This is a genomic window from Curtobacterium sp. MCLR17_054 (assembly GCF_003234335.2).
Lineage (GTDB): Bacteria > Actinomycetota > Actinomycetes > Actinomycetales > Microbacteriaceae > Curtobacterium > Curtobacterium flaccumfaciens.
In genome coordinates this window covers 1,984,640-2,215,325 of sequence record NZ_CP126263.1, presented here as the reverse complement: position 1 = coordinate 2,215,325, position 230,686 = coordinate 1,984,640, and the positions used below count along the sequence as shown (strand labels likewise).

Here is a 230,686-nt window from a genome sequence, read left to right as displayed (position 1 = left end):
GCTGCATCTACGTCGCCATCGGTCAGAAGGGCTCCACGATCGCATCCGTGAAGGGTGCGCTCGAGGACGCCGGTGCGATGGAGTACACCACCATCGTCGCCGCTCCGGCCTCCGACCCGGCCGGCTTCAAGTACCTCGCCCCGTACACCGGTTCGGCCATCGGCCAGCACTGGATGTACCAGGGCAAGCACGTCCTCATCATCTTCGATGACCTGTCGAAGCAGGCCGAGGCCTACCGTGCGGTGTCGCTCCTCCTGCGTCGTCCGCCGGGCCGCGAGGCCTACCCGGGTGACGTCTTCTACCTGCACTCCCGTCTGCTGGAGCGTTGCGCGAAGCTGTCCGACGAGCTCGGCGCCGGTTCGATGACGGGTCTCCCGATCATCGAGACCAAGGCGAACGACGTCTCGGCGTACATCCCGACCAATGTCATCTCCATCACCGACGGCCAGATCTTCCTGCAGTCGGACCTCTTCAACGCGAACCAGCGTCCGGCCGTCGACGTGGGCATCTCGGTGTCCCGCGTCGGTGGTGACGCCCAGGTGAAGTCGATCAAGAAGGTCTCCGGCACGCTCAAGCTCGAGCTGGCGCAGTACCGCTCGCTCGAGGCGTTCGCGATGTTCGCGTCCGACCTCGACCAGGCGTCGCGTCGTCAGCTGGAGCGCGGTGCGCGTCTGACCGAGCTCCTCAAGCAGCCGCAGTACTCGCCGTACCCGGTCGAGGAGCAGGTCGTCTCGATCTGGGCCGGCACGAACGGCAAGCTCGACACCGTCCCGGTGCCGGACGTTCTCCGCTTCGAGTCCGAACTGCTCGACCACCTGCGTCGCAACTCCGACGTCCTCACGACGCTGCGCGAGACGAACCAGCTCAGCGACGAGACCGTCGCCGAGATGGACAAGCAGATCGACGAGTTCACGAAGAGCTTCCAGACGAGCGACGGCAAGACCCTCGGCTCCGAGCAGTTCGACGCGGCTGACGCCGAGGACGTCGACCAGGAGCAGATCGTCAAGGGTCGTCGCTAGATGGCAGCGCAGGTCCGGGTCTACCGCCAGCGGATCAAGTCGGCGAAGACCACGAAGAAGGTCACCCGCGCCATGGAGCTGATCTCGGCGTCGCGGATCCAGAAGGCGCAGGCCCGTATGGCTGCGTCCGGTCCGTACTCGCGGGCCGTCACGCGTGCGGTGTCGGCCGTGGCGACGTTCTCGAACGTCGACCACGTACTGACCACCGAGCCGGAGTCGTCGACCCGTGCAGCCGTCGTGCTCTTCACCTCGGACCGCGGCCTGAACGGCGCGTTCAGCACGAACGTCCTCAAGCAGGGCGAGGAGCTCGCCTCCCTGCTCCGCAGCGAGGGCAAGGACGTCGTCTACTACCTGGTCGGCCGCAAGTCCGTCGGGTACTTCGCGTTCCGTGAGCGTCCGTCCGAGCAGCAGTGGGTCGGGAACACCGACCAGCCGGAGTTCTCGACGGCCAAGGAGATCGGCGACGCCGTCGTGGCGAAGTTCCTCCAGGACACCGCTGACGGCGGCGTGGACGAGATCCACATCGTGTTCAACCGGTTCATCAGCCTGGCGACCCAGGAGCCGCAGGTCGTTCGCCTGCTGCCCCTCGAGGTCGTCGAGGGCATCGACGAGCCCGAGGGCAACGAGCCCCTGCCGCTCTACGAGTTCGAGCCGGACGCCGATGCGGTGCTCGACTCGCTGCTCCCGGTCTACATCGAGAGCCGCATCTTCAACGCCATGCTGCAGTCGGCTGCTTCCGAGCACGCCGCGCGTCAGAAGGCGATGAAGGCGGCCAGCGACAACGCCGACTCGCTGATCCGTGACTTCACCCGACTCGCGAACAACGCGCGTCAGGCGGAGATCACCCAGCAGATCTCCGAGATCGTCGGCGGCGCCGACGCCCTCTCGTCGAAGAAGAAGTAGTCCGCGTCGTTCGCGGACAGATACCCACCCTCAGGAAGGCACCAGCCATGACCGACACCGCAACCACCGCGGTCGAGACGTCGTCGGCGCCCGGTGTCGGCCGGATCGCCCGTGTCACGGGCCCCGTCGTCGACATCGAGTTCCCCCACGACGCAATCCCGGAGATGTACAACCTCCTGTTCACGACCATCACCATCGGTGACTCGTCGCAGGAGATCGGCCTCGAGGTCGCGCAGCACCTCGGCGACGACCTCGTCCGTGCCATCTCCCTGAAGCCGACCGACGGCCTGGTCCGTGGCCAGGAGGTCCGTGACTCGGGCGCTCCGATCTCGGTCCCCGTCGGCGACGTCACCAAGGGCAAGGTCTTCGACGTCCTCGGGAACGTGCTCAACACGGACGAGAAGCTCGAGATCACCGAGCGCTGGCCGATCCACCGCAAGGCCCCGGCCTTCGACCAGCTCGAGTCCAAGACCTCGATGTTCGAGACCGGCATCAAGTCCATCGACCTCCTCACCCCGTACGTGCAGGGTGGCAAGATCGGCCTCTTCGGTGGTGCGGGCGTCGGCAAGACCGTCCTCATCCAGGAGATGATCCAGCGCGTCGCGCAGGACCACGGCGGTGTGTCGGTGTTCGCCGGTGTCGGTGAGCGCACCCGTGAGGGCAACGACCTCATCGGTGAGATGGAAGAGGCGGGTGTCTTCGACAAGACGGCCCTCGTGTTCGGCCAGATGGACGAGCCGCCGGGAACGCGTCTCCGCGTGGCCCTGTCGGCGCTGACGATGGCGGAGTACTTCCGCGATGTCCAGAAGCAGGACGTGCTCCTCTTCATCGACAACATCTTCCGCTTCACGCAGGCCGGCTCCGAGGTCTCGACGCTGCTCGGCCGCATGCCGTCCGCCGTGGGTTACCAGCCCAACCTCGCCGACGAGATGGGTGTGCTCCAGGAGCGCATCACCTCGACGCGTGGTCACTCGATCACCTCGCTGCAGGCGATCTACGTGCCGGCTGACGACTACACCGACCCGGCTCCGGCCACCACGTTCGCGCACCTCGACGCGACGACCGAGCTCTCCCGTGAGATCGCATCGCAGGGTCTGTACCCCGCGATCGACCCGCTGGCGTCGACGTCGCGCATCATGGACCCGCGTTACCTGGGTGCCGACCACTACGAGACGGCCACGCGCGTCAAGCAGATCCTCCAGAAGAACAAGGAACTGCAGGAGATCATCGCCATCCTCGGTGTCGACGAGCTCTCCGAAGAGGACAAGATCACGGTCGAGCGCGCTCGTCGTATCCAGCAGTTCCTCTCGCAGAACACCTACATGGCGAAGAAGTTCACGGGTGTCGAGGGCTCCACGGTGCCGCTCAAGGACACCATCGAGTCCTTCCGCGCCATCGCCGACGGCGAGTTCGACCACGTTGCGACCCAGGCGTTCTTCAACGTCGGTGGCATCAACGACGTGGAAGAGAAGTGGGCTCAGATCCAGAAGGAGAACCGCTGACATGGCGGGTCTCAGCGTGAGCGTCGTCTCGGCGGACCGTGAGGTCTGGTCGGGCGACACCACCATGGTCGTCGCACGGACGACAGAGGGCCAGATCGGCATCCTCGCCGGACACGAGCCGATGCTCGCGATCCTGGCGCAGGGTCAGGTCCGCATCACGCGGGCCGATGGGTCGACCGTCGCGGTCGACGCCGAGGACGGCTTCCTGTCGGTCGAGCACGACACGGTGACGATCGTCGCGCGGCAGGCCGCGCTGGCGTCCTGACCGGACTGACCGTCCTGCTCCCGCCTTCGGAGACGAAGCGGGAGGGCGGGGACACGAGGCGCACGCTCGATCTGCGTGCACTCTCGTTCCCGGAACTGGCCGATGAGCGGGCCGCGGTGATCACCGCGGCCCGCTTCGTCAGTTCCGAGGAGTCCTCGGCCAGGACGGCGCTCAAGCTCGGTCCGAAGTCGATCGCCGAGCGGCTCCGGAACCTCGAGCTCGACACCTCGGGCACCATGCCCGCGATCGAGCGGTACACCGGGGTCCTCTACGACCCGTTGGGCGCGCAGGACGCGGATGCTGCGACCCGCGCGTGGTGGGCGGAACACGTGGTCGTGCAGTCCGCGATGTTCGGCCCCATCGGTGCCGGTGACCCGATCCCGGCGTACCGGCTCTCACACGACTCGCGGCTCGGCTCGATCCGGTTGGCCGCGCACTGGCCCGCGGTGTCGACCCGTTCCCTGCTGACCCGTGCGGACGGCCTGGTGCTCGACCTGCGGTCCGAGGGGTACCGGCAGCTCGGTCCCGTGCCCGGAGCGGTGGCACCACGGGTGGTGAGTGTCGACGGCTCCGGTCGTCGTCGTGCGCTGAACCACTGGAACAAGACCGCGAAGGGTCGCCTGGTGGCGCTGCTCGCCCGCACCGGCGCGAGCATCGGCAGCATGGACGACCTGGTCGGTTGGGCGGCCGCGAACAACGTGGTCGTCGAGCGCAACGAGGGCGGCTGGGACCTGGTCGCCGAGAGCCTGGAGCCCGTCGCCGCCTGAGCGGGTGCCGGGTCGGCTCGTCCTCCACAGGCGCGAGCGAGGTCGCTCCGGTCCACAGATGGTCGGGGCGACCCTGCCTGGAGGCTCCCAGCACGTTTCGATGGCGTGCATGATCCCTCTCACGGCACAGTCCAGCCCCGGCTCCGCAGTCCGTTTCCCTCGCGAGATCGCCGCGGCGGTCACCCTCCCCGCCGCGGCGGCCGCGCTGGTCGCGCCCGGTCGCGCCGACCTGTCGACGGCCGCTGCGACGGCCGTGGTGACCGCGTGCGGCGCACTCGCGCCCCGGATGGCCCTGGTGCCGTTCATCGCGGCGCAGGGCACGCCCGATCCCCGGTCGATCCGGGTGTTCGACCCCTTCGCGGACGCGACACCGCCGGCGCTCCACGGTTTCGGCCCGGCTCCCGATCGGGCCCGCGTGCGGCTCGCCGGTGACCGGTGTGCCGATGCGTGGCGCGTGTGGCGGGCGCAGGACGGCCCGTTCGACGGATCGTCGGGCGCTGCCGGCGCCCTGTCGCTCGGCGCCTGGTGTGCGTGGGCGCTCGGGTCGTGGGCCCGGGCGGAGACGCGTGCCCGGTACGCCCTCGAGACCCGCGCGGACGACCCGCTCGCGGGGCTCGTCCTGCGCTCGGTCGTCGCGGGCAGCGGGCCGTCGTGGGAGCGTCGATGACGTGGGGTCGACCGGATCGTCTACGGTGGGGGAGACCACACTGGGAGGGCTCCGGTTGTACGACGACGACATCGAGGACACCGTCATCCGGCGACCCCGACGATCGCTGGGCGACCGGACGGCGGACGCCGTCGACGACACCGTCATCCGGCGCGCAGGTCCCGTCGTCCCGGGAGCCGGTCCCGACTCCGACTCCGACCCCGGTTCCGACGACGGGGTCTTCGGTGACACGGTCATCCGGCCCGCGGCCGGGGCAACCGACCAGCCACCCGCAGCGGTGGATGACGTCGATCCGGAGGACACCGTCGTCCGGGTGCCGGCGCGACCCGGTGCCGGGCCGAGCCCGTTCCTGGGTGCCGCCCCGGGCCTCCCGGCCGTCCCGGCGGTGCCCGCCGCGCCCACTGCACGCGTGCCCTCGATCCGCATCGGCGACCGCACCTTCCGGCTCGACCACCCGGTGGTCATCGGCCGACGGCCGTCGCTGCCGCGGGTCACCCGTGGCCCGCAGCCCGAACTCGTGACCGTGCGGTCGACGTACGGGCAGGTGTCGTCGTCGCACGTCCGGATGCACGCCGAGGGCGAAGCCGTCGTCGTGCAGGACCTCCGGTCCACCAACGGGACCGTCGTCCGCCCGGCCGGTGCACCCGCCTACCGCATGGCATCGGGTGCGTCGATCGTCGCGCTGACGGGTACGGTAGTCGAGATCGGTGACGGCAACGCCATCGAGGTCCTCTCGCCGTACCTCCGGGTCGCACCGACGGCAGAGGGGCTGCCTCCGGTTCCCCCGTGGCCCTCCGATCAGACAGCACACGGCACGCCCCGACCCACCAGAGAGCGATCCTGACACGTGACCGAACTCGGCCGAGCAGCCACTGCGCACGCCATCGACGTCCCCGGTGCCGACGGCGCCACCCTGACACTCTCGTGGGGAGCCGCGACCGACGTCGGTCGGCGGCGTGACCACAACGAGGACAGCTACATCGTGGGCGCGCCGTTCTTCGTCGTCGCCGACGGCATGGGCGGGCACCTCGCGGGTGACCGTGCCAGCGACGCGGTCGTGCGTCGGCTCGAGCAGGTGACGGCCGAATCGTTCACCACGCGTCAGGGCATCCAGCGTGCGCTGCTCCTCGCGACAGCCGACATCGAGCGTGCAGCCGGCGGCAACGCCATCGGCGCGGGCACCACCGTCACCGGGATCGCGCTCGTGGCGTCGCTCGGACAGCCCGCGGCGCTCGTGTTCAACGTCGGCGACTCCCGCACCTACCGCATCGAGGACGGCGTGCTCCGCCGCGTCACCGTCGACCACTCGGTGGTGCAGGAGATGGTGGACGCCGGCCTGCTGCGTGCCGAGGACGCCGAGCAGCACCCGGACAGCAACGTCATCACGCGTGCGGTCGGCTTCGGCGAACCGCCGGCGCCGGACTGGTGGACCCTGCCCCTGCGGGCCGGTGACCGCTACATCGTCTGCTCCGACGGGCTCACCAAGGAACTCGGCGACGCCGGGATCGCGAGGATCGCGGCACGTGAGCCGGGCGCGCAGGACCTGGCGGAGCGCCTCGTCGGCGACGCCGTCGTGGCCGGCGGTCGTGACAACGTCACCGTGGTGGTGCTGCAGGTCGATGCCGCACCGGACGACGGCGACCTCGAGGACACGCTGCCGCGTCACTAGCTGGCCCCCGAACTGGGGGAACACGTCGAGCTGTGGGGGATCGGCGTGCGGAATGTCGGTCACCCACGCTTCGTACAATGACATGGCCACGTCGAGAGAGCTGGCCGCTCGGCCGGGGGAGGAGAGGACCATGGCGAGACGCCTGCCGTCCAACCCGCCCGTGATCGGCGGTTTCAGTCCCGTGCACGTCCTCGGGTCCGGTGGCTTCGCCGACGTCTTCCTCTACGAGCAGGACATGCCCCGACGACAGGTCGCGGTGAAGGTGCTGCTGGACGAGGTCGTCGACGACCGCGTCCGGCAGATGTTCCAGGCCGAGGCCAACCTGATGGCCCGGCTCAGCACGCACCCGTCGATCCTCACCGTCCTGCAGGCCAGCGTCGCCGCCGACGGCCGTCCCTACCTGGTCATGGAGCTCTGCTCCTCGTCCCTCAGTGAGCGCTACCGTCGCGAACCGATCCCCGTGTCCGAGGTGCTGTCGATCGGTATCCGCATCGGGTCGGCGCTCGAGACCGCACACCGCGAGGGCGTGCTGCACCGCGACATCAAGCCGTCGAACATCCTGCTGACGGCCTACGGCAACCCCGTGCTCTCCGACTTCGGCATCGCCGCGACGATCGGGGGCACCGACCCCGACGAGCCGATCGGCATGTCGATCCCGTGGTCCGCGCCCGAGGTCCTGATCGACGAGTCGCGTGGCACGATCCAGTCCGAGGTGTACTCACTCGCGGCGACCGTGTACTCGCTCCTCGCCGGGCGCAGCCCGTTCGAGGTCCGCGGCGGCAAGAACGGTGCGAACGACCTGATGCACCGGATCGACAAGGGCGGCGTGAAGCCCACCGGTCGCACCGACGTGCCGCCCTCGCTGGAGCGCCTGCTCGCTTCGGCGCTGTCCCGCAAGCCGCAGGGACGCCCCGCGACGGTGATGGAACTCGTCCGCGGGTTCCAGCAGGTCGAGGCCGAGCTCGGCATCCCGCAGACGTCCGCCGACGTCGCGGTCGAGGCCTGGGCGATCTCGACGCCCACCCCGCACGGTGACCGCACCGTGATCCGTGAGCTGCAGCCACCCACCCGGGTCGGTGCGCGTCGTCGTACCCGCCGCGCGGTGCAGGGCGGGGTCGTGGCCGGCGGTTCGCACAGCGTCGGCACCGTGCACCGCACCGGGTCCGTGACGCGTGCCCGGCGCCGGACCCGTTCGACCCTGGTCTGGGCGACGTCCCTGGCCGTCGTCGTGGTCGCCGCCCTCGCGATCGCCACGGTCGTCGTCGTCGGTCGGCTCGGCGCCGGGGCGATCCCGGTCGTGGCCGAGGTCCGTGCCGAGCCGTCGCCGCAGTCCGTGTCCTTCAGCTGGACCGACCCGGGGCTGCGCAGCGGCGACACGTACGTCATCTCGTCCAACGGGTCGTCGAGCCAGCAGACCGGCACGACGTTCGTCGTCTCCGGTGAACGCGGCGACGAGGAGTGCATCGCCGTCGCCGTGAACCGCGACGGCAAGACGGGTGCCGCGAGCGCGCAGAAGTGCGCGACGATCGGGAGCGCCGGGTGATCCGCGCCCTCCTCGCGAAGCACCGCTCCGCCGCCGTGACGACCGGTGCCTCGGTGCTCGTCGCCGCCGTCGTCGCGACCACCGCCATCGTCTCCACCGGGTACCACACGCAACGCGTCGACCTCGGCGACGGCACGGTCTGGGTGCCCTCGGCCGAGTACGGCGCGGTCGGTCGGGCGAACACCGGCATCCTGCAGCTCAACACCGCGGTCGAGACGGCCAGCGACGACCTGTCCGTGCTGCAGCGCGGCTCCACCGTCTACAGCGTCGACGAGACCAAGGGAACGGTCGCTCGGGTCGACGTCGCCGACGCCACCGTGGGCGATGCGATCACGCTGCCGGCGGGGGCGCCGCAGGTCTTCTTCGCGGGCGACACCGCGGTCATCGGCAACGCCGACACGGGCGAGCTCTGGGCGACCCCCGCGAACGACCTCGCCGAGTTCGACGCGTCGGCCAAGGCCGACCTGACCCTGGGCGCCGACACCGTCTTCGACGCCTCCGACGGCCACGTCGCGGTCTACTCCGCGAAGACCGGGACGGCGTCGCTGGTCGACGTCGGCACGACACTCACCGTCGCCGAACGGTGGAAGGTCGACATGGACCGCGGCGACGACTTCCAGGTCGCCACGTTCGACGGGCACCTCGCCGTGCTCGACCGGACGAGCGGTGCCCTGTCGGTCGACGGCCGCACCGTCGAACTCGGCGACCGGGTGGGATCGTCGCCGGCCCTCCAGCGGTCCTCCGACAGCACGGCCCAGGTCACGGTCGCGGGCACGGCGGGGCTGGTCCGCGTCAGCGCCTCCGGCACCGTGGACGCCACCGCGCTCCAGGTGGCCGGACGAGCCGCGCGGCCCTACGTCGACGGCTCCTGCACGTACGCGGCGTGGGCGGGCGGGCAGGCGATCGACACATGTGACGGCAACGCGCTGCAGCGGCTGGCGAGCACCGGCGGCACGAGCGAACTGCAGATCCTGCACAACGGCGACACCGTCGTCGCCAACGACCCGACGAGCGGCCGTTCCTGGGCGATCGACCGGAGCGGGCAGCTCATCGACAACTGGGCCGACCTGATCAAGCAGGACGACGAGCAGCAGCAGGAGCAGGTCTCCGACGACGACCCCGAGGTCGACAAGGACCAGAAGCCGCCGGTGGCGGTGGACGACGAACTGGGCGCTCGTCCGGGACGCACCACGAGCCTCCCGGTCCTGCTGAACGACTACGACCCGAACGGTGACCCGATCATCGTGAGCGAGGTCGGCGCCATCTCGAAGTCCGCCGGCCGCGTCGCGATCGTCGGCGACGGTCAACGCCTGCAGGTCACGCTGTCGTCGCGCGCCACCGGGACCGTGACGTTCCCGTACACGATCACCGACGGCAACGGCGGATCGGACACCGCGACCGTCCGGATCAGTGTGCGCCCCGACAGTCAGAACGAGGCGCCGCGGCAGGTCCGTGACACCTCGGCCGACGTCGTCCAGAACGGGCACGTCGTCTCGAACGTCCTCGGCGACTGGGTCGACCCGGACGGTGACCCGGTGTACCTGGAGTCGGCGACCGCGTCGAACGGCGACCGGGTGTCCACCACGCCGGACGGCCTGCTCGACTTCCGGAACGACAGCGGCCGGACCGGCGAGCGCTCCGTGCAGCTGGTCGTGAGCGACGGCCGCGCCGACGGTCGGGGTGCCGTGACGGTCCGGGTCGCCAAGCAGGGCACCGTCCCGCTGCGCGCCGATCCGTTCCCGGTGTCCGGGTACGCCGGCAAGGCCTTCACGGTCGAGCCGCTCGACCACGTTCGAGGTGGCAACGGCACCGTGACACTGACCAGCGTGTCGTCGGCGTCCGGGCTCACCGTCACCCCGAGCTACGACGCCGGGACCTTCCGGGTGCAGGGGGATCGGGCGGGTGACCACCAGCTCGAGTACACGGTGACCGACGGTGTGAAGACCTCGAGCGGCATCGTCCGGGTGACCGTCCTCGCGCCACCGGATGCCTCGACGGCGCCGATCACCACGCCGAAGACGGTGTTCGTGAACACCCTGTCCACCAAGGACACGGACGTCACCGCGACCGACATCGACCCGGCGGGCGGCGTGCTGCTCGTGACGGCGCTCGACGGACCCCCACGGGGCAGCGGCGTGCAGGCGAGCATCCTCGACCAGCACACAGTCCGTGTCACGCTCACGGCGCCCCTCGACGGTCCGGTCTCGTTCGGGTACACGGAGACCAACGGCCTGGCGTCGTCACCCGGCACGATCACGGTCGTCGAGATCCCGAAGCCCGACCGCATCCAGCCCCCGGTCGCCCAGCCGGACAGCGCCACCGTCCGTGTCGGCGACGTCGCGAACATCGACGTGCTCGACAACGACACCCAGCCCGAGGGCGAGCCGTTGACGCTGCAGCCCGAACTGGTGCAGAACGTCCCCGGTGACGGCGGCCTGCTGTTCGTCTCCGGCGACCACCTGCGGTACCTCGCCCCGAAGACGCCGGGCAACTACACCGCCGTCTACCGGGTCGCCGGCCCGGACGGCCAGTACGCCGACGCCGCGGTGTCGATCTCGGTGCGCGAACGCGACGCCGCCACGAACAACCCGCCCGTCCCGCAGACCGTCACCGCGCGCGTCGTCGCCGGGTCGTCGGTGCGTGTCAGCGTGCCGTTGAACGGGATCGACCCGGACGGCGACTCCGTCCAGCTGGTCGGCGTGGGCTCCAACCCTGACAAGGGGTCGGTCTCGGACGTCGCCTCGGACGCCCTGACCTACGAGGCGGGCGACTACTCGGCCGGCACCGACGAGTTCACCTACACCGTCGTCGACGCCCTCGGGGCCCGCGCCACCGGCACCGTACGGGTCGGCATCGCACCCCGCGCCGAGCAGGCCTCGAACCCCGTGGCCGAGGCCGACCACGTCACGATCCGCCCCGGTGGGTCGGTGACGGTGCGCGTCCTGCAGAACGACTCCGACCCGGAAGGCGGGCAGCTGACCGTCGCGCAGGCCGAGCCGACGGCCGAGGACGTCACCGCCAAGGTCCTCCGGAAGCAGCAGATCCGCGTCACGCCTCCGGAGTCGGCGAAGAGCGGTGACTTCGCAGTGCTCTACACCGTCGCGAACAGCAGCGGGGGGTCGAGCACGGCCTTCCTCACGGTGACCGTCGACCCCGACGCCCAGCCGCTCCGGCCCGAGGTCGACGACACGACCCTCGACCTGCAGGACATCCTGCACCGGCAGAGCGTGACCGTCGACGTGCTCGACAACGTCTTCTTCGCCGAGGGCACCGCGGCCGACCTCCGGGTCGGGGTCGTCCCCGGCTACGGCGACACCGCGACGCCCACCGACGACGGCCGCATCACCGTCCGGTTGACCGACGACTCGCAGGTGATCCCGTTCTCGGTCGCCCGGGCCGACCACCCGGACATCGTCTCCTACGGCTTCATCAACGTGCCGGGCTTCGACGATGCCCTGCCCCAGATCAACCGCAGCGCCGGTGCGGTCACGGTGAAGAGCGAGGCCACCGTCCGCATCCCGCTGCAGGACTTCGTCGTGACGGCGAACGGCGAGACCGCGAAGATCACCGACCGTGGCACGGTCAAGGCCACCCACGCCAACGGGCAGAGTCTGGTGGTGGACTCCTCGACGCTGCAGTTCACGTCGGCGAAGCTCTACTACGGCAAGGCGTCGATCTCGTTCGAGGTCACCGACGGCTCGTCGGCGAACGGCGGAAAGGGCCGCGTCGCCACGCTCGTGCTCCCGATCACGGTCACGCCCCGGTCGAACCAGCCGCCGGCGTTCACGGGCTCCTCGGTCGAGATGCAGCCGGGCGAGACGCGCAAGATCGACCTGACGAAGCTGACCGACTACCCGTACCCCCGGGACCTGCCCGAGCTCCGGTACTCGATCGTCGGCCGGCCCGCCGCGGGGACGACCGCCTCGATCGCGAAGCAGCAGCTCACGATCTCGGTCGCCGACACCGCGAAGAAGAACACCACCGCGTCGATCGGGATCGGTGTCGCGGACGACGCCAACACCGGTCGCGCCGGCACCGTCACCGTCGGCGTCGTCGCCTCCACCCGTCCCGTGGTCCAGCCCGGTGCGGACCGGTCGGTGACGAAGCGCGGGGCGACCACCACCATCGACGTGCTCACGAACGACCAGCCGACCAACCCGTTCCCGGGTGAGCGGTTGCGCGTCGTGAACATCCGCGGGCTGTCCGGCGGGCTGCCGAGCGGCGTCACCGTCACACCGAGCGGTGACCGCACGCGCCTGCAGGTCTCGGTCGCCGACACCGCGAAGCCCGGCGACGCCCACCTGCAGTACCAGGTGGCGGATGCGACGAACGACCCCGACCGGTACGTCTGGGGCGACGTCACGATCTCGGTGCAGGACGTCCCGGACGCTCCGGGTGCACCCACCCGCACCGGCTCCTACGACGGCGGTCAGGTCACGCTCACGTGGTCGACCCCGCAGGGCAACAACTCGCCCATCACGGGCTACCGGGTCGTCGGGACCAACGGCGTCTCGAAGAACTGCGGGACCGCGACGGTGTGCACACTGACCGGACTCGACCCGAAGGCGTCGTACCGGTTCCAGGTCGTGGCGACCAACGCGATCGGTGACTCGAAGCCCTCGTCCCGCTCGGGTCCGATGAGTGCGGACTTCGTGCCGGCACCGCCGAAGGGCATCACGGTCACGCCCAGCAAGGCGACGCCGAACCAGCTCGACGTCAAGTGGGGCAAGGTGTCCGCGCCGAACAACGGCAGCGCGGTCGACGACTACATCGTCACGATCGAGGGCCCCGGGCTGTCGAGCACGCGGCACACCGGCACCGCCACGAACACGTTGTTCACCGGCGCCCAGAGCGCTGCCCAGTACAAGGTCACGGTGTCCGCTCGCAACGACGCCGACCGCAACGGCACCGTCGTGCAGTGGAACTCCGCGTCCGCCACCGGCAGTACCGTCGGGACACCGGGCGTCCCGACGCTGAACGCGTCGCGCGACGTGTCGCCCGGGCGGACCAACGTGTCGCTCAGTGCGGCCGAGAACGACTGGGCCGGGGGCGGTCGAACGCTCACGATCGTGCGGTACCCGCCCGGGGTGAACATTCCGAGCGGTTGCTCGACCACCGGCTCGGACAAGCGCTGGGACGGCGGCAGCGCCAACGACACGCTGAACTCGAACGGCAACTTCCAGTACGTCGCGCTTGCCGACAACGGTCTGTTCTGCACGCCGAGCCGTGCGGCGTCCGTGCAGGGGTACTCCGCTCCGGGGACGGCGTCGGCCGACATCGGCGTCGAGCGGTTCAGCGAGGACGACGGCACGTACGCGATCCGCATCCGGAACCCGCGCGCCCAGCCGAGCACCAACGGATCGATCGACCACTACGCCTACTCGGTCAACGGCGGCGGCCTCGTGTCCTTCGGCGGGAACGGCTCCTGGGTCACCGGTGCAGCGTTCGGCTCGACGGTGAGCGTGACCGTGGTGGCCTGCGCGGACGGCACGTCCAACTTCTGCGGGGACGGCTCCACGGTGGGCGGGCTGCGCCCGGTGCAGACCCGTGCCACGCTGCCGGACTCCGTGACGGCCGGGACACAACTGACGGTGACTGCGCCGCCGCAGAACGCCGGGCTCCAGCCGACCGGCTACCGGGTCGTCTTCTGCGCCTCGCGGTACTACCAGCTCTGCGGAGAGGGCACGGTCTACGCGCCGGACGCCCTGCCGACGGTCGAGGACGCACCGCTCTCGCGGTACGTGTACGTCGCGGCGATCGTCGACGGCCACGAGGACCCGAACCCGCCGAGCGCGTCGATCGATGCGGCACCTGAACCGGACCCCGCTCCAGAGCAGCCCGCCCCGGAACCCGCTCCCGGCGGCTGACGCCCGCCTGGCCTGCCACGACCCTCCCGCCGCCGCACACCTCCCGCCACGACCGAAGGACCACCCCGCATGAGCATGACCCCGGAGCAGGCCACCTGGTTCGCCGACGTCGCAGGCCGCATCGTGACCAACGTCGAGCAGGTGCTCCTCGGGAAGACGTTCGTGATCCGCCTCGCGGTCACGGCGATGCTCAGCGAGGGGCACCTGCTCCTCGAGGACGTCCCCGGAACGGGCAAGACGAGCCTCGCCCGGGCGATGGCGCAGAGCGTGCAGGGCACCACGAACCGCATCCAGTTCACCCCCGACCTGCTGCCGGGCGACATCACCGGCATCAGCGTCTACGACCAGCGGACGCAGGAGTTCGACTTCCACCGCGGGCCGGTCTTCGCGAACATCGTGCTCGCCGACGAGATCAACCGTGCGAGCCCGAAGACGCAGTCCGCGCTGCTCGAGGCGATGGAGGAGTCCGCGATCACGGTCGACGGCGTCAACCACCGTCTCGCCGCGCCGTTCATGGTCATCGCGACCCAGAACCCGATCGAGCAGGCCGGCACCTACCGTCTGCCCGAGGCGCAGCTCGACCGCTTCCTCATGAAGACGTCCATCGGCTACCCCGACCACGCCGCGACGGTGAAGATCCTCGAGACCTCGTCGGCTCCGTCGGCGTCGGTCCCGCTGGCGAGCGTCGTGCCCGCCGCGACCATCACCGAGATGGCCGCCCTGGCGCGCACCGTGCACGTCGACGCGGTGATCGCCGACTACGTCGCGCGCTTGGTGGACGCGACCCGCTCGGCGAGCGAGGTCCGGCTCGGCGTCAGCGTCCGTGGGGCGATGGGCCTGATCCGTGCCTCCCGTGTCCTCGCGGCGCTGAGCGGTCGCCACTACGTCACGCCGGACGACGTGAAGGCACTGGCCGTCCCGGTCCTCGCGCACCGCCTGGTGCTCGACGCCGAGGCCGAGTTCGACGGCGTCAGCGCGCCGAGCGTCATCGCGCAGCTCCTGGTGGAGACCCCGCCGCCCGCCGACCGAGTCACGACGTGACGGACCGCCGGCCCGTCTCCACGCGCTCGCGCCGTCCGTCCTCGACGCGGTCGCGTCGTGGCACGACGGCGTACGAGCGCACGGGGACGGTCACCGGCATGACCAACGTCCGGACGCGCATCGTCGGTGACCGCGAGGGCGTCGCAGCGGATGCGGTCATCGGGATCGTCCGGCTCTGGGCAACGGCCTGGAGGCTCGTCCTGCGTCTCTGGGGCGAGGTCTCGTCCGTCGTCACCGGGCTCGGGTGGACGGTCGCCGCCCTGACGCTCGTCGCGTTCGTGACCGGCTACCGGTTCGGCCTGCGGGAGATCGTCGTCGTCGGGTTCGCCGGCGCCGTGCTCGCGGTGGTCGCCGCGGTGGCGTTGATCGGCCGGTCGCGGCTGGCGATCCGGATGCGGCTGCCGCAGCACCGTGTGGCGGTCGGCGACGACGCCGGCGTGATCATCACGGCCGAGAACCCCACGCGTCTGCCGTCGGTGCCGACCACCGTCGAGGTCCCGGTCGGATCCGGCCTCGTCGACGTCGCCATCCCGGCCATCGGGCCGCACGGCACCTTCGAGCGGGAGGTCCCCGTCCCGACGCTCCGCCGCGGGGTGCTCGACGTCGGTCCCGTGACGGGCGTCCGCGCCGACCCGGTGGGACTCGTGCGCCGCGAGCTCGTCTGGACCGCCCGTGAGCAGGTCATCGTGCACCCGCGCACCATCGCGATCCCGTCGACGAGCACCGGCTTGGTGCGCGACCTCGAGGGGCAGGCGACGACGGACCTGTCACCCGCGGACATCGCCTTCCACGCCATCCGCGAGTACATGCCCGGCGACGACCCGCGCACCATCCACTGGAAGTCGACCGCCAAGTCCGGCGCGCTCATGGTCCGGCAGTTCGAGGACACCCGTCGCTCGCACCTCGTCGTCGCGCTCGGCATCGCCCGCGGTGAGTTCGCCGACGACGAGGAGTTCGAGCTCGCCGTCAGCGCGGCCGCGTCCCTCGGCGCGCGGGCGATCCGCGACGGCCGTGAGGTCTCGGTCGTGGTGTCGCAGCGCACGCCCGAGTTCGCGAAGCGTGCCGTGTACGCCGTGCGGACGCTCCCCACCGTCACGCCGACGCGCCTGCTCGACGACTTCGCCTCGGTCGGCCTCGCTGACGCGTGCCTGCCGATCGCCGAGGTCTCCCGGATCGTCGGGAGCGACACCGAGGGCATCTCCGTCGCGTTCCTCGTGGTGGGGTCGACCGTCGGCCTGCCCGCGCTCCGACTCGCCGCCACGCGGTTCCCCGTCGGGGTGGAGGTCGTCGCGGTGATCTGCGAGCCCGAGGCCCAGCCGCGGTTCCTGCGCGTCGCGGGTCTGACGGTGATGACCATCGGCTACCTGGACGACCTCCGGCACGCCCTGCACCGATCGGCGTCGGCAGCATGAGCGCCGCACCCGTGACCACCCCGGCCCCGGCACCGGACCGGGCGAGGCGCTCGACCCGGCGGTCCGACCGTCGCGACGCACGGCGGCTCGTGCCGTTCCGGCTCGCCGGCGGCACGCTGGCGGTCTGGCTGTTGCTGGCCGTCGCGAGCACGTCCTGGTGGCCGGTGTACCGGGACGGCGCGATGATCACCGCCGCGGTGACCGCGATCGTCATCGGGACGGTCGTCGCGCTCCTCGGCACCCTGTTCCGGCTCCCGACGGCCGTCGTGGCGATCGCGACCGTCGCCGCCTTCACGCTCACGGGCGTCCCCGCCGCCGTGCCGAATCAGGCCAACGGCCTGCTGCCCACCGGACGCGGCCTGCTCGACCTCTTCGCCGGCGTCGCCCTCGGCTGGAAGCAGCTGGTGACCATCGGCCTGCCGGTGGGCTCCTACGAAGCGCTCCTCGTGCCCTACTTCGTGACGCTGCTCGTGGCCACGGTGACCGCCGTGAGCGTGGCGACCCGCGCCTCCAGGCAGGAACTCGCGAGCATCCCGGCACTGGTGCTCTTCGCGGTGGGGGTCGTCGTCGGGCCGAGCCGGCTCGACACGTCGATCGTGACGGCGGTCGTCCTGGTCGGCCTCGCCCTCGTCTGGGCGCTGACCGTGCGGCACGCGCGTCGCGCCGTCGCGGTGGCGACCACTATCGGTGCACGCGTGCCGGTCGCGCGGTCGATCGTCCGCCCCGCCCTCGTGGGAACCGGCACCATCGTGGCCGCGGCGGTCGTCGCGACCGGACTCGGCCTGGTGGCACCTCCGTCGGGTGAGCGCACCGTCGCACGCACCGACGTCGTGAAGCCGTTCGACCCACGCGACTACGTCAGTCCGCTCAGCGGGTTCCGCGCCTACGAGGAGTCCACCGCCTCGGACGCGACCCAGCTCCGGGTGACCGGCCTGCCCGAGGGCGGGTTCGTCCGCATCGCGACGCTCGACACCTACGACGGCGTCGTCTACCGCGTCGGCGGGACCGACGGCTCGGCTGGCTCGGGCACCTTCGAACGTGTGCCGACCGCGGTCGACGTCCGTGGCGTCCGGGGCACCACAGTCGACGTCGGCGTGACGGTCGACGGGTACCGCGGGGTGTGGCTGCCGACGGTCGGTGACCTGGAGCGCGTGGAGTTCACCGGGCAGGACGCCGACGACGAGCGCGGCGCCTTCTTCTACAACGGGTCGACCGGCACCGGCGCCGTGGTCGGCGGAGTGGGGGACGGCACGTCCTACGACCTGACGGCGGTGCTGCCCGACCAGCCGACGGAACGGCAGCTGGCCACCGCGCGCCCGGGGAGCGCCGCCGTGCCCACCGCACGGGACGTCCCCGACGCCGTGCGCGACACCGTGGAGTCCACGACGAAGGACGTGTCGGCACCCGGTGCGAAGCTCCTCGCCGCGGTGCAGTCCCTGCAACGGAACGGGTACGTCAGCCACGGTGTCGGCGACGACCGGATGAGTCGGTCCGGTCACGGTGCCGACCGTGTCCAGGAGCTCCTCACCGCACCCCTGATGATCGGGGACCAGGAGCAGTACGCCGCGGCGGCTGCACTGATGGCGGACGAGATCGGCTTCCCCGCACGGGTCGTGATGGGCTTCACGGCCGGGGGAGACTCGGGCCGCGACGGCACCGCAGCGCCTGGCGGGACGACGACCTTCCGTGGGTCCGACGTCACGGCCCGCATCGAGGTGGACACCGCGCAGTGGGGATGGGTGATGCTCAACCCCAACCCCGAGGTGCGCGAGATCCCGAACGAGCAGCAGCAGACCCCGCAGCCGGTCACCCGACCCGAGACGGTGGTGCCGCCGCCCCCGGTCGACCGGCAGGACCAGGACCAGCAGACGCCCCCCGAGAGCGACCGGAACACGCCGCCGGTGCAGCCACTCTGGCTCCAGATCCTGCTCGCGGTGCTGCCCTGGGCCCTCGGGACCCTCGGCGTGGTCGCGCTCGTCCTGCTGCCGTTCGCCGTGATCGTGCTGCTGAAGCGACTGCGGCGCCGCCGACGGCGGAACGCCACCACGCCCCGCGGCCGCATCGTCGGCGCCTGGGACGAGTACCGCGACGCACTGCTCGACCGCGGGCACGACGTGCGGCAGGCAGCAACCCGACGCGAAGCCGTGGTCGGTGCACCTGGCGACGGTGGCACCGGACTCGCCGCGCTGGCCGACCGTGCGGTGTTCGGTCCGAGTGACGCCGACCAGACCACCGCCGACCGCATGTGGGCGGCGACCGACGACGCGATCGGTTCGCTCCGGACAGGGCGGACCAGGCGGGAGCGGTTCCGCACCGCCGTCTCGCTCCGGTCCCTGCGGGGAACGGGACGCCGTCCGACGGCACGGTCCCGTCGGAGGACCGACCGCCAGGCTGCGTCGGGGCGCGGCGACTACGATGTCCAGAGGCCGGACGAGCGTCGTGGACGGCCGAGTGAGGACAGAGGCACCACGTGATCAGATGCGAACACTGCGGATCAATGCTCCCGGACGGAGCGATCTTCTGCGGTGAGTGCGGTCGCGCGGTCACCGCCGCCGCGAGCCGTCGCCCGGTCGCGCCGACCCCCGTCGAACAGGCACCGCCGCCACCGTTGCAGCAGCCCGACGCCCACGGCCGACGGTCCGACCCGGCTTCCGACGCCTGGTTGCCCGAAGCCACGCTCGATCCCGCCACGCGTGCGTGGCTCACCGGTGCCGACCGTCGCGGGACCGAACCGCCGGCACCCGTGCCGGTGCAGCGTCCCGACGACTTCGCGCCGCGCCAGGCCCCCTCCCACGTGCACGGTGCCGGGTCCGGGCTCGAGGACTGGTCGGGTGCGCCGGGCGATTCCGAGCCTGCCCTCGATCCCGACGCGTACCCGTCCGAACCCCTCGATGCCGACGACCCCGAACGCACGCGGATCGCCCCGGCTCCCGGTCGCCCCGAGACGCCCGAGGACCCGATCCGCGATGCTCCGTCGTCGGTGTCGGACCAGGCGGTGCGACAGCCCGTCAAGTCCCAGCCCGTCGAGCCCCAGCCAGTCGAGCCGCCGCCCGCTGCCGAGCCCTCCGTTCCGGTGTGGGCGCCGCCCGCTGCCACCGCACCCCCGGCGGCACCCGCCGGTCCGTCCTGGTGGGTCGGTCGCGGTACCCCGGCTGCCGCGGCGCCGGCCGATCCGGTCGTCCCGCCGATGCCGGGAGCACCCGCCGAACCTGCTTCCGAACAGGACGCTGCGGCTCCTGCGCCCGACGAACACGGCGCACAGGAACCCCAGAACGCACAGAACGCACAGGACGCACAGGACGCGCAGGAACCCCGGGACGCACAGGACGCGCAGGAACCCCGGGACGCACAGGGTGCCCGGGACGCCTCCGAGCCGGAGCCCGACGAGGCGATCGTGGCCGCGTCGGAGACGAGCGCCACCGACGATCAGCCGGCCGTGGTCTCGCCCCCGCAGCCCGGGGACACCGCCGTCGAGCCGCTGATCGACCGTCGACCGCCCCGTCCGGCCCCGCTCGTCACCCCGGGCATGCACGAGACGACCATCTGCCACGTCTGCGGAAACCGGCTCGAACCCGACGACATCTTCTGCGGCGAGTGCGGAGCCGTCCGTCCGGCGGTCACCGCGGCCTTCACCGGCCCGGTCATGCCGCTGCCGATGACCCGACCCGACTGGGCCGCCGAGGAGCCCGACGGGCCGCAGGCCGCCGACGCGGGCAATGCTGCGGACGAGCCGGACGAGCCCGACGCGGATCCGGCCGTGCCCGCGGGTCCGAACGAGTCCGACGAGCGCGCTGCAGGCGACGAGCCGGACGACGAGATCCCGGTGGACGACGAGTCCCTCCGCGCCGAGGTCGAGCAGTCCGATGCCGGCCGACGTCCCCGCGGGGCGCACGCTGCCCCGGTGACCCAGCCGGATCCGCCGACCGAGGCGTCCGCCGTGCCGCACGCGCCGATCCCGCCGGTGCCCGGTTCCGCCACCGTCCCCTCCTCGGCACCGTCCGCCGACACCGCGGGCGTGCCCTCCGCTGCACCGCTGCCCCCGATCCCGGGAGCGACCGGACCCGCGCTGCCGCTCCCGCCCGTCGACCGGTCGGAGTCGCCCGCAGCGGCCGGCGCGCTCGACGACCTCGACGAGGACGTCGACGAGACCCGCATCGTCGCGAAGACCCCGACCCGGGCACCGTTCGTGCTGCACTTCAGCACGGGCGAGCGGCTCGGCGTCCACGGCACGGGCCTGCTCGGCCGACTGCCGCGAGCGCAGCCGGGGGAGCGCTACGACGACCTGCTGACCGTGCACGACCCGGGCAAGTCCGTGTCGAAGACGCACCTCGAGCTCGGCCGCGACGGCGACGACCTGTGGGTCTCCGACCGGTTCTCCGGCAACGGCACGGTGGTCCGGCACATCGACGGATCGATCCGCCGCTGCGAGCCCGGTCGCCGGTACCGCGTCGAGCGTGGTGCCCGCGTCGACATCGGTGAGCAGTTCTTCCTGGTGCAGTAGGCGACTTCTCCACAGATCGGGTCCCGGGCCAGCGCTGAGCTGCTCGTTCCTGGTGCGATGGGGGCATGTCCCGGTTCACCGCACGTTGCGTGATCGTGGGGGCCGCGGTCGCGCTCGTCGTGGCCGGGGTCCTCGCGCCGATCAGCGGCGCGGGGCAGGGCGTCCTGCTCGGCGCGGGTGCGTGCTGCGCGCTGGTCGACGTGGTGCTGCACCGTTCGGCCTCGCCGGACCCGGTCGCGGTCGTCGCTCCGCGCGGACCTGACCAGCCCGCCGAGCCCGGACCGCTCGGTTTGCCGGAAACGCCGACGGGCACCGTTCCCGAGGACGGCGACGGCACGCCGGCACTCGTCCTCGGGCACGGTCCGGGCGGCCGCGTGGTCCGGGTCGACGCCGCGTCCCACGTCGTGGTCGTCGGTGCCGGAGCACTCGCCGTCGCGGTGTACCGCGGGCTCGCCGAGCAGCTCCGAGCCGCTGCCGTCCACACCGACGAAGATCTGCGCTGGGCCGCTGCTCCCGAGGTCATCGACGCCGTGGGGACCAGCAGCGCCGATCCAGCCCCGAGCGCCCGGTCAGCGAGCACCCGGGCAGCGAGCACGCTGTCAGTGCACGCCCTGCCGTCGGGGACCTCGGTCGCGGTGCGGATCGGTGCCGACGGCCGACCGCACGGCTCCGTGGTGCTCGTGGCCGGACTCGGATCGGCGCCTCGTCAGCGGGACGTCACCGTCGAGGTCTCACGGTACGGCTGCTCCGTCCGTCAACCCGACGACCACGCGGTCGTCCGGGTGTCCCCGGCGCTGCCGGTCCTCGTCCCCGACCCGGTGAGCGCCGATCGATGACCAGCTCCGATCGATGACCAGCGCCGACGCTTGATCAGCGCCCACGCTCGACCAGCGCCGAGCAACGATCATCGCAGCCCGGCCCCGACCCGCACCACGCCGACGGGCACGCCACCACCGAGCACCCGCTCACCCGTCGCCTCGAGCACCTCGGCCACCCCGTCCGACGCCACGAGCCCGTTCCGCTCGAGCAGCGCCAGGGCCGCCAGGGTGCCGGCCCGCTGCGAGCCGTCGAGCACCTTCACGGCCACGGCCGCACCTCCGGGCAACCCCATGACCATGACGCCCTCGGCACCGAGCTTCGCCAGCACCTGCAGTCGCTCGATGGTGACCGTGTTCGCGCGTCCGACGCCGTCGATCGCCCACGGGTGCGCCAGGACCGCGTCGGTCAGCGCAGCGGAGTCGTCGTCGGCCCGTGCCACCACACCGGCGAACCCGCGTGCCAACCCCGTCAGGGTGAGCGGGAACACGGGGGCGCCGCAGCCGTCCGTACCGACCAGGTCGACGGTCTCGTGCGTGTACTCCTCGACCACGGAACGCACCCGCTGCTGCAGCGGGTGCTCGATGTCGAGGTACGTGGCCTCGTCCCACCCGTTCACCCGGCAGGCCGCGAGCATGCCGGCGTGCTTGCCGGAGCAGTTCATCGCCAGGCGACGGGGGCCGTCCATCGTGCGGGCGGTCCCGCGGTCGAAGGGCATGTCGGGCGGGCAGCCGAGGTCGGATTCGACGTGGTCGAAGGACTCGAGCATGTGCAGGGCGAGCGCCTGGTGCGCCGCAGTGCCGGCGTGGCTCGCGGTGGTGAGGACGAGTTCCTCGTCGGAGAACAGCGCACCGGCACGTCGGACGGCCAGGGCCTGGAACGGCTTCATGGTGGAACGCGGGTAGATGCTCGCGGTCACGTCGCCGACGGAGTCGATCACGGTGCCGCTCGCGTCGACGACGACTCCGGCGCCGACGTGCCGGCTCTCGTCGAACCCTGAGCGTTCGAGCACCGCCAGCTCGACGGAACCGTCGGCGGTGAGAGGATGGCGATCACTGCGGACTTCGGGGCTCACCGTCATGCCGCCATGCTAGCCAAGGCGAAGGGGCGCACCCGTGCACGACCACTCCTACGAGGTCTCCGTCAGCTGGACCGGCGACCGCGGGACCGGCACCTCCGGGTACCGCGACTACGGACGCGAACACGTGGTCTCGGCGACCGGCAAGCCCGACGTCCCCGGCTCCGCCGACCCGACGTTCCGCGGGGACCGTGACCGCTGGAACCCCGAGGAGATGGTGGTCGCGGCGCTGGCCCAGTGCCACATGCTCAGCTACCTGCACGTCGCGGTGACGAAGGGCTTCACCGTCGTCGACTACCAGGACACCGCGACCGCGTCGCTCCGCCTGAACCGCGACGGTTCGGGTGAACTGACCGAGGCGACCCTGCACCCGGTCGTCACCATCCTCGAAGCCGACCGGGCCGCGGACGCCGAAGCCGCACACGTCACCGCGAACGAGCTCTGCTTCATCGCGCGGTCCGTGGCGTTCCCGGTGCACCACGAGCCGCAGCTGGTCGTCCGACCTGCGTCATTGGCAGGGGACTCTTCGACAGGTGGGGCAGACTAGGTCCTCGTGAAGCGTCTCCGCCTGCTCCCGATCGCCATCGTCCCCGCCGTCGTGCTGGGACTCGCCGCCTGCTCCGGCTCCGGTTCGAACGGGTCCTCGGCCTCGCCGACCCCGTCGGCCAGTGCCACGGCCTCGGCGATCACCTCCTGCCCCGACCCGGGCAAGTCGTCAGACGCCATCAAGGCGACCGGGTCGTTCGGTGGTCCGAAGGCCCCGACCGTGAAGTTCTCGTCCGGTCTGTCCGCGAAGACGCCGCAGGCCACTCGCCTCGTGAAGGGCAAGGGCGCGGCGCTCGACGAGGGCGACTACGCGCAGGTCTCCTACAGCGTGTACGAGGCATCGGACGCCAAGAAGCTCGGCACCGTCGGCTTCGACGAGGGCAACCCGCAGGTGCTCTCCGTCGGCGGATCGGGCTTCGGTGCGCTCCTCGCCTGCTCGAAGGTGGGCGACCGCGTCGCCGCGGTCGGACAGTCCTCGGCACTCGGCTTCAACACCGGCGGTGAGATCGTCGTGGTCGCCGACGTCGTCGCGCAGACCCCGACCAAGGCGACCGGCACCCCGCAGGACCAGGACCCGGGCCTGCCCACGGTCAAGGACAAGGCCTCGGGCGAGCCGGAGATCACGGTCCCCGATGGTGTGAAGGCGCCCACGAAGACCACGGTCGAGGTGCTCAAGCAGGGCGACGGCACCGAGATCGCCGACGGCGACACCGCACTCGTGCAGTACAAGGGCGTCGTCTACGACACCGGCAAGGAGTTCGACTCCTCGTGGTCGAAGGGTGTCCCCACCACCTTCACCGTGTCGGAGAGCGCGCTCATCAAGGGCTTCGTCACCGGGCTCGTCGGGCAGAAGGTCGGCTCGCAGGTCCTGATCGTCGCCACGCCGGAGGACGCCTACGGCGCGAACCCGCAGGAGGGCTCGGGCATCCCGAAGAACGCCACGCTCGTCTTCGTGGTCGACATCCTCGCCAAGGGCTGACCGTGACGGACGGCCGCCTCGGCACCACCGGTCCTGATCGTCGGCGCATCGTCGTCCTCGGCAGCACCGGCTCGATCGGCACCCAGGCGCTCGACGTCGTCGCCCGCAACCCCGACCGGTTCGAGGTCGTCGGGCTCACCGCCGGCAGCAACCGCGACCTCGTCGCCGAACAGGCCGCCCGGTTCGGCGTCCGCGACACGGCGTTCGGCGCGGCCGACTCGGAGCAGCTCGTCCGGAGCGTCGAGGCCGACGTCGTCCTGAACGGCATCACCGGCTCGGTCGGCCTCGGCCCGACGCTGGCGGCGCTCGAGAGCGGTGCCGTGCTCGCCCTCGCGAACAAGGAGAGCCTGATCGTCGGCGGCTCCCTCGTGCAGCAGGCCGCGGCGCCCGGGCAGATCGTGCCCGTGGACAGCGAGCACTCCGCCATCGCGCAGGCGCTGCGCTCCGGCGCCGACGCCGAGGTGCAGCGGCTCGTCCTGACGGCGAGTGGCGGTCCGTTCCGTGGGCGCACCCGCGAGCAGCTCCGCGACGTCACCCCCGCCCAGGCACTGGCGCACCCGACCTGGGACATGGGTCTCGTCGTCACGACGAACTCCGCGACCCTGGTCAACAAGGGGCTCGAGGTCATCGAGGCCCACCTGCTCTTCGACGTGCCGTACGACCGCATCGACGTCACCGTGCACCCGCAGTCGATCGTGCACTCGATGGTCGAGTTCGTCGACGGTTCCACCATCGTCCAGGCGTCGCCGCCGGACATGCGTCTGCCGATCGCGCTCGGCCTGGCCTGGCCGGACCGGGTGCCCGGCGTCGGCGTGCCGCTCGACTGGTCGGCCGCGAGCACGTGGACGTTCGAGCCGCTCGACCAGGACGCCTTCGGCGCCGTCGCCCTCGCCAAGCGGGTGGGCGAGCTGGGCGGGACGTTCCCGGCCGTGTTCAACGCCGCGAACGAGCAGGCCGTCGCCGCGTTCCACGCTGGCGCGATCGGTTTCCTGGACATCGTCGACACGGTCGAGCGCGTCGTCGAGGAGCACACCGCGGGGGAGCCGTCACTCGACGGCGTGCTCGCGGCGGAGCAGTGGGCCCGCACCGCTGCGGACCGCGCGCTGACCCGCTGACGGGAGTCGCGCCTCCCGTCCGACGCGGAGGCGGCAGACCGCGGACGTGACGCACCGGCCTGGAGGCCCAGCTCGCCTCTCAGACGGCGCTCGGCTCCGTCATGGAATCAGTCCCGTACTCTTTCCCGGTGACCGTCGAATCCGTCCTGCTCTTCGTCCTCGGCGTGGTCGTCTTCATCATCGGCCTGCTGGTCTCGATCGGACTCCACGAGCTGGGGCACCTGTCCTTCGCGAAGCTCTTCAACGTCAAGGTGACGCAGTACTCGCTGGGCTTCGGCAAGGCGATGTGGTCGTTCACGCGGGGTGAGACCGAGTACGGGATCCGCCCGATCCTGCTCGGTGGGTACATCTCGATGGTCGGCATGCTCAAGCCGCGCGCCTCGGGCCGGGCGAACGCCATCACGAACACCGGCATGTACGGCGCGTTCGTGCAGGACGCCCGCCAGGCCAGCGCCGAGCAGATCGCGGACTCCGGCGGGGACGACTCGCGCGCCTTCTACCGCCTGACGCCGTGGAAGCGGATCATCGTGATGGTCGCGGGCCCGGCGATGAACCTGGTGATCGGCATCGTGCTGTTCGGTGTGCTGCTGTGCGGGTTCGGGGCGCCGACGACGACCTTCACGTCGAGCGTCGGGTGCGTGCTGCCGAACAGCCAGACGACCGAGTGCTCGCCCGGCGACGCGGTGTCCCCGGCGAAGCAGGCCGGCATCGAGTCCGGCGACGTCGTGCTCTCGGTGAACGGCGAGCAGGACCCCACGATCACCCGCGTCTCCGAGGTCTTCCAGGAGTCCGCCGGTGAGCAGGTCACCGTGGTCGTCGAGCGCGACGGTGCCCGGAAGACCCTCGAGATCACCCCGACGACCGCCACCCGCGACGTCTACGACGCCGAGGGCAAGGTCGTCAAGAACGACGACGGCACCACGAAGACCCAGCGCGTCGGCGTGGTCGGCGTCAGCATCGGGCAGTCCCTGGTGCGGCAGTCCCCGGCCGAGGTGTTGCCCGCGACCGGCGCCCAGATCGCGGCGTCGGCGCACCTGATCATCGACCTGCCGCAGCGCCTGGTCGCCGTGTGGAACGCCGCGTTCGGTGCCCAGGAGCGGTCGCAGGACAGCCCCGTGTCGGTGGTGGGCGTGGGCCGCGCGATCGGCGAGGTCTCGTCGATGAGCGGCGTCCCCGTCGTCGACAAGGCGTACACGATCCTCGGGCTGCTGGCCTCGCTCAACATCGGCCTGTTCGTGCTGAACATGGTGCCGCTGCTGCCGCTCGACGGCGGACACATCGCTGGTGCGCTCTGGGAAGCGATCAAGCGACGGTCGTTCAAGCTCGTCGGCAAGGCCGATCCGGGGCCCATCGACCTGGCGAAGACGATGCCGCTGACGATGGTCGTCGTGGTGCTGTTGGCGGGGATGAGCGCGCTGCTCATCTACGCCGACATCGTGCGGCCGGTGAACCTGTTCGGGTAGTCGCTCCGGCGCTACGCTCAGCGGATGACCACAGCCGCCCCGAACCCTCCCGAGGTTCGCACCGTCGAGCGCCAGGGCCTCGACGTCATCGCCGAGTCCGATCGGAGGGGCACCCCACGGGGACTGTTCTGGCCGTGGTTCGCCGCCAACATCTCCGTGCTCGGCATCGCCTACGGGGCGTTCGTCATCGGGTTCGGCATCTCCTTCTGGCAGGCCACCGCCGTCTCGGTCGTCGGGGTGGTGTTCTCGTTCCTGCTGTGCGGCGTGGTCGCGATCGCCGGCAAGCGGGGGTCGGCGCCGACGATGGTGCTGAGCCGTGCGGCGTTCGGCGTGCGGGGCAACCGGGTGCCCTCGTTCCTCAGCTGGATCCTCACCGTCGGGTGGGAGACCTCGCTCGCCGCACTGGCGGTCCTGGCGACCTCGACGGTCTTCACCGAGCTCGGCTGGGACGGCGGGGTGCTGACGAAGGTCGTCGCGCTGGTCGTCGTCGCCGCGCTCGTGGTCGGGGCCGGCGTCGCGGGCTTCGACGTGATCATGCGCCTGCAGACCTGGATCACGGTCATCACGGGGGTGCTCACCGTCGTCTACATCGTGCTCGCGGTGCCCTCCATCGACTTCGCCGCGATCGCCGCGATGCCGTCCGGCAGCGGTCAGCAGGTCATCGGGGCCCTGGTCCTGGTGATGACCGGCTTCGGCCTCGGCTGGGTGAACGCTGCTGCCGACTACTCCCGGTACCTGCCGCGGGCCGCGTCCACCGGTGGGGTCGTCGGGTGGACGACCTTCGGCGGCGCGCTGGCCCCGGCGATCCTCGTGGTCTTCGGGGTCCTGCTCGCCGGGTCGTCGCCGGACCTGAACGCCGCCATCCAGGACGACCCGATCGGCGCGCTCACCACCATCCTGCCGATCTGGTTCCTCATCCCGTTCGCGATCGTGGCGATCCTCGGGCTCGTCGGGGGAGCGGTCCTCGACATCTACTCGTCGGGCCTCGCGCTGCTGAGCGTCGGCGTGAAGATCCCGCGGCCGGTCGCCGCCGGGGTCGACGGAGCGTTCATGGTCGCCGGCGCCGTGTACATCGCCTTCTTCGCGACCAGCTTCGCGAAGCCGTTCCAGGCGTTCCTGATCACCCTCGGCGTGCCGATCGCGGTGTGGGCCGGCATCTTCGTCGCGGACGTCCTGCTGCGCCGACGCGCCTACGCGGAGTCCGAGCTCGACGACCGTCGCGGCCGCTACGGTGACGTCCGGTGGGGCGCGATCGCGCTGGTCCTGGTCGGCACGGCCCTGGGCTGGGGACTCGTGACGCTCTCGTCGCCCGCGTGGTTGACGTGGCAGGGCTACCTGCTCGGCCCGTTCGGCCTCGGCGGACGCGAGGGGCCGTGGGCTTACGCAAACCTCGGCGTCCTCGTCGCCCTGGTCGTCGGGTTCCTCGGCACGCTGCTGTTCGCGCGCGGCTCGATCCGCCGGCAGGAAGCACTCGCCACCCCGGACGACCTGCGATGAGCGCGGAGATCCCCGACGACGCCTGGCTCGTCGTGATCGACATGCAGCAGGTCTTCACCGGCGAGAACCCGTGGGCCGCCCCGCGGTACGACCACGCCGGCGCCGGCATCGAGCGGCTCCTGCCGCGGTTCACGGGCCGCACGGTCTTCACCCGCTTCGTGGCTCCGGCGGAGCCCGAGGGTGCGTGGGTGCCGTACTACCGCGACTGGCCCTTCGCGCTGGTGCCGGACGCCGACCCGCTGTACGCGCTCACCGAGCCCTTCGCGTCGGCCGCCGCGGACCGGAACGACCCCGTCGTGACGGAACCGACCTTCGGCAAGTGGGGGACGAGCCTCCAGGCCGTCGTCGGCGACCACCCGCACCTGGTGCTCACGGGGGTGTCGACCGACTGCTGCGTGCTGTCGACCGCGCTGGCCGCGGCCGACGCCGGTGCGACCGTGACCGTCGTGGCGGACGCCTGCGCCGGCGCGACCGACGAGGACCACGACCGCGCGCTCGCGGTGATGCGGCTCTACGCCCCGCTGATCACGGTCGTCGACTCGGTCAGGGAGCTCTGAACGGACGCACGGGGACCGGACCCGGCACGGTCAGACCGAGCGCGTAGAGTGCTCACGTGCCCGCAGTCAACCTCGGTATGCCCAAGTCCCCCGAAACCCTCGCTCCGCGTCGCAAGTCGCGGCAGATCCGGGTCGGCAAGGTGCTCGTGGGCGGCGACGCCCCGGTGTCCGTGCAGTCGATGACCACGACGCAGACCACCAACATCAACGCGACGCTGCAGCAGATCGCCGAACTCACGGCCTCGGGCTGCGACATCGTCCGGGTCGCCGTCCCCACGCAGGACGACGCCGACGCGCTGGCGATCATCGCGAAGAAGTCGCAGATCCCCGTGATCGCCGACATCCACTTCCAGCCGAAGTACGTCTTCCAGGCGATCGACGCCGGCTGTGCCGCCGTCCGCGTCAACCCGGGCAACATCCGCAAGTTCGACGACCAGGTCGGCGCGATCGCCAAGGCCGCCAAGGACGCCGGCGTCTCGCTCCGCATCGGCGTGAACGCGGGGTCGCTCGAGCCGAGCCTGCTGCAGAAGTACGGAAAGGCCACCCCCGAGGCGCTCGTCGAGTCCGCCGTGTGGGAAGCCTCCCTGTTCGAGGAGCACGACTTCCACGACTTCAAGATCTCGGTCAAGCACAACGACCCGATCGTGATGGTCAAGGCCTACCGGCAGCTCGCCGCCGCCGGTGACTGGCCGCTGCACCTCGGCGTGACCGAGGCCGGCCCGGAGTTCCAGGGCACGATCAAGAGCGCCACCGCGTTCGGCATCCTGCTGGCCGAGGGCATCGGCGACACCATCCGCGTGTCGCTCTCCGCCCCGCCCGCGCAGGAGGTCAAGGTCGGCCTGCAGATCCTGCAGTCGCTCAACCTGCGCGAGCGCAAGCTCGAGATCGTCTCCTGCCCGAGCTGCGGTCGCGCGCAGGTCGACGTCTACCAGCTCGCGAACGACGTCACCAAGGGACTCGAGGGCATGACCGTCCCGCTCCGCGTCGCCGTCATGGGCTGCGTCGTGAACGGCCCGGGCGAGGCGCGCGAGGCCGACCTCGGCGTCGCTTCGGGCAACGGCAAGGGGCAGATCTTCGTCAAGGGCCAGGTCGTCAAGACCGTGCCCGAGGCCGAGATCGTCCAGACCCTCATCAACGAGGCGAACCGCATCGCGGACGAGATGGGTCCGGCCGCCGCCACCGGCACGCCCCAGGTGATCATGGCGCCGTAGGCGCGACCACCCTCCGGACCGGAGGCCCGGTGCCAGCTGGCACCGGGCCTCCGGTCCGTCGTCGTGCGGTGCTGGTGCCGGCGCCAGCGCCGGTCGGCACGGTGCGCGCTTCGCGAGCGGCCGCCGGGTTGATCGCCCGGTGCGAGGCTGCAGGCGCGCACGCAGCGGCTGGTGCCGCACCGGCCGATGAACCTCGCACCGTGCGGCTCCGCTCCGCGTCGCCCGCGGCGCGGCCGATGCGGGCGACGCACCGCGGACCGGCCCGGAGGCCCGCTGCAGCTGCTCGACGCGCATCCCCTCCGCACGGTGCGGACTTCGCGAGCGGCCGCCGGATTGACCGCCCCGTGCGAGCCTGCAGGCGCGCACGCAGCGGCTGCCGCCGCACGAGCCAGCGAACCGCGCACCGTGCCGAGCGGCGCCGCTCGCGCCCAGCGGCGGGGACACCGCAGCGAACCCGCGCCGTCGGCCCGTCGCCACTAGGCTTGCCCCGTGGTCACACGGCTTTCGCATCTGTTCCTCCGTACGCTCCGCGACGACCCCTCCGACGCCGAGGTGACGAGCCACAAGCTGCTCGTCCGCGCCGGGTACGTCCGTCGCCAGTCCCCGGGGATCTTCGCCTGGCTGCCGCTCGGCCTCCGGGTGCGCGCCAAGATCGAGGCGATCATCCGCGACGAGATGGTCGCAGCCGGTGCGCAGGAGGTCCTGCTGCCCGCGCTCCTGCCCCGTGAGCCGTACGAGGCGACGAACCGTTGGACCGAGTACGGCGACGGCATGTTCCGCCTGCAGGACCGCAAGGGGTCCGACTACCTGCTCGCCCCCACGCACGAGGAGATGTTCGCGCTCCTGGTGAAGGACCTGTACTCGTCCTACAAGGACCTGCCGGTCACGCTGTTCCAGATCCAGGACAAGTACCGCGACGAGGCCCGGCCCCGCGCCGGACTCCTGCGCGGCCGCGAGTTCACCATGAAGGACGCGTACTCGTTCGACCTCACCGACGAGGGCCTCGAGCGCAGCTACCAGGTCATGCGCGACGCGTACGAGAAGATCTTCGCCCGCCTCGGCCTCGACTACGTCATCGTCAAGGCCGACGCCGGCGCGATGGGCGGCTCGAAGTCCGAGGAGTTCCTGCACCCGATCGGCGTCGGCGAGGACACCTTCGTCCGCAGCGCCGGCGGCTACGCGGCCAACGTCGAGGCGTACGTCACCCCCGTCCCCGAGTCGCTGCCGATCGAGGGCCAGCCGGAGCCCGTGCTGCTGCCGGCGTCGGACACCCCGACGATCGACACGCTCGTCGCCCACGCGAACCAGGTCGCGCCGCGCGAGGGCGCGCCGTGGACCGCGGCGGACACGCTGAAGAACGTCGTCCTCGCGCTCACCCACCTCGACGGCACGCGCGAGGTCGTGGTCGTCGGCCTGCCCGGTGACCGTGACGTCGACCTGAAGCGCGCCGAGGTGTCGTTCGCCCCGGCCGAGGTCGAGGCCGCCGGTGACGACGACTTCAAGAAGCACCGGGGCCTGGTGAAGGGCTACATCGGCCCGCAGGTCCTCGGCGCCGACAGCGCCACCGGCCTCCGCTACTTCGTCGACCCGCGTGTGGTCGACGGCACGAGCTGGATCACCGGCGCCAACGAGCGCGGCGTGCACGTGTCCGGCCTCGTCGCCGGCCGTGACTTCGTGGCCGACGGTGTCGTCGAGGTCTCCGACGTCCGCGCGGGTGACCCGTCCCCGGACGGCTCCGGCCCCCTCGAGACCGCGCGCGGCATGGAGATCGGGCACGTCTTCCAGCTCGGCCGCAAGTACGCCGAGGCGCTCGGTCTCAAGGTGCAGGACGAGAACGGCAAGCTCGCGACGGTCACGATGGGCTCGTACGGCATCGGTGTGACCCGCATCCTCGCGATCCTGGCCGAGTCCCACAACGACGAGAAGGGCCTGGTCTGGCCGAAGAACGTCGCACCGTTCGACGTGCACATCGTCGCCACCGGCCGTGACCAGGTCGCCTACGAGCTGGCGGCGTCCGTCGTCGCCGAGCTCGAGGGCGAGCGGTTCGACGTGCTGTACGACGACCGCCCGAAGGTCTCGCCCGGCGTGAAGCTCCGTGACGCCGAGCTGCTCGGCATGCCGATCGTCGTCGTCGCCGGCCGCGGCGCCGCCGAGGGCGTCGTCGAGCTGTGGGACCGCGCGACCGGCGACCGCCGCGACGTGCCGGTGGCCGACCTGCTCGACGCGGTCCGCGCGATCTAGACGCGACCCCTGACGGACGGCAGGCCCGTGGCGACGCCGCCACGGGCCTCCTGTCCGTCTCCTGGTTCTGGGGTACGCTTGTGGCCGACTTCTGCGCAGTTCCACCCCGCAGGAGCGACTCATCTGAATACGGAGGCACCTCGGTGAAGATCGATCTCGCAGTCCTGCGACTCATGGAGCGCGAGCGGGAGATCCCGTTCGACGAGCTCGTCCAGATCATCGAATCTGCCATCCTGACCGCCTACCAGAAGCACGCCGACGAGAACGGCGAGCCAGCCCACGCGCAGTCGCGTGTGGAGCTCGACCGCAAGTCCGGCGAGGTCAGCGTCTACGTCCCCGAGCTGGACGACGAGGGCACCGTCATCGGTGAAGCCGTCGACCAGCCGAGCGACTTCGGACGCATCGCGGCCTTCGCGGCGAAGCAGGTCATCAACCAGCGCCTGCGCGACATCGGCGACGACAAGATCCTCGGCGAGTTCCGCGGCAAGGAAGGTGACATCGTCGCAGGCGTGGTCCAGCAGGGCCCGAACCCGAAGATGGTGCACGTCGACCTCGGCACGATCGAGGCGATCCTGCCGCCCGAAGAGCAGGTTCCGGGGGAGTCCTACAAGCACGGCTCCCGCATCCGCGTCTACGTGACGAGCGTCGCCCGCGGCAACAAGGGCCCGCAGATCATCGTGTCGCGCACGCACCCGGGCCTCGTCCGGAAGCTCTTCGCACTCGAGGTCCCGGAGATCGCGTCCGGTGTCGTCGAGATCACCTCGCTCGCCCGCGAGGCCGGCCACCGCACGAAGATCGCCGTCAAGGCGAACGAGCCCGGCGTGAACGCGAAGGGTGCCTGCATCGGCGAGCTCGGCGCACGTGTCCGGGCCGTCACGAACGAGCTCGGTGCCGAGAAGATCGACATCGTCGACTACTCGTCCGACCTCGCATCGTTCGTCGCGAGTGCCCTGTCGCCGGCCAAGGTGACCAGCGCGTTCGTGCTCGACGCCTCGACGAAGGCCGTCCGCGCGCTCGTGCCGGACTACCAGCTGTCGCTCGCGATCGGCAAGGAGGGGCAGAACGCCCGCCTCGCCGCGAAGCTCACCGGTGCCCGCATCGACATCCAGCCGGACTCCATCCTGGACGGCGAGGACTAGGACGATTTCGCTCCCGGCGCGCCCTGCGAGGGCGCGCCGGATCGCGCACGTCCGAGGCAAGGAGTAGAGTGGTTCCCGTCAGAACGTGCATCGGCAGTCGTCGTCGCGCTTCCCGATCCTCCCTCCTCCGAGTCTTCGCCCTGAGCGATGGCCGTGTCGTGGCGGATCCGAAGGCAGTCATGCCGGGCCGGGGAGCGTGGCTCACACCGACCGTCGATGCCTACGATCTGGCCGTCAAGCGCAGGGCTTTCCGCCGTGCGCTCCGGTTGGATCGCGATCCCGACACGTCCGCGGTGCTCGACCACATCGTCGGTCTCCCACAGGAACCGGCCGAGCGCCCGGACATGACAGAACAGGCTGAACGGCTTATGGACAACTGATGAGCGGCTCGAAATGAGACCCGTCATCCATTGAGTCCTGCCCCTTCACGGGGTGGGACCCGTGAAGGAGAACAGTGGCTAAACCACGCGTACACGAGATCGCAAGCGAACTCGGCGTCGACAGCAAGACCGCACTCGAGAAGCTCAAGGAGCTCGGCGAGTTCGTCCGGGGTGCCAGCTCGAGCATCGAGCCCCCCGTGGCACGGAAGCTCCGTGCCGCCCTCCAGGCAGACGGCGCCCCCGCGGCGAAGCCCGCCGCCTCGGCCTCCGCGCCGAGCGCACCCGCCAAGGCCAGCGCGCCGAAGTCGAGTGCACCCAAGCCCGGCGGCCCCCGTCCGGGTCCGGCTCGTCCGGCACCGGCTCCCGAGCCCGAGGCACCGGCAGCACCCGCTGCCGACGTCCCCGCGCCGGCCGCACCGAAGTCCGTCGCCCAGCGACAGGCCGAGGCCGAGGCAGCGCAGAAGGCCCGCGCCGAGAAGCAGGCCGCTGAGAAGCAGGCCGCCGAGCAGGCAGGCGGGTCGACCGACGCTGCTCCGAAGTCCGACGCCGTGAAGCCGGGCACCAGCCCGAAGGCTCCCGCGGCAGCCGGTCCGAAGCCGGGTGGCCCCAAGCCCGGTGCACGTCCGGGCAACAACCCGTACTCGTCGAACCAGGGCATGGGCTCGCGCCCGCCGCGCCCCGGCAACAACCCGTACTCGTCCAACCAGGGCATGGGCCAGCGCCCGGCCGCCGGCGCAGCCGGTGGCGGTGGCATCCCGCGTCCGCAGCCCCCGCGTCCGGGCACGCCCCGTCCGGGTGCTCCGCGTCCGGGTGGTCCCGGTCAGGGCAACCGTCCCAACGGCTTCGGGCAGCGCCCGGGCCAGGGTGGTGGCCGTGGCGGCCCCGGTGCCCGTCCGGGTGCCGGCGGCGGTGCCGGTGGTGGCTTCCCGCGTCCGGCCTTCAGCGGCCCGCGTCCCGCCGGTGGCGGTGGCCGTGGTCGTGGCCCCGGTGGTGGTACCGCCGGTGCGTTCGGTCGCGGTGGCGGCAAGAGCCGTGCCCGCAAGTCGAAGCGGACGAAGCGCGCCGAGTACGAGATGCGTCAGGCCCCGTCGCTCGGCGGTGTGCAGGTCCCTCGTGGCGACGGCAACACGGTCGTCCGACTCCGTCGTGGTGCGAGCATCTCGGACTTCGCGGACAAGATCGACGCCATGCCCGGCAACCTCGTGACGGTGCTGTTCCACCTCGGTGAGATGGCGACCGCGACCGAGTCGCTGGACGAGGCCACGTTCGAGGTCCTCGGTGACGAGCTGGGCTACAAGATCCAGATCGTCTCGCCCGAGGACGAGGACAAGGAGCTCCTCGAGGGCTTCGACATCGACCTCGACGCAGAACTCGAGGACGAAGACGACGACGTGCTGCAGCAGCGGCCGCCGGTGGTCACCGTCATGGGTCACGTCGACCACGGCAAGACCCGCCTCCTCGACGCGATCCGCAACTCGAAGGTCGTCGAGGGCGAGGCCGGTGGCATCACCCAGCACATCGGTGCGTACCAGATCGTCGCGCAGCACGAGGGCATCGACCGCCCGATCACCTTCATCGACACCCCGGGTCACGAGGCCTTCACGGCCATGCGTGCCCGTGGTGCCCAGGTGACGGACATCGCGATCCTCGTGGTCGCGGCGGACGACGGCATCATGCCGCAGACCATCGAGGCGTTGAACCACGCGCAGTCGGCCGGTGTGCCGATCGTCGTCGCGGTCAACAAGATCGACAAGGAAGGCGCGAACCCCGCCAAGGTCCGCCAGCAGCTCACCGAGTACAACCTGGTGGCCGAGGAGTACGGCGGCGACGTCATGTTCGTCGACGTGTCGGCGCGGCAGAACATCGGTATCCAGGAGCTCCTGGACGCCGTGCTGCTCACCGCGGACGCCGGTCTCGACCTGCGTGCGAACCCCGACAAGGACGCCCGTGGTGTCGCGATCGAGGCCCGGCTCGACAAGGGTCGCGGTGCAGTCGCCACGGTCCTCATCCAGTCCGGCACGCTCCACGTCGGTGACGCCATCGTGGCGGGTACGGCCTACGGCCGAGTCCGTGCGATGACGGACGAGAACGGGGTCGCGGTCAAGGCTGCGACGCCGAGCCGCCCGGTCCAGGTGCAGGGTCTGTCCTCGGTGCCCCGCGCCGGTGACACGTTCCTCGTCACCGAAGAGGACCGCACGGCGCGTCAGATCGCTGAGAAGCGTGAAGCCGCCGAGCGCAACGCCCTGCTGGCGAAGTCGCGCAAGCGCATCTCGCTCGAGGACTTCACCCGTGCGCTCGAAGAGGGCAAGGTCGAGTCGCTCAACCTCATCATCAAGGGTGACGTCTCCGGTGCCGTCGAGGCACTCGAGCAGTCGCTCCTGGACATCGAGGTCGACGACAGCGTCCAGCTCCGCATCCTGCACCGCGGTGTCGGTGCGATCACGGAGTCGGACATCGACCTCGCCACGATCGACAACGCCATCGTCATCGGCTTCAACGTCCGTCCGGACGTCAAGGCCCGTGAGCGTGCGGCGCGCGAAGGCATCGACGTGCGCTTCTACTCGGTCATCTACAACGCACTCGACGACATCGAGCAGTCCCTCAAGGGCATGCTCAAGCCCGAGTACGAAGAGGTCCAGTCGGGCGTCGCCGAGATCCGCGAGGTGTTCCGTTCCTCGAAGTTCGGCAACATCGCGGGTGTCATCGTCCGCTCCGGCACGATCACGCGCAACGCCAAGGCGCGCGTCATCCGCGAGGGTGTGGTGGTCGCCGATGGCCTGGCCATCGAGTCACTGCGTCGCTTCAAGGACGACGTGACCGAGGTCCGCACGGACTTCGAAGCCGGTATCGGTCTGGGCAAGTTCAACGACATCCAGATCGGCGACGAGGTCGAGACGACCGAACTCGTCGAGAAGCCGCGCGACTGATCGCGTGACTCCTCTGGGCCCCGGCCTCCCCACGCGGGAGGCCGGGGCCCGACCCCTTTCCCACGCAGGACCACCGGCGGGAAGCGTCCCGCCACTGCCTCAGGAGGCACCCAATGGCCGATCCGCAGCGCGCACGCAAGATGGCGGACCGCATCAAGGAAGTCGTCGCACGTCGAATCGACAAGGGTCTGCGGGACCCGCGACTCGGGTTCGTCACGATCACCGACGTCCGTGTGACCGGTGACCTGCAGCACGCGTCGATCTTCTACACCGTGTACGGCACCGACGAGGAGCGTGCGGACTCCGCCGCGGCGCTCAAGGCCGCGACCGGCATGCTCCGGTCCGAGGTCGGCAAGAACATCACCGCCCGGCTCACGCCGTCGCTCGAGTTCATCGCCGACGCCCTGCCCGAGACCTCGGCGCACATGGAGGACCTGCTCGTGCAGGCCCAGGTGCGCGACGAGCAGGTCCGCGCAGCCTCGGTCGGTGCGACGTACGCCGGCGACGCCGACCCGTACAAGCGCGACGAGGACGAGGACGACGACGACGCTGCCGAGACCGACGGCTCCGCCGAGCCGCGTTCCTAGACCCCGGGCAGCTGGTAGCCGCTCGCGTCGTCCCCGACGGCCAGTCCGTCACGCAGGAGCGACGCGAGCGCCCGGTCCCGCTGGTCGGCGTCCGGCCACACCGGTTCGATCTCGGACCGGGTGACCGGCACATCGCTGGCGCGCAGCTCGGCCATGATCAGGCCGCGCACCTGGCGGTCACTGCCGGCGAACTTCGCCTGCCGCGGAGCCCGCGGCCCGTCGTGCTCCGGGTACCCGGCCGCACGCCACGCGCAGCGTTCCGCGATCGGGCACGCATCGCACGCGGGGGAGCGGGACACGCACACCAGCGCGCCGAGCTCCATCACGGCGGCGTTCGTGGCGGCGGCGTCGTCGCGGTCCGCCGGCAGCACGGACTCCATGAGCGGGAGGTCCTGCTTCGCCTTCGCCGGCCCGGGTTCGCCCTGGCCGAGGACCGCACGTGCGAGCACGCGGCGCACGTTGACGTCCACGACCGGGTGCCGGTCGCCGTACGCGAAGACCGCGACGGCCCGCGCGGTGTAGTCGCCGATGCCCGGCAGGGCGAGCAGCGCGTCGACGTCGCGCGGCACGACGTTGCCGTGGTGGGTCGCGATCGCGGTCGCCGCCGCGTGCAGCGCGAGCGCGCGTCGCGGGTAGCCGAGCCGGTCCCAGGCACGCACCGCCTCGGACGGGGGCGAGTCCGCGAGGTCGCGAGGCGTCGGCCACCGGGTGAGCCACGCCTCCAGTCGGGGGACCACGCGCGCGACCTGCGTCTGCTGCAGCATGATCTCGCTGACGAGCGTCCCCCACGCGGGGAAGCCGGGGCGGCGCCACGGCAGGTCCCGCGCCTGCTGCCGGAACCACGCGATCAGCGGGGTCGCGATGTCGGGCCGTTCCGGCGTGGCCGGCTCCTGCACTCCGCGTCGCGCGGTCGGTTTGTCCACATCCGGTCTGGAGGCCCGACTCGCGTTCACCTCGACAGCCTACGGTGGACGCATGGCACGCTGGGCACCCGAAGAGACCGACACGATGGCTGCGATCGCCGCAGAGGCGATCGCGCAGGTCGGCACGAACCGCACCGTCATCGGCATCGACGGGCAGGACGGCACCGACCTCGAGCGGGTCGCGGCCGCGCTCGTCACCGGATTCGAGCAGCACGGGATCTCCGCGATGGCGGCCGCCGCGCCGTCGGCCGACCAGGACACGCTCCGGTCCGACCTGGTGACGCCCTTCCGCACGACCGGAGCCGGTGACGGTGTCCTGATCGTGCACGGGCGGGGCATCCTGGCCCCCGGGGTCCGTACCCTGTGGCGCTGGTCGCTGTGGGTCGAGCAGGAGTCCGGCCGACTCGAGCGTCGTGCCGACGTGAAGATCGCGGCCTCCGCGGTGCTCGACGTCACCGATCCCGAGCACCCCCGCCGCGAGTGGAACGACGCCTGCTGACCGGCGCTGGTAATCTCGCCTGGTGCTCGAAACCGCGCCGGACGGCATCCTCCTCGTCGACAAACCGCAGGGGATCTCCAGCCACCGGGTGGTCTCCATCGCCCGTCGGCGTCTCGGCCTGAAGAAGGTCGGCCACGCCGGCACCCTCGACCCCATGGCGACGGGGCTGCTGCTGCTCGGTATCGGGCCGTCCACCCGGTTGCTCACGCACCTGGTGGGCCTCGACAAGACCTACACGGCGACCATCCGGCTCGGTGTCTCCACGGACTCCGACGATGCCGACGGCACGCCGACCGCTGCTGTCGGTGTGGCCGCTGCCGACGTCTCGGACGACGCCGTCGAGACCGCCGTCGCAGCACAGCGCGGCGTGATCGACCAGGTCCCGTCTACGGTCAGTGCGATCAAGGTCGACGGGCGCCGTGCCTACGACCTGGCGCGCAAGGGCGAGGCGGTGGAGCTCAAGTCCCGCACGGTGACCGTCTCGCAGTTCGACGTGACGACGCGGAACGAGCGGACCGTCGCGGTCGACGGCACCGACGTCGCCGTGGTGGACCTGGACGTCGTCGTGACCTGCTCGTCGGGCACCTACGTCCGTGCGCTCGCCCGTGACGTCGGCGCTGCCCTCGGCACCGGGGCGCACCTCGTCGCCCTCCGTCGGACCCGCGTCGGACCGTTCGACGTGCAGGACGCCATCGACCTCGAGGACGACGCCGTCGACGTCCGCGCCGCGCTCGCACGTCCGGCGGACATCGCCCGGCGACTCTTCTCGTCGGTGACGCTCGACGCAGCCTCGGCGAAGGACCTCACCGACGGCAAGCGTGTCGCGGCCGAGCACCCCGACTCGGACGGACCGGTGGCAGCGGTCACCGCGTCCGACGACCGGCTGGTCGGCCTCGTCTCCGTCCGCCGGGGGCTGCTCCGGGTCATCACGAACTTCCCGACGCCCGGTGCGTCGTCCTCCTCGCAGACCGGAGCCCGCGCGTGATCGAGTGGTACATGTGGGTGCAGCTGGTGCTCGCCGTCGTGGTGGGGCTCTTCGCGGTCGTCGTGGGGTTCATCGGCTGGAAGCCGAACGACTACACGGTCGGCGCGCTCGTGCTCATCGAGTTGCTGCTCCTTGCGCAGGGCGTCATCTCGATCGTGCTGCCGGCGACGGGCAGTCCGCCCGACGGCAACGCGCTCGAGTTCGGGGTGTACGCCGTTTCTGTCCTGCTCGTCCCGCCGGCCGCGGTCGTGTGGGCACTGATCGACCGCACGAAGTGGAGCACCGTGGTGCTCGGCGCCGGGGCCTTCACCGTCGCGGTGATGGTCTACCGGATGTACCAGATCTGGTTCGCGCTGAACTGACGCCGGAGGTCATGCGCGCAGCCGCGCGTCGGTAGAATCGGTGCAATGGCGACCAGATCCTCACTCGCGACCGGCATCGGCCGCGTCCTCATCGCCGTGTACGGCATCCTCGCGCTGGCGGCGACCGGACGCAGCGTCGTGCAGATCATCGAGAAGTTCTCGTTCGCACCGTTCGCCTACACGCTCAGTGCCATCGCTGCCGTCGTCTACATCGTCGCGATGATCGCCCTCATCGTGCCCGGCCGGTTCTGGTACCGGGTCGCCTGCGTCACGATCGTGTTCGAGATGACCGGCGTGCTCGTCATCGGCACCCTGTCGCTGTTCGACCGCCAGCTGTTCCCCGACGACACCATCTGGTCGTACTACGGCTTGGGCTACGCCTTCGCGCCGCTCGTCCTGCCGATCGCCGGGCTCTGGTGGCTCCGCAAGCACCACCGCACCGCGGTCACCGAGCCGTCGGCACCGGCTGCGTCCTCGTCCACCGCCCCGGCGAGCGAGTAGGAGCCACCGTGCAGTTCTACGAGGACACCGCCGACGTGGCGGACGGGTTCGGCCCGAGCGCCGTCACCATCGGCAAGTTCGACGGCGTGCACGTCGGGCACCGAGCCGTCATCGCACACCTCGAGCGCGCCGCCCGCGAGCACGACCTCGTGGCCACCGTGGTCACGTTCGACCGCCACCCGCTCAACGTCATCGACCCGCCGCACGTCCCGCCGGCCCTGACGAGCACCGCGCAGCGCCGCGAACTGCTCGAGGACGCCGGGGTCGACGCCACCCTGCTGCTCCGGTTCGACCAGGAACTGCAGTCGAAGTCGCCCGAGGCGTTCGTGTCCGAGATCCTCGTCGACACCCTGCACGCCCGGCTCGTCTTCGTCGGCAGCGACTTCCGCTTCGGTGCGAAGGGCGCCGGTGACGTCGCGCTGCTGCGGACCCTGGGGGAGCAGCACGGCTTCACCGTCGAGCTCATCGACGACGTGGACCTCATCGACGACGTCCGACCCGACGGTGAGCGCCGGGTGTCCTCCACCTGGATCCGTGAGCTCCTGGGCCAGGGCCGCGTGGCCGAGGCCGCTCGACTCCTCGGGCGGGAACACGCCGTGCGGAGCGTCGTGGTGCACGGCAACCAGCGCGGCCGGGCGATGGGGTACCCCACCGCGAACCTCGACCCGGCGTGCGAGGGCTTCGTCCCCGCCGACGGTGTCTACGCCGCCCGGGTGCTGCACGACGGCACCGTCTACCCGGCAGCGGTGTCGGTCGGCAACAACCCGACGTTCGAGGGTGTGCCGGCGAAGCAGATCGAGGCGCACCTGCTCGACGTCGACATCGACCTGTACGGCGATCGGATCTCGGTGCTCTTCGTGTCGTACGTGCGCGGCATGGTGAAGTTCTCGTCGATGGACGAGCTCGCCGCGCAGATGCGGCAGGACGATCTGGACATCCGGCTGCTGCTCGGACTGCCCGCGCCGGTCTGACCTGCCGAGCACACTGGTTCCCCCGTACGACGACGCCCCCGTACGACGATGCCCCCGTGACCATCGGTCACGGGGGCGTCGTTCGTGCTGCGGAAGCTCAGCCGCCCAGGGCGTCGAGCCAGATCTTGCGGGCGTCGAGGGCTTCCTGCGCGTCCTTGATCTTCCGGGCGTCACCGGTGGCCTGCGCCGCGGCGAGCTCGGACTGGAGCTTGCCGATCGCGTCTTCCAGCTGGCTCGCGAGGCCGTTCTGACGGGCCTTGCGCTCCGGGTTCGATTCCTTCCAGTGCGCGTCCTCGAGCCCACGGACGTGGTCCTCGATCGCACGCAGGCGGTCCTCGACCCGACGGACGTCGCCGCGGGGGACCTTGCCGATCTCGTCCCACCGGCGCTGGATGCCGGTGAGGGTCTTGCGCGCGGCGACCCGGTCGGTCGCCTGCAGGAGCGGCTCGGCCTCGGTCAGCAGGGCCTGCTTCGCCTCGAGGTTGGCGGAGAACTCTTCGTTCTCGGCTGCGCTCTCGGCGTGGCGCTGCTCGAACAGCACGTCTCCGGCGGCCTTGAAGCGCGCCCAGAGTGCATCGTCGTGCCGCTTGCCGGCGCGCCCGGCGTTCTTCCAGTCGTCGAGGAGCTGGCGGTAGTCCGGGATCGCGTCGGAACCGCGGGGCGCGAGGGCCTCGGCCTGCGCCACGAGCTCCTGCTTGCGGGTCCGGGCGTCACGGTGCTGTGCGTCCAGCTCGGAGTAGAAGGCACGACGGTGCTGGTCGACGGTGGACCGCGCTGCGCGGAACCGCTTCCACAGGTCGTTCGCCTCGTTCTTGGGGATCCGCGGCCCGTCGTGCTGGTGCTGCTGCCAGCGCGCGAACACGTCGTCGAGCTGCGCCGTGATCTGCTTCCACTGCGCGCGTGCGGGGTCCACCGCGGCGAGTGCCTCGGCTTCCTCCACCAGGGCGGTGCGGTGCGCCAGGGCGTCCTGCAGGGCCTGCTGCGCCTGCTCCGCCTGCTCCTTGGTGAGCGAGCCGAGCTGCTCGGCGAGAACGCCCACGCGGGTCTCGAGCGACTTGATGTCACCCACCACGCGCGCGTCGGCGACCAGGGCCGTCAGGTGCTCGACCGTCCGGGCGACGTCGTTCGCCGACGCACCGCGCTGGACGCGCTGCTCGGCGATCTTCACCTGCCCCTCGAGGTCGGCGTACTTCCGCGCGAAGTAGGCGAGGGCTTCTTCGGGGGTGGCGTCCGGGTACTCACCGACAGCACGTTCGGTCTCTTCGTACCGGACGTACACGGTCCCGTTCTCGTCGACCCGCCCCCAGGTCGTTGCTTCGTCAGATCCCACAGGTCTCGCCTCGATCGTGGTCGTGCATCGCCGACGTCACCGTCGGCACGGTCAGGTCGTCAGCCTATTGCACGGACGGGCTCCGCCGCCCGACCGGTGCGACGGGTTGTGGACTACTTCTGCTCCGCGATGGTCGCGTCGGTGATCTTCGTCGCCACCTTCGGCTCACCGGTGCCGTCGCTGCCGGGGGACGCGATGCCCTTCGCGGCGATCTTCGACTCGAGCTCGGACAGCCCGCTCGTGACCTTGCCGACGACCGTGTAGCCGCCCGTGGAGCCGTCGAGCGTGGTGTCCCCGTAGACGATGAAGAACTGCGTCGACTGCGAGTACGGGGAGTCCGACCGCGCGATCGCGATCGTGCCCTTCTCGTAGACGCCGTCCTCCGGCACGTTCTCGAGCGGGCCGTACTCGAAGCCGGCGTCGCCGGTGCCGTCGCCGTTCGCGGAGCCGCACTGCAGGAACTTCAGGCCGTCGCTGTCGGCGAGCCGGTGGCAGGTGGTGCCGTTGTAGAACTGCTCACGGATCAGCGAGATCTCGGCACTCGTGGCCTGCGGCGCCTTGGCACCGTCCAGCTCGATGCCGAGGTCGATGCTCTTGTTGAGTGTGAGCGTGCCGGTCCAGGTCGCGCCCTTCGCGATCGACTTGCTCGGCACGTCGCCGGTGTTGCCGGCCGTGGCACTGGCCGACGGCGTGGCCGTCGACGACGTGGAGGCGCTCGGGGCCGGGGCGTCCGACCCCCTCGAGCCGGCGAAGGCGAGCTGTGACCCGGTGGCGAGGGCCGCGACGAGGACGAGGGCGCCGGCACCGATCAGGTTGTCCCGCACGCGGCGGCGTCGCTGCCGCTCGTGGAGGCCCTGGCGGGCCTGGTAGAGGCGGAGGCGCTCGCGCGCCTCTCGGTTGTCACGCGCTGGGTTCTTCGGTGCCACGGTGCTGGTCTGCCCTCTCGTCGCAGTGTGCAACGAGCGTAGCCGAACGGTCACCACCACCACCTGGCGGGAGGCGCGGCCTGCGTCGGTGGACCGGCCTACGATTGCAGGATGGCAGCGGATCGTTCGGGAATGCACGCGCCCACCACGGGTGGTCGCGCCGGTCTCGCGCAGGGTTCCGTCCCGCTCGCCGTCCGGATGCGCCCCACCAGCCTCGACGAGGTCGCCGGTCAGCAGCACCTGCTCGGCCGGGGTTCGCCCCTGGTGCAGCTCGCCACCGGCACGCGTGAGAACCCCGGCGGGGTCTCCGTGATCCTGTGGGGACCGCCGGGCACCGGCAAGACCACGCTGGCGCAGGCCATCGCACGGCAGTCCGGTCGCGAGTTCGTCGAGCTCTCCGCCGTGACCGCCGGCGTGAAGGACGTGCGCGAGGTCATGGAGAAGGCGCTGACCCACCGCGACCTGTACGGGTCGACCACGGTGCTGTTCCTCGACGAGATCCACCGGTTCAGCAAGGCCCAGCAGGACGCCCTGCTGCCCGGCGTCGAGAACGGGTGGGTCATCCTGATCGCCGCCACCACCGAGAACCCGTCGTTCTCGGTCATCTCGCCCCTGCTGTCCCGCTCGCTGCTCCTGACGCTCAAACCGCTCACCGATCCCGACCTCGGCATGCTGGTCGACCGCGCGGTGGAGGACCCCCGCGGGCTCGGCGGTGCCGTCGTCCTCGGTGACGAAGCCCGCAGTGCGATCATCCGCCTCGCGTCCGGCGACGCCCGACGTGCCCTGACCGCGCTCGAGGCCGCGGCGGCGTCGGCCACCGCCGCGCAGGACGAGGACGACGACACCGTGCCCGTCGTCGACGCCGACACCGTCGCGGCCGCGGTCGACCGGGCCCTGCTGCGCTACGACCGACAGGGCGACGAGCACTACGACGTCATCAGCGCGTTCATCAAGTCGGTGCGGGGGAGCGACGTCGACGCCGCCCTGCACTACCTCGCCCGGATGATCGAGGCCGGCGAGGACTCCCGGTTCATCGCGCGGCGGATCATCATCTCCGCGTCCGAGGACATCGGCATGGCCGACCCCCAGGCGCTCCCCATCGCGGTCGCCGCTGCCCAGGCCGTCCAGCTCATCGGGATGCCCGAGGGGCGGATCCCGCTGGCCGAGGCGGTCGTCTACCTGGCGACGGCGCCGAAGTCGAACGCCGCCTACAACGGCATCAACCAGGCGATGGCCGACGTCAAGGCCGGGCGGATGGGCACGGTCCCGATGCACCTGCGCGACGCGCACTACGCCGGGGCCAAGCGCCTCGGGCACGGCAAGGGGTACGTCTACTCCCACGACGCCGAGCACGGGGTCGCCGAGCAGCAGTACCTGCCGGACGCCCTCGAGGGCACCGAGTACTACACGCCGACGGCCAACGGCTACGAGCGCGAGGTCGGGCCGCGGCTCGAACGACTCCGGAAGATCACCCGCGGCCACTAGTGTCGGTGCTTCTGCGCTCGCCCCGATGCTGCTAGCATTGCCGGGCCTACGTCCTGGTCCTCGAGCACGGCTGCGTCGAGGACAGAGTGCCACTCCGGTGGTACGGGGGCAGAGGTTCGGACTGTAGCCGTCCGATCCCACAGGCTCATCCCTCTGGATCCCGTCGTCGGGGCCACCGGCACTCGCGTGCCTGGCCTCCGGTGAGTATTCAGTTCGAACAGAGAAAAGGACCCTGTGTCTACCAAGTCACGTACCCGCAGCAAGACCCGCCTGTCGCGCGCACTCGGCATCCCGCTGACGCCGAAGGCCGCCCGTTACCTCGAGAAGCGCCCCTACGGGCCCGGTGAGCACGGCCGTACGCGCCGTCGTGCGGACAGCGACTACGCCGTCCGCCTCCGTGAGAAGCAGCGTCTGCGCGCCCAGTACGGCATCCGCGAGAAGCAGCTCCGCATCGTCTTCGAAGAGGCCCGCAAGACGAAGGGCCTGACCGGTGAGAACCTGGTCGAGCTCCTCGAGCAGCGTCTCGACGCCCTCGTGGTCCGTGCCGGCTTCGCCCGCACCACCGCGCAGGCCCGTCAGCTGATCGTGCACCGCCACATCCTGGTCGACGGCAAGCTCGTCGACCGCCCCTCCTTCCGCGTCAAGGAGGGCCAGCTGATCCACGTCAAGGCGAAGTCCGAGTCGATGGAGCCCTTCCAGGTCGCCGCTGCCGGTGGCCACCAGGAAGTCCTCCCGAAGGTCCCGGGCTACCTCGAGGTCGAGATCGAGAAGCTCCAGGCCCGCCTCGTGCGTCGCCCGAAGCGCGCCGAGGTCCCCGTGACCTGTGAAGTGCAGCTCGTCGTCGAGTACTACGCAGCTCGCTGATCCACTGATCACACCCGAACGGCGGGTCGTCCTCTCGAGGGCGACCCGCCGTTCGGCGTTCCGGCACCGCCCTCCGCTTCGCAACACGCCGTCGTCTCGGCGACGCGCCTCCGGATGCGCGAGACGCCTCCGGTTTCGGCGGCGTCCTGCCGACACGACGGCGTCTTGCGGACGGGGACGCGCGGAAGTGCCCGGCGACTAAGCTTGTCCGGGCATGCACCGCCCGGGTGCACAGAGGGAGAGGCACCGTGAAGCAGCTGTTCTTCGTCGCCGTCGGCATCGTCATCGGGTTCGCCGTCGCACACCGGGTCGCCCAGACCTCCGGTGGCGCCCGGCTCTTCGCCGAGGTGAACGCCAAGACGAAGGCCTTCACGGGTGCCGTCGCGGAGGGCTACCGGTCGCGCGAGGCCGAGCTCCGTACCGACGTCTGAGCGCTCCGACCGAGCAGCCTCGACCCTCCTCCACCCACGACCTGAACCCAGGAAGCACCATGCAGACCGCAGAGATCCGCCGCCGTTGGCTCCAGTACTTCGGTGACCGCGGCCACACCGTCGTCCCGTCCGCGTCCCTCGTCTCCGACGACCCGTCGCTCCTCTTCACGGTCGCCGGCATGGTGCCGTTCATCCCGTACCTGACCGGTCTCATCCCGGCGCCGTTCCCGCGGGCGACGAGCGTGCAGAAGTGCATCCGCACGAACGACATCGAAGAGGTCGGCAAGACGCCGCGCCACGGCACGTTCTTCCAGATGAACGGCAACTTCTCGTTCGGCGACTACTTCAAGGAGCAGGCGATCCAGTTCGCCTGGGAGTTCCTGACCAACCCGGAGACCGACGGCGGACTCGGCTTCTCGCCCGACGACCTCTGGGTCACCGTCTACGAAGAGGACGACGAGGCGATCGGCTTCTGGAAGCAGCACTCCTCGCTGCCCGACGAGCGGATCCAGCGCCTCGGCAAGGACACCAACTACTGGTCGACCGGACAGCCCGGACCGGCGGGTCCCTGCTCGGAGATCTTCTTCGACCGTGGCCCCGAGTACGGCATCGACGGCGGCCCGGCGACGGACGATGACCGGTACGTCGAGATCTGGAACCTCGTCTTCATGCAGTACCAGATCGCCGACGTGCGGTCGAAGTACGACTTCGAGATCACCGGCGAGCTGCCGAACAAGAACATCGACACCGGCATGGGGCTCGAGCGCGTCGCCTTCATCAAGCAGGGCGTCGACAACATGTACGAGATCGACCAGGTGCGCCCGGTGCTCGACCGCGCGGCCGAGATCTCCGGCCGACGCTACGGCGCCGTGCACGAGGACGACGTGCGGATGCGCGTCATCGCCGACCACGTCCGTTCCTCGCTGATGCTCATCGCCGACGGCGTGAGCCCGTCGAACGAGGGCCGTGGGTACATCCTCCGTCGCCTGCTCCGTCGCACCGTCCGCGCGATGCGCCTGCTCGGTGTCGAGGCGCCCACGTTCCCCGAGCTCTTCCCGGCGTCCCGCGACGCCATGCGCGACGCGTACCCGGAGGTGGCGTCCGACTACGACCGGATCTCCCGCATCGCCTACGCGGAAGAGGAGACCTTCCTCCGCACCCTGGCGCAGGGCACGACCATCCTCGACGTGGCCGTCGAGCGTGCGAAGCAGGACGGCGCCCCGTCGATCGGCGGCGACACGGCATTCCTGCTGCACGACACCTTCGGGTTCCCCATCGACCTGACGATGGAGATGGCCGAGGAAGCCGGGGTCCACGTCGACCGCACGGCGTTCGAGACCCTGATGTCCGAGCAGCGTGCCCGGGCGAAGGCCGACGCGAAGAGCAAGAAGACCGCGATCGCCGACCTGAGCGTGTACAGCGCGTTCCGGGCCAAGGGCGAGACGACCTTCCTCGGCTACGACGCGCTCGAGGCCGAGACGCGCGTGCTCGGCATCATCGTCGGCGGTGTGAGCGTCGACCGTGCGGTCGCCGGTGACATCGCCGAGGTGATCCTCGGCGAGACCTCGCTGTACGCCGAGTCGGGCGGCCAGGACGCCGACCAGGGCTCGATCGTCGGCAACGGGTTCGACCTCGAGGTCCTCGACGTCCAGCGACCGGTCTCCGGACTGTGGAGCCACACCGTGCAGGTCCGCTCCGGTGAGGTCGGTGTCGGCGACGCCGCGAGCACCGTCGTCGACGCGGAGTACCGCCGCGGCGCGACCCAGGCGCACTCCGCGACGCACCTGGTGAACGCGGCGCTCCGCGACATCCTCGGGCCGGAGGCGCTGCAGGCCGGTTCGTACAACAAGTCCGGCTACATGCGCCTCGACTTCTCGTGGTCGCAGCCGGTCTCGCTCGAGACGCGCTCCGAGATCGAGGAGGTCGTGAACACCGCGATCCGCACCGACCTCGAGGTCTCCACGCGCATCCTGCCCATCGACGAGGCGAAGGCCCTCGGGGCGCAGGCCCTGTTCGGTGAGAAGTACGGCGCCGAGGTCCGCATGGTCGACATCGGCGGCCCGTGGTCCCGCGAGCTCTGCGGTGGCACGCACGTCGCCTCGAGCGCGCAGATCGGACTCGTCAACCTGGTGGGGGAGTCGAGCGTCGGTTCGACGAACCGCCGCGTCGAGGCGTTGGTCGGGCTCGAGGGGTTCCGCGACCTCGCCGTCGAGCGCACGATCGTGTCGCAGCTCTCCAGCGCGCTCAAGGCTCCCCGTGCCGACCTGCCGGCCCGCGTGCAGAACCTGATGGAGGACCTCCGGTCCGCCCAGAAGAAGCTCGCCGAGTACGAGTCGGCGAACCTGCAGCAGCGCGTGCCCGCCATCGCCCGGAACGCCACCACCGTCGGTGCCACCACCGTGGTCGCCGAGACGGTCGACGGCCTGCAGTCCGGCGACGACCTGCGCTCGCTCGCCACCGGCGTCCGGGGCCAGCTCGGTGACGGCGCGGCCGTCGTCGTGCTCGGTGCCGTCGTGGGCGGCAAGCCGATCGTGATCGTCGCGACGAACGACGCCGCCCGTGCTGCGGGCGTGCAGGCGGGCCCCCTCGCGAAGGAGGCCGCCGGCGTGCTCGGTGGTGGCGGCGGCGGCAAGCCCGACCTGGCGCAGGGCGGTGGGACGGACGCAGCAGCGCTCCCCGCGGCGCTGCGTGCCGTGACCGCACGGCTCGCGGGCTGACCGTGGGCATCCGGTCCGGGCGGCGGCTCGGCGTGGACGTCGGACGCGCCCGGATCGGGGTCGCCGTGTGCGACCGCGACGGCCTGCTGGCGACGCCGGTCGAGACCGTCCGTCGCGACGACTCGAAGGACCTCCGGCGCATCCTGGAGCTCGCGGACGAGTACGACGTGCTCGAGGTCGTCGTCGGACTGCCGCTGTCGATGTCGGGTGGGGACACGGCCTCGACCGAGGACGCCCGCGTGTTCGCGGCTCGGATCGCGGCGCGTCGGCCGGTGCGCCTGGTCGACGAACGACTGTCGACCGTGACCGCCCAGCGAGGGCTGCACCAGGCCGGCAAGAACACGAAGAAGTCCCGGGCCGTGATCGACCAAGCAGCCGCTGTTATCATTCTGCAACACGCGCTCGACCACGAGCGCAGTGCCGGTGCCCCTCCGGGCACCACGCTTCCCTGACAGGGCTGCCCGGTACCGCACATGGGTGCTCTCGTCGTCAGCTGTGAGGACGACGGTGCCCAGGTGGAGTTCCCGACCGAGAGACCGAGGACGTTGGCAGACGATCTGGACTGGAACGCGATCATCGCGCCCGGCAACGACGCCGAGCGGCGGAAGGCGACTTCCGACCGCACGACAGGCACCGATGACCGCGACGACGCTGGTCAGGTGACCCCACCGCCGGCGCCTCCGATGTCCCGACGCGAAGCCCGCGCCCTCGAAGCCGAACGAGCCCGCGTCGCAGCGACCGAGGAGCCGCCGGCCGCCGAACGGACCACCGAGGCCCCGGCAGCCGCACGCGACGAACGCCCGGCGTCCCCCGCCGACGCACCGATCGCCACCCGCCCCGAAGACCTGCACCCCGAGGTCGCCGCACTGCTGACCGGCGAGCTGCCGACCGAGCCCGCGGTGACCGCCGCGGCCGGCGGGTCCGGCGCCGACGGGACGGACGACGGTGACGCGACCGGCGGCGGTGGTGCCGCGGGAGGCGGCGGACGCGGGGGACGAGGCGGCGGAGGACGCGCCTCCAGGCCGCCGCGCGAGCCACGGCCGAAGCGCCGGCGCGGACCGCTCGTCGCGGGGCTCGTCATCGTCGCGGTCGTGCTCGCTGCCGGCGTCGGGGCGTACACGTTCGCCGCGCCGAAGATCCAGCAGCTCATCGCGGCGATCAGCGGCGCGCAGGAGCCCGACGACTACACGGGCAACGGCACCTCCAAGGTGACCATCACGATCAAGCAGGGCGACATCGGCGAGAACGTCGCCGCGACGCTGCAGCGCAGCGGCGTCGTCAAGGACTCGAAGGTGTTCTACAAGCTCCTGCTGGCATCGCCGGACGTGCAGTTCCAGCCCGGTTCGTACGCGCTGAAGAAGCAGATGAGCTCGAAGTCGGCGCTGGCGGCCCTGCAGGACAAGGACAACCGCGTCCAGGCGTCGATCATCGTCCCGGAGGGCACGGCACTCGCCGACATCAAGGCCGGGATGGTCTCGAAGGCCGGCCTGACCGAGAAGCAGGTCGACGCGGCCGCGAAGGACCTGTCGGCCTACGACCTGCCGTCCGGCGTCACGACGCTCGAGGGCTGGCTCTTCCCCGCGACCTACCCGATCAACCCGGGCTGGACCGCCGAGCAGTACTTCAAGTCGATGGTCGACACCATGAAGGAGCACCTGTCCGCCGCCGGCGTCAAGGAGGCCGACCAGGAGCGCACCATCGTCTTCGCGTCGCTGGTGCAGAAGGAAGCCGGTCTCGCAGCCGACTACCCCAAGGTCGCCCGGGTGTTCCAGAACCGCCTCGACCAGGGCATGAAGCTGCAGTCCGACGCCACGGTCGCGTACGGCACGGGCAACACGCACACCGTGACGACCACGGACGCCGAGCGTGCGGACGGCTCGAACGAGTACAACACCTACGTGCACGAGGGGCTCCCGCCCGCACCGATCTCCAACCCCGGGGACATCGCGATCAAGGCCGTGACGAACGAGGCCCCGGGCAAGTGGCTGTACTTCGTGACGGTCGACCTGGAGTCGGGCAAGACCGTCTTCTCGGACACCTACGACCAGCACCTGGTGGCGGTCGAGCAGTTCCAGGCGTGGCTGCGGGCGCACCCCGACTACCAGTAGGCGACGACGTCGCACGGACGATCGCTGTGGGAGGATTGCGGCATGCTTCGTTGGTTGACTGCTGGTGAGTCCCACGGACCCGAACTGATCGCCATGCTCGAGGGCCTGCCCGCGGGTGTCCCGGTGTCGTTCGAGTCCATCCGTGCCGATCTCGCGCGCCGCAAGCTCGGCTACGGCCGTGGCTCGCGGATGAAGTTCGAGCAGGACGAGCTGCACGTGTCCGGCGGCGTCCGGCACGGCTACTCGCTCGGCAGCCCCATCGCGATCCGCATCGGCAACACCGAGTGGCCGAAGTGGGTCGAGGTCATGAACCCCGAGCCGATCGAGTCCACCGAGATGTCCCGCGGGCGGAGCGCGCCGCTCACCCGACCGCGACCGGGCCACGCTGACCTGGTCGGCATGCAGAAGTACGGCTTCGACGAGGCGCGCCCGATCCTGGAGCGTGCGAGCGCCCGCGAGACCGCCGCACGCGTGGCGCTCGGTGCCGTCGCCAAGTCGTTCCTGGCCGAACTCGGCATCCGCTCGGTGGCACACACCCTGCAGGTCGGGACCGTCCGGGTCCCCGACGGCACGGACCTGCCGCTGCCCGACGACGTGGACCGCCTCGACGAGGACCAGCTGCGGTGCTTCGACGCCGAGACCTCCGCACGCATGGTCACCGAGGTCGAGGCCGCGAAGAAGGACGGCGACACCCTGGGCGGCGTCGTCGAGGTGCTGTTCTACGGCGTCCCGCCGGGCCTCGGCTCGCACGTGCACTGGGACCGCCGGCTCGATGCCCGCCTCGCCGCGGCGATCATGGGGATCCAGGCCATCAAGGGGGTCGAGGTCGGTGACGGCTTCGCGACGGCCGGCCGCCGGGGCTCCGCCGCGCACGACGAGCTGTACCGCGAGGACGGCGAGATCTACCGCACGAGCGACCGCGCCGGTGGGACCGAGGGCGGGATGTCCACGGGCACCGTGCTGCGCGTGCGCGCCGGGATGAAGCCGATCGCGACCATCCCGCACGCCCTGCACACGGTGGACGTCGTCTCCGGTGAGGACGCCTCGGCGCACCACCAGCGCTCGGACGTCTGCGCCGTGCCCGCTGCCGGTGTCGTCGCCGAAGCGATGGTGGCCCTGGTGCTCGCCGACGCGGTGCTCGAGAAGTTCGGCGGCGACAACGTCGTCGAGACGAAGCGCAACCTCGACGCCTACCTCGCGGCGATCCCGGAGACCCTGCGCACGCGCCGGACCGAGCCGTCGGCGACGTCGACCGACCTGTGAGCACCGACGTCCGACGCGCCGACGCGCCCGTGGTCGTGATCGGCCCGATGGGCGCCGGCAAGTCGAGCGTCGGCAAGCGGGTGGCGAAGGCCCTCGGCGTCCCGTTCACGGACACCGACCGGGTCATCGTGCGCGAGCACGGGCCGATCCCCGGGATCTTCGCCGACCGCGGCGAGCCGGCGTTCCGCGCGCTCGAGGCCCAGGCGGTCCGGGCGGCGCTGGCCACCGGCGGCGTCATCGCCGTGGGCGGGGGAGCCGTCACCCACGCGGACACGCGGCAGGCCCTGAGCGGCGCGCGCATCGTCCTGCTCACCGTGTCGCCCGAGGCCGTCGCCGACCGGATCGCCGGGTCCGACCGGCCCCTGCTGGCGAACGGCGGGATCGACGCCTGGCAGACGATCATGGACGAGCGGGCGGCCACCTACGCCGAACTCGCGCACGTCGTGGTCGACACGTCGCGCCGGCCGATGTCCCGCGTGGTCGACGAGGTCGTCACGTGGCTGCGCAGCGACGCCGGCACCACCGCCGCGCCCGGCAGCACGACCAGCAGCACCACCAGCACCGAAGGAGCACCGTGACCGAGTCGACCCTGCCCGCCGGGACCACCGAGATCCGGGTCGGCGGTGACGACGGCTACACGGTGGCCGTCGGCACGGACCTGCTCGGTGCCCTGCCCGCGATCCTGGGCCCGCGTGTCGCCAAGGTCCTCATCGTGCACTCGCCGACGCTCGGTGCCCGGGCGAACGAGCTCCGTGCGCTCCTGGTCGAGGCCGGGCTCGAAGCCCTGATCGCCGAGGTCCCCGACGCCGAGGGCGCCAAGCGCGTCGAGGTCGCCGCGTTCTGCTGGCAGATCATGGGACAGGCCGACTTCACCCGTACCGACGCGGTCATCGGCCTCGGTGGCGGTGCCGTCACCGACCTGGCCGGCTTCGTCGCCGCGACCTGGCTGCGCGGTGTGCCGTACGTGGCCGTCCCGACCAGCGTGCTCGGCATGGTGGACGCTAGCGTCGGCGGGAAGACGGGCATCAACACGAACGAGGGCAAGAACCTGGTCGGCGCCTTCTACGCCCCGCGTGCCGTCGTCGTGGACCTCGACCTCGCCCGCACGCTGCCGCGCAACGAGATCCTGACGGGTTTCGCGGAGATCGTGAAGGCCGGGTTCATCGCCGTGCCCGAGATCCTGGACATCGTCGAGGCCGACGTCGAACGGGTCACCGACCCGACGACGCCGGAGTTCCGCCGGGTCGTCGAGCTCGCCATCGCGCTCAAGGCCGAGGTCGTCTCGGACGACTTCACGGAGCAGGGCCGCCGCGAGATCCTGAACTACGGGCACACCCTCGGGCACGCGATCGAGCACGCCGAGCGGTACCAGTGGCGCCACGGCGCAGCGGTGTCGGTCGGCATGGTGTTCGCCGCCGAGCTCGCCCGACTGACCGGCCACCTGGACGACGCCACGGTCGACCGGCACCGGGCGATCCTCGAGTCGCTCGAACTGCCGACCTCGTACGGCGTCGGGCGCTGGCAGGGGCTGCTCGCCACCATGCGTCGTGACAAGAAGGCCCGTGCCGGCATGCTGCGGTTCATCATCCTGGACGGCGTCGGCAAGCCCGTCGTGCTCGAGGGCCCCGAGGACCACCTGCTCTTCACCGCCTACCAGGAGGTCGGCGTCTAGCCACGCCGGTCAGCGCAGGACCCGTCGCATCCTGCGCCACCACCAGGTGACACGCGTCGAGACGGTGACCACGCCGGTGCGCTGGGATTCCCGCCATTCGTCGACGGTGGCGCCGTGGTCCCAGGCGAAGAGGACGTCGTCGTCCTCGTCGAGGTCGGGCGCGTCGGGGAGCGGTCGCAGGATCGACATCAGTCGGAGGCCCTTCGTTCGTCGTCGTCATGTGCCTGGTCGGCGCTGGCTCACCTGCGGAGCGCTCGGCTCGCGAGTCGGCGATCGGCCTTCGACCACCACGGTACGGTCTCCAGGTCTCGGAGCACCGTTGTCGAAATGTCGTATGTGTTCATGTCCGGCCGCTGCGTGACGGCCCAGGTGAACCGATGCCAGGCGTGGTCACGATCGGACGTCCGTCGACTCTGGAACGCCCCGAACCAGCTGACGACGGCCGCGACGATCGCCGCTCCGGCGGCGATGCACGCCGCGATCAGTGCTGTCTCCACGGCACGAGTGTCTCGCTCCAGGACCGCGCCCCGCGCCGGGCCCGCTCCGGCCTGTGGAAGCCGCGCCGGGCCTCCAGGCTGTGGAGGAGGATGGGGCGACGCGACGGACCGCGCCACCCGCACGCTGCGGACCCAGCACCGGGGAGCAGACTGGCGGACGTGCCCACCCCACCCCGACTGAGCGACCTCTCCGGCCCGCGCGATGCCGACACCGGCACCCTGCGCTCCCGTGGTCGCCGCTTCACCGAACTCCTCTCGATCGCCCGTCGCCACCACCTGGTGCCGTTCCGTCGTCTCGACTTCTCGCACGACCCGGCAACGTCGGACCTGCGTCGCGACCAGGCCGAGCACCTGCGCCGGGCCCTCGAGGAAGCCGGTGGCGGGTTCGTGAAGATGGGCCAGCTGCTCTCCACCCGCGACGACCTGCTGCCCGAGGAGTGGACCGAGGGACTCGCCCACCTGCAGCGGAACGTCACGGCGGCGCCGGCGGACGAGGTCCGTGCGCTCCTCGAGCAGGAGCTCGGTGCCCCGGTCGATCAGGTGTTCGCGACCTTCGACCCGGTGCCCGTCGCAGCGGCGTCCATCGCGCAGGTGCACCGCGCCCGACTGCCCGACGGCACCGCGGTCGCCGTGAAGGTGCAGCGGCCGGGGATCGACGCAGCGGTGCGCCGCGACGTGGACATCGCACTGCGGGTCGTCCGGTTCATGGCCCGGTGGTCGACCGAGGCGCGGCAGGTCGGCGTGCAGGACATCGCCGGCCAGTACGCGGACGACCTGATCCGGCAGGTCGACTTCGTCTCCGAGCTCCGGAACCTCACCGCGCTGCGTGCGGCCCAGGCCCGCAGCGCGCGTCCGGACGAGGTCCGGTTCCCGGACCCCTACCCGGACCTGTCCGGCCGGCGTGTGCTCGTGATGGAGTTCCTGGAGGGCGACACGCTCAGCGCGATCCGCGCCGAGCGTTCCGAGCGCGACCTCGACGCGCCGATGCGCGCCATCCTCCGCGCCTTCCTGCGCCAGGTCGTCTTCGACGGCCTGTACCACGCGGACCTGCACCCGGGGAACGTCCTGGTGCTGCCCGACGGGCGGCCCGCGTTGATCGACTTCGGATCGGTCGGGAGGCTCGACCCGGGTCTCCGGGACACGGTCCAGGACCTGTTGGCCGCCTACCTGCAGGACGACACGTCGCGGATCGCCGATGCGGTCCTGCGGATGGCACCCGTGCGCGATGCGCACGACGAGCCCGACTTCCGTCGGGACATCGCCCGCTTCGTCGCGGACGAACTCGGCCCGGGTGCGCGCATCGGCGTCGACACCGTGGACGACGCGGTCGAGGTCTTCGGGCGGTACCGGCTGAAGCCACCGCCGGACTTCGTCGCCGCGGCCCGCGCGCTGGCCATCTTCGAGGGCACGCTCCGCACGCTCGCGCCGTCGTTCGACCTGCTCGAGGAGTCCCGCGGACTCGCCCGGGAGCAGATCACCGACCAGCTCCGGCCGGGCAAGCTCCGCGACCTGGCGGCGAAGGAGCTGCTCGGCGTCGTGTCGGCCGCCCGTCGCCTGCCCCGCCGGGTGGACCGCATCGGCGAGGCGATCGAGACCGGCCGGTTCACGGTGAACATCCGGCTCTTCGCGGACAGCCGCGACCGGCAGCTCGTGTCCGGGATGATCCGGCGCATCCTGCTCGTGCTGCTCGGTGCGGGGGCGGGGATCCTGGCGATCGTCTACCTGTCCTTGCCGGCACGACCGACGGCGGCCCTGTCCACGGGGGTCGCGGGCGGGTTGCTCGGGGGAGCGGCGGTGGTGCTGCTCGGCTGGGCGGCGATCGACGCCTGGCTCGCTCGACGGCGACGCTGACCGCGGGCCCGGTGCCCGTCCGTGACCGGCGCGTCCGGCACGCACGCGCACCGCTCCGGCCGCCGGGCGGGCGTCCGCTACACTCGTCCGGGGCCGTCCGCGGCCCGAGGACACTTCACAACACGACCGAACGGGACACCGACGACTCATGGCCAGTACCACAGACATCAAGAACGGCGCCGTTCTCATCATCGACGGCCAGCTGTGGTCGGTCGTCGAGTTCCAGCACGTCAAGCCGGGCAAGGGCGGCGCGTTCGTCCGCACGAAGCTCAAGAACGTCGTCTCCGGCAAGGTCGTCGACCGCACGTTCAACGCCGGCGCGAAGATCGACACCGCCGTCGTCGACCGTCGTGACTACCAGTTCCTCTACGAGGACGGCGACTCCTACGTGTTCATGGACACCGACACGTACGACCAGATCCCGGTCTCCGCGACCGTGGTCGGCGACGCCAAGAACTACCTGCTCGAGTCCGCGATGGTCACCATCGCGATGAACGAGGGCAACCCGCTGTACGTCGAGCTCCCGACGTCGATCGTCACCGAGGTCGAGACCGAGCCTGGCCTGCAGGGCGACCGTTCCTCCGGCGGCACCAAGGACGCGACCATCATCGCGACCGGCCACCGTATCCAGGTCCCGCTGTACCTGGAGAGCGGCACCCTGGTGAAGATCGACACGCGCGACGGCAGCTTCCTCGGCCGCGTCAACTCCTAGGCGCTGACCGTATGAGTGCTCGTTCGAAGGCCCGCAAGCGCGCCCTCGACATGCTGTACGTCGCCGAGGTGCGCGAGCTGCCGATCGCGGACGTGCTCGCCACCGAGACGGTCCGGCACCTGGACCAGCCGGAGCGTGCCTCCAGCTGGGACTACGCCCGCCAGATCGTCACGGGTGTCGACGACGCCCGTCACGAGATCGACTCCGTCATCGTCGACCACGCCCAGGGCTGGTCGATCGCCCGGATGCCGGTCCTCGACCGCTGCATCCTGCGGATGGCCGTGTGGGAGCTCCGGTTCAACCCGGAGGTGCCCGACGCCGTCGCGATCGCCGAGGCGGTCGAGCTCGCGCAGTCGCTGTCCACCGAGGACTCCGCCGGCTTCGTCAACGGCGTGCTCGGGGCCGTCGCCGGCGGTCGCGCACCGTCCGGTCGGACGGTCGCAGGAGACCAGGAGTCCCGGTAGGGTTGACCACGTCAGCATCCTTTAATGCCGTCCAGTGAGGCGGGGAAGGGGGTCGACGTGGGAACCAGAACGGTCCTGCAACAGCCCGACATCACGCGTGCCCTGACACGCATCGCGCACGAGATCCTCGAAGCCAACCACGGGGGCTCGGACCTCGTGCTCCTCGGCATCCCGACCCGCGGCGCCGTCCTGGCGGAACGCCTCGGCCGGATCCTGGCCGGCATCGAGCCGGAGTGGTCCTCGGCCGCCGGTGGCATCGGGACGGAGCGTGTCGGCACGCTCGACGTCACCATGCACCGCGACGACCTCGGCCACGGCATCGGCCGCGCGCCGCACCGGACGGTGATCCCCGCCGGCGGCATCGACGGCAAGGTCGTCGTGCTCGTCGACGACGTGCTGTACTCCGGTCGCACCGTCCGCGCCGCGCTCGACGCGCTGCAGGGCATCGGGCGGCCGCGTGCCGTCCGGCTCGCCGTGCTCGTCGACCGCGGCCACCGCGAGCTGCCGATCCGCGCGGACCACGTGGGCAAGAACCTGCCGACCGCGTCCGACGAGCGGGTCACGCTGCACCTGGCCGAGACCGACGGCGACGACACCGTGTTCATCGAGCAGGGGGTGGCGTGATGCGGCACCTGCTCTCGACCGCCGACCTGTCGCGCGACCAGGCCGTCCACATCCTCGACGTGGCCGAGGAGATGGCCGAGGTGAACACGCGCGAGGTCCGGAAGCTCCCGGCCCTGCGCGGCAAGACCGTGGTGAACCTGTTCTTCGAGGACTCCACGCGCACGCGCATCTCGTTCGAGGCCGCCGCGAAGCGCCTGTCCGCCGACGTCCTGAACTTCGCGGCGAAGGGCTCGAGCGTCTCCAAGGGCGAATCCCTGAAGGACACCGTGCAGACCCTCGGCGCGATGGGCATCGACGGCATCGTCATGCGCCACGGTGCATCGGGCGCGCCGCGGGTGCTCGCCGACGCCGACTGGATCGACGTGCCGGTGGTCAACGCCGGTGACGGCACCCACGAACACCCGACGCAGGCGCTGCTCGACGCCTTCACCATGCGCCGCCGCCTGCACGGCGCCGGCTCGCGCGGTCAGGGCCTCGACGGCGTGCGCGTCCTGATCATCGGCGACGTGCTGCACAGCCGGGTCGCCCGGTCGAACGCCTGGCTGCTCCGCACCCTCGGCGCGAGCGTGACCTTCGCCGCGCCGCCGACGCTGCTGCCCGCCACCCCGTCGCCGTTCGGCGCCGCGGTGCACCACGACCTCGACACCGCCCTGGCCGAGGACCCGGACGTCGTCATGACGCTCCGCATCCAGCAGGAGCGGATGAACGACGCCTTCTTCCCGAACCCGCGCGAGTACACGCGGCACTGGGGCCTGACGGCGGCGCGCTTCGGGCGGCTGTCCGAGCGCACGCTGATCATGCACCCCGGCCCGATGAACCGTGGGCTCGAGATCGCCGGCGTCGCCGCCGACGACCCCCGTTCGACCGTCGTCGAGCAGGTCGAGAACGGCGTCTCGGTCCGGATGGCCGTCCTCTACCTCGCCCTGACGGGCAGTGCCGGAACCGGCACCGACGCGAAGGAGTCCGCCGCATGACCGCTCACCTGATCCGTGGCGCGCAGCTGGTCGACGGCTCGCGTGCCGACATCCGCCTGGAGGCCGGGCACATCACCGCGGTCGGGTCCGGTCTCGACACGGCCGGCGCCACCACCGTGGACGCGGACGGCCTCATCGCCCTGCCCGGTCTCGTGGACCTCCACACGCACCTGCGCGAGCCCGGTCACGAGGAGTCCGAGACCGTCCTCACCGGCTCGCGTGCCGCGGCCGCCGGCGGCTTCACCGCCGTGAACGCCATGGCCAACTCGAGCCCCGTCGCCGACACTGCCGGGGTCGTCGAGCAGGTCCAGGCACTCGGTGACGACGCGGGCTACGTGACGGTCCGCCCGATCGGCGCCGTGTCGCAGGGGCTGCAGGGCACGCACCTGTCCGAGATCGGTGCGATGGCGACCTCGCGGGCGAAGGTCCGGGTGTTCTCGGACGACGGCTCCTGCGTGGCCGACCCGCTGCTCATGCGCCGCGCACTCGAGTACATCAAGGGCTTCGGCGGGGTGCTCGCGCAGCACGCCCAGGAGCCCCGGCTGACCATCGGCGCGCAGATGAACGAGGGCCGGCTGTCCTCGGAGCTCGGCCTCGCCGGCTGGCCCGCCGTCGCGGAAGAGGCGATCATCGCCCGAGACGTCCTGCTCGCCGACCACGTCGGAGCACGTCTGCACGTCTGCCACGTCTCGACGGCCGGCAGCGTCGAGGTGATCCGGTGGGCGAAGTCCCGCGGCATCGACGTCACGGCCGAGGTCACCCCGCACCACCTGGTGCTCACCGAGGACCTCATCGCCGGCCACGACGGTGCGCCCGGCTACGACGCCCGCTACAAGGTGAACCCGCCGCTCCGCGCCCGCGAGGACGTCGAGGCGCTCCGCGCGGCCCTGGCCGACGGCACCATCGACATCGTCGCGACCGACCACGCACCGCACACCGCCGAGGCGAAGTGCTGCGAGTGGCCCGCCGCCGCCAACGGCATGGTCGGCCTCGAATCGGCGCTGAGCGTGGTGCAGTCCGCCGTGGTCGACGACGGCCGGCTCGACTGGGCCGACGTCGCCCGGGTGCTGTCCGAGGCGCCGGCGCGGATCGGCCAGGTCGAGGGGCACGGGCAGCGCATCGCCGAGGGAGCACCCGCCGAGATCACGCTCTACGACCCGTCGGCCCGCCGCGAGTTCGCGGTCACCGACCTCGCCGGGCAGTCGCAGAACTCGCCGTACCTCGGCATGACGCTGCCCGGCCGGGTCGTCGCGACCTTCCACCAGGGGTACGCGACGGTGCTCGACGGCCGGGTCGTCGACGCGGACACGATCGCGGCGCACGCCGCGGCGCTCCGGACAGGGGCGCGCGCATGAGCGGCGACGCGCAGCGCTGGCTCCTCGGCGCGGTGATCCTGCTCGCGGTCGCCGCCCTGTTCGTCGCGATGGCGCGCACCTGGCGGACGCGGACCAGGAAACAGGCGGAAGCCGTGCCTCCAGTCCGCGTGCCGGCCGACCTGGCACCGGCGGTCGGGTCGTGGGACGGGTTCACCGTCGCGACGACCCGCGCCGACCAGCCGTTGGAACGCATCACCGCGGGCGGCCTCGGGTTCCGCGGCCGCGGCGGGGTGACGGTCCACGCGACCGGCGTGGTGATGCGCCTCGCCGGTACCGACGACCGCTGGATCGCGCGCGACGCGGTCCGCGGCGCCGACCGCTCCACGTGGGCGATCGACCGAGTGGTCGAACCCGGGGGACTGGTCCGTCTGCGATGGACGGCGACCGGCGCCGCAGGTGCGACGGACCTGGACACCTACTTCCGGTTCCCGGAGGGCGACGCAGCCGCGCTGCACGCCCTGCAGGGACTGACCGAGACCGGGCCGCAGGCGACTGCGGCCGATGCTCCGCGAACCGCGGGCGAAGGGAAGAAAGCATGACACGCGAACGGGCCGTCCTGGTCCTCGAAGACGGCACCCGGTACGACGGCTGGGCCTACGGCGCCCGTGGGCGCACGCTCGGCGAGGTGGTCTTCGCGACCGGCATGACCGGCTACCAGGAGACGCTGACCGACCCCTCCTACGCCGGACAGATCGTGGTGCAGACCGCGCCGCACATCGGCAACACCGGGGTGAACGACGAGGACCCCGAGTCCCGTCGCATCTGGGTCGCCGGGTACGTGGTGCGCGACCCCAGCCGCGTGGTGTCGAACCACCGCGCGAACGCGACGCTCGACGACCACCTGGTGCGCGACGGCATCGTCGGCATCTCCGGCATCGACACCCGCGCACTCACCCGCCGCATCCGTGACGCCGGCGCCATGAAGGGCGGCGTCTTCAGCGGTGCGGACGCCGCACTGTCGGCCGAGTCGCAGCTGGACGCGGTCGTGTCGCAGGCGACGATGGCCGGCGCGAGCTTCTCGGCGGTCGTGTCCACCCCGGAGACCTACGTCGTCCCCGCCGTGGGCGAGCAGATCGGCACCCTGGCCGTGCTCGACCTCGGCGTGAAGGCCTCGACCACCCGGTACCTCGCCGCCCGCGGCTTCGAGGTGCACGTGGTGCCGCAGGACATCTCCGCCGCGGAGCTGGAAGCCCTCGCACCGGACGCCCTGTTCTACTCGAACGGCCCCGGCGACCCCGCCGCGTCGGACGCACAGGTGGAGCTGCTGCAGGACAGTCTGCGCACCGGCCGCCCCTTCTTCGGTATCTGCTTCGGCAACCAGCTGCTCGGCCGCGCGCTCGGCTTCGGCACCTACAAGCTGCCCTTCGGCCACCGCGGCATCAACCAGCCGGTGCTCGACACGACCACGGGCAAGGTCGAGATCACGAGCCAGAACCACGGCTTCGCGGTCGACGCGCCCCTCGGCGAGGTCCTCGAGTCCCCAGCCGGGTTCGGTCGGGTCGAGGTCTCGCACTACTCGCTGAACGACAACGTGGTCGAGGGCCTCCGCGCGCTCGACGTGCCGGCGTTCAGCGTGCAGTACCACCCCGAGGCCGCCGCCGGACCGCACGACAGCATGTACCTCTTCGACCGGTTCGCGGACATGGTGCGCGAGCGTCGCGACGGGGAGCCGCTCGACGCGGCCACCGCCGACGCCACGACCCCCGCAGCAGACATCACCAAGGAAGCGAACTGATGCCCAAGCGCGCAGACATCAACTCCGTCCTCGTCATCGGCTCCGGCCCGATCGTCATCGGTCAGGCCGCCGAGTTCGACTACTCCGGCACCCAGGCGTGCCGCGTCCTCCGGGCCGAGGGCGTCCGGGTCATCCTGGTCAACCCGAACCCGGCGACGATCATGACCGACCCCGACTTCGCCGACGCGACCTACATCGAGCCGATCACGAACGCGTCGCTCGAGGAGATCATCCGCATCGAGAAGCCGGACGCGGTCCTGCCGACCCTCGGCGGCCAGACGGCCCTGAACGCGGCCATCGCGCTCGACGAGGCCGGCATCCTCGCGAAGCACGGCGTCGAGCTCATCGGCGCGAAGGTCGAGGCGATCCAGCGCGGCGAGGACCGCCAGCTCTTCAAGGAGCTCGTCCTCGAGTCCGGCGCCGACGTCGCCCGCAGCCACATCGCGCACACGTTGGAGGAAGCGAAGGAGTTCGCGAAGGACCTCGGGTACCCGCTGGTCGTCCGCCCGTCCTTCACCATGGGCGGCCTCGGCTCGGGCTTCGCGTACAACGAGGCCGAACTCGTCCGCTTCGTCGGCGACGGGCTGCAGTCCAGCCCGACGACCGAGGTCCTGCTCGAGGAGTCCATCCTCGGCTGGAAGGAGTACGAGCTCGAGCTGATGCGCGACAACTACGACAACACCGTCGTCATCTGCTCCATCGAGAACGTCGACCCGGTCGGCGTCCACACGGGTGACTCGATCACGGTCGCCCCCGCGCTGACCCTGACCGACCGCGAGTACCAGAACATGCGGAACATCGGCATCGACATCATCCGTCGTGTCGGCGTCGACACCGGTGGCTGCAACATCCAGTTCGCCGTCGACCCGTCCAACGGCCGCGTCATCGTCATCGAGATGAACCCCCGCGTGTCCCGCTCGTCGGCCCTCGCCTCGAAGGCCACGGGCTTCCCGATCGCCAAGATCGCCGCGAAGCTCGCGATCGGCTACCGGCTCGACGAGATCGAGAACGACATCACGAAGGTCACCCCGGCGAGCTTCGAGCCGACGCTCGACTACGTGGTCGTGAAGACCCCGCGGTTCGCGTTCGAGAAGTTCCCGGCCGCCGACGCCACCCTGACCACGACGATGAAGAGCGTCGGCGAGGCGATGGCCATCGGCCGGAACTACGCCACGGCACTGCAGAAGTCGCTGCGCTCGCTCGAGAAGCGCGGGTCGAGCTTCCACTGGGACACTCCGGCGTCCGAGCTCGACAAGGACGCCCTGCTGGCGAAGTCGTCGATCCCGACCGACGGCCGCATCGTCACGGTCCAGCAGGCCCTGGTCGCGGGCGCCACCGCGGACGAGGTCTTCGAGGCCACCAAGATCGACCCCTGGTTCATCGACCAGATCGTGCTCATCAACGAGGTCGCGGACGAGGTCCGGGCCGCCGAGACCCTCGACGCGGACACGATGCGCTGGGCGAAGGAGCACGGCTTCAGCGACACCCAGATCGCAAGCCTGCGCAGCACGGATGCGGCTCCGGTCTCCGAGCAGCAGGTCCGTGACGCACGGCACGCCCAGGGCATCCGACCGGTCTTCAAGACCGTGGACACCTGCGCCGGCGAGTTCCCCGCCCTGACGCCGTACCACTACTCGTCGTACGACACCGAGACCGAGATCACGCCGAGCGACCGCAAGAAGGTCGTCATCCTCGGCTCCGGGCCGAACCGCATCGGACAGGGCGTCGAGTTCGACTACTCGTGCGTGCACGCGTCCTTCGCGCTGAGCGCCGCCGGGTTCGAGACGATCATGATCAACTGCAACCCCGAGACCGTGTCGACCGACTACGACACCTCGGACCGCCTGTACTTCGAACCGCTGACCGCCGAGGACGTCCTCGAGGTCATCGAGGCCGAGGCCGCGTCCGGCGAACTCGTCGGCGTCGTCGTGCAGCTCGGTGGCCAGACCGCACTGGGTCTGGCGAAGCCGCTCGAGGCCGCGGGCATCCCGATCCTCGGCACCAGCCCCACCGCGATCGACTCGGCCGAGGAGCGCGGGCAGTTCTCCGCCATCCTCGACGCCGCCGGCCTGCTCGCACCGCGGAACGGCACCGCCCACGACCTGGCCAGCGCGACCACGGTGGCCGAGGAGATCGGGTACCCCGTCCTCGTCCGCCCGTCGTTCGTGCTCGGCGGCCGCGGCATGGAGATCCTGTACGACTCCCCGTCGCTGGCGGACTACTTCGACCGGATGGCCGACCAGGCGATCATCGGCCCGGAGCTCCCGCTGCTGGTCGACCGGTTCCTGGACGACGCCGTGGAGATCGACGTCGACGCGCTCTTCGACGGCGAGCGGCTCTACATCGGCGGCATCATGGAGCACCTCGAAGAGGCCGGCATCCACTCGGGCGACTCGGCCTGCACCCTGCCCCCGGTCGGCCTCGGCCGCGCGGAGATCCAGGGCGTCGTCGACGCGACCGAGAAGATCGCCCGCGGCATCGGCGTGCAGGGCCTGCTCAACGTCCAGTTCGCCATCGGCGCCGGCGTGCTCTACGTCCTCGAGGCGAACCCGCGCGCCAGCCGCACCGTGCCCTTCGTCTCGAAGGCGCTCGGCATCCCGCTGGCCAAGGCCGCGTCGCGCATCATGACCGGCACCACGGTCGCCGAGCTCGTCGCCGAGGGCATGCTGCCCGAGCGTGACGGGGCGTTCGTGCCCGCGCAGTCGCCGGTCGCCGTGAAGGAGGCCGTGCTGCCCTTCCGTCGCTTCCGCACCCGCGAGGGCCAGGTCGTCGACTCGGTGCTCAGCCCCGAGATGCGCTCCACCGGCGAGGTCATGGGCATCGACCGTGACTTCCCGCGGGCGTTCCTCAAGTCGCAGGACGCCGCGTACGGCGGCCTGCCGACCAGCGGCACGGTCTTCGTGAGCGTCGCCGACACCGACAAGCGCGCGATCGTGCTGCCGGTGCACCGCCTGCAGCAGCTCGGCTTCACGATCATCGCGACCGAGGGCACGGCGGAGATCCTCCGCCGCAACGGCATCGAGGTCGGGATCGTCGGCAAGTACAGCCAGGGCGGCGAGAGCGTCGTCGACCTGCTCGCCCGGGGCGAGGTCGACATCGTCATCAACACGCCGTCGGGTGCCGCCGGTCGTGCGGACGGGTACGAGATCCGTGCGGCCACGGTCGCGGCGGACAAGCCGCTGTTCACGACGATCGCGCAGATCGGGGCGGCCGTCGCGGCGATCGAGACGATCGGTTCGCCGCTCAACGTCCGCAGCCTGCAGGACTACGCGCTCGAGCGCGCGACCTGGTGACGGCTGCCAGCATGGCAACGACCCGGTCGGGAGGCCCGGCCTCCTTCGGCGACCGCCTCGCGTCCGCCATGGGGGAGCGTTCACCGCTCTGCGTCGGGATCGACCCCCACGCCGCCACCCTGGCGGCGTGGGGGCTCGCCCGCGACGAGCAGGGCCTGACGGCGTTCGGCGCGACCCTGGTCGACGCGGCCGCCGGCCGCGCGGCGATCGTGAAGCCGCAGGTCGCCTTCTTCGAGGCGGCGGGGGTGGCGGGCTACCGTGCGCTCGACGCGACGATCCGTCGGGCGCGCGATGCGGGCCTCCTGGTCGTCGCCGACGTGAAGCGGGGCGACATCGGGACCACCGGTGACGACTACGCGCTGGCGTGGCTGGACCGCGACGGGCCGTTCGCGGCCGACGCGATGACGGTGTCGCCGTACCTCGGGTACGGCTCGCTCCGGGGCACGATCGACGTCGCGCGCCGGAACGGTGCCGGGGTCTTCGTGCTCGCGGCGACGAGCAACCCCGAGGCCCGTGTGCTGCAGACCGCGGTGCTCGCGGAAGGACCGCGTACCGGCCGGACGGTCGCGGCCGGTATCGTCTTGGACGTGGCAGACGACAACCGGTCCGTGGGCGATCAGGCCCTCGGCGACGTCGGGCTCGTGCTCGGCGCGACCCTTCACCTCGACGACTTCGGCATCGACGCGGACGCGATCGGCACCGCGCCGGTCCTCGCCCCGGGCTTCGGTGCCCAGGGGGCCCGCATCGAGGACCTCCGTGCGCTGTACGGCGCGCGTGCCGAGCAGGTGCTCGTGAGCGAGTCGCGGGGCCTGCTGACCGACGGTCCGGACGGCGTCGCGGCGCTCGTCACCGAGCGCGCCGACCGCATCCGCACCGCACTGGCGGCGGCAGCGTGACCGACGAGCACGAGGGCCTGCCCGCCCACCGGACCCCGCCAGAGGTGGACCGGGTCGCCGCGGCGAAGGCCGCCGTCGCCGCGCGACGCGCCCGGGCCGCGGTGAAGGCCGCGATCGCGTCGGGGGATCGCTCGGCACTCGACGTCGCCCGTGCCGCGTGGGACGACTCGCTGGTCGAGACGACCTCGGCGGAACGCTCGCTGCGGGTCCGTGACCTGCTCGTCAGCCTGCCGGGCATCGGCCCCGCACGAGCCGAGGCGATCATGGGGACCCTGCGGATCGCCCCGTCGAAGCGCCTCGGCGGCCTGGGGACCCGGCAGCGGACCGCCCTGGCGGACTGGCTCGCCGCCCGGGGTCGCAAGCGTGGCGCCTCGAAGCTCGTCGTGCTCGCCGGACCCACCGCGGTCGGCAAGGGCACGGTCAGCGCGCACATCCGACAGCACTACCCGGACGTCAACCTCAGCGTCTCCGCCACCACCCGGAAGCCGCGCCCCGGCGAGGTCGACGGCGTGCACTACTACTTCGTGGACGACGACGAGTTCGACCGCATGATCCGCGACCGCGAGCTGCTCGAGTGGGCGACCGTCCACAACTCGTACCGCTACGGCACCCCGCGCCCGCCGATCGACCGCGCGCTCGACGCCGGCGAGAAGGTCATGCTCGAGATCGACCTGCAGGGGGCCCGGCAGGTCCGCGACGCCATGCCCGAGGCGGTGCTCGTGTTCCTGCTGCCCCCGACGTGGGAGGAACTGGTGCGCCGGCTGATCGGCCGCGGGACCGAATCCGCGGAGGAACAGGCGCGTCGTCTCGAGACCGCGAAGGTCGAGCTGGCCGCGCAGGACGAGTTCGACGTGCGGATCGTGAACTCCGATGTCGGCACCGCGGCACGTGAGGTCGTAGACTTGTTCTCTGCGCCCTGACGGGTGCACTGACTTCGAGGAGACACCATGGCCAACCCCCAGGGCATCATCGACCCGCCCATCGACGACCTGCTCAGCAAGGTCGAGTCGAAGTACGCGCTCGTCATCTTCGCGTCGAAGCGCGCCCGCCAGATCAACGACTACTACGCCGACCTGCACGAGGGCTCGCTCTTCGACAACGTCGGACCGCTCGTCGACTCGACGATCGACGACAAGCCGCTGTCCGTCGCGCTCCACGAGATCAACGAGGACAAGCTCACCGTCACCAAGCAGCAGCAGCCCACCGACTGATCCCGGTGACTGCAGCTGCTCTCCGCCTCTTCACGTCCGAGTCGGTGACCGAGGGGCACCCCGACAAGATCTGCGACCAGATCTCGGACAGCATCCTCGACGCACTGCTGACGGTCGACCCGAACGCGCGCGTCGCCGTCGAGACGATGGTGACCACCGGGCTCGTGCACGTCGCCGGCGAGGTCACGACCTCCGGCTACGTCGAGATCCCCAAGCTCGTCCGTGACGTCATCACCGGCATCGGCTACAACTCGTCGGACGTCTCGTTCGACGGTGCCACCTGCGGTGTCGAGGTCTCGATCGGCGCGCAGTCGCCCGACATCGCGCAGGGTGTGGACGAGTCGCTCGACTCGCGCACCGGTGCGGTCGACCCGCTCGACCGTCAGGGCGCCGGCGACCAGGGCATCATGTTCGGCTTCGCGACGAACGAGACCCCCGAGTACATGCCGGTCGCGATCTGGCTGGCGCACCGGCTGGCCGAGCGCCTCGCCGCGGTCCGCAAGTCGGGCGAGCTGTCGTTCCTGCGTCCGGACGGCAAGACCCAGGTCACCATCGGGTACGACGGCGTCGTGCCGAAGACCGTCGAGACCGTCGTGCTCTCCACGCAGCACTCGCCGAGCGTCACGCTCGACGAGCTCACCGCGGCGATCACCGAGCACGTGATCCGTCCGGTCCTCGACCTGGTCGACCTCGACTCGTCGCACGTCGACGTCATCGTGAACCCGACCGGTCGCTTCGAGATCGGCGGCCCCCAGGGCGACGCCGGGCTCACCGGCCGCAAGGTGATCGTCGACACCTACGGCGGGGCCTCTCGTCACGGTGGCGGCGCGTTCAGCGGCAAGGACCCGTCGAAGGTCGACCGTTCGGCGGCGTACGCGCTGCGCTGGGTCGCCAAGAACGCGGTCGCCGCGGGGCTGGCCGACCGGCTCGAGGTGCAGGTCGCCTACGCGATCGGCCGTGCAAAGCCCGTCGGGCTGTACGTCGAGACCTTCGGCACCGGACACGTCGACGACGCCACGATCGAGGCCGCCATCCGCCAGGTCTTCGACCTGCGTCCGGCCGCGATCATCCGCGACCTCGACCTGCTCCGGCCGATCTACGCGCAGACCGCGACCTACGGCCACTTCGGCCGCGAGCTCCCCGGGTTCACGTGGGAGCAGCTCGACCGTGTCGAGGAACTCCGCGCCGCCGCAGGACTCGTCGCCGCGACCGTCTGAAGCACCGCGTGACCACCGTCGCGCGCGTCGTCCTCGACTCGCCGCTCCCGCAGTTGGACCGTCTGTTCGACTACCGGGTGCCGGCCGAGCTCGAGGACGACTGCGTCGCGGGGGTCCGCGTCAAGGTGCCGCTGCGCACCGGGGCCCGGATGTCCGACGGCTACGTGGTCGAGATCGTCACCGAGGGCGAGTACCCGGGGGAACTCAGTCAGATCGAGGCCGTGCTGTCCCCGGTGCCCGTGCTCGCGCCGGAGATCTGGACCCTCGCGCGTGCCGTCGCCGACCGGGCCGCGGGTGTCGCCTCCGACGTCCTGCGCCTGGCCGTGCCGCCGCGGCAGGTGCGCGCCGAGAAGGCCTGGCTCGCCCGGGACACCGCGTGGTCGCCGCCGCCGGTGACCGCCCCGCCCGTCACCGGCTACGCCGACGGCGTCCTGGAGGCCGTGGTGACGGAGCACGGACGCGCCGCGGTCGCCGCCGTGCCCCAGCCCGTGGCGGTGGGTGACGCGGACGCACCGGTCTGGGTGCCGGGATGGGCCGCGACGCTCGCCCAGGCTGCGGCGCACACCCTGGCGGCCGAGCAGTCCGCGGTGGTCGCCGTGCCGGACTTCCGCGACGTCATCGACCTCGAGCGTGCCCTGCTCGCGGTGCTGCCGCCGGAACGGGTGGTGCGGTTCGACGCCAAGCAGACGAACGGGCAGCGCGCGAAGGCCCTGCTGCAGGCCCGCACGCACCCGGTGGTCGCGATCGGCAACCGCACGGCGATGTACGCGCCGGCGACGGAGCTCGGCCTGATCGCGATGTGGGACGACGGCGACGCCTCGTTCATCGAGCAGCGGGCGCCCTACGTGCACACGCGTGACGTGGCCCTGGTGCGGGCCGCCCAGTCCGGGGCCGCGCTGCTGTTCGTCTCGCACGCGCGCAGCACCGACGTGCAACGGCTGGTGGAGCTGCACTGGCTGCAGGACGTCGTGCCCTACCGCGTGAAGACGCCGAAGGTCATCCCCACCGTGCAGCAGACCGGGGCCGAGGGGTTCGCCGCACAGGCGCGCATCCCGAGCTCCGCCTGGCGTGCCGCGCGCGAGGCCAGCCAGCACGGTGCCGTCCTGGTGCAGGTCGCGAGCCCGGGCTTCGGCACCGGGCTGGTCTGCGCCGAGTGCGGCGAACGCGCGCACTGCCGCGTCTGCGGCGGGCCGCTCGGCAGCCCGCACCGCGGCGCCACGCCCGAGTGCCGGTTCTGCGGCGCCCTGGCCGTCGGGTTCCGCTGCCCGACGTGCGGCAACGGCACCGTGAAGCCGGTCGGCCAGGGGGCACAGCGCACCGCGGAGGAGCTCGGGCGGGCGTTCCCCGGCACCCGGATCATCGTCGCGGACGGCTCCCGCCCGCTCGACGAGGTTCCCGCCAAGCCATCGGTCGTCGTCGCCACCCGTGGGGCCGAGCCGTCGGTGCCGGGCGGGTACGCCTGCGTGCTGCTGCTCGACGGCGAGAAGATGCTCGCCCGCGAAGGGCTGCGGGTGCAGGAGGACGTGCTGCGCTTCTGGACGAACGCCGCCGCGAAGTCGGCCCCCGGTGCCGAGGTGTACCTGGTCGGGATCGGTGGGCGGCTGGCGTCGGCGATGGCCCTGTGGCGGCTCGACGGTCCCGCGCACGACGAGCTCACCGACCGCCGCGAACTCCACTTCCCGCCGGCGGTGCGGGTGGCGACGATGACCGGCACCGACGAGGCCGTCACCGCTGCGGTCGAGGCCCTCGGCGACGCCGTCGTCGGTCCGGTGCTCGGCCCGGTCCCGGTCGAGGACGACACGTTGCCGGGTACGGTCCGGGCGATCGTGCGGTTCCCGTACGCGCACGGGGCCGAGGTCGCCGCGACGCTCAAGGCCGAGGTGATCCGGCGCTCGTCGACCCGGCGGGTGCTCAAGGGTGGCAACCGACGACGGGCCGCTCCGACGCTGCGGGTGCGGTTGGACGACGCGGAGCCGTTCTCCGAGGTCTGACGCCGCCGGTCCCGGGCGGGCCCGGGCGCTGCACGACGCAGAACGACACCGCCGGCGTCGTGGGACGTCGGCGGTGTCGTTCGGGGTCTGCCGCCGTGCGGCGACCGGCTGGTGCGGGTCGGTCAGGCGTTGGCGGGCCGACGACGCTCGCGCGGCAGCACGACGCCGAGGGCGACCATGCCGATGGCGAGGACGAGGTGCAGCCAGTTGTCGGCGTTGTTCAGCGGGACGAAGTTCGCACCCGAGCTGTGGCCGGCGGTGAACAGGCCGTAGATCCACAGCACGAAGTAGACGATCCCGCCGAGCACCAGGTACATCCGCGAGCCGGAAGCGCGGTTGGCGGCGAGCAGTCCGACGACGCCGAACAGCAGGTGCACGATGTTGTGCAGCACGGAGACCTGGAAGATGCCGAGCAGCATGCCCATCGACTCGTGTCCGGCCCCGGCCAGGTCGCCGGTCGTGATGCCGGGGACGAAGCCGGCGATCCCGACGAGCAGGAACACGATGCCGACCACGAGGGCGGCCTTCTGGACGGACGAACCGGCGTAGCGGTTGGTGGCGGTGGTGACGTCACTCATGGTGTCTCCTGATCTCAGCGCGGCTGCGCGGGGTTGGTGGGCACGCCGTGGGACGGCGGGTTGATCGTCGGACCGGCGGTGGCCGGCGTGACGTCCGCTGGTGCCGAGGCCCCCGCAGACGTCTCGGGGAGGTGCTCCGGCACGGAACCGGTCGGCTCCGCACCGCCGTCCAGGGCCTCGATCCGGTGACGGATCCGCTCCAGCACCGGCAACCGTGCGCCGTGGGCGTGCTCGTGGTCGAGCAGCACCTGGAGCTGTTCGCGGTCGAGGGCCGTCAGGTGCTCCGTCAGGTTGCCGAGCGGGACGTGGTCGAAGTCCGGGATGGGCAGGTCTCGGTCGGTCATGGTGCTCCTTCCGTCGATGCAGCCAGAACCTACGCAGCCCACGCTCTGCTGGTGCACAGGCAGAGCCGAGCACCGCGTGCTCCGGACAGGCGGTCGGGGTCGGGTGGGGCCGTCGGCGTGGGAGGATCGAACCCATGCGTCTCGTCGTCGCCGGCAGCCCCGCTGCGGCCGTCCCCACCCTCCGCCGTCTGGCGGCGTCCGACCACGAGATCGCCGCGGTGCTCACGCGGCCGGCCACCCCGCAGGGCCGGAAGCGTGTCCTCACCCCGACCCCGGTGGCCGTCGTCGCCGCGGAGCTCGGACTGCCGGTCATCGAGGCCTCGCGTGTCGACGACGCCGTCACCGCCCGGATCGCGGACCTCGACGTCGACCTCGGCGTGATCGTCGCCTACGGCGCACTGCTCCGCCGCCCGGCCCTCGACGCCCCGCGGCACGGGTGGATCAACCTGCACTTCTCCGACCTGCCGGCGTACCGCGGTGCGGCTCCCGTGCAGCGTGCGGTGATGGCCGGCGACACCCAGACCGCCGCCACGGTCTTCCAGCTGGTCGAGTCGCTCGACGCCGGCCCGGTCTACGCCGCCCTGCCCTTCGAGATCGACCCCGAAGCGACCTCGGGTGAGGTCCTCGCGGCGATGGCCGAGGTCGGCGCCGACGTGGTGGCGGACGTCGTGGACGCCATCGCCGCCGGCACCGCCGTCGCGACCGAGCAGTCCGGCGAGCCCACGCTCGCCCCGAAGCTCACGATCGGCGACGGCCGCACCGACTTCGCCGCGCCCGCCGCCTCCGTGCACGCGCGGCTGCGCGGGGTCACGCCCGAGCCCGGCGCGTACGCCCACCTGGGCGAGACCCGCGTGAAGCTGCTCCGCAGCACGATCGAGCCTGGAGGCACGCAGGACCCCGCCCCGTCGCTCGCGCCCGGTGCGCTCGCACTCCACGGCGGTCGGCTGCTGGTCGGGACCGCCGACACCCCGCTGGTGCTGCTCGAGGTGCAGCCGGCGGGCAAGAAGGCGATGGACGCCGCCGCCTGGGCCCGTGGCCTCGGCGAACTGGACGGGAAGGTCCTCGCATGAGCCCCCAGACGAAGCCCCAGGGTGCCCGCCGCGGCCCGCGTCCGGCGAGTGCCCGCCGCGTGGCGTTCGACGTGCTCCGCGCCGTGCAGGTCGACGACGCCTACGCGAACCTGCTGCTGCCGACGCGCATCCGCCGCGCCGGGCTCACCGCCCGCGACGCCGGGTTCGCGACCGAGCTCACCTACGGGTCGATCCGGATGCTCGGTCGCTACGACGTGATCATCGCGCTGGCATCCGGTCGCCGGGCCGAGAACATCGAGGCGGACGTCCTCGACGTGATGCGTCTCGGTGCGCACCAGCTGCTCGCCATGCGCACCCCGACGCACGCCGCCGTCGACGCCACGGTCGAGCTCGCCCGTGAGGTCGGTGCCCGCCGCGCCACCGGGTTCGTGAACGCCGTGATGCGCAAGATCGCCGCCCGCACCGACCAGGAGTGGGACGCCCTGATCACCGAGGGCCGCGCCGGGGACGCCCTGCTCGCCACCCGCTGGTCGCACCCGGTCTGGGTCGTCTCGGCGCTCCGCGACGCCCTGGCCGCCGAACGTTCCCGCGACGAGCTCGCCGCCCTGCTCGCCGCCGACAACGCCGCACCCCGGGTGCAGCTCGCGGCCCTGCCCGGCCTCGCCACCGACGAGGACATCGCCACCGCGACCGCCCGCACCGCCCCGGACGACGACATCGATGCCGCGTTCGCCGACGCGACCGGTGCGGACGACGTGCCCGCGGCCCTGGTGCCCGCCGACGACGAACCGGAGGCCGACGGCGCGACCGGCACCGTGCCTCCCGTCCGGGCCGGCGAGCCCGTTGTGCAGGCGGACGCCGCGCCGGTGTCGCCCGTCGGCATCCGCGGCATCAGCGGCGACCCGGCGCGTGTGCCGGGCGTCGCCGCCGGACGCCTGCGCGTGCAGGACGAGGGGTCGCAGCTCGCCGCGCTGGCGCTGAGCCGCTCGTCGGACGTGCGTGCGGGGGAGCGGTGGCTCGACATGTGTGCCGGGCCCGGCGGCAAGGCCGCACTGCTCGCCGCCGAGGCGCAGCAGGGCGGGGCGACCCTGGTCGCCAACGAACTCGTGCCCGCCCGCGCCGGCCTCGTGCGGAACGCGCTCGGTGTGTTCGGCGACCACGTGCGGGTCGTCGAGGGTGACGCCCGTCGGTACGGACGCGACGGCACCGGGATGACCTTCGACCGCATCCTGCTCGACGCCCCGTGCACCGGGCTCGGCGCGCTGCGTCGTCGGCCGGAGGCACGCTGGCGGAAGCTCCCCGAGGACGTCGAGGAGCTCGCTGCCCTGCAGACCGAACTGCTCGACGCCGCTGTTCGGGTGCTCGCACCGGGCGGGACCCTGGCGTACGTGACGTGCTCGCCGCACCTGGCCGAGACCCGTGGGCAGGTCGACGCGCTGATGGGGCGGCACGGGGACCGGCTCGAGCAGCTCGACACCGCCGCGATCGTCCGGGGTGTCGCCGCACGCGACCCCGAGATCGCGGACGGCGCCACCGCGCAGCTGTGGCCGCACCGCATCGGGACGGACGCGATGTTCATCGCGCTGTTCCGTCGCGTCGACTGAGGAGGTTGCCCCACTGGAACGCTTCTGATATGTTGGTTCCACAAGACCGGTTCCGCCTGCGAAAGCAGGTCCAGGGCCGGTCCTCTTCGTGTAGGGGTGCGTTGAGCGAGGTCAAGGCGTTCCGGTCGACCAGACAACAGGTCGCGTTGCTCGAGGCCCGCGGGATGGACGTCGGGGACCACGATGTCGCGGTCGAACTGCTGCGGCGGGTCAGCTACTACCGCCTCAGCGGGTACTGGTACTCGTTCCGTCAGCTGCGGTCCGGGCGCCGGAGCGACGACTTCGCGGCGGGCACGCGCCTGGCTGACGTGGTCTCCCTGTCCGACTTCGACGCCCGCCTCCGGACCACGGTCTTCGACGCGATCGCGCCGATCGAACTCGCCGTCCGAGCCGCACTCGGCCATGAACTGGGGCGGCTCGATCCGTGTGCCCACCTGGAACCGGCGCTGCTCGGCGTGCTCGCCCGGTCGGGTGACCAGTACGCCGACTGGCGCCGTCGCCACGACCGTGAGGTCGGGCGGTCCCGAGAGGACTTCGTGGAGCACCACCGGCTCGCGTACGGCGGGACCCTGCCCGTGTGGGCCGCCGTCGAGCTCATGGACTGGGGGAGTCTGAGCCGGCTCTTCGGGTTCGCACCGCCGATGGTGCAGACCGAGGTCGCCGGAGCGTTCGGGCTGAGGCCGCCGCAGTTCTCCTCGTGGCTCCGTGCGCTGAACGTCGTCCGCAACGCCTGTGCCCACCACGGGCGGTTGTTCAACCGGGTGTACCCGAAACGCCCCCGCCTGCCGCGCGGAGGGACGCACGACGGACTCGACCTCGCCGCCCACGCGATGAACCGGACCTACGGCCAGCTGACGCTGGTGCAGTACCTCCGGCAAGCCAGCGGCATCGGGCCGTCCCGGCTGCTCGCCGGAGCGATGGCTGCCTACCCGCCGATCGCGCTGGTCCCCTTCGAGCAGACGGGGGCGCCAGCGGACTGGAACGCGACGTCGCTGTGGCGATGACCGCGGGCCTCCAGTGGCACGCCGGTAGGCTTGCCCGGTGACGATCCGCATCTCGCCGAGCATCCTGTCCGCCGACTTCGCGAACCTCGAGCGCGAACTCCAGCGCATCGAGACCGCTGACCTGGTGCACGTCGACGTGATGGACAACCACTTCGTCCCGAACCTGACGCTCGGGCTGCCGATCGTGCAGCGCCTGCAGCAGGTGTCGCCGGTGCCGCTCGACGTCCACCTGATGGTGACCGACGCCGACCGCAACGCGCCGAAGTACGCCGAGACGGGTGCGTCGAGCGTCACGTTCCACTTCGAGGCAGCCGACGACCCGGTGGCGACGGCCGCGGCGATCCGGTCGAACGGTGCCCGCGCCGCCGTCGCCGTGAAGCCCGGCACCCCGATCACGCAGGTGCTGCACCACCTCGACGCCTACGACATGATCCTGCTGATGACCGTCGAGCCCGGGTTCGGCGGCCAGTCCTTCATGCCGTCCGTGATGCCGAAGCTCGCCGACGCCCGCGCCGCCGTCGATGCCTCCGGGCTCGACGTGTGGCTCGAGGTGGACGGCGGGATCGCCGTCGACACCGTGCCCGAGGCCGTCCGGAGCGGTGCCGACACGCTGGTCGCGGGCTCCGCGGTGTACGGCGGCGAACCCGCCGCGCGCATCGCCGACCTGCGCGAGGCCGCCGCTCGGGCGCGCTCGTGACCGGGGGAGCGCCGGCCGGTACCGGTGTCACCGGGGCGACCACTGCCTCCCGTCCGGACGGTGCGTCGGCAGCGTCAGCGGAGACCGGTAGCCTGGACCCCGTGAAGACGTTCGACGACCTGTTCCAGGAGCTCACCGAGAAGGCGCGCACGCGTCCCGAGGGCTCCGGCACCGTCGCCGAACTGGACGCCGGCGTGCACCAGATCGGCAAGAAGATCGTGGAGGAAGCCGCCGAGGTCTGGATGGCGGCCGAGTACGAGGGCGACGAGCGCACCTCGGAGGAGATCTCGCAGCTGATCTACCACCTCCAGGTCCTCATGGTCGCCAAGGGGCTCACCCCGGCGGACGTCTGGCGACATCTGTAGGAAGCGCCGCCCGGCGCACCGACGACCGCCGACGACCCCACAGAAAGCAGACCCACTGATGCTCCGCATCGCCGTGCCCAACAAGGGCTCCCTGTCCGAGACCGCGTCCGACATGCTGCGGGAGGCCGGGTACGCCGGCCGCCGCGACCCGAAGGCGCTGCACCTGCTCGACGAGCGCAACGGCGTCGAGTTCTTCTTCCTCCGCCCGCGGGACATCGCCACGTACGTGGGGTCCGGCGCGCTCGACGTCGGCATCACCGGCCGCGACCTGCTGCTCGACTCCGGGTCCGAGGCGCACGAGGTCGACGCGCTCGGCTTCGCCGACTCCACCTTCCGGTTCGCCGGCACGCCCGGTCGGTTCGCCTCGCTGCAGGACCTCGACGGCGTCCGCGTGGCCACGAGCTACCCCGGCCTGGTCGGTGCCTTCCTCGCCGAGCACGGGGTCAGCTCGACGCTCGTGAAGCTCGACGGCGCGGTCGAGAGCGCCGTGCGGCTCGGGGTCGCCGACGCCGTGGCCGACGTCGTGTCGACGGGCAGCACGCTCCGGCAGGCGGGCCTCGAGATCTTCGGCCCGGTGATCCTCGAGTCGACCGCGGTGCTCGTCTCCACCGACGAGACCATCCCGGGCATCGACGTGCTCCGCCGACGCCTGCAGGGCGTCCTCGTCGCCCGTGGCTACGTGATGCTCGACTACGACGTCCCCACGGCCCTGCTCGAGCAGGCGACCGCGGTGGCGTCCGGCATCGAGTCACCCACGGTGTCGCCGCTGCACGACCGTGACTGGGCCGCGGTCCGCGTGATGATCCCGCGCGACGACGCGAACCTCATCATGGACGCGCTCTACGACCTCGGCGCCCGGGCGATCCTCGTCAGCCCGATCCACGCCGCACGCCTGTGACCCCCGGAGGCGTGTCGGTCCGGGTCATCCCGTGCCTCGACGTCAAGGGCGGCCGCGTCGTCAAGGGCGTGAACTTCCTGGACCTGCAGGACGCCGGTGACCCCGTCGAACTCGCGGCTCGGTACTACGAGCAGGGTGCCGACGAGCTGACCTTCCTGGACGTCGGTGCCACGGTCGAGAACCGGTCGACGATGTACGACACCGTGACCCGGACGGCCGAGCAGGTCTTCATCCCGCTCACCGTCGGCGGTGGGGTGCGCAGCGTCGACGACGTCTCGCGGCTGCAGCAGTGCGGCGCGGACAAGATCGGCGTGAACAGCGCAGCGATCGCCCGGCACGAGCTCATCGGCGAGATCGCCGACCGGTTCGGTGCCCAGGCCGTCGTGCTGTCGCTCGACGTCAAGCGCTCCGACCGGATGCCCTCGGGCTTCGTGGTCACCACCCACGGCGGGCGGACCGAGTCCGACCTCGACGCCATCGCGTGGGCACGCGAGGCCGTCGAGCGGGGCGCGGGGGAGCTGCTCGTCAACTCCATCGACGCCGACGGCACGAAGAACGGGTTCGACCTCGAACTCGTGGCCGCGGTGCGCGCCGTCTCGTCCGTCCCGGTGATCGCCTCGGGAGGCGCGGGTCGCGTCGAGCACTTCGCCCCGGCCGTCGACGCGGGTGCGGATGCAGTCCTCGCCGCCAGCGTCTTCCACCGTGGCGAGATGACCGTGGGGGACGTCAAGGCCGCGCTCCGCGCGACCGGCCACGCCGTCCGCTGATCCGCCGCCGTAGGCTAGGAGCCTCATGACCGACAGCACCAGCACTGACACCGAGGCGGTCCTCGACCGCGCACACTTCGGTGCGGACGGCCTGCTCCCCGCCATCGTGCAGGAGGAATCGTCGAAGGACGTCCTCATGCTCGGCTACATGGACCGGGAAGCCCTCCGCCGCACCCTCACCGAAGGCCGTGTGACCTTCTGGTCGCGGTCGCGGAACGAGTACTGGCGGAAGGGCGACACGTCGGGACACGCCCAGTACGTCCGCGGTGCCGCGCTGGACTGCGACGACGACACGCTCCTCGTCACGGTGCAGCAGGTCGGGGCTGCGTGCCACACCGGTGCGCACCGGTGCTTCGACGTCGACCCGCTCGCGCCCGTGACCATGTCCGCCCCGGCGAACACGGCCGTGGAGCCGACCCGATGACCACCGCGACGATCTCCGAGACCCCGCACACGACCTCCCGACCGGAGTTCGACGGCCTGCTCGGCGACCACCGTGTCCTGCCGGTCGTCCGCGCGCTGTACGGCGACAGCGAGACGCCGGTCGGCGTCTACCGCAAGCTCGCCGACGGCCGCCCCGGGTCCTTCCTGCTCGAGTCCGCCGGCCAGGGCGGCCTGTGGTCGCGCTGGTCGTTCGTCGGCGTGCGGAGCTTCGGCGTCCTGACCCAGGACGGCGACCGCGCGGCCTGGATCGACACCGGCATCGACGCCGAGCGCGCCGTCGGGTCGCTCGACGGCGCCCCGCTCGAGGTCCTGGCACGGTTGCACGAGCGCTGGGCGACGCCCCGCGTGCCCGGCTCACCGCCGCTCGTCGGCGGGACCGTCGGCTTCATCGGGTGGGAGGCCGTGCGCCAGCTCGAGCACCTGCCGAACGTGCCGCCGGCCGACTTCGACGTGCCCGGACAGGCGCTGTCGTTCGTCTCCGAACTCGCCGCGCTCGACCACCGCACCGGTCTCGTGCTGCTGGTCGCGAGCGTGCTGAACGACGGCACCGACGACGCGGACACCCTCTGGGCGGACGCGCAGCAGCGCCTCGACCGCATGCAGGGCGACCTGGTGCAGCCGAGCGTCGCGACCGTGGCCGAGGCCTTCGAGATCGCCGAGCCGACCCCCACCCACCGCACGAGCCCGGCCGACTACATGGCGGCCGTCGAGCGCTCGAAGGGCTTCATCCGCGACGGTGACGTGTTCCAGGTCGTCATCTCGCAGCGGTTCGACCACGAGGTCACGGCCGACCCGCTCGACGTCTACCGGGTGCTCCGGACGCTGAACCCGAGTCCGTACATGTACTTCCTCGCCCTCGCGGACACCGCCGACGAGCGGTTCTGGATCGTCGGCGCATCGCCGGAGGCGCTGGTGAAGGTGCAGGGCGACCGCGCCATCACGCACCCGATCGCCGGGTCCCGCCCGCGTGGAGCGACCCCGGAAGCGGACGTCCACCTCGGCGAGGACCTGCTCGGCGACCCGAAGGAGCGCGCCGAGCACCTGATGCTCGTCGACCTCGCACGCAACGACCTGCAGAAGGTGTGCGAGCCCGGCACCGTCAGCGTCACCGAGTTCATGACCGTCGAGCGGTTCAGCCACATCATGCACCTGGTGTCGAGCGTCGAGGGGCGGGTGCGTCCCGACGCCTCGGCGATCGACGTGTTCCGGGCGACGTTCCCGGCAGGCACGCTCTCGGGCGCGCCGAAGCCGCGTGCGCTCGAGATCATCGACGAGCTCGAACCGGCGAAGCGCGGTGCGTACGCCGGTGTCGTCGGGTACTTCGACTTCGCCGGTGACGCCGACCTGGCGATCGCGATCCGGACCGCCCTGATCAAGGACGGCGTCGCCCGCGTGCAGGCCGGGGCCGGACTCGTGGCGGACTCCGACCCGGAGACCGAGCACGTCGAGGCGGTCAACAAGGCCGCTGCCCCACTGCGTGCCGTCGCCACGGCCAACCGGATGCGCGAGGTCCGCTCGTGAAGCGCTCGCGTCCGATCGTCGTCGTCGCCGGGCTCCTGGTCGCCGGCGTCATCATGCTCGCCTGGACCCAGACCTGGTTCACCGTCCGTCTGCACGCGGGTGCCGCCGTCACCTCGACGGTCTCGGCCGACGGGGCGGCGGTCGTGCCGCAGTACACCGCGTTGGCGATCGCGAGCCTCGCGCTCTTCCTGGCGATGACCATCGCCGGACGGGTGCTGCGCATCGTGCTCGCCGCCGTCGAGATCCTGCTCGGCCTCGGCGTGGTCGTCAGCGGCATCACCGCCCTCGGCGACCCGATCGCCGCCGCACGCGGTGCCGTCGGCGAGGTCGCCGGGGTCAGTGACCTCGGTGCCGTCCGCGGTGTCGTGTCGAGCGTCTCCGTGAGCCCGTGGCCCGCCGTCGGGATCGCGGGTGGCGTGCTCGCCGTGCTGCTCGGCGTGGTCGTCATCGTGGTCCAGCGCGCCTGGCCCGGCCCGAGCCGGAAGTACGGTGCCGCCACCGCCGGAGCCGCCGCAGCAGCACGTGCAGCAGCACCCGTCCAGCGCGACGCGGTCGTCGACTGGGACGACCTGAGCGCGGGCGTGGACCCGACCACCGCCGACGGCGCGGGCGCGGGGGCGCCGAGTGACGACACGGTAGGATCGACAGGGCGTCGCTCGACCGACGACGCCGGAGCAGAACGAGGAGCACCGTGAGCAACACTGAGCCCGCAGAACTCGGCGAAGGCCACTCGCCGGCCGCCTGGACCGCCGTCGTGATCATGTTGATCGGATTCGCGGCAGGCACGCTGTTCTTCTGGTTCGACCAGCCGTGGGGCGTCTGGGCCTCCGCTGGCGTCGTCCTCATCGGCCTCATCGTCGGTGGCGTGATGAAGAAGGCCGGCTACGGCGTCGACGGTCCGAAGTTCGTCCCCAAGCACCACGGCGAGTAGGGGTCTCCCGATGCCGAACGTGCTCGAGTCCCTCGTCGCGGGCGCGCTCGAGGACGCCGCCGCCCGTCGTGTCGACCGTCCGTACTCGGACGTCGAACGCGACCTCGACCGGGTGGCGTCGCCGCTCGACGCCCTCGCGTTCCTCAGCCCGGGTGACCGGGTGAAGATCATCGCCGAGGTCAAGCGCGCCAGCCCGTCCCGCGGGTCGATGGCCGCGATCGCCGACCCGGCCGCCCTCGCCGCCGACTACGAGCGTGGCGGGGCCTCGACGATCAGCGTCCTGACTGAGGGCCGCAAGTTCCTCGGCAGCCTCGCCGACCTCGAGGCCGTGAAGGCCCGCGTCGGGGTCCCCGTGCTCCGCAAGGACTTCATCGCCGACCCGTACCAGGTGATCGAGGCCCGGGCGTCCGGAGCCGACGTCGTGCTGCTCATCGTGGCGGCGCTCGAGCAGGCCCGTCTTGTCGAGCTGCACACCCTGGCCGAAGAACTCGGTATGCGCGTGCTGGTCGAGGCGCACTCCGGTGACGAGGTCACGCGTGGCCTCGACGCCGGTGCCCGCATCCTCGGCGTCAACGCGCGGGACCTCACCGACTTCTCGCTCGACCGAGACCTGTTCGGGTCGCTCGCCGACCGCATCCCCGACGGGGTCGTGCGTGTCGCCGAGTCCGCGGTCTCCGGTCCGGCCGACGTCGCGCACTACCATGCGGCGGGCGCCGACGTCGTGCTGGTCGGCGAAGCGCTCGTGACGGGTGACGACCCCGCCGCGACCCTGGCGTCGTTCGTCGACGCCGCCGACCGGGCCTGACCGGCTCCGCCCACGTATCGAGGCCGCCGACCGCGGCCGCACGTTCCACCCGTCCGACGCGGCCGACCGGCCGCGTCGGACTCGTCCCGGGAGACACATCGTGACCTCACTCCGCGACCTGCACGGCCCCTACTTCGGTGACTTCGGCGGACGCTTCGTCCCCGAGTCCCTCGTCCTCGCGCTCGACGAGCTCGAGGCCGCCTTCCGCCAGGCCTGGGCGGACCCGGCGTTCCGTGCGGAGCTCGACGAGCTGCAGCGCGACTACACCGGGCGCCCCTCGATCATCACCGAGGTGCCGCGGTTCGCGAAGCACGCCGGTGGTGCCCGGGTCATCCTGAAGCGCGAGGACCTGAACCACACCGGGTCCCACAAGATCAACAACGTCCTCGGCCAGGCACTCGTCGCCCGTCGGCTCGGCAAGACCCGCCTGATCGCGGAGACCGGTGCCGGCCAGCACGGCGTCGCGACCGCGACCGCCGCAGCCCTGTTCGGCATGGAGTGCGTCGTCTACATGGGTGCCGTGGACACCGAGCGACAGGCCCTCAACGTGGCCCGGATGCGCCTGCTCGGTGCCGAGGTGATCCCGGTCGAGACCGGATCGCGCACCCTGAAGGACGCCATCAACGACGCCCTGCGCGACTGGGTCGCCAACGTCGAGTCGACGCACTACCTGCTCGGCACGGTCGCCGGTCCGCACCCGTTCCCCGAGATGGTGCGCGAGTTCCACAAGGTCATCGGCGAGGAAGCCCGCCAGCAGGTCCTCGACCGCGTCGGGCGCCTGCCGGACGCCGTCGCGGCCTGCGTCGGCGGCGGCTCGAACGCGATGGGCATCTTCGAGGCGTTCCTCGACGACGAGTCCGTCGCACTGCACGGCTTCGAGGCCGGGGGCGACGGCGTCGAGACCGGTCGGCACGCGGCGAGCATCACGCTCGGTCGCGAGGGCGTCCTGCAGGGTGCGAAGTCGTACCTGATGCAGGACGAGGACGGCCAGACGATCGAGAGCCACAGCATCTCCGCCGGACTCGACTACCCGAGCGTCGGACCGGAGCACGCGTACCTGGCGTCGATCGGCCGCGCGAAGTACCAGCCGATCACCGACACCGAGGCCATGGAGGCGTTCCGCCTGCTGAGCCAGACCGAGGGCATCATCCCGGCGATCGAGTCGTCCCACGCCCTCGCCGGTGCGATGAAGCTCGGCAAGGAGCTCGGCCCCGAGGGCGTCGTGCTCGTGAACCTGTCCGGCCGCGGTGACAAGGACGTCGCGTCCGCCAGTCGCTACTTCGGCATCCTCGACGAGAACGCGGTGCAGCTGTGACCACGAACAAGACCGTCGCCCAGACGATCGACGCCGCCAACGCCGAGCGCGCCGGAGCCGTCGTCGGCTACCTGCCCGCCGGGTACCCGAACCTGCAGACCAGCGTCGACGCCGCCGTCGCCCTCGCCGAGAACGGGGTGGACGTCATCGAGTTCGGTCTGCCGTACTCCGACCCCGTGATGGACGGCCCCGTGATCCAGCGGGCAGCCGAGGAGAGCCTGGCGAACGGCTTCCGGGTCGCACAGGTCTTCGACGCCGTGCAGCAGATCACCGAGCGGGCCGACGTGCCGGTCCTCGTCATGACCTACTGGAACCCGGTGCTGCGCTACGGCGTGGACCGCTTCGCCGACGACCTCGTCGCCGCCGGTGCCGCCGGCCTCATCACGCCCGACCTCATCCCCGACGAGGCCGCCGCGTGGACCGAGGCCTCCGAGCGGACCGGGCTCGACCGGGTCTTCCTCGCCGCACCGTCCTCGTCGGACGAGCGCATGCGCCAGGCGGTCGAGGCCAGCCGTGGGTTCGTGTACGCCGTCTCGACGATGGGTGTGACCGGTGCCCGGGTCGGCGTCGACGTCGCCGCACGCACGGTGGTGTCGCGTCTGCGCGACGCCGGGGTCGAGCGCACCTGCGTCGGTCTCGGGATCTCGACGGCCGAGCAGGTCGGTGAGGTCCTCGAGTACGCCGACGGTGCCATCGTCGGGTCCGCGTTCGTCCGTGCGCTGGCCGACCTCGGTGTGCAGGGTGTGGCCGACCGTGCCGCCGACCTCGCCACCGGCGCCCGCCGCCGCTAGTCCAGTTCCTGTCCGGCCCGCGAGCCGCGCTACAGTGAGCGAGGCCGACGCCACGTCGACCGCGCCCCGTCAGTTCCGAAAGGCGACAGCACCTCCATGCCCCTCCTGAGCATCCCGAGCCCGAGCACCGCCTGGCAGTACTTCGACCTGACCGCCTGGCTGCGCGACGCGTTCGGCTGGTCGCTGCCCCTCGACTTCCGCATCCACGCGTACGCGATCTGCATCCTGATCGGGATCGTGGCCGCGGTCGTCCTGGCGAACCGACGACTCAACGCGCGTGGCGTCGAGCGCTGGATCATCATCGACATCGCGATCTGGGCCGTGCCCGCCGGCATCATCGGCGGTCGTCTCTTCCACGTGTTCACCCACGTGTCCGACTACTTCGGCCCCGGCATCGACCCACTGTCCTTCCTGTACATCTGGGAGGGCGGGCTCGCCATCTTCGGGGCGCTCATCCTCGGGTCGGTCGGTGCGTGGATCGGCTGCCGTCAGGTGGGCCTGCGGTTCACGTCGTTCATCGACGCGGTCGTGCCGGGCGTCCTGCTCGCACAGGCCTTCGGTCGCCTGGGCAACTACTTCAACCAGGAGCTCTTCGGCATGCCGACGAGCCTGCCCTGGGGCCTCGAGATCGACTCGAGCAACGCCGCGTTCCCGAAGGGCCTGCCCGAGGGCACGCTGTTCCACCCGACGTTCCTGTACGAGATCATCTGGAACGTCCTCGGTGTCGTCGTCATCCTCTTCCTGGCGCGCAAGTTCACGCTGCAGTGGGGCAAGGTCCTCGGCCTGTACCTGATCTGGTACGGCGCCGGACGCTCGGTGCTCGAGTCCATCCGCGTCGACACGAGCGAGACCTTCTTCGGTGTCCGCACCAACGTGTGGGTGGCCCTCGCCGCGGTCGTGATCGGCATCCTGATCTTCGTGGTGCAGAGCCGCCGGCACACCGGCAAGGAGCCGAGCCCGTACCTGCCGGGTCGCGGGCCCCGTCCGACCTCCGTTGTAGACTCCGAGGACACCTTCTCGGAGCACGATGACGACGCAGCAGACGGCGTCACGAGCGACGAACCGGTCACGACCACTCGCTGATCCCGTGGGGGAGCACCCGCTCCCTACGACCACCGGTCACGCGCAGCACCACCAGCAGCAGCAGCACCAGACGGTCTCCGCCACAAGCGGGGCCCAGCAACCTCGCCGGCCGGCAGGGCAACTCACTGACGGCGGGCACGGGCACCAGTCCCGCCCGCTCGGGCGGAACGCACCACCGGGCCACCGCTGTCCCTGTTCCACTTCCTCGTGAGGACGGTTCCCCATGGCGCTCCAGCCAACCCAGCCCTCGGCACCGACGAGCCTCGTGCCGCCGCACCGCCGCTTCTCCGCGATCCCGGACGCCACGGGCATGTACGACCCGGCGAACGAGAAGGACGCCTGCGGTCTCGCGATGGTCGCGACCCTGCGCGGCACGCCCGGGCACGACATCGTCGACGCGGCCCTCGGTGCGCTCCGGAACCTCGAGCACCGCGGTGCCGTGGGGTCCGACGCTGGCACCGGTGACGGCGCGGGCATCCTGTGCCAGGTGCCCGACGAGTTCCTGCGGGCCGTCGTGCCGTTCGAGCTGCCGGCAGCGGGGGAGTACGCCGTCGGCACCGCCTACCTGCCCCTGGACGACGACGCCCGCCACGCGGTGAAGGGCGCCGTCGAGCGACTCGCCCGCGAAGAGGGCCTGAAGGTCCTCGGGTGGCGCGAGGTCCCGGTGCGTCCGGAGGTCCTCGGTACGCTCGCCCGTGCCGCGATGCCGGCGTTCGAGCAGCTCTTCGTCGCCTCCATCCGGCACGACGTGCACGGTGCCTCGTGGAGCGGCATCGCGCTGGACCGTCAGGCCTTCCGCCTCCGCAAGCGCGCCGAGCACGACAACGACCTGTACTTCATGTCGCTGTCGAGCCGCACCATGGTCTACAAGGGCATGGTCACGACGCTCCAGCTGGAGCCGTTCTACCCGGACCTCAGCGACGAGCGCTTCGCGTCGAAGCTCGCGATCGTGCACTCGCGCTACTCCACCAACACGTTCCCGTCATGGCCGCTCGCGCAGCCGTTCCGGACGATCGCCCACAACGGTGAGATCAACACCGTGCGCGGCAACCGCAACTGGATGCGCGCCCGCCAGTCGCAGCTCGAGAGCGAACTGCTCGGCGACATGGCCCCGCTGCTGCCCATCGTGAGCCCGGGGGCGAGCGACTCGGCCTCGTTCGACGAGGTCCTCGAGCTGCTGACCCTGACCGGCCGGACCCTGCCGCACGCCGTGTCGATGATGGTGCCCGAGGCGTGGGAGAACCAGGTCGGGATGGACCCGGACCTCCGCGCGTTCTACGAGTACCACTCGATGCTCATGGAGCCGTGGGACGGCCCCGCCGCGATCACCTTCACCGACGGCTCGCTCGTCGGCGCCACCCTCGACCGCAACGGCCTGCGCCCCGGACGCTTCCTGGTCACCGACGACGGCCTCATCGTGATGGGCTCCGAGACCGGGGTCATCGACGTGCCGGCCGCCAAGGTCGTGCGCAAGGGCCGCCTGCGTCCGGGCCGGATGTTCCTGGTGGACACCGAGGCCGGCCGCATCATCGAGGACGACGAGGTCAAGCGCGAGCTCGCCGCCTCCGGTCCGTGGGGCGACTGGCTCGAAGCCGGACGCATCAACCTCAACGACCTGCCGGAGCGCGAGCACATCGTGCACACCCCGGCGTCGGTCACCCGTCGTCAGCGCGCGTTCGGGTACACCGAGGAAGAAGTCCGCATCCTGCTGCGCCCGATGGCGGCAGCGGGTGCCGAACCCCTCGGCGCGATGGGCTCGGACACCCCGATCGCCGTGCTGTCGGAGCGTCCGCGCCTGCTCTTCGACTACTTCACGCAGCAGTTCGCGCAGGTGACCAACCCGCCGCTCGACTCGATCCGCGAGCAGGTCATCACCTCGATGGGGATGGGACTCGGTCCGGAGCGCAACCTGCTCTCCGCCGGTCCCGAGCACGCGAAGCAGATCACGCTCGACTTCCCGGTGATCGACAACGACCAGCTCGCCAAGGTCCAGCACTTCGAGACCGAGTCGGGTCGCCACCTGACCGTCACGATCAAGGGCCTGTACCGCGTCGACGCCGGCAAGAAGGCGATGCAGAAGCGCATCGCCGCCGTGTGCGACGAGGTCGACGCCGCGATCGAGTCCGGCAAACAGTTCATCGTGCTGTCCGACCGCGACGGCAACTCCGAGCAGGCACCGGTGCCGAGCCTCCTGCTCCTCGCCGCGGTCCACCACCACCTGATCCGCACCGAGCAGCGCATGAAGGTCGGGCTGATCGTCGAGGCCGGCGACGTGCGCGAGGTCCACCACGTGGCGACCCTCATCGGGTACGGCGCCTCGGCGATCAACCCGTACCTGGCGATGGAGACCTGCGAGAACCTGGTCCGCGCCGGCATGATCCCCGGGATCACCCCGGAGCAGGCCGTCAAGAACGTCATCAAGGCGCTCGGCAAGGGCGTGCTGAAGATCATGTCGAAGATGGGCATCTCCACGGTGTCCAGCTACGCCGGTGCGCAGGCGTTCGAGGCCGTCGGGCTCAGCCAGGAGTTCGTCGACAAGTACTTCACGGGCACCTCGTCGATCCTGGGCGGCGTCGACATCGACGTCATCGCCAAGGAGAACGCCGAGCGGCACGCCCAGGCGTACCCGCAGGACGGCGCGGTGCTCTCGCACGAGCGACTGCAGATCGGTGGCGAGTACCAGTGGCGCCGTCAGGGCCCGCCGCACCTGTTCAACCCGGACACGGTGTTCCGCCTGCAGCACGCCACCCGTGCCCGCCGCTACGACATCTTCCGCGAGTACTCGAGCGCCGTGGACGACCAGTCCGAACAGCTCATGACGCTCCGCGGGCTGTTCCGGTTCAAGCAGGGCGCTCGGAAGCCCATCGCGCTCGACGAGGTCGAGTCGATCGAGTCGATCGTCAAGCGGTTCAACACCGGTGCGATGTCCTACGGGTCCATCTCGAAGGAGGCCCACGAGACGCTCGCCATCGCGATGAACCGACTCGGTGGCCGGTCGAACACGGGTGAGGGCGGCGAGGACGTCGACCGCCTGCTCGACCCCGAGCGCCGCAGCGCGATCAAGCAGGTCGCCTCCGGCCGGTTCGGCGTGACGAGCATGTACCTCACGCACGCCACCGACATCCAGCTCAAGATGGCGCAGGGCGCGAAGCCCGGCGAGGGCGGTCAGCTGCCCCCGGCCAAGGTCTACCCGTGGGTGGCCCGCACCCGGCACGCCACCGCGGGCGTCGGCCTCATCTCGCCGCCGCCGCACCACGACATCTACTCCATCGAGGACCTCAAGCAGCTGATCTTCGACGTCAAGCGCGCCAACCCGGCCGCCCGCGTCCACGTGAAGCTCGTGAGCCAGTCCGGCATCGGTGCGGTCGCGGCCGGCGTGACGAAGGCCCTGGCCGACGTCGTGCTCGTGTCCGGCCACGACGGCGGCACCGGCGCGAGCCCGCTCAACTCGCTCAAGCACGCCGGCACCCCGTGGGAGATCGGCCTGGCCGAGACCCAGCAGACGCTCATGCTGAACGGCATGCGCGACCGCGTCGTCGTGCAGGTGGACGGGCAGATGAAGACCGGACGCGACGTGGTCGTGGCCGCGTTGCTCGGGGCCGAGGAGTACGGCTTCGCGACCGCCCCGCTCGTGGTCGAGGGCTGCATCCTGATGCGCGTCTGCCACCTGGACACCTGCCCGGTCGGCGTCGCCACGCAGAACCCCGAGCTCCGCAAGCGGTTCTCCGGCAAGCCCGAGTTCGTCGTGAACTTCTTCGAGTTCATCGCACAAGAGGTCCGCGAGCTCCTCGCCGAGCTCGGGTTCCGCAGCCTCGACGAGGCCATCGGGCAGACCGACTCGCTCGACGTCGACCGTGCCGTCGAGCACTGGAAGGCGTCGGGCCTCGACCTCGCGCCGGTGCTCAAGGGACCGCACTTCGACGACGCCGAACCGCGCCGCCACCACCGCGAGCAGGACCACGAGCTGGACCAGCACTTCGACGTGCAGCTCATCCAGCAGACCGCGGACGTGCTCGACCACGGCGGTTCGATCGCGCTCGACCTGCCCATCCGCAACACCGAGCGCGCCGTCGGCACCATGCTCGGCCACCAGGTGACCCTGCGGCACGGCGAGCACGGCCTGCCGAACGGCTCGATCGACGTGACGCTGCGCGGTTCCGCCGGGCAGTCGCTCGGCGCGTTCCTGCCGGCGGGCATCACGCTGCGGCTCATCGGCGACAGCAACGACTACGTCGGCAAGGGGCTCTCCGGCGGCCAGATCGTCGTCCGGCCCGACGCCGGCTCGGGCTTCGACCCGGCCGAGAACGTCATCGCCGGCAACGTCATCGGGTACGGCGCCACCCAGGGCAGCATGTTCATCCGCGGCATCGTGGGCGAGCGCTTCCTGGTGCGGAACTCCGGTGCCACGGCCGTCGTCGAGGGCGTGGGCGACCACGCGCTCGAGTACATGACGGGCGGGCTCGCGCTCATCCTCGGCGAGACCGGCCGGAACCTCGGCGCCGGCATGTCCGGTGGGACGGCGTACGTCCGAGGCCTGCGCCAGGAACACGTGAACACCGACGCCCTGGCGTCCGGCGAGCTCCGGCTCGAGGCGCTCGACAGCGCCGACGTCGAGATCGTCACCGACCTGCTCACCCGGCACGCCGACGAGACGGGTTCGACGCTCGCGTCCGACCTGCTGGCGTCCGGAGACCTGAGCGACTTCGTCAAGGTGCTGCCGCGCGACTACGCGGCGGTGCTCGAGACGCGCAGACAGGCCGTCGACGAGGGGCTCGACCCCGACGGTGACATCGTTTGGAACAGGATCATGGAGGTGACCGGTGGCTGACCCCAAGGGATTCCTGAAGGTCCAGGAACGCGAACTCCCGCCCCGGCGACCCGTGCCCGTGCGGCTCATGGACTGGAAAGAGGTCTACGAGCAGCAGGAGTCCGGTGTCCTGAAGCGCCAGGCCGGCCGCTGCATGGACTGCGGCGTGCCGTTCTGCCACCAGGGCTGCCCGCTCGGCAACCTGATCCCGGAGTGGAACGACCTGACCTGGCGCGGTGAGGGCCGCCAGGCGATCGAGCGCCTGCACGAGACGAACAACTTCCCGGAGTTCACGGGTCGGCTCTGCCCGGCACCGTGCGAGTCGTCGTGCGTGCTCGGCATCAACCAGCCCCCGGTGACGATCAAGCAGGTCGAGGTCTCGATCATCGACCAGGCGTTCCAGAACGGCTGGGTCACCCCGCACCCGCCGGAGCGCCTGACGGGCAAGACCGTCGCCGTCGTGGGCTCCGGTCCCGCCGGGCTCGCCGCCGCGCAGCAGCTCACGCGTGCCGGCCACACGGTCGCCGTCTACGAGCGGGACGACCGCATCGGCGGCCTGCTCCGCTACGGCATCCCGGACTTCAAGATGGAGAAGCGCCAGATCGACGCGCGCCTCGCCCAGATGCAGGCCGAGGGCACCCGGTTCCGTGCCGGGGTCGAGATCGGCAAGGACATCACCTGGGACGACCTGAAGTCGCGCTACGACGCGGTCGTCGTCGCCACCGGTGCCACGGTGCCGCGCGACCTGCCGATCCCGGGGCGCGACCTCGAGGGCGTGCACTTCGCCATGGACTACCTGGTCCAGCAGAACAAGGCGAACGCGGGCACGACGGTCGACAACCAGATCACGGCAGAGGGCAAGCACGTCGTCGTCATCGGCGGCGGCGACACCGGCGCGGACTGCATCGGTACCGCCCACCGCCAGGGCGCGTTGAGCGTGACGAACCTGGCGATCGGTAAGCAGCCGCCGCTCGAGCGTCCGTCCGACCAGCCGTGGCCGATGTTCCCGACCGTGTTCGAGATCACGAGCGCGCACGAAGAGGGCGGCGAGCGGCACTTCCTCGCCTCCACCGTCGAGTTCCTGTCGAACGACGCCGGCGAGGTCCGCGCACTGCGGGTCGCCGAGACCGAGTACCTCGACGGCCGGCGGGTCCCGAAGGCGGGCAGCGAGCGGGAGATCCCGGCCGACCTGGTCCTCATCGCCATGGGCTTCACCGGCCCCGAGTCGGACACGATCGAGCCGCAGCTCGGTCTGCCGACCACGGGTTCCGGGGCGCTCGACCGCCGTGCCGACTACGCGACCAACGAGGCCGGCGTGTTCGTCGCCGGCGACGCGGGTCGCGGGCAGTCGCTCATCGTGTGGGCGATCGCCGAGGGCCGTGCCGCGGCCGCACAGGTCGACGAGTACCTCGAGGGCTCCACGATCCTGCCGGCACCGGTCAAGGCGACCGACCGGGCGATCTCCGTCTGATGTCGGACGATCACGGAATGTCGGACGGCCACCAGATGTCGGACCGCCGCCAGACGGCGGACCGTCTCCACCAGATGCTCACGCTCCCGTGAGCGTGAGGCCACCAGCACTCGGTAGGGTGCTGGTGGCCTCGCTTCGTTCCGCGCGGCCCCACAGCGCGGAAACCCAAGCTCCATCCACCACCACGAAGGAATCCATTGAGACGCGCAAAGATCGTTTCGACGCTCGGACCGGCAACGTCGGACTACGAGACCGTCAAGGAGATCATCGAAGCGGGCGTCGACGTCGCCCGCCTCAACCTCAGCCACGGTGACTACAGCGTCCACGAGGCCAACTACGTCAACGTCCGTCGTGCCGCCGAAGAACTCGGCAAGCCCGTCGCGATCCTCGTCGACCTGCAGGGTCCGAAGATCCGTCTGGCACGGTTCGCCGACGGCCCGCACGACCTGGCGGTCGGTGACATCTTCACCATCACGACCGAGGACGTCCCCGGCTCGAAGGAGATCTGCGGCACGACGTTCAAGGGCCTGCCGCAGGACGTCAAGCCCGGCGACCCGCTGCTCATCGACGACGGCCGTGTCCGCCTCCGTGTCCTCGACACCGACGGCGTGCGGGTCCGCACCGAGGTCGTCGTCCCCGGCACGGTGTCCAACAACAAGGGCATCAACCTGCCCGGTGTCGCCGTCAACGTCCCCGCGCTGAGCGAGAAGGACGAGGCCGACCTGCGCTGGGCGATCCGCCAGGGCGCCGACCTCATCGCGCTGTCGTTCGTGCGCAACGCGAGCGACGTCGTGCGTGCCCACGAGATCATGGACGAAGAGGGCAAGCGCCTGCCGGTCATCGCCAAGGTCGAGAAGCCCCAGGCCGTCGACGCGCTCGAGGAGATCATCGACGCCTTCGACAGCATCATGGTCGCCCGCGGTGACCTCGGCGTCGAGCTCCCGCTCGAGGCCGTCCCGATCGTGCAGAAGCGCGCCGTCGAGCTGTCCCGCCGCATGGCCAAGCCGGTCATCGTCGCGACGCAGATGCTCGAGTCGATGATCTCGTCGCCGATCCCCACCCGCGCCGAGACGTCCGACGTCGCGAACGCCGTCCTCGACGGTGCCGACGCGGTCATGCTGTCCGGTGAGACGAGCGTCGGTGAGTACCCGGTGCAGACCGTCCGCACCATGGCCCGCATCGTCGAGTCCACCGAGGACCACGGTCTCGAGCGCATCGCCCCGCTCGGCACCAAGCCGCGCACCCTCGGTGGTGCGATCACCCTCGCCGCCGTCGAGATCGCCGAGTTCACCGAGGCGTCGTACCTCTGCGTCTTCACCGAGTCCGGTGACTCGGCCCGCCGCATGTCGCGCCTGCGCCACGGTCTGCCGATCATCGCCTTCACCCCGAACGAGGCCACGCGTCGCCGGATGGCCCTCACCTGGGGTGTCCGTTCGTTCCTGGTGGAGCGGAAGACCCACACCGACGAGCTCTTCTCGCAGGTGGACGACGTCCTCCTCGAGAACGGCCTGGCCGCCCCCGGCGACCGCGTCATCGTGACGGCCGGGTCCCCTCCCGGCATCGAGGGCTCGACGAACGACCTGCGCGTGCACCGGGTGGGCGACGCCCACGCCGAGGCCGCGCCGGCGTACGTCCGGGACTGATCCCGAGGATCCGTCCCCACCAGGGCGCGGACTGGAGGCCCGGTGCGAGCAGCGCCGACCGCTTCCGGTCCGCGCCCTGCCGCGTCTCCACGGCCCTGGTGGTGACCGGACGTCGGCCGCAGGCGGCAGGATGGTCGCTGTGAGCCTCCGATCCGACACCCCGGCGCCGCGCGCCGACGTCCGCCGCTGGCGTCGCTACCTGGCCGACGAACGTGCCGAGGCGGCCGTGTACCGCAACCTCGCTGCCCGCCGTTCCGGCGAGGAGCGCGAGATCCTCGCCGCGCTGGCCGAGGCCGAGGGACGGCACGCCGACCACTGGCTCGACCTGCTCGGCGACGACGTCGGACGTCCCCAGCGGGGGAGCCTGCGCACCCGGGTGCTCGCCGTGCTCGCCAAGCGGTTCGGGTCGGTCTTCGTCCTCGCGCTCATGCAGCGCGCCGAGGACCGCTCGCCGTACGCCGACGACTCGGACGCGACCGCGCGGATGGCCGCCGACGAGCGGATCCACGGCGAGGTCGTGCGCGGGCTCGCGAACCGGGGCCGGATGCGGCTGTCCGGCACGTTCCGGGCGGCGGTGTTCGGCGCGAACGACGGTCTGGTGTCCAACCTGGCGCTCATCATCGGCATCAGTGCCTCCGGGGCGGACCGGCACTTCGTGCTGCTGAGCGGCATCGCCGGCCTGCTCGCCGGCGCGTTGTCGATGGGGGCGGGGGAGTACGTCTCCGTCCGGTCGCAGCGCGAACTGCTCGAGGCGTCCGCGCCGCACCCCGAGGCCGGCAAGGCGGTGTCGGACCTCGACGTCGACGCGAACGAACTCGCGCTGGTCTACCGCGCGCGCGGGATGTCCGAGGCCGAGGCGACCGAGCACGCCGCGCAGGTGCTGTCCGGCATCGGTGAGCGGCGGCCCGCGACCGGTTCCACCGCGGTCGCGGACGACCACGAGGCGGTCGGCACCGGGCTGAGCGCCGCGGTGTCGAGCTTCTGCTTCTTCGCCTCGGGCGCGATCATCCCGGTGCTGCCGTTCCTGTTCGGCATGCAGGGGTGGCCGGCGATCGCGGTGGCCGGCGGGCTGGTGGGCATCGCCCTGCTCGGCACCGGCGCCGTCGTCGGCGTGCTCAGCGGGGCCTCGCCGGGCAAGCGGGCCTTCCGGCAGCTCGCCATCGGTTTCGGTGCGGCGATCGTCACCTACGCGCTCGGGCTGCTCTTCGGCACCGGGTCGGCCTAGCGGCCATATCCGATATGTGACATGCTGTTTGCATGTCGTCTGCTCGCGCACCCCGTCTGGACCTCGCCCACATCGACGGGATGCGCGGGATCCTCGCTGCGTTCGTCGTGGTCGCCCACACGGTGCAGTTCACCGGCGTCGCCGGCTCCGTGGCGACGTCGATGCCCTTCGTCTACCGGGTGCTCAGTGCCGGCGACCTCCGTGTGCCCGCGTTCATCGCGATCTCGGGCTTCACGATGATGATCGCCGTCTCAGGGCGCCACGACCTCCGCCTCGGGACCAGCTACGGGGCCTACGCGAAGCGCCGGATCCGTCGGCTCGTCCCGCCGTACCTGGCGGCGCTCGTGTTGGCGCTGGCGCTCATCGCGTTCGTCCCGGTGATGAACGAGCCGCACGGCACGGTCTGGGACGACAAGCTCCCGGTGACGTTGCAGGGCATCGTGACCCACGTGTTCCTGCTGCACAACCTGTCGCCGGAGTGGATCACGTCGATCAACGGGACGCTGTGGAGCCTGCCGATCGAGATGCAGCTCACCCTGCTGATGCCCGTGCTCCTGCTCCTCTGGCGACGGACCCACCCCGTCGTCGTCATCGTCGTGTCCTTCGCCCTCGCCGTGCTGTCCATCGCCACCGGCGTCGGGGCATGGTCCGCACCGCACTTCCTCGGGGTCTTCGGCGTCGGCATGTACGGGGCCTTCCTGGTGATCGGGTCCGAGGACGACCTCCGACGGCGTCGACCCCGAGCCGTGCAACGGATGCTCCGGCACCAGCGATCCGTGCTCGTCGTCGCCCTCGTGGTGCTGACAGCAGCATTCGCCCAGGTCGCCGCCGCGCCGGGCATCGTCCACAGCGCGGTCACGGGCACCGTCGCCGGACTCGGGATCACGCTGCTCCTCATGGTGCTCGCCGAAGGCCAGCGGACCGGACGCGTCGGCACACACGGCGTCCGGCAGTTCCTGGGCGGACGTCGTCTGGTGCAGTCGGGGCTGGTCTCCTACAGCGTGTTCCTGGTGCACAGTCCGCTGCTCGCGCTCGGGAACCTGCTCCTGCTGCCACTCGGGCTCCCGACGCCGGCGCAGTTCGGGCTGATGCTGTTCGTGGTCGCTCCGGTCGTCGTCGCGGTGTGTGTCGTGTTCGCGGTGCTGGTCGAGCGCCCGTTCATGAACAGCCACCAGCGTGCGTTGCTCGGCGAGCTGTTCGGCCGACGCGCGGTCCCCGACGCACCGCTCATCGCCCCCGCCGTTGTGCCGGCGGTGCCCGCGGTGCCGCTCAGCGGCGGACGGCGGCGCGCGGCGGCAGGAGCAGCAGGGCCGCGGCCCCGACGACGATGAGCGCGATGCCCGCGAAGACCATGAAGACGGTGAGCGCGAGTCCGGGCGCGACGAGCACGACGATGCCCCCGATGATCGACAGCACGCCGCTGACGACCGTCGGGACGCGTGACGACCCCGGGTGGCCGACGAAGCCGCCGACGATCGCGGCGACCCCCTCGATCAGGAACCCGACACCGGCGAGCACCGCGTAGACGACGAGCGGGATCGCCGGGTCGAGCAGGGTCACGAGCCCCGCGACCGCGACCAGGCCGCCGACGATGCCGGACGTCCACCGCCACACCGGACGGGTGCCGTGCCCCCGCACCGCGGCGAAGACGCGCAGTGCCCCGGCCACGACGAGGTACACGCCGAACAGCAGCGCCACGAGCACGAGCGACGGGCGGGGCCAGACGATGGCCACGATTCCCAGTGCGATGGCGACGACGGCGGTGACGACGACGAACACCCGGAACGTCCTGACGGCACGAGAATCCACGAGCGCTCCTCCCTGATCGCCAGCGCTGGTGTCCAGCACGCTACCCGTCGGAGCCGCGGGCCGTGCAACGACCTGCAACCCCCGCGGTCGTACCGTGCGGAGCAGGCGCGCGACCCGTGCGCCCCGACAGCGTCGTCGAAAGGGCACCACCATGACCATCGCACCCTCGCCCACCAGCTACGCCGCACCCGGCGAGCCCGGCTCCCTGGTCGAGTACCGATCCCGGTACGACCACTTCATCGGCGGCGAGTACGTGCCGTCTGCCAGCGGGCAGTACTTCGAGAACCCCACCCCCGTCACGGGCAAGGTGTTCACCGAGGTGGCCCGCGGCGACTCCACGGACGTCGACCGGGCCGTCGCCGCCGGATGGAAGGCGTTCCCGGCCTGGGGACGGACGAGCGCGGCCGAGCGCGCCGTCATCCTCAACAAGATCGCGGACCGCATGGAGGAGCACCTCGAGATGCTCGCCGTCGCCGAGACGTGGGAGAACGGCAAGCCGATCCGCGAGACCCTCGGCGCCGACATCCCGCTCGCGATCGACCACTTCCGGTACTTCGCCGGGGCGATCCGCGCACAGGAGGGCTCCGCCGGCGAGATCGACCACGACACCGTGGCCTACCACTTCCACGAGCCGCTCGGCGTGGTCGGGCAGATCATCCCCTGGAACTTCCCGATCCTGATGGCGGTGTGGAAGCTCGCACCGGCCCTCGCCGCCGGCAACTGCGTCGTGCTGAAGCCCGCCGAGCAGACCCCGGCGTCCATCCACGTGCTCGTCGAGCTCATCCGCGACCTGCTGCCCGCCGGGGTGCTCAACGTGGTCAACGGCTTCGGTATCGAGGTCGGCGCACCGCTCGCGCAGCACCCGGACATCCGGAAGATCGCCTTCACGGGGGAGACCACGACCGGGCGGCTGATCATGCAGTACGCCTCGCAGAGCCTCATCCCGGTGACGCTCGAGCTCGGCGGCAAGAGCCCGAACGTGTTCTTCCCCGACGTGGCGGCCGAGCAGGACTCCTTCTACGACAAGGCGCTCGAGGGCTTCACATTCTTCAACCTGAACCAGGGCGAGGTCTGCACGTGTCCGTCGCGGGCACTCGTGGCGGAGGAGATCTACGACGGGTTCGTCGCCGACGGCCTGGAACGCGTCCGCGCCGTCAAGCAGGGACACCCGCTCGACCTGTCGACGATGATCGGCGCCCAGGCGTCCAACGACCAGCTCGAGAAGATCCTGAGCTACATCGACATCGGCAAGCAGGAGGGCGCGAAGCTCCTGACCGGTGGCGAGCGCGCCGATCTGGGCGGCGAACTCTCCGCTGGCTACTACGTCACGCCGACGGTGTTCGAGGGCGACAACTCGATGCGGATCTTCCAGGAGGAGATCTTCGGGCCCGTGCTCGCGCTGACGTCCTTCAGCGGCTACGACGACGCGATCGCCACGGCCAACGACACCCTGTACGGGCTCGGCGCCGGGGTGTGGAGCCGCGACGTCACGACCCTGTACCGCGCCGGACGGGACATCCAGGCCGGGCGCGTGTGGTCGAACACGTACCACCAGTACCCGGCGGGTGCGGCGTTCGGCGGCTACAAGCAGTCCGGCATCGGGCGCGAGAACCACAAGATGATGCTCGACCACTACCAGCAGACGAAGAACCTGCTCGTCTCCTACGCCGACGGACCGATGGGCTTCTTCTGATGCCCGACACCGCACGCGTCGCGGTGACGCCGGCGGCGGGGGAGCTCCTGCGCACCCTCACCGCCCGGCACGGCCCGCTGATGTTCCACCAGTCCGGCGGCTGCTGCGACGGCTCGAGCCCGATGTGCTATCCCGTCGGCATGTTCCGGACGGGTCCGGGGGACGTCCTGCTCGGCGCGTTGCAGGTGGACGGCCTCGAGCCGGTCGAGGTCTACATGTCGGTGTCGCAGTTCGAGTACTGGAAGTACACGCACCTGACGATCGACGTCGTCGACGGTCGGGGCGGCGGGTTCTCGGTCGAGGTCCCGGAGGGCAAGCGGTTCCTCACCCGGTCGCGGATGTTCGACGACGCCGAGCTCGCCGATCTCGGCCTGGTCCCGCGGGTGGCCCGGACGTAGGCTGACCGCACGCGTCGCGACGGAGCGGCGGGTGGGGTCGATCGGAGGACGCATGCGCGCACCCGGTCGGCTCCGCCCGCTCGTCGCCGCGTCGTGGCAGCGGTCCGCCCGGGTCGACCCCGACGCCACCCCGGTCCTCGTCCTCGACCACGACGAACTCGACGCCGTACGGCACGACGGCCCCCTCGCCACCCTGCTGCCGGTGGTCCGCCGGCTGCTGCTCGACGACTCCCGCTCGGCCGGGTGCGTCGTCGCCGTCGCGGACGCCGCGGGCCGTCTCGTCTGGGTCGACGGCGCCCGCTCCACGCGTCGCGCCGCCGAGGACATGGGCTTCGTCTCCGGGGCCGACTGGTCGGAGGACCGCGTCGGCACCAGCGCGCCCGGCACGGCACTGCGCCTCGACCGTCCGGTGCAGATCCGCTCCGACGAGCACTACGCGAACGCCGTCAAGCCGTTCTCGTGCACGGCCGTCCCGGTGCACGACGCGAGCGGTGCGACCGTCGGCGTGCTCGACCTGACGGGCGACGACCGCGCCGTCGAGCGGCACACGCTGTCGCTGCTCGCCGCCACGGTCGCCGCAGCCGAGGCCCAGCTCGCCCTGGCCGCGGTCCGACCACGGGCGCGGACCCCCCGCGTACCGTCGGCCGAGCTGACCGTGCTCGGGACCGACACCGCCGTGCTCCGGATCGCCGACCGCCGGGTCGAGCTGTCCGCCCGGCACTCCGAACTGCTCGTCGTGCTCGCCGCGCACCCCGCCGGCCTCGCAGCGACCGACCTCGCCGCCGCCGTCTACGGTGACCCGGGCGCGGTCGTCACCCTGCGCGCCGAGGTCGTCCGGCTGCGCCGGGTCCTCGCGCAGCACGCGCCGGACGTGACCGTGACGTCGCGGCCGTACCGGGTGACCGGGGTCCGGACCGACGTCGACGGCGTGCTGTCCGCGCTCGAACGCGGGGCGCGCCTCCAGGCCGTCGACCGGTACGCCGGACCGGTCCTGCCGGGCTCCGCCGCACCCGGCGTCGACGCGGTCCGTGACCTGGTGCGGCTGCGGTTCCGCGAGTCGGTCGTCGCCGACGGCGGCGTCGACGCCCTGCTCGCGTGGGCGCGCACCCCGGACGGTGCGACCGACGCGCTCGTGCTGCGCGCGCTGCTCGCGGTGCTGCCGCGGCGGTCGCCGCGACGGGCCGGTCTCGTGGCGGCGATCGAGGCGCTCGAGGGCTCCTGAGACGGTCGACGACGGGCCGGGAGGCGCGGGTCGGGCTGGTAGTGTTGGCCTCCTCGCGAGTGTGGTGGAATCGGCAGACACGGGGCACTCAAAATGCTCTGCCTCACGGCGTGCGGGTTCAAGTCCCGCCACTCGTACCATCCGACTGATCGATCTGCGTGGTCTGGGATACGGCACTTCCGTCGTCTAGTAGGCTTTCGTCCGTGAGTGACACAGAAGCAACAGCACCAGCACCCCGTCGCGTCGTCGTCGCCGAGGACGAGTCGCTCATCCGCCTCGACATCGTGGAGATCCTCCGCGACAACGGGTTCGACGTGGTCGGTGAAGCCGGTGACGGTGAGACCGCCGTCCAGCTTGCGACCGACCTCCGCCCCGACCTCGTCGTGATGGACGTCAAGATGCCCCAGCTCGACGGCATCTCCGCAGCCGAGAAGCTGTCCAAGAACCACATCGCGCCCGTCGTCCTGCTGACCGCGTTCAGCCAGAAGGACCTCGTCGAGCGTGCCACCGAGGCCGGTGCGCTGGCCTACGTGGTCAAGCCCTTCACCCCGAACGACCTGCTCCCCGCGATCGAGATCGCCCTCTCGCGGTACCAGCAGATCATCACGCTCGAGGCCGAGGTCGCCGACCTCGTCGAGCGCTTCGAGACCCGCAAGCTCGTCGACCGCGCCAAGGGCCTGCTGAACGAGAAGATGGGTCTCACCGAGCCCGAGGCGTTCCGCTGGATCCAGAAGGCCTCGATGGACCGCCGCCTGACCATGCACGACGTCGCCAAGGCGATCATCGAGCAGCTCAGCGCCAAGAAGTAGTCCAGCGCACCACCGTCGCTCACGGAACGCCGTCGGACCCCCTGGGGTCGGCGGCGTTCCTGCGTCCGGGGGTGGGGCGTGTGCCGCGACCACCTGGCAGGCTGGAGCCATGGACGACGTGGTGATCCGGGCCTCCCGGCCTGACGACATGCCGGCGGTGGCGGACCTGCGGTGGCGGTGGAGCGTCGACGAGGGCGGCGCGCAGCCGGCGGCGAGTGTGCAGTCGTACCGCGTTGCCATGACGGCGTTCGCCGCCGACCACACGGAGTCGCACCGGTGCGTCGTCGCGGAGCGGGACGGTGTCGTGCTCGGCATGGCGTGGCTCGGGCTCGTCGCGCGACCGCCGCTGCCGGACCGGCCGGGCCGCCGACTGACCGCTGACGTGCAGACGGTCTACGTGCACCCGGAGCTGCGTGGTTCCGGCGTCGCCGGACGCCTCGTGACGGCGCTGCTCGAGCTCGCCGACGAGCTCGGCGTGGAGCGGACGTCGGTGCACTCGAGCGTGGACGGCGAACGGCTCTACCGGCGGCTCGGGTTCGGCGACGCCCGCCTGCTGCTGCAGCGGCCGCCGGAGGACTGAGTCGTCGGTCCGTCGCTCCGTCGCTCCGTCGGTCAGCGTCGCTCGCGGATCATGTTCGTGATCCGCACGGTGGAGCAGCGACGACCCTGGTCGTCGGTCAGGACGATCTCGTGGGTGGTGAGCGTGCCGCCCAGGTGGATGGCGGTGCACGTGCCCGTGACGATGCCGCTCGTGGCGCTGCGGGAGTGCGAGGCACTGAGCTCGATGCCGACGGCGTAGCGGTCGGGCCCGGCGTGCACGTTCGCGGCCATCGAACCGAGGCTCTCCGCGAGGACGACGTAGGCACCGCCGTGCAGCAGGCCGACCGGCTGGCGGTTGCCCTCGACGGGGATCGAACCGACCGCCCGCTCGGCCGAGAGCTCGGTGATGACCATGCCCATCTTCTCGGCCAGCTCGCCCATGCCGCGTTCGTCGATGCGGGGATCGATCGTGGTCGATGTGGTGTCGTCGGTCACGGTCTGCGTCGACCTTCCGTGTCAGCGGGCGTCGGTAGGCTGTCCGGGTGTCGGACTCCGCAAAGCCTACCCTCATGGTCATCGACGGCCACTCGCTCGCCTTCCGGGCCTTCTACGCGCTGCCGGTCGACAGCTTCGTGAACCGCGAGGGGCAGCACACCAACGCGATCCACGGCTTCATCTCGATGCTGCTGATGCTGCTGCAGCGCGAGAAGCCCACCCACCTGGCGGTGGCGTTCGACATCTCCCGGTTCTCGTTCCGAACGCGTGAGTACGCCGAGTACAAGGGCACCCGCTCCGAGACCCCGGCCGAGTTCAAGGGCCAGATCCCGCTCCTGCAGCAGGCGCTCGAGGCGATGGGCATCACCACCGTCACGAAGGAGGACTACGAGGCCGACGACATCCTCGCGACCCTCTCCAAGCAGGGCGCCGACCAGGGCTTCAAGGTCTACGTGGTCTCCGGTGACCGCGACTCGATCCAGCTCGTCAACGACGACGTCACGCTGCTCTACCCGTCCGTCCGCGGCGTCTCCGAACTCACCCGCTACGACCGCGACAAGGTCTACGAGCGCTACGGCATCGAGCCCCACCAGTACCCGGACATCGCCGCACTCGTCGGCGAGACCAGCGACAACCTGATCGGCATCGACAAGGTCGGCGAGAAGACCGCGGTCAAGTGGGTCACTCAGTACGGGTCGCTCGACGGCGTCCTCGAGCACGCCGACGAGATCAAGGGCGTCGTCGGCAACAACCTGCGCGAGCAGCAGGACCGGGCGATCCGGAACCGCCGGCTCAACCGCCTGGTCACCGACGTCGAGCTGCCCGTCGGTCCCGCCGACGTCGCACTCCGCCCGGTCGACGAGACCGCGGTGCGCGAGCTCTTCGCCAAGCTGCAGTTCCGCACGCTGCTCGACCGCGTCTTCAAGGTGGCCGGGTCGGGCGACCCCGCCGAGCCCGCGGCCGAGGGCACCGTCGACGACGGCGCGCCGACCCCGCCGCCCGTCAAGACCCTGATCGACGAAGAGCTCGGCTACTGGCTCGAGCGCCGCAACGCGACCGAGGCGGCGAACGGCTACGGCGTCGCGGTCGAGGTCATCGACGGACGCCTCAGCGCCATCGGCATCGCGACCCACGACGACGCCGTGCTGGTACCGGGCGGCAGCGGCGCGCAGGACTACGAGCAGCTCTCGGCCTGGTTCGCCTCCGACGCCCCGAAGCACTTCCACGACGCCAAGGCCGCGATCAAGGCGCTCGGCACCGCCGGCTTCGTCGTGAACGGCATCGCCGGCGACGCCCGGATCATGGGGTGGCTCGCGCAGCCCGGCAAGCAGGGACAGCCGCTGTCCGACCTCGTCTACCAGGAGCTCGGCGAAGAACTGCCGACGGCCGACCCGAACCAGCTGGTCCCCGAGACCGACCCGGTCAACGTCGGGGTGCACGCGTGGTTCGTGCTCCGCGTCACCACGGCCCTGCGCGCCCGGATCGACGCGTCCTCGCTGCAGGTCCTCGACGACATCGAGCTGCCGCTCGTGTCGGTGCTGGCGGGCATGGAGACCATCGGCGTCGGCATCGACCGCCCGGTGCTCACCGGCCTGTCGAAGGAACTCGGGGAGCGCGCCGCCGAACTCGCGCAGCAGGCCTTCGCCGAGATCGGGCACGAGGTCAACCTCGGATCGCCGAAGCAGCTGCAGGAGGTCCTGTTCACCGAGCTCGCGATGCCGAAGACCCGCAAGACCAAGACCGGGTTCTCGACCGACGCCGCGAGCCTGGCCGACCTGCAGGAACAGCACCCGCACCCGTTCCTCGGGCTCCTGCTGCAGCACCGCGACGCCACGAAGCTCCGGCAGATCGTCGACACGCTCGACGCCGCCGTGGTCGATGGTCGCATCCACACCCGGTACGAGCAGACCGGTACGAGCACCGGCCGGGTCTCGTCGACCGACCCGAACCTGCAGAACATCCCGGTGAAGACGGCCGTCGGTCGCCGGATCCGGTCGGCGTTCGCGGTGGCCGAGCCGTACACGACGCTCGTCACCGCCGACTACTCGCAGATCGAGATGCGGATCATGGCGCACCTCTCCGGCGACCCGGGGCTCATCCAGGCCTTCAACGAGGGCGAGGACCTGCACCGCTTCGTCGGCGCGCGGGTGTTCGGCGTCGACCCGTCCGAGGTCTCCAACGAGATGCGCACCAAGGTCAAGGCGATGTCCTACGGCCTGGCCTACGGGCTGAGCGCCTTCGGTCTGTCGAAGCAGCTGCGCATCGAGCAGTCCGAGGCCCGCACCCTGATGACCGAGTACTTCGCTCGCTTCGGCGCTGTGCGCGACTACCTGCGCAACGTCGTCGAGCAGGCGCGCGAGGACGGCTACACCGAGACGATCTTCGGTCGCCGTCGCCCGTTCCCCGACCTGAAGAGCCCGAACCGGGTCCTGCGCGAGAACGCCGAACGCGCCGCGCTGAACGCCCCGATCCAGGGTTCGGCCGCCGACATCATCAAGATCGCGATGCTCGGGGTCGCCGACGACCTGCGCGACGGCGAGCTGCAGTCGCACCTGCTGCTCCAGGTGCACGACGAGCTCATCCTCGAGGTCGCGCCCGGGGAGCAGGAGCGTGTCGAGGAGATCCTCCGCACCCGGATGGGCAGCGCCGCCGAGCTGAGCGTCCCGCTCGACGTCTCGGTCGGTGTGGGGCCGAACTGGGAGAGCGCCGCCCACTGACCCGGGCGGCTCGGGATTCCTGCCGACCCGCGGGTCGGTAGGGTCGGGGCATGAGCGAAGAGCGTCCTGTCCGCCAGCCGTCCGCCGTCGACCGCGTCGCCGAGGACTGGGTCACCACCCTCGTCGACCTCGACCCGACGACCGCCACGTACATCGGCGTCCCGGGGCGCACGGGGGAGTACGGCGACACCTCGCCCGCCGGCGCCGCCGCGATGGCCGAGGCCGCGCGCGGTGCGAAGCGTGCGCTCGACGCCGCTCCCGCCGTCGACTCGGTGGACCAGGTGACGAAGGCCGACCTCGGCGCCGAGCTGGACCTGGTGCAGGAGTCGTACGAGCGCAAGCTGCACCTCCGCGACCTCAACGTCATCGCGAGCCCGGCGCAGTCGGTGCGGGAGATCATCGACCTGATGCCGACCGCGACCGAGGGCGACTGGCAGGACATCGCGAGTCGGCTGCAGGCGCTGCCGGATGCGCTCGAGGGCATCCGCGAGACCCTGCTCGAGGGCACGCGTGAAGGCGTCACCCCGGCGAAGCGCCAGGTCGCGCTCATCGCCGAGCAGGCGGCGCGCACCGGCGCCGACGGCGGGATGTTCCGTCAGCTGGCCGACTCCGCCGCGTTCGAGGGCGACGTCCCCGTGCCGGAGACGCTCCGAGCAGACCTGCACCGCGGTGCCGAGGTCGCCGCGGCGGCCTACCGCTCGTTCGGACAGTTCCTGGAGCACGAGCTGCTGCCGCTCGCCACCCCCGTCGACGCCGTCGGTCGCGAGGCCTACGAGCTGCACTCGCGCCGGTTCCTCGGCGCGGTCGTCGACCTCGACGAGACGTACGAATGGGGCCTCGAGGAACTCACGCGCATGCGGGACGAGCAGGAGCGCATCGCCGACCGCATCGAGTCCGGTGCGAGCGTCGCCCGGGCGATCGAGGTGCTCGACACCGACCCGTCCCGGATCCTGCACGGAACCGACGCGCTGCAGCGGTGGATGCAGGAGACGAGCGACGCGTCGATCGCCGCGATGGCCGGGACGTACTTCGACATCCCGGACCCGATCCGTCGCCTGGAGTGCCGGATCGCCCCCACCCAGGAGGGCGGCATCTACTACAGCGGCCCCTCCGACGACTTCTCCCGTGCCGGCCGCATGTGGTGGTCCGTGCCCGAGGGCGTCACCGAGTTCGGCACCTGGCGCGAGAAGACGACGGTCTACCACGAGGGTGTCCCCGGACACCACCTGCAGATCAGCCAGGGCGTCTACAACCGCGGCGAGCTGAACACGTGGCGCCGGCAGCTCTCCGGGTCCTCCGGGCACGTCGAAGGCTGGGCGCTGTACGCCGAACGGCTGATGGAGCAGCTCGGGTTCCTCGACGACGACGGCGACCGGCTCGGCATGCTCGACGGGCAGCGCATGCGGGCGGCCCGCGTCGTGCTCGACATCGGCGTGCACCTGCAGAAGACGAACCCCGACGGCGGCGGCTGGACGTGGGAGTACGCGCTCGACTTCATGGGGCAGAACGTGAACATGGACCCCGCGTTCGTCCGGTTCGAGGTCGCCCGGTACTTCGGGTGGCCGGGGCAGGCCCCCTCGTACAAGGTGGGTCAGCGCGTCTGGGAGTCCATCCGCGACGAGGTCGCCGCCCGCGAGGGAGCCGACTTCGACCTGAAGGCGTTCCACCACCGTGCGCTCTCGCTCGGCAGCATCGGCCTCGACACCCTTCGGACCGCCCTGGTCGGGTGACGCGCCGTCGACACGCCCGGTTGTGGGGCCTCCGCCGGTGCGGTTAGACTTGTGCGGCGCAATCCGCGCCACTCAATCAATCGCCACGGCGGTGCACCACGGGGGCCGAGTCCCCGCACGCCATGGCCCGACTCATGTCCGTTCGGAGCAATCTCTACATGACAACCACTACGACCAAGGCTCCTAAGCAGGTCGCCATCAACGACATCGGTTCGGCTGATGACTTCCTGGCCGAGGTCGAGAAGACCCTGAAGTTCTTCAACGACGGTGATCTCATCTCCGGCACCGTCGTGAAGATCGACCGCGACGAGGTCCTCCTCGACGTCGGTTACAAGACCGAGGGCGTCATCCCCTCGCGCGAGCTCTCGATCAAGCACGACGTCGACCCCAACGAGGTCGTCGAGGTCGGCGACGAGGTCGAGGCCCTGGTTCTCCAGAAGGAGGACAAGGAAGGCCGCCTCATCCTGTCGAAGAAGCGCGCGCAGTACGAGCGTGCGTGGGGCGACGTCGAGAAGATCAAGGAGTCCGACGGCGTCGTGACCGGGACGGTCATCGAGGTCGTCAAGGGCGGTCTCATCGTCGACATCGGCCTCCGTGGCTTCCTCCCCGCCTCGCTCATCGAGCTCCGTCGTGTCCGCGACCTCACGCCGTACCTCGGCCAGGAGATCGAGGCCAAGATCCTCGAGCTCGACAAGAACCGCAACAACGTGGTCCTGTCGCGCCGTGCGCTCCTCGAGCAGACGCAGTCCGAGTCCCGGACGACGTTCCTCAACAACCTCCACAAGGGCCAGGTCCGCAAGGGCATCGTCTCCTCGATCGTCAACTTCGGTGCGTTCGTGGACCTCGGCGGCGTCGACGGTCTCGTCCACGTCTCCGAGCTCAGCTGGAAGCACATCGAGCACGCCAGCGAGGTCGTCGAGGTCGGTCAGGAAGTCACCGTCGAGATCCTCGAGGTCGACCTGGACCGCGAGCGCGTGTCGCTCTCGCTCAAGGCGACGCAGGAGGACCCGTGGCAGGTCTTCGCCCGCACCCACGCGATCGGTCAGATCGCACCGGGCAAGGTCACGAAGCTCGTCCCGTTCGGTGCCTTCGTCCGCGTTGCCGACGGCATCGAGGGCCTCGTGCACATCTCGGAGCTCTCGAACAAGCACGTCGAGCTCGCCGAGCAGGTCGTCTCGGTCAACGACGAGGTCTTCGTCAAGATCATCGACATCGACCTCGACCGTCGCCGCATCTCGCTCAGCCTCAAGCAGGCGAACGAGGGCGTCGACCCGGAGAGCGACGAGTTCGACCCGGCGCTCTACGGCATGCCGACCGAGTACGACGACAAGGGTGACTACAAGTACCCCGAGGGCTTCGACCCGGAGACCAACGAGTGGCTCGAGGGCTACGACACGCAGCGCACCGAGTGGGAGGGCCAGTACGCGGCCGCCCAGGGTCGTTGGGAAGCCCACAAGGCGCAGGTCGCGAAGACCATCGCCGACGAGGCGCAGGGTGGCTTCGACCTCCCGGCCACGGCTTCCTCGTCGTCGTCGACCTCGTCGTTCGCCGGCGAGACGGGTGGCGCGAGCCCCCTGGCCGACGACGCGTCGCTCGCTGCACTCCGCGAGAAGCTCAGCTCGACCAACAACTGATCGAGCGGTTCGTCCCGACCGGAAGCCCGGCACCCCTGACAGGGTGCCGGGCTTCCGGCGTTTCCGGGCATCGGGGTCGTTACCCTGTTGCCGTGCACATCATCGGACTCACGGGCGGCATCGCCGCGGGCAAGTCGACCGTCTCCCGGCGCTGGGCCGAGCACGGGGCCGTCGTCATCGACGCTGACCGACTGGCTCGGGACGCCGTGGCACCGGGCAGCCCGGGCCTGGCGCAGGTCGCCGAGCGGTTCGGTCCGTCGGTGATCGCTGCCGACGGTTCGCTCGACCGGCCGGCGCTCGGGTCGATCGTGTTCGCGGACCCCGCGGCGCGGAAGGACCTCGAAGCCATCACGCACCCCGAGGTCTGGCGGCTCGCGCAGCAGGCGTTCGACGCCGCCGAGGCCGCCGACCCCGACGCCGTGGTGGTCTACGACGTGCCGTTGCTCGCCGAGGCCCGCGGCTCGCGTCCGCTCCGGTTCGACGCCGTCGTGGTGGTCGACGCCCCCGCGGCGCAGCGCATCGAACGGCTCGTCGAGCACCGCGGCATGCCCCGTTACGAGGCCGAGCGCCGCGTCGCTGCCCAGGCGAGCGATGCCGACCGTCTCGCCCTCGCCGACCACGTCGTCGACGCCACCGGGACGCTCGAGCAGACGATCCGCTCCGCTGACGAGGTGTGGGCGCGGATCACTCCATGAGCCACCGCCTGCTGCTGGTCCTCGCCGCGATCGTCCTCGTGGCGATCGGGGCCGCCTCGCTCGTCGCCGCGAACGTCCTCGGTGCCCAGCGTGTGGCGGACAACGGCCGGGTCGCGGTGCACGAGCGGCCGTCGGGTGACGAACAGGGGCCCGAGGGAGAGTTCCACCGGTTCCGGCTCGGAACGGTGAACGGTGAGCGGCTCACGCCGAACCGGGACGACTTCGCCGCGCGCACCTCGGCCGACGGTCCGCTCCTGCTGTTCCTGCCCGCGACCCGATCCCGTCCCGCGGAGTACCAGCGGTTCCTCGGAGCCGCCCTGGCTGATGGGTACCACGTGCTCGGCCTCGACTACTGGAACCTGGGCCGCACCCTGTCCGGCACGTGTGAGGCCGACGCACGCTGCTACGGCATGGTGCAGCGGAACCGCTTCGACGGCACGCGGCCCTCGGCGTTCAGTGCGGTCAGTCCGGCCGGGTCGATCGTCTCGCGCTTCCGGGACGCCGTCGCGTACCTCGACGACCACGACCCGGACGGCGGTTGGGGGCGGTTCGTCCAGGGCGACGACCGCATCGTCTGGAACGACATCGTCGTGGCCGGGCACTCGCAGGGCGGCGGAGAGGCGGCGTACATCGCCCACGTCCGCAGTGTCCACGGCGCGCTGATGTTCTCGTCACCCGTCGAGTCCCGCGGGCCGGCACACGCAGCGTGGATGGACCGCCCGGGCCGGACACCGGTGGACCGGATGTACGCCATCGACGACGTCCGTGACACGTTCGGCCCCCGCATCACCGGTTCGTGGGACGTCCTCGGGCTGAGCGGTGTGTCCGGGCCGTTCGAGACGGACACCGCACCGCCACTCGCCGGAGCGGACCCGCACGCGATCCTCACCGACCTCGGCGGCGAGGGCAAGGCGCACTCCCTGATCATCAAGGACTCGACGCCGCTCACCCGTGACGGCGTCCCCCGGATGCTCCCGCTGTGGCAGTGGATGCTGCACCGGTTCTCCACAGATCCTGCTGTTCCCTCCGACCGCTCATAGCGTCGCGCAATAGCCTTCCTGCGTGCAGCCCGTTCGTGATGAACCCGACCTGCGCTCGCTCATCCGGGCCCGTGCGGCCGACGGGGGCGTGCGCCACTTCCTCGAGGACGCCCGCTCCGAGCGCGTCCTCACCTACCGCGCGCTCGACGACGCGGTGACCGCCTGGTCGCGGACCTTCGACGCGATCGGCATCGCCCCGTCGGGTGCCGTCCTGGTCGACGTGGGTGACCCGCTCGCGTTCGCGGTCGTGCACCTGAGCGCCGTCGCCTCCGGTCGCCGGGCGATCCCCGTCGACACCGGCCAGCCGGCCACCGAGCCCGGCCGTCTCGCCGACCTCATCGGCGGCGCGTCCATCGTCGTGTCGGACCGCGCGGTGGACGGGACCGTCCCCGGGGCACCGGCGAGCGGGATCGACCCGGCCACGTTCCTCCCGACCGCCGTCCGTGACGGCGACCTGCCCGCCGACAGCCCGCACGCGCCGGGCCAGGGGTCCGTCGTGCTGTTCACCTCCGGTTCGACCGGCACGCCGAAGGGCGTCGAGCTGCCCGAGACGCAGCTGCTGTTCGTCGCCCGGGCCGTCGCACGGCACAACCGGCTCGTGCCGGACGACCGCGGGTTCAACTCCTTGCCGCTGTTCCACGTCAACGCCGAGGTGGTCGGACTGCTCGCGACGCTCGTCGCCGGCGCGACCCTCGTGCTCGACCGGCGCTTCCGTCGGACCGGGTTCTGGGACCTGCTCGCGGAACGACGGATCACCTGGCTGAACGCCGTCCCGGCCGTCCTGGCCGTGCTGGCGAAGACCGGGCCGCTCGAGTTCCCGCCGGGCCTGCGGTTCGTGCGCAGCGCGTCGGCGCCGCTGCCCGATCCGGTGCGCGCCGCCCTCGGAGACGTGCCGCTCGTCGTGAGCTGGGGCATGACCGAAGGCGCCTCGCAGATCACGGCGACGCCGCTCGACGAACCCGCCCGGCCCGGCACCGTCGGGGTGCCGGTCGGGTCCGAGGTGCAGGTCCGCGGCGAGGACGGCTCGGTGCTGCCCGCCGGCGAGATCGGTGCGCTGTGGGTGCGGGGCGAGGGGATCGTCCGGGGATACCTGGGTGGCCGCGCGCCCGAGCGGTTCGACGCCGATGGCTGGCTCCACACCGGTGACGTCGGGTCCGTCAGCACCGACGGCTGGGTGTCACTGGCCGGACGCTCCGACGACGTCATCAACCGCGGTGGCGAGAAGGTCTACCCGTCCGAGGTCGAGGACGTCCTGCTCGGCGACCCCCGCGTGCTCGAGGCGGTCGTCGTCGGCCGCCCCGACGACGTGCTCGGTGCCGTCCCGATCGCCTACGTGATCCCGCAGCCCGACGAACCCGTCGACCGCGCAGCCCTCGTGGCCGATCTCGTTGCCCGGGCCGAGGCACAACTGACCCGGTTCCGCCGACCGGTCGAGGTCATCGTCGTGCCCGACCTGCCGCGTGCACCCACCGGCAAGGTGCAGCGCGCGAAGGTCCGGACCATGGCCCGACCATCGTGAACGGACCATCACGCGTGTCCCCGGCATCGACCGGTGACGAGCCGGGGGTGCAGACGCCGACGCGGACGGCCGAGGGCAAGCCCCGGCACCTGTACGAGGTCGACGTGCTCCGCATCCTCACGTTCGCGTGCGTGATCGGGGTGCACACCACGAGCCACACCGCCGCCACCGACGACGTCGGGCTGAACGCGCTGCTCGCCCTGCTGCACTTCACCCGGCTGGTCTTCTTCTCGCTGACCGCGTTCGTGCTCGTGTACAGCTACACCTTGCGCCCGAGGCCGATGGCGCAGTTCTGGCCGAAGCGGTTCCTGCTCGTGGGCGTGCCCTACCTGGCGTGGTCGTTCGTCTACGTCGCGGCGGCGTGGCTGCTGAGTCCCACCCGCCGTGGCGACGTCCCCGACCTGGTGCGCACCGCGGCCGAGGGCATCGTCACCGGCACCTCGTGGTACCACCTGTACTTCCTGCTCGTGACGATGCAGGTGTACCTGCTCCTGCCGGTGATCGTCTGGCTGGTGCGCCGGACCCGTGGGCACCACGTGACCGTGCTGGTCGTGGCGTTCCTGGTCCAGCTGGTGGTGTTCGCCGGGTACAAGTACTTCCCGGCGAGCGACGCGTGGATGCAGGGGTACCAGAAGCAGTTCTTCTTCTCGTACGTCTTCTTCATCGTCTCGGGGGCGATCGCCGCCGACCACGCGGATGCGTTCCTGCGGTTCATCCGGGTCCACCGCCGTTCGGTCCTGTGGGCGTTCGCCGGCGTCGGTGGGCTCACCCTCGGTGTGTGGGCGCTGCAGGTCGGCCTCGGGCAGTCCCTCTACGCCGCGGGGACGCCGCTGCAGCCGGTCCAGGTGGTCTGGAGCACCGCGGTGTTCGTCGGGTTCCTGGCGATCGGCGCGGCCTGGGCGGATCGACGGCGCCCCGGGAGCCGGACCGCCCGGTTCGTCGACTACGCCTCCGATCGCTCGTTCGGCATCTTCCTGAGCCACCCGTTCGTCATCTGGATCCTGCTCTACGGCGACAGCTGGCTCGAGGCCGTCGTGCCACGGCCGTGGCTCACCCTCGTCACCTACGTGCTCGTGCTGGTGCTGTCCGTCGCGGTGACCGAGCTGTTCCGGTGGACGCCCCTCGGCGTGCCGTTGACCGGGCGGCCGTCGTTGTCCTCTCGGGCGTCGCGAGCGGCGCGGGCGCGTCGTGCCGCAGGCGCGGCGGTGCCGCAGCGGTCGCCGGAACCGGTGGAGCCGGACGACGCCCTCGTCGGCGAGACCGACGACGTCGGGCGGCGCGCCGCGCGCTGAGCGCTCGCCCGCACGGCGCAGCTCTCGTGCGAGGTTTCGTCCGTGGTGCGACGGTGACGCCGTCCCACGGGGTCCGGAACCTCGCACCAGCCGTTCGGCGCAGTGGACACGTGGAGCGGCGGCCGGGAGGCACGTGGCGGGCCCGACCCGCGCCTCCCGGCCGTCGCGTGCGGACCACCAGGGCCGGCGCGCGTCCCGCGCACCGGCTGCCGGCCGTCAAGCCGAGCGCTGCTCGGCCTTCGGGGTGCCGATCTCGAGCACGCCGTCGGTGGACGTCAGCCGCTGGGGCTTCATGAACCACGCGACGACGGCCGCGGCTCCGAGCAGGACGCAGGAGAGCGCGAAGGGCACCTGCCAGCCGGAGGCGTCGATGAGCAGACCGAACACGATGGGCGAGACGACACCGGCGATGCCGAACCCGGTGTTCATGAAGCCCGAGGCCGTGCCGGACCACTGCGGCGCCACGTCCATCGGGATCGCCCAGAGGTTGGCGTTGCAGAGCTCGAGGAAGAAGAACGACAGGGCCAGCGAGATCGTCGCGACGAGCAGGCCCTGCCCGATCACGAGCGGGATGAGGCAGAGGAGCGAGCCGCCGAGCCCGATCACCAGGATGGTCCGGCGGGCGTTCCGGGTGTTCCCGCCGCGGTGGATGATGCGGTCGCTCAGCATCCCGCCGACCGTGTCCCCGACGACACCGGCCAGCAGGATGAGGGTGGTGAACAGGGCGAAGTCGCCGATCTCCAGGCCGTAGGTGGAGCTGAGGAACGTCGGGAGCCACGTGAGGAACACCCAGAGGGTCCAGCCGTACCCGAAGTCGACGAAGGTGACCGGCAGGATCTGCTTCGCCATCTGCCGCCACGGCACCGGGGGACGGGTCGCGCGGGTCTCGACCGGCGGGAGCTCGGCGAGCTCGACCTGCGTGATGCCCTTCGCGGACTCGGGCTTGTCCCGGAACCAGACGAACCAGACGACGGCCCACGCCAGGGACAGCACCGCGGTGGCGAAGAACGCCCAGCGCCAGCTGCCCGTCGCCCCGATCACCCACGCGACGATGAGCGGGGCCAGCGCGTTGCCGAGCCGTGCCGCGGAGTGCACCACGCCCTGGGCGAAGCCGTTCCGGTCGCGGGGGATCCACCGGCTCATCGCCTGCGTGGCGGTCGGGAACGCGGCGGCCTCGCTCAGCCCGAGCAGGGCCCGCGCGGCGAAGAGGGTCCAGAAGCCGACCGCGAACCCGGTCCAGAGCGTCGCGACGCCCCAGATCACCGTGATGACGAAGAGCGCCCGGCGCGGGCCGAACTTCTCGCTGATCGTGCCGCCGAACACCTGCAGCAGGGCGTACGGCAACGAGAACGCGGAGACGATGAGACCGGCGGTCGCCTCGTTGAACCCGAACTCCTCGGTGATGTGCGGCAGCGCCGTCGAGATGTTCGTCCGGTCGATGTACGAGATCGCGTACATGCAGCAGAGCAGGACGAGCACGCGTCCGCGGATGCGTCCGCGGAACGGGGTGCCCTTGATCGGTGCGGCCGGGTTCGCCGTGGTCATGAGGCCTCTTCGGGGGAGTGGGAAGGAGTCGGGTGACTGAACGGATCGGACGGTATGCCCGTTGACCATCAGTCGACTTGGAGCCTGCTTGCAGCGGACAGTACGCCGAGGGCGAGCAGCGGTCCTCGGTGTCAGGGGTGCCGACTACCGTTGTCCCCATGGGTGTTGCGATCGAACCGACCCGAGCGGTGCGTCCGTTCGAGGTCATCAGCGAGTACTCGCCGAGTGGCGACCAGCCCGCGGCCATCGCGGAACTCGCCGGGCGGATCAACGCCGGTGAGACCGACGTCGTGCTGCTGGGTGCGACCGGTACCGGCAAGTCGGCGACGACCGCGTGGCTCATCGAGCAGGTGCAGCGGCCGACACTCGTGCTCGCGCACAACAAGACGCTCGCGGCCCAGCTCGCCAACGAGTTCCGCAGCCTGATGCCGAACAACGCGGTCGAGTACTTCGTCTCGTACTACGACTACTACCAGCCCGAGGCGTACGTCCCGCAGACGGACACCTTCATCGAGAAGGACTCCTCCGTCAACGCCGAGGTCGAACGACTCCGGCACTCCACGACGAACTCGCTGCTCAGCCGTCGCGACACCGTGGTGGTGTCCACCGTCTCCTGCATCTACGGTCTCGGCACCCCCGAGCAGTACATGAACGCATCGGTCGCGCTCCACGTGGGCCAGACGATCTCCCGCGACCAGCTCGTGCGCAAGTTCGTCGCCATGCAGTACCAGCGCAACGACGTCGACTTCGCCCGGGGCACGTTCCGGGTGCGCGGCGACACCATCGAGATCATCCCGATGTACGAAGAGCACGCGATCCGCATCGAGATGTTCGGTGACGAGATCGAAGCGCTCTCCTCGCTGCACCCGCTCACCGGCAACGTCATCGACGACCTGCCCGCGGTGTCGATCTTCCCGGCCTCGCACTACGTCGCGGACACCGACGTGATGCACCGCGCGATCGCCTCCATCAAGGAAGAACTCGCGGAACGGCTCGCCGAGCTCGAGGGCCAGGGCAAGCTGCTCGAGGCCCAGCGCCTCCGGATGCGCACCACGTTCGACATCGAGATGATGGAGCAGATCGGGTTCTGCTCGGGCATCGAGAACTACTCGCGGCACATGGACGGCCGTGGTCCGGGCGAAGCGCCGCACTGCCTCATCGACTACTTCCCCGACGACTTCCTCATCGTCATCGACGAGTCGCACGTCACCGTGCCGCAGATCGGCGCGATGTACGAGGGTGACGCCTCGCGCAAGCGCACCCTCGTCGAGCACGGGTTCCGCCTGCCGAGCGCGATGGACAACCGCCCGCTGAAGTGGGAGGAGTTCCTCGAGCGCGTCGGGCAGAAGGTCTACCTGTCGGCCACCCCGGGGCGCTACGAGCTCGGGGTCACCGACAGCGTGGTCGAGCAGATCATCCGCCCGACCGGCCTGATCGACCCCGAGATCGTGGTCAAGCCGAGCGACGGCCAGATCGACGACCTGCTCGAGGAGATCAAGCAACGGGTCGAGAAGGACGAGCGCGTCCTCGTCACCACGCTGACCAAGCGCATGGCGGAGGAACTCACGGACTTCCTCGGGAACGCCGGTGTGCGCGTCCGCTACCTGCACTCCGACGTCGACACCCTGAAGCGCGTCGAGCTGCTGACCGAGCTGCGGCAGGGCGTCTACGACGTGCTCGTCGGCATCAACCTGCTGCGCGAGGGCCTCGACCTGCCCGAGGTGTCGCTCGTCGCGATCCTCGACGCCGACAAGGAAGGCTTCCTCCGCTCGTCGACGTCGCTCATCCAGACGATCGGTCGTGCTGCCCGCAACGTGTCGGGCCAGGTGCTCATGTACGCCGACAAGATGACCGACTCGATGAAGACCGCGATCGAGGAGACCGATCGCCGTCGTGAGAAGCAGGTCGCCTACAACCTGGAGCGCGGCATCGACCCCCAGCCGCTGCGCAAGAAGATCGCGGACATCACCGAGGTCCTGCAGCGCGAGAACGACGACACGAAGGCGCTCCTGCAGGGTCGCCCCGGCACCGACGGCCGTCGGTCGCCCACGCCGAACCTCAAGCGCGGCGGCATCGCGGGCGAGGGTGCGACGCAGCTCGGTGCCACCATCGCCGACCTGAACGACCAGATGCTGCAGGCGGCGGCGGAGCTGAAGTTCGAGCTCGCGGCGCGACTGCGCGACGAGGTGCAGGACCTGAAGAAGGCCCTGCGCCAGATGGAGTCGGCCGGACATGTCAGCTGACGGCGCCCGCACGGTCGTCGTCACCGGTGCGAGCGCCGGGCTCGGGTACCACGCCGCCGAGCAGCTCGCCGCGGCGGGGCACCGTGTGGTGCTGGCGACGCGCGACCGCGGCCGGGCGGACGCCGCCGAGCGCAGCATCCGTCGGCAGGTCGACGGGGCCTCGCTCGCCCACGTCCACCTCGACCTCGCCGACCTCGACTCGGTCAGTGCCGCTGCCGCGGAACTCGCCGCGCTGGAACCCGACGGCGTCGACGCGGTCGTGAACAACGCCGGGGTCGTCGGGGCGTCGACGCGGGGGAGCACGGCACAGGGCACCGAACTGCAGATCGGTACGAACCACCTCGGGCACTTCGCGTGGACCGCCCGGGTCCTGCCCCTGCTCGAACGACGAGCCGGCCGGGTCGTGCACCTCGGGTCGATCGCCCATCGATTCGCCCAGCTCGACGCGACCGATCCGCTCGGCGTCGGTCGGTACTCGAGCCACCGCCAGTACGCCAGGAGCAAGCTCGCCGTGATGCTGTTCGGCTTCGAGCTCGCCGAGCGACTGGCCGACTCAGGGTCGTCCGTGTCGAGCGTCGTCGCGCACCCCGGCCTGTCGCTCGACCGCCTGTCACCGGCACGCCCGGACGTCAGCCCGGCACGACCCGAACCGGAGTGGATCCGCCCGGCGCAGCGCGTCGTCGCCCAGGGCAAGGACGTCGGCGCCCAGCCGCTCGTGCACGCGGCCGTCGGTGCTGACGTGCACTCGGGGGAGTACTGGGGCCCGGCCGGCTGGATGCAGCTCCGTGGCCCGGCCACGGTGGTCGCGGCCGAACCTCGGGCGCACGACCGCACCGTCGCAGCGCAGCTCTGGGCCGCGAGCGAGCGTGCATCCGGTGTCGCGTTCGCTCTCGACGCACTCGTCTGACCCTCCATCCCGGCCGAATGTCGGTGCCGCTTCGTAGAATCGACGACGATGACCATCACCTCTGACCCCGGTACCTCGACGTCGGGCCGGAACGCCTTCGGCGAGCCCGCTGACCTCCACCTCCCCGGCGGGACCGCTCCGCACAGCACCTCCACGCTCAGCGTGCGCGGCGCGCGCGTGCACAACCTCCGTGACGTCGACCTCGAGATCCCGCGCGACTCGCTCGTCGTGTTCACCGGCCTGTCCGGCTCGGGCAAGTCCTCGCTGGCGTTCGACACGATCTTCGCCGAGGGGCAGCGCCGGTACGTCGAGTCGCTGTCCGCCTACGCGCGCCAGTTCCTCGGCCAGGTCGACCGCCCCGACGTCGACTTCATCGAGGGGCTCTCGCCGGCGGTGTCGATCGACCAGAAGTCGACCAACCGCAACCCGCGGTCGACGGTCGGCACGATCACCGAGGTCTACGACTACATGCGTCTGCTCTGGGCGCGCATCGGGGTCCCGCACTGCCCGACGTGTGGCGAGGTGATCAGCAAGCAGACCGTGCAGCAGATCGCCGACCAGCTCATGCAGTTCGAGACCGGCACCCGCTTCCAGGTCCTCGCACCCGTGATCTCGAAGAAGAAGGGTGAGTTCGTCGACCTCTTCCAGGAGCTCGCGGCGTCCGGCTACGCCCGCGCGATCGTGGACGGGGAGCGCATCCAGCTCAGCGACCCGCCCAAGCTCAAGAAGCAGGTCAAGCACGACATCTCGGTCATCGTCGACCGCCTGGTGGCGAGCGACGACATCCTCGGGCGTCTCACCGACTCGCTCGAGACCGCCCTGCGCCTGACCGACGGCACCGTCGGCATCGACCTGGTGGACCACGAGGGGCCCGGAGCGGTCCGGAACTACTCCGAGAACCTCTCGTGCCCGAACAACCACCCGCTCGCGCTCACCGAGATCGAGCCGCGCACGTTCTCGTTCAACGCGCCGTTCGGTGCTTGCCCCGAGTGCTCCGGCCTCGGCACCCGCATGTCGGTCGACCCCGACCTGGTGCTCGGCGACCCCGAGGCCTCGTTGCGCGACGGCGTCCTGCTGCCCTGGACCGGGACGAGCGGGCTGTACTCCTACTTCGAGAAGCTGCTCGGCGGCCTCGGCAAGGAGCTCGGCTTCTCGCTCGACACCCCGTGGAGCCAGCTCGACCCCGCGGTGCAGGCGTCGATCCTGACCGGCAAGGACTTCCAGGTGTCGGTCTCCTGGCGCAACCGCTTCGGCCGCGAGATGCGGTACACGAGCGGGTTCGAAGGCGTCATGCCCTACATCGAGCGCAAGTTCGCCGAGGCCGAGTCGGACTCGCAGCGGCAGCGCTTCCAGGGGTACCTGCGCGAGGTCCCGTGCCCGGTGTGCGAGGGAACCCGCCTCAAGCCCGAGGTGCTCGCGGTGACGGTCAACGACCGCAGCATCGCGGACGTCACCGACATGTCGCTCGACAACGCGTACTCGTTCATGGACGAGCTGACGCTGACCGACCGCGAAGCGCACATCGCCGCCGCGGTCCTCCGCGAGATCCGCGCACGCCTCGAGTTCCTGCTCGAGGTCGGCCTGAACTACCTCACGCTGGCACGTGGTGCCGGCGGTCTCTCCGGCGGCGAGGCGCAGCGCATCCGCCTGGCGACGCAGATCGGCTCCGGGCTGACGGGCGTGCTCTACGTGCTCGACGAGCCGAGCATCGGCCTGCACCAGCGCGACAACCGTCGACTCATCGACACCCTGGTCAAGCTCAAGGACCTCGGCAACACGCTCATCGTCGTCGAGCACGACGAGGACACGATCCGCACGGCCGACTGGGTCGTCGACATCGGCCCCGGTGCCGGTGTGAACGGCGGCAACGTCGTGCACTCCGGTTCGTACGAGGGCATCATCGAGAACCGCGAGTCGATCACCGGTGACTACCTCGCCGGCCGACGCGCGATCGAGGTGCCGGCCGAGCGTCGCAAGGTCAACCTGAAGCGCGCCATCACCGTGCAGGGTGCCCGCGCGAACAACCTCAAGTCGATCGACGCGGACTTCCCCCTCGGTGTGTTCACCGCGGTGACGGGCGTCAGCGGGTCCGGCAAGTCGACGCTGGTGAACGACATCCTGTACAAGGTGCTCGCCAACCAGCTCAACGGCGCACGGCACATCGCGGGCAAGCACACCCGGGTGAAGGGCCTCGACCAGCTCGACAAGGTCGTGCACGTCGACCAGGCACCGATCGGCCGCACGCCGCGCTCGAACCCCGCGACCTACACGGGCGTGTTCGACCGCATCCGCCAGCTGTTCGCCGAGACGCAAGAGGCCAAGACCCGCGGCTACCAGCCCGGCCGCTTCAGCTTCAACGTCAAGGGCGGCCGCTGCGAGAACTGCGCGGGCGATGGCACGATCAAGATCGAGATGAACTTCCTGCCCGACGTCTACGTCGCGTGCGAGGTCTGCGGTGGTGCGCGCTACAACCGCGAGACGCTCCAGGTGCACTACAAGGGCAAGAACATCTCCGAGGTCCTCGACATGCCGATCAGCGAGGCGGCCGAGTTCTTCGAGCCGATCTCGGCGATCCACCGCTACATGGCGACCCTGGTCGACGTGGGCCTCGGCTACGTGCGTCTCGGCCAGAGCGCGACCACGCTCTCCGGCGGCGAGGCGCAGCGCGTCAAGCTCGCCACCGAGCTGCAGCGTCGCTCGAACGGCCGCACGGTCTACGTGCTCGACGAGCCGACGACCGGTCTGCACTTCGAGGACGTCCGCAAGCTGCTCCTCGTGCTGCAGAGCCTGGTCGACAAGGGCAACACCGTCATCACGATCGAGCACAACCTCGACGTCATCAAGTCCGCCGACTGGCTGATCGACATGGGTCCTGAGGGCGGTTCCGGTGGCGGCACGGTCCTGGCGACGGGTACCCCGGAGCACGTGGCGACCGTGCCGGAGAGCCACACCGGTGTCTTCCTGCGCGAGATCTTCGACGCCCAGGACGCCCGGGTCGGCAAGCAGCAGGCGGTCGGCGCACGCCAGGCCACCCAGAAGCAGCAGGGCGGCAAGCAGCAGGGCACGACCAAGCAGGCGAGCAAGCAGAAGGCGGGTGCTCGGTAGGTGGCGGACACCGTCCCGTGGCGTCCGAAGGCGGGAGAGATCCCGACCGACCCGGGCGTCTACCGATGGCGTGACGAAGCCGGTCGGGTGCTCTACGTCGGCAAGGCGAAGAACCTCCGCGCCCGGCTGAGCAACTACTTCGCGCCGCTGCCGACGCTGCACGAGCGCACGCGGCGCATGGTCCTCACGGCACGCAGTGTCGAGTGGACGACGGTCGGCTCCGAGATCGAGGCGCTCCAGCTGGAGTACACCTGGATCAAGGAGTTCGACCCGCCGTTCAACGTCAAGTTCCGCGACGACAAGTCGTACCCGTACATGGCGGTCACCCTGGGTGACGAAGCGCCGCGGGTGATGGTGACACGCAACCGCAAGATCAAGGGCGCGAAGTACTTCGGTCCGTACCCGAAGATCTGGGCGGTGCACGACACCATCGACCTGATGATCAAGGTCTTCCCGATCCGCACGTGCTCGGACTCGTCGTACAAGAAGGCGATGCAGACGGGTCGTCCGTGCTTCCCGGGGCAGATCGGCAAGTGCGGTGGCCCGTGCTCGCAGAAGGTCACGATCGAGGAGCACCGCGCGCTCGTCGAGGAGTTCGTGCGCTTCATGAACTCCTACGACCGTCGGGTCATCACCGAACTCCGGCAGCGCATGGGGGCCTCCGCCGACGCGATGCAGTACGAGCAGGCCGCGAAGTACCGCGACCAGGTCGAGGCGCTCGAGGCCGTGCTCGAGAAGTCCGCCGTGGTGCTCCGCGACTCGGTCGACCTCGACCTGTTCGGCATCGCGGAGGACGAGCTCGCCGCAGCCGTGCAGCTGTTCTCCGTCCGTGGCGGCCGCATCCGCGGTGTCCGCGGCTGGGTCGTCGACAAGGAGCTCGACATCGCCACCGGCGACCTCGTCGAGCAGATCGTGCAGGGCGTCTACGTCACCGACGAGCCCCCGCGCGAGGTCGTCGTCCCCGAGCTGCCCGAGGACGCCGACGCACTCCAGGAGTGGCTCAGCAAGCGCCGGAACGGGCGCGGCACGAAGCTCAGCACGGCACAGCGCGGCGATCGCGCCGGGCTCGCCCGGACGGCCGCGCAGAACGCCGGGCAGGCGCTCATGCTCTACAAGACCAAGCGTTCAGCCGACTACACCACCCGGGCCGCAGCACTGGCCGACATCCAGGACGCCCTCGGCATGACCGAGGCGCCGCTCCGCATGGAGTGCTACGACATCTCGCACCTGCAGGGCACGAACGTCGTCGCGTCGATGGTGGTGTTCGAGGACGGCCTGCCGCGCAAGGACCAGTACCGCCGGTACTCGATCGCCGAGACCACCGACGACACCGACAGCATGTACCAGGTGCTCTCGCGGCGCCTGGCACGGCTGGACGAGGACGCCGAGCTGCCGGACGTCCCCGACGTCACGACCGACGAGGTCGTCGAGGGGTCGAAGCCGACGAAACGGTTCGCGTACCGCCCGCAGCTGCTCATCGTCGACGGCGGCCAGCCCCAGGTGCAGGCCGCGAAGCGCGCGATGGACGAAGCCGGCGTGCACGACATCGCCCTGGTCGGCATCGCCAAGCGGCTCGAGGAGCTCTGGCTCCCCGACGACGACTTCCCGGTCATCCTGCCCCGCAACTCCGAGGCGCTCTTCCTCATCCAGCGCATCCGCGACGAGGCGCACCGGTTCGCGATCACCCACCAGCGCAGCAAACGGAAGCGCGACGTCCGGTCGCGGTTGTCCGAGATCCCCGGTCTCGGCCCGAGCCGCGTCAACGCCCTGCTGAAGCACTTCGGCTCGGTCGCCCGGCTGCGCGAAGCCACGGCCGAGGACATCGGTGAGGTGAACGGCATCGGTCCGGCGACCGCTGCCGCGGTGGTCTCAAAGCTGGCCCAGACGCCGACGAGCGCACCCGCCACGAGCGCGTCCAGCGCCCCCGAACCGGATGCCGACGCGATCGCTGACACCGTGACCGAGAACGCAGCCACCCAGCAGACCGCCACCCACCCGGGAGGCCCGGTGCGGGTCCCCGAGGTGACCGACGACGGTCCGCAGCGACCGTCGTGACGAACCCCGCGCCTCCCGGCCGCCACCGGGCGGTAGCCTGGTCCGGCAGCCGAGACCTCCCCGGGCGACGCGCCCGGGCCGCCACGACGGAGCCCACTCCCAGATGACCGACAGCGCCACCGCGACCACCCACGCGTCGCAGCACGACATCCTCATCGTCACCGGCATGTCCGGGGCCGGGCGGTCCACCGTCGGCAAGGCCCTCGAAGACCTGGGCTGGTACGTCGTCGACAACCTGCCCACGCAGATGCTGGCCCCGCTGACCGAACTGGCCGACCGCGCGGGGGAGAAGATCCCGAAGATCGCCACGGTGGTCGACGTCCGCGGCGGGCGGTTCTTCACCGACCCCGAGCACGCGGTCGAGCAGGTCCGCTCGAGCACCTCCGCGCGGGTCCGGGTACTGTTCCTCGAAGCCACCGACGCCGTGCTGGTCCGGCGCTTCGAGCAGGTCCGCCGACCCCACCCGCTCCAGGGCGAGGACACCCTGCTCGACGGCATCGCCCGCGAACGGGCGCGTCTCGCCGGCCTGCGCGAGGCGTCCGACGTGGTGATCGACACCTCCGACCTCAACATCCACCAGCTCGCGAACACCGTGATCGAGCACTTCGCTGACGAGCACTTCGTGGGTGTCCAGGTCACGCTGATGAGCTTCGGGTTCAAGTACGGTCTGCCCGCCGACGCCGACATGGTGGCCGACGTGCGGTTCCTCCCGAACCCCTACTGGGTGCCGGAACTGCGGCCCCACACCGGGCTGGACCAGCCGGTCTCGGACTACGTGCTGGCGCAGGCCGGAGCCCGTCCGTTCGTCGATCGCTACGCCTCCGTCCTCGAGCCGGTGTTCGAGGGGTACCAGCGCGAGAACAAAAGACACGCTACGATCGCCATCGGCTGTACCGGCGGGAAGCACCGCTCGGTCGCCATCGTCGCCGAGTTGGCGAACCTCCTCCGCGGGATGCCTGGCGTCGCCGTGCGTGTGAAGAACCGAGATCTCGGCCGGGAGTGACCGTCCCTCCGGCCGCTCCCACGCCCGTGCCGCCGGATCTGCGGGAACCACTGAACGAACGTTAGGAATGATGCTGTGCCGTTGACTGCCGAGGTCAAGGACGAACTGGCCAGGGTCGCCGTGAACCGCAACACGGTCCGCGCCGCCGAACTGGCCACGATCCTCCGGTTCGCTGGTGGTCTGCACGTCATCTCGGGCCGCATCGCGGTCGAGGTCGAGCTCGACACCCGGATCATCGTGCACCGGGTCCGCAAGGACCTCGCCGAGCTCTACGGCGTGCGCAGCGAGGCGTCGGTGGGCTCGTCCGCGTCCGCCCGCCGCGGGACCCGCTACCTGGTCCGCGTGCTCGAGGCGGGGGAGACCCTCGCCCGCCAGACCGGCCTGATGGACGCCCGTCGCCGCCCGGTCCGCGGCCTGCCGAACCGCCTCACCACGGGCAACCGTGAGGACCTCGCCGCCATCTGGCGCGGCGCCTTCCTCGCCTCCGGCACCCTGACCGACCCGGGTCGGGCCGCAGCGCTCGAGGTCACCTGCCCCGGCAACGAGGCCGCGATGGCCCTCGTCGGTGCCGCGTCGCGTCTCGGGGTCGCCGCGAAGGGCCGCGAGGTCCGCGGGGTGCACCGCGTCGTCATCCGCGACGGCGAGGCCATCGGCCAGATGCTGACCGTCATGGGTGCAGCGCGCACCACCGCCGACTGGGAGGAGATGCGCCAGCGTCGCGAGGTCCGCGCGACCGCGAACCGCCTGGTCAACTTCGACGACGCGAACCTCCGCCGTTCCGCGCAGGCCGCCGTGGCCGCCTGCGCCCGGGTCGAGCGTGCGCTCGAGATCCTCGGCGACGAGGTCCCCGACCACCTGCAGTACGCCGGCACGCTGCGCCTGCAGCACCGCGACGCGTCGCTCGACGAGCTCGGCCAGCACGCGGACCCGCCCATGACCAAGGACGCCATCGCCGGCCGCATCCGTCGCCTGCTGGCGATGGCCGACAAGCGGGCCTCCGACCTGGGCATCCCGGGCACCGAAGCGAGCGTTCCCGAGGAGCTCGAAGGGGCCTGAGAGCGGTCTGTCGACCCTGCGGACGGGAGGCGCGGTGCCAGCTGGCACCGCGCCTCCCGTCCGTTTCCCGGCCCGTTCTCGGACCCGTTCCCGGCCTGGTCGGCGACCGTCCGGACGGACCGTCATCCCGCTCGGGCACGCAGTGTCCGACTGCTAGGGTCGTTACGGCGACGTTACGGGGCGTATCGTCCACCACACGCGGGCCCGCCAGGGTGCGCGACTCCCGAAAGCAGCGCCCCCTGGGCGCTCCACACTCACCAGGAGATCCATTGACCGTCAAGATCGGTATCAACGGCTTCGGCCGCATCGGCCGTAACTTCTTCCGGGCCGCCCTCGCGAAGGGCTCCGACCTCGAGATCGTGGCGGTGAACGACCTCACCGACAACGCGTCGCTCGCCAACCTGCTGAAGTTCGACTCCATCACGGGCCGTCTCGGCGTCTCCGTCGAGCTCGACGGCGACAACATCGTCGTCGACGGCAAGGCCATCAAGGTCCTCGCCGAGCGCGACCCCGCCAACCTCCCCTGGGGCGAGCTGGGTGTCGACATCGTCATCGAGTCGACCGGGTTCTTCACCAAGGCCGCCGATGCGCAGAAGCACATCGACGCCGGCGCCAAGAAGGTCATCATCTCCGCCCCGGCCTCGGGTGACGACGTCACCATCGTGCTCGGCGTGAACGAGGACCAGTACGACGCGGCGAACCACCACATCATCTCGAACGCGTCCTGCACCACGAACAGCCTCGCGCCGCTCGCCAAGGTGTTCCACGACAAGTTCGGCATCGAGCGTGGCCTCATGACGACGGTGCACGCCTACACCGCCGACCAGAACCTGCAGGACGGCCCGCACAAGGACCCCCGTCGTGCCCGTGCCGCCGCGCTGAACATCGTCCCGACCTCGACCGGTGCCGCCAAGGCCATCGGCCAGGTCATGCCGGAGCTCGCCGGCAAGCTCGACGGCTTCGCGCTGCGCGTCCCGGTCCCCACCGGCTCGATCACCGACCTCACCCTCGAGACCAAGTCCGAGGTCACCGTCGACGAGATCAACGCCGCCTACAAGGAGGCCGCAGAAGGCCCCCTCAAGGGCATCCTGCTCTACAGCGAGGACCCGCTGGTGTCGACCGACATCACCACGGACCCGCACTCCTCGATCTACGACTCCGGCCTGACCAAGGTCATCGGCGGCCTCGTGAAGATCACCTCGTGGTACGACAACGAGTGGGGCTACTCGAACCGCCTCGTCGACCTCACCGAGTACGTCGGCGAGCGTCTGTAACACATGGCCCTCCGCACCCTCGAGGACCTCGGCGACCTCGCCGGCAAGCGCGTCGTCGTCCGTTGTGACCTGAACGTCCCGCTCAAGGACGGCACGATCACGGACGACGGCCGCGTCCGCGCGTCGCTGACCACGTTGAACACCCTCGTCAACGCCGGCGCACGCGTCATCGTGATCTCGCACCTGGGCCGCCCCGACGGGGAGCCCAAGCCCGAGTTCTCGCTCGCACCGGTGGCCCAGCGGCTCTCCGAGCTGCTCGGCAAAGAGGTCACGTTCGTCGGCGAGACCGTCGGCGACGAAGCGACCGCCGCGGCCGAGGCCCTCGAGGACGGCGACGTCCTGCTGCTCGAGAACCTCCGCTTCAACCCGGAGGAGACCTCGAAGGACGCCGCCGAGCGCGGTGCCTTCGCGGACCGCATCGCCGCCCTCGGTGACGCCTTCGTCTCCGACGGCTTCGGTGTCGTGCACCGCAAGCAGGCCTCGGTCTACGAGCTCGCGTCCGCACTGCCCAGTGCAGCCGGTTCGCTGATCGAGACCGAGCTGCGCGTGCTCGAGCGTCTGACCACCTCGCCGGAGCGGCCGTACACGGTCGTGCTCGGCGGGTCGAAGGTCAGCGACAAGCTCGGTGTCATCGACCACATCCTGCCGAAGGTCGACACCCTCTGCATCGGTGGCGGCATGCTCTTCACGTTCCTCGCGGCCCAGGGCCACGGGGTCGCGAAGTCGCTGCTCGAGGCGGACCAGCTCGACGTCGTTCGCGAGTACCTCTCGCGGGCGAAGGAGCTCGGTGTCACCATCGACCTGCCGACCGACGTCGTGGTGGCCTCCGGCTTCGCGGCCGACGCCGACCACGAGACCGTGGCGGCCGACGCCATCGAGTCCTCGTCGTTCGGTACGGACGGCATCGGCCTCGACATCGGCCCGGAGACCGCTGCGCGGTTCGCCTCGGCCGTCTCGGGTTCGAAGACCGTGTTCTGGAACGGCCCGATGGGCGTGTTCGAGTTCCCGGCCTTCGCCGCCGGCACGAAGACCGTCGCGCAGGCGCTCACCGAGGTCGACGGCCTCGGCGTCGTCGGTGGTGGCGACTCCGCTGCCGCCGTGCGGTCGCTCGGATTCTCGGACGACCAGTTCGGCCACATCTCGACCGGTGGCGGTGCGAGCCTCGAGTTCCTCGAGGGCAAGTCGCTGCCCGGTCTCGAAGCACTGGGGTGGACCGCATGAGCCGCACGCCGTTGATCGCGGGCAACTGGAAGATGAACCTGGACCACCTCCAGGCCATCGCCACCGTGCAGAAGCTCGCGTGGACGCTCAAGGACGCCCGGCACGACTTCGACGACGTCGAGGTCGCGGTGTTCCCGCCGTTCACCGACCTGCGGAGCGTGCAGACGCTCATCTCGGCCGACAAGCTGCCGATCCACTTCGGTGCGCAGGACCTGTCGCAGTTCGACTCCGGTGCCTACACCGGTGACGTCTCCGGCGCGTTCCTCGCTGCGCTCGACGCCCAGTACGTCATCGTCGGCCACTCCGAGCGGCGCACGCTGCACGGTGAGACCGACGAGGTCGTCGCGGCGAAGACCGCAGCGGCCGTCAAGCACGGCCTCGTCCCCGTGGTGTGCGTCGGCGAGACCGGCGAGCAGCGCGAGGAGCGCGGCGCCGGTGTCGTGCCGGTCGAGCAGCTCCGCGTCGTGCTCGACGCGGTCAAGCCCGCCGACATCGTCGTGGCGTACGAGCCCGTCTGGGCCATCGGCTCCGGCCAGGCCGCCACGGCCGAGCAGGCGCAGGACGAGTGCGCGGCCATCCGTCGTGGCATCGCCGCAGCCTGGGGCGACCAGGCTGCTGCCGACACCCGAGTGCTCTACGGCGGCTCGGTCAAGTCGGGCAACATCGCGGGGTTCCTCCGCGAGCCCGACATCGACGGCGCGCTCGTCGGTGGCGCTTCGCTCGACGTGCAGGAGTTCGCGGCCATCGCCCGGTTCCGTCAGCACGTCGGGCTGTAGTCCACAGGCGTCGTCGCGGGCAGTCGTCCGCACCACTCCCGTCCAGGTACCGGCCGTGCTCCGCGCGGCCGGTACACTGGTACGGCTGACTGACACGAAAGGTACGTCGTGGCGATACTCTCCGTCGTGCTGCAGGTCCTGCTCGCAATCACGAGCCTCCTGCTCACGCTCCTCATCCTGCTGCACAAGGGCCGCGGTGGTGGCCTCTCCGACATGTTCGGCGGTGGGGTCACGAGCAACCTCGGTGCGTCCGGCGTGGCCGAGCGCAACCTCAACCGCATCACGGTGATCCTCGGTCTGGTCTGGATCGTCTCCATCATCGTGCTCGGTCTCATCAACAAGTTCACGGCGGGGGTCTGATCCATGGCAAGCGGAGGCAGTGCAATCCGAGGGTCTCGCGTCGGCGCGGGACCGATGGGCGAACAGGACCGCGGGGTCCAGGCAGAGCGCGTGGCGATCTCGTACTGGGACGCCCTCGGCAACGAGGTCGTGCGGTACTTCGCCGCGAACCTGCCCGATGAAGAGATCCCCGAGACGGTGGACTCGCCGTCGAGTGGTCTGCCGGCTGGGCGCGACAAGGAGAACCCTCCCGTGGTCTCCAAGACGGAGCCCTACAAGACCCACCTCGCGTACGTGAAGGAACGCCGCACCGAGGAAGAGGCAGCGCAGCTCCTCGAGGACGCGCTCCAGCAGCTCCGAGAGCGTCGCGGCACCGCGGCGAAGAAGAGCTAGCGCACACACGCTGACGAAGGCCCCTGCACCGAAGGTGCGGGGGCCTTCGTGCGTGCGGTGCACGGGTGGCTCGGTCGCCGAGTGGTCACGACACGCCGCGTGCGGTGCGCGCTGGTGGCGCGAACCGTCGCCTGCGGCGCCCGCGGCCGACAGTTCGTGCCCCCTCGGCGTCGTGCGGGCGCGGAGTCACGGCCGTTCGGCGCCGGGGCGCCGCGTCCGGGTGCCGGGCGGAGGGCGGGCTCGCCGATCGGTCACGACACGCCGCGTGCGATGTGTCGAGGTGGCCCGAACTGTCACCTGCGGCGCCCGGAACCGACGGTTCGTGACCACTCAGCGTCGTTCCGGCGGGGTGTCACGACCACTCGGCGTCGCTCGGTGCCGAGGTGCCGCGCGGAGCGACGGTTCGCCGAGGGTCACGACACGCCGCGTCCGGTGCGTCGTGGTGGCACGTTCTGTCGCCTGCGGCGCCCGCGGCCGACAGTTCGTGCCCTCTCGACGGAGGCGCTCGGGCGCGGCGTGCAGTGGGCGCGACCACAGACGGACGGGAGGCCCGGTGCCAGCTGGCACCGGGCCTCCCGTCCGTCAGGAACGCGCGTCTAGTACGTCGACGCGATCAGGTTCTCGGGGACGTCGCGCGCGGCGTCCTGGTCCACGAAGAAGACGGTGCGCTTGCGACCCTGCACGCCACCGACGGGGACGTCCTCGATCGACGCACCCGCGAGGGCCAGCCCGAGGACCGAAGCCTTCTCGGCACCGGAGAGGATCACCCAGACGCGCTGCGAGGCGTTGATCACCGGGAAGGTGACGGTCAGACGCTGCGGCGGCGGCTTGGGGGAGTCGTCGACCGACACGACGGCACGGTCGGTGACGGTGAGCTGCGGGAACTCCGGGAAGAGCGAGGCGGTGTGCCCGTCGGGACCGACACCGAGCAGGGTGATGTCGAAGCGCGGAGCCACGGCGCCCTCGGGTGCGGCGTCCTGCAGCTCGCGCTCGTACTGGGTCGCCGCGGCCTCGATGTCGAGCCCGCCGTCCGACGCCGGCATCGGGTGGATGTTCGACGCGGGGATGTCGACGTGGTCGAAGAAGTCGGTCTGCGTGCCGATCGTGTTGCGGTCGGCGTCGCCCGACGGGACCCAGCGCTCGTCGACCCACCAGACGTGCACCTTCGACCAGTCGACGCTCTCGCGCGCCGGCGACTGGCCGATCGCGGCGAGGACGAGGGAGGACACCGAGCCACCGCTGATCGCGATGTCGGCACGCTCCTGCTCGTCGAGCACGTCGATGATCTTGGTGATGAAGCGTGCGGCGACCGAAGCGCCGAGGGCCTGCTTGTCCGGGTGCACGAGCACCCGCCGTTCGTTGGTCACGTGACTCCCGTGTTCGTGGCGGCCGACCGGTCGTCCGACCGCCTTCGGTCCGGTCGGGCCGCCTGCACCAGACAGGCGGCCCGACCGTGTGGGGTGTTGATCAGCGGGCGATGGTCTCGCGCAGCTGGGGCACCCCGTGCTTGACGACGTCTCCGAAGAGGACGTCCGGGTCGAGTCTACGGAGTTCCTCGGCCAGGCAGTCGCGCAGGTTGCGGCGTGGCAGCGACAGATCGTGCGTCGGCTGCCCGGGCATCGAGAGCGTCGCGACGTCCACCAGGGAACGCTCGAGCTCGATGGTGCCGGACTCGCGCACGAGCTTCACGCCGTGGATGCCGCTCGACCCCGTCGCGCGCGGCGACGTGACGACGGACACCGGCACCTGGAGCTGCAGCTGCAGCCAGGCGGCGAGGAGGATCGTCGACGGGCTGTCGGACGCTCCCGAGACCTCGACCGCGGTGATCGGCTCGTACGGCGGCTGGTCGAGCGCCGCGGCGAGCTGGTTCCGCCACAGGGTCAGACGGGTCCACGCGAAGTCGGTGTCGCCCGGCACGTAGGACGCACCGAGCGCCTCGATCGCGCCGTTGGGGTCCTTCTGCGCGGCCGCGTCGGTGATCCGTCGCTGCGCGATGCGGCCGAGGGCCGACGCCGCGGGCTGCTCGGGAGCGGTCTGCGGCCACCAGGCCACGACGGGTGCGTCCGGCAGCAGGAGGCCGGTGACCAGGCTCTCCTCGTCGGTCGCGGTCTCGCCGTACGCACGGAGGACGATGACCTCGCTCGCACCCGCGTCGCTGCCGACGCGGATCTGCGCGTCGAGGCGCCCGGGGGACTTCGTGTCACCGCTGTTCTTCGAGACGATGATGACGCGCATCGGGTGCTCGCGGGACGCCTCGTTGGCCGCCTCGATCGCCTCTTCCTCGTGGCCGAGGGCCGTCGAGATGATGAGGGTCAGCACGCGGCCGAGGGCGACGGCGCCGCCCTCCTCGCGGATGCGGACGAGCTTCTTCTGGATCTTCGACACCGTGGTGTCGGGCATGTCGATCTTCACGGACGCCTCCAGGTCCGACCGTCGCGGGCGAGCAGGGCGTCGGCGGATGCCGGGCCCCACGTGCCGGGACGGTACTGCTCGGGCTGGCCCTGCGTGGCCCAGAACTCCTCGATGGGGTCGAGGATCTTCCAGGACAGCTCGACCTCCTGGTGCCGCGGGAACAGCGGCGGATCACCGAGGAGCACGTCGAGGATGAGTCGCTCGTACGCCTCGGGGGATGCTTCGGTGAACGCGTGGCCGTAGCCGAAGTCCATCGTCACGTCGCGCACCTGGGTGCCGACGCCGGGGACCTTCGAGCCGAAGCGGAGCGTGACGCCCTCGTCCGGCTGAACGCGGATGACGAGCGCGTTCTGGCCGAGCGGGGACTGCGTGTTGCCGTAGACGTCCTCGGGGACGCGCTTGAACACGATCGCGATCTCGGTCACACGACGGCCCAGACGCTTGCCGGCGCGCAGGTAGAACGGGACGCCCTGCCAGCGACGCGTGGCGATGTCGAGCTTGATCGCCGCGTAGGTCTCGGTACCGGACTCGGGGTTCATCCCGGCCTCTTCGAGGAAGCCGAGCACCTTCTCGCCGCCCTGCCAGCCGCCGTCGTACTGCCCGCGGGCAGTGGCGGTCGACAGGTCCTCGGGCAGACGGACGGCGGAGAGCACCTTCTCCTTCTCGGCACGCAGGTCTGCGGCCTTGAACGAGACGGGTTCCTCCATCGCGGTGAGTGCGAGGAGCTGCAGCAGGTGGTTCTGGATGACGTCGCGCGCCGCACCGATGCCGTCGTAGTACGCGGCACGCCCGGCGACGCCGATGTCCTCGGCCATCGTGATCTGCACGTGGTCGACGTAGTTCGAGTTCCAGATGGGTTCGTACATCTGGTTCGCGAACCGGAGCGTCAGGAGGTTCTGGACGGTCTCCTTGCCGAGGTAGTGGTCGATGCGGAACACGTCGTCGGGCGCGAAGACGCTCTCGACGATCGCGTTGAGCTCGCGCGCGGTGCGGAGGTCGGAGCCGAACGGCTTCTCGACGACCACGCGGCTCCAGGAGCCCTCGCGCTTCTCGGTCAGCCCGGACAGCTTCAGCTGCTCGGTGACGACCGGGAACATCTTCGGCGGGATGGACAGGTAGAACGCGTGGTTGCCCAGCGTCCCGCGCTCGGCGTCGAGGTCGTCGACGGTGCGCTTGAGCTCGCGGAACGCCTCGGGGTCGTCGAACGAGCCCTGGACGAAGCGGATGCCCTGTTCGAGCTGACGCCAGACGTCCTCGTCGAACGGGGTGCGCGAGTGCTCCTTGACGGCGTCGTGGACGAGCTGGGAGAAGTCTTGGTCCTCCCAGTCGCGACGAGCGAACCCGACGAGCGCGAACCCCGGGGGCAGGAGCCCCCGGTTGGCCAGGTCGTAGACCGCGGGCATCAGCTTCTTGCGTGACAGGTCGCCCGTCACGCCGAAGATGATGAGCGTGCTCGGTCCCGCGATCCGGTTCAGTCGACGATCCGTCGGCAGCCGGAGCGGGTTGTGCTCCGGGGTGATTGCCACCGGTGACATGAGTCGGTGAACTCCTTACGAGTCAGTGGGAGACGGCGGACGCGATCGCCGCGGTGGCGGCGTGGACGTCCGACGTCGTGAGGGTGAGGACCGGCCGGCCGTGCTCGGCGAGGACGCTCGCGTCGCCGGCTGCCTGGGCCCGGAGGAGCTGCCCGAACGTGAACGGCCGACCCGGGATCGCCAGGTCCTCCGCTTCGTCGGCCACGATCTGCAGGAACACTCCCGTGGCGGGGCCGCCCTTGTGGTACTGGCCGGTCGAGTGCAGGAACCGCGGGCCGTACCCGAAGGTGACGGGGCGCTCCGTGCGCGCCGCGATCGCGTCGCGCAGCGACTCGAGACCGCTGTTCGTGGTGCGGTCGACGTACGCCTGCACCGACACGTAGCCGGTCGGGTCGAGTGCGGACAGGAGGCCCGACACGGCTTCCGAGAGCGTCGCACCGACCGCGAGTCCGGGCGTCGCGTGCACGGCGATGCCGTCCTCGGAGAACGCCGGCTCCGCCGGAGCGGGGCGGTCGTCGAGGAGCGCGCGGGTCGCGACCTTCGCGGCCTCGACGTCGGGCTGGTCGAACGGGTTGATGCCGAGCAGGCGACCGGCGACCGCGACGGCGTACTCCCAGACGAGGATCTGGCCACCGAGCGTGCCGGTGATCTCGACCTCGCCCTCGGCGACGTGACGCTCGTCCTCGCGCGAACCGACCAGGCGGATGACCTGGACGTCGGGCAGGCCGGCGGTGACCTCGGGGGAGTCCGTGTGCAGCACGACGGGCAGCAGGCCGCGGCCGTCCTTGCCGGTCGACTCCGCGATCAGCTGTTCGACCCAGTCACCGAAACCGACGATGTGCGTCCCGTCGGGCACGATGGCGATCTTGTCGCGCAGCGGCTCCGTGCCGGCGAGGACCGCACCGAGCACGAGCCCGGGGTTCTCGTCCAGGTCGACCGAGAGCAGCGCGGAGATCGCGTCGGCCTCGTCGAGGAGCTCGGCGATGTCCGCTCCCGCGAGCCCGGACGGCACGAGGCCGAAGGCGGTGAGCGCGGAGTAGCGGCCGCCGACCGTGGGGTCGGCGGTGAAGACGCGGTAGCCGGCGTCGATCGCAGCGGCCTCGAGCGCGGAGCCCGGGTCGGTGACGACGACGATGCGGCGGGCCGGGTCGATGCCGGCGTCGCGGAAGGCCTGCTCGTAGACACGGCGCTGCGAATCGGTCTCGAGCGTCGAGCCGGACTTCGACGAGACCACGAGCACGGTGCGCTCGAGGTCGGTCGTCACGGCCGCGCGGACCTGTGCGGGGTCGGTCGAGTCGAGGACCGTGAGGGGCACGCCGGCGGTGCGCGTGATGACCTCGGGTGCGAGGGACGAGCCGCCCATGCCGGCGAGGACGACGTGGTCGACCCCTTCGGCACGGAGCGACTCGCGCAGCGCGGTCACCTCGGCGACGAGCGGGCGGGAGACCGAGACGGCCTCCACCCAGCCGAGGCGCTTCGACGCCTCGGCCTCGGCGGTGGTTCCCCACAGATCGGCGTCCTGGGCGGTGATGCCCGAGGCCACCAGGTCAGCGACGAGCCGCGGGACCACCTGTTCGATGGCCCGCGCGGCGTCGCCGCTGGCTGCGATGGAAACCGTCACTACTTGGCGCCCTCGAGCGCTGCCTTGACGGTGTCGACGAGCTCGCCCCAGGAGACGTTGAACTTGTCCACGCCCTCCTTCTCGAGCAGTGCGACGACCTCGTCGTAGTCGACGCCCTGTGCGGCGAGCTGGTCGAGGACCTGCTGCGCCTGGTCGAACGTGCCGGCGATGGCGTCGCCGTGGATCTCACCGTGGTCGAACGTGGCGTCGAGCGTCTTGCCCGGCATCGTGTTGACGGTGTTCGGGGCGGCGAGCTCGGTCACGTAGAGCGTGTCGGGGAGCGACGGGTCCTTGACACCGGTCGAGGCCCAGAGCGGACGCTGCGTGTTGGCGCCGGACTCGAGCAGGCCGAGGGCACGCTCGGAGGCGAAGGCCTCGGTCCAGACCTGGTAGGCGAGCTGCGCGTTGGCGATGCCGGCCTTCGACTTGAGGGCCTTGGCCTCGTCGGTGCCGACGGCGTCCAGGCGCTTGTCGATCTCGGAGTCGACGCGCGACACGAAGAAGGACGCGACGGAGTGGATCTTGGAGAGGTCGTGGCCGGCGGCCTTGGCCTTCTCGAGCCCACCGAGGTAGGCGTCGATGACGGCGCGGTAGCGCTCGAGCGAGAAGATCAGGGTGACGTTGACGGAGATGCCGGCGCCGATGACCTCGGTGATCGCCTCGAGACCCTCGAGCGTCGCCGGGATCTTGATGAGGACGTTCTCCTTGCCGACCTTCTCGAACAGGAACTTGGCCTGCTCGATGGTCTTGGCGGTGTCGTGCGCGAGGCCCGGCTCGACCTCGATCGAGACGCGGCCGTCGAAGCCCTTGGTCTCGTCGTAGATCGGCTTGAAGACGTCGGAGGCGTTCGCGACGTCCTGCGTGGTGATCGCGAAGATCGCGTCGGTGACGTCGGTGCCCGCAGCGGCGAGCTCCTTGACCTGCGAGTCGTAGCGCTCGCCCTTGGCGAGGGCCGACGCGAAGATCGTCGGGTTCGTCGTCACGCCGACGACGTTCTTCTGCTCGATGAGCTCGGTGAGCTTGCCGGTCTCGAGGAGCTCGCGGGAGAGGTCGTCGAGCCAGATGCTCACGCCGACCGCGGAGAGGGCGGCGGTGGGGGTGTTCTCAGCCATGTGTTTCTCTTCTTCTTTCATCGACGGGTCCGTGAGGACCGTGAGTCGGGGTTTCGGGGACGGGAGGCCCGTGGCGGAACCGAGCCGGGCCTCCCGGAAGAAGGGCCGGATCCGGAAACCGGACCCGGCCCTTGCAGGTCAGGAAGCTGCGATCGATTCCTTCGCGGCGGCCACGACGTGCTCCGTCGTGAAGCCGAACTCCTTGAAGAGCGTCTGGTAGTCGGCCGAGGCACCGAAGTGCTCGATCGAGACGCTGCGGCCCTTGTCGCCGACGATGTCGCGCCAGCTCATGGCGATGCCGGCCTCGACCGACACGCGAGCGGTGACGTCCTTCGGGAGCACCTGGTCCTGGTAGTTCTCGGACTGGGCGCGGAACCACTCGATCGACGGCGCGCTCACGACGCGGGCGTTGATGCCCTCGGCCTTGAGCTGCTCGCGAGCATCGACCGCGATCTGGACCTCGGAACCGGTCGCGATGAGGATGACGTCCGGGGTGCCGTTGGGCGCCTCGGCCAGGATGTACGCACCCTTGGCGACGTTCTTCGCCGAAGCGAAGACCTCACCGGATGCGTCACCCTCGCCACGCTCGAACACGGGGAGGTTCTGACGGCTCAGCGCGATGCCGGCCGGGCGGTCGGTGTGCTTGAGCATCTCGAGCCACGCGTACGCGACCTCGTTGGCGTCGGCCGGGCGGACGACGTCGAGACCGGGGATCGCACGGAGCGACGAGACCTGCTCGATCGGCTGGTGCGTCGGGCCGTCCTCGCCGAGGGCGATGGAGTCGTGGGTCCAGACGTAGATCGCCGGCGCCTGCATGAGCGCGGCGAGACGGACCGCCGGACGCATGTAGTCGCTGAAGATGAGGAACGTGCCACCGAAGGGGCGGGTGTTCCCGTGCAGGACGATGCCGTTGAGGATCGAGCCCATGGCGTGCTCGCGGATGCCGAAGTGCAGCACGCGGCCGTACGGGTCGGTGCTCCACGTCGACGTCGAGGCCTCGGCCGGACCGAAGGACTTGGCGCCCTCGATCGTGGTGAGGTTCGACTCGGCGAGGTCGGCCGAACCGCCCCAGAACTCGGGCATCAGCGGCGCGATGGCGTTGATGACCTTGCCGGAAGCGGCACGGGTCGAGACGGCCTTGTCGGTCGGGAAGACCGGGAGCGCTGCTTCGAGGCCCTCCGGGAGCTCCTTCGACTGGACACGGTCGAACAGCGCCTTCTTGTCGGCGTTGGCCGCGGCCCACGCGTCGAAGGACTTCTGCCACTCGGCGTGCTCGGCCTGGCCCTTGGCGACGGCGCCGCGGGTGTACTCGAGGACCTCGGGGGCGACCTCGAAGGTCTTGTCGGTGTCGAAGCCGAGGATCTCCTTGAGACCCTTGATCTCGTCGGCGCCGAGCGCCGAACCGTGGATCTTGCCCGAGTTCTGCTTGGTCGGCGACGGCCAGCCGATGATCGTCTTGAGGACGATGAGCGACGGCTTGTCGGTGACCTGCTTGGCGGCCTCGATCGCGGCGTGGAGCTCCTCGACGTCCTCGGAGTACTCGCCGGTCTTCTTCCAGTCGACGATCTGGACGTGCCAGCCGAGCGCCTCGTAGCGGTCGGCGACGCTCTCCGAGAACGCGATGTCGGTGTTGTCCTCGATCGAGATCTGGTTCGAGTCGTAGAACGCGATGAGGTTGCCGAGCTGCTGACGGCCGGCGAGCGAGCCGGACTCGTTCGTCACGCCTTCCTGCATGTCACCGTCGCCGGCGATCACGTAGGTGTAGTGGTCGAACGGCGACTGGCCGGCCGGGGTCTCCGGGTCGAACAGGCCGCGCTCGAAGCGCTGGGCGTAGGCGAAGCCGACCGAGGACGCGAGGCCCTGGCCGAGCGGGCCCGTGGTGATCTCGACACCGTCGGTGTGGCCGTACTCCGGGTGACCCGGGGTCTTCGAGCCCCACTTGCGCAGGTGCTGCAGGTCGTCGATCTCGAGCCCGTAGCCGTGCAGGTAGAACTGCACGTACTGGAGGATCGAGGCGTGACCGGCGGAGAGGATGAAGCGGTCGCGGCCGATCCAGGTGGAGTCGCTCGGGTCGCGACGCATCACCTTCTGGAAGAGCAGGTGGGCGAGCGGAGCGAGGCTCATCGCGGTGCCGGGGTGACCGTTGCCGGCGGCCTCGACCGAGTCGGCGGCGAGAACGCGGGCCGTGTCGACGGCCTTCCGGTCGATGGCGTCCCAGGTGAATTCAGCCACTTGGATGTTGACCCTTCTTGATGCGACATGTGCGAGGGCTCGTGCCATCGCACGGACATGTGGCCATCCCGGGGCCGAGTCGTGTCGCCGTCTAGCGGCGGCCGACCGGCTCATCGCGGCCGACGTCATCGGGGCGCGCACTGCGGGAGGGCGTGTCCAGCATAGTGACCCGGTACTCAGAAGGGGTTCAGGTGACCCCCGATGTTCACACCGGGGTGGCCGTCGACGGTCGATCCGGGCGTGTCGAGCGCGTCCGGATCACGCCGGGATGTCGGAGCGGGGCACCGTCGCGGCGCTTCCATCCCGTAAACTGATCGGGACCCGTGGACATTCCGGGTCAGCGCATGCCCGGACGCCGTCGCAGTCGTCCACCGAGTGTGCGAGCTGATGCGAACAGACTGAGGTTCTCTTGCCGACTGCCACCGTGACCCGGCCCGACACCGATCGACCCCGATCGCCGCTGTCCCGCAAGGTCCGTGCGTACGTCTCGTTGACGAAGCCGCGCGTGATGGAGCTGCTGCTCGTCACCACGGCGCCGACGATGTTCCTCGCCGAACGCGGCGTCCCCGACCTGTGGCTCGTCTTCTGGACGATGCTCGGCGGAGCGATGTCGGCCGGTTCGGCGTCGGCCTTCAACTGCTACATCGACCGCGACATCGACCGGCTGATGAAGCGGACGAGCACCCGCCCGCTCGTCACCGGCGAGCTGTCCGACCGCGAGGCCCTCGTGTTCTCGTGGGTGCTCGGCATCCTGTCGACCGCGGTGCTCGGCTTCCTGGTGAACTGGCTCGCCGCCGCGCTGAGCGTCATCGCGATCCTCATCTACGTGTTCGTCTACACGCTGTGGCTCAAGCGCCGCACCCCGCAGAACATCGTGTGGGGCGGCTCGGCCGGCTGCATGCCCGTGCTCATCGGCTGGGCGGGCGTCACCGGGTCGCTGACCTGGACCCCGGTCATCCTGTTCATGGTGATCTTCCTGTGGACGCCGCCGCACTACTGGCCGCTGTCGATGAAGTACCGCGACGACTACGACGCGGCCGACGTGCCGATGCTCGCCGTGGTCCGTGGCCGCACCGTCGTCGGCCTGCAGGTCGTGCTGTACGCGTGGGCGACGCTCGTCTGCTCGCTCCTGCTCATCCCGGTCGGACACATGGGGCCGCTCTACACGGTGGTCGCGCTGGCGGGCGGCATCTGGTTCGTCGTCGAGTCGCACCGCCTGTACTCGCGGGCCATCCAGCACGTCGAGCACGTGCAGCCGATGCGGGTCTTCCACAGCTCGATCACGTACCTGACGCTGCTCTTCATCGCCGTGGGCATCGACCCGCTGCTGCCGCAGGTCTTCACCTTCTAGGCGGTCGAGCGGGCGCCCGCGCGCGCTCGGTCCGCACGACGCCGTCGTGTCCAGGTGACGCCGTCGTGTCCTGCTGACGCCGTCATGTCCGGTTGACACCGTCGTGTCCGGTTGACGCCGTCGTGTCCTGTTGACGCCGTCGTGTCGGCACGACGCCGCCACCCCGCCGAGACGCCGCCGAATCCGGCGGCGTCTCGCGCGTTCGGCGGCGTACCGGCAGGACACCGGCGTCCTGCGTCGGCCACGAGGCGGCCTGGAGGCGCGGTGCGGGCCCGCCACGGGCCTCCCGTCCGGCGTGACCGCCGTCGGCCGCGGGGCGGACGCGAGTCGCTGCGGACCGCGCGTGGTGCGGATGTCGAGCGACGAAGTCGATGTCGTGCGACGTCCGCGGTGTCGTTCTGCGTCAGCAGCGTGGCGCCCGCCGGCCACGTCCACCGGAAACGCGACACCCCACGAGTCGATCGACTCGTGGGGTGTCGGGGGACGGGTGTCGAGCGCGCGACGCGCCCGGGTGTCAGGCGTCGATGGATTCCCGGACGGCGTCTCGGCCGGCCGAGGCCCGCGTGGACAGCACGACGGCGGTGACCGCTCCGACGAGCAGCCCGGCGAGCACCATGTGCGTGCCGACGAGCCCCACGGGCAGACCCGTTCGCGCCTGCGTGAGCCCGACCGCGATCTGCAGGAACTCGACGACGAGCAGCAGCAGCGGCCACTTGCTCGGGCGGCCCAGGCGGACGGCTCCGATGACGAGCACCAGGGTCAGGGCGAAGAGGGCGTACGCGGGCCAGGCGTGCACGTGCTCCATGACCGCGGGGTCGAACCCGGTGCGGTGCAGACGTCCACCGTCGACCGCGGCGTCGGCTCCGGCGTGCGGGCCGCTGCCGGTGGTCAGGATGCCGACGAGTACGGTCACGACGACGGCGGCGACGGTGCCGCGGACGACACCCGTGTACCAGCGCGGGACGAGGCGCTGGGCGGTGCGCGGGCCGTGCGTCGTGCGGTAGACCAGCGCAGCGGTCACCGAGGTGAGGGCGGCGGAGACGACGAAGTGCAGCCCGACCACGAATGGGTTCAGGTTCGTCCAGACGCTCATGCCGCCGATGACGGCCTGCACCGGGATCGCGACGCCCTGAGCGAACGCGAGCCAGAAGAGTTCGGGGCGCGTGCGGAGCATCCGGACGACCGCGAGGAACATCGCGACTGCCACGATCACGAGCACGAAGGTGAGCAGGCGGTTGCCGAACTCGATGATGCCGTGGATGCCCATCTCCGGCGTGGAGACGAGCGAATCCGCCGTGCACTTGGGCCAGGTGGGGCATCCGAGGCCCGAGGCGGTGAGGCGCACGAGGCCTCCGGTGCCGATCAGCACGACCTCGACCACGAAGGACGCCCAGGCCAGTGCGACCACGCGACGGTCGACCACGCGGGGGAGCGACCACCACCGTCCGGTCCGGAGATCCTGCTCGACGGGGGATCCGACGCGTGTCACGAGGGTGGTGCCTTCCTGTTGTTCCGTGCAGTGAACCTGTAGGATTCGAGGGTTCAGCAGCAGTCAAGTCTAGGCAGGCGCCGGCTCCGAATGGGCCGAGATCGCCGATCAACCCACGGACTGCGTGGAACCATTGTCGTTGCGAGGGAGCAGCACCGGGTCCGCATGTCAGCGGTCCGCGGTGGAATGGCGTCCAGACGCCACGGGTTCACACCTGTAACGCTGTCCCGCGAGAAGGAAACGAGGAGACCATGTCCGACGTGCTCATCGACCGTCCCGAGCTCGAAGGGCTCGGCCAATACGAGTTCGGCTGGTCCGACTCCGACTCGGCAGGGTCCTCCGCCCGTCGTGGGATCTCGGAAGAGGTCGTCACCGACATCTCGAACCTCAAGGACGAGCCCGAGTGGATGCTGAAGAACCGCCTCAAGGGGCTGTCGCTCTTCGGCCGCAAGCCGATGCCGACGTGGGGTGCCGACCTGACGGGCATCGACTTCGACAACATCAAGTACTTCGTGCGCTCCACCGAGAAGCAGGCGCAGTCGTGGGAGGACCTCCCCGAGGACATCCGTGCGACCTACGAGAAGCTCGGCATCCCTGAGGCCGAGCGCCAGCGCCTCGTCGCCGGCGTCGCCGCCCAGTACGAGTCCGAGGTCGTCTACCACCAGATCCGCGAGGACCTGGAGCAGCAGGGCGTCATCTTCATGGACACCGACACGGCGCTCCGTGAGCACCCGGAGCTGTTCCAGGAGTACTTCGGCACCGTGATCCCGGCCGGCGACAACAAGTTCGCCGCGCTGAACACGGCCGTCTGGTCCGGTGGCTCGTTCGTCTACGTCCCGAAGGGCGTCCACGTCGAGATCCCGCTGCAGGCCTACTTCCGGATCAACACCGAGAACATGGGCCAGTTCGAGCGGACGCTGATCATCGCGGACGAGGACTCGTACGTCCACTACATCGAGGGCTGCACCGCCCCGATCTACAAGTCCGACTCGCTGCACTCGGCCGTCGTCGAGATCATCGTGAAGAAGAACGCCCGCGTTCGGTACACGACGATCCAGAACTGGTCGAACAACGTCTACAACCTCGTCACCAAGCGTGCGATCGCGCACGAGGGCGCGACGATGGAGTGGATCGACGGCAACATCGGGTCCAAGGTCACGATGAAGTACCCGTCGATCTACCTCGCCGGCGAGCACGCCAAGGGTGAGACGCTCTCCGTCGCCTTCGCGGGCCCCGGTCAGCACCAGGACGCCGGCGCGAAGATGATCCACATGGCGCCGTACACGACGTCGTCGATCGTCTCGAAGTCGATCGCCCGTGGTGGCGGTCGTGCGGGCTACCGCGGTGAGGTCCGGGTCGACCCGGCCGCGCACCACGCCGCCAACACCGTGCGCTGCGACGCCCTGCTGGTCGACACGATCAGCCGGAGCGACACCTACCCGGCGATCGACATCCGTGTCGACGACGTGCAGCTGGGACACGAGGCCACGGTCTCGCGTGTCAGCGAGGAGCAGCTCTTCTACCTCATGTCCCGCGGCATGGCCGAGGACGAGGCGATGGCGATGATCGTCCGTGGCTTCATCGAGCCGATCGCCCGCGAGCTCCCGATGGAGTACGCACTCGAACTCAACAAGCTCATCGAGATGAGCATGGAAGGATCCGTCGGCTAGATGTCCAGCACCACCCCTCCCCACATCGACCAGCCGATCGAGCCCGCTGCCGCAGCGCAGGGCGGCACCCAGCACGGCGCCGGAGCCCACTCCGACGGCGGCTGGGACGCCCCCGACAAGAAGGTGCCGGTCCAGACCCGCTCCGAGCGGTTCCAGTCCGGCGACGTCGAGGCGTTCCCGAAGGTCACCGGCCGAGAGGTCAACTGGAAGTTCGCGCCGCTCGCCAAGCTCCAGCCGCTGCTGGACGGCGCGCTCGACGGTTCCGCCTACCCGTACCTCGCCCGCCAGTCCGAGGGCGCCGACGTCGAGTGGGGTCGCAGCGACGACCCCCGCGTCGGCTCCGCCGGCCTGCCCGAGGACCGCGCGTCGGCCGCAGCCTGGACCGCCCGTGACGCGGTCCTGGCGATCACGATCAAGGCCACCGAAGCGCACGAGTTCATCACCGTGACCCGTTCCGACTTCGGGTCGCAGCCACGCGCCGCGCACACGGTCATCACGGCCGAGCCGAATTCCCAGGGCATCGTCGTGCTCGACAACCGCGGCAGCGCCCTGCTGAGCGAGAACATCGAGATCGTCGCGCAGCAGAACGCACGACTGACCGTCGTCAGCCTGCAGGACTGGGACGACGACGCGGTGCACGTCTCGACCCACTTCGCCGAGGTCGGCCGTGATGCCTTCCTCAAGCACGTCGTGGTCTCGCTCGGCGGCGACGTCATCCGCGTCAACCCCTCGACGCACCTCGGTGCGCAGGGCGCCGACACGGAGATGTACGGCGTGTACTTCGCCGACGCCGGCCAGTACATCGAGCAGCAGGTCTACGTGAACCACGACGCGCCGAACACGCGCGGTCGGGTCAACTACAAGGGCGCGCTGCAGGGCCAGGGCGCGCACACCGTCTGGATCGGTGACGTCCTGATCGGCCGCGCCGGTGACGGCACCGACTCGTACGAGCAGAACCGCAACCTCGTGCTGACGGACGGCACCCGTGCCGACAGCATCCCGAACCTCGAGATCGAGACGGGCAACATCGAGGGCGCCGGCCACGCGAGTGCGACCGGTCGCTTCGACGACGAGCAGCTGTTCTACCTGCAGTCCCGCGGCGTCCCGGAAGAAGAAGCGCGGCGCCTCGTCGTGCTCGGCTTCCTGGTCGAGGTCATCCAGAAGATCGGTGCGCCCGAGCTCGAGGAACGCCTCATCGCCGCGGTCGAGCAGGAGCTGGCCGAGGGCCGTTCGGTCATCGCCGCACCGGCCGAGGCGGGCGACGCACAGGCATCCGCCCCGCAGGCCGACGGCGCGGAGGCCACCGCCTGATGGCCGAGAAGGTCTGCGCCGAAGCCGACATCGCGGTGGACAGCCCGATGCGGGTGGTCGTCGACGGCACGGCGGTCGCGATCGTGAAGGACTCGTCCGGCACGGTCCACGCCATCGGCGACACCTGCACGCACGGCGACATCTCGCTGGCCGAGGGCTTCGTCGAGGGTGACTCGCTGGAGTGCTGGGCCCACGGGTCCCGCTTCTCGCTGGCCACCGGCAAGCCGCAGAACTTCCCGGCCTACGAGCCCGTCCCGGTCTTCCGGGTCGAGGTCCGCGACGGCGACGTCTACGTCGACGTGCAGGACGTCGTCCCGGTCGACTGAGCACCCCCAACACTTCCCGCGGCTGACGCCGCACACAGCTGCAACCGAAGGAACGCAATGTCCACTCTGGAAATCCGTGACCTCAAGGTCTCGATCGACACCGACCAGGGCACCAAGGAGATCCTGAAGGGTGTCGACCTCACCATCAACGAGGGCGAGATCCACGCGATCATGGGGCCGAACGGCTCCGGCAAGTCCACCCTGGCGTACACGATCGCCGGTCACCCGCGGTACAACGTCGTCGGTGGCACGATCACCCTCGACGGCGAGGACGTCCTCGCGATGAGCGTCGACGAGCGCGCCCGTGCCGGCATGTTCCTTGCGATGCAGTACCCGGTCGAGATCCCCGGCGTCACGGTGTCGAACTTCCTCCGCACCGCCAAGACGGCGATCGACGGCGAGGCTCCGGCGCTCCGTGGCTGGATCAAGGAACTCCGCCAGTCGATGGCCGACCTGAAGATGGACTCGTCGTTCGCCGAGCGCAACGTCAACGAGGGCTTCTCCGGTGGCGAGAAGAAGCGCCACGAGATCATGCAGCTCGAGCTCCTCAAGCCGAAGTTCGCGGTCCTCGACGAGACCGACTCCGGCCTCGACGTCGACGCACTGAAGATCGTCTCCGAGGGCGTCAACCGCGCCAAGGCCGCGACCGGCCTCGGTGTGCTGCTCATCACGCACTACACGCGCATCCTCCGCTACATCAAGCCGGACTTCGTGCACGTGTTCGTCGCCGGCAAGATCGCGGAGCAGGGCGGCCCCGAGCTGGCCGACCGCCTCGAGAACGAGGGCTACGACCGCTACGTGCAGGTCGCCGCCGCCGAGGCGCAGGCCTGATGATCGCCGCACTCGCTCCCGACAAGTTCGACGAGGTCGTCGAGGGCCTGAAGGAGGTCCAGGACCCGGAGCTCGGCGTGAACATCGTCGACCTCGGCCTGATCTACGACCTCGCCTGGGACGACGACGCCAACGCGCTCGTCATCAGCATGACGCTCACGAGCGCCGGTTGCCCCCTGACCGACGTCATCGAGGGTGACACCGCGAACGCCCTCGACGGCATCGTTGACGCCTTCCGGATCAACTGGGTCTGGATGCCGCCGTGGGGTCCGGAACGGATCACCGACGACGGCCGCGAGATGATGCGCGCCCTCGGGTTCGCGATCTAGTCGCGACCCACCACGGACGGGAGGCGCGGTGCCAGCTGGCACCGCGCCTCCCGTCCGTCTGTGCGCACGCCACGCGCGGGGCGCGCCGCCGAGTGGTCGCGACCACACGCTCACGTTCGCCGAGTGGTCACGTTCTGTCGGCTGACCGCGCTCCAGGCGACGGGATGCGACCACTCGGCGTCCGGGTGGCGGGGAGTCGTGACCGACCGAAACCCCGGCCCGGCCCCGCACGGACTGTTCATCCCCGCACCGGACGCAGAACGGCCCCGCACCGATCAGGTGCGGGGCCGTTCTCGTACGACGGGTCAGCGGCGACCGACGACCTTCCACGCGAGCGGCAGGATGCCGGCGGCGATGAGGGCCTTGGCGATGCCACCGACGATGAACGGGTACAGGCCGGCGGCGAGCACCGACTGGACGTCGTTCGGGGCGCCGAGCTGGCCGAGCGCCACGGCCAGGTACGGCAGGCCGGTCACGAACGGGATGGCACTCGCGAGCAGCATCGCGACGGTGGCGCGGCCGACGTTGCGGTCCCAGTTGCGGCGGGCGAGCCAGCCGACGAGCCCGGCGGCGGGGATGAAGCCGATGACGTACCCGAAACTCGGCAGGGCCAGGGCCTGCAGACCGCCCTGCATGTCGGCGAAGAACGGGGCACCCGCGAGTCCGGCGACGGCGTAGACGAGCAGCGAGAGCATGCCGCGACGTGCGCCGAGGGTCGCGCCGACGAGCACGACGGCGAGCGTCTGCCCGGTGATCGGGACCGGCCACATCGGGACCTCGAGCTGCGCCATCGCGGCGGTGAACAGGGCTCCGCCGGCGACGAGGGCGGCGTCGGCGGCCAGCCCGTGCGTGCGCAGACGGTCGGCGAGGACTGCGCGGGGAGCGAACCCGGTGGCGTTCGTCATGGATTCTCCTAGAATGGACTGCTGGTTCCGTTCGGAACCATCGGTCCCGTCAGCGTAGCGGTGCACCTCACGCACACACCGTTGTGCAAACCCACCAACTGATTGGACGTCCACTGTGCTTGCCGTGCACGAACTCGAGATCCGCGTCGGAGCTCGTCTCCTCATGGAAGACGTGTCCTTCCGTGTCGAGAAGGGCGACAAGATCGGACTCGTCGGCCGCAACGGCGCGGGGAAGACGACGATGACCAAGGCCCTCGCGGGCGAGACGCAGCCGAACGGCGGCACGATCGACCGCGGCGGGGAGATCGGCTACCTGCCGCAGGACCCCCGCTCCGGCGACCCGGAGGAGACCGCGCGGAAGCGCATCCTCGACGCCCGTGGGCTCGGTGAGCTCGTGGAGGGCATCCGCCTCGCCACGCTCGACATGGCGAGCGACGACGCGGCCGTTGCCGAGAAGGCGATGCGACGCTACAGCCGCCTCGACGACCAGTTCAACGCGCTCGGTGGCTACGCGGCCGAGGCCGAGGCGGCGTCGATCGCCTCGAACCTGAAGCTGCCCGACCGCATCCTCGACCAGCAGCTCAAGACGCTCTCGGGTGGTCAGCGCCGCCGCATCGAGCTCGCCCGGATCCTGTTCTCGGACGCCGAGACGATGATCCTCGACGAGCCGACCAACCACCTCGACGCCGACTCGGTCGTGTGGCTCCGCGAGCACCTGAAGACCTACCCCGGTGGCGTCATCATCATCTCCCACGACGTCGAGCTCGTCGACGAAGTCGTGAACCGCGTCTTCTACCTGGACGCCAACCGCCAGACCATCGACATCTACAACATGGGCTGGAAGCTGTACCAGCGGCAGCGCGTCGCCGACGAGGAGCGCCGCCGCAAGGAGCGCGCGGGCGCCGAGAAGAAGGCCGCCACGCTCAAGGACCAGGCCGCCCGCTTCGGTGCGAAGGCGTCCAAGGCTGCAGCAGCCCACCAGATGGTCGCGCGTGCCGACAAGCTCCTCGCCGGCCTCGAGGACGAGCGTGTCGCCGACCGGGTCGCGAAGATCCGCTTCCCCACGCCGGCCCCGTGCGGCCGCACCCCGCTGATGGCCGAGGGGCTGTCGAAGTCGTACGGGTCGCTCGAGATCTTCGCGGGTGTCGACCTGGCGATCGACCGCGGTTCGCGCGTGGTCATCCTCGGCTTCAACGGTGCGGGCAAGACGACCCTGCTGCGCATCCTGGCGGGAGCCGACCAGCCCGACACCGGCGAGATCCAGCCCGGTCACGGTCTGCGCATCGGCTACTACGCGCAGGAGCACGAGAACATCGACATCAACCGCACCGTGATCGAGAACATGGTGTCGGCGTCGACGGACCTCAACGAGACCGAGGCCCGGCGGGTGCTCGGCTCGTTCCTGTTCACGGGCGACGACGGCTACAAGAAGGCCGGCGTCCTGTCCGGCGGCGAGAAGACCCGTCTGTCGCTCGCGATGATCGTGGTCTCCGGCGCGAACGTCCTGCTGCTCGACGAGCCGACGAACAACCTGGACCCGGCGTCGCGCGAGGAGATCCTCAACGCCCTCGCCGGCTTCGAGGGCGCGGTCGTCCTGGTGTCCCACGACGCCGGCGCGGTCGAGGCGCTCAACCCCGAGCGCGTGCTGCTGCTGCCGGACGGCACCGAGGACCACTGGAACAAGGACTACGCGGAGCTCATCGAGCTCGCGTAGCTGCCGCGCGCGTGGTCGGGCGATGCCCGTCCGCACGGTGCCGCGTTCGCGGTCCGGTGCGGTGGTGCGTGCCGGGTGCGCGCTTGTCGCGGTGCGCGGAAGCGCGCACGGGGTTGCAAGGTCCGCACGGTGCGGTCTGGAGGCGCGGTACCGGTCGTGCGTCGCGCCTCCCGTCCGCACGGTGCCCGTTTCGCCATCCGGTGCGGCGTTGCGTGCTGGGTGGCCGTTTGTGGCGCTGCACGGTGCTCGGAAGCGCGCACGGGGTTGCGAGGTCCGCACAGTGCGGTCCCGTCCGCACGGTGCGGCGTTCGCGGTCCGGTCCGGTGCGGTGTTGCGTGCTGGGTGGCCATTTGTGGCGCTGCACGGTGCGCGGAAGCGCGCACGGGGTTGCGAGGTCCGCACGGTGCGGCCTGGAGGCGCGGTGCCGGTGGTGCGCCGTGCCTCCCGTCCGCACGGTGCCGCGTTCGCCATCCGGTGCGGCGTCGCGTGCTGGGTGCGCGCTTGTGGCGCTGCACGGTGCGCGGAAGCGCGCACAGTGCGGCCCCGTCCGCACGGTGCCGCGTTGGCCATCCGGTGCAGCGTTGCGTGCCGGGTGCGCGCTTGTGGTGCTGCACGGTGCTCGGAAGCGCGCACGGGGTTGCGGTGTGCGCACGGTGCGGCCTGGAGGCGCGGTGCCGGTCGTGCGTCGCGCCTCACGTCCGCACGGTGCCGCGTTCGCCATCCGGTGCGGCGTTGCGCGCTGGGTGTCCGCTTGTGGCGCTGCACGGTGCGCGGAAGCGCGCACGGGGTTGCGACGTCCGTACGGTGCGCCGACGCGCACACACGGCCGCGCCTCAGCCGCGCGTCAGCGACGTGACGCGATGAGCTCGTCCTCGATCTCGGCGTCGGTCTTCGGCTTCGCGTTCTTGCGGCGTTCGCGCTCGAGGGCGCGCTCGCGCTCCTCGGGGTCGTCCTGGTTGAGGTTCCGGTACTCCTGCACCATCACGTACGCCAGGAACCCGAAGCCCCCGGCGGCGAACAGGAACCACTGGATGAAGTAGCTGAGGTGCAGCCCGGTGTCGGCGTTCGGACGCTCCCAGCCGAGCGGGCGGGCTTCGGTCGGGGCGGGGGACTCCGAGGCGAGTTGCCCGTACGCACCGGTCCAGATCGGGTCGTCGACCTTGTTCGCCACGTCGGCCAGGGTCACCGACTGCACCTGGTCGGTGTCCTTCGGGTCGGATCGGCCGGGGATGCGCGGTTCGCTCTGCTGCAGGCGGACGATCGCGGTGACCTCGCCGGACGGGGGAGCGGGCACGTGGTCGGGGGCATCCTGGGCGTTGCCGGTCGGCACCCACCCGCGGTCGACGATGAAGGCACGGCCCTCGGGCGTGACCAGGGGCGTCAGGACCTCGAACCCGGGCTGCCCGTTGTGCACGCGATTGCGCACGAGCAGCTGCGAGTCGACGTCGTAGCGGCCGGTCACGGAGACCCGGAGCCACTCCTGCTCGTCCTGCCAGCTCGAGGCCTTCGGCAGCGCCCGGTCGAGGGGGACGGGGGTGTGGTCGTAGTTCTGCGCGACCTGCTCGTTCTGCCGGACGGCCTCGTTGCGGCGGTCCCACTGCCACATCCCGAACAGTGCGCACACGATCGCGAAGGCGACGGCGATCGCGAAGTAGCCGAGCCAGCGGCGGCTCCGGACGAAGCGCCAGCCCACGAACGGTTCGTCGGGGTCCCGACCGGACGAGCCCGACCTGGTGTCGTCGGTCGAGCGGGACTCCGCCGCGGCGCGCTGCAGCTTGGCGGCGTGCTTGCGGCCGTACCGGGACTGCGGGTCGAAGCCGTCGGTCATCGCGAGGTGCCGGTGGAGCGCACCCCGACGTCGTTCTTCGGCGCCGCCGTCGACTCGCGCTCGTCGTCGAGGTGGTCGACGTCCTCGTGCATGCCGGTGACGCGCACCGGGAAGGAGCGGGACCGCAGGTAGTCGGCCAGGAAGTCGCGGTGTTCTTCGCACGCGGCCCAGATCTTCACGCGGTCGATCGCGTGGATCCGGGGGTTGCGCCAGTTCACACGCCACCCGGCCGTCGACACGCAGCCGGCACGCGAGCACACCGGGGTGGATCCGGGTTCGGTCTGCAGGTCGAACGTCGCACCCATCAGCGGGGTCCCCACATCTTCGATCGGTCGCCGTTGCGCTGCCACTCGTCCTGCGCGTGCTGCGCCTGCTGGCGGAGGCGGTCCTGCTCGTCGCGGTAGGCCTGGGCCCGGGCGTCCTCCTGCTGTTCGCGGAGGCGCGGGTCGACGGCGTCGTAGAGCTCGATGGATCCGGCGGGGGAGATCATGTCGCTCTCGGTCCGGCTGCCGGCGTTCGCGATGACGACGGCGACCCAGGGGATCACCGCGGCCAGGACGATCGGGATGACCGCGAGCCACGAGTGCCAGATCGAGTACACGAGCACGGCGGAGATGAAGAGGACCACTCGGATGGCCATCTGCCAGACGTAGCGGGACAGGCGGTGCGCCCGGTCCTGCTCCGGTGTGTCCGGCAGCGACGTGATGCTCGTGTGCGTGCTCTTCATACAGATGGTCTCCGTCTACCCGTGGTCAAGCCTAATCCCGCCGGACCGATCGTGGGTGCGCCGCGCGCGAACCGGCGGGGTGGTCCGCTCCGGTACGCTCGTCCGGGCGTGTCCGCCGGGTCCCCGGCACCGCGTGCCGAGCAGATCCCACCGAACGGAGCGACCATGAGCACCCCCCGTACCGTCCTCATCACCGGCGGCAACCGCGGCATCGGCCACGCGCTGGCCGAGCGGTTCGTCGCCGCCGGCCACCGGGTCGCCGTGACGTCGCGCAGCGGTCAGGGTGGCCCCGAGGGCGCGCTGACGGTGCAGGCCGACATCACCGACACGGCCTCCGTCGACGCCGCGTTCACGCAGGTCGAGGCCGAGCTCGGTCCGATCGAGGTCCTCGTCGCGAACGCCGGCATCACGAACGACCAGCTGCTCCTCCGCATGTCCGAGGACGACTTCACCAGCGTCGTCGACACGAACCTCACGGGCACCTTCCGCGTCGTCAAGCGCGCCACGAAGGGCATGATGAAGGCCAAGTTCGGCCGCATCGTGCTGATGTCGAGCGTCGTGGGCGCCTACGGCCAGATCGGCCAGGTCAACTACGCGTCCTCGAAGGCCGCCCTGGTCGGCATGGCCCGGTCGATCACGCGTGAGCTCGGCTCGCGCGGCATCACCGCCAACGTCGTGGCGCCCGGCTTCATCCAGACGGACATGACCGCCGCGCTCTCCGAGGAGCTGCAGGCCGAGTTCAAGAAGGCGATCCCGGCCGCCCGCTACGGCACGGTCGACGACGTCGCAGACGCCACGCTGTTCCTGGCGAGCGACGGCGCCGGGTACGTCTCCGGTGCGATCATCCCGGTCGACGGCGGCCTCGGGATGGGCCACTAGCCCTCGGACTGATCAGCCGCGCAGGCCGAGCGTCGCGAGCACGGCGGACAGGTCACGGTCGACGACCGCGACGTCCGCCTGCTCCCGCACGCGCGGCTTCGCGTCGAACGCCACCGACAGCGCGGCGACGCGCATCATCTCGAGGTCGTTCGCGCCGTCGCCGATGGCGATGGTCCGTGCCGGGTCGACCCCGTCGGCGTCCGCCCACTCGCAGAGCGCGACGGCCTTGGCGTGCGCGTCGACCACGTCGCCGAGCACGCGGCCGGTGAGCACGCCGTCGGTGACCTCGAGGCGGTTCGCCCGGCAGTGGTCGAGGCCGAGCTGCTCGGCGAACGGGTCGAGTACCTCGTGGAACCCGCCCGACACCACGCCGACGGTGCCGCCTGCGGCGTGCACCCCACGGACGAGCTGGTCGGCGCCCCGCGTCACACGGACCGACTGCTGTGCACGGACGAAGACGTCTGCCTGGAGGCCCGCAAGGGTCGCGACACGCTCCCGGAGGCTCTCGGCGAAGTCGAGTTCCCCGCGCATCGCGCGCTCCGTGATCGCCGCCACCTGTGGCCGGGTCCCGGCGCTGTCGGCGAGCAGTTCGATCACCTCGTCCTCGAGGAGCGTGGAATCGGCATCGAGGACGACGAGGAAGCGGGGCACGCACCAACGGTACCGACTGGCGGAGGCACGGCCGCGTCCGTGACGCGAGCCGTGCCTCCAGGCCGTCCGTCCGGGGCTGCGCCCCGGGTGTCTGCTTGCCTACGCGTCGTGCCTATGCGTCGACGCGGACGCCCTTGCCGACCACGGTGATGCCGGACTCGGTGACGGTGAAGCCGCGTGCCTCGTCGGCCTCGCGGTCGACGCCGACCTGCGCGCCCGGTGCGATGACGACGTCCTTGTCGAGGATGGCGCGGTTGACGACCGCGCCGGCGCCGATGGTGGCGCGCTCGAAGACGATCGAGTCGAGGACCTTCGCGCCGGAGTCGATCGAGCACCAGGGCCCGATCATGCTGCGCTCGACCTGCGCACCCGACACCAGGCAGCCGAGCGACACGAGCGAGTCCACCGTGGACCCGGTGTTGCCGTTCGCGTCGCGGACGAACTTCGCCGGCGGCAGGTTCGTCTGCTGGTTGAAGATCGGCCAGTCCTGGTTGTACAGGTTGAAGACCGGGACCGGGGCGATGAGGTCCATGTGGGCGTCGAAGAACGAGTCGATGGTGCCCACGTCGCGCCAGTAGTACTTGTCGCGGTCGGTGGAACCGGGGACCTCGTTGCGCTGCAGGTCGTACACGCCGGCGTCGCCGCGGTTGACGAAGTCGGGGACGATGTCGCCGCCCATGTCGTGCGCGGACGTCTCGAGCTGGCCGTCGCGCAGGACCGCGTCGACGAGCGCGTCCGCGTTGAACACGTAGTTCCCCATCGAGGCCAGGATCTCGCCGGGGGAGTCGGTCAGGCCGACGGCGTCCTTCGGCTTCTCGAGGAACGCCTCGATCTTCGTCGGGTCGTCGTCGGCCACCTGGATCACGCCGAACTGGTCGGCGAGCCCGATCGGCTGACGGATCGCCGCCACCGTGGCACTGCGGCCGGAGGCGATGTGCGCCTCGACCATCTGGTGGAAGTCCATCCGGTACACGTGGTCCGCACCGACGACGACCACGATGTCGGGGCGTTCGTCGCGCAGCAGGTTGAGCGACTGCAGGATCGCGTCGGCCGAGCCGGCGAACCAGCGCTTGCCGAGCCGCTGCTGCGCGGGGACGGACGCGACGTAGGAGCCGAGCAGTCCCTCCATGCGCCACGTCTCCGCGACGTGCCGGTCGAGACTGTGCGACTTGTACTGGGTCAGGACGACGATCTTCTGCAGACCGGAGTTGACCAGGTTCGACAGTGCGAAGTCGATGAGACGGAAGTTGCCGCCGAACGGGACGGCGGGCTTCGCGCGATCGGCCGTGAGCGGCATGAGTCGTTTGCCCTCGCCGCCGGCGAGCACGATGCCGAAGACCTTCTTTGGTGCCATGCCGCTCACAGTAGGCGTCAGCACTGGGAACCGGTTACGTTGAACCAGTGCGAGTCGATCTGCTGACCAGGGAGTATCCGCCGGAGGTCTACGGCGGAGCGGGTGTCCACGTGTCCGAACTCACCGCCGCGTTGCGGTCGGGGACGGACACGGAAGTCCGTGTCCGGGCCTTCGGGGCCTTCCGTGACGAACCCGACGTGTGGGGCTACCGGACCCCGGACGGCCTCGGCCAGGCGAACGGCGCGCTGCAGGCCCTCGGGACCGACGTGGCCATCGCGGCCGACGTCGAGGGCGCCGACCTCGTGCACTCGCACACCTGGTACGCGAACTCCGCGGGCCGGATCGCGCAGCTGACCTACGGCATCCCCCACATCGTGACCGCCCACAGTCTCGAGCCCCTCCGCCCGTGGAAGGCCGAGCAGCTCGGCGGCGGCTACCGCCTGTCCAGCTGGATGGAGCGCGAGGCGTTCGAACACGCCGACGGCGTCATCGCGGTCTCGAAGGCCATGCGTGCGGACATCCTGCGCTCGTACCCGTCGATCGACCCCGCGAAGGTCCACGTCGTCTACAACGGCATCGACATCGACGCGTGGAAGCCGACCGTCGACGAGGACGCCGTGCGCGCCCTCGGCATCGACCCGACTCGCCCGAGCGTCGTGTTCGTCGGACGCATCACCCGCCAGAAGGGCCTGCCGTACCTGCTCCGTGCCGTGGCGTCGCTGCCGTCGGACGTGCAGATCGTGCTGTGCGCCGGCGCGCCGGACACCCCCGAGATCCTGGCCGAGGTCACCGAGCTCGTCGAGGGCCTCCGCGCGGAACGTGAAGGCGTCGTCTGGATCGACCGGATGCTCGCGCACGAGGAGATCGTGAACGTGCTGTCCTCGGGCACCGTGTTCGTCTGCCCGTCGGTCTACGAGCCGCTCGGCATCGTGAACCTCGAGGCCATGGCGTGCGGCATCCCGGTCGTCGGCACCGGCACCGGGGGCATCCCCGAGGTCGTCGCCGACGGGCTCACCGGCCGCATCGTCCCGATCGACCAGGTGCAGGACGGCACCGGCACCCCGACCGACCCCGACCGCTTCGTGGCCGACCTCGCCGCGACCCTCACCGAGGTGCTCGCCGACGAGGGGCTGGCGAAGCTCATGGGACGCGCCGGACGGCTCCGTGTCGAGACCGAGTTCACCTGGGACGCGATCGCCACCAGGACACGGCAGGTCTACGACCGGGTGCTCGGCCAGAACCCGTAGGCTGGTCGCATGCCCTCGGTCGTGCGCTTGTCAGACGTCTCCGTGGTCCGCAACGGGGCCACCATCCTCGACGCGATCTCGTGGGAGGTGCAGGACGACGAACGCTGGGTCGTGCTCGGCGCGAACGGCGCCGGCAAGACGACGCTGCTGCAGGTCGCCGGCGCCCAGACGTTCCCGACCTCGGGTGACGTCGAGGTGCTCGGGACCGAACTCGGCGGTGCCGACCTGTTCGAGCTCCGCCCGCGCATCGGCTTCGCGTCGACCGCGCTGGCCCGTCGCATCCCGGTGACCGAGAAGGTCATCGACGTCGTGCTCACCGCGGCGTACTCGGTCACGGGCCGCTGGAACGAGGAGTACGAGGAGCTCGACGTCCGCCGTGCGCAGCGCGTGCTCGAGGAGTGGGGCCTGGGGTCCTTCACGGACCGCACGTTCGGCGATCTCAGCGACGGCGAGCAGAAGCGCGTGCAGATCGCCCGTGCCGTCATGACCGACCCGGAGATCCTGTTCCTCGACGAACCGGCCGCGTCGCTCGACCTCGGTGCCCGTGAGAGCCTCGTCCGCACCCTCGGCGGCTACGCCCAGAGCGCGGACTCGCCGGCCATCGTCATCGTGACCCACCACGTCGAGGAGATCCCGGCCGGCTTCACCCACGCGCTCGTCCTCGCCGACGGCCACGTGCAGGCCGCCGGCCCCATCGACGAGGTCCTGACGGACCAGACCCTGACCGAGGCGTTCGGCATCGATCTCTCGGTCACCAAGGACGCCGGTCGCTACACGGCACGCGCCGCGTAGCGCTGCGATCCCGCCGTCTCTCTGGTATCGTGGACGGCTGGCGCAAGCCGACGACTTCCCGCGCAGTTCGCGCAATCCCATCACCGCTATCGAGGAATCTCCATGAAGACCGACACCCACCCCGAGTACCGCGCCATCGTCTTCCGCGACCTGGCCTCCGGTGAGACGTTCCTGACGCGTTCGACCGCGAACAGCGACAAGACCATCGAGCTCGACGGTGCGACCTACCCGGTCATCGACGTCGAGATCTCGTCCGCTTCGCACCCGTTCTACACGGGCAAGCAGCGCATCCTCGACTCGGCCGGTCGCGTCGAGAAGTTCAACCAGCGCTTCAAGGGCTTCAGCAAGTAAGCAGCCCCCACGCAACGCCCACGGGCGGTCCTCCTCCGGGAGGGCCGCCCGTTCGCGTTGTGCGGCGTTTCCGGCCGCCGCTGACCCAGGGACGAGGGACACCGGTGTTCGCGCGTCACACCGCGGTCTGCGGGTGTTCGGTGCGCGAACGCCGGTGCTTTACGAGGGGTGGCAGCGCGGGATCACGCGCCGTTGCGGTGGGGCCAGCGGCCGTCGGCGGTGAACGTCGGGTCGCGCTTCTTGCGCATGTAGTCCTGGAACGAGCTGGCCTGCTCGGCGCACCAGCCGACCTGCTTGCGGTGGAGTTCCTCGGCGGAGATGCCGAGCTCGTCCGGGTACTTGCTGGCGATGGCCTGGGCGACACGCCCGGCAGCGATCGCGTCGGCTCCGGCGTCGTGCGCGTCGTCGAGGGTGACGCCGTAGAGCTCGGACGCGGCCTCGAGCGTGCGCTTGCCCTTGCGGAAGGTGTCGAGCGCCTTGTCGATCACCAGCGGGTCGACGACGTTGCCGATGACGGGGGAGGCGAACCCGTGCCGCTTCGCTTCGCGGTCGAGCACGGTGAGGTCGTACGGGGCGTTGTAGATCACCAGGGGGATGCCCCGGGCGAACACGGCCTCGATCGCGGCGATGATCTCGGCGACGACCTCGGCCGCGGGACGCCCCTCGGCCTGGGCACGCTCGGTGGTGTAGCCGTGCACGGCCGCGGCGCCCTCCGGGATCGGGACGCCGGGGTCCGCGATCCAGGCACCCTCGACGATGGAGGCCCCGGTCATGTCGATGAGCCCGACGTGGGCGGTGACGATGCGGGCCGTCTCGACGTCGACCCCGGTGGTCTCGAGGTCGAAGACGCCCAGCGCGTGCCACCAGGGCCGACCCGTGAGGTCCTGGGTCGGAGCGGGCGCGTCGAGCTGTGCTGTGGGGAACGTCACGCGGTCAGGCTAACGGGACGCACCGACACCCCCGACTACCGGGTCGGCGCGCCGACGTGCAGCCAGTAGAACGACTGCGTGCCCATGGTGAGCGTGACGGTGCCGTCCTCGTCGAACGACGGGAACGAGCTGCCGCCGAACAGGTCGTAGAGCGGGCGCCCCGCGAACTCCGGCGCGGAGATCGTGACCGAGGTCGGGTTCGTCGCGAAGGAGAACACGCACAGGACGTCCTCGGCGGACGGCCCGAACTGCTGCCCGGAGCCCTCCCACGAGCGGACGAAGGCGAGCACCGAGTCGTTGGAGGTCTCCTGCACGTGCAGGGAGCCGAGACCGAACACCGGGTGGGCCTTGCGGGTGTGGATGACGTTCCGGACCCAGTGCAGCAGCGAGCGCGACTGGGCGAGCTGCGCCTCGACGTTGACCTGCGCGTAGTTGTACACGAGCGACTGGACGACGGGCAGGTAGAGCTTGCCCGGGTCGGCGGTGGAGAAGCCGGCGTTGCGGTCCGGCGTCCACTGCATCGGCGTGCGCGAGGAGTCACGGTCCGGCAGCCAGATGTTGTCGCCCATCCCGATCTCGTCGCCGTAGTACAGGAACGGCGAACCGGGCAGCGAGAACAGCAGCGCGTGGATGAGCTCGAGCTCGGCGCGCGAGTTGTCGAGCAGGGGAGCGAGACGTCGGCGGATACCGATGTTCGAGCGCATCCGCGGGTCGTAGCCGTACCAGCCGTACATCGCCTGCCGGTACTCCTCACTGACCATTTCGAGCGTGAGCTCGTCGTGGTTGCGGAGGAAGACGCCCCACGCCGCGCTGGCCGGCACGTCGAGGGTCTCGGACAGGATCGCCTTGAGCTCGGCGGCGTGCTGGGCGCGGAGCGAGTAGAAGATGCGCGGCATCACCGGGAAGTCGAACGCCATGTGGCACTCGGGCTCCTCGTCGGTGCCGAAGAACGCCGCCGTCTCGCGCGGCCACTGGTTGGCCTCGGCCAGGAGCACCCGCCCGGGGTACTCGTCGTCGACCATCGCGCGGAGCTTCTTGATGAACTCGTGGGTCTCCGGCTCGCCCTCGCCGTTGCCCTCCTCCGACTCGAACAGGTACGGGATCGCGTCGAGCCGGAGCCCGTCGACGCCCATGTCGAGCCAGTGCCGGACGACGTCGTAGATCGCCTCGATGACCGCGGGGTTCTCGAAGTTCAGGTCGGGCTGGTGCGAGAAGAAGCGGTGGAAGAAGAACTGGCGTCGGACCGGGTCGAAGGTCCAGTTGGACTCCTCGGTGTCGACGAAGATGATGCGGATGTTCGAGTAGTCCTCGTCCGTGTCCCGCCAGACGTAGAAGTCGCCGTAGGGGCCGTCCGGGTCCTCGCGGGACTGCTGGAACCACTCGTGCTGGTCGCTGGTGTGGTTGATCACCATGTCGATCACGATGCGCATGTTCCGCTCGTGCGACTTCGTGACGAGCTCGCGGAAGTCGTCGAGCGTGCCGAACTCCGGCAGGATCGCCCGGTAGTCGGCGATGTCGTACCCGCCGTCGCGCATCGGCGACTGGAAGAACGGCGGCAGCCACAGGGCGTCCACGCCGAGCCACTGCAGGTAGTCGAGCTTGCCGATCACGCCCTGGATGTCGCCGATGCCGTCTCCGTTGGAGTCGACGAACGACCGGATCATGCACTCGTAGAAGACCGAGCGCTTGTACCACTGCGGGTCGAGCGTCAGGCCGGGCAGCTGGATCGGGGCTGTGAAGGTCACCGTGCTCCTCGTCGTCATCGACGGACCGGTCGACGGCCCGCCCCGGACACGATAGGCGCGAGATGCTGCGGGTGTCCGGGGTTTCGTGCGGTTCGCTCCCTAGACTTGCGCGGATGCAACCGCCCGTGCTCTCCCCGTACCAGTCGTTGATGGCCGCCACCCCGGTCGTGCACCGGGCCGTCCAGGTCGACGGCCGGACCACGCACTACTGGGTCTACGGGCCCGAGGACTCGGATCGCACCGTGCTCGCCGTGCACGGGTTCCGCGGGGACCACCACGGGCTCGAGACCATCGCCGCGCACCTCGAAGGTGTCCGTGTGATCGTGCCCGACCTGCCCGGCTTCGGCGTGTCCGATCCGCTGCCGGTGTCGGACATCGACGCCTACGTGGCCTGGCTGACGGGGTTCCACGCCGCGCTCGGGCTCGGCCGCGACACTGTGGTGCTCGGGCACTCGTTCGGGTCGATCGTGGTGTCGGCCACCGTCGCCGCCGGGCTCGACACCCGGCTGCTCGTCCTCGTCAACCCCATCGCGGCCCCGGCACTGCAGGGACCGCGTGCCGTCGGGACCGCGATCGCGATCGGGTACTACCGCGCCGGCGCGGTCCTGCCGAAGCCGATCGGGCTCGGGATCCTGCGGAACGGCGCGATCGTCCGGGCGATGAGCATCGCGATGCTGAAGTCGCACGACCCCGCCGTCCGCCGATGGGTGCACGACCAGCACGACCGGTACTTCTCGGCCTTCGCGAACCGCACGAGCGTGCTCGAGGCGTTCCGCACCTCGGTCACCCACGACGTCTCCGAGTACGCCGACCGCATCCACGTGCCCGTGCTGCTCGTCGCGGCCGAGCACGACGACATCACCGCCGTCCCCGAACAGCGCGCACTCGCCGAGCGGCTGCGTGACGCCGAGCTCGTCGTGATCCCGGGGGTCGGCCACCTGGTGCACTACGAGACGCCGGCTCCGGCCGCGGCGGCCGTGCTCCGCCGGATGGCGGACACGACCGGGCGTGCGGGACGCCATGGACGCACTGGACGCGGCGCGGCCGCGACGGACAGCCGACCGTCGGGGGCGGGGCGGTCCTCCCTGACGGCGGACGCGTCGTGACGCGCCTGCGCATCGGCATCGACTGCCGGTACGTGCGGATCGGTCGGCACGACGGCATCAGCCGGTTCACCGCCGGGGTCGTCGCGCACCTGCCGGACCGGCACGACTACGTGCTGCTCGTCAGCGACGAGCGCCAGCTCGAGTCGCTGCCGAGGGACCTGCCGTGGGAGCTGCTGCCCGCGCCGACGGACGCGGGGGAGCCGCTCGTCGCCCGGCGCGTCAACCGGCTCGGGCTCGACGCGGTCTTCTCGCCCATGCAGACGATGGGGTCACGGGGGCGCCGGTACGCGCTCGTCCTGACGCTGCACGACCTGATCTACTACCGCAACCGCACGCCCCCGCGGGAGTTCTCGTGGCCGCTGCGGCTCGGCTGGCGGGCGTTCCACCTGTCCTGGGCGCCGCAGCGGTTCCTGCTGAACGGCGCCGACGGGGTCGTGACGGTGTCCGAGACGACCGCCGGGCTGATCGCCGAGCACCGGCTGACGAAGCGACCCGTGACGGTCGCCTACAACGCGGCCGACCCGGCGACCCCGCGGGTGGCCGGAGCGCCACGTGGACGCTCGCTCGTCTACATGGGCTCGTTCATGCCGTACAAGAACGTCGAGACCCTGGCGACGGCGCTGCCGCTCCTGGGGGCGGACTGGACGCTGCACTGCATGTCACGGGTGTCCGACGCCGATCGTGCACGGCTCGAGGCGCTGGCTCCCACGGGGACGATCGTGTTCCACGACGGCGCCACCGACGAGGAGTACCTGTCCGTGCTCCGTTCGGCCACTGCGCTGGCGACCGCGTCGTACGACGAGGGGTTCGGCATCCCGCTCGTCGAAGCGATGGGCGTCGGGACCCCGGTCGTCGTCAGCGACATCCCGATCTTCCGGGAGATCGGTGGCTCGGCTGCGGAGTACTTCGACCCGGCGTCGCCGTCCGCCCTTGCCGCGGCCGTCCGGCGGGTCGAGGAACGGTGGGACGAGGCCTCGCGGCAGTCGATTCAGCGTGCCGGTCGGTTCCGGTGGCAGGACTCGGCGGAGCAGGTCGTCCGGGCCGTCGAGCGGGCCGTGGGGGACCGGCGGGGCTGAAGGGCGGGTGCGGGCTCGGGCGCCGGCGCTTGCGGTTCGCGGCGATGCGGAACGACGATGTCGATGTCGTACGACGTCGACCGTGTCGTCCCACGTCGGACGCGTGACGAGCGCGCGACCACCACACCGTCACTCCGGCGCGATGACCTGCACGTCCGCCCCGGGGAACACCTTCTGCGTCTCCTCGGTCACCCGCGACACGATCGGCGGCACCGCTGCACCCCGACCCGGGGTCCGCACGACGATCGACTGGTCGCGTGCGGCGTCGGACGGATCCCCGCCGCGCTCCCACGAGCAACGGACCTCCGTCACACCGCCGATGTGGTCGAGCGTGTCCGCCAGTGCCAGGCGCTTCGCCGCGACCCCACCGGCACCGGTGACGCCGATCTCCAGGTTGCCGAGGTCGGCGACCACGACGACGCGGACACCGTTGCCACCGGACTCGTCGGCTGCGCGGCTGATGGCGGCGACCAGGTCACGCCGGGCAGCGAGGTCGAGCGCCGGGTCCGCCCGGACCGAGGCGATGGCGTCGTAGCTCGCGAACGCCGTCTTCGACGGGGCGTGGTGCCGCACGTCGGTGACGCCGGGCAGCGCGCGCACGCGCGTGTCGAACCGGTCGAGCGCCACGTCCGGCCGTGGGAAGACCCCGCCGATGCCGTTCTGGACGCTCCCGATGATCGAGCCGAGCACCACGGCGATGACCGCGACCACCGCGAGGGTGCTGCCGCCGATGATGAACCAGGTGCGGGCCCGGGTGCGGGTGGGGACGCTCGCCGTCTCGGGACCGAACACCCGGTCGAGGTCGTCGTCCTGCTGGTCGAGGGCATGCTGGCCGTGTCGGCTGGTTCCGTCGTCGGACATGTGGCTCCCCTCACCCCGGTGTGCGGGTGCGTCGGAGCCTAGTCCCCGGTCAGCCCCGGCGCTCCAAGGGGTTCTGGTACTCGAACGCGGACCCTCCGGTGGCGTCGGACACGTCGTCGATCGGGTCGTCGAACCGGACGAGTTCGGCGTGGAAGCGCTCGGGGTCCCACCGGAACGAGTGGATGGACCCGTTGCGGATCGGGGTGTTGCGGCGGTCGGCGGTGCCGGGGGCTGCGGCGTTCACGACACTGCGGATCACCGCGCCGTGGGTCGCGACCACGACGACGCCGGCGTCGAACCGGACCGCGATCTCGCCGAGCGTCTCGGTGACGCGGGCGAGCAGCGCGGAGCGGGACTCCCGACCGGGGATGTCGTCGTGTGGGTACCGTGCCGACACCTCGTCGTCGGTCAGCCCCTCGGCTTCGCCGTACGAGCGCTCGGCCAGGCCCGGGTACGTCGTCGGTGCGTCGAGGCCCAGGCGGTCGGCGATGATCGCGCCCGTCTCGGCCGCACGGGACAACGGGGAGGCGACCACCGCGTCGAACGGCCGGCGGGTCAGGAGCTCGGCGGCCTCGGCGGCCTGCCGTCGTCCGGTGTCGTTGAGCGGGATGTCGGTCGAGCCCTGGATGCGGCGCTGCGCGTTCCAGTCGGTCTCGCCGTGCCGGACGAGGTACAGGAGGGTCGTCACCCGTCGATCTTCGCAGACGCGCCCGGCAAGTCCGTCCGGCGGCAGCGCCCGCGCGGGTCCAGGCAGCGCCCGCGCGGGTCCAGCCCGCCGCGACCCGCTAGTCGGTCGCCGCCGCCGCGCTGAGCCGCTCCGCCAGGTGCACGAGCGTCTCGGTGGTGCCGGCGTCGAGCTTCACGGCCGCACGACGGTCACTGCGGGTCTCGCCGCGGTTCACGATGACCACCGGGTTCTTGCGGCGCGCAGCGTGGTCGACCAGCCGCACGCCCGAGTTCACGGTGAGGGACGAACCGACGACGAGGAGTGCGTCGGCGTCGGCGACGATCGACACGGCCTCGCGGAACTTCTCGGCCGGCACGAACTCGCCGAAGAAGACGACGTCGGGCTTCAGGTCGCCGCCGCACACGGTGCACGCGGGCACGACGAACCGTTCGACGTCGGTGATCTCGACGTCACCGTCCGGCTGCAGCTGCACGGACCCCGGTTCGTCGATCCAGGGGTTCTCGCGGTCGATCGTGGCGGCGAGGTCGGAGCGGGAGAACACCTGGCCGCACCGCAGGCACACGGCGCGGTCCATCGAGCCGTGGATCTCGACGACGCGGCGGGAGCCGGCGCGCAGGTGCAGGCCGTCGACGTTCTGCGTGATGACCCCGGCGACGATCCCGGCGTCCTCGAGTGCGGCGAGCGCCCGGTGTCCGTCGTTCGGCACGGCGGCCGCGAAGCTCCGCCAGCCCAGGTGGGATCCTGCCCAGTAGCGCTGGCGCTTCGCGGGGTCGGCCAGGAACTCCTGGAACGTCATGGGCTTGCGCACCACCCGTCCGGCACCGCGGTAGTCGGGGATGCCGGAGTCGGTGCTCAGACCGGCACCGGAGAGCACGGCGATCCGCTTGCCCGCGAGCACCTCGACGACGCGGTCCAGGTCGTCGGCGGTCACCGATCCGGCGGCCGCCCCGGTGGTCGGTCCGGTCGTCGACGCAGCATCATCCAGCACCCTGTTCACGGTACCCTCAACACCCGACCGTCCCGGTCGCTTCCCAGGCGGAGCGCATCCTCGGCGGACCCGTCCGGCGGCAGCCCGGAGCAGCCCGTCGGCAGCCCGGACCCGTGTCGGCCCGGCCCGCCGGACCCGCACCGGCCCCGGCCCCGGCCCAGGCCCGCCGAACCCCCGCGCCGCCCCCGCACCACACCGAAACGAGCCCCGTGCACCCCGTCCGCATCGACTCCCTCGACGATCCCCGCCTCGACGACTTCGCCCGTCTGACCGACGTGGCACTCCGCCGGGTCTCGGAGCCCGAGGGCGGCCTGTACATCGCCGAGTCGAACACGGTCATCGAGCGCGCGGTCCGCGCCGGGCACGTCCCGCGGAGCATCCTGGTGCAGGAGAAGTGGCTCGACAGCGTCCTGCCCCTGGTCGCGGAGCACGACGGGCCGGTCTTCGTCGGCGCGGACGCCCTGCTCGAGGAGCTCACCGGCTTCCGGATGCACCGCGGTGCGATCGCCGCGATGCAGCGTCCCGAGCTGCCGAGTGTCGCCGACGTGGTGCGGGACGCGAAGGTCGTCGTCGTGCTCGAGGACATCGTCGACCACACGAACGTCGGCGCGGTGTTCCGCAGCGTCGCCGGCCTCGGCGCCGATGCGGTGCTCGTCAGCCCGCGGTGCGCCGACCCGCTGTACCGCCGGAGCGTCCGGGTGAGCATGGGCACGGTCCTGCAGGTGCCGTGGACCCGCATCGGCGACTGGCCCGCGGCTGGTGAGGAACTCCGCGCGCAGGGCTTCCACCTGGCCGCGATGGCGCTGACCGACGAGTCGATCGACCTCGACGCCTTCGTGGCGGACCTGCCCGACAAGGTCGCGCTCGTGATGGGCACCGAGGGGCAGGGGCTGACGCCGGCCGCGATCGCCTCGGCCGACACGACCGTCCGGATCCCGATGGCGCACGGCGTCGACTCGCTGAACGTGGCCGCGGCGAGCGCCGTCGGTCTGTGGGCGGTCACCCACGCCCGGCGGCTCGCCTCCTAGCGCACCAGCGAGACGGTCGGGAGGCCCGGGGCGGCCTGGTCCGGCAGCATGCGCCCGGCACGGATCACCAGGGCACGGTCGGTGGCCGGCCCGCCCACCAGGCAGACGCCGACGGGCGCGCCGTCCACGGTCAGCGCCGGTGCACTCACCGCGGGCAGGCCGCCGACGCTCGCGAGCGCGGTCATCGCCGTGGTGGCGGTCCGGGTGCGCTCGAGCGCAGCGGTGTCCGCGTCGAGCAGCGGAGCGGGTCCGGGCACGGTCGGGAACAGCAGCGTCCGACCGGCGAGGGCACGGCGGATCGTCGCACGGACCTCGTCGAGGCGTGCGACGGCGTCGGCGGTCGCGTCGGGGTCGTTCGCGCGTGCCGCCCGGAACCGGTCACCGACGACGGGGCTCAGTGCGCCGGGGTGCGCGTCGATCCAGGGGCCGTGGGCGGCGAGTGCCTCGGCGGCCTGGACGAGGCGCATCTGCTCCTGCAGTGCTGCGGGGTCCGGGATGCCGAAGTCCCGCAGCCGGACGGTCGCGACGGGTTCGTCGAGTGCCTCGACGAAGGCGGTGAAGGACCGGGCGACGGCCGGTTCGACGAGTGCGACGAGTTCCTCGGGGACGACGAGCACGGTCGCATCGGAAGCCCCTGCCGTCGCGGGCGGCGGCACGGTGGCGTCGAGGGCGGCGAGCAACACGCCGGGGCTCCGCGTGAGCCACCCGACGGTGTCGAACGACGGCGCGAGCGGGAGCAGCCCGTCGCGGGACACCGTGCCGTGGGTCGTCCGGAGGCCCCAGAGTCCCTGGTACGAGGCGGGGACCCGCACCGATCCCGCGGTGTCCGTGCCGATCCCGATCTCGGCCCACCCGAGGCCGACGGCCGATGCGGATCCGCTGGACGAGCCTCCAGGCAGTCGGGTCGGAGCCGCGCTGTTCGGCGGCGTGCCGTGGTGCGCGTTCCGGCCCGTCAGGTTGTAGGCGAACTCGTCGGTGCGTGCGATCCCGCGGATCGAGGCGCCGGCGGCGAGGAGCGCGGCGACCGCTGCGGCGGGCGCGGTCTCGACGGGTGCCTCGCGCAGGTGGGTCGGGTTGCCGGCGCCGACGGGCTGGCCGGGGACGGCGTAGAGGTCCTTGACGGCGACGGTCAGGCCGTCGAATGGTCCGGAGGCGGTGGGGGCGACGAGTGGGTCGCCGACGGCCCGCCAGACGGTGGTGTCGACGGCCTTGGGGCGGCCGGTGACGTGGGCTGCCTCGATGCGCCAGCGGGGGCCGGCGCCGGTGTCGCCGTCGTTGGTCTCGCGTTCGCTGCTGTCGCCGTCGCGGCGCCAGAGCTGGGTCTGGAGGCCCTGCCCACCCGCGGCGAACCGGGACACCGACACGACGAGGGCGCGGTCCTCGGTCAGGGGGCGGACCTCGACGTGCGTCAGCGACCGGGTCGCGACCCCACCCCGTGCCCCGCGGAACGCGCTGATCGCGTCGTGCCCGACGAGCAGGCCGCGGTCGTCGCCGCGCATCGTGCCGGGGGAGTCGACGAACGCGGCGTCGAGGGCGTCGAGGTCGTTCGCCAGCAAGGCGGCCTCGTAGGCGTCGAGCGCCTCGAGCAGGCCTTCGGGCGCGGCGTCGGGCGCGGGCGACGCCGGGGGCGTGGTCATCGGGCGGGCTCCTCGAAGTCGGCCTTGCGGATGCGGGCGTGGACCCCGGTGACCAGGTCCACCACCTGCGAGATGTTGAAGTCGGTCGCTGCGGACAGGTACGCGTACGCCAGGTGGCGTTCCATGCCCCAGCGCGCGCCGAGGATCGCGACGGCGTGCCGGACGCACTTCCGGACGGCCTCGTCGAGGTCCGGGTCCATGCCCGTGGGCACGAGGAACTCCTGCGTCTCGGCGACGGGCCAGACCAGGTCACCGAAGCGCGCGGCGGCCTCGGCGGCCGGGGTCAGGTCGAAGCGGATCGTCGCGCGGAGCGAGGCCTCCATCGCGGTGAGTGCCACCTCGCCGTCGCCCTGGGCGAAGTGCGGGTCACCGACGTGGGCGAGCGCGCCGGGGACGAGCACCGGCAGGTGCAGCTGCGACCCGGCCTGCAGCAGGTTGACGTCGATGTTGCCGCCGTGGCGACCGGGCGGGACGGAGTGCAGCCGCTCCCCGGGGGTGGCGACGCCCATGATCCCGAGGAACGGGGCGAGGGGGAAGTGCGCGAAGCGGTCGCCGGCGGCGGTGAGCGGGATACGGCCCCGCCGGCCCTGGTCGGTGTCGACGACGTCGGCGAAGACGCTCACCGTCGTGCCGTCGACCGGGAACTCACCGTGCAGGGCGCCGCGGCCGTGCCGGTTCGACACGACGCCGTAGTGCACCCGGGGCAGGGTGTCGAGGACCGTCATCGTCAGCACGTCACCGGGACGGGCACCGCGCACAGCGATCGGCCCGGACACCACGTGCGGTCCGTCCGACGCGGGGTCGCGGTGGCCGGAGCGGGCGATCGCGACGGCGTCGGCGAGGACGTGCTCCGGTGCGACGCCGTGGTCGCCGAACCAGGCGACGGGGTCGCTGCCCTGGTCGGGGAGGATCCCCTCGTGGCTGACGGTGTCGATCGTGACCGACTCCCCGGGGCCGATCGTCAGGGCGGGGGTGTCGCCGTCGCTCGGCAGTCGGCCCCAGAGGACGGTCTCCGGGTCGACGCGCAGGGAGTGGTCACCGCGGACGGGTCCGGTGCCGGGCTGCAGGGTCGCCACCGCGGGGGCGGTGGTCTGGTGTGCAGTGGTGCGGTGTGTGGTGGTCATCGTTCCGTCCTCCGTTCGACCAGGTGGGCCACGTCGGCCAGGTGGTCGGCCATCGCCCGCGTCGCGCCTGCGACGTCGTGCTCCCGGATCCGCTCGAGGATCCGCTCGTGCCACTCGAACGACGACCGGCGCCCCTCGCTGGTGCTGTGCGAGCGGGCGCGGACGTCCTGCACCCAGCCGCTGCTGAGCTCGCACAGGGACACGAGCAGGGGGTTCCCCGACGTGCGGGCGACCTGCACGTGGAAGGCGACGTCCTGGGCGAGCGACTCCTCCGGGCTGAGCCCCGCGTGCGTGGCGGCGAGGATGCGTTCCAGGCTGAGCAGGTCGGCCTCGCCCGCCCGCGCCGCCGCGAGTCCGGCGACCTGCGGCTCCACGACGGTCCGGAACTCGGCCACGTGCTCGGCCCGGTGGTCCAGGTCGTCGCGGTGGTGGTCGAGCAGGGCGGACGCTTCCTCCGGCCGCGGCAGCACGACGGTGCCACGACCAGGGGTCCGGGAGACCAGGCGACGGCGCTCGAGCTCCTGCAGCGCCTCGCGGATGGTCGTGCGGGACACGGCGAGGTCCTCGGCGAGGGTGCGCTCCGGCGGCAGCTTGTCGCCGGGCTGCAGGTCGTCGAGCACGAGCGTGCCGAGGTGGGCGGCGGTCGCCGCGCTCAGGGTCCGTCCACGGTGCATGCCCTCGACCGTAGGGCCGGTTGGTCTGCTTGGTTCATTGGTACGACCATCTTTTACACGGCCGTCACACGCGGCGTCGGAAGCCGAAACACGGCGGGCGAATGGTGGAGCACGTCCCACCCGCACCGACCGGAAGAGGGGTTCGACGTGGACCTGGTCCTCACCAACGCACGGCTGACCGACGGTCGATCCGTCGACGTCACCATCGCCGACGGCGTGATCGTCAGCGTGGCCGACGCGCTGCCCGGTGCCGCCGCTCCCGCTGGTTCCGCGCGCGTGGTCGACTGCGCCGGACGTGTGCTCATCCCCGGGCTCATCGAGGCACACCTGCACGTCGACAAGGCCCTGCTCGACCGGGAACGCCCGAACCCCGACGGCACCCTCGCCGGCGCCATCGCCGTCACGGGGGAGCTCAAGCGCGGCTTCACCCACGCCACCGTCCGCGACCGCGCCCGCACCCTGCTCGACCAGGCCATCACGAACGGCACGACGCTCGTCCGCGCACACCCCGACGTCGACCCGATCGTCGGGCTCACCGGGGTCGAGGTGCTGCTCGACCTGCGCGACGAGTACCGGGACGCCCTCGACCTGCAGATCGTCGCGTTCCCCCAGGAGGGCATCGCCAAGGCACCGGGCACCCTCGCGCTGCTCCGTCAGGCGCTCGCCGCGGGGGCGGACGTCATCGGGGGCTGCACGTACAACGAGCACACCCTGGCCGCGTGCCACGAGCACGTCGAGACCGTCCTCGACCTCGCCGAGGAGTTCGGGGTGCCGGCCGACCTGCACGCCGACTTCGCCGACGACACCTCCGACCCGCGGTACGCCCTCGCCGGGCACATCGCCGACCGCGTGACCGCCCGCGGGCTGCAGGGGCGGGTGGCGCTCGGGCACGTGACCTCGGTCGCGAGCCTGCCCCGCGGCGAGCGCCGGGTGCTGTTCGATCGCCTGGCGGCCGCCGGGGTCGCCGTCGTGCCGCTGCCCGCGACCGACCTGCACCTCGGGGGACGGTCCGACGACCACGACGTGCGGCGCGGGGTCGTGCCGGTCCGGGAGCTCTGGGACGCCGGGGTCACGAGCGCGTACGCGTCGAACAACGTCCGGAACGCCTTCACCCCGTTCGGCAACGCCGACCTGCTCGACGTCGGGCTGCTCCTGGCGCAGACCGGGCACCTGTCCGGCCCGGACGACCTGCGCCGGGTGCTCGCCATGGCGACCACGGGGGCGGCGGAGGTCGTCGGCGTCGCGGACACCCACGGCATCCGGCCCGGCGCCGCCGCCGACCTCGTCGTGCTCTCCACCACCGACCCGGACGGCGTCCTGCTCGACCGGCCGGACCGCGCCCTGGTCGTCAAGCGCGGCCGGGTCGTCGCCGAGACCACCCGGACCACCCGCCTCACCACCAGCCGCACCACGAACCGATCGAAGGAACTCAGCCATGCGTGAACGGATCCCGCACGAGATCGTCGCCTCCGTCCTGGCCGGTGCCACGGCGTTCATCGGGGGCAACGCCCTGCACCTGCCGACCTGGGCGATCTTCATCAGCTGGGCGGGGATGTTCCTGCTCGGCAGCAAGCCGACGCTGCGGAACGCCACGCGCCTGTGGGCCGCGATGCCGATCGGCTCGGCGTTCGGCCTGGTCATCGTCCTGCTCGACCAGCGGTTCGGCACGCTGTTCGGCGAGGGGCAGGCTGCGCAGAACACCGTCCTGGCGCTGCTCATCCTCGTCGTGAACTGCGCCCTGATGTACACCGGTCGCACGAAGCTGTTCGGGCTCGTCCCCGGCATGTTCCTCGGGTTCGCCTCGTTCTTCGCGACCTGCTTCGGCGGCTTCGGGTTCGACCCGGGGAACGCCTGGGCGGCCTGGGTGTCGGTCGTGCTGATGAACGCGCTCGGGCCGGTGTTCGCCTACCTGTCCCGCCGCCTGACCTTCGCCCGGGCCGAGACGACGGGCTCGGCCGGTTCGGTCGGCTCGTCCGACCCGGCCGCTTCGGCCGACCCGGTCGCCGCGACCGACGCCGGCGGCGCAGCGACCCCGCCTCCTGCTCCGGAACGCCAGCCCGACCAGCCCGTCGCAGCCTCGGCCTAGGAGCGGACCGGTACGCTCGGGTCCCGTGTCACGAGTCGTCCGCCGCCCCCGCTCCGCCGTCCGGAGGCCGGTCACGATCTCGGTGGTCGCCGTCCTGCTCCTGGTGGCGGGGTACCTCGTCGCCGCGGCCGTCGTACCGTTCGGCCCGGCGAGCGCCAGCACCACGACGTACTCGGCCCCGAAGACGACCGTCCCGGCGCTGAGCTTCCCGGGGTACGGCGCGACGGCGGTCGAGGCGACGGACTTCCCGGAGAGCCTGCGCACCAGCGGCGACACGAAGCCCCGGTCGATCGCGAGCATCACGAAGGTCGTCACGGCGCTCGTGGTGCTCGACGAGAAGCCGATGGCCGCGGGGGAGTCCGGTCCGTCCATCCGCTTCACGAAGCAGATGGAGGGCTTGTACGCCAAGTACGCCGCGCAGAACGGCGAGGTCGCCCCGATGCCCGCCGGCCTGAAGCTCACCGAGCACCAGACGTTCCAGGTGATGCTGATGAAGTCGGCGAACAACTACGCCGGCGCACTCGCCATCTGGGCCTTCGGGTCGATCGCCGCCTACGAGCACGCGGCGAACGACTGGCTCGACGAACACGGCCTGGACGACACCACGATCCACGAGCCGACCGGCCTCGACCCGGACAACACCTCGACCGCCACGGACCTGGTCGAGCTCGGGCAGCTCGCGCTGGCGAACCCGGTGGTGAAGGACATCGTCGGTACCCAGGACGTCACGATCCCGACGGTCGGCGAGATCGAGAACTCGAACAAGCTCCTCGGGCTCGACGGCATCGAGGGGATCAAGACCGGCACCCTCGACGAAGCCGGCGCCTGTCTGCTGTTCGCGGCGACGTACGAGCGCGGTGGCAAGGACGTCACCGTCGTCGGGGTGATGCTCGGCGGTGTCGACCACGACTCCCTCGACGTCGACGTGCAGCGGTTGCTGCGGTCCGTGGCGGACAACTTCCAGGTGGTGACGCTCACGCACCAGGGCCAGACCTTCGGCACCTTCTCGACCCCGTGGCAGGACGAGGCCGACGCGGTCACGACGAAGGCCGCCGAGGTGCTCGTGTGGGGCAAGACGACCGTCACCGCGAAGGCGAAGCTCGAGCAGGTGACCTTCGGCACGAAGGGCGAGCGGGTCGGGCAGGTGCGGTTCCGCATCTCCGACCACGACCCGGTCACGGTGCCGCTCGTGCTCGAACGCACGATCGACGACCCCGGCGTCTGGTGGCGCTGGACGAACCCGTTCCAGGGGGCGTGACGCCCGTCGTCCGCCGACCGTAGAGTCGGTCGGGTGACGACGATGACGACGTTCCCCCGGACCACCCCCGCCGCCCTCGGCATCGATCCCGGTGGTGTGACCGCCCTGCTCGACGCCCTCGAGTCGACGCCCGCCGTGGAGCCGCACAGCATCATGCTGCTGCGGCACGGCCAGGTCGCGGCCGAGGGCTGGTGGCAGCCCTACGCCGCCGACCGCGTGCACCTGCTCTACTCGCTGAGCAAGAGCTTCACCGCCGCCGGGGTCGGCATCGCCGTCCGGGCGGGCCTGATCGACCTCGACGCGACCGTGCTGTCGTACTTCCCGGAGCTCGACGCCGACGTCACCGACGAACGCAGCCGCCGCATCCGCGTCCGGCACCTGCTCGCGATGGCGAGCGGCCACCGCGAGGAGACGATCGACCGCGCCCAGGCCCTCGACCCGACGAACACGGTGCGCGGGTTCCTGCTGCTCCCGCCGGACGAGGAACCCGGCACGGTCTTCGCCTACAACCAGCCGTGCACGTACACCCTCGCCGAGATCGTCCGGCGGGTGACCGGCGGGTCCCTCGTCGCGTGGCTCCGCCCGCACCTGCTCGACCCGCTCGGCATCGACGACCTCGCCTGGCGCCGCGACGACACCGGCGCGGAGCTCGGCTACAGCGGGTGCTACGCCCCGACCGACGCGGTCGCCAAGCTCGGCCAGCTGTACCTGCAGGGCGGTGTCTGGGACGGCGAGCGGATCCTCGACGCCGACTGGGTCGAGCAGGCGACCAGCACGCAGGTCGCCAACCCGGACGAGGCCAACCCCGACTGGTCCCAGGGCTACGGCTTCCAGTTCTGGATGGCCCGCCACGGCTTCCGCGGCGACGGCGCCTACGGCCAGTTCTGCGTCGTCCTGCCGGAGCAGGACGTCGTGCTCGCGATGACCGGCCAGAGCCTCGACATGCAGGCCGTCCTCGACGCGGTCTGGCAGCACCTGCTGCCCGCCGTCGACCGCGCGTCCGACGCGGCGTCGGCTTCCGCCCTGGAGGCCCGGCTCACCTCCCTGGGACTGCCTCCGGTCCAGGGTGGTCGCCTTCCGGAGCACCTCGCCGACGTCGAGCTCCGGTTGCGTCCCCGCGGGATCCTCGATGCCGTCACGTTCGCCCGAGGTGCGGACGGGATCCGCCTGACGATCACCGACGACGGCCGGTCGGAGTCCGTGCCGCTCGGCGAAGGGCGGTGGGCCGTCGAGGGCGCCCTCGCGGCGAGCGCGGCCACCGAGCCGGAGGGCAGCGTGCTCGTCGCGGTCCGCTTCCTGGAGACCCCGCACCTGCTGCACCTGCGCGTCGACCTCGACGCGGGCACGGTCGGGGCGAAGTGGAAGACCGAGCCGCTGCACGATGGCCCGATGACGCTCCGTCGCCCGGCGGACTGACCTGCGCCGACCACAGGGCGCGCACGACCCGGTTCGCGGCGCGCACGATCCGGTTCGCGCCCCCGCGTCGTCATCGCGCCCTGGGGAGTCGGGGCGCGATGACCGTGGTGGGGCGCGGTCGGGGAGGCGTGCGGACTCGGACGGGCGTCTGGCTACGGGGTGTCGGAGGGGTGCTCGGTGACGATCTGCAGCTCCGGCCGCTTCGCCGACACCCCGTCGCCGGACGAGGTGTGCTTGATGCGCCGGACCACCCACGGCACCAGGTACTCCCGGGCCCACCCGAGGTCCTCGGCGCGGGCCTCGCGCCACGGGCGTGCCTCGAGCGGGTCCGGGTTGAACGGTTCGAGCCCGTGCGGCACGCCGAGGGTGTCGAGCACCGCCGCGGCGATCGTCGAGTGGCCCATCGGGGAGTGGTGCAGCCGGTCCGGAGCCCACATGCGCGGGTCCCGGAGCACCCGGAGTGCCCACATGTTCGCCACCAGGGCGCCGTGCTTCAGGGCGATGGCGTGCAGGTTCTCGTTGTAGATCGCCGTCTTGCCACGGACCATGCCGAGCACCGGGGTCATCCCGACGTCCGGGCCGGTGAACAGGACGACGGTGGCTCCGTCGCGGCGCAGGTCGGCGACGAGCCGGTCCACGCGCTCGGCGAGCTCGTCCGGGTCCGAGCCGGGGCGGATGATGTCGTTGCCGCCGGCGGACACCGTGATGAGGTCCGGGTGCAGGGCGACGGCGGCCTCGGCCTGCTCGTCGATGATCTGCTGCAGCAACCGCCCGCGGATCGCGAGATTCGCGTAGGCGAAGTCGTCGGTCTGGTGTGCGAGCACCTCGGCGACGCGGTCCGCCCAGCCGCGGTTGCCGCCCGGGACGGTGGGGTCGGGGTCCCCGATGCCCTCGGTGAACGAGTCACCGATCGCGACGTACCTGGTCCAAGGATGACGATCTGACACGTCCCGGACCCTAGTCTCGTGGCATGACGAAGGCCAACACGGACGCCGTCGGCTGGTCGGTGCCGGACGAGCTGCTCGACCGCATCGCCGAGCGCGCCCCGGGCTACGACGCCGCGAACGCGTTCTGCACCGAGGACCTCGACGAGCTCCGCGCCGCCGGCTACCTGCGGATCGGCGTCCCCGTCGAGCAGGGCGGGGCAGGCCTCGGTCTCCGCGCCACCGCGCGGGTGCAACGCACCCTCGCCCAGGCCGCACCGGCGACGGCACTCGGCCTCGGCATGCACCAGGTGTGGGTGCAGGCGGCCCGCGCCGTCCGTGCGCGAGGCGAGTCGTTCCTCCAGGCCGTCACCGACCACGCTGCGGACGACCACCTGCTCGCCTTCGGGGTGAGTGAACGCGGCAACGACGCCGTGCTGTTCGACTCGTCGACGACGGCGGAGCCGGACGGCGACGGCGGCTACCGGTTCACCGGGACGAAGGTGTTCACGTCGCTCGCACCGGCGTGGGACGTCATGAGCGTCTTCGGCAAGGACACCTCGGGGTCGGAGCCACGACTCGTGCACGGGTTCGTCCTGCGGTCCGACGGCGACGTCGAGCACCTGGACGACTGGGACACGCTCGGGATGCGCGCGACGCAGAGCCGCACCACGAAGCTGCACGGCGTGCACGTCCCCGCCGACCGCATCGTCCGGTCGCTGCCGGTCGGGCCGAACCAGGACCCGCTCGTGTTCGGGATCTTCGCGTCGTTCGAGCTCCTCATCGCCTCGGTGTACGCCGGGATCGCGGAGCGGGCGATCACGCTCGCGGCGACCGCCGTGGCGGGGCGGACCGCGGCCGACGGCGCCCCGCGGTCGCAGGACCCCGACGTGCGCCGGGCGATCGCCGACCTGCGCGGTTCGGTCGACGCGATCACGCTGCAGGTCGACTCGCTGGCGCGGTCGGTCGACGAGCTCGACGACCTCGGAGCCCGCTGGTTCCCGCTGCTCGTCGGCACCAAGGCCCGGGCCGTGGACACGGCCCAGCACGTCGTGGACGAGGCCATGCGCGTCGTCGGTGGCTCGGCGTTCCGGTCGTCGAGCGAGCTGGCGCGGCTGGCGCGTGACGTCCGGGCGGGGCAGTACCACCCGTCGTCGCGGGACTCCGCGGCGCGGACGATCGCCGCGTCGGTGCTCGGCCCGCTCGGCTGAGCGCTGCGCTCGCACGGTGCGAGGTTGGCGTGACGGCGGCGTGGCGTGGCGGCGCACGGTGCCGGGTCCGTCGGCCGGTGCGACCTTGGTCGCTCGGTGCCGCCCTGTGGCGCCGCACCGTGCAACCAACCCGGCACCGATTCGCGAAGGGCGCACGGTGCGATGGGCGCGACGGCGTCGATGGCGTGGCGGCGCACGGTGCGGAGTCCGTCGGCCGGTGCGAGCTTGGTCGCTCGGTGCTGCCCTGTGGCGCCGCACCGTGCAACCAACCCGGCACCGAGTCGCGAAGGGCGCACGGTGCGACGGCGGGCGAGCAACCGTGCACGACGGGACGAACCTCGCACCGAGCGGCCGTGAGCACGCCCCGCACGGCGATGTCGGCGGCGCCTGGCATCATCTCGGTGTGAGCAAGCAGGACGGACGGAACCGCCTCGTCTCCGACGCACCGGTGGACGACGTCTCGGCGACCGTGCTGCACGTTGACATGGACGCCTTCTTCGCCTCCGTCGAACTGCTCGACCGCCCCGACCTGGTGGGGCTGCCGGTCATCGTCGGACACGACTCCGACCGCTCCGTCGTCACCGCCGCCACCTACGAAGCCCGTCGCTACGGGGTCAACTCCGCGATGCCGATGGCCATCGCCAAACGCCGCTGCCCGAACGCCGTCATCGTCGAGCCGCACTTCGAGAAGTACCGGGCGAAGTCCGCCGCGGTGATGGCGATCTTCGACCGGTTCACCCCGCGCGTGGAGCGCCTCGGCATCGACGAGGCGTTCCTCGACGTCGCCGGCGCCCTCCGCTTGTACGGCACCCCGTGGCAGATCGGCCAGGCGATCCGCCGCACGGTCTTCGCCGAGACCGGTCTGCACTGCTCCGTCGGTGCGGCATCGACGAAGTTCGTCGCGAAGCTCGCCTCCAGCCGATCGAAGCCGGACGGCCTGCTCGTGGTGCCCGCCGCCGACACCGTGGCGTTCCTGCACCCGCAGCCGGTGTCCGCGCTCTGGGGCGTCGGCGGCAAGACGCAGGAGACGCTCGAACGCCGGGGCATCCGCACGGTCGGCGACCTGGCGAACACCCCGCTCGGGTCGCTGGTGTCGGCACTCGGCCCGGCCGGCGGGCAGCGGCTGCACGACCTGTCATGGGGTCGCGACCCGCGCGTGGTCGACACCGGCGTCGGCGAGAAGTCGATCGGGCACGAGGTCACGTTCGGTCGTGACCTGACGGAGCGCGACGACGTCGCACGCGAACTCCTGCGCCTGGCCGACAAGGTCGCCGTCCGCCTGCGCCAGGCCGACGTACAGGCCCGGACCGTGGCGCTCAAGGTCCGGTACACCGACTTCACCACCCTGACCCGGTCGCGCACGCTGGCGGAGCCCACCGACGTCGCGAAGCGCCTGCACCGCGAAGCCGTCGAGCTGTACGACGTGCTGCACCGACCGGGCAACCAGATCCGGCTGATCGGGGTGCGCGGCGAGAACCTCGTGCCCGCGGCCGCGAGCAACGCCCTGTGGGACGACGACGCGCCGTGGCGTGACACCGAGACCACGGTCGACGCGGTCGCCGCACGCTTCGGCGCCGGCGTGCTGCGGCCGGCATCCCTGGTCCGCCGGACCCCTGACGGCGGCGTCCCGCACGCTCGGCAGGACTGACGGTGGCGGTAGAATCGGGTTCAGTGAGCGCAGCGGAGTACGAAGACCAGCAGCCCGCCACGCTGTGGGCGGAGTCGGGTGACGACCAGTCCGGCGCAGGCGGATCGTCGTCGACGCACGACGGCAGCCAGGCGCATCAAACCCAGGCGTACCAGACGGCGCAGGCGCAGGGTGACGCCGCCCGTGACGAAGCCGACGCCGCGGCCCTGGCCGAAGCGGCCGGCAACTCGGCCGTCCAGCACCTCTCGCCGGCGTTCCCGGACCGGGCCGCCTGGGGCACGGCATCGAAGCTCCGCGCCTGGCAGATCGAAGCGCTCACGAAGTACTTCGAGAAGGAACCCCGCGACTTCCTCACGGCCGCGACCCCCGGCGCCGGCAAGACCACCTTTGCGCTGCGTCTGGCGACCGAGCTCCTCGCCCGCGGCACCGTCGACCGCATCGTCGTCGTGGCCCCGACCGAGCACCTGAAGCGCCAGTGGGCCGACTCCGCCGACCGTGTGGGCATCCGGATCGACCCGATGTTCAAGAACGGCGACGGCATGTTCGGCCGGCACTACCAGGGCGTCGCGATCACGTACGCCCAGGTCGGCATGAACCCCGAGGTGCACAAGCGCATCACCGAGGGCGGCCGCACCCTGGTCGTCCTCGACGAGGTCCACCACGGTGGCGACGCCCTGACGTGGGGCGACGGCATCCGAGAGGCGTTCTCCGGCGCCACCCGCCGGCTCTCGCTGTCGGGGACCCCCTTCCGGTCCGACACCGCACCGATCCCGTTCGTGCAGTACGCCCCCGACGAGCAGGGCATCCGCACCTCGATCTCCGACTACAACTACGGCTACGGTCGCGCGCTGAAGGACGGCGTCGTCCGCCCGGTGCTGTTCATGGCGTACGCCGGACAGATGCGCTGGAAGACCCGGATGGGCGACGAGATGTCGGCGTCCCTGGGCGAGCAGGTCACGAAGGACATCACGGCTCAGGCCTGGCGCACCGCGCTGTCACCCGAGGGCGAGTGGATGCCGGCCGTGCTCTCCGCGGCCGACAAGCGCCTGACCGAGGTTCGCCGTGGTGTGCCCGACGCCGGCGGCCTGGTCATCGCCACCGACACCACCACAGCCCGCGCCTACGCCCGGATCCTGCAGCAGATCACGGGGGAGCGTCCCACCGTGGTGCTGTCCGACGAAGCCGCCGGGTCGAGCCGCATCAGCGCGTTCGCCGACGACACCTCGCGCTGGATGGTGGCCGTCCGCATGGTCTCCGAGGGCGTCGACGTCCCACGGCTCTGCGTCGGCGTCTACGCCACGAGCGCGAGCACGCCGCTGTTCTTCGCCCAGGTGATCGGCCGCTTCGTGCGTGCCCGTCGCCGCGGTGAGACCGCGAGTGTCTTCCTGCCGAGCGTCCCCGGCCTGATGGCCCTCGCCGCCACCCTCGAGCTCGAGCGCGACCACGCCCTCGACCGCCCGAAGGACGCCGACGACGGCATGTACAACCCCGAAGACGCGATGGTCGCCGAGGCCAACAAGGAAGACCGCGCGTCCGAGAGCCTGCTCGAGGTCCAGCCGTTCGAGGCACTCGACTCGCAGGCGTCCTTCGACCGCGTCCTCTACGACGGCGGTGAGTTCGGCACCGGCGGCGAGGTCGGTTCCCTCGAGGAGCTCGACTTCATCGGCATCCCCGGGCTCCTCGAACCCGATCAGGTGCGCGACCTCCTGCGTGCCCGTCAGGCGACCCAGGCCAAGCGTTCCAAGGGCCGCACGGCCAAGGACGGCATGCCGAAGCCGCCCGAGCCCGACCGCCCGATGTACATGACGATCAAGGAGCAGCGCACCGAGCTCGCCCGGCTCGTGTCGATCTGGTCCCGCCACTCGAACGAACCGCACGGATCGATCCACGCCGAACTCCGACGGATCAGCGGTGGCCCGGCCGTGGCGCAGGCGAGCATCGAGCAGATCCAGAAGCGCATCGACATCCTGCGCTCCCGCATCGGCGGACGACGGTGACCGCGGCGTGATCGAGCCGGTCGACGACCGCACCTGGTACGTCAAGCGCGACCCCGAGGCATCACCCGAGGCGATCATCGACCGCTTCGGCGGCGGCTACCGACTGCGCCGGTTCTCGCTCACCGAGTCCCGCCGCACCCCGCACGGGGTGTTCACGGGGCCCGAACTGGCCGAGACCGCGTGGTGGCGGCTCCGCGACAGGCCGCGGAACTCATGACGCGCCAAGCCAAAGTCCGGTAGACCGGAGGAATGGCAGACTCGATCCCTCACGTCCTCGTCCTCGGCGGCGGCTCCGCTGGCTACACCACGGTCAAGCAGCTCCAGAAGCACGCGGCCACGGTGCCCATGCGCATCACGCTCGTGGACCAGAACACCTACTACACGTACCTGCCGTTCCTGCCCGAGGTCGCCGGTGGCCACATCGCGCCGAAGGACGTCACCGTCGAGCTGCGCCGTGCACTGCGCAAGACCCGGGTGATCCAGGGCAAGGTCACCGCGATCTCCTCGGCGGACAAGACCGTCTCGATCGCGACCGCCGGCGGCGACGACCGCACCCTCGGCTACGACCACCTCGTCGTCGCCCTCGGTTCCGTCACCCGCACCTTCCCGACCCCCGGGCTCGAGGAGTACGGCGTCGGCTTCAAGAGCGTCGAAGAGGCCGCCTACGTGCGCGCCAAGCTCCTCGACAACATCGCGAAGGCCGCTGCCACCCGTGACGAGGACGAGCGTCGCCGTCTGCTGACCAGCGTCTTCGTCGGCGGTGGCTACACCGGCGTCGAGGCGATCGGCGAGCTCTTCGACGTGTCGCAGGCCGCCATCAAGACCTACCCGTCGCTCGCCGGTGAGCAGCCCCGCTGGGTGCTCATCGACGCCCTCGACCGCGTCGCGCCCGAGGTCGGCCCCGAGCTGTCCAAGTGGACGCTCGAGTCGCTCCGCGCCCGCGGCATCGACGTCCGCCTGAAGACCACCATGCCGAGCGCCGAGGGCGGTGTCGTCAAGTTCTCCGACGGCGACGAGTTCGCCACCGGCCTGCTCGTCTGGACCGCCGGAGTCAAGCCGAACCCGCTCCTCGACGCCTCCGACCTGCCGCGCGGGCCGAAGGGCCACCTCGCCGCGAACGCGAAGCTCCAGGTCGAGGCCGAGGACACCCACCAGGTCGTCGAGGGCGTCTGGGGGCTGGGTGACGTCGCGCAGGTGCCCGACCTGACCGCCGACAAGCAGCCGGCGTTCTACCCGCCGAACGCGCAGAACGCCGTGCGCCAGGCCGTGGTCGCCGCCGACAACATCGTCGCGACCATCACCGGCAAGCCGCTCGAGGAGTACCGCCACCCCTCCATCGGCACCGTCGCGTCGTACGGTGTCGGCAAGGGCGCCGCGAACATCAAGGGCATCAAGATGACCAACCTGCTCGCGTGGCTCGCGCACCGCGCGTACCACGTGTACGCGATGCCGACCCTGAACCGGAAGGCCCGCATCATCATCGGCTGGATCACCGGCGCGGTGTCGGGTCGCGACGCGACCTCCCTGATCAAGGAGACGGACCCGCGACGCAACTTCGTCGAGGCGTCGAAGAGCTAGACGCGTCCACGGACGGACGGACGGGAGGCGCGGTGCCAGCTGGCACCGCGCCTCCCGTCCGTCCGTGACGTGCGTTCGCACCCACCTGCCGCTCTCCGGCATACTGACTCCCTCGGCGCCCACGGCGACGAGGTCCCGGAAGTCGACCGACACGTGCGCCCCACCACCACCATCTCCTCCGTCCGATCGTGCCTCCGATGCGGCGCCGAGCGTCACGACAGCACCGTCCACCGGTGCCCCGGTCCGGCCGACCCGCTCCGCGCCTTCGGCCTCGACGCCGGAGCCCGAACGGTGCTCGAGGTCCTGGGCGGGATCGGGCAGCCCTCCCTGGTCGGCGGAGCAGTCCGCGACGTGCTGCTCCGGGAAGCCGGGCGCGGACCGACCACCACCGGTGACGTCGACGTCGAGGTGCACGGCACCAGGACCGATGTGGTCGTCGGAGCGTTGCGTGCGGCCGGCGCGATCGTCGTCGAGGCCGGTGCGGGGTTCCCGGTCCTCAAGGTGGTGCTCGACGGATCCCGCGTCGACGTCGCAGTGACGGCGGAGTCCGGTGCGCTCGATCCGGTCACGGTGTCCGCCCTCGGTCGGGACTTCACGGTGAACGCCGTCGCCTGGGACCCCCGCACGAACGTGTTCCTCGACGCGGTCGGTGGGATCGACGATGCCGTCATCGGCGTGCTGCGGCACGCTTCCGAACGCTGCAGCGAGGACCCGCTCCGGGTCTTGCGTGCCGTACAGCTCGTCGCCCGGTTCGACTTCGCCGTGCACCCCGCGACGCTGCATCTGGCGCGGTCGCTCGCGGCGCGGTTCGAGTCGATCGCCACCGGGCGGATCTGGCCCGAGATCCGCAAGCTGGCACTCGGCGACCACGTGTCTGCTGCCCTCCGAACGCTGCACGACAGCGGCTGGGAGCGACACCTGCCCGAGCTCGCCGCGGTCCGAGACGTGCCGCAGGACCCCCGGTGGCACCCGGAGGGTCCCGTGCACGTCCACCTCGGAGCGGCGGGGGACGCTGCCGCCCGCGCCTGCACCGCGGACGGGATCCGGGGTGACGACCGGGTCGTCATCGTGCTCGCCGCCGTCCTGCACGACCTGGGGAAGGCCGGCTCCGGCACGCAGGTCCTCGCCGACGACGCAGGTGCGGTCCGCATCCGCAGCCTGGGCCACGAGGTGTCCGGCGCTGCGGCAGCAGCAGCGCTGCTCGGTCGTCTCGGCGCGCCACGCCACATCGTCGAGCGGGTCGTCCCGCTCGTTCGCGAGCACATGGTCCCGCACTCGTCCAACGGCGCGCCACCGTCCGTTCCCGCTGCTCGGCGGCTGTTCCGACGGCTCGGATCCTCCCTGCCCGCGATGGAGTCGTGGGCCCGGGTGTGCGAAGCCGACTCGCAGGGGCGTGGTCCGGGGGCGAGTCGGTCCTCGGCGTGGTCGTGGTTCGACGTCGCGCTCCGGGACCAGGTCGCGCGTCGACCCGTGCGGCTGCTGTCCGGCCGCGACCTCGTCGACGCGGGACTCACCCCGGGGCCGGTGTTCCGCGAACTCCTCGTGGCGTCCGCGGCGGCGCAGGACGACGGCGTCTTCGATGACGTCGCCGGAGCCCGCGCGTGGCTGCGCCGAGCGGTCGACGCACGCCGGTGACGGACGGGAGGCGCGGTGCCAGCTGGCACCGCGCCTCCCGTCCGTCGGTGCGGACGCCCACCGCCTGTCCGCCATCTGCGGTCCTGTGTCCGTTCCAACGTGGCGCGCGCCAGCGTTGACGCGACGAACGAGAGGAGCGTCCATGCGCGCCATGACGTACCGCGGCCCCTACCGGATCCGCGTCGAAGAGAAACCGGATCCCCGGATCGAGCACCCGAACGACGCGATCGTCCGGGTGGAACGGGCCGCGATCTGCGGGTCGGACCTGCACCTGTACCACGGCATGATGCCCGACACCCGGGTCGGGCACACGTTCGGCCACGAGTTCATCGGGGTGGTCGAGCAGATCGGCTCGTCCGTCGAGACCCTGTCGGTCGGCGACCGCGTGATGGTCCCGTTCAACATCTTCTGCGGCACGTGCTGGTTCTGCGCCCGCGGACTCTTCGCGAACTGCCACAACGTGAACCCGAACGCGACCGCGGTCGGCGGGATCTACGGGTACTCGCACACCACCGGCGGGTACGACGGCGGGCAGGCGGAGCGCGTGCGGGTGCCGTTCGCCGACGTCGGACCGCAGGTGATCCCGGACTGGCTCGACGACGACGACGCCCTCCTCATGACGGACGCACTGAGCACCGGCTACTTCGGGGCGCAGCTGGCGTCGATCCGCGAGGGCGACACCGTCGTGGTGCTCGGTGCCGGGCCGGTCGGACTGTTCTCCGCGGCGTCGGCGTGGTTCATGGGAGCCGGCCGGGTGATCGTCGTTGACCAGCTCGAGTACCGGCTCGAGAAGGCCCGGAGCTTCGCGCACGCCGAGACGATCAACTTCGCCGAGGTCGACGACGTCGTGCTCGAGATGAAGAAGCAGACCGACTTCCTGGGTGCGGACAGCGTGATCGACGCCGTCGGAGCCGAGGCGGACGGCAACTTCACCCAGCAGGTCACCGCCTCGAAGCTCAAGCTGCAGGGCGGGTCCCCGACGGCGCTCAACTGGGCGATCGACGGCGTCCGCAAGGGCGGCACGGTCTCGGCGATCGGCGCGTACGGGCCGATCCCGAGCGCGGTGAAGTTCGGGGACGCGATGAACAAGGGCGTCACGATCCACACGAACCAGGCGCACGTGAAGCGCCAGTGGCCGCGGTTGCTCGAGCACATCCAGGCCGGTCACTTCAAGCCGAGCGACATCATCACGCACCGCATCCCCCTCGAGCACATCGCCGAGGGCTACCACCTGTTCTCGTCCAAGCTCGACGGTTGCATCAAGACCGTCGTCGTGCCGTGAGGAGGCCCGACATGTCCGACCACACCCCGTACATCGCCGATCCGCCCCGTCGGGTGCCGTCGGCCGAGGAACTCCGTGCCCGCATCCCGGGGTGGGGGAGCGACCTCGACCCGGCGGACCGGCCGTCCGTGCCGAAGCTCTCGCGCGAAGCCGGTTCGGCCACCGGAGCCCACTGGGACCTCCCGCCGCAGCAGGACGGTGCGCACGGCCGGGAGCGCTCGATCGAGCACGCCCACGTGACGCCGGTGTTCGGCACCGCGCAGCCCCTGCACGGCGTCGCCGGGATCGTCCGGCGGTACGCCTACCGGCGGTTCAGCGAGGGGCGCCTGGCGCACTGGATGCTGCTCGTCGTGGGGGACCGCCTGGACGTCGCGACGCACCGGGTGACCGATGCGCTCCGGGGTCGGCCGGACCGGGTGATCAGCGAGACCGGTGTCGCGGCGGAGCGTGGGAACCACCCCGTTGCGTCGCGCCTGGGGTCGAGTCGGTCGGACTGGCGGCACCAGGTGCTCGACCCGGTGGTCGCGAACTGGGGCTGGCTGGCGGCGCTCGGCGCCGTGGTGCTGGTGGTGCGGCGGGTGCGCCGCTCGCGCTGACCGCGCGCGCCGCCTGGCCTGCACCATGGTGCGGCGTTGCCCACTCGGTGCGACGTTGTCCCGTCACACGGAGTGCGCAACCCTGCACCGGCCTCCGACGTGCGCACGTTCCGGCCTGGAGGCGCGCCGCGGCCCCGCCCCGCGCCTCCAGTCCGCACGTCCCGCGTCCACCCGCGCGCACCGACGCTGCGCGGAGAACGTCCTGAGCGCAGCGAGGCGGCGCGGGCGGGGATCGCCCTGAGCGCAGCGAAGTGGCACGTGGTCGCCCTGAGCGCAGCGAGGTGGCGCCCCAGAGGCGGTGACGCCCTGAGCGCAGCGATGGCGGCACTCGCCGGGAAGACACAACAGAAAATGCCCCCCGACCGAAAGGTCAGGAGGCACGCATTTCCTGTGTCCGAGAGGGGACTTGAACCCCTACGCCCTAATACGGGCACTAGCACCTCAAGCTAGCGCGTCTACCAATTCCGCCACCCGGACAGGGTGTCTGGTGTCTGTTTCCCGGGTTGAACCCGGCGTTCCTGCCGAGAGAAGACACTAGCACGGGTCTGAACGCGCGATGAACACGGCCGCGCATCCCGGGCGAGTCCTGCGCGCGCTGTCCCGGCGACGGGGTCGGTGCCGACCGATACCGTGGAGCCATGACGAACCCGGAGCCCTCCGAGCCGCAGTCCGTGCCCGAGCTCGAGGCCACCGCGGCGATCGCCCGCGACCTCATCCGCATCGACACGACGAACTGGGGCGAGGGGAAGTCCCGTGGTGAGACGGAGGCAGCTCACTACGTCGAGGACAAGCTCCGCGCGCTGGGCCTGGAGCCGCAGTTGTTCGAGTCGGAGCCGGACCGGGTGAGCGTCGTGGCGCGGGTGCCCGGTCGGAATCGTGACAAGCCGGCGCTCGTGGTGCACGGGCACCTCGACGTCGTGCCGGCCGACCCGGCGAACTGGTCGGTCGACCCGTTCGGTGGCGTGGTCAAGGACGGGTCGCTGTGGGGTCGGGGCGCCGTCGACATGAAGAACATGGACGCGATGATGCTCACGTCGCTGGCGGACGTCATCGAACAGCACGGTGCGCCGGAGCGTGACCTGGTGATCGCGTACTTCGCCGACGAAGAGGCCGGGGGAGTCCTGGGGTCCCACCACGTGGTCGACCAGCACCCGGAGGTCTTCGCGGGGGCGTCGGCGGCGATCAGCGAGGTCGGCGGGTACTCGATCACGCTCGGTGACCGTCGCGCCTACCTGCTGCAGACCGGCGAGAAGGCGCTCATGTGGGTGAAGCTGATCGCGCGCGGCACCGCTGCCCACGGCTCGCACGTGATCCGCGACAACGCCGTCACGAAGCTCGCGGCGGCGGTCGCCCGGATCGGCAGCGAGGAGTGGCCCGTCCGGCTCTCGGCCACGACGGACGCGATGGTGGCCGAGGTGGCGCGGTTCCTCGGGGTGGACCCGACGGTCACCGGCCCGGACGAGGTCGCCCTGGCCACCGGCTCGGCGTCGCGGTTCATCCACGCCGCGCTGCACACCACGTCGAACCCGACGGTGCTGACCGCCGGCTACAAGCACAACGTGATTCCGGACACCGCCGAGGCCCTGGTGGACATCCGCTGCCTGCCGGGTGACGAGGAGTCCGTGCTCGAGCGGGTGCGGGAGCTCGCCGGACCCGACGTCGAGGTGGTCATGTCGTTCCGCGACATCGGCCTCGAGCAGGACTTCGGCGGCCCGCTGGTCGATGCCGTCCGCGACGTCCTCGGCCGGCACGACCCGGGCGCACCGGTCCTGCCGTACCTGCTGTCCGGCGGCACCGACAACAAGGCGCTCTCGACGCTCGGCATCGCGGGGTACGGGTTCGTGCCGCTGCAGCTGCCGGCCGGTGTCGACTTCCCCGCGATGTTCCACGGCGTGGACGAGCGGGTGCCGCTCGACTCGCTGGCGTTCGGTCGGCGGGTGCTGGGCGACCTGCTCGCCACGTACTGATATTGTTCATGGTCGCCGTCGTGGCGGTGCCCTGACCGACCTCCCCCTGAAAGGCCCGTGCGATGCACATCCTCGAGGCGATCTTCCTCGGCTTCGTCCAGGGGCTCACCGAGTTCCTGCCGGTGTCCTCCAGCGCGCACCTGCGCATCGTGGGGCTCTTCCTGCCCGACGCGAAGGACCCCGGAGCGGCCTTCACCGCCGTGACGCAGCTCGGCACCGAGACCGCGGTGCTCATCTACTTCTGGAAGGACATCACCCGGATCATCGGGCGGTGGTTCCGGTCGGTGGTCAAGCGTGACGTGCCGAAGGGCGACCCCGACGTCCGGCTCGGCTGGCTGGTGATCCTCGGCACGATCCCGATCGGGATCGCCGGGCTCCTGCTCAAGGACTCGATCGAGACCACGTTCCGGTCCCTCTGGATCGTCGCGATCGTCCTCATCGTGTTCGGTGTCGTGCTCGGGGTGCTCGACCGTGTCGGCCGCAAGGAGCGCCGGATCGAGCAGATGACGTTCCGCGGTGGTCTGCTCATCGGCCTGGCGCAGATGCTCGCCCTGGTGCCCGGTGTCTCTCGCTCCGGTGCGACCGTGTCGATGGGTCTCGCCCTCGGGTACACCCGCCCGGCGGCAGCCCGGTTCGCGTTCCTGCTGGCGATCCCGGCGGTGTTCCTGTCCGGGTTCTACGAGGCCGCGACGAGCCTCGGCGACCACGGCTCGCCGTTCGGACTCGCCGACACGCTCATCGCCACCGTCGTCGCGTTCGTGGTCGGGTTCGTCGTGATCGCGGCGTTCATGAACTACATCAGCAAGCGCAGCTTCATGCCCTTCGTCGTTTACCGGATCGCACTCGGTATCGTGCTCATCGTGTTGTTGTCGCTCGGAGTGATCCAGCCGTGAGGGCCTGGCAGGCCCCATCCGTCCCCGACGTCCCCGGCGCCGCGCCCCGACCGGTCGTCCACGACACCGCAACGGGCAAGCCGGTGGACCCCGCCCGCGACGAGGACCGTGCTGCGCTGTACGTCTGTGGCATCACGCCGTACGACGCCACGCACCTCGGCCACGCGGCGACGTACCTGGCGTTCGACACGCTCGGCCGTGCCTGGCGTGACGCGGGGCTCGACGTCGAGTACGCGCAGAACGTCACCGACGTGGACGACCCGCTGCTCGAGCGTGCCGCCCGCGACGGCGTCGACTGGCGTGCCCTGGCGGCTGAACAGGTCGACCTGTTCCGCCGCGACATGGAGTCGCTGCGGATCCTGCCGCCGGACGACTTCGTGGCCGTCACCGACGAGGTCGAGCGCGTCGCCGAGGCGGTCTCGTTCCTGCAGGAGTCCGGCTACGCGTACGAGGTCCCGACCGACGGCGCCGAGGGCGACGACCTGTACTTCGACGTGAACCGCCCCACCGACGCATGGACCCTCGGTGACGAGAGCGGCCTGGACCGCGAGACGATGCTCGCCCTCGCAGCCGAACGCGGCGGCGACCCGGATCGTCCGGGCAAGCGCGACCCGCTCGACCCGCTGCTGTGGCGCGCCGCGCGTGACGGCGAGCCGGCCTGGGACACCGAGATCGGCCCCGGTCGCCCCGGCTGGCACATCGAGTGCAGCGTGATCGCCGGTGACCGCCTCGGGCTGCCGATCAGCGTGCAGGGCGGCGGGAGCGACCTGGTCTTCCCGCACCACGAGATGAGCGCCGGGCACGCTGCTGCCCTCGCGCACCAGCCGCTCGCGAACGCGTTCGTGCACACCGGGATGATCGCCTACCAGGGCACGAAGATCTCGAAGTCGCTCGGCAACCTCGTCACCGTGCGCGGGCTGCTCGACGACGGCGCCGACCCCCGTGCCATCCGGCTCGCGCTGCTGTCGCACAAGTACTCCGACGACTGGGAGTGGTTCGACACCGAGCTGACGAGTGCCCAGACGCGGCTCGCCGGCTGGGACGCCTGGGCCTCGGGAGCCTCCGCCGGGCACGCCGACGACGCAGCGGACGTCGCGGCACGCATCCGCGCGCGGGTCTCCGACGACCTGGACACCCCCGGTGCCGTCGCCGCGGTCGACACGGCGATCGCCGGTGGCACGGCGTGCACGCCGGAGCTCATCGACCTGATCGACGCGCTGCTCGGCATCCGCCTGGCCTGACCTGCGCGGACGCGACACGTCGCGTGCGCGCCGCCGAGGGGTCAGGAACTGTCGCCGACGCGGGCCGCAGCCGACAGTTCGCGACCACTCGCCGGACGTGAGCGGGGTGTCGTGACCGTTCGCGGCCGCCTGACGGGAGGCCCGTGGCGAGGCCGACACGCGCCTCCCGTCCGCGTGTGGTCGCGACACGTCGCGTGCGCGCCGCCGAGGCGTCAGGAACTGTCGCCGGGGCGGGCCGCAGCCGACAGTTCGCGACCACTCGCCGGCCATGAGCGGGGTGTCGTGACCGCTCGCCGCAGGCCGCAGGCCGCACGCCGCACGCCCACCACGGACAGGAGGCACGGTGCCAGCCGGCACCGTGCCTCCTGTCCGTCAGCGGGTGACGGCTACTGCTGGGGCCGCCACGGCCCCTCGCCACCGGCGGTGCCGCCGTCCTTGCCGTCCTTGCGCTCACGGCGGCGGAGGTACTGCTCGAACTCCTGGGCGATGGCGTCGCCCGAGGCCTCGGGGGAGTCGACGGTGTCGCGCGCCTGCTCGAGCTGCCCGATGTAGGACGCCATGTCCTCGTCGTCGGCGGCGAGGGCGTCGATGCCCTCTTCCCACTCGGTGGCGTCGTCGAGCAGCGAGCCACGGGGCACCGTGACGTCAGTGAGCTCCTCGATCTTGTCGAGCAGCGAGAGCGTGGCCTTGGGCGAGGGCGAGTTGTGCACGTAGTGCGGCACCGAGGCCCACAGGGACAGCGTGGTCAGGCCGGCCTTGTCCATCGCGTCGGCGAGGACCCCGAGGATGCCCGTCGGGCCCTCGTACGAGGACTTGTCGACGTCGAAGGCGGCGCGGACCCCGGCGTTCTCGCTCGACACGAACACCGAGATCGGCCGGGTGTGCGGGACGTCGGCGAGCATGGCGCCGACGAAGACGACGGCGTCGATCGAGTAGACGTCCGCCAGGTCGATGATCTCCGAGCAGAAGCCCCGCCAGGTGCGCGAGGGTTCCGGGCCGACGAGGACGAAGACGTCGCGGTCGGTGGGGGAGCCGGTGGCACCGATGACCGGACGCCCCTCGGCACCGGGGCCGTGCAGCACGATCCGGGGCCACTGCACGCCGCGGTCGCCGTTGTCGTCGGTGCCGACGGTGGGCCGGTTGAACTGGTAGTCGACGTACCGCTCGCCGTCGAGCTCACGCAACTCGTCGAGGCCGAGCGACTCGACGATGCGACGCGCCAGACCGCTCGCGGCCTCGCCGGCGTCGTTCCAGCCCTCGAAGGCGACGACGAGCAAGCGACCGTCGCTGAAGGGGGAGTGCTGTGGCACGGAGCGGACCTCCTGGTGGTGGAGCGGAGCGGGGCGGGAGCGATGCCCCCGGCCGGACACGATTCAGGCATCCACTGTAGGCCCAGGGGGTGTCGGCGCACGCGCGCGTCCGCGCCCAGCGGAACGGCCCCGGTAGACTCGTCGCCCGTGACCGCGCATCCTCCTGCCCTCGTCCCGCCCGCAGCCGTGCTGTGGGACATGGACGGCACGATCATCGACACCGAGCCGATCTGGCAGCGGTCCCAGGTCGACCTGACGAACCGCTACGGCGCCGAGTGGACCCACGAGGACGGCCTGTCCCTGGTCGGGTCCGGCCTCGAGCGCTCCGGCGAGCTCCTGCGCGCCAAGGGCGTCGACATGGAGGTCGAGGAGATCATCCAGTGGATGACCGACTACGTCATGGAGCACCTGCGCGCCGGTGAACTGCCCTGGCGGCCGGGTGCCCGTGAGCTCGTCGAGGAGCTCCACGCCCGCGGCATCCCGACCGCCCTGGTCACGATGTCCCGTCGCAAGATGGCGCTCGTCGCCGCCGAGGCCCTGGGCGAGCGCGGCTTCCGCGTCGTCGTGGCCGGCGACGACGTCGACCGCCCGAAGCCGTTCCCGGACGCGTACCTGTCCGCCGCGGCGCAGCTCGGCGTCGAGCCCACCGCGTGCGTCGCGATCGAGGACTCCGCCACCGGCGTCGCGTCGGCCGTCGCCTCCGGCGCCGTCACGGTGGCCGTCGAGCACATCGTCCCGCTCTCCGAGATCGCCGGCGGCGACGTGCACCTGACCACCCTGGCTGGGGTCGACGTCGACCGTCTGGTCGAGTTGACGACGCCGGCACTGGCCGCACGGGCTGCGCACTCTGGAGGCTCGGTGCCGGACCCGGCGCACGCTGCGGACACCGAAGGGGTCACCCGATGAGCCACACCGACGACGCACGCGACGAGGCGGACGCGAGCAGCGCCTCCAGTCCGACCGCGGATCCGACCGCAGCCCTCCCGCACACCGCGGGCGGCGCACCACACACGCCGCCGCGCGGCCCGTTCCGGGCCGGCGACCGCGTCCAGCTGACCGGTCCGAAGGGCAAGCTCACGACGCTGTCGCTCGAGACCGCGGGTGAGTACCACACGCACCGCGGGGTGCTGCGGCACGACGACGTCATCGGCCAGCCCGACGGCTCCGTCATCCGGGCGAGCACCGGTGACGAGTACCTCGCGCTCCGTCCGCTGCTCAACGACTACGTGATGTCGATGCCGCGTGGCGCCGCGATCGTCTACCCGAAGGACGCGGCGCAGATCGTGGCCTTCGCGGACGTCTTCCCCGGGGCCCGCGTGGTCGAGGCCGGCGTCGGCTCGGGGGCGCTGTCGCTGTTCCTGCTGCGCGCGATCGGCCCGACCGGGCAGCTGCAGTCGTTCGAGCGCCGCGAGGAGTTCGCGGCGATCGCGAAGGGCAACGTCGGCACCTTCCTCGGCGCAGTCCCGGACAACTGGTCCGTCACCGTCGGTGACCTGGTCGAGTCGCTGCCCGACGCAACCGAGCCGCAGAGCATCGACAGGGTCGTACTCGACATGCTCGCGCCGTGGGAGTGCGTGGACGCCGCGGCCGACGCCCTCGTGCCCGGCGGACTCATCGTCTGCTACGTCGCGACCGTCACGCAGCTGTCCCGCACGGCCGAGGCCCTGCGCGACACCGGGCGCTTCACCGACCCGATGCCGAGCGAGACCCTGGTGCGCACCTGGCACGTCGAGGGCCTCGCCGTCCGCCCGGACCACCGCATGGTCGGGCACACCGGGTTCCTCATCACGGCACGACGCCTGGCCGACGGCACCGTGCTGCCGAACCTGAAGCGCCGCGCGGGCAAGGCGGAGTTCTCGGACGAGGACATCGAGGCCTGGACCCCCGGTGCCGTGGGTGAGCGGGCGACGAGTGACAAGAAGCTCCGCAAGGTCGCCCGGCAGTCGGCGGCGCAGGCGCGCAAGGTCGCGGCGGCCGAGGCGTCGTCGGCGGCGGATGGTGCTGTGGCTCCGTCCGAGGGCGCTGTGGCTCCGTCGGATGCCGCTGCGGCGCCGTCCGGGGCCGTCGAGGACGAACGGTAGGCTGACGGCGTGCCCGTCCTGCATCGAACGGAAAGAGGGTCTGTGCGCACCATCCCCGCACTCCTGGTCACCATCGGTCTCGCGGTGTCCCTCACCGCCTGCGCCTCGAACGGCGCCGGCACCACGCCCTCGAGCTGTGCCGCTCCCGGCGCCGCGTCCGAAGCGGTGACCGCCACCGGCAAGTTCGGCTCGGAGCCGAAGGTCAACGTGCCGAAGGGCCTGACCACCAAGGGCACCCAGGTGTCCGTGCTGAGGCAGGGAACTGGTCGGACGATCGACGACGGCACCCCCGTCCTGGTCGAGTACACCCTGGTCGACGGCTCCACCGGCCAGGTCGCCCAGACGAGCGGCTACTCGGGCCAGACGGCACCGATCACCGCCGGTGCGAGCAACTACGGGGCCCTCGGCGCCTCGCTGCAGTGCGCCCGGGTCGGCGACCGCCTGGCGGTGGCCCTGCCGAAGAGCGCCCTGAGCAGCACCGGCGGCACCGCTGGCAGCTCGTCGTCGAAGAAGACCGAGGACGCCGTGATCGCCGTCATCGACGTCAAGCGCGCGTTCGACGCCCGTGCCACCGGCACCCCGCAGCTCGCCGGCGACAAGATGCCGGCCGTGGTGCTCGCACCCTCCGGCGCCCCCGGCATCACGATCCCGTCGTGGAGCGCGCCGAAGTCGAACGAGACGCACCTGCTCCGCAAGGGCGACGGTCGCGAGCTCACCGCGAAGGACACTGCGGTCATCAAGTACACCGCCGTCACCTGGGGTGCCGACCCGTCCGTCGCCGGCTCCAGCTGGACCGACGGTTCCGGCGCGCAGGCCATCCCGCTCACCAAGGGCCAGGTCGACGAGGGCGTCCGGACCGCCATCGTCGGGCACCACGTCGGCGACCAGGTCCTGGCCATCGTCAACCAGCAGGGGACCGCGTACGCGTACGTGATCGACGTCCTCGGGGCGATCTCGAACTGACCCGGTCCGACCGTCCACGGACCGCGGCGCGGGTGCACTCCGGTGCACCCGCGCTGCCGTAGGATCGGCTCGTGCCAGCGACCCGTGTGCCCCGTGTGCCCGCCGAGGAGCGGCTGTTCAGCCTCGTGCTCGCGCTGCTCTCGACGGAGTCCGGGCTGACCAAGGCCGAGATCCTGGCCAACGTGCAGGGGTACCGGCAGCGGTTCTCGACCGGTGGCGACAACGCCTCGCTCGAGCGCCAGTTCGAACGCGACAAGGACGACGTCCGCGAGCTCGGCATCCCCCTCGAGACCATCGAGACCCCGGGTGCCGCGGGCAACAACCAGACGCTCCGGTACCGGATCCCGAAGGGTGAGTACGACCTGCCCGTCGACGTCCGCTTCACCCCGGACGAATCCGCGCTGCTGTCCCTGGCCGCGATGGCCTGGCGCGAAGGCGCACTGTCCGCCGACTCCCGCCGTGGCCTGCTGAAGGTCCGCTCGGCCGGCGCCGAGGACGACGACGGTGCCCTGCAGCTCGGGGTCGATGCGTACGCCCCGCGGCTCCGGGCTCGGGATGCGTCCTTCGAGCCGCTCCGTTCCGCGCTCGATCGCGGCGCCGCAGTTCGCTTCGACTACATCACGCCGGGGCAGCACGACGCCCGTCGGCGCGAAGTTGCTCCACTCGCCCTGGTGCAGCACGGCGGCCGGTGGATGCTCGCCGCCCACGAGTTCGCGACGGACTCGGACAAGAACTACCTGCTGGCCCGCATCGTCGGACCCGTCACCCAGTACGAGGTCGGGCAGCACACCGCTCCCGTCGGCGCGGGGGAGCGCACCCTCGCCGAGCTCGAGCGGATCTGGGCCGAGCGCACCGCGCGCATCGCCGTGACGCCGGGTTCCGACGCCGAACGCCGACTGACCCGTCGCCGCGACACCGAGACCGACGCCGACGGCGCGCTCGTGCTGCACCATGTCGACCCGCAGATCCTCGCCGAGGAACTCGCCGCCTTCGGTCCCGAGGTCCGGGTGCTCGAACCCGACGACCTGCGGGCGCGGGTCGACGAGCGCCTCCGTGCACTCGTGCGCGACCACACCGACGACGACCGTGCCGCAGCCCCCGGAGAGGACCCCGTTCGTGGCTGACGCCCAACCTCTGCAGGCGCAGGACAAGCTCGCGTTCCTGCTCGCCCTGGTGCCCTACCTGATCGACCGCGAGCGGGTCTCGGTGGCCGAGGCCGCTCGGCACTTCGGTGTGCCCGAGGCCCGCATCCGGCGTGCCGTCGAACTCATCGCGGTGTCCGGGGTGCCCGGCGAGACGATGCAGTACCAGCACGGCGACCTGTTCGACATCGCCTGGGACGACTTCGACCAGAACGACATGATCGTGCTGACCAACCTCGTGGCGATCGACGACTCACCGCGGCTGTCCGCTCGTGAGGCCTCGGCACTCATCGCGGGCCTGCAGTACCTGTCCGCGCTGCCCGAAGCCGCCGACCGTGACGCCATCCGCGCGCTGATGGCCAAGCTGTCCCGCGGTGCCGGGGGAGCGGCGTCGACCGTCGCCGTCGGGCAGGACCTGCACGACGTCGCCCTCGCCACCATCCGCCGGGCGATGTCCGACGGCCGCGGCCTGGTCTTCGAGTACGCCGGACCGCGCACCCAGGGCGGCACCCGACGGGTCGACCCGCTCCGGGTCGAGTCCATCGACACCGACTGGTACCTGCGCGCGTGGGACCTCGACCGGCAGGCGCTCCGGACGTTCCGGCTCGACCGGATGTCCGAAGCCCGGGTCGACGACCGCGCGGCCGAGAAGACCATCGACCAGGTCGTCATCCCGGACACGCTGTTCCAGCAGGCCGCCGACGACGTCATCGTCACGGTGGAACTCGACTCGACGTCGCTGCCCCTGGTCGCCGACTTCCTGTCCGACACGGCCGACGCGCCCGACTCCGACGGCCGTGTCCGCATCCGGCTCGCGGCGTCGCACGGGTTCGACGGCGTGGTCCGGCTCGTTGCCGGGTTGCCGGGTCGTGCCGTGGTGCTCGATCCGCCAGCGGCCCGTGACGCCGTGCGCGACTTCGCGGCCGCGGCCCTCGCCGCGGGCTGACGTCTGCCGCTGCGGCTCGTTCGAGCGCTGCACGTTCCGACCGGGTACGCCCGATCCCGCCAGGTATGCCTGATCTCGCCAGGTACGCCTGATCTCGCACGGTGGACCTCGGGTACCTGGTTGTTCCGGGCGTCCCTGGTGTGATTTTCCGACCCGGTATGCCCGTTCCCGCCAGGTAAGCCCGAACTCGCCAGGTACGCCCGATGTCGCACGGCACGCCCGATCCCGCACGGTGAAGCTCGGGTACCTGGTCGTTCCGGGCGTTCCTGGTGTGTTGATCCGACCAGGTACGCCCGATCTCGGCAGGTATGCCCGATCCCGCACGGTGAAGCTCGGGTACCTGGTGGTTCCGGGCGTACCTGGTCTGTTGCTCCGACCAGGTACGCCCGGTCTCGCCGGTACGCCCGATCTCGCCAGGTACGCCCGATCTCGCCAGGTACACCCGATCCCGCCCGCCCACGCGCCACCCGCCCGCCACCCACCCGCCACGCGGCCGCACCGACCCCCGGCGGACTGTCGGTCCCGACCCCGTAAGATCGAGCACATGGCTTCGACGACCGCGCGCGGGCGAGCGAAGCGGCAGGGGCGCCAGAAGACCGACGCCGAAGGCCGCATGTCGCTCGGGCAGCACCTCATCGAGCTGCGCAACCGTCTCTTCCGCGCAGTCGTGGCGATCGTCGTCGGTGCGATCGGCGGCTGGTTCCTCACCCCGTGGGTGCTCGACGCGCTCCGGGCACCGGTGACCGAGCTCGCCAAGGTCGGTGGGCACACGGCCGAGCTGAACTTCCCGATGATCACCGGGGCGTTCGACCTCAAGCTGCAGATCGCGATCACCATCGGCGTCGTCATCGCGAGCCCGGTCTGGCTGTACCAGATCTGGGCGTTCATCGTGCCCGCGCTCGTCCGGCGTGAGCGGCAGTACGTCTGGGGCTTCCTCGGCACCGCGATCCCGCTGTTCTTCGCCGGGTGCTACTTCGGGTGGTACATCCTGCCGCACGTGGTCGGCATCCTCGGCAGCTTCGTGTCGAGCCAGGACACCTCGATCGTCGATGCGAAGGCGTACTACGACTTCGTCATCAAGCTCATCGTCGCGGTGGGCATCGCGTTCGTGCTGCCGGTCTTCATCGTGCTGCTGAACTTCGTCGGGGTGCTGTCGGCCTCCGCGATCATCAAGAGCTGGCGCGTCGCGATCCTCTGCATCCTGGTCTTCTGCGCCATCGTCACCCCGAGTGCCGACGTCATCTCCATGTTCCTGCTGGCCATCCCGATGACCGTGCTCTACATCGCGGCCTGCTTCATCGCGTGGATCCACGACCGCCGTCTGGCCAAGCGCCAGGCGAAGCTCGACGAGGAGTACGACCTGTGAGTGGCACGAGTGCGGCCGAGCGGTTCGCCGCGGCCAAGGTGCGCAACCGGTCGCGCAACCTCGAGCTCTTCCGGACGGACCTGCGGTTCGACCTCGACCCGTTCCAGTTCGCCGCCTGCGACTCGCTCGACCAGGGCCGCAGCGTCCTGGTCGCCGCCCCGACCGGAGCCGGCAAGACGATCGTGGCCGAGTTCGCCATCTGGCTCGCCATGCGCCAGCCGACGGCGAAGGTCTTCTACACGACGCCGATGAAGGCACTGAGCAACCAGAAGTACGCCGAGCTCGTCGACGTCTACGGCGAGTCCGAGGTCGGGCTGCTCACCGGGGACACGAACGTGAACCCCCGCGCCCGCGTCGTCGTGATGACGACCGAAGTGCTCCGGAACATGATCTACGCCGACTCGGACCTGCTCGACGACCTCGCCTGGGTGGTCCTCGACGAGGTGCACTACCTCGCCGACCGGTTCCGCGGTGCCGTGTGGGAAGAGGTCATCCTGCACCTCCCGACCGAGGTCCGCCTGGTCTCGCTCAGCGCCACGGTGTCCAACGCCGAGGAGTTCGGCGACTGGCTGCAGACCGTCCGTGGCGACACCGACGTCATCGTCTCCGAAGACCGTCCGGTGCCGCTGGAGCAGCACGTCCTGGTCGGTTCGAAGATGGTCGACCTGTTCGACTCGAGCGGTGCCGCGGCGACGAACCGCGTGAACCCGGAACTGCTCCGCATGGTCGGCGGCGGTTCCCGCAGCGAGCGGAACGGCGGCGGCCACCGCGGCCGGCGCGGTCGTGGTGGCTACCCCGAGCGTCGCGGGCCCCGCACCGAGAAGGTGCACCGCGAGCAGATCGCGCACATGCTCGACGAGCGGATGCTCCTGCCCGCCATCTTCTTCGTGTTCAGCCGCAACGGCTGCGACCAGGGCGTCCGCAACGTCCTGCGCTCGGGCCTGTCCCTGACGACGGTGCAGGAGCGCAACGAGATCCGCGAGACGGCGGAGTACCACTGCCGCACCCTGCTCGACGAAGACCTGGCCGTCCTCGGCTACTGGGAGTGGCTCGAGGGGCTCGAGCGAGGAGTCGCGGCGCACCACGCCGGCCTGCTCCCCGCCTTCAAGGAGGTCGTCGAGAACCTCTTCCAGCGCAAGCTCCTGAAGGTCGTGTTCGCCACCGAGACCCTGGCGCTCGGCGTGAACATGCCGGCGCGCACCGTCGTGCTCGAGAAGCTCGAGAAGTTCAACGGCGAAGCCCGTGTGCCGATCACCCCGGGGGAGTACACGCAGCTCACCGGCCGTGCCGGTCGTCGTGGCATCGACGTCGAGGGGCACTCGGTCATCCAGTGGACCGACGGACTCGACCCGCAGGCCGTCGCGTCGCTGGCCAGCCGCCGCACGTACCCGCTCAACTCGTCGTTCAAGCCGACCTACAACATGGCCGTCAACCTGATCGACCAGTTCGGCCGGCAGCGCACGCGCGAGGTCCTCGAGACGTCGTTCGCCCAGTTCCAGGCCGACCGGTCGGTGGTCGACCTCGCCCGCAAGGTCCGCTCGCAGCAGGAGTCGCTCGACGGCTACCGCGAGGCGATGCAGTGCCACCTCGGCGACTTCACCGAGTACTCGGCACTCCGCCGTGAGCTCTCCGACCTCGAGCGCACGAACGTGCCCGGCGGTCGCGAGGCGTCGCACGGCGCCCGCCAGGAACGACAGGCCGCGATCACGGCGGTCCGCCGCCAGCTGCAGCGCCACCCCTGCCACGCCTGCCCGGAACGCGAGGCGCACGCCCGCTGGTCCGAGCGCTGGTGGAAGCTCAAGCGCGCCAACGACAAGCTCGTCCAGCAGATCCGGTCCCGCACGGGCGCCGTCGCCACGACGTTCGACCGTGTCACCGAGGTCTTGCTCGAGCTCGGCTACCTGGTGGACGCCGGCAACGGCGAAGCCACGGTGGCAGCGGGCGGCCGTCGCCTGCAGCGCATCTACGGCGACCGCGACCTGCTGGTCGCCGAGTGCCTCGAGGCGGGGGTCTGGAAGGACCTCACCCCGGCACAGCTCGCCGCCATGGCCGCGACGATCATCTACCAGCCCCGCCGCGAGGACGCGCCCGGCACCGAGCATGCCCTGCCCCGCGGTGCGTTCCGCCCCGCGCTCGACGAGACACTGACGATCTGGTCGCGCCTCGACGACATCGAGCGTGCAGCGCGCCTGGCCGGTTCGCAGCCGCCGACCCCGGCGATGGCCGTCGGCATGTTCCGCTGGGCCTCGGGTTCCGCCCTCGACGACGTCCTCCGCACCCTCGACCTGCCGGCCGGTGACTTCGTGCGCTGGTCGAAGCAGGTCATCGACCTGCTCGACCAGATCCGGAACGCCGGCGACGACGAACTCGCCCAGACCGCCCGACGGGCGACGGACGCGGTTCGCCGCGGCATCGTCGCCTACGCGGCGGTCTGACAGGAGGCCCGGTGCCGGTTCCGGAGACCAGTGTGCGCGGGCTGCCCGCGCGCGTCGGCCGCGGGGCGGTCGCGACCGGCCCGTTCGCCGCGTTGCCGCTGGGCACCGCGGTGCCGTTGGCCGTCATCGGCGGGATCCTCTTCGCCCTCGCGTTCCCGTCGCCCGGGTGGTGGTTCCTCGCCTACCCGGCACTCGCCTGCATGCTGCTCGCGGTGATGGGACAGCGGGCGCGGCGTGCGGCGTGGATCGGCTACCTCGCCGGCGCGGCGTTCTGGATCCCGGCGATCTCGTGGGCCGGTCGCTACCTGGGCCCGGTCCCGTGGTTCGCACTCGCCCTGCTCGAAGCCGCGTTCTTCGCGCTCGGCAGCGTCGCCATCGCCCTGGCGTACCGCTGGGTCGCCCGTGTGGTGCCCTCGACCGCCGGACGCGTGTGGGGCCTCCCGGCCGTCGTCGCCGCACTCTGGACCGGACGCGAGTGGTTCTCGGGGAGCTGGCCGTACGGCGGTTTCGCCTGGGGACGCGTCGGCCTGTCGCAGTCGCAGGGGCCGTTCACGCACCTGGCCGCGTACGTCGGCGTCCTCGGGCTGACGTTCATCGTCGTGTACTGCGTCGCGGTCGTGGTGTCGCTCGCGCTCGTGGCACCCCGCGTGCCGGGCGTGACGCTCCGGCTGCCCGTGCGGGTGGCGACGGCGGGTCTGCTCGTCGCGGCGGTCCTGGCCGTGCCGGCGTGGCCGACGGCGACGAGCGGCACGATCCGGGTCGAGGCGGTGCAGGGCAACGGTCCCGCAGGGTACTTCGACCGTGCGGAGCCCGGCGACGTCCTGGCGGCGCAGGTCGCTGCGACGGACGTGGACGCGAAGGGTGTGGACCTCGTCGTCTGGCCCGAGGCCGGTGCGGAGTACGACCCGCGCCAGCAGCCGGTCATCGCGTCCGCCCTCGACTCGGTGGTCGACTCGCTCGACGCCCCGATCGTCGCGGGTGCCATCACGCAGACCCCGTCGGGGGTGCTGCACAACACGTCGTTCGTGTGGACCGCCGACGGCTGGCAGTCGTCCTACGACAAGAAGCGTCCGGTGCCGTTCGGCGAGTACGTGCCCGACCGCTGGTTCTTCTCCAAGCTCGCACCGTCGCTGATCGGTCTGCTGCAGCGCGACTACACGCCGGGGACGAAGCCGAACGTGCTCTCCGTCGCGGGCATCCGTGCCGGCATCTCGATCTGCTTCGACATCGTCGACGACGGTCTGACCGCCGACATGGTGCGCGGGGGAGCGCAGGTGATCCTCGCGCAGACGAACAACGCCGACTTCTCGGGCACCGACGAGAACCTGCAGCAGCTCGAGATCGCGCGGATGCGGGCCATCGAGACCGGTCGGTCGCTGGTGAACATCTCGACCGTCGGAGCGTCGCAGGTCATCGACCCGAGCGGCCGCACGATCGACCGGGTGCCGGAGTACACCGCGACGTCGATGGTGACCGACGTGCCGCTCGGCACGTCCACCACCCCCGCGTCGATCCTGTCCGGCTCGATCACGCTCATGCTCTCCCTCGGGGGGCTCCTCGTGCTCCTCGCCTGCGCGCCCTGGGGTCGTCGCACCCGCTCCTGATCGGGCACGCCGCGCCCAGCCACTGGGAACGGACTGTGAATGCGCCGGTACGGGATTGATGGGGCGTGGGACAGTGTTGTGGAGGGCAGACGAGCGAGAGGAGCACACACATGGCTGATCGGAGTCTCCGCGGCATGCGGCTCGGGAGTCAGAGTCTCCAGAGCGAAGAGGGCGTCGAGCTCTCAGATCGCAAGCGCGCGGTCTACCAGACGGATTCGGGTGAGACGTTCGACATCGTCTTCTCGGCCGATGCGGACGTCCCCCAGACCTGGTCGGAGCCGCGCTCCGGTCGCGAGGGCCGCCTGCTCGGCGACGACGGGATCCCCGTCGAGGTCGCCGAAGAGGACGTGAAGGCACCCCGTACCCACTGGGACATGCTGCTCGAGCGCCGCTCGCGCGAGGAACTCGAGGAGCTCCTCGAAGAGCGCCTGCAGGTCCTCCGCGCACGACGCGGCGCCTGACACCACCGAACACACGACGACGCCCGCCCCGGTTCCCCGGGGCGGGCGTCGTCGTTCGTTGGTGCGGGACCGTCAGCGCCGGCCGGAGCCGTCGCTGGTCCGGTGACCGGACGCGTCGTCGCCCGGCGTGGCCGGAGTGTCCGCGACCTGTTCGGCGGTCGCGTCGTCGGCCGCCGCGAGGTGCGCATCGACACTGCGGTTCGACTCCGCCAGGCGCGCGTCGAGGTCGGACTCGGGGACGATGTCCGCGGCGGTGGCGTCTGCACGCGGCATCGTGGTGTCCGCGGCTGCGGTGTTCGCCAGGCTCTCGTTCGCGAGCTTCGAGATGCGGGACAGGAAGTCCGTGCCACCGGCACCGCCGGCGACCGGACCGGCGCCGCCACCGCGGCTGGCGCTGAAGCCCTTCGCGATGCCGGACAGGGCCTCGGTGAACTCGCTCGGGATCATCCAGAGCTTGTTCGACGTGCCCTCGGCGATCTTCGGCAGGGTCTGCAGGTACTGGTAGGACAGCAGCTTCTCGTCCGGGTCACCGGTGTGGATGGCCTCGAACACGGTCGCGATGGCCTGGGCTTCACCCTCGGCACGGAGCACCTGTGCCTTGGCGTCACCCTCGGCGGCCAGGATCGCTGCCTGTCGCTGCCCCTCGGCCTCGAGGATCTGGGACTGCTTGGTTCCCTCGGCCTGGAGGATCGCGGCACGTCGGCTGCGCTCGGCACGGAGCTGCTGCTCCATGGCGTCCTGGATGGACACGGGCGGCTCGATCGCCTTGAGCTCGACTCGGCCGACGCGGATGCCCCACTTGCCCGTGGCTTCGTCGAGGACGACGCGGAGCTGGCCGTTGATGTTGTCGCGGCTGGTCAGGGCCTCTTCGAGGTTCAGGCCACCGACGACGTTGCGGAGCGTGGTGGTGGTGAGCTGCTCGACGGCGCCGAGGTAGTTCGCGATCTCGTACGTCGCGGCACGGGCGTCGGTCACCTGGAAGTAGACGACGGTGTCGATCGAGACCACCAGGTTGTCCTCGGTGATCACGGGCTGCGGCGGGAACGAGACGACCTGCTCACGCATGTCGAGCAGCGGCCGCAGGCGGTCGATGAACGGCACCAGGAGGTTCAGGCCCGGGTTGAGGGTCTTGTGGTACTTGCCGAGTCGCTCGACGATCCCCGCGGTGGCCTGGGGAACGATCCGGATCGCCTTCGCCAGGACGACGATCACGAAGATGACGACGACGAGGATGAGCACGATCAGTGCGATCGTCCCCGGGGAGATGCTGGTCACGAGGTGGCCCTTTCTGCGAGGCGCACGACCGCGGTCGACCCCTCGATCGACTCGACGACCACGGGGGTCCCGAGTGGCGGTGTGCGGTCGACGGAGTCCGCGGCGAATCGCGCACTCCAGGTCTCGCCGTTGGCCAGGCGCACCTGACCGGGACTGGAGGAGGTGAAGGCGACCGCGACCGTGCCGGCGAGCCCGATGAGCCCCTCGACGTTGGTGCGGTGCGGGTCGGCACCGCGGCCGAGCGCGACGAGCAGTCGCGGTCGGACGAGCGACAGCAGCACGAGGGCGGCCACCGCGGCGACGATGGCGGACAGCCACCACGGGGCGCCGAGCAGTGCGGCGATCAACCCGCCGGCGGCACCCGCCGCGAGCATGATGAAGATGAAGTCGAGGGTGAAGATCTCGACCACGCCCAGGAGCAACACCAGGCCGATCCAGACGGTGCTCTGGATCCAATCGATTCCGTTCACGCGATCTCCCTCCCTCGGTCGCGCGCGGCGGCTCGCTGCGTCGCGACAGCCGGTACAACTCCGTTCAACATATCAGGGCCGTCCGACGGTCGTGCAGGCGATTGGTAGGCTCGGTGCGCCCGACCGGCCGGAACCAGACCTGGAGAACACGACTGTGAGCAACCCCCTCGCCCCCGGATCCCTCACCGACAAGCGCGCCGTCGTCACCGGTTCGTCCCGTGGCATCGGCGCCGACACCGTCGGGTACCTCGCCGAGGCCGGGGCGAAGGTCGTCGTGAACTACCGCAACAAGGCCAAGCGCGCGGAGCAGATCGCCGAGAAGATCGTCGAGGCCGGCGGCTCCGCCCTGGCCGTCGGCGCCGACCTGACCGAGCACGACTCCGTGCAGACCCTCGTCGACACCGTCGTCCAGGAGTGGGGCGGCATCGACCTGCTCGTGCTCAACGCGTCGGGGGGCATGGAGTCCGGCGTCGGCGAGGACTACGCGCTCCGCCTGAACCGCGACGCCCAGGTCGACATGCTGCAGACCGCCGTGCCGCACATGCCCGCCGGCTCCCGCGTGGTGTTCGTCACGAGCCACCAGGCGCACTTCGTCGAGACCGCCGAGACGATGGACGAGTACGTCCCGGTCGCCAAGAGCAAGCGTGCCGGAGAACTCGCCCTCCGTGAGCTCATCCCGCAGCTCGAGGCCGCCGGCATCGAGTTCGTCGTCGTCTCCGGCGACATGATCGAGGGCACGATCACCGCGACGCTGCTGAACCGCCTGAACCCCGGCGCGATCGAGGGTCGTCGGCAGGAGGTCGGCAAGCTCTACAGCGTGTCCGAGTTCGCGGCCGAGATCGCCCTGGCCGCCGTCGAGCCGATCCCCGCCGACCACACCAAGCTGGTCGGCGACGTCAGCGGCTTCGTCGGCTAACGTCGGGCGGGTGACCGCCAAGCCCGGCCTGCGCCGCACCTCCCGCATCCTGCTGCTCGACCCAGAGGGCCGCGTGTTCCTGATGGACACGAATTCGCCCTCGTCGGACGGCGCCCACCGCTGGATCACGCCGGGTGGTGGGGTCGACCCGGGGGAGACCCACCGCGACGCCGCGATCCGCGAGCTGCGCGAGGAGACCGGGATCGTCATCGACGAACCCGGCGAGCCGGTGTGGTCCTGGGACTTCACGGTCGAGTGGGACCTCGCCGACCACGACCGCGGGCACGCCGAGTTCTACGTCGTCCGCACGCCCGGCTTCGAGCTGTCCGACGCCGAGTGGACCGACGACGAGCGCGTCGACATCCTCGCCTCGCGGTGGTGGACCGCCGACGAGCTCGAGGCGACCGACGAGGAGTTCGAACCCGCCGAGTTGCCGGACCTGGCGCGCCGTCACGGCGCCTGAGCACCGCACCACGGCCTGACGGCCGACCCAGGACCGGACGGGAGGCCCGTGGCGGGCCCGCCACGGGCCTCCCGTCGGTACGCTGACCCGCATGCACACCGATCCGGTCGACGACGACCCCACCGGCGCCGACGCGCACCCTGCCGACCGGCACGGCCGGATCCGGGTGCGCGGTGCCCGCGCGAACAACCTGCGCGACGTCGACGTGGACCTACCGAAGCGGCGGCTCACGGTGTTCACCGGGGTCTCCGGCTCGGGCAAGAGCTCGCTCGTGTTCGGCACCGTCGCCGCCGAGTCGCAGCGGATGATCAACGAGACCTACAGCGCGTTCGTGCAGGGGTTCATGCCCTCGCTCGCGCGTCCCGACGTCGACCTGCTCGACGGCCTGACCACCGCGATCGTCGTCGACCAGGAGCGCATCGGCGCCGACCCTCGCTCCACCGTCGGCACCGCCACGGACGCGAACGCGATGCTGCGCGTGCTGTTCAGCCGACTCGGTCAGCCGCACATCGGGGGGCCGAACGCGTTCTCGTTCAACCTCGCCACCGTGACGGCCGGGGGAGCGATCACGGTGCAGAAGGGTGCGGACGCGAAGGCCCAGAAGGTCTCGTTCACGCGGCTCGGCGGTATGTGCGCGGACTGCGAGGGCCGGGGGCTGGTGAACGACATCGACCTGACGCAGCTGTTCGACGACACGAAGTCGCTCGGGGACGGCGCGCTCACGATCCCCGGGTACGGGACCGACGGGTGGAACGTGCGGCTGTACGCCGAGTCGGGCTACTTCGACCGGGACACCCCGATCCGCGACTTCACGGAGCAGGAGCGGCAGGACTTCCTGTACCGCGAACCGACGAAGCAGAAGATCGCCGGCATCAACATGACCTACGAGGGGCTCGTGCACCGGGTCCGCCGATCGTTCCTGCAGAAGGACCGCGAGGCGATGCAGCCGCACATCCGGGCGTTCGTCGACCGTGCGGTGACCTTCACGACGTGTCCGGCCTGCGACGGGACCCGGTTGAACGACACCGCCCGCTCGTCGAAGATCGCTGGCCGCAGCATCGCCGACGTCTGCGCGATGCAGATCACCGACGCCGTCGCCTGGCTGCGGGGTCTGGACGACCCGGGGGTCGGGCCGTTGCTCGAGGGGCTCCGCGACCTGCTCGAGTCCTTCGTCGAGATCGGACTCGGCTACCTGTCGCTCGACCGCCCGACCGGCACGCTGTCCGGGGGAGAGGGGCAGCGCGTGAAGATGGTGAAGCACCTCGGCTCCTCGCTCAGTGACGTCACGTACGTCTTCGACGAGCCGAGCACGGGGCTGCACCCGCACGACATCGAGCGGATGAATGAGCTGCTCGTCCGGCTGCGCGACAAGGGCAACACCGTCCTGGTCGTCGAGCACAAGCCCGAGGTCATCGCGATCGCCGACCACGTCGTCGACCTCGGACCCGGTGCCGGTTCCGGCGGTGGGACGCTCTGCTACCAGGGGTCCGTCGACGGGCTGCGTGCCAGCGGGACCGTGACCGGTCAGCACCTGGACGACCGCGTCACCGTGAAGTCCGAGGTCCGTCGTCCGGACGGGGCGATCGAGATCCGCGGCGCTTCGGCCCACAACCTGCACGACGTCGACGTGGACGTCCCCACCGGGGTGCTCACCGTCGTCACGGGGGTCGCCGGCTCGGGCAAGAGCACGCTCATCCACGGGTCGCTGGCCCGGCGCGACGACGTGGTCGCCATCGACCAGAGCGGGATCCGTGGCTCACGGCGGAGCAACCCGGCGACGTACACCGGTCTGCTCGAGCCGATCCGCAAGGCCTTCGCGAAGGCCAACGGCGTCAAGCCCGCACTGTTCAGCGCCAACTCGGAGGGCGCCTGCCCGGCGTGCAACGGTACCGGTGTCGTGTACACCGACCTCGGCATGATGGCGGGCGTCGCGAGCCCCTGTGTCGAGTGCGACGGCAAGCGGTTCGACCAGTCCGTGCTCGGGTACCACCTGGGCGGGAAGGACATCAGCGAGGTCCTCGGCATGTCCGTCGCCGACGCGCTGGCGTTCTTCGCGGCGGGGGAGTCCGCACTGCCGGCGGCCCACACGATCCTCGCCCGGCTCGCAGACGTGGGGCTCGGCTACCTGACGATCGGACAGCCGCTCACCACGTTGTCCGGGGGAGAGCGGCAGCGGCTCAAGCTCGCGACGCACCTCGGTGACCGGGGTGGCGTGGTGGTGCTCGACGAGCCGACCGCGGGCCTGCACCTGGCCGACGTCGAGCAGCTGCTCGGCCTGCTCGACCGGCTCGTCGACGCCGGCCGGACGGTCGTCGTGATCGAGCACCACCAGGCCGTGATGGCGCACGCCGACTGGATCATCGACCTCGGGCCGGGCGCCGGGCACGACGGTGGACGGATCGTGTTCGAGGGGACGCCCGCTGCACTCGTGGCGGCGCGGTCGACGCTGACCGGGCAGCACCTGGCGGCGTACGTCGGAGCCTGAGTCGGGGGACAGGCTCGGACGGCGAATCTGGGCGCCAGCCGTGTGTGAGGACTACCGTTCTGACTGACGCTCACAATCGGCTGCCCGGCCTGGATCGGCGTCCTGACCAGAAGGAGCTCCACCATGTCCAACCCCGGCAACGCGCCCGCGCAGTCGAACACCTTCGCCATCGTCTCCCTGGTGCTCGGCATCATCGGGACCGTCGTGGGTCTGTTCGTGCCGATCGTCGGTGTCATCGGCGGCATCGTCGGTCTCGTGCTCGGCATCTCGGCGCGCAAGCGTGGCGGCAGCCGCGGGATGATCACGGCGGGCGTCATCCTGTCGATCGTCGCCATCGCCATCGGTGTGATCGGTTTCATCATCAACGCGGTGGCGCTCTCGAACATGTGAGTGGTGCGCTTCGCATCGTGAGCAGCAATGGTCGAGCCCAGCGGATGGACTCGACCATTGCTGCTCACCAGGCGTCTCGGGTGCCGAGCTTGCGGCTGTTCAGGAACGCGGGCGTACCGTCCGGCGCATGAGCTACAGCCAGCCTGACCCAGCCGAAGAGACCACCCAGAGCGAGTCGCCGGAACAGCCCGACACCGACCAGGACACCCTGGAGGAACAGGGCGGCGAGCCTGCAGCGCTCGAGATCGACGCTGACGACGTCCCGACGAAGCCCGCCGACTGACGCCGTCGTCATCCAGTGAGCAGAAGAGGTCGAGTCCGTACAGCGGACTCGACCTTTTCTGCTCACGAAGCATCTCCGCCGGAGCGCCGATAATGCATATTATGTCAACTCAGGCTTATGTCACTCAGGCGTTCCTGCCCTGCCCGCTCGGCTGACGGGACGCTCGACATCGCTTCCCTACCGTGGAGGCGTGCGCGATCACCGAGATGACCAACGCCGCTCACGAACCGTGACACCCCGGGTCCTGTTCGCCGTCGCCCTGTCCGCGTTCCTCGTGCTGATCGGCACGCCACCTGCATCGGCGCACGCAGCACTGACCTCGAGTGATCCGGCGGACGGCGCCACCGTGGCTGCCGACCTTGAGCGAGTGACACTCAGCTTCAGCGAGGCGCCGCTTGCCGGGCTCGAAGCCGGTCTGCGCATCGAGGTCCGGGACGACGGCGGGACCGACGAGTCCTCCGGAGCGGTGGACGTCGACGGCACCTCGATGTCCAAGGCGGTGTCGCTCTCCCCCGGCCCGCACACCCTCGTCTGGCGGTACGTCTCCCCTGACGGCCACCCGATCGAGGGGCAGCTCGCGTTCTCGGTGGAACCGGCCGCATCTCCGACCGTTCCACCCACGACGACGAGCCCGACGGCCGCGCCCACATCATCCTCGGAACCGTCGGCAGCGGCAGCGGCAGCGGGAGCCGCACCGAACACGGGTGCCGGAACGCACGCGCACGGCCACGGCGGCCCGGCACTCCTGGTCGGGGTCGTCGGGATCCTGGCAGTGCTCGTCATCGGCGCGGTCGTGCTCCGCATCCGCCGGGCCGCGGACGCGCGGACCGAGGGCTGACGGGACGCCCGAGCCTCAGAACACCGCGACGGTCATGCCCGACGAGGTCGCAGGGCGGTCCATCGCGACGAGCGCCTCGGGCAGATCGTCGAAGCCGATCGTGCGGCCGATCGTCTCTTCCGGACGCAGCCGCCCGGCCACGATGGCGTCGAGCATCGCGCCGTACTCCCCGACCGCTGCCCCGTGGCTGCCGAGCAGTTCGAGTTCGTCCGCGATGACCCGGCCCATCGGGATCGCCGGAGCGGCTTCGTCGTCAAGCAGCAGCCCCACCTGCACGTGCCGACCGCGCGGACGCAGGGACGCCACGGCGGCGACCGAGGTGGCACGGCTGCCGTAGGCGTCGAGCGAGACGTGTGCTCCGCCGCCCGTGCGGGACCGGACCGTGGTGACGACATCGGCGTCCATCAGCACGGTGTCGGCGCCGAGGGCGGCTGCGCGTTCGAGTGCGGCCGTGGAGACGTCGACGGCGACGACGTACGCGCCGGCGGCCACGGCGACCATGACCGCGGAGAGCCCGACTCCCCCGCAGCCGTAGACCACGACCCACTCCCCTGCGGCGACGCGCCCTCGGGCGTGCAGGGCGTGGAACGCGGTGCCGAATCGGCAGCCGAGCGCCGCCGCCACCGCGAAGTCCACGGCATCGGGCAGCGCGACGAGATTCAGGTCGGCGTGCGGGACGACCAGGGAGTCCGTGTACGAGCCCTGCAGGTCGAACCCGGGCTGCTGCTGGGCGGTGCACACCTGGGTCGCGCCGTCGAGGCATTCGGCGCAGGTCCCGCAGGCGAACACGAACGGTGCCGTGACCCGGTCGCCGACGGCGAAACGCTGGACGCCCGCCCCGATCGCCGCGACGACACCGGCGAACTCGTGGCCGGGCACGTGCGGCAGCCGGACCGAGTCGTCGTGGCCCTTCCACGCGTGCCAGTCGCTGCGACAGACACCGGTAGCAGCCACCCGCACGACGACACCGTGGTCCGGGGCCACGGGCTCCGGCAGGTCGACGATCGAGGGGACGGAACCGAACTGGGCGTACTGGACGGCGCGCATGCCGCCATCCTGACAGACGGGAGGTCGCAAGACGACGGAGCCCCGACCCCTGGGGTCAGGACTCCGTCGCATCGCCGTGCTGCAAGTGATGGATCAGCGCTGCCGCCGCTGGTTCCGGTTCGTTCCGAGCATCGCGGCGCCGAGCGCCAGCAGGAGGAACGCGACGCCGAGGACGAGTGGCGCTCCCGACGTGCCCGTGAAGGCGAGTTCCCCGACACCCGCGCGCGCACCGGGCGGCGGTGTGACAGGCGGAACGGTCGTCGCCCCGGAGCCGGGGACCGCGCCGGCGCCGGGGACCGCGCCGGCGCCGGGGACCGCGCCGGCGCCGGGAACCGTGCCGGGGTCAGGATCGGGGTCAGGCCCGGGTTCCGGCTCGGGGTGCGACGGCGAGTCGTCGACCAGCAGCCCCGCATCGACCGTGCGGTCGCGGGTGATCGATTCCTTCGCGCCTTCGTCGGAGCGTTCCCATGCGAGCGAGACCGCGGGTGTCTCGCCGTCCTGGCCGGCGTCCGAGTCGATGGTGCCGTCGGTTCCGACGTGCTCCTTCGTGAACCGACGGCCGTCCGGAGCCGTGAACGTCACGACGTAGGCACCCGGGCGGAGTCCGTCGAAGGAGTACTCCCCATCGGGTCCCGAAGTGGTCGCGCGTACGACATCGGCACCACGATCGTCGACGCCGGACAGCTGGACCGGTACGCCGTCGATGCCCGGCTCGTCGGAACCCTGGAGACCGTCACCGTCGCTGTCCGTCCACACCCGGTCTCCGATGCTGCCGGCGACGACCCGCACGGTGGCGCGGTTCGACAGCGCGGCGAGTTCGAGGTTCGAGGCGCGGAGCCCGAAGCGGTTCGTGTAGGTGTCGCCGTCCCGCTGCCCGTGGGTCTGCACCACGACGTGGTGTCGGACCGACTGGCCCGGGGCGACCTCGCCGGTCCGTTCGATCCGCACGGCGGTGACGTCGGCGAGTTCCGCGGACCCGCACGCGGCGTCGCCGAGGTCCGCCGCCGCGCACCAGAGCGTGCTGCCGCCCGGTTGGTTGGACGGTGCAGAGCCGTCGAGCGAGATGGAGGCCGGATCGCTCGTGGTGTAGCGCACGGTCTCACCGGCGCCGGGTGCGACGTCGACGCGGTCTGCCAGCGAGACCGTCCCGTGGAAGGCGGAGCCCTGAGGGTCGCCTCGGTGCGGCAGGACGTCGATGACGTCGAGCCCGCTGATGCTCCGGGCGTCGCGGTTCGTGTAGAGCAGGTCCCATTCGAGCTGGTCTCCCGTCGCGACGACCGGTTCGGTGGCGACCTTCTCGACACCGACACCGACCGCGGCGACGACCTGCACCGCTCGTTGGGTGTCGCGGCGGAACGCTTCGGAGCGGTCCGTCGGCGACGCGATGGTCGCGTAGTTCTGCACCGGTCCGGCTGGCGCGAGACTCGACACCTGCAGTTCGTAGGTGATCGGCGGGATCTTCGTGTTCGGCTGCAGGCCGTCGAGTGTCCACGTGAGGCGCTGGCGGAGGTTGCCGGCGTTGTCCGTGATCGTGTCGATCTCGGCCGGACGGGACGCACTCTCCGCGATGTAGTCGGTGTGCATCGGCAGCACGTCGCGGACCGTCACCGTGGTCGGTTGACCACCGGAGTGGCCGTTGGTGAGTGTCGGGTAGAGGGCGTACTCGAGAGTGCTCCCGGACCCGACGAAGCTCGTCTTGTCCGGTGTGTCCTCCGCGGTCGTGCCCGGGTCGACGATCTTCTTGCTGATGCGTGCCAGGTTCTCCGTGATCACGACGCTGTCGGCCATGGCTCCGGCGCCGTTCTCCGGCCGAGCCGTGTCGTGGGTCCAGACGTCGGTGTGTTCGCCGAGCAGGGCGTGCCCGAAGTCGTACGCGCGGGTCCCCGAGGGTGCGGCGGACACTGCGACGTACGTGTGCAGCACCGCTCTCGCCCCACCGTCGACGTCGCCGAGCGCGCGCACGGCGCCGACCGCGGCGCGACCGCCCGGAACGTCGTCCGGGCTGGTGAACCACGGTCCGTCGTCATCGTCGCACGTGTGTCCCTGGCCGGACGCGGGGCTCGTCATGTCGTAGGCCGCGTACTCGATCCGCGGTCTGCTCAACCCGCTGGTCCACGCCGTCGCCCCCGGGGTGCCCGCGCGCGTGAGGCGCTGGGTCTCGCGATCGAAGGTGTCGCAGAGGATCGTGCCGGTGTAACGGCTGTACCCGTCGTTGAGGACGGTGACGTCGCTCCGCAGGACCTGCCCTTGCGTCACCCACGGATCGCCGGCGCGGGCGGAACCCTCGACGGTGGTGCCGGCGCCGTCGATGACGCGCCAGAGTCGCTTGCCGGCAGTGCCGGACCCGAGACCCACCAGGTTGCGCGACGTGGTGTTGTCGGCGAGGGGCTCCTCGCTGCCGGGGTAGTTCTGTGCGCCACTCGCCGAGGTGGTCCGCAGGGCCGAGTACCGATTGGTCGACAGGACAGAGCCCGGCGGGTAGGGCAGCCAGAGGCTCAGGTAGCCCGAGACGAAGTACGCCCTGGTGCCACCCGTGACCGGGCCACCGCTGAGCGACTGGGTGGGGATGCGGTCCGGATCGGTGACGGTGTCCGTGATCGTCACGTCGATGTCCGCGCCGGGCGAGGACTGCGCGCAGACGATGGTCCCCGAGTCGACCACGCTGCGCGGCCCGCCACCCCGTCCGCCCGGCAGGCCGTCGAAGCGCCAGGCGTTCGTCGCGTTCACGCCACAGGCAGGCGCGGTCCCGTTCCACAGCACGGCGGTCGACGGCAGGTCGCCGAGGATCTCGGACACGTCGTCGGTGAAGGTCATCGGGCCGGCGCTCGCTTCGAACCCGAGCAGGCCCTGTCCGGCGACGACGGGCTCCCAGTTGACCGCGATCGGGTAGACGAGACGGAGGCCTCGATCGCCGTCGGGACCGATGACGTCGGGGGTGAGCGACGAACCGACGACGTCCTTGCTGAGGTTGTAGCGCGCAGCTGCCGAGACCGTCACGGTCGGTGCGAGCGCCGTCACGACGCCGTTGTCAGCGTTGTCCGCGGTGGCTTCGACCGTGACGTCGATGTCGTCGCCGTGCCGCATGGTGCCGGAGACGTCGAGCACGACGGGGACCTCGACGAGGTTGCCTTCCGTCAGGTCACCGACCGAGCAGGTGAGCCGCTGCCCGTCGATGCGCGACGCGGCCCCGGTGCACGGCTTGGGCAGGCCCGCCCAGGTCGTGCCGGCCGGAGCGGTCGCGACGAACCGCTGGTCGACGCTGTCGCCGTCGTTCACGCTCATCTCGACGCTGTACGTGATCGCGTCGAGTGTCCGCACGATGCCGTTCGTTCCGCTCGAGTCGCCTCCGGGTCGGTCGTCCGGGCTGAACGGACCGTTCCCGTCCTTGGCGACCTTCGCAGCGAGACCGACCGTCCCTGCTGGGCGGGCGGTCGACCGCGGAGCGTCCGTCGCGGCCGTGCCGACCGCTCCCCCGGCTGGGGTCGCACCCGCTGGGGCGACGGCGGCGAGTGGGAGCGTCATCGACAACGCCGTGGCGACGACTGCTCGGATCGGGATGCGTGTTCGCATGGGACTCCTCGTGCGGGCGGATGCGGGTGCACCCACTGCCCAGGAGTGTAGGAATCCATCTGGAATGCTGCAATGAATATGTCGTATTCGTTCTTGCGGGCTTCGCGGACGCATCGAGGAACGGTCCACCGGATCCGGATCGGACGTCGACCCTCCGCCGCGTCTCCGGTTGACTGAGGCGATGACCGATCTGCGCTTCTCCGCCGACCCCGAAGACCTCGACGTCGACCGCGTGCACCGCTGGCTGAGCGAGGAGTCGTACTGGGCCCGCGGCCGTGACCGGGCGACACAGGAGGCGATCATCGCCGGCTCCCGGAACTTCGGCGTGTACGACGCGACGACCGGGGCGCAGCTCGGCTACGCGCGCGTGATCACCGACGGCGTGACGTTCGGCTGGCTCGCCGACGTGTTCGTGGACCCCGACGCCCGGGGCCGCGGCGTCGGGGTCGCACTCGTGCGCGGCGTGACCGAGGCGGTCGAGCCGCTCGGCCTGAAGCGCTTCGCCCTGTTCACCGCGGATGCCCACGGGCTGTACGAGCGGTTCGGGTTCCGCCCGCTGCCCGACCCGGACGGCTGGATGATGCGTCCCGGGCCGGGGTTCGGCGCCGACGTGCACGACTGAGGGGGCGCGGGCGCACACGGAGCGCTGCCACTCAGTACTCGATGCGGCCCTCGCGGTTGTGGAACTCCCCCGTCGGCCCGTCGGTTCCGATCGTCGCGAGCATGACCGTGGCGTCGGTGCCCTCGGTGATCGTCTGGTGTCCGCCGAACCCGTTGAACTCCGTCGCGGTGTAGCCCGGGTCGCTCGCGTTCACCCGGAACCCGGGCAGGTTCTTCGCGTACTGCACGGTCAACGCGATCACGGCCGCCTTCGACGCCGCGTACGGCACCGCCGGCACCCCGTACTCGTCGTGCCCCGGCGTCGTCAGCCAGCGCGGGAACCCCACCCCCGACGAGACGTTCACGATGACGGGTGCCGCCGAACGTCGCAGCAGGGGCAGCGCGGCCTGGGTCACCCGGACGATGCCGGTGACGTTGGTGTCGAGCACGGTCGCCATGGCGCTCGCGTCGAGGTCGTCGACCCCGAACGAGGTGCCGAGGATCCCGGCGTTGTTCACGAGGACGTCGAGCTCGGGGATGGTCGCGATCGCCGCGTCGATGCTGGCCTGGTCGGTGACGTCCAGCTGCACGACGTGGGCGCCGAGTGCGCGGGCGTCGTCGCCGCTGGCCGGGTCGCGCATGCCTGCGTACACGGTGTGGCCGGCTTCGAGCAGTCGGCGTGCGGTCTCGAGTCCGAGGCTGCGGTTGGCCCCGGTGATGAGTGTCGTTGTCATGCGCCCAGCCTGCCCCCGCCGGCCCGGCTTCCCCAGGCACGGTGCGACGGTGGGACCGGCAGTACCAGGACGGACTGGAGGCGCGGGGCGATGATGGTGGGCATGAGCGAGTTCGCGAACGTGTTGCGTTCCTGGCGTGACCGGGTGCGTCCCGAGGCGGTCGGCCTGCCGGCCGGCCCCGGCAGACGGACCCCGGGCCTCCGCCGCGAGGAGCTCGCCGCGCTGGCGGGCGTGAGCGTCGACTACGTCGTCCGCCTCGAGCAGGGCCGGGCGACGAACCCGTCGCCGCAGCTGCTCGGCGCCCTCGCGACGGCGCTCCGGCTGTCGTCCGAGGAGCGGGACCACCTGTGCCGGGTGGCCGGTGTCGCCCCGCCGTCGCGTCAGGTGGTGCCGCGGCACATCACGCCCGGCGTGCAGCGGCTGGTGGACCGGCTCGGCGACGTCCCGCTCGCGGTGTTCACGGCGACCCACGACATCGTGCTCTGGAACGAGCTGTGGGCCGCGGTGAACGGCGACCCCTCGCGGTACGTCGGGCTCGATCGCAACCTGGTCTGGCGGCACTTCATGCAGGAGCGCGACGGGGTGGACTGGGACGACGAGCACCAGGAGGAGTTCTCGAGCGACCTCGCGGCCGACCTGCGGCAGGCGTACGGGCGCTACCCGGCGGACCGTGACCTGTCGGACCTGGTCGAACGGCTGCTGCGGGAGTCCCCCGAGTTCGCCCGGCGATGGGAGACCGGCCGGATCGCCGAGCACCGTGCGAGCCGCAAGGTCGTGCACACGCCCGTCGGGCCGGTGGAGATCGACTGCGACGTGCTGAGCGTCCCCGGCGGTGACCTGCGGATCGTCGTCTACACGGTCGTCCCGGGCTCCGAGGACGCCGCGAAGCTCGACCTGCTCCGGGTCACCGGCCTGCAGGAGCTCACGCCGCGGTGAACACCAGCGACGCGTTCTGACCGCCGAACCCGAACGAGTTGTTCAACGCCGCACGGAGCGGCGCGGTCCGGGCTGTGCCGGAGACGACGTCGAGGTCCACCGCGGGGTCGAGCCGGTCGAGGTTCAGGGTCGGTGGAACGATCCCGGTCTCGAGCGTCCGCAGGGTCAGGATCCCCTCGACCGCGCCGGCAGCGCCGAACATGTGCCCGATCGCGCTCTTCGGAGCGGTGACCAGCGCGCCCGTCCCCACCGCACGGCTGATGGCGGCCGCCTCGCCGACGTCGCCGACCGGGGTACCGGTCGCGTGCGCGTTCACGTGGTCGACGTCGGCACCGGTGAGGCCCGCCATCCGGATCGCGGCGCGCATCGCCCGCTCCTGCTCGCTGCCGTCCGCGAGCGGTGCGGTGATGTGGTGCGCGTCCGAGGTGATCCCCCACCCGGCGAGCGTGCCGTGCGACCGCTGCCCTCGGGCGGCGGCATGGTCGGCACGCTCGAGCACGACGATGCCGGCGCCCTCGCCGAGGACGAAGCCGCGGCGGTCGGCGTCGAACGGCCGGGACAGGGTCGTCGGGTCGTCGCCGTCGGGCTTCGCGAGGGCCTGCGACTGGGCGAACGACGCCATCGTCACCGGGGTGACGGCGGCCTCGGTCCCGCCGGTGATGACGACGTCGGCCTCACCGGTGGCGATGAGTCGCGCGGCGGTGGCGATGGCCTCCGCACCGGAGGCGCATGCCGAAACCGTCGTGTAAGCGCCGCCCCGCGCCCCGAACGCGATGCTGATCTGCGCGGCGGCACCGTTCGCCATGAGCATCGGCACCGTGCGCGGTGAGACCCGCCGGGCACCGGATGCACCGAGCACGTCGTGGGCGTCGAGGAGCGTCTCCACTCCCCCGATCCCGGTGCCGATGACCACGGCGAGGCGGTCGCCCTCCACCGCGGGGGCACCGGCGTCGGCCCAGGCCTCGTCCGCGGCGACGAGCGCCAGCTGCTGACTGCGGTCCAGGCGATTGGCGCGGACCCGCCCGAGCGACCCCTCGGCGTCGAGTGTGGCATCGGCCCCGACCCGGATCGGCACCTGTTCCCAGAGTGCTCCGTCACGGTGCAGGGCTCGGACGCCGGAGCGACCGGCCACCAGGGCGTCCCAGAGCGGCGCGACGCCGTGGCCGAAGGGTGAGACCGCGCCGTAGCCGGTGATGACGATGTCCACGGGAACTCCTCTTGTACGTTGAACAAGTTGAGTTGTACCACGTACAATTCCGACATGGCAACCACGGTGGACGGCTCCGGCACGGCACGCGGCGCGGCGACACGGGCGAGGATCCTCGCCGCGTCGGCCGGACTGCTCAGCGCGGGCGCTCGGAGCGTCACCGTCAGCGAGGTCGCCCGGGCCGCGGGTGTCTACCCGAACCAGATCACGCACCACTACGGCTCGAAGGACCGCCTGGTGCTCGACGCCGCGTTCGCCCTGTTCCTCCGCGACACCACGCGACTGCAGGCGGCCGGCCGTCGTGCCCGCTCGGCGGAGTCGTTCCGGCAGCTCCTCGCGCGCACCGCCCTCGCGATGCCGTCGACCCCGCTCGTGGTCCGCGCGCTCGGGGCCGCCGGGGACGACCCGGCGCAGCGTGAGCGCGTGCGGTTGCTGCTCGCCGTGCTCTTCCGGCAGTCCGAGCGCTACCTGGAGCGCGTCGTCGCCGACCAGGGCTGGACGAGCCCGAGCGGCGTCGCCCGGGACGCCCGCACGTTCTGGAGCGCCGTGTTCGGTGCCACCCTGCTCGCGGACGCCGGGGTCACCGGCGGCCCCTCGGACCTCGACCTTGCGGGGACGATCTCGATCCGTTGACCGGAGCGGGCACCGCCGCCGGGGTCTCCCCCGGCGGCGGTGTCACTCGCCGAAGCCGGACCGGACCAGTTCCACCAGGGCGTCGACCGCGGCCTGCGCGTCCTGCCCGGTCGCGTCGATCGACACCGTCGCACCCTTCGGCAGCGCCAGGGCCATGATCGCCAGCAGGCTCTTCGCGTCCACGCCGTTGACGTGCACGCTCGCGTCGTACTTCGCCGCCGTCTTCACGAACTCCGCGGCGGGCCGGGCGTGCAGCCCGGTCTCGTTCACCAGCTCGACCGACGCGCTGACGCGGTCGGAGCCGGCCGCGTCGTCGACGGGGGCAGTCCCGTCGGCCGGCCCCGTGCCTCCAGGCTGGTCACCGGACGGACGGGAGGCGGTGCTCGAGTCCGCCTCGGAACCCGCGGCCGATGCAGCGGCGGCCAGCACCGCGTCGGCGTCTCCGCCCGTCTGGGCGGCGACCGCAGCGGCCACCGCTCCCTCGACCAACGGGGCCTGCGACACGTGGACGCGTGCGCGGACGTCGTCGTCCAGGAAGTCGAGCGCGGTGTCGGTCGTCAGGTAGGCGGAGCCGAGGTCGCACAGGACCACGACGGCGTCCGCCTGGGCGAGTTCCTCGATGCCGGCGGTGATCGCCTCGAACGAGGTGCCGATGCCGCCGTCGTCCGTGCCGCCCGCGGCGACGAGCGGCACGTCCGCGGCCATCTGCCGTGCGAGCTCGACGGTGCCCGTCGCGATCGCCGCGCTGTGCGAGACGACCAGGATGCCGACGGTCACGCTGCGTCCACCGCTGCGCGCAGGATGTACGCGGTCGACTGCGCACCGGGGTCGCGGTACCCGATCGCGCGGTCGCCGAGGTAGCTCGCGCGGCCCTTGTGGGCGACGAGCGGCTCGGTGTCCGCCGCACCCTGCGCGGCGGCGTCGGCTGCTGCGGTGAGCACGGCCTTCGGGTCGTCGCCGGCACCGGCGGCCGCTGCTGCGGCGTCGACCGCGGGGCTCCACGCGTCGACCATCGTCTTGTCGCCGACCGCGGCCTTGCCGCGGGACACGACACCGTCGCGGGCGGCGGCGAGGACCGCGACGAGGGTGTCCGCGTCGAGTTCGGCCGCGTCACCGGCGGCCTGCGCCGCCTTCAGGTAGGCGGTGCCGAAGAGCGGGCCGGCCGCCCCGCCCACGGTCGAGATGAGCTTCGTCGCGACGGTCTTGAGCACGGCACCCGGGGTGTCGAAGGACCCGGAGTCGACGGCCTCGAGCACGGCCCGGAACCCGCGGTCGAGGTTCTCGCCGTGGTCGCCGTCGCCGATCTCACGGTCGAGCGTGACGAGCTCGGCGCGGTGTTCGTCGATCGTCGCGGCGGTGCGACGGACCCAGTCGATGGCCCATGCGGTGTCGAGCGCCAATGCGGTTCCCTTCGTGTGGCGGGCCCGGTGGGCCCGGTGTCGTGGTCCGGTGGTCGAGCGGCCGTGGTCGGTCGCGGTCGCAGTCGCAGTTGCGGTCGCGGTCGCGGTCGGTCAGCGTCCCCAGCGCAGGGCCGGGGTCTCCACCGGGGCGTCCCAGAGGGCCGTGAGTTCGTCGTCGAGCACCGTGACGGTGAGCGAGAACCCCTGCATCTCGAGGGACGTGACGTAGTCGCCGACCAAACTACGCGTGACCTGGTAACCGCGGTCGGAGAGGACCTCGGCGGCGCGCCGGTAGGCGATGTAGAGCTCGGACAGCGGGGTGCCGCCCATGCCGTTCACCAGGAGCAGCAGCGACGACCCGGCCGGGGCGTCGAGGTCGTTCAGGATCGGTTCGAGCACGCGGTCGACCAGCTCGTCCGCCGGTGCCATCGCGATCCGCTCGCGGCCGGGCTCGCCGTGGATGCCGATGCCGAGCTCGACCTCGTCGTCGGCCAGCACGAACGACGGCTCCCCCGCGTGCGGGACGGTGCCCGATGCCAGTGCGAGCCCCATCGACCGCGTGACGTCGTTGACGTGCCGGGCCACGGCGGCGACCGCGTCCAGGTCGTCCCCGCGCTCGGCGGCGGCGCCGGCGCACTTCTCCACCACGACGGTCCCGGCGACACCGCGACGGCCGGCGGTGAACAGGGAGTCCTGCACCGCGACGTCGTCGTCCACCACGACGGACTCGACGCGGACGTCGTCCATCGCCGCGAGTTCGGCGGCCGTCTCGAAGTTGAGCACGTCGCCGGTGTAGTTCTTCACGATGTGCAGCACGCCCGCACCGCCGTCGACGGCCTTCGTCGCGGCGACGATCGGGTCGGGCGTCGGGCTCGTGAACACCGGGCCGGGCACCGCGGCGTCGAGCATGCCGTACCCGACGAAGCCGGCGTGCAGCGGCTCGTGGCCACTGCCGCCGCCGCTGACGATCCCGACCTTGCCGGCGACGGGTGCGTCAGCGCGGTGCAGGTGGATCGGGTCCTCGACCAGGACGACGTGTCCGGCGTGTGCCCGGGCGAAGCCCCGGACGGTCTCCTCGACCACGGCCTGCGGGTCGTTGATGAGCTTCTTCATGCGGTGCCTCCACGGGTACGGGGTCGAACCGTGGCGGTCACACCGCGCGTCGTCGACCGGAGTGGGCCCAATCTACATCGACGGCACGGGCAGCCGTCCGCTCCCGATGCACGTTCGTGCAGTGCGCCGAGGACGCGTCACCGGCTCGGGAGAGTGCTGGGGACACTCGTCCTGCACGTTCGTGCACGATGCCGCACTTCGCTCACGAATTCATCGCCCGGCCGTGAGCGTCGTCACTATGGTTGGCCTCAATCACTCAACGGGGAGTGCGGCGCAGCACGGCCGGACCCCCACCTCACGCACTGGAGGTCACCGATGGACGACATCGGCGTCAAGTTCCTGTCCGAGCTCGTCGGTACGGCGATGCTCATCATCCTGGGTGGCGGCGTCGTCGCCGCTGTGTCGCTGGCGAAGTCGAAGGGCTTCGGAGCCGGGTTCCTCATGGTCACGATCGGCTGGGGCTTCGCGGTCTTCGCCGGTGTCACCGTGTCCTACAAGTCCGGCGGACAGCTCAACCCCGCGGTCAGCCTCGCGCAGGCGATCCTCGGCAACATCACCGTCGGCGAGATGTTCCTGTTCTGGCTCGCCCAGCTGATCGGCGCGATCATCGGTGCGGTCATCGTCTGGCTCGCCTACAAGCAGCACTTCGACGAGGAGCCCGACGCGGCCGCCAAGCTCGGCGTCTTCTCGACCGGCCCCGCGATCCGGTCGTACGGCTGGAACCTCGTCACGGAGATCATCGGCACCTTCGTGCTGGTCTTCGTCGTCATCGCGTTCACCAACGGGCAGACCCCGTCGCAGCTCGGTGCGATCCCCGTCGCCTTCCTCGTGATCGCGATCGGTGTCAGCCTCGGTGGCCCCACCGGCTACGCCATCAACCCGGCCCGTGACCTCGGCCCCCGCATCGCGCACGCCTTCCTGCCCATCAAGGGCAAGGGCTCGAGCGACTGGGCCTACGCCTGGGTGCCGGTCGTCGGACCGCTGATCGGTGGCGCCCTCGCCGCCGGGCTGTCCTACGCCCTGCTGCCCATCGTCAGCTGACCCACCCCCACCCCGAAGGCGTGGACGGCCGTTCCGCACGACCGAACACGCACCCGCACCGAACACACCCGTAAGGAGCACCAATGGCCGACTACATCGTCGCCATCGACCAGGGCACGACCTCGACCCGAGCAATCGTGTTCGACCACTCCGGTTCGATCATCTCGACCGGGCAGAAGGAACACGAGCAGATCTTCCCGCGCGCCGGGTGGGTCGAGCACGACCCCGCCGAGATCTGGGACAACACCCGCGAGGTGATCGGTCAGGCACTGTCGCGTGCCGACATCACGCGTCACGACGTCGCAGCCGTCGGCATCACCAACCAGCGCGAGACTGCCGTCGTCTGGGACAAGACCACCGGCAAGCCGATCTACAACGCGATCGTCTGGCAGGACACCCGCACGCAGGCGCTCGTCGACAAGCTCGCCGACGGCGACACCGACAAGTACAAGGCCATCGTCGGCCTGCCGCTCGCGACCTACTTCGCCGGCACCAAGATCATGTGGATCCTCGAGAACGTCGAGGGTGCCCGTGAGAAGGCGGAGGCGGGCGACCTGCTCTTCGGCACCACCGACACCTGGGTCCTGTGGAACCTGACCGGTGGCATCGACGGCGGCGTGCACAAGACCGACGTCACGAACGCGTCCCGCACGCTGTTCATGGACCTCGAGACGCTGCAGTGGCGCGACGACATCCTCGCCGACTTCGGCGTGCCGAAGTCGATGCTCCCCGAGATCGTCAGCTCCTCCGAGGTCTACGGCCACGTCGAGTCCTCGAGCCTGCTGCGCGAGGTCCCGATCGCCGGCATCCTCGGCGACCAGCAGGCCGCGACCTTCGGTCAGGCCGCGTTCGACCAGGGCGAGTCGAAGAACACCTACGGCACCGGCAACTTCCTGATCTTCAACACCGGTACCGAGATCGTCCGCTCCGAGAACGGCCTGCTCACCACCGTCGGCTACAAGCTCGGCGACCAGGAGACGCACTACGCCCTCGAGGGTTCGATCGCCGTCACGGGCTCGCTCATCCAGTGGCTCCGCGACAACCTCGGCCTGATCGGCAGCGCCCCGGAGGTCGAGGCCCTGGCCAAGACCGTCGAGGACAACGGCGGCGTGTACTTCGTGCCGGCGTTCTCCGGGCTCTTCGCGCCGTACTGGCGTCCGGACGCCCGCGGTGCGATCGTCGGCCTCACCCGCTTCGTCAACAAGGGCCACATCGCGCGTGCCGCCCTCGAGGCGACGGCGCTGCAGACCCGCGAGGTCCTCGACGCGGTCAACGCCGACTCCGGCGTTGACCTGACCGAGCTCAAGGTCGACGGCGGCATGACCGCGAACAGCGAGCTCATGCAGTTCCAGGCCGACATGCTCAACGTGCCGGTCGTCCGTCCGGTCGTCGCGGAGACGACGGCGCTCGGTGCGGCCTACGCCGCCGGTCTCGCGGTCGGCTTCTGGGCCAACCTCGACGAGCTCCGTGCCAACTGGCAGGAGGACAAGCGCTGGGAGCCCCAGCTCGACGCCGCCGAGCGCGAGCGCACGCTCCGCCTGTGGAAGAAGGCCGTCACGAAGACCTTCGACTGGGTTGACGAGGACGTGCAGTAACGAAACACGCGCACGCTGACCGCGTGCACTGAACGCACCGACGGGAGGCCCGGTGCCGGTTCCATGAACCGGCACCGGGCCTCCTGTGCGTTGCGTCTCCTGCGGGTCCGTCGCGGTTGGCCGGTCGTCGGTCGTCGGGCGGTTGCCGGCACAGCACGGTGCGGGTTTGTTCACCGAGTGCAGCGGTGACTGCCCCGTGCGCGCTCGTGGCGAAGCACCGAGCCGTCAGGCTCGCACCGGGTGACGCACCGTGCACGGTGCGGCTCGCGCGGATGCGGCACGGGATCGCGAACCGCGCACGGTGCGGACTGGAGGCGCGGGGCGGGCCCGCCACGGCCCTCCGGTCCGGCACGGGGTGGCAGGCACGGCACGGTGCGGTGTTGTTGACCGGGTGCAGCGGTGACGGCCCGGTGCGCGTTCGTGGCGCAGCACCGAGCCGTCAGGCTCGCACCAGGTGACGCACCGCGCACGGTGCGGCTCGCGCTGGGGTGGCACGGGATCGCGGACCGCGCACGGTGCGGACTGGAGGCGCGGGACGGGCCCGCCACGGCCCTCCGGTCCGGCAGGGGGTTGTCGACACGGCACGGTGCGGGCTTGTTGACCGGGTGCAGCGGTGACCGCCTGGTGCGCGCTCGTGGCGCAGCACCGAGCCGTCAGGCTCGCACCAGGTGACGCACCGCGCACGGTGCGCAGGGCGGCGTGGACTACGCGGCGGGAGCTGCGCCGACCCAATCAGCCAGTTTGCGCGCACCGGCGCCCGAGTCGACCGCCTCGGCGGCGACGACCAGCTGCTCGCGGAAGCGCTGCAGGATCGGCCGGTCGGACTCGTTCGGGTCCTGGGCCAGCCGGAACGAGACGAGGCCGGCCGCGGCGTTCAGCAGGACGATGTCGCGGACGGGTCCGGTCTCCCCAGCGAGCACCCGGTGGACGACTCCGGCGTTGTGCTCGGGGTCGCCGCCGAGCAGGTCCTCCGTGCGTGCGCGGGCGATGCCGAGGTCCCGCGGGTCGAGGTCGTGCTCGGTCACGCGGCCACCGGTGACCTCCCAGATGTGGCTGTGCCCGGTGGTGGTCAGCTCGTCGAGTCCGTCGTCGCCGCGGAACACGAGGGCCGTCGCTCCGCGCGTCTGGAACACGCCCGTGATGATCGGGACGAGGTCGAGCTGGGCGACCCCCACGGCGTTGGCCTCGCACCGTGCGGGGTTGACCAGCGGGCCGAGGAAGTTGAACACCGTCGGCACGCCGATCTCGCGCCGCACCGGGCCTGCGTGGGCGAAACCGGGGTGGAACGCGTTGGCGAAGGCGAAGGTCAGCCCGACACGCCGGAAGGTGTCCGCGACACGCGCGGCGTCCATCGTGAGATCGAGTCCGAGGGCGGCGAGCACGTCGCTCGAGCCGGACTTCGACGAGCTGGCCTTGTTGCCGTGCTTGACGACGGGGACCCCGGCGGCGGCGATCACGATGGCCGCCATGGTCGAGATGTTCACGGTGCCGACCACGTCGCCACCGGTCCCGACGATGTCGAGCGCCATCGGATCGACGTCGAGCGGAACCGCGGCGTCCAGGATCGCGTCGCGGAACCCGACGACCTCGTCGACGGTCTCGCCCTTCGCGCGGAGCGTCACGGCGAAGGCTGCGATCTGTGCCTGGGTGGCGCGCCCGTGCACGATCTCCTCCATGGCCCATGTGGATTGCCTGATCGTCAGGTCCTCGCGCGCCATGAGCGCGCTGATCACTGCTGGCCAAGAAAGTGCGTCAGGCATGGCTCGATCGTAGTGAATTCGAGAGACCCGCCAGTCTCCTGCGAAAACACTGTCGGGGGTTTCGGCCATAATGGAGGACGTGACTAGCACCTCTCTCTCCAGATCAGCCAGCGGTCCGGCCCTCAACAGGCCGAACGCCGTGGCCGTGGGGACGATCGTGTGGCTGGGCAGCGAGGTCATGTTCTTCGCCGGCCTGTTCGCGATCTACTTCACGCTCCGCAGCACGTCCCCTGAGCTCTGGGCGACCGAGACCGCGAAGCTCGAGGTGCCCTTCGCCTCCGTGAACACGATCATCCTGGTGCTGTCCAGCTTCGCCTGCCAGTTCGCCGTGTTCGCCGCGGAGCGCTTCCAGGTGCACCGGACGAGCTGGAACCCGCGCCACTGGGGCATGACGGAGTGGTTCTTCGTCACCTACGCGATGGGTGCGATCTTCGTCTGCGGCCAGATCTTCGAGTACGCCAACCTCTGGCACGAGGGCGTGACGCTCTCCTCCAGTGCCTACGGCTCGGCGTTCTACATGACCACCGGGTTCCACGGGCTCCACGTGACCGGTGGCCTCATCGCCTTCCTGCTGACGCTCGGCCGCGGTTTCGCCGCCAAGAACTTCGGCCACAAGGAAGCGACCACCGCCATCGTCGTGTCGTACTACTGGCACTTCGTCGACGTCGTGTGGATCTTCCTCTTCGCCGTCATCTACCTTCTCAAGTAGGAACTGGACACCCCCCAGCACATGTTCAACAGAACCAAGTCCAAGAAGGGCCGCCGTTCACCGATGGCGACCGTGTCGCTCATCGTCGTGGGTCTCATGACCACCGGTGGCGCGTACGCACTGTTCAGCTCCACGGCGAACGCCGACGACAGCACGAACACCGTCGCCGCCTCGAGCCAGTCGCAGGTGAACGAGGGCGAGAAGCTCTTCGCCTCGAACTGCGCCACCTGCCACGGTCTCTCCGCGCAGGGCACGAGCGAGGGCCCGTCCCTCATCGGTGTCGGCGCCGCGTCGGTCGACTTCCAGGTCGGCACCGGCCGCATGCCGATGGCCGCTCAGGGCCCGCAGGCCGAAGAGAAGCCCGCGCAGTTCACGGACGAGCAGGTCGACGCGCTCGCGCAGTACGTCGCCTCCCTCGGCCCCGGCCCGTCGGTCCCCTCCACCGAGCTCACCAACGGTGAGGACGGCGACGCTGCTGAAGGCGCCGAACTGTTCCGCATCAACTGCGCCATGTGCCACAACGTGGCCGGCGCCGGCGGTGCGCTGACCGAGGGCAAGTACGCCCCGAACCTCGAGACGGTCTCCGGCAAGCACATCTACGAGGCCATGCTCACCGGTCCGCAGAACATGCCGGTCTTCAACGACCTGAACCTGACGCCGGAGCAGAAGGCCGACATCATCACGTACCTCAAGTACGTGCAGGACAACAAGTCCCCCGGTGGCTTCGCACTCGGCTCCCTGGGGCCGGTCGCCGAGGGTCTGTTCATCTGGATCTTCGGACTCGGCGCGGTCGTCGCGATGACCGTCTGGCTGACCGCGAAGTCCAACTGATCGTCCGTGTCGAACGACACTGAAGGGAACACCATGGCAGAGCACGACGACGAGACGCTGAACTCGTCCTCGGCTGTCGAGAAGCACGGCACGACCACCTCCCCCGGGATCGCGGTCCTCCCCGTCGACCCGTTCGAGAACCCGGGCGAGCCGCCGCACCGCCCGCGTCGCACCGACGTCGACCCGAAGAAGCAGCGTCTGGCCGAGCGCCAGGTCGCCGCGTACTTCTACCTGTCGATCGTCGGCAGCGTCCTGTCGATCGCTGCGTACGTCGCCTTCCCGATCGACCCGAGCGACTTCGGGACGGTCCGCACCGCGAACCTCTTCCTGGGCCTGTCGATCGCCCTCGCGCTCCTCGCCCTCGGCCTCGGCGCCGTCTACTGGTCGAAGTCGCTCGTCGTCGACCGCGAGATCACCGAGCTCCGCCACGGCACCCGCGGCACCGACGCGACCCGCGCCAAGGCGGTCGAGGCGTTCCAGCTCGCCGACAAGGAGTCCGGCTTCAGCCGTCGCAAGCTGATCCGCAACTCGATGATCGGTGCCCTGGCCGCGTTCCCGCTCCCCGGCATCGTCCTGGTCCGTGACCTCGCTCCGGCCGAGGACCCCAACGAGCTGCTCCGCCACACCTTCTGGAAGCAGGGCCTGCGCCTGACGAAGGACCCGACGGGTCTGCCGATCAAGGCCTCCGACGTCACCATCGGTTCGGTGTTCCACGTCATCCCCGAGGGCATGCTCGAGTCCGAGCACATGCTGGAGGAGAAGGCCAAGGCCTCCGTCCTCCTCATGCGTCTCGACCCGAAGGACCTCAACCCGTCCAAGGGCCACGAGAACTGGGGCTACGACGGCATCGTCGCGTACTCCAAGATCTGCACCCACGTCGGTTGTCCCGTCGCGCTCTACGAACAGCAGACGCACCACCTGCTGTGCCCGTGCCACCAGTCCACCTTCGATGTCTCGAACAACTGCGAGGTCATCTTCGGTCCGGCAGCACGCCCCCTCCCCCAACTTCCGATCGCGATCGACGACGACGGCTACCTGGTTGCCCAGAGCGACTTCCACGAGCCGGTCGGACCGTCCTTCTGGGAGCGTGAACGCTGATGACCAGCACCACCACCACCGCACCGAACACGTCGACGAACAAGCCGGCGCCGGAGCGCGGATCCCGCATCATCGGCGGGGTCGCCAACTACATCGACGAGCGCACCAGCATCTCGGGCCTCGTCAAGGAAGTCGGCCGCAAGATCTTCCCGGACCACTGGAGCTTCATGCTCGGCGAGGTGGCGCTGTACAGCTTCGTCGTCGTGCTGCTCTCCGGGACCTTCCTGACGTTCTTCTTCCAGGCATCGATGACCGAGGTCGTCTACAACGGCTCGTACGTCCCGCTCAAGGGCGTGGCGATGTCGACGGCCCTGCAGTCCACGCTCGACATCTCGTTCGACATCCGCGGCGGGCTCTTCGTCCGCCAGGTCCACCACTGGGCAGCCCTGCTGTTCGTGGCGTCGATCATGCTGCACATGGCCCGCGTGTTCTTCACCGGCGCCTTCCGCAAGCCGCGTGAGCTCAACTGGGTCTTCGGCTTCCTGCTCTGGGTCCTCGCCATGGCCGAGGGCTTCACCGGCTACTCGCTCCCCGACGACCTGCTCTCCGGAAACGGTCTGCGGATCATCGTCGGCATGATCGAGGGTGTCCCGGTGATCGGCGTCTGGATCGCCTACCTGCTGTTCGGTGGCGAGTTCCCGGGGACCGACATCGTCGGCCGCCTGTACACGCTGCACATCCTGCTGCTGCCGGCGATCCTCGTCGCGGTGCTCGGTGTCCACCTCGTGCTCGTCGTGATCAACAAGCACACGCAGTTCGCCGGTCCGGGCAAGACCAACGAGAACGTCGTCGGTGTCCCGATCCTCCCGGCGTTCGCTGCGAAGGCCGGTGGGTTCTTCTTCATCGTCGCGGGCATCCTGGCCCTCATCGCGTCGCTGTTCACGATCAACCCGATCTGGAACTACGGCCCGTACGACCCCTCTCCGGTGTCCGCCGGTACCCAGCCCGACTGGTACATCGGCTTCGCCGACGGTGCGCTCCGACTGGTCCCGCCGCACTGGGAGGTCGTGTGGTTCGGCTACACGGTGTCGTTCAACATCCTGGCGCCGATCGCGGTCCTGGTGCTGCTCATCCTGGCGATCCTGCTCTACCCCTTCATCGAGGCGTGGGTCACGGGCGACAAGCGTGAGCACCACATCCTCGACCGCCCGCGCAACGCCCCGACGCGCACGGCGTTCGGTGCCGCTGGCATCACGCTCTACGCCAGCCTCTGGGCAGCAGCCTCGTCGGACATCATCGCGACGCACTTCCTGGTGTCGATCGAACACGTGATCCACGTGATCCAGGCAACGACGGTCCTCGGTCCGTTCATCGCCTTCTGGATCACGAAGCGTGTCTGCCTCGCCCTCCAGAAGAAGGACCGCGAGATCGTCCTGCACGGCTACGAGTCGGGCCGCATCGTCCGACTCCCCCACGGCGAGTACATCGAGGTGCACGAGCAGCTCGACGAGTACGAGCGGTGGAAGCTCCTGCAGTTCAACGAGTACAAGCCGCTGATGATCCGCCCGAACGCCAAGGGCAAGATCACGGGTCTGCAGAAGGTCCGCGCCGGCGTCTCCCGCTTCTTCTTCGAAGACCGCATCGAGCCGGTCTCGAAGGCAGAGCTCGAGGCAGCACACGCCGCGCACCACGGCCCGAACCTCGAGGGTGGCCACCAGGCTCCCCAGGTCGGCCCCGGCGATCACTGATCGGTAGCGCACGAAGCAACCCCCGTCACGAAGTGGCGGGGGTTTCTTCGTGCACAGGGCAACACGCCGCCCCCAGTTCACGGCTGGTTCACTCTCGCATGCTGGACTCGTCCAGGACGGTGTGGCAACGTGTTGCACCACGCATCCGCCAACGGAATGAGACCCCGATGGACAGCCGGACGGCCGAACACCCCAGGCCGAACCACTTCCTCCTCCACCTCAGCGACACGCACCTCGTCTCCGGGGACCGCAACCTGTACGGCGATGTCGACTCCGCCGCACGGCTCACGCAGATCGTCGCGGACATCGAAGCCTCGGGCACGCGGCCCGAAGCGATCGTCGTCACCGGCGACGTGGCCGACAAGGGCGAGCCGGGTGCGTACGCCCGCGTCCGCGAGATCCTCGAACCGGCCGCGCAGCGCATCGGTGCACAGGTCATCTGGGCGATGGGCAACCACGACGAGCGCGGTGCCTTCCGCCAGGAGCTCTTCGGCCTGCAGCCCACCGACCGCCCGGTCGACTTCGTCTACGACGTCAACGGCCTCCGCGTGATCACCCTGGACACGAGCGTGCCGGGTCACCACCACGGTGAGGTCTCCCCCGAGCAGCTCGACTGGCTCGCCGAGGTCCTGTCCGAGGCCGCGCCGCACGGCACCATCCTCGCGATGCACCACCCACCGGTGCCGAGTGTCCAGGACCTCACCGTCCTCGTCGAGCTGCGCGACCAGCAAGCCCTCGCCGAGGTCGTCGAGGGCAGCGACGTCCTCGCCATCATCGCCGGGCACCTGCACTACTCGACCAGTGCCGTCTTCGCCGGCATCCCGGTGTCCGTCGCCAGCGCCACCTGCTACACCCAGGACCTCACGGAGTACCAGGGCGGCACCCGTGGACGCGACGGAGCTCAGTCGTTCAACCTCGTGCACGTCTACGGCCACAACGTCGTGCACTCGGTCGTGCCGATCGGGCACTACGCCACGGTCGGACAGCCCGTCTCCGCGCTCGAGACCGAGGCGAAGCTCGCCGCGCACGGCGTGACGATCCCCGCGGCCGTCGAGCCGGCACCGGTCACCTCGAGCATCCCGGTGTTCACGCTCGACTCGGTGCCCGTCTCCCCCATCCACCGGTAGCCCCGCGCGCTTCGATTGCAGAAGAGGTCGGGTCCGCCATGCGATCCCGACCTCTTCTGCTCACCAAGCGCGGGCGCGTGCGGTCACGACTCCCCGTCAGTGCGCGGCGAGTGGTCACGTTCCGTCGGCTGGCGGCTCGGCAATCAACAGTTCGTGACCGCTCGGCGGGCAGCCAACGGGGTGTCTTGACCGCGCGGCGTCGTGTAGGTCTCGACGGCACGCCCGACGGTCGGGAGGCCCGTGGCGGGGTCGACTCGCGCCTCCCGGCCCGCGGGGTGGTCGCGACTCACCGCGGGTGCTGCGTCGCGTGGTCACGTTCTGTTGGTTGCGGGAGGCGGAGGCGACGGGTTGCGACCGCTCGGCGTGGGGGTGGCGGGGAGTCGTGACCGGTGGAGCGTGCGAACCTCGTGGCCGGGTTCCGGCGCCGGGCTCGCAGGCTCGCCCGGAGCGCCCCAGCAGGCTCGCCCGGAGCGCCCCAGCAGGCCGCTGGCGCGTCCTAAGCGCCCCGTGGGACCGGGCTCGCAGGCTCGCCCGGAGCGCCCCAGCAGGCCGCTGGCGCGTCCTGAGCGCTGGGACGCTCCCAGCAGGCCGCTGGCGCGTCCTAAGCGCCCCGTGGGACCGGGCTCGCAGGCTCGCCCGGAGCGCCCCAGCAGGCCGCTGGCGCGTCCTAAGCGCTGGGGCGCTCCCACGGCGCGGGGAACGGGAAGTAGCGCTCCAGGAAGCCCGTGACGCGCTGCGTGCGCTCTTCGTCGCTGACCTCGGGGAAGCTGCCGTCGTTGAGGCAGAAGAAGTCCACGTTCCGCTTCTTCAGCAGCTCGTCGAGGGCCTTGAGTCCGGAGACCATGGTCGTGTCGATGTACCCGACGGCCGCGTTCTCCTGGATGATCGCCCGACCGGTGAGCAGCGAGTAGTAGTGGTACAGCGAGTTCGTCACCGAGATGTTGTCGGCGGCTCGGAAGCGGGACGCCGCAGTGGCCGCGAACTCGTCGGCGAACTCGTGCTCCATCTCGGTCATGATCGAGGCGCGCAGGGGCGTCGGGGCGTGCTCGAGGTGCCGGGTGGTCACCGCACCGAAGCGCTGCTGCAGCAGGCGACGGTTCACACGGGCGGAGTTCTCGAAACCGCTGCGTGCCGGGTTGTTGGAGCCGAGGCCGATCCGGGTCGACGCGAGGATGAACTTCGTGACCGATCCCGGGCTGTAGAACACCGAGGGGTCGACGAGGCGCCCGAAGAACATGTCGTCGTTCGAGTAGATGAAGTGCTCGCTGATGCCCGGGATGTGGTGCAGCTGCGACTCGACGGCCTGCGAGTTGTGGGTCGGCAGGACGGACGGGTCGGCGAAGAACTCCTCGCTGCGGACGATGCGGACCTTCGGGTGCTCGGCGAGCCAGTGCGGCGCCGGGGAGTCCGTCGCGATGTAGATCTGGCGGATCCACGGTGCGAAGGTGTGCACCGAGCGGAGCGCGTACTTCAGCTCGTCGATCTGGCGGAACCGGGCCGGGGCGTCGTCGCCCTCGCCCAGGACCGCGTTCGACTGTGCGGCCTGGCGGGCGCGCTGGTACTCGATGGCGTTGCCGTCGACCCACGAGAAGACGATGTCGATCGGGAACCGGATGTCCGAGACGTGGTCGTCGAACATGTGCTCGACGGTGCGCCAAGTGCGGCCGTAGCGCTCGATGTCGACGAGGACGAACTCGTCGATCGGCAGGCTGCGACGCATCAGGGCGTTCTCGACAGGTGCGAGTACCTCGATGTCGGTGACGCGCCAGAACTCGAGCTGGACGCTCGTCTCGGCGCCGTAGCGCAGGCGGCCGAGCGGCTCGAGCCGCGGACGGAACACGCGGAGCACGGGTTCTTCGACGGAGCCGAGTCCGTCGTCCTGCACGAGCACGGCCGGCTTGCCCGGGGGCTTCGCGTAGAAGGGCTCGTTGACGGCCGCGGACATCACGGCGCTCTCGGCACGCTGGCGGTCACGCTCGTCGAGGGCGATCACCGGGCGCTGGTCGTTGCCGCGGATGAGCAGGTGGTCGACGTCAGCCGCGGTGAGCGCGTCGTCGAGGAACAGCAGGTCCTCGATCATCGACTGCTGCGGCGTGAGGTGTCCGTTGATCAGGGTCAGCCGCCCCTTGCGGACGACGACGTCGGATCGGTCGAGACCGCCGGAGGACGGTCGAGGGTTCAGCAGAGGACTCTCGGTCACCGGCTCGGTCTCGTCGTTCATCCATGCCCTTCGGGTGTGCGGCCGGGTCCTGTACCCGACCTGCCGATCCTACCGTCCGTCCGACTCGCGGGGCACCTTGACCACGATGCCCACCACGATGAACAGCGCGGCGGCCACCAGCTGCAGTGCCGCCCACACCTGTCCGGGGATCGGCACCGTGACGAGCGGGTTCCAGCAGACGGCGACTGCGGCCATGAGCAGGGCGGCCCACCAGACCTTGCCGCGCACGCTGAAGACCAGCACGATCAACGCGAGCACCGTGACGCCCCAGCGGGCGAAGACGAAGCCCGACGAGTCGACGATGGCGACGCAGGCCAGCAGCACGATCGCCGCGATCATCGACGGCGCCAGCGCGGGGCGGGTGAAGGGCGGCGTGGTGCGGGCACCGTTGACGGGTGCGGCGGCTGCGGGTCGAGGGGACCCTGCGGGCACGCCGTGCTGGGACGACCCCACCGGGGGCCGCCCCTTGCGTGCGGCCATCAGTCCGCGGAGCCGTCGAGGTCGATCGCCTGGATCGACCGCGACATCGGCGGCAGGTCGCGGACGCGCTCGAGCGCCGGCACCAGCTCGCCGACCATCGCGCGGTAGCCGTCCTCGGTCAGGTGCAGGCCGTCCTCGGTGAAGCGGGCGTCCAGGTGGTCGCCGTCGGCCAGGGCGGGCCAGGCGTCGAGGTACTGCGCGTGGCACGTGGCGACGAACTGACGGAGGTGCCGGTTGGCCTGCTCGATCTTCGTGGCGTACTCGGCCTGCCGGGGCAGGATCGACACGAGCAGCAGGCGCACGCCCGGCAGCTCGCGGCGGAGCGTGACCAGGATGGTCTCGACGTTGCGGACCACGTGCTCGGCGCTCGCGCGGTGGTTGCCGAAGTCGTTCGTGCCGATGAGCAGCACGATCACCTCGGGCTGTTCGGCGACGACGGCGTCGAGGCGCGTCAGTACACCGTCGGTCGTGTCGCCACCGATGCCCTGGTTCAGCGTGTGCTCGTCGGGGAGCCAGGTGTCCCAGTCGCCCTGTTCGGTGATGCTGTCCCCCAGGAAGAGGACGGGGCTGCGGTCGTCGGTCATGCTGCCTCCTCGTGCGCCGGCTCGGGGGTCCCGGTCTGCTGCGTCCGGTTGCGCTGCGTGGACTCGGTGTGGTCGGACTCCCGCTCGGCGGCGGCGGTGATGCGCTCGACCATACCGGGGAAGATGACGCCGTGGAACGGCAGGATGCCGTACCAGTACAGCCGCCCGGCCAGGCCCTGCGGGAAGTAGATGGCCCGCTGGTGGTAGTCGCTGCCGCCGTCGGGGT

At 71.0% G+C, this 230,686-nt stretch carries 200 protein-coding genes and 2 tRNA genes (2 of these 202 cut by a window edge); 153 read left to right on the top strand and 49 right to left on the bottom strand.

Annotated features, from left to right (window positions below; all coding sequences use genetic code 11):
- The 15 genes from atpA to DEJ08_RS10480 all read left to right on the top strand — a co-directional run.
- Positions 1–1,019, top strand: partial view of a F0F1 ATP synthase subunit alpha gene (gene atpA, locus DEJ08_RS10550; protein ID WP_027465778.1) — the 3' portion only. 610 nt of this gene lie to the left of the window's left edge; 1,019 of the gene's 1,629 nt are visible here — the last part of the coding sequence; the start codon falls outside the window, past its left edge; the stop codon is at positions 1,017–1,019.
- A complete protein-coding gene (locus tag DEJ08_RS10545; RefSeq protein WP_027465777.1) occupies positions 1,020–1,922 on the top strand; it encodes a F0F1 ATP synthase subunit gamma in 903 nt (300 codons plus the stop codon).
- Positions 1,923–1,969: 47 nt separating this feature from the next.
- Positions 1,970–3,424, top strand: a complete 1,455-nt coding sequence (gene atpD, locus DEJ08_RS10540; protein ID WP_017885744.1) for a F0F1 ATP synthase subunit beta — start codon at positions 1,970–1,972, stop codon at positions 3,422–3,424.
- Position 3,425: 1 nt separating this feature from the next.
- Positions 3,426–3,689, top strand: coding sequence for a F0F1 ATP synthase subunit epsilon (locus DEJ08_RS10535; RefSeq protein ID WP_027465776.1), 264 nt, complete (start codon positions 3,426–3,428; stop codon positions 3,687–3,689).
- Positions 3,686–4,456: a YaaA family protein gene (locus DEJ08_RS10530; RefSeq protein WP_309147045.1), complete on the top strand. Its 771-nt coding sequence runs from the start codon at positions 3,686–3,688 to the stop codon at positions 4,454–4,456. Before DEJ08_RS10535 ends, DEJ08_RS10530 begins: the two co-directional genes overlap by 4 nt.
- Positions 4,457–4,565: 109 nt before the next feature.
- Positions 4,566–5,123 carry a hypothetical protein gene (locus DEJ08_RS10525; protein ID WP_111053985.1) on the top strand — a complete coding sequence of 186 codons (558 nt, stop codon included), beginning with the start codon at positions 4,566–4,568 and terminating at the stop codon, positions 5,121–5,123.
- 25 nt (positions 5,124–5,148) lie between these two features.
- Positions 5,149–5,967, top strand: coding sequence for an FHA domain-containing protein (locus DEJ08_RS10520; RefSeq protein WP_146248450.1), 819 nt, complete (start codon positions 5,149–5,151; stop codon positions 5,965–5,967).
- Positions 5,968–5,970: 3 nt separating this feature from the next.
- Positions 5,971–6,792: a PP2C family protein-serine/threonine phosphatase gene (locus tag DEJ08_RS10515; RefSeq protein WP_111053983.1), complete on the top strand. Its 822-nt coding sequence runs from the start codon at positions 5,971–5,973 to the stop codon at positions 6,790–6,792.
- A gap of 130 nt (positions 6,793–6,922) precedes the next feature.
- A complete protein-coding gene (locus DEJ08_RS10510; RefSeq protein WP_111053982.1) occupies positions 6,923–8,335 on the top strand; it encodes a serine/threonine-protein kinase in 1,413 nt (470 codons plus the stop codon).
- Positions 8,332–14,202 (top strand): Ig-like domain-containing protein, encoded by a 5,871-nt coding sequence (locus DEJ08_RS10505; RefSeq protein WP_111053981.1) that lies wholly within the window; start codon positions 8,332–8,334, stop codon positions 14,200–14,202. The genes DEJ08_RS10510 and DEJ08_RS10505 overlap by 4 nt, the downstream gene beginning before the upstream one ends.
- A 69-nt stretch (positions 14,203–14,271) precedes the next feature.
- The gene (locus DEJ08_RS10500) at positions 14,272–15,243 is read left to right on the top strand and encodes an AAA family ATPase (RefSeq protein ID WP_027465773.1); all 972 of its coding nucleotides are present in this window, start codon (positions 14,272–14,274) and stop codon (positions 15,241–15,243) included.
- Between the two features lie 98 nt (positions 15,244–15,341).
- Positions 15,342–16,655 (top strand): DUF58 domain-containing protein, encoded by a 1,314-nt coding sequence (locus DEJ08_RS10495; protein WP_071404615.1) that lies wholly within the window; start codon positions 15,342–15,344, stop codon positions 16,653–16,655.
- A complete protein-coding gene (locus DEJ08_RS10490; protein WP_111053980.1) occupies positions 16,652–19,129 on the top strand; it encodes a TgpA N-terminal domain-containing protein in 2,478 nt (825 codons plus the stop codon). The genes DEJ08_RS10495 and DEJ08_RS10490 overlap by 4 nt, the downstream gene beginning before the upstream one ends.
- Positions 19,126–21,156 carry a zinc-ribbon domain-containing protein gene (locus tag DEJ08_RS10485; protein ID WP_349775350.1) on the top strand — a complete coding sequence of 677 codons (2,031 nt, stop codon included), beginning with the start codon at positions 19,126–19,128 and terminating at the stop codon, positions 21,154–21,156. Before DEJ08_RS10490 ends, DEJ08_RS10485 begins: the two co-directional genes overlap by 4 nt.
- 65 nt (positions 21,157–21,221) lie before the next feature.
- Positions 21,222–21,992 (top strand): hypothetical protein, encoded by a 771-nt coding sequence (locus DEJ08_RS10480; RefSeq protein WP_111053978.1) that lies wholly within the window; start codon positions 21,222–21,224, stop codon positions 21,990–21,992.
- 68 nt (positions 21,993–22,060) lie between these two features.
- Here the strand turns inward: DEJ08_RS10480 and DEJ08_RS10475 are convergent, their stop codons facing one another.
- Positions 22,061–23,053 (bottom strand): asparaginase, encoded by a 993-nt coding sequence (locus DEJ08_RS10475; protein WP_111053977.1) that lies wholly within the window; start codon positions 23,051–23,053, stop codon positions 22,061–22,063.
- A gap of 34 nt (positions 23,054–23,087) precedes the next feature.
- On the opposite strand from DEJ08_RS10475, the gene DEJ08_RS10470 reads away from it, so the two are divergent.
- From DEJ08_RS10470 to rbfA, 12 genes are all read left to right on the top strand, one after another.
- Positions 23,088–23,597, top strand: a complete 510-nt coding sequence (locus DEJ08_RS10470) for an OsmC family protein (RefSeq protein ID WP_111053976.1) — start codon at positions 23,088–23,090, stop codon at positions 23,595–23,597.
- Between the two features lie 6 nt (positions 23,598–23,603).
- Positions 23,604–24,575 carry an FKBP-type peptidyl-prolyl cis-trans isomerase gene (locus DEJ08_RS10465; protein ID WP_071404621.1) on the top strand — a complete coding sequence of 324 codons (972 nt, stop codon included), beginning with the start codon at positions 23,604–23,606 and terminating at the stop codon, positions 24,573–24,575.
- Positions 24,576–24,577: 2 nt separating this feature from the next.
- Positions 24,578–25,690 (top strand): 1-deoxy-D-xylulose-5-phosphate reductoisomerase, encoded by a 1,113-nt coding sequence (gene dxr, locus DEJ08_RS10460; protein WP_111053975.1) that lies wholly within the window; start codon positions 24,578–24,580, stop codon positions 25,688–25,690.
- 128 nt (positions 25,691–25,818) lie between these two features.
- Positions 25,819–27,153, top strand: coding sequence for a M50 family metallopeptidase (locus tag DEJ08_RS10455; RefSeq protein ID WP_181438933.1), 1,335 nt, complete (start codon positions 25,819–25,821; stop codon positions 27,151–27,153).
- A gap of 24 nt (positions 27,154–27,177) precedes the next feature.
- Positions 27,178–28,650: a purine-cytosine permease family protein gene (locus DEJ08_RS10450; protein WP_111053973.1), complete on the top strand. Its 1,473-nt coding sequence runs from the start codon at positions 27,178–27,180 to the stop codon at positions 28,648–28,650.
- On the top strand, positions 28,647–29,207 hold the full coding sequence (locus DEJ08_RS10445; protein ID WP_111053972.1) for a cysteine hydrolase family protein: 561 nt from the start codon (positions 28,647–28,649) through the stop codon (positions 29,205–29,207). Before DEJ08_RS10450 ends, DEJ08_RS10445 begins: the two co-directional genes overlap by 4 nt.
- 56 nt (positions 29,208–29,263) lie before the next feature.
- On the top strand, positions 29,264–30,418 hold the full coding sequence (ispG, locus tag DEJ08_RS10440) for a flavodoxin-dependent (E)-4-hydroxy-3-methylbut-2-enyl-diphosphate synthase (protein ID WP_171907786.1): 1,155 nt from the start codon (positions 29,264–29,266) through the stop codon (positions 30,416–30,418).
- Positions 30,419–30,907: 489 nt separating this feature from the next.
- A complete protein-coding gene (locus DEJ08_RS10435; RefSeq protein WP_027465763.1) occupies positions 30,908–32,659 on the top strand; it encodes a proline--tRNA ligase in 1,752 nt (583 codons plus the stop codon).
- Between the two features lie 143 nt (positions 32,660–32,802).
- Complete coding sequence (gene nusA, locus DEJ08_RS10430) at positions 32,803–33,798, top strand: transcription termination factor NusA (protein WP_071414715.1); 996 nt, start codon at positions 32,803–32,805, stop codon at positions 33,796–33,798.
- 68 nt (positions 33,799–33,866) lie between these two features.
- A complete protein-coding gene (locus DEJ08_RS10425; RefSeq protein WP_111053971.1) occupies positions 33,867–34,178 on the top strand; it encodes a DUF448 domain-containing protein in 312 nt (103 codons plus the stop codon).
- A 74-nt stretch (positions 34,179–34,252) separates the two neighbouring features.
- Entirely contained in the window at positions 34,253–37,105 is a 2,853-nt protein-coding gene (gene infB, locus DEJ08_RS10420) for a translation initiation factor IF-2 (RefSeq protein ID WP_110864590.1), read from the top strand.
- Positions 37,106–37,218: 113 nt separating this feature from the next.
- Positions 37,219–37,692 (top strand): 30S ribosome-binding factor RbfA, encoded by a 474-nt coding sequence (rbfA, locus tag DEJ08_RS10415; protein WP_111053970.1) that lies wholly within the window; start codon positions 37,219–37,221, stop codon positions 37,690–37,692.
- Here rbfA and DEJ08_RS10410 read toward each other — a convergent pair.
- Positions 37,689–38,615, bottom strand: a complete 927-nt coding sequence (locus tag DEJ08_RS10410) for an iron-sulfur binding domain-containing protein (protein ID WP_502869400.1) — start codon at positions 38,613–38,615, stop codon at positions 37,689–37,691. The two genes, rbfA and DEJ08_RS10410, sit on opposite strands and share 4 nt — an antisense overlap.
- Positions 38,616–38,667: 52 nt before the next feature.
- On the opposite strand from DEJ08_RS10410, the gene DEJ08_RS10405 reads away from it, so the two are divergent.
- From DEJ08_RS10405 to DEJ08_RS10385, 5 genes are read left to right on the top strand one after another with little or no spacing between them, the layout of a single operon-like run.
- Positions 38,668–39,114, top strand: a complete 447-nt coding sequence (locus DEJ08_RS10405; RefSeq protein ID WP_111023071.1) for a hypothetical protein — start codon at positions 38,668–38,670, stop codon at positions 39,112–39,114.
- Positions 39,115–39,136: 22 nt separating this feature from the next.
- Positions 39,137–40,099: a tRNA pseudouridine(55) synthase TruB gene (truB, locus tag DEJ08_RS10400; RefSeq protein WP_071244775.1), complete on the top strand. Its 963-nt coding sequence runs from the start codon at positions 39,137–39,139 to the stop codon at positions 40,097–40,099.
- Positions 40,096–40,461: a hypothetical protein gene (locus DEJ08_RS10395; RefSeq protein ID WP_071403707.1), complete on the top strand. Its 366-nt coding sequence runs from the start codon at positions 40,096–40,098 to the stop codon at positions 40,459–40,461. The genes truB and DEJ08_RS10395 overlap by 4 nt, the downstream gene beginning before the upstream one ends.
- 45 nt (positions 40,462–40,506) lie before the next feature.
- Positions 40,507–40,962 carry a hypothetical protein gene (locus DEJ08_RS10390; RefSeq protein ID WP_071403708.1) on the top strand — a complete coding sequence of 152 codons (456 nt, stop codon included), beginning with the start codon at positions 40,507–40,509 and terminating at the stop codon, positions 40,960–40,962.
- Positions 40,963–40,970: 8 nt separating this feature from the next.
- A complete protein-coding gene (locus DEJ08_RS10385) occupies positions 40,971–41,933 on the top strand; it encodes a bifunctional riboflavin kinase/FAD synthetase (RefSeq protein ID WP_111053969.1) in 963 nt (320 codons plus the stop codon).
- 97 nt (positions 41,934–42,030) lie between these two features.
- Here DEJ08_RS10385 and DEJ08_RS10380 read toward each other — a convergent pair whose 3' ends face one another.
- Together DEJ08_RS10380 and DEJ08_RS10375 are read right to left on the bottom strand one after the other, a co-directional pair.
- Positions 42,031–43,263, bottom strand: coding sequence for a DUF349 domain-containing protein (locus DEJ08_RS10380; protein ID WP_110864584.1), 1,233 nt, complete (start codon positions 43,261–43,263; stop codon positions 42,031–42,033).
- A gap of 113 nt (positions 43,264–43,376) precedes the next feature.
- Positions 43,377–44,189, bottom strand: a complete 813-nt coding sequence (locus DEJ08_RS10375; protein ID WP_111053968.1) for a peptidylprolyl isomerase — start codon at positions 44,187–44,189, stop codon at positions 43,377–43,379.
- A 132-nt stretch (positions 44,190–44,321) separates the two neighbouring features.
- Here DEJ08_RS10375 and DEJ08_RS10370 point away from each other — a divergent pair, with 132 nt between their 5' ends.
- From DEJ08_RS10370 to aroB, 9 genes are all read left to right on the top strand, one after another.
- Positions 44,322–45,674: a replication-associated recombination protein A gene (locus DEJ08_RS10370; protein WP_084740335.1), complete on the top strand. Its 1,353-nt coding sequence runs from the start codon at positions 44,322–44,324 to the stop codon at positions 45,672–45,674.
- A gap of 234 nt (positions 45,675–45,908) precedes the next feature.
- Positions 45,909–46,538, top strand: coding sequence for a 30S ribosomal protein S4 (gene rpsD / locus DEJ08_RS10365; protein WP_017887166.1), 630 nt, complete (start codon positions 45,909–45,911; stop codon positions 46,536–46,538).
- A gap of 248 nt (positions 46,539–46,786) precedes the next feature.
- Positions 46,787–46,969, top strand: a complete 183-nt coding sequence (locus DEJ08_RS10360; protein ID WP_111039071.1) for a hypothetical protein — start codon at positions 46,787–46,789, stop codon at positions 46,967–46,969.
- Between the two features lie 59 nt (positions 46,970–47,028).
- The gene (alaS, locus tag DEJ08_RS10355) at positions 47,029–49,686 is read left to right on the top strand and encodes an alanine--tRNA ligase (RefSeq protein ID WP_111046417.1); all 2,658 of its coding nucleotides are present in this window, start codon (positions 47,029–47,031) and stop codon (positions 49,684–49,686) included.
- 8 nt (positions 49,687–49,694) lie between these two features.
- A complete protein-coding gene (gene ruvX / locus DEJ08_RS10350) occupies positions 49,695–50,138 on the top strand; it encodes a Holliday junction resolvase RuvX (RefSeq protein WP_171907752.1) in 444 nt (147 codons plus the stop codon).
- Between the two features lie 93 nt (positions 50,139–50,231).
- Positions 50,232–51,794 carry an endolytic transglycosylase MltG gene (gene mltG / locus DEJ08_RS10345; protein ID WP_146248449.1) on the top strand — a complete coding sequence of 521 codons (1,563 nt, stop codon included), beginning with the start codon at positions 50,232–50,234 and terminating at the stop codon, positions 51,792–51,794.
- Between the two features lie 42 nt (positions 51,795–51,836).
- The gene (gene aroC / locus DEJ08_RS10340; RefSeq protein WP_110858979.1) at positions 51,837–53,057 is read left to right on the top strand and encodes a chorismate synthase; all 1,221 of its coding nucleotides are present in this window, start codon (positions 51,837–51,839) and stop codon (positions 53,055–53,057) included.
- Positions 53,054–53,635 carry a shikimate kinase gene (locus DEJ08_RS10335; protein WP_111039074.1) on the top strand — a complete coding sequence of 194 codons (582 nt, stop codon included), beginning with the start codon at positions 53,054–53,056 and terminating at the stop codon, positions 53,633–53,635. The genes aroC and DEJ08_RS10335 overlap by 4 nt, the downstream gene beginning before the upstream one ends.
- Positions 53,632–54,729: a 3-dehydroquinate synthase gene (gene aroB, locus DEJ08_RS10330; protein WP_111053966.1), complete on the top strand. Its 1,098-nt coding sequence runs from the start codon at positions 53,632–53,634 to the stop codon at positions 54,727–54,729. Before DEJ08_RS10335 ends, aroB begins: the two co-directional genes overlap by 4 nt.
- A 9-nt stretch (positions 54,730–54,738) precedes the next feature.
- Here the strand turns inward: aroB and DEJ08_RS10325 are convergent, their stop codons facing one another.
- Both DEJ08_RS10325 and DEJ08_RS10320 read right to left on the bottom strand, forming a co-directional pair.
- Complete coding sequence (locus DEJ08_RS10325) at positions 54,739–54,918, bottom strand: hypothetical protein (RefSeq protein ID WP_110864577.1); 180 nt, start codon at positions 54,916–54,918, stop codon at positions 54,739–54,741.
- A 50-nt stretch (positions 54,919–54,968) separates the two neighbouring features.
- Positions 54,969–55,226 carry a hypothetical protein gene (locus DEJ08_RS10320; protein WP_181438932.1) on the bottom strand — a complete coding sequence of 86 codons (258 nt, stop codon included), beginning with the start codon at positions 55,224–55,226 and terminating at the stop codon, positions 54,969–54,971.
- A 159-nt stretch (positions 55,227–55,385) separates the two neighbouring features.
- Between DEJ08_RS10320 and DEJ08_RS10315 the strand changes: the two genes are divergently transcribed.
- The 14 genes from DEJ08_RS10315 to DEJ08_RS10250 all read left to right on the top strand — a co-directional run bounded on the left by DEJ08_RS10315 (position 55,386) and on the right by DEJ08_RS10250 (position 71,570).
- The gene (locus tag DEJ08_RS10315; RefSeq protein ID WP_071403714.1) at positions 55,386–57,077 is read left to right on the top strand and encodes an ABC1 kinase family protein; all 1,692 of its coding nucleotides are present in this window, start codon (positions 55,386–55,388) and stop codon (positions 57,075–57,077) included.
- A 148-nt stretch (positions 57,078–57,225) separates the two neighbouring features.
- A complete protein-coding gene (gene efp, locus DEJ08_RS10310) occupies positions 57,226–57,789 on the top strand; it encodes an elongation factor P (RefSeq protein WP_017887175.1) in 564 nt (187 codons plus the stop codon).
- An 11-nt stretch (positions 57,790–57,800) separates the two neighbouring features.
- The gene (gene nusB / locus DEJ08_RS10305; protein WP_027465744.1) at positions 57,801–58,253 is read left to right on the top strand and encodes a transcription antitermination factor NusB; all 453 of its coding nucleotides are present in this window, start codon (positions 57,801–57,803) and stop codon (positions 58,251–58,253) included.
- 24 nt (positions 58,254–58,277) lie between these two features.
- On the top strand, positions 58,278–58,877 hold the full coding sequence (gene pyrR / locus DEJ08_RS10300; protein WP_017887177.1) for a bifunctional pyr operon transcriptional regulator/uracil phosphoribosyltransferase PyrR: 600 nt from the start codon (positions 58,278–58,280) through the stop codon (positions 58,875–58,877).
- Entirely contained in the window at positions 58,877–59,851 is a 975-nt protein-coding gene (locus DEJ08_RS10295) for an aspartate carbamoyltransferase catalytic subunit (protein WP_071403715.1), read from the top strand. The genes pyrR and DEJ08_RS10295 overlap by 1 nt, the downstream gene beginning before the upstream one ends.
- A complete protein-coding gene (locus DEJ08_RS10290) occupies positions 59,848–61,206 on the top strand; it encodes a dihydroorotase (RefSeq protein WP_111053964.1) in 1,359 nt (452 codons plus the stop codon). Before DEJ08_RS10295 ends, DEJ08_RS10290 begins: the two co-directional genes overlap by 4 nt.
- Positions 61,203–61,766: a PH-like domain-containing protein gene (locus tag DEJ08_RS10285; RefSeq protein ID WP_051596738.1), complete on the top strand. Its 564-nt coding sequence runs from the start codon at positions 61,203–61,205 to the stop codon at positions 61,764–61,766. Before DEJ08_RS10290 ends, DEJ08_RS10285 begins: the two co-directional genes overlap by 4 nt.
- Complete coding sequence (gene carA, locus DEJ08_RS10280; RefSeq protein ID WP_071403717.1) at positions 61,763–62,962, top strand: glutamine-hydrolyzing carbamoyl-phosphate synthase small subunit; 1,200 nt, start codon at positions 61,763–61,765, stop codon at positions 62,960–62,962. Before DEJ08_RS10285 ends, carA begins: the two co-directional genes overlap by 4 nt.
- Positions 62,962–66,255, top strand: a complete 3,294-nt coding sequence (carB, locus tag DEJ08_RS10275; protein WP_111053963.1) for a carbamoyl-phosphate synthase large subunit — start codon at positions 62,962–62,964, stop codon at positions 66,253–66,255. Before carA ends, carB begins: the two co-directional genes overlap by 1 nt.
- A gap of 11 nt (positions 66,256–66,266) precedes the next feature.
- Positions 66,267–67,151, top strand: a complete 885-nt coding sequence (gene pyrF, locus DEJ08_RS10270; RefSeq protein ID WP_111046412.1) for an orotidine-5'-phosphate decarboxylase — start codon at positions 66,267–66,269, stop codon at positions 67,149–67,151.
- Positions 67,148–68,071: a guanylate kinase gene (gene gmk / locus DEJ08_RS10265; RefSeq protein WP_258367003.1), complete on the top strand. Its 924-nt coding sequence runs from the start codon at positions 67,148–67,150 to the stop codon at positions 68,069–68,071. The genes pyrF and gmk overlap by 4 nt, the downstream gene beginning before the upstream one ends.
- 27 nt (positions 68,072–68,098) lie before the next feature.
- A complete protein-coding gene (gene rpoZ / locus DEJ08_RS10260) occupies positions 68,099–68,362 on the top strand; it encodes a DNA-directed RNA polymerase subunit omega (RefSeq protein ID WP_017887186.1) in 264 nt (87 codons plus the stop codon).
- A 5-nt stretch (positions 68,363–68,367) separates the two neighbouring features.
- Positions 68,368–69,579: a methionine adenosyltransferase gene (gene metK / locus DEJ08_RS10255; protein ID WP_110858970.1), complete on the top strand. Its 1,212-nt coding sequence runs from the start codon at positions 68,368–68,370 to the stop codon at positions 69,577–69,579.
- 8 nt (positions 69,580–69,587) lie between these two features.
- Positions 69,588–71,570, top strand: a complete 1,983-nt coding sequence (locus DEJ08_RS10250) for a primosomal protein N' family DNA-binding protein (protein WP_111053962.1) — start codon at positions 69,588–69,590, stop codon at positions 71,568–71,570.
- A 122-nt stretch (positions 71,571–71,692) separates the two neighbouring features.
- On the opposite strand, the gene DEJ08_RS10245 is transcribed toward DEJ08_RS10250, so the two are convergent.
- Complete coding sequence (locus DEJ08_RS10245) at positions 71,693–72,148, bottom strand: DUF4383 domain-containing protein (RefSeq protein WP_111029258.1); 456 nt, start codon at positions 72,146–72,148, stop codon at positions 71,693–71,695.
- Positions 72,149–72,162: 14 nt separating this feature from the next.
- The gene (locus tag DEJ08_RS10240) at positions 72,163–72,492 is read right to left on the bottom strand and encodes a DUF8129 domain-containing protein (protein WP_111029259.1); all 330 of its coding nucleotides are present in this window, start codon (positions 72,490–72,492) and stop codon (positions 72,163–72,165) included.
- 134 nt (positions 72,493–72,626) lie between these two features.
- Here DEJ08_RS10240 and DEJ08_RS10235 point away from each other — a divergent pair, with 134 nt between their 5' ends.
- The 20 genes from DEJ08_RS10235 (at position 72,627) to DEJ08_RS10140 (ending at position 96,225) form a co-directional block, all read left to right on the top strand.
- Complete coding sequence (locus tag DEJ08_RS10235) at positions 72,627–73,562, top strand: methionyl-tRNA formyltransferase (protein WP_111053961.1); 936 nt, start codon at positions 72,627–72,629, stop codon at positions 73,560–73,562.
- Positions 73,559–75,127, top strand: coding sequence for an RsmB/NOP family class I SAM-dependent RNA methyltransferase (locus tag DEJ08_RS10230; protein WP_258367002.1), 1,569 nt, complete (start codon positions 73,559–73,561; stop codon positions 75,125–75,127). Before DEJ08_RS10235 ends, DEJ08_RS10230 begins: the two co-directional genes overlap by 4 nt.
- A gap of 101 nt (positions 75,128–75,228) precedes the next feature.
- Complete coding sequence (locus DEJ08_RS10225; RefSeq protein WP_258367001.1) at positions 75,229–76,131, top strand: Abi family protein; 903 nt, start codon at positions 75,229–75,231, stop codon at positions 76,129–76,131.
- Positions 76,132–76,168: 37 nt separating this feature from the next.
- Positions 76,169–76,828 carry a ribulose-phosphate 3-epimerase gene (gene rpe / locus DEJ08_RS10220; RefSeq protein WP_111029262.1) on the top strand — a complete coding sequence of 220 codons (660 nt, stop codon included), beginning with the start codon at positions 76,169–76,171 and terminating at the stop codon, positions 76,826–76,828.
- A gap of 101 nt (positions 76,829–76,929) precedes the next feature.
- On the top strand, positions 76,930–77,193 hold the full coding sequence (locus tag DEJ08_RS10215; RefSeq protein WP_027465728.1) for a phosphoribosyl-ATP diphosphatase: 264 nt from the start codon (positions 76,930–76,932) through the stop codon (positions 77,191–77,193).
- A 58-nt stretch (positions 77,194–77,251) separates the two neighbouring features.
- Positions 77,252–78,091 (top strand): ATP phosphoribosyltransferase, encoded by an 840-nt coding sequence (gene hisG / locus DEJ08_RS10210; RefSeq protein ID WP_027465727.1) that lies wholly within the window; start codon positions 77,252–77,254, stop codon positions 78,089–78,091.
- Positions 78,092–78,102: 11 nt separating this feature from the next.
- Positions 78,103–78,858: an imidazole glycerol phosphate synthase subunit HisF gene (hisF, locus tag DEJ08_RS10205; protein ID WP_258367000.1), complete on the top strand. Its 756-nt coding sequence runs from the start codon at positions 78,103–78,105 to the stop codon at positions 78,856–78,858.
- A gap of 25 nt (positions 78,859–78,883) precedes the next feature.
- Positions 78,884–79,282, top strand: a complete 399-nt coding sequence (gene hisI / locus DEJ08_RS10200; RefSeq protein ID WP_111053959.1) for a phosphoribosyl-AMP cyclohydrolase — start codon at positions 78,884–78,886, stop codon at positions 79,280–79,282.
- The gene (locus DEJ08_RS10195; protein ID WP_071403728.1) at positions 79,279–80,823 is read left to right on the top strand and encodes an anthranilate synthase component I; all 1,545 of its coding nucleotides are present in this window, start codon (positions 79,279–79,281) and stop codon (positions 80,821–80,823) included. The genes hisI and DEJ08_RS10195 overlap by 4 nt, the downstream gene beginning before the upstream one ends.
- Positions 80,820–81,518, top strand: a complete 699-nt coding sequence (locus tag DEJ08_RS10190) for a Trp biosynthesis-associated membrane protein (protein ID WP_110858960.1) — start codon at positions 80,820–80,822, stop codon at positions 81,516–81,518. Before DEJ08_RS10195 ends, DEJ08_RS10190 begins: the two co-directional genes overlap by 4 nt.
- Positions 81,515–81,754 carry an HGxxPAAW family protein gene (locus tag DEJ08_RS10185; RefSeq protein WP_017887200.1) on the top strand — a complete coding sequence of 80 codons (240 nt, stop codon included), beginning with the start codon at positions 81,515–81,517 and terminating at the stop codon, positions 81,752–81,754. Before DEJ08_RS10190 ends, DEJ08_RS10185 begins: the two co-directional genes overlap by 4 nt.
- A gap of 19 nt (positions 81,755–81,773) precedes the next feature.
- Positions 81,774–82,559: an indole-3-glycerol phosphate synthase TrpC gene (trpC, locus tag DEJ08_RS10180; protein ID WP_111054027.1), complete on the top strand. Its 786-nt coding sequence runs from the start codon at positions 81,774–81,776 to the stop codon at positions 82,557–82,559.
- Between the two features lie 100 nt (positions 82,560–82,659).
- Complete coding sequence (trpB, locus tag DEJ08_RS10175) at positions 82,660–83,874, top strand: tryptophan synthase subunit beta (RefSeq protein WP_071244754.1); 1,215 nt, start codon at positions 82,660–82,662, stop codon at positions 83,872–83,874.
- Positions 83,871–84,665: a tryptophan synthase subunit alpha gene (gene trpA / locus DEJ08_RS10170; protein WP_111053958.1), complete on the top strand. Its 795-nt coding sequence runs from the start codon at positions 83,871–83,873 to the stop codon at positions 84,663–84,665. Before trpB ends, trpA begins: the two co-directional genes overlap by 4 nt.
- Before the next feature lie 96 nt (positions 84,666–84,761).
- Positions 84,762–85,748 (top strand): prolipoprotein diacylglyceryl transferase, encoded by a 987-nt coding sequence (gene lgt, locus DEJ08_RS10165; protein ID WP_071244753.1) that lies wholly within the window; start codon positions 84,762–84,764, stop codon positions 85,746–85,748.
- 223 nt (positions 85,749–85,971) lie between these two features.
- Positions 85,972–90,576, top strand: a complete 4,605-nt coding sequence (gltB, locus tag DEJ08_RS10160) for a glutamate synthase large subunit (protein WP_502869398.1) — start codon at positions 85,972–85,974, stop codon at positions 90,574–90,576.
- Positions 90,569–92,026, top strand: a complete 1,458-nt coding sequence (locus tag DEJ08_RS10155) for a glutamate synthase subunit beta (protein ID WP_071403731.1) — start codon at positions 90,569–90,571, stop codon at positions 92,024–92,026. The genes gltB and DEJ08_RS10155 overlap by 8 nt, the downstream gene beginning before the upstream one ends.
- A gap of 197 nt (positions 92,027–92,223) precedes the next feature.
- Positions 92,224–93,669 (top strand): pyruvate kinase, encoded by a 1,446-nt coding sequence (pyk, locus tag DEJ08_RS10150; protein ID WP_017887208.1) that lies wholly within the window; start codon positions 92,224–92,226, stop codon positions 93,667–93,669.
- A gap of 130 nt (positions 93,670–93,799) precedes the next feature.
- Positions 93,800–94,894 carry a VIT1/CCC1 transporter family protein gene (locus DEJ08_RS10145; protein ID WP_111031612.1) on the top strand — a complete coding sequence of 365 codons (1,095 nt, stop codon included), beginning with the start codon at positions 93,800–93,802 and terminating at the stop codon, positions 94,892–94,894.
- A 32-nt stretch (positions 94,895–94,926) separates the two neighbouring features.
- The gene (locus DEJ08_RS10140; RefSeq protein WP_111053957.1) at positions 94,927–96,225 is read left to right on the top strand and encodes an acyltransferase family protein; all 1,299 of its coding nucleotides are present in this window, start codon (positions 94,927–94,929) and stop codon (positions 96,223–96,225) included.
- Here the strand turns inward: DEJ08_RS10140 and DEJ08_RS10135 are convergent.
- On the bottom strand, positions 96,164–96,703 hold the full coding sequence (locus tag DEJ08_RS10135) for an HdeD family acid-resistance protein (protein WP_173033968.1): 540 nt from the start codon (positions 96,701–96,703) through the stop codon (positions 96,164–96,166). The two genes, DEJ08_RS10140 and DEJ08_RS10135, sit on opposite strands and share 62 nt — an antisense overlap.
- Before the next feature lie 151 nt (positions 96,704–96,854).
- Between DEJ08_RS10135 and exaC the strand changes: the two genes are divergently transcribed.
- From exaC to DEJ08_RS10105, 6 genes are all read left to right on the top strand, one after another.
- On the top strand, positions 96,855–98,396 hold the full coding sequence (gene exaC / locus DEJ08_RS10130) for an acetaldehyde dehydrogenase ExaC (protein WP_111053956.1): 1,542 nt from the start codon (positions 96,855–96,857) through the stop codon (positions 98,394–98,396).
- A complete protein-coding gene (locus DEJ08_RS10125; RefSeq protein ID WP_111039089.1) occupies positions 98,396–98,794 on the top strand; it encodes a DUF779 domain-containing protein in 399 nt (132 codons plus the stop codon). The genes exaC and DEJ08_RS10125 overlap by 1 nt, the downstream gene beginning before the upstream one ends.
- 52 nt (positions 98,795–98,846) lie before the next feature.
- Positions 98,847–100,016, top strand: coding sequence for a helix-turn-helix domain-containing protein (locus DEJ08_RS10120; RefSeq protein WP_111053955.1), 1,170 nt, complete (start codon positions 98,847–98,849; stop codon positions 100,014–100,016).
- Between the two features lie 55 nt (positions 100,017–100,071).
- Positions 100,072–100,156 (top strand) — tRNA-Leu (locus DEJ08_RS10115).
- A 63-nt stretch (positions 100,157–100,219) separates the two neighbouring features.
- Positions 100,220–100,825: an ANTAR domain-containing response regulator gene (locus tag DEJ08_RS10110; protein WP_017887240.1), complete on the top strand. Its 606-nt coding sequence runs from the start codon at positions 100,220–100,222 to the stop codon at positions 100,823–100,825.
- 109 nt (positions 100,826–100,934) lie between these two features.
- Complete coding sequence (locus DEJ08_RS10105) at positions 100,935–101,405, top strand: GNAT family N-acetyltransferase (RefSeq protein WP_111029269.1); 471 nt, start codon at positions 100,935–100,937, stop codon at positions 101,403–101,405.
- A 32-nt stretch (positions 101,406–101,437) separates the two neighbouring features.
- Here DEJ08_RS10105 and DEJ08_RS10100 read toward each other — a convergent pair whose 3' ends face one another.
- Complete coding sequence (locus DEJ08_RS10100) at positions 101,438–101,806, bottom strand: PaaI family thioesterase (RefSeq protein WP_111039115.1); 369 nt, start codon at positions 101,804–101,806, stop codon at positions 101,438–101,440.
- Between the two features lie 128 nt (positions 101,807–101,934).
- On the opposite strand from DEJ08_RS10100, the gene polA reads away from it, so the two are divergent.
- The 7 genes from polA (at position 101,935) to DEJ08_RS10065 (ending at position 112,487) form a co-directional block, all read left to right on the top strand.
- Positions 101,935–104,577 (top strand): DNA polymerase I, encoded by a 2,643-nt coding sequence (gene polA, locus DEJ08_RS10095; protein WP_258366999.1) that lies wholly within the window; start codon positions 101,935–101,937, stop codon positions 104,575–104,577.
- Between the two features lie 50 nt (positions 104,578–104,627).
- Complete coding sequence (locus DEJ08_RS10090; RefSeq protein ID WP_111053953.1) at positions 104,628–106,307, top strand: DUF885 domain-containing protein; 1,680 nt, start codon at positions 104,628–104,630, stop codon at positions 106,305–106,307.
- 158 nt (positions 106,308–106,465) lie between these two features.
- Positions 106,466–107,941 carry a 30S ribosomal protein S1 gene (rpsA, locus tag DEJ08_RS10085; RefSeq protein WP_071403741.1) on the top strand — a complete coding sequence of 492 codons (1,476 nt, stop codon included), beginning with the start codon at positions 106,466–106,468 and terminating at the stop codon, positions 107,939–107,941.
- Positions 107,942–108,033: 92 nt separating this feature from the next.
- Entirely contained in the window at positions 108,034–108,636 is a 603-nt protein-coding gene (gene coaE, locus DEJ08_RS10080; RefSeq protein WP_111053952.1) for a dephospho-CoA kinase, read from the top strand.
- Positions 108,633–109,676, top strand: coding sequence for a BPSS1187 family protein (locus DEJ08_RS10075; RefSeq protein WP_111053951.1), 1,044 nt, complete (start codon positions 108,633–108,635; stop codon positions 109,674–109,676). Before coaE ends, DEJ08_RS10075 begins: the two co-directional genes overlap by 4 nt.
- Before the next feature lie 22 nt (positions 109,677–109,698).
- Positions 109,699–111,195, top strand: coding sequence for a class I adenylate-forming enzyme family protein (locus tag DEJ08_RS10070; protein WP_111053950.1), 1,497 nt, complete (start codon positions 109,699–109,701; stop codon positions 111,193–111,195).
- A 47-nt stretch (positions 111,196–111,242) separates the two neighbouring features.
- Positions 111,243–112,487, top strand: coding sequence for an acyltransferase (locus DEJ08_RS10065; RefSeq protein ID WP_181438931.1), 1,245 nt, complete (start codon positions 111,243–111,245; stop codon positions 112,485–112,487).
- Positions 112,488–112,703: 216 nt separating this feature from the next.
- Here DEJ08_RS10065 and DEJ08_RS10060 read toward each other — a convergent pair whose 3' ends face one another.
- Entirely contained in the window at positions 112,704–114,032 is a 1,329-nt protein-coding gene (locus DEJ08_RS10060; RefSeq protein WP_111053948.1) for an MFS transporter, read from the bottom strand.
- Positions 114,033–114,202: 170 nt separating this feature from the next.
- On the opposite strand from DEJ08_RS10060, the gene uvrB reads away from it, so the two are divergent.
- From uvrB to DEJ08_RS10005, 11 genes are all read left to right on the top strand, one after another.
- A complete protein-coding gene (gene uvrB / locus DEJ08_RS10055; RefSeq protein ID WP_071403981.1) occupies positions 114,203–116,275 on the top strand; it encodes an excinuclease ABC subunit UvrB in 2,073 nt (690 codons plus the stop codon).
- The gene (locus DEJ08_RS10050) at positions 116,265–117,182 is read left to right on the top strand and encodes an SDR family NAD(P)-dependent oxidoreductase (RefSeq protein ID WP_111053947.1); all 918 of its coding nucleotides are present in this window, start codon (positions 116,265–116,267) and stop codon (positions 117,180–117,182) included. The genes uvrB and DEJ08_RS10050 overlap by 11 nt, the downstream gene beginning before the upstream one ends.
- A 48-nt stretch (positions 117,183–117,230) precedes the next feature.
- The gene (gene uvrA, locus DEJ08_RS10045; protein ID WP_258366998.1) at positions 117,231–120,287 is read left to right on the top strand and encodes an excinuclease ABC subunit UvrA; all 3,057 of its coding nucleotides are present in this window, start codon (positions 117,231–117,233) and stop codon (positions 120,285–120,287) included.
- Positions 120,288–122,342, top strand: a complete 2,055-nt coding sequence (gene uvrC, locus DEJ08_RS10040) for an excinuclease ABC subunit UvrC (protein ID WP_111053946.1) — start codon at positions 120,288–120,290, stop codon at positions 122,340–122,342.
- Positions 122,343–122,445: 103 nt separating this feature from the next.
- Complete coding sequence (gene rapZ / locus DEJ08_RS10035; protein WP_027465691.1) at positions 122,446–123,345, top strand: RNase adapter RapZ; 900 nt, start codon at positions 122,446–122,448, stop codon at positions 123,343–123,345.
- Between the two features lie 75 nt (positions 123,346–123,420).
- Positions 123,421–124,401 (top strand): DNA-binding protein WhiA, encoded by a 981-nt coding sequence (gene whiA / locus DEJ08_RS10030; protein WP_027465690.1) that lies wholly within the window; start codon positions 123,421–123,423, stop codon positions 124,399–124,401.
- 269 nt (positions 124,402–124,670) lie between these two features.
- A complete protein-coding gene (gene gap / locus DEJ08_RS10025; protein WP_017887253.1) occupies positions 124,671–125,675 on the top strand; it encodes a type I glyceraldehyde-3-phosphate dehydrogenase in 1,005 nt (334 codons plus the stop codon).
- Positions 125,676–125,678: 3 nt separating this feature from the next.
- Complete coding sequence (locus tag DEJ08_RS10020; RefSeq protein WP_071403750.1) at positions 125,679–126,896, top strand: phosphoglycerate kinase; 1,218 nt, start codon at positions 125,679–125,681, stop codon at positions 126,894–126,896.
- The gene (tpiA, locus tag DEJ08_RS10015; RefSeq protein WP_111031855.1) at positions 126,893–127,672 is read left to right on the top strand and encodes a triose-phosphate isomerase; all 780 of its coding nucleotides are present in this window, start codon (positions 126,893–126,895) and stop codon (positions 127,670–127,672) included. Before DEJ08_RS10020 ends, tpiA begins: the two co-directional genes overlap by 4 nt.
- 108 nt (positions 127,673–127,780) lie before the next feature.
- Positions 127,781–128,032 carry a preprotein translocase subunit SecG gene (gene secG, locus DEJ08_RS10010; RefSeq protein WP_017887256.1) on the top strand — a complete coding sequence of 84 codons (252 nt, stop codon included), beginning with the start codon at positions 127,781–127,783 and terminating at the stop codon, positions 128,030–128,032.
- A gap of 3 nt (positions 128,033–128,035) precedes the next feature.
- The gene (locus DEJ08_RS10005) at positions 128,036–128,404 is read left to right on the top strand and encodes an RNA polymerase-binding protein RbpA (RefSeq protein WP_110862753.1); all 369 of its coding nucleotides are present in this window, start codon (positions 128,036–128,038) and stop codon (positions 128,402–128,404) included.
- 596 nt (positions 128,405–129,000) lie between these two features.
- Here the strand turns inward: DEJ08_RS10005 and pgl are convergent.
- From pgl to tkt, 6 genes are all read right to left on the bottom strand, one after another.
- Positions 129,001–129,771: a 6-phosphogluconolactonase gene (pgl, locus tag DEJ08_RS10000; RefSeq protein WP_111053945.1), complete on the bottom strand. Its 771-nt coding sequence runs from the start codon at positions 129,769–129,771 to the stop codon at positions 129,001–129,003.
- Between the two features lie 100 nt (positions 129,772–129,871).
- Positions 129,872–130,816: a glucose-6-phosphate dehydrogenase assembly protein OpcA gene (locus DEJ08_RS09995; RefSeq protein ID WP_027465684.1), complete on the bottom strand. Its 945-nt coding sequence runs from the start codon at positions 130,814–130,816 to the stop codon at positions 129,872–129,874.
- Complete coding sequence (gene zwf, locus DEJ08_RS09990) at positions 130,813–132,351, bottom strand: glucose-6-phosphate dehydrogenase (RefSeq protein ID WP_027465683.1); 1,539 nt, start codon at positions 132,349–132,351, stop codon at positions 130,813–130,815. Before zwf ends, DEJ08_RS09995 begins: the two co-directional genes overlap by 4 nt.
- Positions 132,352–132,373: 22 nt before the next feature.
- Positions 132,374–133,972, bottom strand: coding sequence for a phosphoglucose isomerase-related protein (locus tag DEJ08_RS09985; protein ID WP_111053944.1), 1,599 nt, complete (start codon positions 133,970–133,972; stop codon positions 132,374–132,376).
- A complete protein-coding gene (gene tal, locus DEJ08_RS09980) occupies positions 133,972–135,084 on the bottom strand; it encodes a transaldolase (RefSeq protein ID WP_071403753.1) in 1,113 nt (370 codons plus the stop codon). Before tal ends, DEJ08_RS09985 begins: the two co-directional genes overlap by 1 nt.
- Before the next feature lie 138 nt (positions 135,085–135,222).
- Positions 135,223–137,316, bottom strand: a complete 2,094-nt coding sequence (tkt, locus tag DEJ08_RS09975; RefSeq protein ID WP_071403754.1) for a transketolase — start codon at positions 137,314–137,316, stop codon at positions 135,223–135,225.
- Between the two features lie 424 nt (positions 137,317–137,740).
- On the opposite strand from tkt, the gene DEJ08_RS09970 reads away from it, so the two are divergent.
- On the top strand, positions 137,741–138,667 hold the full coding sequence (locus tag DEJ08_RS09970; RefSeq protein WP_071403755.1) for a heme o synthase: 927 nt from the start codon (positions 137,741–137,743) through the stop codon (positions 138,665–138,667).
- Between the two features lie 514 nt (positions 138,668–139,181).
- On the opposite strand, the gene DEJ08_RS09965 is transcribed toward DEJ08_RS09970, so the two are convergent.
- Entirely contained in the window at positions 139,182–140,156 is a 975-nt protein-coding gene (locus tag DEJ08_RS09965; RefSeq protein WP_111053943.1) for a COX15/CtaA family protein, read from the bottom strand.
- 251 nt (positions 140,157–140,407) lie between these two features.
- On the opposite strand from DEJ08_RS09965, the gene sufB reads away from it, so the two are divergent.
- The 5 genes from sufB to DEJ08_RS09940 are packed head-to-tail and all read left to right on the top strand — an operon-like array spanning position 140,408 to position 144,623.
- Positions 140,408–141,826, top strand: a complete 1,419-nt coding sequence (gene sufB, locus DEJ08_RS09960; protein ID WP_111053942.1) for a Fe-S cluster assembly protein SufB — start codon at positions 140,408–140,410, stop codon at positions 141,824–141,826.
- Positions 141,827–143,137, top strand: coding sequence for a Fe-S cluster assembly protein SufD (gene sufD, locus DEJ08_RS09955; protein WP_111053941.1), 1,311 nt, complete (start codon positions 141,827–141,829; stop codon positions 143,135–143,137).
- Positions 143,137–143,463: a non-heme iron oxygenase ferredoxin subunit gene (locus DEJ08_RS09950; protein WP_084740352.1), complete on the top strand. Its 327-nt coding sequence runs from the start codon at positions 143,137–143,139 to the stop codon at positions 143,461–143,463. Before sufD ends, DEJ08_RS09950 begins: the two co-directional genes overlap by 1 nt.
- A 57-nt stretch (positions 143,464–143,520) precedes the next feature.
- The gene (gene sufC / locus DEJ08_RS09945) at positions 143,521–144,294 is read left to right on the top strand and encodes a Fe-S cluster assembly ATPase SufC (RefSeq protein WP_071403760.1); all 774 of its coding nucleotides are present in this window, start codon (positions 143,521–143,523) and stop codon (positions 144,292–144,294) included.
- Entirely contained in the window at positions 144,294–144,623 is a 330-nt protein-coding gene (locus DEJ08_RS09940; RefSeq protein WP_017887270.1) for a metal-sulfur cluster assembly factor, read from the top strand. The genes sufC and DEJ08_RS09940 overlap by 1 nt, the downstream gene beginning before the upstream one ends.
- A 305-nt stretch (positions 144,624–144,928) precedes the next feature.
- On the opposite strand, the gene DEJ08_RS09935 is transcribed toward DEJ08_RS09940, so the two are convergent.
- Positions 144,929–145,528, bottom strand: a complete 600-nt coding sequence (locus DEJ08_RS09935) for a biotin transporter BioY (RefSeq protein WP_111046384.1) — start codon at positions 145,526–145,528, stop codon at positions 144,929–144,931.
- Between the two features lie 115 nt (positions 145,529–145,643).
- On the opposite strand from DEJ08_RS09935, the gene DEJ08_RS09930 reads away from it, so the two are divergent.
- Entirely contained in the window at positions 145,644–147,242 is a 1,599-nt protein-coding gene (locus tag DEJ08_RS09930; RefSeq protein ID WP_071403762.1) for an ABC-F family ATP-binding cassette domain-containing protein, read from the top strand.
- Positions 147,243–148,086: 844 nt separating this feature from the next.
- On the opposite strand, the gene DEJ08_RS09925 is transcribed toward DEJ08_RS09930, so the two are convergent.
- From DEJ08_RS09925 to DEJ08_RS09915, 3 genes are read right to left on the bottom strand one after another with little or no spacing between them, the layout of a single operon-like run.
- Complete coding sequence (locus DEJ08_RS09925) at positions 148,087–149,070, bottom strand: SURF1 family cytochrome oxidase biogenesis protein (protein WP_111053940.1); 984 nt, start codon at positions 149,068–149,070, stop codon at positions 148,087–148,089.
- Positions 149,067–149,375 carry a hypothetical protein gene (locus tag DEJ08_RS09920; protein WP_371830589.1) on the bottom strand — a complete coding sequence of 103 codons (309 nt, stop codon included), beginning with the start codon at positions 149,373–149,375 and terminating at the stop codon, positions 149,067–149,069. The genes DEJ08_RS09925 and DEJ08_RS09920 overlap by 4 nt, the downstream gene beginning before the upstream one ends.
- Entirely contained in the window at positions 149,375–149,797 is a 423-nt protein-coding gene (locus tag DEJ08_RS09915) for a DUF3099 domain-containing protein (protein WP_051596733.1), read from the bottom strand. The genes DEJ08_RS09920 and DEJ08_RS09915 overlap by 1 nt, the downstream gene beginning before the upstream one ends.
- A gap of 165 nt (positions 149,798–149,962) precedes the next feature.
- Here DEJ08_RS09915 and fabG point away from each other — a divergent pair, with 165 nt between their 5' ends.
- Positions 149,963–150,676 carry a 3-oxoacyl-ACP reductase FabG gene (gene fabG, locus DEJ08_RS09910; RefSeq protein WP_071403764.1) on the top strand — a complete coding sequence of 238 codons (714 nt, stop codon included), beginning with the start codon at positions 149,963–149,965 and terminating at the stop codon, positions 150,674–150,676.
- Between the two features lie 12 nt (positions 150,677–150,688).
- On the opposite strand, the gene serB is transcribed toward fabG, so the two are convergent.
- Together serB and DEJ08_RS09900 are read right to left on the bottom strand one after the other, a co-directional pair.
- The gene (gene serB / locus DEJ08_RS09905; RefSeq protein WP_111053939.1) at positions 150,689–151,327 is read right to left on the bottom strand and encodes a phosphoserine phosphatase SerB; all 639 of its coding nucleotides are present in this window, start codon (positions 151,325–151,327) and stop codon (positions 150,689–150,691) included.
- 112 nt (positions 151,328–151,439) lie between these two features.
- A complete protein-coding gene (locus tag DEJ08_RS09900) occupies positions 151,440–152,681 on the bottom strand; it encodes a glucose-1-phosphate adenylyltransferase (RefSeq protein WP_111053938.1) in 1,242 nt (413 codons plus the stop codon).
- 47 nt (positions 152,682–152,728) lie between these two features.
- Here DEJ08_RS09900 and glgA point away from each other — a divergent pair, with 47 nt between their 5' ends.
- From glgA to DEJ08_RS09885, 3 genes are all read left to right on the top strand, one after another.
- Entirely contained in the window at positions 152,729–153,928 is a 1,200-nt protein-coding gene (gene glgA / locus DEJ08_RS09895) for a glycogen synthase (RefSeq protein WP_071403766.1), read from the top strand.
- 9 nt (positions 153,929–153,937) lie between these two features.
- On the top strand, positions 153,938–154,720 hold the full coding sequence (locus tag DEJ08_RS09890) for an ABC transporter ATP-binding protein (RefSeq protein WP_017887279.1): 783 nt from the start codon (positions 153,938–153,940) through the stop codon (positions 154,718–154,720).
- A 102-nt stretch (positions 154,721–154,822) separates the two neighbouring features.
- Positions 154,823–155,071 (top strand): type B 50S ribosomal protein L31, encoded by a 249-nt coding sequence (locus DEJ08_RS09885; protein WP_017887280.1) that lies wholly within the window; start codon positions 154,823–154,825, stop codon positions 155,069–155,071.
- A 182-nt stretch (positions 155,072–155,253) separates the two neighbouring features.
- On the opposite strand, the gene DEJ08_RS09880 is transcribed toward DEJ08_RS09885, so the two are convergent.
- Positions 155,254–156,000 (bottom strand): 3'-5' exonuclease, encoded by a 747-nt coding sequence (locus DEJ08_RS09880; protein ID WP_258366997.1) that lies wholly within the window; start codon positions 155,998–156,000, stop codon positions 155,254–155,256.
- Positions 156,001–156,035: 35 nt separating this feature from the next.
- Positions 156,036–157,745 carry a maltose alpha-D-glucosyltransferase gene (gene treS, locus DEJ08_RS09875; RefSeq protein WP_071403984.1) on the bottom strand — a complete coding sequence of 570 codons (1,710 nt, stop codon included), beginning with the start codon at positions 157,743–157,745 and terminating at the stop codon, positions 156,036–156,038.
- A 113-nt stretch (positions 157,746–157,858) separates the two neighbouring features.
- On the opposite strand from treS, the gene DEJ08_RS09870 reads away from it, so the two are divergent.
- Together DEJ08_RS09870 and DEJ08_RS09865 are read left to right on the top strand one after the other, a co-directional pair.
- Positions 157,859–158,851, top strand: coding sequence for an alpha/beta fold hydrolase (locus tag DEJ08_RS09870; RefSeq protein ID WP_258366996.1), 993 nt, complete (start codon positions 157,859–157,861; stop codon positions 158,849–158,851).
- A gap of 5 nt (positions 158,852–158,856) precedes the next feature.
- Positions 158,857–159,927 (top strand): glycosyltransferase family 4 protein, encoded by a 1,071-nt coding sequence (locus tag DEJ08_RS09865; RefSeq protein ID WP_111046435.1) that lies wholly within the window; start codon positions 158,857–158,859, stop codon positions 159,925–159,927.
- Between the two features lie 129 nt (positions 159,928–160,056).
- Here the strand turns inward: DEJ08_RS09865 and DEJ08_RS09860 are convergent, their stop codons facing one another.
- The 3 genes from DEJ08_RS09860 to DEJ08_RS09850 form a co-directional block, all read right to left on the bottom strand.
- Complete coding sequence (locus tag DEJ08_RS09860) at positions 160,057–160,788, bottom strand: hypothetical protein (RefSeq protein WP_111046380.1); 732 nt, start codon at positions 160,786–160,788, stop codon at positions 160,057–160,059.
- 49 nt (positions 160,789–160,837) lie between these two features.
- Positions 160,838–161,476, bottom strand: a complete 639-nt coding sequence (locus DEJ08_RS09855) for a histidine phosphatase family protein (protein WP_111024980.1) — start codon at positions 161,474–161,476, stop codon at positions 160,838–160,840.
- A 97-nt stretch (positions 161,477–161,573) separates the two neighbouring features.
- Complete coding sequence (locus tag DEJ08_RS09850) at positions 161,574–162,407, bottom strand: Sir2 family NAD-dependent protein deacetylase (protein WP_111046434.1); 834 nt, start codon at positions 162,405–162,407, stop codon at positions 161,574–161,576.
- 266 nt (positions 162,408–162,673) lie between these two features.
- Between DEJ08_RS09850 and DEJ08_RS09845 the strand changes: the two genes are divergently transcribed.
- Positions 162,674–163,492 (top strand): TrmH family RNA methyltransferase, encoded by an 819-nt coding sequence (locus tag DEJ08_RS09845; protein ID WP_111046379.1) that lies wholly within the window; start codon positions 162,674–162,676, stop codon positions 163,490–163,492.
- On the opposite strand, the gene DEJ08_RS09840 is transcribed toward DEJ08_RS09845, so the two are convergent.
- From DEJ08_RS09840 to DEJ08_RS09830, 3 genes are read right to left on the bottom strand one after another with little or no spacing between them, the layout of a single operon-like run.
- On the bottom strand, positions 163,489–165,129 hold the full coding sequence (locus DEJ08_RS09840) for an AtzH-like domain-containing protein (protein WP_111055562.1): 1,641 nt from the start codon (positions 165,127–165,129) through the stop codon (positions 163,489–163,491). The genes DEJ08_RS09845 and DEJ08_RS09840 overlap by 4 nt on opposite strands.
- Complete coding sequence (locus tag DEJ08_RS09835) at positions 165,126–166,253, bottom strand: acetamidase/formamidase family protein (RefSeq protein WP_111055563.1); 1,128 nt, start codon at positions 166,251–166,253, stop codon at positions 165,126–165,128. Before DEJ08_RS09835 ends, DEJ08_RS09840 begins: the two co-directional genes overlap by 4 nt.
- Positions 166,250–166,927, bottom strand: a complete 678-nt coding sequence (locus tag DEJ08_RS09830; protein WP_111055564.1) for a FadR/GntR family transcriptional regulator — start codon at positions 166,925–166,927, stop codon at positions 166,250–166,252. Before DEJ08_RS09830 ends, DEJ08_RS09835 begins: the two co-directional genes overlap by 4 nt.
- A gap of 147 nt (positions 166,928–167,074) precedes the next feature.
- Here DEJ08_RS09830 and DEJ08_RS09825 point away from each other — a divergent pair, with 147 nt between their 5' ends.
- From DEJ08_RS09825 to DEJ08_RS09810, 4 genes are read left to right on the top strand one after another with little or no spacing between them, the layout of a single operon-like run.
- The gene (locus DEJ08_RS09825) at positions 167,075–168,370 is read left to right on the top strand and encodes an amidohydrolase family protein (RefSeq protein ID WP_111055565.1); all 1,296 of its coding nucleotides are present in this window, start codon (positions 167,075–167,077) and stop codon (positions 168,368–168,370) included.
- On the top strand, positions 168,363–169,013 hold the full coding sequence (locus DEJ08_RS09820; RefSeq protein WP_111055566.1) for a DUF1097 domain-containing protein: 651 nt from the start codon (positions 168,363–168,365) through the stop codon (positions 169,011–169,013). The genes DEJ08_RS09825 and DEJ08_RS09820 overlap by 8 nt, the downstream gene beginning before the upstream one ends.
- Before the next feature lie 25 nt (positions 169,014–169,038).
- Positions 169,039–170,271, top strand: a complete 1,233-nt coding sequence (locus DEJ08_RS09815; RefSeq protein ID WP_163343605.1) for a D-alanyl-D-alanine carboxypeptidase family protein — start codon at positions 169,039–169,041, stop codon at positions 170,269–170,271.
- A gap of 42 nt (positions 170,272–170,313) precedes the next feature.
- Entirely contained in the window at positions 170,314–171,687 is a 1,374-nt protein-coding gene (locus DEJ08_RS09810) for a serine hydrolase domain-containing protein (protein ID WP_181439073.1), read from the top strand.
- A 152-nt stretch (positions 171,688–171,839) separates the two neighbouring features.
- On the opposite strand, the gene DEJ08_RS09805 is transcribed toward DEJ08_RS09810, so the two are convergent.
- Positions 171,840–172,634, bottom strand: a complete 795-nt coding sequence (locus DEJ08_RS09805; RefSeq protein ID WP_071244716.1) for an SGNH/GDSL hydrolase family protein — start codon at positions 172,632–172,634, stop codon at positions 171,840–171,842.
- A gap of 23 nt (positions 172,635–172,657) precedes the next feature.
- On the opposite strand from DEJ08_RS09805, the gene DEJ08_RS09800 reads away from it, so the two are divergent.
- From DEJ08_RS09800 to DEJ08_RS09765, 8 genes are all read left to right on the top strand, one after another.
- The gene (locus tag DEJ08_RS09800; RefSeq protein ID WP_111055569.1) at positions 172,658–173,821 is read left to right on the top strand and encodes an acyl-CoA dehydrogenase family protein; all 1,164 of its coding nucleotides are present in this window, start codon (positions 172,658–172,660) and stop codon (positions 173,819–173,821) included.
- Positions 173,822–174,224: 403 nt separating this feature from the next.
- The gene (gene dinB / locus DEJ08_RS09795; RefSeq protein WP_111030125.1) at positions 174,225–175,469 is read left to right on the top strand and encodes a DNA polymerase IV; all 1,245 of its coding nucleotides are present in this window, start codon (positions 174,225–174,227) and stop codon (positions 175,467–175,469) included.
- Between the two features lie 206 nt (positions 175,470–175,675).
- A complete protein-coding gene (locus DEJ08_RS09790; RefSeq protein WP_071403990.1) occupies positions 175,676–177,466 on the top strand; it encodes a DEAD/DEAH box helicase in 1,791 nt (596 codons plus the stop codon).
- Positions 177,467–177,473: 7 nt separating this feature from the next.
- Positions 177,474–177,683 (top strand): hypothetical protein, encoded by a 210-nt coding sequence (locus tag DEJ08_RS09785; RefSeq protein WP_017887301.1) that lies wholly within the window; start codon positions 177,474–177,476, stop codon positions 177,681–177,683.
- A 32-nt stretch (positions 177,684–177,715) separates the two neighbouring features.
- Positions 177,716–179,044 (top strand): NAD(P)/FAD-dependent oxidoreductase, encoded by a 1,329-nt coding sequence (locus tag DEJ08_RS09780; RefSeq protein WP_027465651.1) that lies wholly within the window; start codon positions 177,716–177,718, stop codon positions 179,042–179,044.
- Positions 179,045–179,197: 153 nt separating this feature from the next.
- A complete protein-coding gene (locus tag DEJ08_RS09775; protein WP_146248571.1) occupies positions 179,198–180,679 on the top strand; it encodes a tRNA nucleotidyltransferase/poly(A) polymerase-related protein in 1,482 nt (493 codons plus the stop codon).
- Positions 180,680–180,821: 142 nt separating this feature from the next.
- The gene (locus tag DEJ08_RS09770) at positions 180,822–181,961 is read left to right on the top strand and encodes a zinc-dependent alcohol dehydrogenase (RefSeq protein ID WP_111039368.1); all 1,140 of its coding nucleotides are present in this window, start codon (positions 180,822–180,824) and stop codon (positions 181,959–181,961) included.
- Between the two features lie 11 nt (positions 181,962–181,972).
- Positions 181,973–182,557 carry a CxxCxxCC domain-containing protein gene (locus DEJ08_RS09765; RefSeq protein ID WP_111055571.1) on the top strand — a complete coding sequence of 195 codons (585 nt, stop codon included), beginning with the start codon at positions 181,973–181,975 and terminating at the stop codon, positions 182,555–182,557.
- Positions 182,558–182,948: 391 nt separating this feature from the next.
- Here the strand turns inward: DEJ08_RS09765 and DEJ08_RS09760 are convergent.
- Positions 182,949–183,034: transfer RNA gene (locus tag DEJ08_RS09760), tRNA-Leu, on the bottom strand.
- Positions 183,035–183,195: 161 nt separating this feature from the next.
- On the opposite strand from DEJ08_RS09760, the gene DEJ08_RS09755 reads away from it, so the two are divergent.
- From DEJ08_RS09755 to mshC, 3 genes are all read left to right on the top strand, one after another.
- Entirely contained in the window at positions 183,196–184,524 is a 1,329-nt protein-coding gene (locus DEJ08_RS09755) for a M20/M25/M40 family metallo-hydrolase (protein WP_110864516.1), read from the top strand.
- A 62-nt stretch (positions 184,525–184,586) separates the two neighbouring features.
- Entirely contained in the window at positions 184,587–185,417 is an 831-nt protein-coding gene (locus tag DEJ08_RS09750; RefSeq protein WP_111055572.1) for an undecaprenyl-diphosphate phosphatase, read from the top strand.
- A complete protein-coding gene (gene mshC / locus DEJ08_RS09745; RefSeq protein ID WP_111055573.1) occupies positions 185,414–186,658 on the top strand; it encodes a cysteine--1-D-myo-inosityl 2-amino-2-deoxy-alpha-D-glucopyranoside ligase in 1,245 nt (414 codons plus the stop codon). Before DEJ08_RS09750 ends, mshC begins: the two co-directional genes overlap by 4 nt.
- Before the next feature lie 386 nt (positions 186,659–187,044).
- Here the strand turns inward: mshC and DEJ08_RS09740 are convergent, their stop codons facing one another.
- Positions 187,045–187,968, bottom strand: coding sequence for a proteasome assembly chaperone family protein (locus DEJ08_RS09740; protein ID WP_027465645.1), 924 nt, complete (start codon positions 187,966–187,968; stop codon positions 187,045–187,047).
- Positions 187,969–188,115: 147 nt separating this feature from the next.
- Here DEJ08_RS09740 and DEJ08_RS09735 point away from each other — a divergent pair, with 147 nt between their 5' ends.
- The 9 genes from DEJ08_RS09735 (at position 188,116) to DEJ08_RS09695 (ending at position 198,966) form a co-directional block, all read left to right on the top strand.
- Entirely contained in the window at positions 188,116–188,874 is a 759-nt protein-coding gene (locus tag DEJ08_RS09735) for an HAD family hydrolase (protein ID WP_258367304.1), read from the top strand.
- Positions 188,871–190,049: a tRNA (adenine-N1)-methyltransferase gene (locus tag DEJ08_RS09730; RefSeq protein ID WP_111055575.1), complete on the top strand. Its 1,179-nt coding sequence runs from the start codon at positions 188,871–188,873 to the stop codon at positions 190,047–190,049. Before DEJ08_RS09735 ends, DEJ08_RS09730 begins: the two co-directional genes overlap by 4 nt.
- 42 nt (positions 190,050–190,091) lie before the next feature.
- On the top strand, positions 190,092–191,012 hold the full coding sequence (locus DEJ08_RS09725; protein WP_111055576.1) for an FKBP-type peptidyl-prolyl cis-trans isomerase: 921 nt from the start codon (positions 190,092–190,094) through the stop codon (positions 191,010–191,012).
- A 71-nt stretch (positions 191,013–191,083) separates the two neighbouring features.
- Complete coding sequence (locus tag DEJ08_RS09720) at positions 191,084–192,136, top strand: helix-turn-helix transcriptional regulator (protein WP_035808308.1); 1,053 nt, start codon at positions 191,084–191,086, stop codon at positions 192,134–192,136.
- Complete coding sequence (locus tag DEJ08_RS09715; protein WP_111030116.1) at positions 192,129–193,100, top strand: helix-turn-helix transcriptional regulator; 972 nt, start codon at positions 192,129–192,131, stop codon at positions 193,098–193,100. Before DEJ08_RS09720 ends, DEJ08_RS09715 begins: the two co-directional genes overlap by 8 nt.
- A 613-nt stretch (positions 193,101–193,713) precedes the next feature.
- Entirely contained in the window at positions 193,714–194,466 is a 753-nt protein-coding gene (gene tatC, locus DEJ08_RS09710; RefSeq protein ID WP_111054254.1) for a twin-arginine translocase subunit TatC, read from the top strand.
- On the top strand, positions 194,463–196,901 hold the full coding sequence (locus tag DEJ08_RS09705; RefSeq protein ID WP_071244709.1) for a DEAD/DEAH box helicase: 2,439 nt from the start codon (positions 194,463–194,465) through the stop codon (positions 196,899–196,901). The genes tatC and DEJ08_RS09705 overlap by 4 nt, the downstream gene beginning before the upstream one ends.
- A gap of 11 nt (positions 196,902–196,912) precedes the next feature.
- Positions 196,913–198,505, top strand: coding sequence for an apolipoprotein N-acyltransferase (gene lnt, locus DEJ08_RS09700; protein WP_258367023.1), 1,593 nt, complete (start codon positions 196,913–196,915; stop codon positions 198,503–198,505).
- A 110-nt stretch (positions 198,506–198,615) separates the two neighbouring features.
- Positions 198,616–198,966 carry an RNA polymerase-binding protein RbpA gene (locus DEJ08_RS09695; RefSeq protein WP_027465636.1) on the top strand — a complete coding sequence of 117 codons (351 nt, stop codon included), beginning with the start codon at positions 198,616–198,618 and terminating at the stop codon, positions 198,964–198,966.
- A 72-nt stretch (positions 198,967–199,038) separates the two neighbouring features.
- On the opposite strand, the gene DEJ08_RS09690 is transcribed toward DEJ08_RS09695, so the two are convergent.
- On the bottom strand, positions 199,039–200,241 hold the full coding sequence (locus tag DEJ08_RS09690) for an SPFH domain-containing protein (protein ID WP_111054244.1): 1,203 nt from the start codon (positions 200,239–200,241) through the stop codon (positions 199,039–199,041).
- The gene (locus DEJ08_RS09685; RefSeq protein ID WP_071244706.1) at positions 200,238–200,711 is read right to left on the bottom strand and encodes an NfeD family protein; all 474 of its coding nucleotides are present in this window, start codon (positions 200,709–200,711) and stop codon (positions 200,238–200,240) included. Before DEJ08_RS09685 ends, DEJ08_RS09690 begins: the two co-directional genes overlap by 4 nt.
- Positions 200,712–200,865: 154 nt before the next feature.
- Between DEJ08_RS09685 and DEJ08_RS09680 the strand changes: the two genes are divergently transcribed.
- The 6 genes from DEJ08_RS09680 to DEJ08_RS09655 all read left to right on the top strand — a co-directional run bounded on the left by DEJ08_RS09680 (position 200,866) and on the right by DEJ08_RS09655 (position 206,086).
- The gene (locus DEJ08_RS09680; protein ID WP_111054243.1) at positions 200,866–201,627 is read left to right on the top strand and encodes an SDR family oxidoreductase; all 762 of its coding nucleotides are present in this window, start codon (positions 200,866–200,868) and stop codon (positions 201,625–201,627) included.
- Between the two features lie 10 nt (positions 201,628–201,637).
- Positions 201,638–202,090, top strand: coding sequence for an NUDIX hydrolase (locus DEJ08_RS09675; protein ID WP_111054242.1), 453 nt, complete (start codon positions 201,638–201,640; stop codon positions 202,088–202,090).
- A gap of 91 nt (positions 202,091–202,181) precedes the next feature.
- A complete protein-coding gene (locus tag DEJ08_RS09670) occupies positions 202,182–204,575 on the top strand; it encodes an ATP-binding cassette domain-containing protein (protein ID WP_220035441.1) in 2,394 nt (797 codons plus the stop codon).
- Positions 204,576–204,698: 123 nt separating this feature from the next.
- Positions 204,699–204,965, top strand: a complete 267-nt coding sequence (locus DEJ08_RS09665; protein ID WP_111054241.1) for a DUF4190 domain-containing protein — start codon at positions 204,699–204,701, stop codon at positions 204,963–204,965.
- A 127-nt stretch (positions 204,966–205,092) separates the two neighbouring features.
- The gene (locus DEJ08_RS09660) at positions 205,093–205,248 is read left to right on the top strand and encodes a hypothetical protein (RefSeq protein ID WP_163343611.1); all 156 of its coding nucleotides are present in this window, start codon (positions 205,093–205,095) and stop codon (positions 205,246–205,248) included.
- Between the two features lie 190 nt (positions 205,249–205,438).
- Entirely contained in the window at positions 205,439–206,086 is a 648-nt protein-coding gene (locus DEJ08_RS09655; RefSeq protein ID WP_181438954.1) for a copper resistance CopC family protein, read from the top strand.
- Between the two features lie 15 nt (positions 206,087–206,101).
- On the opposite strand, the gene DEJ08_RS09650 is transcribed toward DEJ08_RS09655, so the two are convergent.
- A complete protein-coding gene (locus DEJ08_RS09650; RefSeq protein WP_111054239.1) occupies positions 206,102–207,133 on the bottom strand; it encodes an alcohol dehydrogenase catalytic domain-containing protein in 1,032 nt (343 codons plus the stop codon).
- Positions 207,134–207,226: 93 nt separating this feature from the next.
- Positions 207,227–210,703, bottom strand: coding sequence for an SdrD B-like domain-containing protein (locus tag DEJ08_RS09645; RefSeq protein WP_146248463.1), 3,477 nt, complete (start codon positions 210,701–210,703; stop codon positions 207,227–207,229).
- 181 nt (positions 210,704–210,884) lie between these two features.
- Between DEJ08_RS09645 and DEJ08_RS09640 the strand changes: the two genes are divergently transcribed.
- Entirely contained in the window at positions 210,885–211,325 is a 441-nt protein-coding gene (locus tag DEJ08_RS09640; protein ID WP_111024417.1) for a GNAT family N-acetyltransferase, read from the top strand.
- Positions 211,326–211,356: 31 nt separating this feature from the next.
- Here the strand turns inward: DEJ08_RS09640 and DEJ08_RS09635 are convergent, their stop codons facing one another.
- Positions 211,357–212,037 carry an SDR family NAD(P)-dependent oxidoreductase gene (locus tag DEJ08_RS09635; RefSeq protein WP_071403827.1) on the bottom strand — a complete coding sequence of 227 codons (681 nt, stop codon included), beginning with the start codon at positions 212,035–212,037 and terminating at the stop codon, positions 211,357–211,359.
- Between the two features lie 102 nt (positions 212,038–212,139).
- Here DEJ08_RS09635 and DEJ08_RS09630 point away from each other — a divergent pair, with 102 nt between their 5' ends.
- On the top strand, positions 212,140–212,973 hold the full coding sequence (locus DEJ08_RS09630; protein ID WP_181438953.1) for a helix-turn-helix domain-containing protein: 834 nt from the start codon (positions 212,140–212,142) through the stop codon (positions 212,971–212,973).
- Here the strand turns inward: DEJ08_RS09630 and DEJ08_RS09625 are convergent.
- Complete coding sequence (locus DEJ08_RS09625) at positions 212,960–214,180, bottom strand: beta-ketoacyl-[acyl-carrier-protein] synthase family protein (RefSeq protein ID WP_111054236.1); 1,221 nt, start codon at positions 214,178–214,180, stop codon at positions 212,960–212,962. The genes DEJ08_RS09630 and DEJ08_RS09625 overlap by 14 nt on opposite strands.
- 54 nt (positions 214,181–214,234) lie before the next feature.
- On the opposite strand from DEJ08_RS09625, the gene DEJ08_RS09620 reads away from it, so the two are divergent.
- The gene (locus DEJ08_RS09620; protein WP_111054235.1) at positions 214,235–214,813 is read left to right on the top strand and encodes a TetR/AcrR family transcriptional regulator C-terminal domain-containing protein; all 579 of its coding nucleotides are present in this window, start codon (positions 214,235–214,237) and stop codon (positions 214,811–214,813) included.
- Positions 214,814–214,855: 42 nt separating this feature from the next.
- Here DEJ08_RS09620 and dhaM read toward each other — a convergent pair whose 3' ends face one another.
- The 3 genes from dhaM to dhaK all read right to left on the bottom strand — a co-directional run bounded on the left by dhaM (position 214,856) and on the right by dhaK (position 217,326).
- Positions 214,856–215,590 (bottom strand): dihydroxyacetone kinase phosphoryl donor subunit DhaM, encoded by a 735-nt coding sequence (gene dhaM / locus DEJ08_RS09615; protein ID WP_111054234.1) that lies wholly within the window; start codon positions 215,588–215,590, stop codon positions 214,856–214,858.
- A complete protein-coding gene (gene dhaL / locus DEJ08_RS09610; RefSeq protein WP_111054233.1) occupies positions 215,587–216,213 on the bottom strand; it encodes a dihydroxyacetone kinase subunit DhaL in 627 nt (208 codons plus the stop codon). The genes dhaM and dhaL overlap by 4 nt, the downstream gene beginning before the upstream one ends.
- A 111-nt stretch (positions 216,214–216,324) precedes the next feature.
- The gene (gene dhaK, locus DEJ08_RS09605; protein ID WP_111054232.1) at positions 216,325–217,326 is read right to left on the bottom strand and encodes a dihydroxyacetone kinase subunit DhaK; all 1,002 of its coding nucleotides are present in this window, start codon (positions 217,324–217,326) and stop codon (positions 216,325–216,327) included.
- A 315-nt stretch (positions 217,327–217,641) separates the two neighbouring features.
- On the opposite strand from dhaK, the gene DEJ08_RS09600 reads away from it, so the two are divergent.
- Both DEJ08_RS09600 and glpK read left to right on the top strand, forming a co-directional pair.
- Positions 217,642–218,367: an MIP/aquaporin family protein gene (locus DEJ08_RS09600; protein WP_111054231.1), complete on the top strand. Its 726-nt coding sequence runs from the start codon at positions 217,642–217,644 to the stop codon at positions 218,365–218,367.
- An 83-nt stretch (positions 218,368–218,450) separates the two neighbouring features.
- Complete coding sequence (gene glpK, locus DEJ08_RS09595) at positions 218,451–219,962, top strand: glycerol kinase GlpK (protein ID WP_071403832.1); 1,512 nt, start codon at positions 218,451–218,453, stop codon at positions 219,960–219,962.
- Between the two features lie 704 nt (positions 219,963–220,666).
- Here the strand turns inward: glpK and trpD are convergent.
- A complete protein-coding gene (gene trpD / locus DEJ08_RS09590; protein ID WP_111030102.1) occupies positions 220,667–221,722 on the bottom strand; it encodes an anthranilate phosphoribosyltransferase in 1,056 nt (351 codons plus the stop codon).
- A gap of 70 nt (positions 221,723–221,792) precedes the next feature.
- Here trpD and ctaE point away from each other — a divergent pair, with 70 nt between their 5' ends.
- From ctaE to DEJ08_RS09565, 5 genes are all read left to right on the top strand, one after another.
- On the top strand, positions 221,793–222,431 hold the full coding sequence (gene ctaE, locus DEJ08_RS09585; protein ID WP_027465617.1) for an aa3-type cytochrome oxidase subunit III: 639 nt from the start codon (positions 221,793–221,795) through the stop codon (positions 222,429–222,431).
- 21 nt (positions 222,432–222,452) lie between these two features.
- Positions 222,453–223,262, top strand: a complete 810-nt coding sequence (gene qcrC, locus DEJ08_RS09580) for a cytochrome bc1 complex diheme cytochrome c subunit (RefSeq protein WP_071403834.1) — start codon at positions 222,453–222,455, stop codon at positions 223,260–223,262.
- Between the two features lie 33 nt (positions 223,263–223,295).
- Positions 223,296–224,360, top strand: a complete 1,065-nt coding sequence (qcrA, locus tag DEJ08_RS09575) for a cytochrome bc1 complex Rieske iron-sulfur subunit (RefSeq protein WP_027465615.1) — start codon at positions 223,296–223,298, stop codon at positions 224,358–224,360.
- Positions 224,360–226,048 (top strand): cytochrome bc1 complex cytochrome b subunit, encoded by a 1,689-nt coding sequence (gene qcrB, locus DEJ08_RS09570; protein WP_071403835.1) that lies wholly within the window; start codon positions 224,360–224,362, stop codon positions 226,046–226,048. Before qcrA ends, qcrB begins: the two co-directional genes overlap by 1 nt.
- A gap of 167 nt (positions 226,049–226,215) precedes the next feature.
- Positions 226,216–227,175, top strand: a complete 960-nt coding sequence (locus DEJ08_RS09565) for a phosphodiesterase (protein ID WP_111054230.1) — start codon at positions 226,216–226,218, stop codon at positions 227,173–227,175.
- Between the two features lie 667 nt (positions 227,176–227,842).
- Here DEJ08_RS09565 and DEJ08_RS09560 read toward each other — a convergent pair.
- The 4 genes in view from DEJ08_RS09560 to DEJ08_RS09545 are tightly spaced (at most 48 nt apart) and all read right to left on the bottom strand, a layout consistent with a single transcriptional unit that may run on beyond the window.
- Positions 227,843–229,396 carry a stealth family protein gene (locus DEJ08_RS09560; protein ID WP_071403837.1) on the bottom strand — a complete coding sequence of 518 codons (1,554 nt, stop codon included), beginning with the start codon at positions 229,394–229,396 and terminating at the stop codon, positions 227,843–227,845.
- Between the two features lie 48 nt (positions 229,397–229,444).
- The gene (locus DEJ08_RS09555; RefSeq protein WP_111030098.1) at positions 229,445–229,876 is read right to left on the bottom strand and encodes a DUF6804 family protein; all 432 of its coding nucleotides are present in this window, start codon (positions 229,874–229,876) and stop codon (positions 229,445–229,447) included.
- Entirely contained in the window at positions 229,876–230,460 is a 585-nt protein-coding gene (locus tag DEJ08_RS09550) for a GDSL-type esterase/lipase family protein (RefSeq protein ID WP_111054229.1), read from the bottom strand. The genes DEJ08_RS09555 and DEJ08_RS09550 overlap by 1 nt, the downstream gene beginning before the upstream one ends.
- On the bottom strand, positions 230,457–230,686 hold the 3' portion of the coding sequence (locus tag DEJ08_RS09545) for an SDR family oxidoreductase (protein ID WP_258367022.1). The gene runs 1,303 nt beyond the window's last position; only the last 230 of its 1,533 coding nucleotides appear in the window; its start codon lies beyond the right edge, outside the window; it ends in the stop codon at positions 230,457–230,459. Before DEJ08_RS09545 ends, DEJ08_RS09550 begins: the two co-directional genes overlap by 4 nt.

Coding starts and splice junctions, on each gene's coding strand:
- DEJ08_RS10545 (WP_027465777.1), top strand. CDS start 1,020: ATGGCAGCGCAGGTCCGGGTCTACCGCCAGCGGATCAAGTCGGCGAAG.
- atpD (WP_017885744.1), top strand. CDS start 1,970: ATGACCGACACCGCAACCACCGCGGTCGAGACGTCGTCGGCGCCCGGT.
- DEJ08_RS10535 (WP_027465776.1), top strand. CDS start 3,426: ATGGCGGGTCTCAGCGTGAGCGTCGTCTCGGCGGACCGTGAGGTCTGG.
- DEJ08_RS10525 (WP_111053985.1), top strand. CDS start 4,566: ATGATCCCTCTCACGGCACAGTCCAGCCCCGGCTCCGCAGTCCGTTTC.
- DEJ08_RS10510 (WP_111053982.1), top strand. CDS start 6,923: ATGGCGAGACGCCTGCCGTCCAACCCGCCCGTGATCGGCGGTTTCAGT.
- DEJ08_RS10500 (WP_027465773.1), top strand. CDS start 14,272: ATGAGCATGACCCCGGAGCAGGCCACCTGGTTCGCCGACGTCGCAGGC.
- DEJ08_RS10495 (WP_071404615.1), top strand. CDS start 15,342: ATGACCAACGTCCGGACGCGCATCGTCGGTGACCGCGAGGGCGTCGCA.
- DEJ08_RS10490 (WP_111053980.1), top strand. CDS start 16,652: ATGAGCGCCGCACCCGTGACCACCCCGGCCCCGGCACCGGACCGGGCG.
- DEJ08_RS10480 (WP_111053978.1), top strand. CDS start 21,222: ATGTCCCGGTTCACCGCACGTTGCGTGATCGTGGGGGCCGCGGTCGCG.
- DEJ08_RS10475 (WP_111053977.1), bottom strand. CDS start 23,053: ATGACGGTGAGCCCCGAAGTCCGCAGTGATCGCCATCCTCTCACCGCC.
- DEJ08_RS10450 (WP_111053973.1), top strand. CDS start 27,178: ATGACCACAGCCGCCCCGAACCCTCCCGAGGTTCGCACCGTCGAGCGC.
- DEJ08_RS10445 (WP_111053972.1), top strand. CDS start 28,647: ATGAGCGCGGAGATCCCCGACGACGCCTGGCTCGTCGTGATCGACATG.
- rbfA (WP_111053970.1), top strand. CDS start 37,219: ATGGCCGATCCGCAGCGCGCACGCAAGATGGCGGACCGCATCAAGGAA.
- DEJ08_RS10405 (WP_111023071.1), top strand. CDS start 38,668: ATGGCACGCTGGGCACCCGAAGAGACCGACACGATGGCTGCGATCGCC.
- DEJ08_RS10390 (WP_071403708.1), top strand. CDS start 40,507: ATGGCGACCAGATCCTCACTCGCGACCGGCATCGGCCGCGTCCTCATC.
- DEJ08_RS10370 (WP_084740335.1), top strand. CDS start 44,322: ATGCACGCGCCCACCACGGGTGGTCGCGCCGGTCTCGCGCAGGGTTCC.
- alaS (WP_111046417.1), top strand. CDS start 47,029: ATGCAGACCGCAGAGATCCGCCGCCGTTGGCTCCAGTACTTCGGTGAC.
- aroC (WP_110858979.1), top strand. CDS start 51,837: ATGCTTCGTTGGTTGACTGCTGGTGAGTCCCACGGACCCGAACTGATC.
- DEJ08_RS10325 (WP_110864577.1), bottom strand. CDS start 54,918: ATGTCGATCCTGCGACCGCTCCCCGACGCGCCCGACCTCGACGAGGAC.
- efp (WP_017887175.1), top strand. CDS start 57,226: ATGGCCAGTACCACAGACATCAAGAACGGCGCCGTTCTCATCATCGAC.
- nusB (WP_027465744.1), top strand. CDS start 57,801: ATGAGTGCTCGTTCGAAGGCCCGCAAGCGCGCCCTCGACATGCTGTAC.
- pyrR (WP_017887177.1), top strand. CDS start 58,278: ATGCCGTCCAGTGAGGCGGGGAAGGGGGTCGACGTGGGAACCAGAACG.
- DEJ08_RS10295 (WP_071403715.1), top strand. CDS start 58,877: ATGCGGCACCTGCTCTCGACCGCCGACCTGTCGCGCGACCAGGCCGTC.
- DEJ08_RS10290 (WP_111053964.1), top strand. CDS start 59,848: ATGACCGCTCACCTGATCCGTGGCGCGCAGCTGGTCGACGGCTCGCGT.
- DEJ08_RS10285 (WP_051596738.1), top strand. CDS start 61,203: ATGAGCGGCGACGCGCAGCGCTGGCTCCTCGGCGCGGTGATCCTGCTC.
- carA (WP_071403717.1), top strand. CDS start 61,763: ATGACACGCGAACGGGCCGTCCTGGTCCTCGAAGACGGCACCCGGTAC.
- carB (WP_111053963.1), top strand. CDS start 62,962: ATGCCCAAGCGCGCAGACATCAACTCCGTCCTCGTCATCGGCTCCGGC.
- pyrF (WP_111046412.1), top strand. CDS start 66,267: ATGGCAACGACCCGGTCGGGAGGCCCGGCCTCCTTCGGCGACCGCCTC.
- rpoZ (WP_017887186.1), top strand. CDS start 68,099: ATGGCCAACCCCCAGGGCATCATCGACCCGCCCATCGACGACCTGCTC.
- DEJ08_RS10245 (WP_111029258.1), bottom strand. CDS start 72,148: ATGAGTGACGTCACCACCGCCACCAACCGCTACGCCGGTTCGTCCGTC.
- DEJ08_RS10240 (WP_111029259.1), bottom strand. CDS start 72,492: ATGACCGACCGAGACCTGCCCATCCCGGACTTCGACCACGTCCCGCTC.
- DEJ08_RS10235 (WP_111053961.1), top strand. CDS start 72,627: ATGCGTCTCGTCGTCGCCGGCAGCCCCGCTGCGGCCGTCCCCACCCTC.
- DEJ08_RS10230 (WP_258367002.1), top strand. CDS start 73,559: ATGAGCCCCCAGACGAAGCCCCAGGGTGCCCGCCGCGGCCCGCGTCCG.
- hisG (WP_027465727.1), top strand. CDS start 77,252: ATGCTCCGCATCGCCGTGCCCAACAAGGGCTCCCTGTCCGAGACCGCG.
- hisI (WP_111053959.1), top strand. CDS start 78,884: ATGACCGACAGCACCAGCACTGACACCGAGGCGGTCCTCGACCGCGCA.
- DEJ08_RS10195 (WP_071403728.1), top strand. CDS start 79,279: ATGACCACCGCGACGATCTCCGAGACCCCGCACACGACCTCCCGACCG.
- lgt (WP_071244753.1), top strand. CDS start 84,762: ATGCCCCTCCTGAGCATCCCGAGCCCGAGCACCGCCTGGCAGTACTTC.
- gltB (WP_502869398.1), top strand. CDS start 85,972: ATGGCGCTCCAGCCAACCCAGCCCTCGGCACCGACGAGCCTCGTGCCG.
- DEJ08_RS10145 (WP_111031612.1), top strand. CDS start 93,800: ATGGTCGCTGTGAGCCTCCGATCCGACACCCCGGCGCCGCGCGCCGAC.
- DEJ08_RS10140 (WP_111053957.1), top strand. CDS start 94,927: ATGTCGTCTGCTCGCGCACCCCGTCTGGACCTCGCCCACATCGACGGG.
- exaC (WP_111053956.1), top strand. CDS start 96,855: ATGACCATCGCACCCTCGCCCACCAGCTACGCCGCACCCGGCGAGCCC.
- DEJ08_RS10125 (WP_111039089.1), top strand. CDS start 98,396: ATGCCCGACACCGCACGCGTCGCGGTGACGCCGGCGGCGGGGGAGCTC.
- DEJ08_RS10120 (WP_111053955.1), top strand. CDS start 98,847: ATGCGCGCACCCGGTCGGCTCCGCCCGCTCGTCGCCGCGTCGTGGCAG.
- DEJ08_RS10105 (WP_111029269.1), top strand. CDS start 100,935: ATGGACGACGTGGTGATCCGGGCCTCCCGGCCTGACGACATGCCGGCG.
- DEJ08_RS10100 (WP_111039115.1), bottom strand. CDS start 101,806: ATGGGCGAGCTGGCCGAGAAGATGGGCATGGTCATCACCGAGCTCTCG.
- polA (WP_258366999.1), top strand. CDS start 101,935: ATGGTCATCGACGGCCACTCGCTCGCCTTCCGGGCCTTCTACGCGCTG.
- DEJ08_RS10090 (WP_111053953.1), top strand. CDS start 104,628: ATGAGCGAAGAGCGTCCTGTCCGCCAGCCGTCCGCCGTCGACCGCGTC.
- rpsA (WP_071403741.1), top strand. CDS start 106,466: ATGACAACCACTACGACCAAGGCTCCTAAGCAGGTCGCCATCAACGAC.
- DEJ08_RS10075 (WP_111053951.1), top strand. CDS start 108,633: ATGAGCCACCGCCTGCTGCTGGTCCTCGCCGCGATCGTCCTCGTGGCG.
- DEJ08_RS10060 (WP_111053948.1), bottom strand. CDS start 114,032: ATGACCACGGCGAACCCGGCCGCACCGATCAAGGGCACCCCGTTCCGC.
- DEJ08_RS10050 (WP_111053947.1), top strand. CDS start 116,265: ATGTCAGCTGACGGCGCCCGCACGGTCGTCGTCACCGGTGCGAGCGCC.
- uvrA (WP_258366998.1), top strand. CDS start 117,231: ATGACCATCACCTCTGACCCCGGTACCTCGACGTCGGGCCGGAACGCC.
- rapZ (WP_027465691.1), top strand. CDS start 122,446: ATGACCGACAGCGCCACCGCGACCACCCACGCGTCGCAGCACGACATC.
- DEJ08_RS10020 (WP_071403750.1), top strand. CDS start 125,679: ATGGCCCTCCGCACCCTCGAGGACCTCGGCGACCTCGCCGGCAAGCGC.
- tpiA (WP_111031855.1), top strand. CDS start 126,893: ATGAGCCGCACGCCGTTGATCGCGGGCAACTGGAAGATGAACCTGGAC.
- DEJ08_RS10005 (WP_110862753.1), top strand. CDS start 128,036: ATGGCAAGCGGAGGCAGTGCAATCCGAGGGTCTCGCGTCGGCGCGGGA.
- zwf (WP_027465683.1), bottom strand. CDS start 132,351: ATGTCACCGGTGGCAATCACCCCGGAGCACAACCCGCTCCGGCTGCCG.
- tal (WP_071403753.1), bottom strand. CDS start 135,084: ATGGCTGAGAACACCCCCACCGCCGCCCTCTCCGCGGTCGGCGTGAGC.
- sufB (WP_111053942.1), top strand. CDS start 140,408: ATGTCCGACGTGCTCATCGACCGTCCCGAGCTCGAAGGGCTCGGCCAA.
- sufD (WP_111053941.1), top strand. CDS start 141,827: ATGTCCAGCACCACCCCTCCCCACATCGACCAGCCGATCGAGCCCGCT.
- DEJ08_RS09950 (WP_084740352.1), top strand. CDS start 143,137: ATGGCCGAGAAGGTCTGCGCCGAAGCCGACATCGCGGTGGACAGCCCG.
- sufC (WP_071403760.1), top strand. CDS start 143,521: ATGTCCACTCTGGAAATCCGTGACCTCAAGGTCTCGATCGACACCGAC.
- DEJ08_RS09940 (WP_017887270.1), top strand. CDS start 144,294: ATGATCGCCGCACTCGCTCCCGACAAGTTCGACGAGGTCGTCGAGGGC.
- DEJ08_RS09935 (WP_111046384.1), bottom strand. CDS start 145,528: ATGACGAACGCCACCGGGTTCGCTCCCCGCGCAGTCCTCGCCGACCGT.
- DEJ08_RS09925 (WP_111053940.1), bottom strand. CDS start 149,070: ATGACCGACGGCTTCGACCCGCAGTCCCGGTACGGCCGCAAGCACGCC.
- DEJ08_RS09920 (WP_371830589.1), bottom strand. CDS start 149,375: ATGGGTGCGACGTTCGACCTGCAGACCGAACCCGGATCCACCCCGGTG.
- DEJ08_RS09915 (WP_051596733.1), bottom strand. CDS start 149,797: ATGAAGAGCACGCACACGAGCATCACGTCGCTGCCGGACACACCGGAG.
- fabG (WP_071403764.1), top strand. CDS start 149,963: ATGAGCACCCCCCGTACCGTCCTCATCACCGGCGGCAACCGCGGCATC.
- DEJ08_RS09900 (WP_111053938.1), bottom strand. CDS start 152,681: ATGGCACCAAAGAAGGTCTTCGGCATCGTGCTCGCCGGCGGCGAGGGC.
- DEJ08_RS09890 (WP_017887279.1), top strand. CDS start 153,938: ATGCCCTCGGTCGTGCGCTTGTCAGACGTCTCCGTGGTCCGCAACGGG.
- DEJ08_RS09885 (WP_017887280.1), top strand. CDS start 154,823: ATGAAGACCGACACCCACCCCGAGTACCGCGCCATCGTCTTCCGCGAC.
- DEJ08_RS09870 (WP_258366996.1), top strand. CDS start 157,859: ATGCAACCGCCCGTGCTCTCCCCGTACCAGTCGTTGATGGCCGCCACC.
- DEJ08_RS09860 (WP_111046380.1), bottom strand. CDS start 160,788: ATGTCCGACGACGGAACCAGCCGACACGGCCAGCATGCCCTCGACCAG.
- DEJ08_RS09840 (WP_111055562.1), bottom strand. CDS start 165,129: ATGACCACGCCCCCGGCGTCGCCCGCGCCCGACGCCGCGCCCGAAGGC.
- DEJ08_RS09835 (WP_111055563.1), bottom strand. CDS start 166,253: ATGACCACCACACACCGCACCACTGCACACCAGACCACCGCCCCCGCG.
- DEJ08_RS09830 (WP_111055564.1), bottom strand. CDS start 166,927: ATGCACCGTGGACGGACCCTGAGCGCGGCGACCGCCGCCCACCTCGGC.
- DEJ08_RS09820 (WP_111055566.1), top strand. CDS start 168,363: ATGCGTGAACGGATCCCGCACGAGATCGTCGCCTCCGTCCTGGCCGGT.
- DEJ08_RS09810 (WP_181439073.1), top strand. CDS start 170,314: ATGACGACGTTCCCCCGGACCACCCCCGCCGCCCTCGGCATCGATCCC.
- DEJ08_RS09800 (WP_111055569.1), top strand. CDS start 172,658: ATGACGAAGGCCAACACGGACGCCGTCGGCTGGTCGGTGCCGGACGAG.
- DEJ08_RS09780 (WP_027465651.1), top strand. CDS start 177,716: ATGGCAGACTCGATCCCTCACGTCCTCGTCCTCGGCGGCGGCTCCGCT.
- DEJ08_RS09770 (WP_111039368.1), top strand. CDS start 180,822: ATGCGCGCCATGACGTACCGCGGCCCCTACCGGATCCGCGTCGAAGAG.
- DEJ08_RS09765 (WP_111055571.1), top strand. CDS start 181,973: ATGTCCGACCACACCCCGTACATCGCCGATCCGCCCCGTCGGGTGCCG.
- DEJ08_RS09755 (WP_110864516.1), top strand. CDS start 183,196: ATGACGAACCCGGAGCCCTCCGAGCCGCAGTCCGTGCCCGAGCTCGAG.
- DEJ08_RS09750 (WP_111055572.1), top strand. CDS start 184,587: ATGCACATCCTCGAGGCGATCTTCCTCGGCTTCGTCCAGGGGCTCACC.
- DEJ08_RS09730 (WP_111055575.1), top strand. CDS start 188,871: ATGAGCCACACCGACGACGCACGCGACGAGGCGGACGCGAGCAGCGCC.
- tatC (WP_111054254.1), top strand. CDS start 193,714: ATGTCGCTCGGGCAGCACCTCATCGAGCTGCGCAACCGTCTCTTCCGC.
- DEJ08_RS09695 (WP_027465636.1), top strand. CDS start 198,616: ATGGCTGATCGGAGTCTCCGCGGCATGCGGCTCGGGAGTCAGAGTCTC.
- DEJ08_RS09670 (WP_220035441.1), top strand. CDS start 202,182: ATGCACACCGATCCGGTCGACGACGACCCCACCGGCGCCGACGCGCAC.
- DEJ08_RS09665 (WP_111054241.1), top strand. CDS start 204,699: ATGTCCAACCCCGGCAACGCGCCCGCGCAGTCGAACACCTTCGCCATC.
- DEJ08_RS09660 (WP_163343611.1), top strand. CDS start 205,093: ATGAGCTACAGCCAGCCTGACCCAGCCGAAGAGACCACCCAGAGCGAG.
- DEJ08_RS09650 (WP_111054239.1), bottom strand. CDS start 207,133: ATGCGCGCCGTCCAGTACGCCCAGTTCGGTTCCGTCCCCTCGATCGTC.
- DEJ08_RS09645 (WP_146248463.1), bottom strand. CDS start 210,703: ATGCGAACACGCATCCCGATCCGAGCAGTCGTCGCCACGGCGTTGTCG.
- DEJ08_RS09640 (WP_111024417.1), top strand. CDS start 210,885: ATGACCGATCTGCGCTTCTCCGCCGACCCCGAAGACCTCGACGTCGAC.
- DEJ08_RS09635 (WP_071403827.1), bottom strand. CDS start 212,037: ATGACAACGACACTCATCACCGGGGCCAACCGCAGCCTCGGACTCGAG.
- DEJ08_RS09630 (WP_181438953.1), top strand. CDS start 212,140: ATGAGCGAGTTCGCGAACGTGTTGCGTTCCTGGCGTGACCGGGTGCGT.
- DEJ08_RS09620 (WP_111054235.1), top strand. CDS start 214,235: ATGGCAACCACGGTGGACGGCTCCGGCACGGCACGCGGCGCGGCGACA.
- dhaK (WP_111054232.1), bottom strand. CDS start 217,326: ATGAAGAAGCTCATCAACGACCCGCAGGCCGTGGTCGAGGAGACCGTC.
- DEJ08_RS09600 (WP_111054231.1), top strand. CDS start 217,642: ATGGACGACATCGGCGTCAAGTTCCTGTCCGAGCTCGTCGGTACGGCG.
- glpK (WP_071403832.1), top strand. CDS start 218,451: ATGGCCGACTACATCGTCGCCATCGACCAGGGCACGACCTCGACCCGA.
- trpD (WP_111030102.1), bottom strand. CDS start 221,722: ATGCCTGACGCACTTTCTTGGCCAGCAGTGATCAGCGCGCTCATGGCG.
- ctaE (WP_027465617.1), top strand. CDS start 221,793: ATGGAGGACGTGACTAGCACCTCTCTCTCCAGATCAGCCAGCGGTCCG.
- qcrC (WP_071403834.1), top strand. CDS start 222,453: ATGTTCAACAGAACCAAGTCCAAGAAGGGCCGCCGTTCACCGATGGCG.
- qcrA (WP_027465615.1), top strand. CDS start 223,296: ATGGCAGAGCACGACGACGAGACGCTGAACTCGTCCTCGGCTGTCGAG.
- qcrB (WP_071403835.1), top strand. CDS start 224,360: ATGACCAGCACCACCACCACCGCACCGAACACGTCGACGAACAAGCCG.
- DEJ08_RS09565 (WP_111054230.1), top strand. CDS start 226,216: ATGGACAGCCGGACGGCCGAACACCCCAGGCCGAACCACTTCCTCCTC.
- DEJ08_RS09560 (WP_071403837.1), bottom strand. CDS start 229,396: ATGAACGACGAGACCGAGCCGGTGACCGAGAGTCCTCTGCTGAACCCT.
- DEJ08_RS09555 (WP_111030098.1), bottom strand. CDS start 229,876: ATGGCCGCACGCAAGGGGCGGCCCCCGGTGGGGTCGTCCCAGCACGGC.
- DEJ08_RS09550 (WP_111054229.1), bottom strand. CDS start 230,460: ATGACCGACGACCGCAGCCCCGTCCTCTTCCTGGGGGACAGCATCACC.